This is a genomic window from Sediminicola arcticus, from assembly GCF_040566695.1.
In the GTDB taxonomy this organism is placed as follows: Bacteria; Bacteroidota; Bacteroidia; order Flavobacteriales; family Flavobacteriaceae; genus Sediminicola; species Sediminicola arcticus.
Genome location: NZ_JBEXAE010000004.1, coordinates 114,842 through 345,527, shown reverse-complemented (window position 1 = coordinate 345,527; position 230,686 = coordinate 114,842). Strand labels below are relative to the sequence as shown.

Annotated in this window: 192 protein-coding genes, 3 tRNA genes, 1 other RNA gene and 1 pseudogene (2 of these 197 cut by a window edge); 92 read left to right on the top strand and 105 right to left on the bottom strand. The window is 36.6% G+C overall.

The features are described 5' to 3' along the window. The 3 genes in view from mnmA to ABXZ36_RS10770 are tightly spaced (at most 1 nt apart) and all read left to right on the top strand, a layout consistent with a single transcriptional unit that may run on beyond the window. On the top strand, positions 1-451 hold the 3' portion of the coding sequence (gene mnmA / locus ABXZ36_RS10780; protein ID WP_354615547.1) for a tRNA 2-thiouridine(34) synthase MnmA. The gene continues 785 nt to the left of window position 1, outside the view; 451 of the gene's 1,236 nt are visible here — the last part of the coding sequence; its start codon lies off the left edge, out of view; its stop codon occupies positions 449-451. Position 452: 1 nt separating this feature from the next. Continuing rightward, positions 453-2,102 (top strand): S8 family serine peptidase, encoded by a 1,650-nt coding sequence (locus ABXZ36_RS10775; RefSeq protein WP_354615545.1) that lies wholly within the window; start codon positions 453-455, stop codon positions 2,100-2,102. After that, complete coding sequence (locus ABXZ36_RS10770; protein WP_354615543.1) at positions 2,102-3,043, top strand: NAD(P)H-dependent flavin oxidoreductase; 942 nt, start codon at positions 2,102-2,104, stop codon at positions 3,041-3,043. The genes ABXZ36_RS10775 and ABXZ36_RS10770 overlap by 1 nt, the downstream gene beginning before the upstream one ends. A gap of 37 nt (positions 3,044-3,080) precedes the next feature. On the opposite strand, the gene ABXZ36_RS10765 is transcribed toward ABXZ36_RS10770, so the two are convergent. After that, positions 3,081-4,394 carry a Zn-dependent hydrolase gene (locus ABXZ36_RS10765; RefSeq protein ID WP_354615542.1) on the bottom strand — a complete coding sequence of 438 codons (1,314 nt, stop codon included), beginning with the start codon at positions 4,392-4,394 and terminating at the stop codon, positions 3,081-3,083. 171 nt (positions 4,395-4,565) lie between these two features. Between ABXZ36_RS10765 and ABXZ36_RS10760 the strand changes: the two genes are divergently transcribed. Beyond that, positions 4,566-5,609, top strand: a complete 1,044-nt coding sequence (locus ABXZ36_RS10760) for a GMP reductase (RefSeq protein WP_354615541.1) — start codon at positions 4,566-4,568, stop codon at positions 5,607-5,609. Positions 5,610-5,695: 86 nt separating this feature from the next. Here ABXZ36_RS10760 and ABXZ36_RS10755 read toward each other — a convergent pair whose 3' ends face one another. The 3 genes from ABXZ36_RS10755 to ABXZ36_RS10745 all read right to left on the bottom strand — a co-directional run bounded on the left by ABXZ36_RS10755 (position 5,696) and on the right by ABXZ36_RS10745 (position 7,379). Then, entirely contained in the window at positions 5,696-6,277 is a 582-nt protein-coding gene (locus tag ABXZ36_RS10755; protein ID WP_354615539.1) for a MiaE family protein, read from the bottom strand. 132 nt (positions 6,278-6,409) lie between these two features. After that, entirely contained in the window at positions 6,410-6,934 is a 525-nt protein-coding gene (locus ABXZ36_RS10750) for a DinB family protein (RefSeq protein WP_354615538.1), read from the bottom strand. Between the two features lie 49 nt (positions 6,935-6,983). Next, positions 6,984-7,379 carry a hypothetical protein gene (locus ABXZ36_RS10745; RefSeq protein WP_354615537.1) on the bottom strand — a complete coding sequence of 132 codons (396 nt, stop codon included), beginning with the start codon at positions 7,377-7,379 and terminating at the stop codon, positions 6,984-6,986. A 471-nt stretch (positions 7,380-7,850) separates the two neighbouring features. On the opposite strand from ABXZ36_RS10745, the gene ABXZ36_RS10740 reads away from it, so the two are divergent. Next, positions 7,851-8,459, top strand: coding sequence for a trimeric intracellular cation channel family protein (locus tag ABXZ36_RS10740; protein ID WP_354615536.1), 609 nt, complete (start codon positions 7,851-7,853; stop codon positions 8,457-8,459). On the opposite strand, the gene ABXZ36_RS10735 is transcribed toward ABXZ36_RS10740, so the two are convergent. Further along, complete coding sequence (locus ABXZ36_RS10735) at positions 8,452-9,165, bottom strand: peptidylprolyl isomerase (RefSeq protein ID WP_354615534.1); 714 nt, start codon at positions 9,163-9,165, stop codon at positions 8,452-8,454. The genes ABXZ36_RS10740 and ABXZ36_RS10735 overlap by 8 nt on opposite strands. Between ABXZ36_RS10735 and ABXZ36_RS10730 the strand changes: the two genes are divergently transcribed. Both ABXZ36_RS10730 and ABXZ36_RS10725 read left to right on the top strand, forming a co-directional pair. Then, positions 9,164-9,805 (top strand): NUDIX hydrolase, encoded by a 642-nt coding sequence (locus ABXZ36_RS10730; RefSeq protein WP_354615532.1) that lies wholly within the window; start codon positions 9,164-9,166, stop codon positions 9,803-9,805. The two genes, ABXZ36_RS10735 and ABXZ36_RS10730, sit on opposite strands and share 2 nt — an antisense overlap. A 39-nt stretch (positions 9,806-9,844) precedes the next feature. Continuing rightward, on the top strand, positions 9,845-10,648 hold the full coding sequence (locus ABXZ36_RS10725) for a lysophospholipid acyltransferase family protein (protein ID WP_354615531.1): 804 nt from the start codon (positions 9,845-9,847) through the stop codon (positions 10,646-10,648). On the opposite strand, the gene ABXZ36_RS10720 is transcribed toward ABXZ36_RS10725, so the two are convergent. From ABXZ36_RS10720 to ABXZ36_RS10710, 3 genes are all read right to left on the bottom strand, one after another. After that, entirely contained in the window at positions 10,645-11,286 is a 642-nt protein-coding gene (locus ABXZ36_RS10720) for a DUF8845 family protein (protein WP_435602398.1), read from the bottom strand. The two genes, ABXZ36_RS10725 and ABXZ36_RS10720, sit on opposite strands and share 4 nt — an antisense overlap. A gap of 7 nt (positions 11,287-11,293) precedes the next feature. Beyond that, positions 11,294-11,788: an RNA polymerase sigma factor gene (locus ABXZ36_RS10715; RefSeq protein WP_354615529.1), complete on the bottom strand. Its 495-nt coding sequence runs from the start codon at positions 11,786-11,788 to the stop codon at positions 11,294-11,296. A gap of 109 nt (positions 11,789-11,897) precedes the next feature. After that, positions 11,898-13,325, bottom strand: coding sequence for an amidohydrolase (locus tag ABXZ36_RS10710; RefSeq protein ID WP_354615528.1), 1,428 nt, complete (start codon positions 13,323-13,325; stop codon positions 11,898-11,900). A 104-nt stretch (positions 13,326-13,429) separates the two neighbouring features. Here ABXZ36_RS10710 and ABXZ36_RS10705 point away from each other — a divergent pair, with 104 nt between their 5' ends. Continuing rightward, positions 13,430-14,722: an NAD(P)/FAD-dependent oxidoreductase gene (locus ABXZ36_RS10705; protein ID WP_354615527.1), complete on the top strand. Its 1,293-nt coding sequence runs from the start codon at positions 13,430-13,432 to the stop codon at positions 14,720-14,722. 42 nt (positions 14,723-14,764) lie between these two features. Here the strand turns inward: ABXZ36_RS10705 and xerA are convergent, their stop codons facing one another. After that, positions 14,765-15,661, bottom strand: a complete 897-nt coding sequence (gene xerA, locus ABXZ36_RS10700; RefSeq protein ID WP_354615526.1) for a site-specific tyrosine recombinase/integron integrase — start codon at positions 15,659-15,661, stop codon at positions 14,765-14,767. Positions 15,662-15,852: 191 nt separating this feature from the next. On the opposite strand from xerA, the gene ABXZ36_RS10695 reads away from it, so the two are divergent. From ABXZ36_RS10695 to aroQ, 3 genes are all read left to right on the top strand, one after another. After that, the gene (locus ABXZ36_RS10695) at positions 15,853-15,984 is read left to right on the top strand and encodes a hypothetical protein (protein ID WP_354615525.1); all 132 of its coding nucleotides are present in this window, start codon (positions 15,853-15,855) and stop codon (positions 15,982-15,984) included. A gap of 17 nt (positions 15,985-16,001) precedes the next feature. After that, positions 16,002-16,340, top strand: coding sequence for an outer membrane beta-barrel protein (locus tag ABXZ36_RS10690; protein ID WP_354615524.1), 339 nt, complete (start codon positions 16,002-16,004; stop codon positions 16,338-16,340). A 176-nt stretch (positions 16,341-16,516) separates the two neighbouring features. Continuing rightward, on the top strand, positions 16,517-16,936 hold the full coding sequence (gene aroQ, locus ABXZ36_RS10685; RefSeq protein ID WP_354615522.1) for a type II 3-dehydroquinate dehydratase: 420 nt from the start codon (positions 16,517-16,519) through the stop codon (positions 16,934-16,936). Here aroQ and ABXZ36_RS10680 read toward each other — a convergent pair. The 5 genes from ABXZ36_RS10680 to ABXZ36_RS10660 all read right to left on the bottom strand — a co-directional run bounded on the left by ABXZ36_RS10680 (position 16,928) and on the right by ABXZ36_RS10660 (position 20,692). Continuing rightward, positions 16,928-17,209, bottom strand: coding sequence for a DUF3817 domain-containing protein (locus ABXZ36_RS10680; protein WP_354615520.1), 282 nt, complete (start codon positions 17,207-17,209; stop codon positions 16,928-16,930). The two genes, aroQ and ABXZ36_RS10680, sit on opposite strands and share 9 nt — an antisense overlap. An 81-nt stretch (positions 17,210-17,290) precedes the next feature. Next, positions 17,291-18,682 carry a dihydrolipoyl dehydrogenase gene (gene lpdA, locus ABXZ36_RS10675; RefSeq protein ID WP_354615519.1) on the bottom strand — a complete coding sequence of 464 codons (1,392 nt, stop codon included), beginning with the start codon at positions 18,680-18,682 and terminating at the stop codon, positions 17,291-17,293. A gap of 267 nt (positions 18,683-18,949) precedes the next feature. Next, a complete protein-coding gene (gene msrB / locus ABXZ36_RS10670; RefSeq protein ID WP_354615517.1) occupies positions 18,950-19,354 on the bottom strand; it encodes a peptide-methionine (R)-S-oxide reductase MsrB in 405 nt (134 codons plus the stop codon). 124 nt (positions 19,355-19,478) lie between these two features. Continuing rightward, positions 19,479-19,970 (bottom strand): peptide-methionine (R)-S-oxide reductase MsrB, encoded by a 492-nt coding sequence (gene msrB, locus ABXZ36_RS10665; protein WP_354615516.1) that lies wholly within the window; start codon positions 19,968-19,970, stop codon positions 19,479-19,481. A 167-nt stretch (positions 19,971-20,137) separates the two neighbouring features. Then, positions 20,138-20,692 (bottom strand): collagen-like triple helix repeat-containing protein, encoded by a 555-nt coding sequence (locus ABXZ36_RS10660; RefSeq protein ID WP_354615515.1) that lies wholly within the window; start codon positions 20,690-20,692, stop codon positions 20,138-20,140. A 184-nt stretch (positions 20,693-20,876) separates the two neighbouring features. On the opposite strand from ABXZ36_RS10660, the gene glgB reads away from it, so the two are divergent. From glgB to ABXZ36_RS10640, 4 genes are all read left to right on the top strand, one after another. Beyond that, positions 20,877-22,772 (top strand): 1,4-alpha-glucan branching protein GlgB, encoded by a 1,896-nt coding sequence (glgB, locus tag ABXZ36_RS10655; RefSeq protein WP_354615514.1) that lies wholly within the window; start codon positions 20,877-20,879, stop codon positions 22,770-22,772. 102 nt (positions 22,773-22,874) lie between these two features. Next, positions 22,875-25,274 (top strand): glycoside hydrolase family 31 protein, encoded by a 2,400-nt coding sequence (locus tag ABXZ36_RS10650; RefSeq protein ID WP_354615513.1) that lies wholly within the window; start codon positions 22,875-22,877, stop codon positions 25,272-25,274. A 39-nt stretch (positions 25,275-25,313) separates the two neighbouring features. After that, complete coding sequence (locus tag ABXZ36_RS10645; RefSeq protein WP_354615512.1) at positions 25,314-26,123, top strand: M48 family metallopeptidase; 810 nt, start codon at positions 25,314-25,316, stop codon at positions 26,121-26,123. Between the two features lie 79 nt (positions 26,124-26,202). Beyond that, the gene (locus ABXZ36_RS10640) at positions 26,203-27,522 is read left to right on the top strand and encodes an MFS transporter (protein WP_354615510.1); all 1,320 of its coding nucleotides are present in this window, start codon (positions 26,203-26,205) and stop codon (positions 27,520-27,522) included. Between the two features lie 48 nt (positions 27,523-27,570). Here the strand turns inward: ABXZ36_RS10640 and ABXZ36_RS10635 are convergent, their stop codons facing one another. Genes ABXZ36_RS10635 through ABXZ36_RS10620 form a run of 4 tightly spaced genes read right to left on the bottom strand, consistent with a single transcriptional unit; the run spans position 27,571 to position 30,528 of the window. Continuing rightward, a complete protein-coding gene (locus tag ABXZ36_RS10635) occupies positions 27,571-28,296 on the bottom strand; it encodes a head GIN domain-containing protein (RefSeq protein WP_354615508.1) in 726 nt (241 codons plus the stop codon). Positions 28,297-28,314: 18 nt separating this feature from the next. Beyond that, a complete protein-coding gene (locus tag ABXZ36_RS10630) occupies positions 28,315-29,406 on the bottom strand; it encodes a DUF4097 family beta strand repeat-containing protein (protein ID WP_354615506.1) in 1,092 nt (363 codons plus the stop codon). Between the two features lie 10 nt (positions 29,407-29,416). After that, positions 29,417-29,968 carry a hypothetical protein gene (locus tag ABXZ36_RS10625; RefSeq protein ID WP_354615504.1) on the bottom strand — a complete coding sequence of 184 codons (552 nt, stop codon included), beginning with the start codon at positions 29,966-29,968 and terminating at the stop codon, positions 29,417-29,419. A gap of 2 nt (positions 29,969-29,970) precedes the next feature. Continuing rightward, a complete protein-coding gene (locus tag ABXZ36_RS10620) occupies positions 29,971-30,528 on the bottom strand; it encodes an RNA polymerase sigma factor (RefSeq protein WP_354615503.1) in 558 nt (185 codons plus the stop codon). A 215-nt stretch (positions 30,529-30,743) separates the two neighbouring features. Here ABXZ36_RS10620 and lon point away from each other — a divergent pair, with 215 nt between their 5' ends. After that, positions 30,744-33,194 carry an endopeptidase La gene (gene lon, locus ABXZ36_RS10615; RefSeq protein WP_354615502.1) on the top strand — a complete coding sequence of 817 codons (2,451 nt, stop codon included), beginning with the start codon at positions 30,744-30,746 and terminating at the stop codon, positions 33,192-33,194. Between the two features lie 124 nt (positions 33,195-33,318). After that, positions 33,319-34,011 carry a (d)CMP kinase gene (gene cmk, locus ABXZ36_RS10610; RefSeq protein ID WP_354615501.1) on the top strand — a complete coding sequence of 231 codons (693 nt, stop codon included), beginning with the start codon at positions 33,319-33,321 and terminating at the stop codon, positions 34,009-34,011. 35 nt (positions 34,012-34,046) lie between these two features. Here cmk and ABXZ36_RS10605 read toward each other — a convergent pair. Beyond that, positions 34,047-34,427, bottom strand: a pseudogene (locus ABXZ36_RS10605) (LysM peptidoglycan-binding domain-containing protein). A 262-nt stretch (positions 34,428-34,689) separates the two neighbouring features. Here ABXZ36_RS10605 and rpsA point away from each other — a divergent pair. The 9 genes from rpsA to ABXZ36_RS10560 all read left to right on the top strand — a co-directional run bounded on the left by rpsA (position 34,690) and on the right by ABXZ36_RS10560 (position 43,863). Further along, entirely contained in the window at positions 34,690-36,528 is a 1,839-nt protein-coding gene (rpsA, locus tag ABXZ36_RS10600; RefSeq protein WP_354615500.1) for a 30S ribosomal protein S1, read from the top strand. Between the two features lie 155 nt (positions 36,529-36,683). Then, a complete protein-coding gene (gene pyrR / locus ABXZ36_RS10595) occupies positions 36,684-37,223 on the top strand; it encodes a bifunctional pyr operon transcriptional regulator/uracil phosphoribosyltransferase PyrR (protein WP_354615499.1) in 540 nt (179 codons plus the stop codon). Between the two features lie 69 nt (positions 37,224-37,292). Next, positions 37,293-38,219 (top strand): aspartate carbamoyltransferase catalytic subunit, encoded by a 927-nt coding sequence (locus tag ABXZ36_RS10590; protein ID WP_354615498.1) that lies wholly within the window; start codon positions 37,293-37,295, stop codon positions 38,217-38,219. A gap of 6 nt (positions 38,220-38,225) precedes the next feature. Next, a complete protein-coding gene (locus ABXZ36_RS10585; RefSeq protein WP_354615497.1) occupies positions 38,226-38,564 on the top strand; it encodes a ribonuclease Z in 339 nt (112 codons plus the stop codon). Positions 38,565-38,644: 80 nt separating this feature from the next. Further along, positions 38,645-39,553 (top strand): ribonuclease Z, encoded by a 909-nt coding sequence (locus tag ABXZ36_RS10580; RefSeq protein ID WP_354615495.1) that lies wholly within the window; start codon positions 38,645-38,647, stop codon positions 39,551-39,553. Positions 39,554-39,736: 183 nt separating this feature from the next. Continuing rightward, entirely contained in the window at positions 39,737-40,384 is a 648-nt protein-coding gene (gene pdxH, locus ABXZ36_RS10575) for a pyridoxamine 5'-phosphate oxidase (RefSeq protein WP_354615494.1), read from the top strand. Positions 40,385-40,394: 10 nt separating this feature from the next. Further along, positions 40,395-40,883: a SixA phosphatase family protein gene (locus ABXZ36_RS10570; protein WP_354615493.1), complete on the top strand. Its 489-nt coding sequence runs from the start codon at positions 40,395-40,397 to the stop codon at positions 40,881-40,883. Further along, complete coding sequence (gene ppk1, locus ABXZ36_RS10565; RefSeq protein ID WP_354615491.1) at positions 40,880-42,964, top strand: polyphosphate kinase 1; 2,085 nt, start codon at positions 40,880-40,882, stop codon at positions 42,962-42,964. The genes ABXZ36_RS10570 and ppk1 overlap by 4 nt, the downstream gene beginning before the upstream one ends. 11 nt (positions 42,965-42,975) lie before the next feature. After that, on the top strand, positions 42,976-43,863 hold the full coding sequence (locus tag ABXZ36_RS10560) for a Ppx/GppA phosphatase family protein (protein ID WP_354615490.1): 888 nt from the start codon (positions 42,976-42,978) through the stop codon (positions 43,861-43,863). 39 nt (positions 43,864-43,902) lie between these two features. On the opposite strand, the gene ABXZ36_RS10555 is transcribed toward ABXZ36_RS10560, so the two are convergent. Together ABXZ36_RS10555 and ABXZ36_RS10550 are read right to left on the bottom strand one after the other, a co-directional pair. Next, positions 43,903-44,484, bottom strand: a complete 582-nt coding sequence (locus ABXZ36_RS10555) for a MiaE family protein (RefSeq protein ID WP_354615489.1) — start codon at positions 44,482-44,484, stop codon at positions 43,903-43,905. A gap of 109 nt (positions 44,485-44,593) precedes the next feature. After that, on the bottom strand, positions 44,594-46,405 hold the full coding sequence (locus ABXZ36_RS10550; protein ID WP_354615488.1) for a DNA polymerase III subunit gamma/tau: 1,812 nt from the start codon (positions 46,403-46,405) through the stop codon (positions 44,594-44,596). 132 nt (positions 46,406-46,537) lie between these two features. On the opposite strand from ABXZ36_RS10550, the gene rnpB reads away from it, so the two are divergent. Further along, positions 46,538-46,851: RNase P RNA component class A (rnpB, locus tag ABXZ36_RS10545), an RNA gene on the top strand. Between the two features lie 8 nt (positions 46,852-46,859). Here the strand turns inward: rnpB and ABXZ36_RS10540 are convergent. The 4 genes from ABXZ36_RS10540 to ABXZ36_RS10525 are packed head-to-tail and all read right to left on the bottom strand — an operon-like array spanning position 46,860 to position 49,811. Next, a complete protein-coding gene (locus ABXZ36_RS10540; protein ID WP_354615487.1) occupies positions 46,860-47,804 on the bottom strand; it encodes a threonine ammonia-lyase in 945 nt (314 codons plus the stop codon). 3 nt (positions 47,805-47,807) lie between these two features. Further along, complete coding sequence (locus tag ABXZ36_RS10535; RefSeq protein ID WP_354615486.1) at positions 47,808-48,350, bottom strand: RsmD family RNA methyltransferase; 543 nt, start codon at positions 48,348-48,350, stop codon at positions 47,808-47,810. Next, on the bottom strand, positions 48,350-49,171 hold the full coding sequence (locus ABXZ36_RS10530) for a DUF3822 family protein (RefSeq protein WP_354615485.1): 822 nt from the start codon (positions 49,169-49,171) through the stop codon (positions 48,350-48,352). The genes ABXZ36_RS10535 and ABXZ36_RS10530 overlap by 1 nt, the downstream gene beginning before the upstream one ends. Next, a complete protein-coding gene (locus ABXZ36_RS10525; protein WP_354615484.1) occupies positions 49,158-49,811 on the bottom strand; it encodes a hypothetical protein in 654 nt (217 codons plus the stop codon). The genes ABXZ36_RS10530 and ABXZ36_RS10525 overlap by 14 nt, the downstream gene beginning before the upstream one ends. 103 nt (positions 49,812-49,914) lie before the next feature. Here ABXZ36_RS10525 and ABXZ36_RS10520 point away from each other — a divergent pair, with 103 nt between their 5' ends. The 7 genes from ABXZ36_RS10520 (at position 49,915) to ABXZ36_RS10490 (ending at position 56,470) form a co-directional block, all read left to right on the top strand. Further along, positions 49,915-51,348 (top strand): ATP-dependent DNA helicase, encoded by a 1,434-nt coding sequence (locus ABXZ36_RS10520; protein WP_354615483.1) that lies wholly within the window; start codon positions 49,915-49,917, stop codon positions 51,346-51,348. A gap of 33 nt (positions 51,349-51,381) precedes the next feature. Further along, entirely contained in the window at positions 51,382-51,945 is a 564-nt protein-coding gene (locus tag ABXZ36_RS10515) for a DUF4126 domain-containing protein (protein WP_354615482.1), read from the top strand. 18 nt (positions 51,946-51,963) lie between these two features. Further along, positions 51,964-52,692, top strand: coding sequence for a 3-deoxy-manno-octulosonate cytidylyltransferase (kdsB, locus tag ABXZ36_RS10510; RefSeq protein ID WP_354615480.1), 729 nt, complete (start codon positions 51,964-51,966; stop codon positions 52,690-52,692). Beyond that, positions 52,683-53,402, top strand: coding sequence for an HAD family hydrolase (locus ABXZ36_RS10505; protein WP_354615478.1), 720 nt, complete (start codon positions 52,683-52,685; stop codon positions 53,400-53,402). The genes kdsB and ABXZ36_RS10505 overlap by 10 nt, the downstream gene beginning before the upstream one ends. A 24-nt stretch (positions 53,403-53,426) precedes the next feature. Next, positions 53,427-54,506 (top strand): iron-containing alcohol dehydrogenase family protein, encoded by a 1,080-nt coding sequence (locus ABXZ36_RS10500; RefSeq protein ID WP_354615477.1) that lies wholly within the window; start codon positions 53,427-53,429, stop codon positions 54,504-54,506. A 70-nt stretch (positions 54,507-54,576) separates the two neighbouring features. After that, positions 54,577-55,116: a 1-acyl-sn-glycerol-3-phosphate acyltransferase gene (locus ABXZ36_RS10495; protein ID WP_354615476.1), complete on the top strand. Its 540-nt coding sequence runs from the start codon at positions 54,577-54,579 to the stop codon at positions 55,114-55,116. A gap of 463 nt (positions 55,117-55,579) precedes the next feature. Continuing rightward, the gene (locus ABXZ36_RS10490; protein WP_354615474.1) at positions 55,580-56,470 is read left to right on the top strand and encodes a hypothetical protein; all 891 of its coding nucleotides are present in this window, start codon (positions 55,580-55,582) and stop codon (positions 56,468-56,470) included. Positions 56,471-56,579: 109 nt separating this feature from the next. Here the strand turns inward: ABXZ36_RS10490 and ABXZ36_RS10485 are convergent, their stop codons facing one another. The 5 genes from ABXZ36_RS10485 to gcvT all read right to left on the bottom strand — a co-directional run bounded on the left by ABXZ36_RS10485 (position 56,580) and on the right by gcvT (position 60,550). Then, positions 56,580-57,290 carry a YebC/PmpR family DNA-binding transcriptional regulator gene (locus tag ABXZ36_RS10485; protein ID WP_354615472.1) on the bottom strand — a complete coding sequence of 237 codons (711 nt, stop codon included), beginning with the start codon at positions 57,288-57,290 and terminating at the stop codon, positions 56,580-56,582. A gap of 65 nt (positions 57,291-57,355) precedes the next feature. Then, positions 57,356-57,643 (bottom strand): 4a-hydroxytetrahydrobiopterin dehydratase, encoded by a 288-nt coding sequence (locus tag ABXZ36_RS10480; RefSeq protein WP_354615471.1) that lies wholly within the window; start codon positions 57,641-57,643, stop codon positions 57,356-57,358. A gap of 82 nt (positions 57,644-57,725) precedes the next feature. Beyond that, positions 57,726-58,547 (bottom strand): sugar nucleotide-binding protein, encoded by an 822-nt coding sequence (locus tag ABXZ36_RS10475; RefSeq protein ID WP_354615470.1) that lies wholly within the window; start codon positions 58,545-58,547, stop codon positions 57,726-57,728. Positions 58,548-58,550: 3 nt separating this feature from the next. After that, positions 58,551-59,465 carry a glutaminase gene (locus tag ABXZ36_RS10470; protein ID WP_354615469.1) on the bottom strand — a complete coding sequence of 305 codons (915 nt, stop codon included), beginning with the start codon at positions 59,463-59,465 and terminating at the stop codon, positions 58,551-58,553. Then, entirely contained in the window at positions 59,465-60,550 is a 1,086-nt protein-coding gene (gene gcvT, locus ABXZ36_RS10465; protein ID WP_354615467.1) for a glycine cleavage system aminomethyltransferase GcvT, read from the bottom strand. The genes ABXZ36_RS10470 and gcvT overlap by 1 nt, the downstream gene beginning before the upstream one ends. Positions 60,551-60,727: 177 nt before the next feature. Here gcvT and ABXZ36_RS10460 point away from each other — a divergent pair, with 177 nt between their 5' ends. Then, positions 60,728-62,338 carry an aminopeptidase P family protein gene (locus ABXZ36_RS10460; protein WP_354615466.1) on the top strand — a complete coding sequence of 537 codons (1,611 nt, stop codon included), beginning with the start codon at positions 60,728-60,730 and terminating at the stop codon, positions 62,336-62,338. A gap of 24 nt (positions 62,339-62,362) precedes the next feature. Here ABXZ36_RS10460 and thrC read toward each other — a convergent pair whose 3' ends face one another. From thrC to thrA, 3 genes are read right to left on the bottom strand one after another with little or no spacing between them, the layout of a single operon-like run. Next, complete coding sequence (gene thrC / locus ABXZ36_RS10455) at positions 62,363-63,658, bottom strand: threonine synthase (protein ID WP_354615465.1); 1,296 nt, start codon at positions 63,656-63,658, stop codon at positions 62,363-62,365. 33 nt (positions 63,659-63,691) lie between these two features. Beyond that, on the bottom strand, positions 63,692-64,615 hold the full coding sequence (locus ABXZ36_RS10450; protein WP_354615464.1) for a homoserine kinase: 924 nt from the start codon (positions 64,613-64,615) through the stop codon (positions 63,692-63,694). A 2-nt stretch (positions 64,616-64,617) separates the two neighbouring features. After that, positions 64,618-67,062 carry a bifunctional aspartate kinase/homoserine dehydrogenase I gene (thrA, locus tag ABXZ36_RS10445; protein WP_354615463.1) on the bottom strand — a complete coding sequence of 815 codons (2,445 nt, stop codon included), beginning with the start codon at positions 67,060-67,062 and terminating at the stop codon, positions 64,618-64,620. 270 nt (positions 67,063-67,332) lie between these two features. Here thrA and ABXZ36_RS10440 point away from each other — a divergent pair, with 270 nt between their 5' ends. After that, on the top strand, positions 67,333-68,874 hold the full coding sequence (locus tag ABXZ36_RS10440; protein WP_354615462.1) for an NAD(P)H-hydrate dehydratase: 1,542 nt from the start codon (positions 67,333-67,335) through the stop codon (positions 68,872-68,874). Positions 68,875-68,881: 7 nt separating this feature from the next. On the opposite strand, the gene ABXZ36_RS10435 is transcribed toward ABXZ36_RS10440, so the two are convergent. Next, the gene (locus ABXZ36_RS10435; protein WP_354615461.1) at positions 68,882-69,283 is read right to left on the bottom strand and encodes an STAS/SEC14 domain-containing protein; all 402 of its coding nucleotides are present in this window, start codon (positions 69,281-69,283) and stop codon (positions 68,882-68,884) included. Between the two features lie 202 nt (positions 69,284-69,485). Beyond that, a complete protein-coding gene (locus ABXZ36_RS10430) occupies positions 69,486-72,038 on the bottom strand; it encodes an ATP-dependent Clp protease ATP-binding subunit (protein ID WP_354615460.1) in 2,553 nt (850 codons plus the stop codon). 260 nt (positions 72,039-72,298) lie between these two features. On the opposite strand from ABXZ36_RS10430, the gene gyrA reads away from it, so the two are divergent. Together gyrA and ABXZ36_RS10420 are read left to right on the top strand one after the other, a co-directional pair. Next, positions 72,299-74,830 carry a DNA gyrase subunit A gene (gene gyrA, locus ABXZ36_RS10425; protein WP_354615459.1) on the top strand — a complete coding sequence of 844 codons (2,532 nt, stop codon included), beginning with the start codon at positions 72,299-72,301 and terminating at the stop codon, positions 74,828-74,830. 38 nt (positions 74,831-74,868) lie between these two features. Further along, the gene (locus ABXZ36_RS10420; RefSeq protein WP_354615458.1) at positions 74,869-76,131 is read left to right on the top strand and encodes a tetratricopeptide repeat protein; all 1,263 of its coding nucleotides are present in this window, start codon (positions 74,869-74,871) and stop codon (positions 76,129-76,131) included. A 53-nt stretch (positions 76,132-76,184) separates the two neighbouring features. Here ABXZ36_RS10420 and ABXZ36_RS10415 read toward each other — a convergent pair whose 3' ends face one another. Together ABXZ36_RS10415 and ABXZ36_RS10410 are read right to left on the bottom strand one after the other, a co-directional pair. Then, positions 76,185-76,937, bottom strand: coding sequence for a C40 family peptidase (locus tag ABXZ36_RS10415; RefSeq protein WP_354615457.1), 753 nt, complete (start codon positions 76,935-76,937; stop codon positions 76,185-76,187). A 22-nt stretch (positions 76,938-76,959) separates the two neighbouring features. Then, a complete protein-coding gene (locus ABXZ36_RS10410) occupies positions 76,960-78,135 on the bottom strand; it encodes an acetyl-CoA C-acyltransferase (protein WP_354615456.1) in 1,176 nt (391 codons plus the stop codon). Positions 78,136-78,255: 120 nt separating this feature from the next. Here ABXZ36_RS10410 and ABXZ36_RS10405 point away from each other — a divergent pair, with 120 nt between their 5' ends. The 8 genes from ABXZ36_RS10405 to ABXZ36_RS10370 all read left to right on the top strand — a co-directional run bounded on the left by ABXZ36_RS10405 (position 78,256) and on the right by ABXZ36_RS10370 (position 86,298). Continuing rightward, positions 78,256-80,301, top strand: coding sequence for an HD family phosphohydrolase (locus ABXZ36_RS10405; RefSeq protein WP_354615455.1), 2,046 nt, complete (start codon positions 78,256-78,258; stop codon positions 80,299-80,301). A gap of 114 nt (positions 80,302-80,415) precedes the next feature. Beyond that, positions 80,416-80,499 (top strand) — tRNA-Ser (locus ABXZ36_RS10400). Between the two features lie 45 nt (positions 80,500-80,544). Then, positions 80,545-80,619 (top strand) — tRNA-Pro (locus tag ABXZ36_RS10395). A 4-nt stretch (positions 80,620-80,623) separates the two neighbouring features. After that, positions 80,624-80,697, top strand: a tRNA-Arg gene (locus ABXZ36_RS10390). 706 nt (positions 80,698-81,403) lie between these two features. After that, the gene (locus ABXZ36_RS10385) at positions 81,404-81,721 is read left to right on the top strand and encodes a hypothetical protein (protein ID WP_354615454.1); all 318 of its coding nucleotides are present in this window, start codon (positions 81,404-81,406) and stop codon (positions 81,719-81,721) included. 330 nt (positions 81,722-82,051) lie between these two features. Continuing rightward, positions 82,052-82,345, top strand: a complete 294-nt coding sequence (locus ABXZ36_RS10380; RefSeq protein ID WP_354615453.1) for a hypothetical protein — start codon at positions 82,052-82,054, stop codon at positions 82,343-82,345. Positions 82,346-82,429: 84 nt separating this feature from the next. Then, positions 82,430-83,914: a proton-conducting transporter transmembrane domain-containing protein gene (locus ABXZ36_RS10375; RefSeq protein ID WP_354615452.1), complete on the top strand. Its 1,485-nt coding sequence runs from the start codon at positions 82,430-82,432 to the stop codon at positions 83,912-83,914. Next, entirely contained in the window at positions 83,914-86,298 is a 2,385-nt protein-coding gene (locus ABXZ36_RS10370; RefSeq protein WP_354615451.1) for a DUF2309 domain-containing protein, read from the top strand. Before ABXZ36_RS10375 ends, ABXZ36_RS10370 begins: the two co-directional genes overlap by 1 nt. A 170-nt stretch (positions 86,299-86,468) precedes the next feature. On the opposite strand, the gene ABXZ36_RS10365 is transcribed toward ABXZ36_RS10370, so the two are convergent. Further along, positions 86,469-87,443 carry a bile acid:sodium symporter gene (locus ABXZ36_RS10365; protein ID WP_354615450.1) on the bottom strand — a complete coding sequence of 325 codons (975 nt, stop codon included), beginning with the start codon at positions 87,441-87,443 and terminating at the stop codon, positions 86,469-86,471. 331 nt (positions 87,444-87,774) lie between these two features. On the opposite strand from ABXZ36_RS10365, the gene ABXZ36_RS10360 reads away from it, so the two are divergent. The 4 genes from ABXZ36_RS10360 to ABXZ36_RS10345 all read left to right on the top strand — a co-directional run bounded on the left by ABXZ36_RS10360 (position 87,775) and on the right by ABXZ36_RS10345 (position 91,963). Next, the gene (locus tag ABXZ36_RS10360) at positions 87,775-88,455 is read left to right on the top strand and encodes a carboxylesterase family protein (protein WP_354615449.1); all 681 of its coding nucleotides are present in this window, start codon (positions 87,775-87,777) and stop codon (positions 88,453-88,455) included. A 209-nt stretch (positions 88,456-88,664) separates the two neighbouring features. Continuing rightward, on the top strand, positions 88,665-90,383 hold the full coding sequence (locus ABXZ36_RS10355; RefSeq protein WP_354615448.1) for a GMC family oxidoreductase: 1,719 nt from the start codon (positions 88,665-88,667) through the stop codon (positions 90,381-90,383). A gap of 4 nt (positions 90,384-90,387) precedes the next feature. Continuing rightward, on the top strand, positions 90,388-91,104 hold the full coding sequence (locus ABXZ36_RS10350) for a gluconate 2-dehydrogenase subunit 3 family protein (RefSeq protein WP_354615447.1): 717 nt from the start codon (positions 90,388-90,390) through the stop codon (positions 91,102-91,104). A 19-nt stretch (positions 91,105-91,123) separates the two neighbouring features. Further along, a complete protein-coding gene (locus ABXZ36_RS10345; RefSeq protein ID WP_354615446.1) occupies positions 91,124-91,963 on the top strand; it encodes a sugar phosphate isomerase/epimerase family protein in 840 nt (279 codons plus the stop codon). A gap of 72 nt (positions 91,964-92,035) precedes the next feature. Here ABXZ36_RS10345 and ABXZ36_RS10340 read toward each other — a convergent pair whose 3' ends face one another. Beyond that, positions 92,036-93,139 carry a glycoside hydrolase family 130 protein gene (locus tag ABXZ36_RS10340; protein WP_354615445.1) on the bottom strand — a complete coding sequence of 368 codons (1,104 nt, stop codon included), beginning with the start codon at positions 93,137-93,139 and terminating at the stop codon, positions 92,036-92,038. Positions 93,140-93,221: 82 nt separating this feature from the next. Here ABXZ36_RS10340 and ABXZ36_RS10335 point away from each other — a divergent pair, with 82 nt between their 5' ends. After that, positions 93,222-93,950: a M15 family metallopeptidase gene (locus ABXZ36_RS10335; RefSeq protein WP_354615444.1), complete on the top strand. Its 729-nt coding sequence runs from the start codon at positions 93,222-93,224 to the stop codon at positions 93,948-93,950. 1 nt (position 93,951) lies between these two features. Here the strand turns inward: ABXZ36_RS10335 and ABXZ36_RS10330 are convergent, their stop codons facing one another. The 5 genes from ABXZ36_RS10330 to tsaD form a co-directional block, all read right to left on the bottom strand. Further along, positions 93,952-95,082 (bottom strand): THUMP-like domain-containing protein, encoded by a 1,131-nt coding sequence (locus ABXZ36_RS10330; protein WP_354615443.1) that lies wholly within the window; start codon positions 95,080-95,082, stop codon positions 93,952-93,954. A 58-nt stretch (positions 95,083-95,140) separates the two neighbouring features. Further along, positions 95,141-96,241, bottom strand: coding sequence for an AI-2E family transporter (locus ABXZ36_RS10325; protein ID WP_354615442.1), 1,101 nt, complete (start codon positions 96,239-96,241; stop codon positions 95,141-95,143). A gap of 3 nt (positions 96,242-96,244) precedes the next feature. Then, complete coding sequence (locus tag ABXZ36_RS10320) at positions 96,245-96,895, bottom strand: DUF4159 domain-containing protein (RefSeq protein WP_354615441.1); 651 nt, start codon at positions 96,893-96,895, stop codon at positions 96,245-96,247. Between the two features lie 299 nt (positions 96,896-97,194). Further along, positions 97,195-97,899, bottom strand: a complete 705-nt coding sequence (locus ABXZ36_RS10315; RefSeq protein WP_354615440.1) for a 16S rRNA (uracil(1498)-N(3))-methyltransferase — start codon at positions 97,897-97,899, stop codon at positions 97,195-97,197. 130 nt (positions 97,900-98,029) lie between these two features. Continuing rightward, positions 98,030-99,052: a tRNA (adenosine(37)-N6)-threonylcarbamoyltransferase complex transferase subunit TsaD gene (gene tsaD / locus ABXZ36_RS10310; protein WP_354615439.1), complete on the bottom strand. Its 1,023-nt coding sequence runs from the start codon at positions 99,050-99,052 to the stop codon at positions 98,030-98,032. A 138-nt stretch (positions 99,053-99,190) separates the two neighbouring features. Here tsaD and ABXZ36_RS10305 point away from each other — a divergent pair, with 138 nt between their 5' ends. The 4 genes from ABXZ36_RS10305 to ABXZ36_RS10290 all read left to right on the top strand — a co-directional run bounded on the left by ABXZ36_RS10305 (position 99,191) and on the right by ABXZ36_RS10290 (position 106,655). Then, complete coding sequence (locus ABXZ36_RS10305; RefSeq protein WP_354615438.1) at positions 99,191-103,567, top strand: translocation/assembly module TamB domain-containing protein; 4,377 nt, start codon at positions 99,191-99,193, stop codon at positions 103,565-103,567. A gap of 154 nt (positions 103,568-103,721) precedes the next feature. Beyond that, on the top strand, positions 103,722-104,708 hold the full coding sequence (pfkA, locus tag ABXZ36_RS10300; protein WP_354615437.1) for a 6-phosphofructokinase: 987 nt from the start codon (positions 103,722-103,724) through the stop codon (positions 104,706-104,708). Between the two features lie 17 nt (positions 104,709-104,725). Beyond that, positions 104,726-105,727, top strand: coding sequence for a type I glyceraldehyde-3-phosphate dehydrogenase (gene gap / locus ABXZ36_RS10295; protein WP_354615436.1), 1,002 nt, complete (start codon positions 104,726-104,728; stop codon positions 105,725-105,727). A gap of 76 nt (positions 105,728-105,803) precedes the next feature. Beyond that, positions 105,804-106,655, top strand: a complete 852-nt coding sequence (locus ABXZ36_RS10290; protein WP_354615435.1) for an N-acetylglucosamine kinase — start codon at positions 105,804-105,806, stop codon at positions 106,653-106,655. On the opposite strand, the gene ABXZ36_RS10285 is transcribed toward ABXZ36_RS10290, so the two are convergent. Both ABXZ36_RS10285 and ABXZ36_RS10280 read right to left on the bottom strand, forming a co-directional pair. Beyond that, positions 106,648-107,028: a RidA family protein gene (locus ABXZ36_RS10285; protein WP_354615434.1), complete on the bottom strand. Its 381-nt coding sequence runs from the start codon at positions 107,026-107,028 to the stop codon at positions 106,648-106,650. The two genes, ABXZ36_RS10290 and ABXZ36_RS10285, sit on opposite strands and share 8 nt — an antisense overlap. A 33-nt stretch (positions 107,029-107,061) precedes the next feature. After that, positions 107,062-109,782, bottom strand: a complete 2,721-nt coding sequence (locus tag ABXZ36_RS10280) for a putative LPS assembly protein LptD (protein WP_354615433.1) — start codon at positions 109,780-109,782, stop codon at positions 107,062-107,064. Between the two features lie 233 nt (positions 109,783-110,015). Between ABXZ36_RS10280 and ABXZ36_RS10275 the strand changes: the two genes are divergently transcribed. The 11 genes from ABXZ36_RS10275 to ABXZ36_RS10225 all read left to right on the top strand — a co-directional run bounded on the left by ABXZ36_RS10275 (position 110,016) and on the right by ABXZ36_RS10225 (position 123,134). Further along, on the top strand, positions 110,016-111,320 hold the full coding sequence (locus ABXZ36_RS10275) for an N-acetylmuramoyl-L-alanine amidase family protein (protein ID WP_354615432.1): 1,305 nt from the start codon (positions 110,016-110,018) through the stop codon (positions 111,318-111,320). Between the two features lie 56 nt (positions 111,321-111,376). Continuing rightward, positions 111,377-112,342 carry an MlaD family protein gene (locus ABXZ36_RS10270; RefSeq protein ID WP_354615431.1) on the top strand — a complete coding sequence of 322 codons (966 nt, stop codon included), beginning with the start codon at positions 111,377-111,379 and terminating at the stop codon, positions 112,340-112,342. A 3-nt stretch (positions 112,343-112,345) separates the two neighbouring features. Next, positions 112,346-113,671 (top strand): 4Fe-4S dicluster domain-containing protein, encoded by a 1,326-nt coding sequence (locus tag ABXZ36_RS10265; RefSeq protein WP_354615430.1) that lies wholly within the window; start codon positions 112,346-112,348, stop codon positions 113,669-113,671. A 16-nt stretch (positions 113,672-113,687) separates the two neighbouring features. Then, positions 113,688-114,479: a (Fe-S)-binding protein gene (locus ABXZ36_RS10260; RefSeq protein WP_354615429.1), complete on the top strand. Its 792-nt coding sequence runs from the start codon at positions 113,688-113,690 to the stop codon at positions 114,477-114,479. A gap of 12 nt (positions 114,480-114,491) precedes the next feature. After that, positions 114,492-114,974, top strand: a complete 483-nt coding sequence (locus tag ABXZ36_RS10255; protein ID WP_354615428.1) for an ABC transporter ATPase — start codon at positions 114,492-114,494, stop codon at positions 114,972-114,974. A 105-nt stretch (positions 114,975-115,079) separates the two neighbouring features. After that, the gene (locus ABXZ36_RS10250; RefSeq protein WP_354615427.1) at positions 115,080-118,019 is read left to right on the top strand and encodes a serine hydrolase domain-containing protein; all 2,940 of its coding nucleotides are present in this window, start codon (positions 115,080-115,082) and stop codon (positions 118,017-118,019) included. A gap of 198 nt (positions 118,020-118,217) precedes the next feature. Further along, positions 118,218-119,360, top strand: coding sequence for an N-acetyl-alpha-D-glucosaminyl L-malate synthase BshA (gene bshA / locus ABXZ36_RS10245; protein ID WP_354615426.1), 1,143 nt, complete (start codon positions 118,218-118,220; stop codon positions 119,358-119,360). Between the two features lie 94 nt (positions 119,361-119,454). Continuing rightward, positions 119,455-119,814, top strand: a complete 360-nt coding sequence (locus tag ABXZ36_RS10240) for a hypothetical protein (RefSeq protein ID WP_354615425.1) — start codon at positions 119,455-119,457, stop codon at positions 119,812-119,814. A gap of 108 nt (positions 119,815-119,922) precedes the next feature. Further along, positions 119,923-120,990 (top strand): hypothetical protein, encoded by a 1,068-nt coding sequence (locus ABXZ36_RS10235; protein WP_354615424.1) that lies wholly within the window; start codon positions 119,923-119,925, stop codon positions 120,988-120,990. 179 nt (positions 120,991-121,169) lie between these two features. Then, positions 121,170-122,348, top strand: a complete 1,179-nt coding sequence (locus ABXZ36_RS10230) for an OmpA family protein (RefSeq protein WP_354615423.1) — start codon at positions 121,170-121,172, stop codon at positions 122,346-122,348. Between the two features lie 480 nt (positions 122,349-122,828). Continuing rightward, positions 122,829-123,134 carry a hypothetical protein gene (locus ABXZ36_RS10225; RefSeq protein ID WP_354615422.1) on the top strand — a complete coding sequence of 102 codons (306 nt, stop codon included), beginning with the start codon at positions 122,829-122,831 and terminating at the stop codon, positions 123,132-123,134. A 213-nt stretch (positions 123,135-123,347) separates the two neighbouring features. Here ABXZ36_RS10225 and ABXZ36_RS10220 read toward each other — a convergent pair whose 3' ends face one another. The 8 genes from ABXZ36_RS10220 to ABXZ36_RS10185 all read right to left on the bottom strand — a co-directional run bounded on the left by ABXZ36_RS10220 (position 123,348) and on the right by ABXZ36_RS10185 (position 132,632). Then, entirely contained in the window at positions 123,348-123,587 is a 240-nt protein-coding gene (locus ABXZ36_RS10220) for an acyl carrier protein (RefSeq protein ID WP_354615421.1), read from the bottom strand. Beyond that, positions 123,584-125,317, bottom strand: a complete 1,734-nt coding sequence (locus tag ABXZ36_RS10215) for an HAD-IIIC family phosphatase (RefSeq protein ID WP_354615420.1) — start codon at positions 125,315-125,317, stop codon at positions 123,584-123,586. Before ABXZ36_RS10215 ends, ABXZ36_RS10220 begins: the two co-directional genes overlap by 4 nt. Positions 125,318-125,334: 17 nt before the next feature. After that, on the bottom strand, positions 125,335-126,402 hold the full coding sequence (locus ABXZ36_RS10210; protein ID WP_354615419.1) for a hypothetical protein: 1,068 nt from the start codon (positions 126,400-126,402) through the stop codon (positions 125,335-125,337). A gap of 171 nt (positions 126,403-126,573) precedes the next feature. Continuing rightward, positions 126,574-127,668: a GNAT family N-acetyltransferase gene (locus ABXZ36_RS10205; RefSeq protein ID WP_354615418.1), complete on the bottom strand. Its 1,095-nt coding sequence runs from the start codon at positions 127,666-127,668 to the stop codon at positions 126,574-126,576. Positions 127,669-127,695: 27 nt separating this feature from the next. Then, positions 127,696-129,942, bottom strand: coding sequence for a NeuD/PglB/VioB family sugar acetyltransferase (locus tag ABXZ36_RS10200; protein WP_354615417.1), 2,247 nt, complete (start codon positions 129,940-129,942; stop codon positions 127,696-127,698). Next, positions 129,935-130,534: a sugar transferase gene (locus tag ABXZ36_RS10195; RefSeq protein WP_354615416.1), complete on the bottom strand. Its 600-nt coding sequence runs from the start codon at positions 130,532-130,534 to the stop codon at positions 129,935-129,937. Before ABXZ36_RS10195 ends, ABXZ36_RS10200 begins: the two co-directional genes overlap by 8 nt. A gap of 363 nt (positions 130,535-130,897) precedes the next feature. Further along, the gene (locus tag ABXZ36_RS10190; RefSeq protein ID WP_354615415.1) at positions 130,898-131,515 is read right to left on the bottom strand and encodes a sugar transferase; all 618 of its coding nucleotides are present in this window, start codon (positions 131,513-131,515) and stop codon (positions 130,898-130,900) included. 37 nt (positions 131,516-131,552) lie between these two features. Continuing rightward, positions 131,553-132,632, bottom strand: coding sequence for a hypothetical protein (locus ABXZ36_RS10185; protein ID WP_354615414.1), 1,080 nt, complete (start codon positions 132,630-132,632; stop codon positions 131,553-131,555). 122 nt (positions 132,633-132,754) lie between these two features. Between ABXZ36_RS10185 and ABXZ36_RS10180 the strand changes: the two genes are divergently transcribed. Further along, the gene (locus ABXZ36_RS10180) at positions 132,755-133,630 is read left to right on the top strand and encodes a formyltransferase family protein (protein WP_354615413.1); all 876 of its coding nucleotides are present in this window, start codon (positions 132,755-132,757) and stop codon (positions 133,628-133,630) included. Positions 133,631-133,635: 5 nt separating this feature from the next. On the opposite strand, the gene ABXZ36_RS10175 is transcribed toward ABXZ36_RS10180, so the two are convergent. The 13 genes from ABXZ36_RS10175 to ABXZ36_RS10115 all read right to left on the bottom strand — a co-directional run bounded on the left by ABXZ36_RS10175 (position 133,636) and on the right by ABXZ36_RS10115 (position 146,828). After that, on the bottom strand, positions 133,636-133,836 hold the full coding sequence (locus ABXZ36_RS10175) for an LbetaH domain-containing protein (RefSeq protein WP_354615412.1): 201 nt from the start codon (positions 133,834-133,836) through the stop codon (positions 133,636-133,638). Between the two features lie 35 nt (positions 133,837-133,871). After that, positions 133,872-134,174 carry an LbetaH domain-containing protein gene (locus ABXZ36_RS10170; protein ID WP_354615411.1) on the bottom strand — a complete coding sequence of 101 codons (303 nt, stop codon included), beginning with the start codon at positions 134,172-134,174 and terminating at the stop codon, positions 133,872-133,874. Then, entirely contained in the window at positions 134,098-134,259 is a 162-nt protein-coding gene (locus tag ABXZ36_RS10165; protein WP_354615410.1) for a PglD-related sugar-binding protein, read from the bottom strand. The genes ABXZ36_RS10170 and ABXZ36_RS10165 overlap by 77 nt, the downstream gene beginning before the upstream one ends. 149 nt (positions 134,260-134,408) lie before the next feature. Beyond that, positions 134,409-135,548: a glycosyltransferase family 4 protein gene (locus ABXZ36_RS10160; RefSeq protein WP_354615409.1), complete on the bottom strand. Its 1,140-nt coding sequence runs from the start codon at positions 135,546-135,548 to the stop codon at positions 134,409-134,411. A 75-nt stretch (positions 135,549-135,623) separates the two neighbouring features. Next, positions 135,624-136,745, bottom strand: a complete 1,122-nt coding sequence (locus ABXZ36_RS10155; RefSeq protein WP_354615408.1) for a glycosyltransferase — start codon at positions 136,743-136,745, stop codon at positions 135,624-135,626. 56 nt (positions 136,746-136,801) lie between these two features. Then, positions 136,802-137,710, bottom strand: coding sequence for an ATP-grasp fold amidoligase family protein (locus ABXZ36_RS10150; protein WP_354615407.1), 909 nt, complete (start codon positions 137,708-137,710; stop codon positions 136,802-136,804). 122 nt (positions 137,711-137,832) lie between these two features. Further along, the gene (locus ABXZ36_RS10145; protein ID WP_354615406.1) at positions 137,833-138,915 is read right to left on the bottom strand and encodes a glycosyltransferase family 4 protein; all 1,083 of its coding nucleotides are present in this window, start codon (positions 138,913-138,915) and stop codon (positions 137,833-137,835) included. A gap of 165 nt (positions 138,916-139,080) precedes the next feature. Beyond that, positions 139,081-140,265: an O-antigen ligase family protein gene (locus ABXZ36_RS10140; RefSeq protein WP_354615405.1), complete on the bottom strand. Its 1,185-nt coding sequence runs from the start codon at positions 140,263-140,265 to the stop codon at positions 139,081-139,083. 1 nt (position 140,266) lies between these two features. Beyond that, positions 140,267-141,337 carry a glycosyltransferase family 4 protein gene (locus ABXZ36_RS10135; RefSeq protein WP_354615404.1) on the bottom strand — a complete coding sequence of 357 codons (1,071 nt, stop codon included), beginning with the start codon at positions 141,335-141,337 and terminating at the stop codon, positions 140,267-140,269. Positions 141,338-141,385: 48 nt separating this feature from the next. Beyond that, positions 141,386-142,738 (bottom strand): murein biosynthesis integral membrane protein MurJ, encoded by a 1,353-nt coding sequence (gene murJ / locus ABXZ36_RS10130; RefSeq protein WP_354615403.1) that lies wholly within the window; start codon positions 142,736-142,738, stop codon positions 141,386-141,388. Between the two features lie 78 nt (positions 142,739-142,816). Then, positions 142,817-144,097, bottom strand: a complete 1,281-nt coding sequence (locus tag ABXZ36_RS10125; RefSeq protein WP_354615402.1) for a nucleotide sugar dehydrogenase — start codon at positions 144,095-144,097, stop codon at positions 142,817-142,819. A 6-nt stretch (positions 144,098-144,103) separates the two neighbouring features. Next, the gene (locus ABXZ36_RS10120) at positions 144,104-145,432 is read right to left on the bottom strand and encodes a UDP-glucose dehydrogenase family protein (protein WP_354615401.1); all 1,329 of its coding nucleotides are present in this window, start codon (positions 145,430-145,432) and stop codon (positions 144,104-144,106) included. A 364-nt stretch (positions 145,433-145,796) separates the two neighbouring features. After that, complete coding sequence (locus ABXZ36_RS10115; protein ID WP_354615400.1) at positions 145,797-146,828, bottom strand: NAD-dependent epimerase; 1,032 nt, start codon at positions 146,826-146,828, stop codon at positions 145,797-145,799. Positions 146,829-147,124: 296 nt separating this feature from the next. Here ABXZ36_RS10115 and ABXZ36_RS10110 point away from each other — a divergent pair, with 296 nt between their 5' ends. Continuing rightward, positions 147,125-148,276 carry a right-handed parallel beta-helix repeat-containing protein gene (locus tag ABXZ36_RS10110; protein WP_354615399.1) on the top strand — a complete coding sequence of 384 codons (1,152 nt, stop codon included), beginning with the start codon at positions 147,125-147,127 and terminating at the stop codon, positions 148,274-148,276. Positions 148,277-148,388: 112 nt separating this feature from the next. On the opposite strand, the gene ABXZ36_RS10105 is transcribed toward ABXZ36_RS10110, so the two are convergent. Next, on the bottom strand, positions 148,389-150,398 hold the full coding sequence (locus tag ABXZ36_RS10105; RefSeq protein WP_354615398.1) for an Ig-like domain-containing protein: 2,010 nt from the start codon (positions 150,396-150,398) through the stop codon (positions 148,389-148,391). A gap of 619 nt (positions 150,399-151,017) precedes the next feature. Here ABXZ36_RS10105 and ABXZ36_RS10100 point away from each other — a divergent pair. From ABXZ36_RS10100 to ABXZ36_RS10085, 4 genes are read left to right on the top strand one after another with little or no spacing between them, the layout of a single operon-like run. Then, positions 151,018-152,109, top strand: coding sequence for a DegT/DnrJ/EryC1/StrS family aminotransferase (locus ABXZ36_RS10100; protein WP_354615586.1), 1,092 nt, complete (start codon positions 151,018-151,020; stop codon positions 152,107-152,109). Beyond that, positions 152,106-154,040 (top strand): polysaccharide biosynthesis protein, encoded by a 1,935-nt coding sequence (locus ABXZ36_RS10095; RefSeq protein WP_354615397.1) that lies wholly within the window; start codon positions 152,106-152,108, stop codon positions 154,038-154,040. The genes ABXZ36_RS10100 and ABXZ36_RS10095 overlap by 4 nt, the downstream gene beginning before the upstream one ends. 34 nt (positions 154,041-154,074) lie before the next feature. Continuing rightward, positions 154,075-154,857 (top strand): polysaccharide biosynthesis/export family protein, encoded by a 783-nt coding sequence (locus tag ABXZ36_RS10090; RefSeq protein WP_354615396.1) that lies wholly within the window; start codon positions 154,075-154,077, stop codon positions 154,855-154,857. Between the two features lie 28 nt (positions 154,858-154,885). Further along, positions 154,886-157,261, top strand: a complete 2,376-nt coding sequence (locus tag ABXZ36_RS10085; RefSeq protein ID WP_354615395.1) for a GumC family protein — start codon at positions 154,886-154,888, stop codon at positions 157,259-157,261. A gap of 3 nt (positions 157,262-157,264) precedes the next feature. On the opposite strand, the gene ABXZ36_RS10080 is transcribed toward ABXZ36_RS10085, so the two are convergent. Then, a complete protein-coding gene (locus ABXZ36_RS10080) occupies positions 157,265-158,005 on the bottom strand; it encodes a tyrosine-protein phosphatase (RefSeq protein ID WP_354615394.1) in 741 nt (246 codons plus the stop codon). Positions 158,006-158,242: 237 nt separating this feature from the next. Here ABXZ36_RS10080 and ABXZ36_RS10075 point away from each other — a divergent pair, with 237 nt between their 5' ends. Together ABXZ36_RS10075 and ABXZ36_RS10070 are read left to right on the top strand one after the other, a co-directional pair. Further along, the gene (locus ABXZ36_RS10075) at positions 158,243-159,562 is read left to right on the top strand and encodes a phosphoribosylamine--glycine ligase (RefSeq protein ID WP_354615393.1); all 1,320 of its coding nucleotides are present in this window, start codon (positions 158,243-158,245) and stop codon (positions 159,560-159,562) included. Positions 159,563-159,578: 16 nt separating this feature from the next. Then, positions 159,579-160,040 carry a GNAT family N-acetyltransferase gene (locus ABXZ36_RS10070; protein ID WP_354615392.1) on the top strand — a complete coding sequence of 154 codons (462 nt, stop codon included), beginning with the start codon at positions 159,579-159,581 and terminating at the stop codon, positions 160,038-160,040. Positions 160,041-160,100: 60 nt separating this feature from the next. Here the strand turns inward: ABXZ36_RS10070 and ABXZ36_RS10065 are convergent, their stop codons facing one another. Next, positions 160,101-160,679 (bottom strand): PhnA domain-containing protein, encoded by a 579-nt coding sequence (locus ABXZ36_RS10065; RefSeq protein WP_354615391.1) that lies wholly within the window; start codon positions 160,677-160,679, stop codon positions 160,101-160,103. A gap of 154 nt (positions 160,680-160,833) precedes the next feature. Between ABXZ36_RS10065 and ABXZ36_RS10060 the strand changes: the two genes are divergently transcribed. Both ABXZ36_RS10060 and ABXZ36_RS10055 read left to right on the top strand, forming a co-directional pair. Beyond that, positions 160,834-161,244 (top strand): pyruvate kinase, encoded by a 411-nt coding sequence (locus ABXZ36_RS10060; protein WP_354615390.1) that lies wholly within the window; start codon positions 160,834-160,836, stop codon positions 161,242-161,244. Between the two features lie 109 nt (positions 161,245-161,353). Then, positions 161,354-162,649, top strand: a complete 1,296-nt coding sequence (locus ABXZ36_RS10055) for a M20/M25/M40 family metallo-hydrolase (RefSeq protein WP_354615389.1) — start codon at positions 161,354-161,356, stop codon at positions 162,647-162,649. A gap of 127 nt (positions 162,650-162,776) precedes the next feature. Here ABXZ36_RS10055 and ABXZ36_RS10050 read toward each other — a convergent pair whose 3' ends face one another. From ABXZ36_RS10050 to ABXZ36_RS10030, 5 genes are all read right to left on the bottom strand, one after another. Beyond that, a complete protein-coding gene (locus tag ABXZ36_RS10050; RefSeq protein WP_354615388.1) occupies positions 162,777-163,916 on the bottom strand; it encodes an efflux RND transporter periplasmic adaptor subunit in 1,140 nt (379 codons plus the stop codon). Positions 163,917-163,926: 10 nt separating this feature from the next. After that, complete coding sequence (locus ABXZ36_RS10045) at positions 163,927-168,285, bottom strand: CusA/CzcA family heavy metal efflux RND transporter (RefSeq protein ID WP_354615387.1); 4,359 nt, start codon at positions 168,283-168,285, stop codon at positions 163,927-163,929. 88 nt (positions 168,286-168,373) lie between these two features. Beyond that, positions 168,374-168,775: a hypothetical protein gene (locus tag ABXZ36_RS10040; RefSeq protein ID WP_354615386.1), complete on the bottom strand. Its 402-nt coding sequence runs from the start codon at positions 168,773-168,775 to the stop codon at positions 168,374-168,376. Between the two features lie 552 nt (positions 168,776-169,327). Continuing rightward, positions 169,328-169,477, bottom strand: a complete 150-nt coding sequence (locus tag ABXZ36_RS10035) for a hypothetical protein (RefSeq protein WP_354615385.1) — start codon at positions 169,475-169,477, stop codon at positions 169,328-169,330. Positions 169,478-169,488: 11 nt separating this feature from the next. Then, complete coding sequence (locus ABXZ36_RS10030; protein ID WP_354615384.1) at positions 169,489-170,016, bottom strand: DsrE family protein; 528 nt, start codon at positions 170,014-170,016, stop codon at positions 169,489-169,491. Positions 170,017-170,226: 210 nt separating this feature from the next. Here ABXZ36_RS10030 and ABXZ36_RS10025 point away from each other — a divergent pair, with 210 nt between their 5' ends. Continuing rightward, positions 170,227-171,252, top strand: a complete 1,026-nt coding sequence (locus ABXZ36_RS10025) for a c-type cytochrome (RefSeq protein WP_354615383.1) — start codon at positions 170,227-170,229, stop codon at positions 171,250-171,252. Positions 171,253-171,254: 2 nt separating this feature from the next. Beyond that, complete coding sequence (locus ABXZ36_RS10020) at positions 171,255-172,598, top strand: OprD family outer membrane porin (RefSeq protein ID WP_354615382.1); 1,344 nt, start codon at positions 171,255-171,257, stop codon at positions 172,596-172,598. A gap of 159 nt (positions 172,599-172,757) precedes the next feature. Here the strand turns inward: ABXZ36_RS10020 and ABXZ36_RS10015 are convergent, their stop codons facing one another. The 3 genes from ABXZ36_RS10015 to ABXZ36_RS10005 all read right to left on the bottom strand — a co-directional run bounded on the left by ABXZ36_RS10015 (position 172,758) and on the right by ABXZ36_RS10005 (position 175,990). Then, on the bottom strand, positions 172,758-173,132 hold the full coding sequence (locus tag ABXZ36_RS10015; RefSeq protein WP_354615381.1) for a rhodanese-like domain-containing protein: 375 nt from the start codon (positions 173,130-173,132) through the stop codon (positions 172,758-172,760). 163 nt (positions 173,133-173,295) lie between these two features. After that, positions 173,296-175,494, bottom strand: a complete 2,199-nt coding sequence (locus ABXZ36_RS10010; RefSeq protein ID WP_354615380.1) for a xanthine dehydrogenase family protein molybdopterin-binding subunit — start codon at positions 175,492-175,494, stop codon at positions 173,296-173,298. 31 nt (positions 175,495-175,525) lie between these two features. Continuing rightward, entirely contained in the window at positions 175,526-175,990 is a 465-nt protein-coding gene (locus ABXZ36_RS10005; protein ID WP_354615379.1) for a (2Fe-2S)-binding protein, read from the bottom strand. A gap of 503 nt (positions 175,991-176,493) precedes the next feature. Between ABXZ36_RS10005 and ABXZ36_RS10000 the strand changes: the two genes are divergently transcribed. Beyond that, a complete protein-coding gene (locus ABXZ36_RS10000) occupies positions 176,494-176,805 on the top strand; it encodes a hypothetical protein (RefSeq protein ID WP_354615378.1) in 312 nt (103 codons plus the stop codon). Positions 176,806-176,808: 3 nt separating this feature from the next. Continuing rightward, positions 176,809-177,423, top strand: coding sequence for a hypothetical protein (locus ABXZ36_RS09995; RefSeq protein WP_354615377.1), 615 nt, complete (start codon positions 176,809-176,811; stop codon positions 177,421-177,423). A 372-nt stretch (positions 177,424-177,795) separates the two neighbouring features. Here the strand turns inward: ABXZ36_RS09995 and ABXZ36_RS09990 are convergent, their stop codons facing one another. After that, positions 177,796-178,734 carry a hypothetical protein gene (locus ABXZ36_RS09990; protein WP_354615376.1) on the bottom strand — a complete coding sequence of 313 codons (939 nt, stop codon included), beginning with the start codon at positions 178,732-178,734 and terminating at the stop codon, positions 177,796-177,798. Positions 178,735-178,993: 259 nt separating this feature from the next. After that, positions 178,994-180,136, bottom strand: coding sequence for a hypothetical protein (locus ABXZ36_RS09985; protein WP_354615375.1), 1,143 nt, complete (start codon positions 180,134-180,136; stop codon positions 178,994-178,996). A gap of 333 nt (positions 180,137-180,469) precedes the next feature. Here ABXZ36_RS09985 and ABXZ36_RS09980 point away from each other — a divergent pair, with 333 nt between their 5' ends. Then, the gene (locus ABXZ36_RS09980; RefSeq protein ID WP_354615374.1) at positions 180,470-181,450 is read left to right on the top strand and encodes a sensor histidine kinase; all 981 of its coding nucleotides are present in this window, start codon (positions 180,470-180,472) and stop codon (positions 181,448-181,450) included. Between the two features lie 24 nt (positions 181,451-181,474). Beyond that, on the top strand, positions 181,475-182,188 hold the full coding sequence (locus tag ABXZ36_RS09975) for a LytR/AlgR family response regulator transcription factor (protein WP_354615373.1): 714 nt from the start codon (positions 181,475-181,477) through the stop codon (positions 182,186-182,188). A gap of 596 nt (positions 182,189-182,784) precedes the next feature. On the opposite strand, the gene ABXZ36_RS09970 is transcribed toward ABXZ36_RS09975, so the two are convergent. Further along, positions 182,785-183,516 carry a GLPGLI family protein gene (locus tag ABXZ36_RS09970; protein ID WP_354615372.1) on the bottom strand — a complete coding sequence of 244 codons (732 nt, stop codon included), beginning with the start codon at positions 183,514-183,516 and terminating at the stop codon, positions 182,785-182,787. A 382-nt stretch (positions 183,517-183,898) separates the two neighbouring features. Further along, a complete protein-coding gene (locus tag ABXZ36_RS09965) occupies positions 183,899-184,390 on the bottom strand; it encodes a TlpA family protein disulfide reductase (RefSeq protein ID WP_354615371.1) in 492 nt (163 codons plus the stop codon). A 564-nt stretch (positions 184,391-184,954) separates the two neighbouring features. Between ABXZ36_RS09965 and ABXZ36_RS09960 the strand changes: the two genes are divergently transcribed. Next, complete coding sequence (locus tag ABXZ36_RS09960) at positions 184,955-186,064, top strand: Fic family protein (RefSeq protein WP_354615370.1); 1,110 nt, start codon at positions 184,955-184,957, stop codon at positions 186,062-186,064. 53 nt (positions 186,065-186,117) lie between these two features. Here the strand turns inward: ABXZ36_RS09960 and mnmE are convergent, their stop codons facing one another. Further along, positions 186,118-187,515, bottom strand: a complete 1,398-nt coding sequence (gene mnmE, locus ABXZ36_RS09955) for a tRNA uridine-5-carboxymethylaminomethyl(34) synthesis GTPase MnmE (protein WP_354615369.1) — start codon at positions 187,513-187,515, stop codon at positions 186,118-186,120. Positions 187,516-187,679: 164 nt separating this feature from the next. Here mnmE and ABXZ36_RS09950 point away from each other — a divergent pair, with 164 nt between their 5' ends. After that, positions 187,680-188,129, top strand: a complete 450-nt coding sequence (locus tag ABXZ36_RS09950; protein ID WP_354615368.1) for a hypothetical protein — start codon at positions 187,680-187,682, stop codon at positions 188,127-188,129. Between the two features lie 91 nt (positions 188,130-188,220). Further along, the gene (locus ABXZ36_RS09945) at positions 188,221-188,559 is read left to right on the top strand and encodes a DUF4870 domain-containing protein (RefSeq protein ID WP_354615367.1); all 339 of its coding nucleotides are present in this window, start codon (positions 188,221-188,223) and stop codon (positions 188,557-188,559) included. A gap of 68 nt (positions 188,560-188,627) precedes the next feature. Here the strand turns inward: ABXZ36_RS09945 and dnaN are convergent, their stop codons facing one another. The 5 genes from dnaN to ABXZ36_RS09920 all read right to left on the bottom strand — a co-directional run bounded on the left by dnaN (position 188,628) and on the right by ABXZ36_RS09920 (position 193,441). Then, positions 188,628-189,746, bottom strand: coding sequence for a DNA polymerase III subunit beta (gene dnaN, locus ABXZ36_RS09940; protein WP_354615366.1), 1,119 nt, complete (start codon positions 189,744-189,746; stop codon positions 188,628-188,630). Positions 189,747-189,907: 161 nt separating this feature from the next. Further along, positions 189,908-191,572 carry a gliding motility-associated ABC transporter substrate-binding protein GldG gene (gldG, locus tag ABXZ36_RS09935; RefSeq protein WP_354615365.1) on the bottom strand — a complete coding sequence of 555 codons (1,665 nt, stop codon included), beginning with the start codon at positions 191,570-191,572 and terminating at the stop codon, positions 189,908-189,910. Then, positions 191,572-192,303 carry a gliding motility-associated ABC transporter permease subunit GldF gene (gene gldF, locus ABXZ36_RS09930; protein WP_354615364.1) on the bottom strand — a complete coding sequence of 244 codons (732 nt, stop codon included), beginning with the start codon at positions 192,301-192,303 and terminating at the stop codon, positions 191,572-191,574. The genes gldG and gldF overlap by 1 nt, the downstream gene beginning before the upstream one ends. Positions 192,304-192,313: 10 nt before the next feature. Next, complete coding sequence (locus tag ABXZ36_RS09925; protein ID WP_354615363.1) at positions 192,314-192,610, bottom strand: putative quinol monooxygenase; 297 nt, start codon at positions 192,608-192,610, stop codon at positions 192,314-192,316. Further along, positions 192,611-193,441 carry an SAM hydrolase/SAM-dependent halogenase family protein gene (locus ABXZ36_RS09920; protein ID WP_354615362.1) on the bottom strand — a complete coding sequence of 277 codons (831 nt, stop codon included), beginning with the start codon at positions 193,439-193,441 and terminating at the stop codon, positions 192,611-192,613. A 127-nt stretch (positions 193,442-193,568) separates the two neighbouring features. On the opposite strand from ABXZ36_RS09920, the gene ABXZ36_RS09915 reads away from it, so the two are divergent. Both ABXZ36_RS09915 and ABXZ36_RS09910 read left to right on the top strand, forming a co-directional pair. Beyond that, a complete protein-coding gene (locus tag ABXZ36_RS09915; protein WP_354615361.1) occupies positions 193,569-194,522 on the top strand; it encodes a PhoH family protein in 954 nt (317 codons plus the stop codon). A 6-nt stretch (positions 194,523-194,528) separates the two neighbouring features. Continuing rightward, the gene (locus tag ABXZ36_RS09910) at positions 194,529-195,479 is read left to right on the top strand and encodes a phosphoribosylaminoimidazolesuccinocarboxamide synthase (RefSeq protein WP_354615360.1); all 951 of its coding nucleotides are present in this window, start codon (positions 194,529-194,531) and stop codon (positions 195,477-195,479) included. A gap of 57 nt (positions 195,480-195,536) precedes the next feature. Here the strand turns inward: ABXZ36_RS09910 and ABXZ36_RS09905 are convergent, their stop codons facing one another. After that, complete coding sequence (locus tag ABXZ36_RS09905) at positions 195,537-196,196, bottom strand: 3'-5' exonuclease (RefSeq protein ID WP_354615359.1); 660 nt, start codon at positions 196,194-196,196, stop codon at positions 195,537-195,539. After that, the gene (locus ABXZ36_RS09900) at positions 196,193-198,115 is read right to left on the bottom strand and encodes a DUF294 nucleotidyltransferase-like domain-containing protein (protein WP_354615358.1); all 1,923 of its coding nucleotides are present in this window, start codon (positions 198,113-198,115) and stop codon (positions 196,193-196,195) included. The genes ABXZ36_RS09905 and ABXZ36_RS09900 overlap by 4 nt, the downstream gene beginning before the upstream one ends. A gap of 257 nt (positions 198,116-198,372) precedes the next feature. On the opposite strand from ABXZ36_RS09900, the gene ABXZ36_RS09895 reads away from it, so the two are divergent. Beyond that, complete coding sequence (locus tag ABXZ36_RS09895) at positions 198,373-198,960, top strand: fasciclin domain-containing protein (RefSeq protein ID WP_354615357.1); 588 nt, start codon at positions 198,373-198,375, stop codon at positions 198,958-198,960. Positions 198,961-199,103: 143 nt separating this feature from the next. On the opposite strand, the gene ABXZ36_RS09890 is transcribed toward ABXZ36_RS09895, so the two are convergent. Together ABXZ36_RS09890 and ABXZ36_RS09885 are read right to left on the bottom strand one after the other, a co-directional pair. Continuing rightward, positions 199,104-200,165: an AI-2E family transporter gene (locus tag ABXZ36_RS09890; protein ID WP_354615356.1), complete on the bottom strand. Its 1,062-nt coding sequence runs from the start codon at positions 200,163-200,165 to the stop codon at positions 199,104-199,106. 345 nt (positions 200,166-200,510) lie between these two features. Beyond that, positions 200,511-201,422 (bottom strand): DUF1338 domain-containing protein, encoded by a 912-nt coding sequence (locus ABXZ36_RS09885; RefSeq protein WP_354615355.1) that lies wholly within the window; start codon positions 201,420-201,422, stop codon positions 200,511-200,513. Between the two features lie 96 nt (positions 201,423-201,518). On the opposite strand from ABXZ36_RS09885, the gene ABXZ36_RS09880 reads away from it, so the two are divergent. Together ABXZ36_RS09880 and ABXZ36_RS09875 are read left to right on the top strand one after the other, a co-directional pair. After that, positions 201,519-202,385, top strand: a complete 867-nt coding sequence (locus tag ABXZ36_RS09880) for a LysR family transcriptional regulator (RefSeq protein ID WP_354615354.1) — start codon at positions 201,519-201,521, stop codon at positions 202,383-202,385. 76 nt (positions 202,386-202,461) lie between these two features. After that, entirely contained in the window at positions 202,462-205,491 is a 3,030-nt protein-coding gene (locus ABXZ36_RS09875) for an aminotransferase class III-fold pyridoxal phosphate-dependent enzyme (RefSeq protein ID WP_354615353.1), read from the top strand. Positions 205,492-205,534: 43 nt separating this feature from the next. On the opposite strand, the gene ABXZ36_RS09870 is transcribed toward ABXZ36_RS09875, so the two are convergent. Further along, positions 205,535-205,858, bottom strand: a complete 324-nt coding sequence (locus tag ABXZ36_RS09870) for a TerB family tellurite resistance protein (protein ID WP_354615352.1) — start codon at positions 205,856-205,858, stop codon at positions 205,535-205,537. A 145-nt stretch (positions 205,859-206,003) separates the two neighbouring features. Continuing rightward, positions 206,004-211,268 (bottom strand): MBG domain-containing protein, encoded by a 5,265-nt coding sequence (locus tag ABXZ36_RS09865; protein WP_354615351.1) that lies wholly within the window; start codon positions 211,266-211,268, stop codon positions 206,004-206,006. A gap of 366 nt (positions 211,269-211,634) precedes the next feature. Between ABXZ36_RS09865 and ABXZ36_RS09860 the strand changes: the two genes are divergently transcribed. Next, positions 211,635-212,162 carry a Pycsar system effector family protein gene (locus ABXZ36_RS09860; protein WP_354615350.1) on the top strand — a complete coding sequence of 176 codons (528 nt, stop codon included), beginning with the start codon at positions 211,635-211,637 and terminating at the stop codon, positions 212,160-212,162. A 6-nt stretch (positions 212,163-212,168) separates the two neighbouring features. Here the strand turns inward: ABXZ36_RS09860 and ABXZ36_RS09855 are convergent, their stop codons facing one another. The 4 genes from ABXZ36_RS09855 to ABXZ36_RS09840 form a co-directional block, all read right to left on the bottom strand. Continuing rightward, positions 212,169-212,774, bottom strand: a complete 606-nt coding sequence (locus ABXZ36_RS09855) for an HD domain-containing protein (protein WP_354615349.1) — start codon at positions 212,772-212,774, stop codon at positions 212,169-212,171. A gap of 146 nt (positions 212,775-212,920) precedes the next feature. Beyond that, a complete protein-coding gene (locus ABXZ36_RS09850) occupies positions 212,921-214,885 on the bottom strand; it encodes an adenylate/guanylate cyclase domain-containing protein (RefSeq protein WP_354615348.1) in 1,965 nt (654 codons plus the stop codon). Between the two features lie 318 nt (positions 214,886-215,203). Then, positions 215,204-215,539 carry a hypothetical protein gene (locus ABXZ36_RS09845; RefSeq protein WP_354615347.1) on the bottom strand — a complete coding sequence of 112 codons (336 nt, stop codon included), beginning with the start codon at positions 215,537-215,539 and terminating at the stop codon, positions 215,204-215,206. Positions 215,540-215,917: 378 nt separating this feature from the next. Further along, complete coding sequence (locus ABXZ36_RS09840; protein WP_354615346.1) at positions 215,918-216,649, bottom strand: SDR family oxidoreductase; 732 nt, start codon at positions 216,647-216,649, stop codon at positions 215,918-215,920. 838 nt (positions 216,650-217,487) lie between these two features. Between ABXZ36_RS09840 and katG the strand changes: the two genes are divergently transcribed. After that, on the top strand, positions 217,488-219,725 hold the full coding sequence (gene katG / locus ABXZ36_RS09835) for a catalase/peroxidase HPI (protein WP_354615345.1): 2,238 nt from the start codon (positions 217,488-217,490) through the stop codon (positions 219,723-219,725). A 143-nt stretch (positions 219,726-219,868) separates the two neighbouring features. Here the strand turns inward: katG and ABXZ36_RS09830 are convergent, their stop codons facing one another. The 7 genes from ABXZ36_RS09830 to ggt form a co-directional block, all read right to left on the bottom strand. Next, on the bottom strand, positions 219,869-221,371 hold the full coding sequence (locus tag ABXZ36_RS09830) for a S10 family peptidase (RefSeq protein WP_354615344.1): 1,503 nt from the start codon (positions 221,369-221,371) through the stop codon (positions 219,869-219,871). 165 nt (positions 221,372-221,536) lie between these two features. Further along, a complete protein-coding gene (locus tag ABXZ36_RS09825; protein ID WP_354615343.1) occupies positions 221,537-222,148 on the bottom strand; it encodes an SOUL family heme-binding protein in 612 nt (203 codons plus the stop codon). Positions 222,149-222,282: 134 nt separating this feature from the next. After that, the gene (locus tag ABXZ36_RS09820; protein WP_354615342.1) at positions 222,283-223,911 is read right to left on the bottom strand and encodes a long-chain fatty acid--CoA ligase; all 1,629 of its coding nucleotides are present in this window, start codon (positions 223,909-223,911) and stop codon (positions 222,283-222,285) included. 131 nt (positions 223,912-224,042) lie between these two features. Beyond that, a complete protein-coding gene (locus ABXZ36_RS09815) occupies positions 224,043-226,079 on the bottom strand; it encodes a kojibiose hydrolase (protein ID WP_354615341.1) in 2,037 nt (678 codons plus the stop codon). A gap of 126 nt (positions 226,080-226,205) precedes the next feature. Beyond that, positions 226,206-228,239: a S9 family peptidase gene (locus ABXZ36_RS09810; protein WP_354615340.1), complete on the bottom strand. Its 2,034-nt coding sequence runs from the start codon at positions 228,237-228,239 to the stop codon at positions 226,206-226,208. Between the two features lie 478 nt (positions 228,240-228,717). After that, positions 228,718-229,434 (bottom strand): VIT1/CCC1 transporter family protein, encoded by a 717-nt coding sequence (locus ABXZ36_RS09805; RefSeq protein ID WP_354615339.1) that lies wholly within the window; start codon positions 229,432-229,434, stop codon positions 228,718-228,720. A gap of 77 nt (positions 229,435-229,511) precedes the next feature. Further along, positions 229,512-230,686, bottom strand: the 3' portion of a protein-coding gene (gene ggt / locus ABXZ36_RS09800; RefSeq protein ID WP_354615338.1) for a gamma-glutamyltransferase. Its footprint extends 541 nt past the window's final position; only the last 1,175 of its 1,716 coding nucleotides appear in the window; its start codon lies beyond the right edge, outside the window; it ends in the stop codon at positions 229,512-229,514.

The following is a 230,686-nucleotide window of genomic DNA, read 5'->3' as shown; positions in this document are numbered from 1 at the left end:
GGCCTATTATGCCATCAAACCAACGTATCATGTCGAAGATGGCAGGGTAGTAGGAGAACACCAGGGGGCACATTATTTCACCAAAGGGCAACGTAAAGGACTGCATGTTGGGGGTACAAAGGAACCCTTATTTGTCATTGATACCGATGTAGAGGATAATATTATTTACACTGGTCAGGGAAAGAGCCATCCTGGCTTGTACAGACGAACCCTTTTTGTGAGTAATGAGGAATTACATTGGGTGCGCACAGATTTGACTTTAAAAGCGGATGAGACCATGGAGGTGTTGGCCAGAATACGCTATAGACAGCCGTTGCAAAAAGCCACCTTATATCAAACTGAGGCTGGCTTGTATGTAGATTTTGAAGAAAAACAATCAGCCATAACAGAAGGCCAATTTGTAGCTTGGTATCTGGAAGATGAACTAATAGGATCTGGAGTGATCTCATAATATGGTAAAAAGCATCGTTATCCTTTTTTTCTTATTTTCTTTATTAGGGGTAGGTGCTCAGGAACACGCTTGGGTTTATTTTAAAGATAAGGGCGGCGTGGCTGCTGCATTGGCCAATCCAGAATCTATTCTGAGTGCCCGGGCTTTGGCTAGAAAAAGCAAGTTCAATATACCAGTAGATGAAAGGGACGTTCCGGTCAATGAAAATTATATTGCCCAAGTAAAAGGTGAAGCTGGTATTACCGTTAAAGCCAAATCCAAATGGTTTAATTGCGTACACGTATTAGGGAGTATAAATGATATTGCTTCTCTTTCCAATTTGGATATTGTAGAGAGGACTTCTTATGCAGATAGAAGTCTGAGTGCGAAAACAAGGATTTCTGCTAAGAATAAAATCAAACGAGATAACCATTCAGATAAGTATTTAGCCCAAAAAACTGACTTTGTCTATGGAGAAAGCCAAGCACAGATAACTCAATTGAAGGTAGAGGCGTTGCATCAACTGAATTTTATGGGAGAAGGATTATGGATTGCCGTAATGGATGGGGGATTCCCAAATGTGGATCAGCTTGCTGCCTTTTCCCGAATACGAAACAATAACGATTTATTGGGTGGCTATGATTTTGTAGATCGCACCACCGATATTTACCATCCAAATGGGGATAGCCATGGCACAAGAGTCCTATCGGACATGGGGGGGTACATAGAAAACGAGTTTGTTGGTACTGCTCCCAATGCTAGTTATATGTTATTTAGAACGGAGGATGTTGCTACAGAGACTCCTGTAGAAGAAAGTTATTGGGTTGAGGCTGCTGAAAGAGCCGATAGTTTGGGAATAGATCTTATAAACACCTCTTTGGGGTATAGTACTTTTGACAATTCCAATTATAATTATACTCCTGCAGAAATGGATGGGAATACAGCCTTTATTTCCAAAGGGGCGAACATAGCCACAGAGAAAGGGATGTTAGTAGTAAATTCTGCGGGTAATTCAGGAAGTTCTTCTTGGGGAGTTGTCACCGCTCCTGCCGATGCCAATGTGTATACTGTAGGTGCAGTTGATATTAATGGCGCCTATGTGAGTTTTAGTTCACGTGGCCTAAATGCCCAAGGGATAGTAAAACCAGATGGGATGGCCATGGGCAGAAATTCAGCAGTTGTAGACGAAAATAATTTTATTGTACGAAATAATGGAACGTCTTTTTCATCACCCATAATGACAGGTGCAATTGCCTCATTTTGGAGTGCTTTGCCCGATAAAACTAATCTGGAAATCATGCAGTTGGTAAGGGAGAGCTCTTCCATGTACCAAAATCCAAATACGCAAATGGGCTATGGAATTCCAGATTTTGATTTGGCATTGACCATAAATGGGGTAAAAGGGCAAAATGAAGGAGAAGTAATAAGTGACAATACCCTAGATTATATTTTATTTCCTAATCCAATGGAAACTAATGTGCAAATACAGTTGCCTTTTGGAACTTCAATGGCAATTCTTAGGTTGTACGATATATATGGAAAACGTATCTTGGAGAAGAAAATCACCCCAACTGATAATCAAATATCCGTGGAGCAGTTGAGTCAGGCCATGTACATAGTGCAATTGGAAATGGGAGGAATCAGTAAGGAATATAAGTTGTTAAAGAAATAATGGAGAATAGGATTACGGAACTCTTTCAAATACAATATCCCATTATACAGGCGGGAATGATATGGACCAGTGGCTGGCGATTAGCCTCAGCCGTTTCCAATGCAGGAGGTTTAGGAATCATTGGAGCAGGTTCCATGTATCCTAAAGTATTGCGAGAACACATCCAAAAATGTCAAAAGGCGACCAAGAAACCTTTTGCGGTGAATGTACCTATGCTCTATCCAGACATAGATCAATTGATGTCCATTATTGTTGATCTAGGAGTAAAGATTGTTTTTACCTCTGCTGGAAATCCAAAAACATGGACTTCTTATTTGAAAGAAAAAGGAATTACTGTGGTTCATGTAGTAAGCAGTGTAAAATTTGCTTTAAAAGCACAGGAAGCCGGTGTTGATGCAATTGTAGCAGAAGGTTTCGAAGCTGGGGGTCATAATGGAAGGGATGAAACAACCACCTTGACCTTGATTCCAGCGGTGAAAGAAAAAATCACCATTCCACTAATTGCAGCAGGTGGTATAGCTACGGGTCAGTCTATGTTGGCTGTTATGGTTCTTGGTGCGGATGGGGTACAGGTTGGTAGCCGTTTTGTGGCCAGTTATGAAGCTTCATCCCATGACCTATTTAAACAAAAGGTGGTAGAGGCAGGAGAAGGGGACACCATTTTGACCTTAAAAGAATTAGCACCCGTACGCTTGATCAAAAATAAATTCTTTCAAGACATTCAAAATCTATATGCTCATTCACCGTCTGTAGAAGAGTTGAAGCAACTTTTAGGAAGGGCAAGAGCCAAAAGGGGCATGTTCGAAGGAGATATGGAGGAGGGAGAGTTGGAAATTGGCCAAGTTTCAGCTATTATCCACGATATTAAACCTGCGGCAGAAATTATCGCCAATATGGTAACGGAGTTTGAACAGGCAAAGGCATCCATTGCCCATATCTAGGGCTTAATTTTCTAGGATCAAATACGTTTATCTTCCCTTATTTCAATTCCCGATCCAACTTTAAAATGGTCTGTAATAGTACATTGGCACCATTGGCCATGTCTTTTGCTGAGGTAAATTCTTTTGGGGAATGACTTATCCCGTCTTTACTGGGAACAAAGATCATCCCAGCTGGTGCTACAAGGGCCATGTCTTGGGCATCATGGCCAGCGCCGCTTTGCATTTGTTTAAGGGTAAGGCCCAAATTGTTGGCCGATGAAGCAATGGCTTCCTGTATGGTCTTATCTGTTAAAGCTGGCTTTGCATTAGCATCAATAGGATGAAATGAAATGGTAGTATTCGATTCTGTTGCTATTTCCTCAGCTCTTTTTTGGATTCCATTAAAGACTTGCATAATTCTTTCGGAAGAAAGATCACGTATCTCTAGGCTTAAAAGCACTTTCCCTGGGATTACATTAGGTGCTCCTGGATCTGCACTAATTCTTCCTACCGTACCTACTTGTTTTCCTTCAATGCTGTTGGTGACTTCATTGACCGCAATAATAAATTTAGAAGCAGCCAATAGGGCGTCTTTTCTCATATTCATTGGTGTAGTTCCTGCATGGTTAGCAAAACCGGTAATTTCTACATCCCACCATTTAATACCTACAATCCCTTCTACAACGCCAATATCAATATTTTCACCATATAAAATACCGCCTTGTTCAATATGTAATTCCAAGAAAGCTGCTAATTCTCCTTTTTTTCTTGCCGCTTGTTCAATTTTGGAAACATCGCCTCCGAGTCGGTTTGCACCTTCGCCTTGGGTGAATCCAGAATTGTTCTTTACCAATAGCGCTTCTGGGGATAACGCTCCAGCTAGGGCCCTGCTTCCCAATAAGCCACCTTCCTCATTGGAGAATATGATGACCTCCAAGGGATGATTCGTAACTATATTATTCTCATTAAGGGTAAGGGCTACTTCCAAAGCGGCTAAAGAACCTACACATCCGTCATAATTTCCTCCATCGGGAACAGTATCAGTATGCGAACCGAAGGCAATAATTTTTTTAGTGCCATCGGTGCCTTCCCTGCGACCAATTATATTTCCAGCGAAATCAATATGGACCTGTAGTCCAGCATTTTTCATAAGATTAATAAGGTAGGTTCTAGAAGCAATATCCGCATCGGTGAATGCCACTCTACTAGTTTCTCCATTGGGCTTAATTCCAAACTTTGCCAATTCAAAAATACTAGCTTCTAATCTATTTTGATTTACGGCCAGTGTTTTTTCGGATTGGGATATAGTTTGTTGCGCGAAGCTAGGCTGATAAGCTAGAATTAAAACAAGAGCAAGGTATTTTAACGACATATCTGTTGATTTTAAAGATGAGTAAGATAGAAAAAATAAAATAGCTATTTTATAAAATGATGTATTAGGAGTAAGGGTCTTTGTTGTTTGTTTAAATCGAAATATGTATTGATGTTCTTTGTCCTTAGAAAGGAAATCGTACTTTTAAAAGTAAGCAAATACGTTTGATAGATGAGAATAGAGCAAGATATAAAACTAGGTTTTAAAGATGTAATGATCCGTCCTAAGCGATCCAATCTAAAAAGTAGGGCTCAGGTGCAACTAGAACGTGATTTTAAATTTTTACACAGTAATTCTAATTGGGTGGGTATTCCCATTATGGCAGCAAATATGGATACCGTGGGAACTTTTGAAATGGCATTGGCCTTATCAGAAAATAAATTATTTACGGCTATCCATAAGCATTATACACCTTCTCAATGGAATAAATTCATGGCAAATGCACCAGAGGACATTGTAGAGTACATTGCAGTGAGCACAGGTATCGGTCCTAACGACACAAAGCGTTTGGCGGCTATTTTTAATGAATATCCTAACCTAAAATTTATTTGTATTGATGTGGCCAATGGGTATTCGGAACATTTTGTAAGTTTTGTAAAACAGACAAGGAATCAATATCCCGATAAGGTCATCATTGCGGGTAATGTAGTAACTGGGGAAATGGTGGAAGAGTTGCTCATCGCTGGGGCGGATATGATAAAAGTGGGTATTGGCCCAGGTTCTGTATGTACTACTAGAATTAAGACTGGGGTCGGTTACCCTCAATTATCCGCTATTATTGAATGTGCAGATGCTGCACATGGTCTTGGAGGTCAAATTATTAGTGATGGTGGCTGTGCGAGCCCAGGTGATGTTGCCAAAGCATTTGGAGCTGGGGCTGATTTTGTGATGCTTGGAGGAATGTTGGCCGGACACGATGAAAGTGGCGGAGAATTGATAGAGCGCCATGGTCATCCGTACAAACAATTTTATGGGATGAGTTCTACTACAGCCATGGACAAACACGTTGGTGGTTTAGCAGACTATAGGGCTAGCGAGGGAAAGACCGTAGAAGTACCCTATAAAGGTAAGGTAGAGCACACCCTTCAAGATATATTAGGTGGCTTACGGAGTACTTGTACCTACGTGGGAGCCGAGCGATTAAAGGAGCTGACAAAGCGTACCACCTTTATTCGTGTATCAGAACAGGAGAACAGAGTGTACACTGAACAATAAGAGTTTGGTAATAAAGAGGTTGTTGGGGTGAGCTCTATTTGGTCCTATCACAATAAGGGGCATTTCGTCCAAGGCAAGTAATTGGCTTACCCATGTATGGTCTCTGACTTGCCGTAATTTTTTATTACTTCCCCTTCAAACTGTATGAGTTCTGCCCAGCGTTTGTTTACGTCTAGTCCTTCTCCGTACTGTCTTGCAAACCCAATAAATGTTGTATAATGACCAGCTTCGCTAATCATTAAATCGTGATAAAATTTAGCCAATTCAGGATCTTTTATTTTTTTTGATAAAAGCTTAAAACGCTCACAACTGCGAGCTTCTATCATGGCGGAGAATAATAGTCTGTCTACCAAACTTTGTTGGTGTGTTCCTCCTTTAATCATGAATTTAAATAGTTCATTCACGTAGCTATCTTTACGTTCACGCCCCAAGATATATCCCTTTTTTTTAATGATTTCATGAACCATTTCAAAATGTTGCAACTCCTCTTGTGCCAAGGTCAACAAATCCGTTACCAAATCTGTATGCTCTGGATTTTGTATGATAATGGTTATGGCATTAGTGGCTGCTTTCTGTTCGCACCAAGCATGATCCGTTAAAATCTCTTCAATATTAGACTCTACTATATCCACCCAGCGTGGGTCGGTCTCCAATTTTAAACCAAGCATCTCTTTTTATTTTAGGAACAAAGTTAATGAATCTCAGCTGCCTTTTCATGTGTTTTCTATAGCGGTGTATATGCTGCTATTCTACATGGATACATTTACGAAAAATTCCGTGTATACTGCTGCTGCGATTTGCTATAACTTTTGGATGAGAACACTCACAGTTACTAGTAATTGACCAACGTGGCGTTGACTGTGCTCAGCGGCATGGAATAACAGACCCAAAACTGTGGAGGGAAGTTTTTTTCGCCCTACGGTTCTTTCATGAGTCAATTCATTATCAGGGATCGTTTTGCAAAATTCTAAGGCCTCATCTACTTTAGTATTAAAAGACTCAACCAGCTCTGTTATAGAAGCCTTAGTATTGGGACTCCCTTCACTTTTGAGATATTGGAATTGTTCTATGGTAAGGGGTTTTGACCGGGCGTAGGTAAGCATTCTGTCTAAAACCCCAGTAAGATGTTGCATATGAAAACCTACAGATGCACGGCCTACAGTTTTTTCCCAAAGAAGAGCCTCGGGAAAATCCATGGTATATTGAGCCAATTCTCTTCTAGACTGTAAGAGTGCATGGACAGTAGGTTGTAAAAAGATTGAGATTCCGGGGATAGGACCAGATAACCAGAATTCTGGTTCATGGTTTATGGAAATTTCAGACATGTTTGTTTTGATTAATTATAAGATTTATGCTCTGAGTTATTTGAGGCGATTACGCTTTGAAAAACAATTGTTTCACCTCGGGCTTGGTTAGTTCAATAAGAGTAAAAACACCTAAAAGGATACCTAAAACGCCTGTTAAACAATTTAGGATGGCCATGACAAATATAAAATTGTAATTCTTTTCCTCCTTTAAGTATTTAGACGTCATGATGGTGAGTATCCCCATAACCATTGAAATTAGAAACCCAATAACGCCTATTACAATGAAAATTAATCCTGGGTTGAAGGGAAATGAATCTGCTTCTTGAGACCATTCATCTGTGTTTCTGATAATGATTCCTATGCAGGCATAGATGATAAAGAATATAGAGAAACATAAGGTAAATATTCCCTTAACTAGAAATAGAATACGAAACGTACTTAAATTGTGGTGGATGTTATTCATTGGTTTTCTTTTTTTTATGAGTCTTGTAAGTGTTATTGTATTTATATCAATTATCGATGGGATTAAATTTCAATGATTTTTGTCTGGTAGAAAATTTGCATACCTCCTTTTTTATGATGGCTTCCTAGGTATTAAATGAAGCGTATGTAAGTTGGGTTTGGGGTTATTTGTCTTTATATATATAATTGGTTTTTTTAAAAAGGTTTCTACGATCATACGGATTCAATTGATTATATTACATAAAAAGGGGTATCCTAAGATAGGACATTGTATTCGCTTTGACGGCTCAAAATGCTTTTAAGCCAGTTGTTATTATATGTAAAATGGAATTATATGGAAGTTAATCGCTCACTGTTTATATTATGCCGACCATTTTTCTTTATTTTACCATCTTGGGAATATAGATTCATTTATTGGACGTATATCTTAAAAATTAAACGAATTATACAACAGAAAATTAAGCCTTAACCCATGTTTTATTTCATAATTGATATTTTAGGTACCATCGCCTTCGCTATTTCGGGAGTATTGGTGGCCATTGATAAGAAGTTGGATCTATTCGGAGTTTTCATTATTGCCTTCGTGACTTCTGTAGGAGGAGGTACTTTAAGGGATCTTTTAATTGGAAATACTCCAGTTTTATGGTTAAGGGATCCAGTTTATCTATACACTATTTTTGGCGCAGTGATCTTCGCAGTAACTTTTAGGGCGCGCTTGAAATATGTTCGAAAATCACTCTTTTTGTTCGACACCATTGGGATAGGCTTATACACCATGGTTGGTATAGAAAGGGGTATTTCAGTAGGCCTTTCTTCCATAATGTGCATAGGTTTAGGAACCATTACTGCTTGTTTTGGAGGGGTAATTAGGGATATTCTTTGTAATGAGATACCAGTGATTTTTAGAAAGGAAATTTATGCTACTGCCTGTATTCTTGGTGGTTTGGGATATTTTCTTCTAAGACAACTACCATTTGATGATGCCTATGCTTATATAGCCGGAATTATCATTGTCATCGGAATTAGATTAATAGCAGTCCGTTTTAAGATTGCATTGCCTAGTATCTACAAAACTACTTAGTTACTTTGGCATTTAGGATATAAATATTTTGGATGGGCCAATCTCCTTGACCTACGGGTTGACTATTAATTTTATCTACAATATCCATCCCTGATATAACTTTTCCAAAAGGTGTATAGTCGCCGTCTAAATGGTAGGAACCTGGTTTGGTTACTACTATAAAAAATTCAAATGGAGATGCCAACATATGTGGATTGTCTATCTCACTACTTGGCATGGATACGGTTCCCCTATGATGTTTATGACCTTTACGAGTGTCAGGGGGTAGTAAGTACCTTCCAATTTGCCCTCTTTTTCTGCCAGTTTCCACATTATCGGCATTGCCTCCTTGGATGATGAAATTTTTTACAATCCTATGGAAATAGGTGTCGTTGAAATATCCTTTTCTAGTGAGGTAGATAAAGTTCGCTTTATGATAAGGAACGTCATCAAAAAGTTCAATGGTGATGTCACCAAAATTAGTTGTCAAAGTAACCGTGTTTTCTTTTAATGTTTTGTTGTAATTAAAAAAGAATTCGATGGCATTATCTTCTGTAAGTACAAATTTTTCTTTTTCTTTCTTTTTTTTGTCTTCAACGGAAACAGAATCAACTACCTTCCTTTTTTGTGGTTGTACTGCTACATTTTTTGCATTGGTTGTATCTTTGCAAGAGGCCAATAGAAATAGAGGTATTATTGTATAGAATAAGAATGTTTTAGGTGTCATGGATTTTAATGATTTTTCTCAACGTATTTCAAAAATAAAAAATCTCCCGCTTCCGGGACCGGAATCCCATTATAAAATGGCGCCAGAGGAGCGGATTAATACCTTGCAAGCTATAGAATTAAAAAGGAAAAACGCCAAAAAAGCTGCGGTGATGGCTCTTTTTTATCCTAACCAAAGTTCTAATACCAATTTACTCCTAATTCTTAGAAAATCGTATAAGGGTGTCCATTCTAATCAAATAGGTTTTCCTGGAGGAAAGGTAGAAAAGGAGGATAAGGATCTTTTGCATACCGCCTTGAGAGAAACCTTTGAAGAGGTAGGAGTGCTCCCACAGGCCGTAAAGGTCATCCGATCTTTGACGGAACTGTATATTCCTCCGAGTAATTTTGAGGTGCAACCCTATGTTGGATTGTATCCGGTAGTATCCCCATTTAAAATTCAGGAAAGCGAAGTAGAGGCTTTAGTTGAGGTTTCTTTGGATGAATTTATGGACGATAATACCGTCATTTATCAAAAACTGACCACTTCATATGCCCAAAATATTGACGTACCCGCTTTTAAATTAAATGGTTATACAGTTTGGGGAGCTACGGCCATGATGTTGAGTGAAGTTAAAGAGCTATTTAAACAGGTACTATAATAGCTTATTTTGTAATTTTGAATTCTCTAACCACTAATTATGACCTTTTTTAAAAGAAACCCTTTTGGACATATTTTATTTTTAAAGAAATGGTTAATCCGCATCATGGCGGTTTTTACGCACCAGAGGTACAAAAAATTTAACAAGTTGGAAATTGAAGGCTCTGAGATAATTAGGAGCCTTCCAGATCGCAATGTTCTTTTTGTGAGCAACCATCAAACTTATTTTGCCGATGTGGTGGCCATGTTCCATGTGTTTAACGCCAGCCTTAGTGGTAGGGAAAACAACATTAAGAACATTGGATATATCTGGCAGCCCAAATTGAACATGTATTATATTGCGGCAGCTGAAACAATGAAGAAAAGCTTGCTCACCAAAATTTTTGCCTACGCAGGCTCTATTAGTATAGAGCGTACTTGGAGGGCAGAAGGGCAAGATGTGAATAGGCAAGTTAAAATGAGCGATATTTCCAATATTGGGGTTGCATTGGACGACGGTTGGGTTATTACTTTTCCTCAAGGCACTACAACCCCTTGGAAACCTTTGCGCAAGGGCACCGCACACATCATTAAAAAATACAGGCCAATTGTTGTTCCAGTTGTTATTGATGGTTTTAGACGATCTTTTGATAAAAAGGGATTACGTGTAAAGAAAAAGGGAATTCTGCAGTCCATAGTGATAAAAGAGCCCTTGGATATTGATTATGAAAATGAATCTTTTGAATCCATCATCGAAAAATTGGAATATGCCATTGAACAGCATCCATCTTTTCTTAAGGTAATATCAAAGGCTGACTTATTGGCTTATGAGGAGGAGAATAAACAGCGAAAGTGGAAAGTTTAAAATTCCAATTGTTTTAGTTCGTTGTAATTCTTTCTCAGTCTCTTTAAAAGGATACCATAAAGCACCTTGTAAAATAGCCAAATTATTCCAAGTAGAGCCACAACCGCAAGTATACATATTCCAATAATAATGGTCCAAAATATGGTTTCGTTCCCAGCTTCCGAGGCCGCACTGATAATTTCATCACTATCAGGACCATATCTGAGACTACCGTAAATCCCAGAGATCAAGGAGGTTGAAAATATGATCAAATTGAACCATACGTATTGGGTCACGGTTCTTTTAACCTTAAGGATGGCTTTCATGAGGTCTTTTGAGGAATCTGTAAAGGATATCTTTCTATAATTAACATAGAATTTATAAATAAAATATAGGAGGATAATATAATTTATGACCATCAAGCTGATGGTAAATTCATAGATATTCCATGACTTGATGAGTTGCCATGATTCACTATCGGTAAACGCAATATTTATGGCCGTCCAAAACACAAATTCCAAAATACTGATATAGAAAATCCATTTTACAATAGAGGAAGATTTTTTCCAGATCATCTTATAAATATCATCAAACGATATTTTTGGAAGATGTTCTTCCTTTTTTTGCCAGTCCTTTTTTAATAGTTCCAGTTCGTCCATCATCAACTTAAGGATTAAGTATGGTTCTTAATTTATTTTTCACCCTGTTCATCTTCACCCTCGCATTTACTTCTGATATACCTAAGGTTTCGGCTATTTCAGTATAGTTTTTATCTTCCAAGTAAAGGAAGACCAATGCTTTATCGATATCTCCTAACTCCTTAACGGCGTTGTACATTAATTTCAAGTGTTGTTCCTGTGTTTCGTCGTACTCATCGGCCTTAATTTTATAAATGACCGATTCATAATCTTGTGTTTTTATACTTTTTTTTGATTTTCGATAAAGTGTAATAGCCGTGTTCAAAGCTACCCTGTACATCCAAGTACTGAACTTGGACTCACCACGGAACTTTGGATATGCCCTCCATAATTGTATGGTGATTTCTTGAAAAAGATCTTTATGTGAATCCCGGTCATTGGTATACAATGAGCATACCTTATGAACAATGTTTTGGTTGTTCTCTAATTCGCTTACGAATTGATGTTCCAGATCTTTCGTCACTTTATAATGGTCGGTTACTCATTAGTGTTAAATAGGTATTTTTTGTTACAGGACAACACAAAAAAACTGATAATATAAATATCATCGGTTCTTGATTTGTACATTTCTGTTACTTTCTATAGTCTAAGGCGGGGGCTCTATCTCCCAATAATGGGATGTATTTAAAGTCCTTTCCGCGTCTTTCTATAAGTTCTTGTTTAGCCTTCAAGATGATATCTTTACTCTTTAAAATATCAATGGCGGTAAGCGTTAGTGTTTTTGCGGCTACCATCATTCCCTTTTCTCCTATAGAAGTACCGCCTGCCGCTACGGCTTGCCAACTATGAGCAGGAGTGCCAGGAACCCAAGTTGCAGTGCCCAGTCCTACCGTTGGAACGGTAAAGCTTACATCTCCAACATCAGTAGATCCGTAGGCTTTGGCTTCGGTTTTATAGATTTCAACATTCTTAGCAATCTCCAAGTTTGCCTTGTCATATCCGAGGCTTACTGCTATTTTATCTGCAAATACCTTTTCCTCTGGAGAATAGGTTACCCCCCCCACTTTTATCAAATTATCATACATTAGTTTTTGGAGGGTCAAGTTTGGTAGTAGTTCATGTGTACCCCCTATCATCTCATAATCCATAGTAGTTCCCGTGCCCAGAGCTGCACCTTCCGCAGCTTTTACAATTCTATCAAATATATCAATGACCACATCCCTTTGTCCATGTCTTGCATAATAGTAGACTTCGGCGAAATCGGGCACCACATTTGGAGCTTTGCCTCCCTGTGTAATCACATAATGGATCCGTGCTTCAGATGGGATGTGCTCTCTCATCATATTCACCATCATATTCAACGCCTCCACACCATCTAAAGCAGAACGACCTTTTTCTGGAGCTCCGGCAGCATGGGCAGAAATTCCGTAAAATCTAAATTTTGCGGATTTATTGGCTAATGCAGCACCAGCATTTGCTTCGTTTTCTGCTCCTGGGTGCCAATGTAGCGCTACATCAACATCGTTAAATAAGCCTTCTCTAACCATATAGACCTTTCCAGAACCTCCTTCTTCTGCCGGGCAACCGTAGAATCTAATGGTTCCCTTGACCTTATTGGTCTGCATCCACTCTTTAACCGCTATGGCCGCCGCTGTGGAAGCCGTGCCGAACAAATGATGTCCACATGCATGTCCGGCTTCTTTCCCAGCTGATAGTTTTTCGGGTGCAGCTTGTTGGGATAAACCTGGTAAGGCATCAAATTCCCCCAAGATAGCGATGACTGGTGCGCCGCTCCCATACTCCGCAATAAAAGCGGTAGGCATTCCTGCTACCTCTTTTTTTATGGAAAAACCTTCATCGCTCAAAGTCTTTTGAAGTAAAGCAGAACTATTCTCCTCTAAATATCCCATTTCTGCAAATTCCCAAATATTTTGAGCAATGCTGCTATAGGTTTCACTTTTTTTGTCCAAGTTGGCTAACACCTCTTGGGTAGTTTTCTGGGCATGGCCCATGAAAGAAATAAGGCTTGTTATGAATAAGCTAAAAAGTAATTTTCTCATAATATGGATACGTTTGTTCATGGTTTTTATAAATGTAATAAAAACTCCAGATTCAATAGGGTGAGAATCATACGAATGTTTACATTAGGACTATGATTTGTGATATGAACATTTCAAGGACTAGCTATCCACGCATCGTAATTATAGGCGGAGGCTTTGCTGGAGTATCCTTGGCGAAAAAAATGAGCAAAAAGGAGGTACAGGTTATTTTGTTGGATAAACATAATTACCATACTTTCCAGCCATTGCTTTACCAGGTGTCAACCGGAGGGTTAGAGCCAGACTCTATAGCTTATCCCATCCGAAAGATATTAAAGAATTATCCCAATTTCACTTTTAGGCTTGCCGATGTGCAGGAGATCGAGATAGGCAAGAAAAATATCATTACAAATATTGGTAGCCTTAAATACGATTATTTGGTATTGGCTACGGGCTCGGAAACCAATTTTTTTGGAAATGTAGAATTGGAAAAGCATAGCATGGCCATGAAGTCCATTATCGAATCTCTTAACCTCAGAAGTTTAATCCTCGAAAATTTTGAGCAAGCTTTATTGACTGATGACCTACATGAGAGGGATGCACTTATGAATTTTGTGATTGTAGGTGGCGGTCCAACAGGGGTAGAGCTCGCTGGCGCTCTAGCAGAAATTAAAAAGGGAATTCTTCCAAAGGATTATCCAGACTTGGATACCCGTAGGGCACAAATCCATTTGGTACAGTCTGGCTCCCGAATTTTAAAAGAAATGAGTAAGAAGGCCTCTGAAAAAGCAGAAGAGTTTTTGGAAGGACTAGGAGTTCAGGTATGGAAAGAGACACGTATCACCAATTATGATGGAAAATTGGCAACCACAATGACTGATTTTGTTTTTGAAACAGCAACCCTTGTTTGGGCAGCCGGTGTAAAAGGAGCTTTGATTAAAGGAGTTGATGCCAAGGAATTAACTGTTCCTGGCAACCGGTTAAAGGTAAACCAGTTTAATCAAGTGGAAGGTATAGAAGGTGTTTTCGCGATTGGTGATATTGCATGTATGGTAACCCCTGAATTTCCTATTGGCCACCCTATGATGGCACAACCAGCAATTCAGCAAGGCGCCAATCTTGGTGATAATTTAATTAAACTATTGGAGCGCCAACCCCTTACTCCTTTTAAATACAAAGACAAGGGCAGTATGGCTACAGTAGGGAGGAACAAAGCTGTGGTTGACTTAAAAAACTACAAATTTCAAGGCGTATTTGCCTGGTTTGTTTGGATGTTTGTTCATCTTTTCTTTTTGATAGGATTTAGAAATAGGATGGTGGTTTTTGTGAACTGGGTATATAGTTATATTCGATTTGATAGGGAGGCGAGACTTATCATAAGACCATACAATAAGGATTACAGTAAGTTTAAGGATTAGTGATTAATCTTTTAAAAATTATACATCAGCAATTATTTCTGATTATTTTCTTGGATGAAACTCATTGAGGACTTCAGAAAGCTTGGTCCTGTCCAAATGCATATATATTTCCGTAGTCGTAATACTTTCATGTCCCAACATCTGTTGAATAGCCCTAAGATCGGCTCCGTTCGCCAATAAATGAGAGGCAAAGGAATGACGAAAGGTGTGAGGACTAATGATTTTGTTCAACCCAATAGTTTCTGCCAATTGTTTTATAATCGTAAATATCATAGCCCTAGTTAGCTGCCTTCCCCTTCGGTTGAGAAAAAGGTAATCTTCATGACCTTTTTGAATTTTTAGATGAATCCTTTTTTCTTTCTTATAGATATTTATGTATTTTTTATTGATGGCACTAATGGGAACAAAACGTTGTTTGTCTCCCTTTCCAGTTACTTTTATAAAGTCTTCCTCAAAATATAGATCGGAAATCTGAAGGTTTACCAATTCGGAGACCCGTAACCCACAGCCGTAAAGGGTTTCTAAAATGGCTCTATTGCGTTCGCCTTCGTCTTTGGAAAGATCTATAGCTGCAATAAGCGTATTAATCTCATCCTCTGAGAGAGTGTCAGGGAGCTTGCGACCTACTTTTGGGGACTCTATTAAATCCATAGGATTATCTTTTCGGTAATCTTCAAAAATTAAAAAATTAAAAAAACTCTTTAACCCTGATATGATCCTCGCTTGGGATCTGGGATTAATTACTTTGGCAATTTCATAAATAAACTGTTGCACCGTTTCTTTTCCAATCGCAATTGGATTTTCATGGATGTTAGTGTTATTGAGGAAGAGAATCAGTTTTTCAACATCCAAACAATAGTTGTGGATGGAATTTTTGGAAAGCCCTCGTTCTATTTTTAAGTAATACCGATAATCCTGTATAGCCTGCTCCCATTTCATTTTTTAAAGGTATTATTATTCATCGGTGTTTCTAGTGGATTCAACTATAAAAGAGGTGTTTCGCCAATCGATAATCTTCAAAATAGTATGTTTCACCACGCTTTATTTCATTTTTACAACTTTTATTATTTCTACCGTTGTTTTGATTTTAGTATTGCCCTCAAATAAAATAATAATCAAATTTTAAAAGTATGAAAAAAGCAGTTTTAGTTGCAGTATTTGCATTGATTGGTTTTGTTGTACAAGCACAAGAAGGTTTTAAGATAGGCGTAAATGCACAATTACCTGTAGGGGATGCAGCGGATGTCTATCCTTTGGTTTAAGCCTTGATTTGCTATACATGTTCGAAGTTTCTGAAAGTTTTGACGTAGGTATTACTACCGGATTTTCAAATGCGTTTTTGAAAAGTGAGTTTAAAGATTTTGCTGATCCAGCACAGTTTATTCCAATAGCAGCTGCCGCACGTTTCAAAGCTTCTGAGAATTTTTCTGTTGGTGCTGATTTAGGTTATGCATTGGGAATTAATGACGGCAACGACGGAGGGTTTTATTACAGACCCATAGTTGGTTATGACGTTTCTGAAAAGGCACAACTAACACTATCTTATTCTGGCGTGAGTATTAAAGATGCTGATTTCACCTTTTCTACGATCAATTTAGGCGTTCTTTTTTCCTTATAAAGAACAATTAAAGTAAATTATATAAAACGGAAATAGCAATATTTCCGTTTTTTTTATGCATTACTATTTGATATGTTTACAAAACGAATCTAGGTTACTAACTTTATTCCAATATTTTAATTGGAGTGTAAAGGTTAAATACGTGCATCTTTTGAAATAATTTAAAGTTTAAACTCATGAAAATTATTATTATCAATGGTCCCAACCTTAATCTTTTAGGTAAAAGGGAACCCGAAATCTACGGTAGCTCCTCTTTTGAGGATTATTTTACGGAATTGCAGTTCAAATTCAAGGAGGTGCAATTGGAATATTTTCAAACAAATGTAGAGGGAGAGATCATCAATAAACTACATGATTGTGGATTTGAGGGGTATAACGGCATCATTTTAAATGCTGGGGCCTACACACATACGTCCATCGCAATAGGCGATGCCATCAAGGGCATCAAAACTCCAGTGGTAGAGGTACATATCAGCAATACTTTTTCAAGGGAAGATTTTAGGCACGTATCTTATCTTTCACCAGTTGCCAAAGGCGTTATCCTAGGTTTTGGACTAGAAAGCTACAAGCTTGCTGTACAGAGTTTTTTAAGCTGATGGCTTTAAATACTTCTTGTCAATATAAAAAGTGCCAAATGGGAGTAATGAAGCAGTGAACAAAATAATAAATCTTTTAAATCCCCATTTTTTTTCGATTGTCAATAAAACGGCAAGAACTGCGTATCCAATAAATAAAAATCCGTGAGCATAGCCAATATATATATTGGGCTCTGGAATACCGCCTTTATATTTTAAAGGCATTCCCAATCCAAATAAAAGCAAGAAGGATATACCCTCTAAAATGGCAATTAGTCTAAAAATCTTCAACATCTCTTATGTATTAATAAACAAAAAAGGATCACAACGGTGTTGGTCCACAAAACCATTTATAATCCTTTTTTAAAGAAAATATTATAGGTGTATTACTTCGCCATAGGCTTCGGCAACAGCTTCCATTACAGCTTCACTCATAGTAGGATGTGGGTGAACGGATTTAAGAATCTCATGACCGGTTGTTTCCAATTTGCGGGCAACTACTGCTTCCGCAATCATGTCCGTGACTCCTGCTCCAATCATATGGCAACCTAACCATTCACCATATTTGGCATCAAAAATAACTTTAACAAAGCCGTCAGGGGTTCCAGAAGCTTTGGCCTTACCACTCGCAGAGAATGGAAATTTACCAACTTTAAGCTCGTAGCCTTTTTCTTTGGCTTGCTTTTCTGTAAGTCCTACAGAGGCTATTTCAGGAGTACAATACGTACATCCTGGAATGTTGCCATAATCCAATGGTTCAACATGCATACCTGCAAGCTTTTCAACGCAAAGTATTCCTTCAGCCGAGGCAACGTGAGCTAAAGCCTGTCCAGGAGTTACATCTCCAATGGCGTAATAGCCTGGGATATTCGTCTGGTAGTAATCGTTTACCAAAATCTTGTCTCGGTCAACTGCAATACCTACCTCTTCCAATCCAATATTTTCAATATTAGATTTAATACCCACTGCAGAAAGGACAATATCAGCATCGATGATTTCTTCTCCTTTGCTTGTTTTTACGGTCACTTTAACTCCTTCACCGGAAGTATCCGCTTTAGTTACTTCTGAGGAGGTCATGATTTTAATACCCGATTTTTTAAAGGTGCGCTCCAATTGCTTAGAGATATCTTCATCTTCAACTGGGACAATGTTGGGTAAAAATTCTACCACTGTAACGTCTGTTCCCATAGAGTTATAGAAGTAAGCAAATTCTATCCCAATGGCTCCACTTCCAACAATAACCATCTTTTTAGGTTGTTTTTCCAAGGTCATGGCTTTTCTATAACCAATTATTTTTTTACCGTCTTGTGGTAGACTAGGCAACTCCCTACTGCGAGACCCAGTAGCGATAATAATGCTATTGGCGCTGTATTCTGTATCTTTTCCGTCGGCATCGGTTACCATAATCTTTTTTCCAGCCATTAATTTGCCGAATCCGTCTATGACCTCAATTTTGTTTTTCTTCATTAGAAATTGAACCCCCTTGCTCATTCCATCAGCAACATTCCTACTGCGCTTAACTACGGCGTTGAAATCTTTATCGAATCCATCAACGGTAAGTCCATAATCCCCAGCATGCTTCAAATATTCAAATACCTGAGCAGATTTTAAAAGTGCTTTGGTTGGGATACAGCCCCAGTTTAAACAAACGCCACCCAGATTTTCTTTTTCAATTATGGCAGTTTTAAATCCTAATTGTGAGGCTCTAATGGCTGTTACATAACCACCTGGACCACTGCCCAAAACAATAACATCGAAATTGCTCATTTATATATGTTTTAAAATATCTATTTTTTGAAATGCCAAAGTTACAAAACCAAAGCTAAACCCCATAGTAGGGGTTTAAAAATTAGTAGGTCATTTAACGTATTAAATACCATCCCTTCTTTTCTACTGGAATTCTGATCCTTTGGTTTAAAAATAGCTCATACATAAAACAAATAAAACCCATCATGTCCTTGAGGGGAAGAGTAGGTTTTTAATAATAATTAAGTCAACATGAGGTCCCCTACATGTTTTATCTAGTTCAGACAATTATTTTTTGATATCAAAACCAATACTTACAGAATTGATACAATACCGTTGACCGGTTGTCTCTTGCGGGCCATCGTCAAATACGTGTCCCAAATGTCCGCCACAATTGGCACAGACAGTTTCTGTACGTGTCATGCCATTTGTATTGTCTCGGATATATTCAATGGCACCTTCCACAGCTTGGTCAAAACTTGGCCACCCACAACCACTATCAAATTTATTTTGACTTTCAAAGAGTTTAGCATCGCAAGCTTTGCAATGGTAGGAACCATCTTCTGAATGTATGTTGTATTTTCCGGTGTGCGGGTATTCAGTTCCCTTTTTACGTAATATTCTATACTCCTCGTCCGATAATTGAGCTCTCCACTCTTCTTCGGATTTTTCAAGGCTATATTTTTTATCCATGTTATAATAATTTAGGATCGCAATAAATTCATTAAAAAGTTTCTTAGTGCCAATACTTGAAGCTTGTTTGGTGAAAATTTTATTTCTTACCATCAACCATCAACCATCAACCATCAACCATCAACTACTTAGCCGGAATAAATTTCATAGCAGCGCCGTTGATGCAGTGTCTTTTACCTGTTGTTTCTGTTGGACCATCCTCAAACACATGGCCTAAATGTCCACCACAAACTGCGCAATGTTCTTCAGTCCTCTTGTAGCCAATTTTATAATCCACATCATAGGCTACATTACCATCAATGGCTCTGTCAAAACTTGGCCAACCAGTTCCCGAATCAAATTTATACTCTGATTTAAATAAGGGGGTGTTGTCTGCGGCACAGACATAGGTGCCTTTTCTTTTTTCCTTCAGTAGGTCACTTGTAAAAGCTCTTTCGGTCCCTGCTTCTCTAAGTATGTAGTATTGCGAATCCGTAAGGTCCTTCTTCCATTCTTCCTTGGATTTTACAACTTTAAAGTTTTCAGTAGCTTTATTTGCAGCTTGTTTTTTTTCTTGTGAATTTCCTTTACATCCCGTGAGGATAATACAAAAAATTAATGCGATATTCTTAATCATTGTGCAATGTTTTTAATTTCTTACTTAGACGAAAAAATACTTTTTCCTTTCAAATTTAAAGTACTTACGGGAATATTTGCGTTAAGGTTTTGCTAAGTTGGATATATTGAAAAGCAAAAATCCCCAAGTCGTGCAAAGATCTGGGGATTTTTTGATTTTTTTTTGGTTTAGTCCACGATGACTCTCTGAATATCTTTTTCTGAAATGCCTAACGTTTGCATAACCGAGGCTATATTGGATCTGTCCAATTTACCACTTGCAAAGTCAGCAGGCATAATCGCAATTCTAAATACTTGATTGTCAGTATCTCCAGGTGCTAAAGTTCCCAAATCAAAATCAGACTCCAAGAATATATTTACATCTAAAAAGGTATGATCGTAATTGTATTGTAGAATTCCTTGGTTCAATATTCTAGTTTGGGGCAATAATCTCCAAATATCAACAGGCTGCCCGTTGCTATCTTCTGTTTGGTCCCATAAAATAAAGACTAAAACAATATCAGATTCAAAAACCTCTACAGTTTGTGGAAATTCATAAAAAATGGAGTAGTTATTATTTGGGGTGAAATCACCTTGGATTTCCAAAATCTTCCCAACCACGTTAACCCCGTCAAGGCCATCCTGACCGTCAAAGCCATCAAATCCTGGAGGTCCTGCAGGACCTTCGCAAGCCATAATAAAAAGGGCTAAAAATGTTCCTAATACTAAACTGATTTTTTTCATAATGTATGGTTTTAAGTTTTTATATTTATCAAGGACGTATCCCAGTTTCGAATTGCTTTATCTAAACATTCAAAAAGCGTTCCACTTTTTGCAAAACGTAATAAAAAGATAAAAGTTGTTGTAAATTTTGATCCCTAAAGGGAATTGAGCAAACTTGTTTTATATTGCATGAAATAACCAACCCATGCCTGAAGTAGCATCCCATAGTCTATTTTCTAATTTTGACATACACTTATTTAAATCAGGAAAACATTATCGACTTTATGAGAAATTAGGGTCACACCCTATAGTAATAAATGGGGTAGCGGGTACTTATTTTGCAGTTTGGGCCCCTTCTGCCAATGCTGTTTATGTAGTTGGTGATTTTAACTTTTGGCAAGAAGATCATAAATTAAATGTTCGTTGGGATGGAAGTGGTATTTGGGAAGGGTTTATTCCAGGTACTGGTAAGGGAACACTTTATAAATATAAGATTCATTCCAATAATAATGGGATGGTTACCGAAAAAGCAGATCCTTTTGCTAGATCTTGCGAACATCCTCCAAGAACAGCATCGGTGGTTTGGAAAGGTGCTCATACTTGGGGAGATGAAAATTGGATGGAGCATAGGGAAACCAGAAATGGTTTGGACTGTCCCTATTCTATTTATGAAGTTCATTTAGGGTCGTGGAAGCGCAAAAATGATAACGAATTTTTGACTTACAGGGAGCTTGCAGAAGATTTGGTTATTTATGTTAAGGATATGAACTTTACCCATGTGGAATTTATGCCCATTATGGAATTTCCATATGATCCTTCATGGGGATATCAACTTACAGGATATTTTGCACCAACATCTAGATTTGGAAGTCCAGAGGACTTTAAGTTTTTGGTGGATAAATTACACCAAAACGATATTGGGGTAATTCTGGATTGGGTACCTTCACATTTTCCGGAAGACGCGCATGGATTAGGAATGTTTGATGGTTCGCACCTCTTTGAGCACCCGGACAGAAAAAGAGGATTTCATCCAGACTGGAAGAGTCTAATCTTTAACTATGGGAGGAATGAGGTACGTGCATTTTTAATTAGTAATGCACTGTTCTGGTTAGACCAATTCCACGCCGATGCCTTACGTGTAGATGCCGTAGCTTCTATGCTTTACTTGGATTATTCTAGGGAAGAAGGGGAATGGGAGCCCAATTGCTACGGAAACAATGAAAACTTGGAGGCTATTTCTTTTATAAAGGAACTCAATGAGGCTATTTACCTTAACTTTAATGGAGTTCAGACCATTGCCGAGGAATCTACGTCTTTTTCTATGGTCTCACGTCCAGTGAGCATTGGAGGATTGGGATTTGGAATGAAGTGGATGATGGGATGGATGCATGACACTTTAGAATATTTTAAAAATGATCCAATTCATAGGAGGCATCATCAAAATGACCTTACCTTTAGTATGACCTATACGTTTACAGAAAATTTTATGCTTCCCTTTTCACACGATGAGGTAGTGTATGGCAAACAATCTTTATTGTACCGTATGCCGGGGGATGAATGGCAGCGATTTGCAAATTTACGTTTGTTGTATGGATATATGTTTACACATCCTGGCACTAAGCTTTTGTTTATGGGAGCTGAATTTGGTCAGTCGTCCGAATGGAATTTTGAAACCAGTTTAGATTGGCATTTACTGCAATATGATTTACATTCAGGAATACAAAAATTGGTCAAGGATCTAAATAGATTATATAAGGATCATCCTGCATTATATGAAAAACAATTTACCAATGAAGGTTTCCAGTGGATAGATTATGGCGACCATGAAAACTCTGTACTTACCTTTATGCGAAAAGGAATCAATGAAAAGGATGATCTGATTATAGTATGTAATTTCACTCCTATTTTAAGGTTGAAGTACCGCATAGGAATTCAAAAAACCGGAAAATTGAAGGAGATTTTTAATACGGATGATGAAAAATACGGAGGAAGTGGCAGTACCGATAATAAAAGCCCTAAAGTGGAAAGTATCTCTTGGCATGGATATAAGAAATCCATAGCATTAGATATTCCGCCTTTGGGAGTAGTAATAATTAAATAAAACCTAAAAATATTAAGACCACTAAAAAGTTCATTGAGCTGATACTATCCCTTTAGCATTGGTCGTTAATGTATTTTTGGTCTTTTTCAAAACAACTAAGTTATGATCACGAATACCGAACTTGAATATAAGGGGAATCTCTACCCTAATAATATCTCGGATTTTAAAAGAGAAGCGGATAAGTTATTTTTTACGACCGAAAATGGCGTTATTTTGGAAATCACTATCCTTAGGGACAGTGTTGTGCGTTTTAGATATGCCACGGAAAATATTTTTGAACCCGATTTTTCTTACGCCATAAGTGAGGATGCTAGTACAGGGTATAACGAGCTGGAAATTGAGGAGACTCCTACGGAATATTTGATTAGAACGGCCAAACTGAAGATTTTAGTTGATAAGCAGACTTTAAGAACCCAAATTTCAGATTTAGAGGGGAATATCATTAATGAAGATGAACTTGGTTTTCACTGGGAAGAGAACTATCAGTATGGAGGTAATACTGTGAAAATGAGCAAGATTACCCAATCTTCTGAGAGTTTTTATGGCTTGGGCGATAAGGCAACACATTCCAACCTAAAAGGAAAAAGGGTTACAAACTGGGCGATGGACCAGTATGCTTTTGCTAAAGATCAAGATCCACTATATAAGGCGATACCCTTTTATGTTGGGCTTCACAAAGAGAAGGCTTATGGTCTATTTTTCGATAATTCGTTTGGGACCACTTTCGATTTTGCGCACGAAAGAAGAAACATAACCAGTTTTTGGGCAGATGGAGGGGAGATGAACTATTATTTTTTCTATGGTCCAAAAATCGCCAATGTGGTTAAGGCTTATACCGATCTTACGGGGAAGCCAGAACTGCCACCGTTATGGGTTCTAGGCTTTCATCAATCTAAATGGAGCTATTTTCCGGAAAGTAGGGTTATGGAGATCGCAACAAAGTTTAGGGACCTGAAAATTCCATGTGATGCCATTTATTTGGATATCGATTATATGGAAGGTTTCCGATGTTTTACCTGGAACAAAAATTATTTTCCCGATCCTAAAAAAATGGTAAAGGAATTAAGTAACAAGGGCTTTAAGACCGTGGCAATTATAGATCCTGGGATCAAAGTGGATAAGGATTACTGGGTGTATCAGGAGGGAATGGAGAACGACTATTTCTGTAAAAGAGGGGATGGTCCTTATATGCGCGGAAAGGTCTGGCCAGGAGAATGTAATTTTCCTGATTTCACCAATCCTCAGGTTAGAGAATGGTGGGCCGGTCTTTACAAAGAACTAATTGCTGATATAGGTGTAAAAGGGGTCTGGAACGACATGAACGAACCGGCGGTAATGGAAGTGCCGTCAAAGACATTTCCTTTGGATGTGCGTCATGATTATGATGGCAATCCTTGTAGTCATAGGAAGGCACATAATGTTTACGGTACACAAATGGCACGGGCTACCTATGAAGGGGTAAAAAAATTCACGTATCCCAAGAGACCATTTGTTATTACCAGATCGGCCTTTTCTGGAGCACAACGTTATACGTCTACTTGGACCGGTGATAATGTGGCAACATGGGAGCATTTATGGATTGCCAATGTGCAGGTTCAACGGATGTGTATGAGTGGGATGTCCTTTGTTGGATCTGATATTGGTGGCTTTGCAGAGCAGCCCAATGGAGAGTTATTTGCACGATGGATTCAAATGGGTGTATTTCATCCATTTTGTAGGGTACATTCTAGTGGGGATCATGGAGACCAAGAGCCTTGGTCTTTTGACAACGAGGTTACGGACATCGTAAGGAAATTCATTGAGTTGAGGTATCAACTATTACCTTATTTATATACCATGTACTGGAAGTATTGTAAAGAAGGTACTCCCATGATACAATCTTTGGTCTATTTTGATCAAGAAGATCACCAAACGCATTTTAGAACGGATGAGTTTATTTTTGGAGAACAGATTTTGGTTTGTCCAGTACAAGAGCCAAATGCCCAAGGGAGAAGAATGTATATTCCCAGAGGCAAATGGTATAATTTTTGGACAGATGAAATGGTGCTAGGGGGTAAGGAAAAATGGGTAGTGGCTGATATAGATAAAGTCCCTCTGTTCATAAAAGAAGGTGCTTTGGTTCCCAAATATCCCGTGCAACAATACGTTGGTGAATTAGTGGTAAAAGAACTCGTCTTGGACGTCTATTTTAAGAAAGGAACGGAAGACTCAACAGTGTATGAAGATGGTCAGGATGGTTTTGATTACAAAAAAGGCAGGTATAGTCTTAGGAACTTTAAATTAAGGGGAAAAGATGATCAGTTAATCATTCAACAATTTAAGGATGGAACTTTTGTGACCTCTTACGATACTATAAAATTGAAGTTTCACGGCTTACCATTTCAAATAAAAAGCATCCAAGTGGATAACGAATCAGTAACATTTGCAGATGTTAAATTAAATGGTAGTAATTCTATAGAATTGAGCAAAGATTTTACGGTATTGGAGTTAACAGGGATATAATATTTTTGTACTTTCAATCTTTAATAAAGAATACATATCATGAAAAAGATCATATGGGTAGCAGCCCTTATATTAATTGCCTCAGCCTGTAAAACAAATCCTTTTACTGGTCAGCGAACATTAAATTTTTATCCAAACAGTCAAGTGTTTCCAACCGCTTTCGCGCAGTACGATCAATTCTTAGGGGAGAATAAAGTGGTGACGGGAACGGCAGATGCCAAAATGATCACCAAGGTGGGGCAACGCATTGCGGCCGCTTCAGAGCGTTGGTTAACTGCAAATGGTTACGCAGGGTATTTAAAAGATTATAAATGGGAGTACAATCTTGTGAATGACAAGACTGTAAACGCTTGGTGTATGCCAGGAGGTAAGATTGTTTTTTATACAGGTATTTTGCCCATTTGCCAAGGGGAAACTGGTATAGCTGTTGTAATGGGGCACGAGGTGGCACACGCATTGGCAGATCATGGAGCACAACGTATGAGCGCCGGAACTTTGCAACAATTAGGGGCAGTCGCTGGGAACGTTGCTATAAAAGATGAAAGTACTCTTGCTATTTTTAATCAAGCCTATGGCATAGGTACCACGGTGGGAGGAATGCTTCCTTTTAGTAGAAGTCACGAAACAGAAGCCGATAAGATTGGACTTCAGATCATGGCGATTGCAGGGTACAACCCTTATGAGGCGGCAGAACTTTGGAAACGCATGAAAGCCAATAGTGGCGGACAGGCACCACCTGAATTTTTAAGTACCCACCCTTCCAATGACACCAGGATTAATAACCTGACCGTTTGGGCTCCAGAAGCAGTAGCAGAAGCCAAAAAATTTGGAGTTACCTCATTTCAGTAAGGTTATGAACAAATCATTAAGAATATTATTTATATAAATTGATAAGCTGCTCTGGAAAGGGCAGCTTTATTTTTGTCTCATGGGAAGTATCACTTTGGTAAAGGGAAGTAAGAAATTGTTGAATGCCTGGGCATTTTATGATTGGGCAAATTCGGTCTACAGCTTGGTTATAGCTTCTGCAATATTCCCTATTTTTTACGGGGCCTTGTTCCGTAGTGCCAATATAGAAAAAGTTGTTTTGTTTGGAGGGGAAATTGCAAGGGGACCGCTAATTAGTTATGTTACTTCTGCAGCCTTTTTATTCATTGCCATTATTACGCCACTTTTATCGGGAGTGGCAGATTATCTGGGCAACAAAAAACTATTTCTAAAATTTTTCTGCTATTTGGGAGGTGTTTCCTGTATGGGCCTTTATTGGTTTTCTTTAGAAAACATACACTTTGGATTACTCTGTTATTTCTTTGGTTTAGTAGGTTTCTGGGTCAGTTTCGCCTTTAACAATTCTTACCTACCGGATATTGCCTTTCCAGAACAACAGGATGGCATTAGTGCCAAGGGGTTTTCAATGGGGTATATAGGGAGTGTAATCTTGTTGTTATTTAATTTGGCCATGGTGATGAAACCAGACTTTTTTGGGATTACCTCGGATGGCGGTGAAATTGCTGAGATAAAGGCTATGAAGTATTCTTTTCTTTCCGTTGGTATTTGGTGGATGCTTTTTAGTCAATATACATTTTACCATTTGCCCAAGGGCAATAAAAAAGAAGGTCTAAAAGAACATGTGTTCCTCAATGGTTTTGGAGAATTAAAAAGTGTCTGGAGGCAATTGGGTAAAGAAGTTCGTTTAAAAAGGTACCTCGGCGCATTTTTTGTGTATAGCATGGCAGTACAGACCGTAATGCTCATAGCAACTTATTTTGGGGAGGAAGAAATTGGTTGGGGCTCTGATAATGAGCGAACTATTGGTCTTATCATTAGTATTCTAGTGATACAGATTGTAGCTATTCTTGGGGCTACATTAACGGCTAAAGCGTCTAAAGCCTTTGGGAATATTAAAACCCTGATTGTGGTAAATATTTTGTGGATAGCCATTTGTATCTACGCCTATTTTGTGGTTACACCTACGGATTTTTATATTGCCGCCGGATGTGTCGGTATAGTCATGGGAGGAATTCAAGCTCTTTCTAGGTCTACCTATTCAAAATTTATACCTGAAACAAAGGATACAACCTCCTTCTTTAGTTTTTATGATGTTTCTGAAAAAATAGGAATTGTCATAGGTACTTTCATGTATGGTTTTATTGCCCAGCTTACCGGTAGTATGAGAAATGCTACCATTTTTCTTGGTGTATTTTTTATTATTGGAGCTTTTCTTTTAACTAGGGTGCCTAAAAAATAAAAAAGTCCTTTTAAAAGGACTTTTTTAAATACTAATATTAGAATCAGATTAGTCTTTGGTAATATTACCAGATCCCGACGATTTGGTATCTATCTTTTTTGGATTTCCGCGGTAACTGATATCCCCAGACCCAGAAACTCGCGCCTGAATCATTTCGGAAACGGTAACCTTAATATCTGCCGAACCGGATACATTAGCCGTTACATTCTTGGCGGACAATTCATAAGCCTTAACGTCTCCAGACCCGGAAACCCTAACATCAAAATCCCCAGTTCTTCCGTTTAGGGTGATGTCTCCCGATCCTGAAATAGAAGCAGTTATAGAATTTGAAGTGACAGAAAGGGAGATATCTCCAGATCCAGAAATATCTGTTTTGAAATGATCTGTTTCTATGTTTTTTTTACCTACTATATCTCCAGATCCGGACAAGGTAACCGCATCTACACTTTCAACAGGCACGGTGATAAAGATTCCCTGATTCCAAGAAGACGGACTTAAATTCATCCCTTTTTCTACCTTGATGATTAATTTCCCATCTTTTACCTCGGTAATGATATGTTCCAAGAGGTTTTCTTCTCCTTTTAGTATGAGTTTACCTTCTTGGCCATCTATAAGCTCCACATCGAAGAAACCAGAGATGTAAATAGCATCATAAGATTCTGTATTTCTGTTTTCTGTAGTAATATTTCCATTGCCTTTTATTTTTTTACCCCATTGGGCGTTGGTAAATGTTATGCACATCAAAGAAATACCAAGGATTAGATTTTTTTTCATGATTGTAGTGGGTTTAGATTAGTTTTTATTGAAAGATATACTACCATATTCGCTGCTTATGGAAACTTTATTCCCGCTATTGTTCTTCCCATAATAGCCTTTGTAATATTTTTGGTTTGATTTTTCTGTGCTGACACTGATTTCAAAATTTTCTTTGCCACTAACACCAGCATACTGAGCAGTGATCTCAAAATCGAAATTGTATTGGGAGTTGTAGCCAATATGTATACCCATATAATCTGATTTGATCTGCACATTACCTGCATCTGCAGCGAGCTCCTTGATTCTAAGAGAGCCATAGTCTGCAGAGATATCTAAATCTCCATGGATAACACCTAATTTTATAGTTATATAGTCTCCATTTCCTTGAACATTAATTGCTTCTCCTATGTCTATGGAGCCATAATCACTGGAGTATTTTAAATTATCCATTTTTATTACTGTTGCATTGGTATAGTCTGATTTAATGGTCAAATCCCCTGCTTTCTCAATAGTGAAGCCAGAATAGTCAGCGGAAATGCTTCCACTATTCATGAACCCAATGCTGCTTTTAGAGGTGTAGTCAAAATTAAGCTCATTGTTTCTACCTCTTAATTCACCAATCTCCAATCTGCCATAATCACAGTTGATTTTTGCGTGGCCGTCTATCCTGTCCAAAATAATACTACCGTAGTCATTATTGAGGTGGACATTATTTTTTACAGGTACTTTTATGTAATAATCGATCTGCATATTTACATTATTGCTACCCCCCCAATTCCAGTTCCAATTAGTGTTGTTTTGGTTAAAAATTGTTTTGGCCGAGACCATGTCTCTGCCCGATTCAAAATCTACAGAGATTTCATCTAACTTTTTTTGGACTTTATCTTCGTTATTTCCATTGGTCTTGATGCGTACCTCTATCATGATTCTATTTTCGTTCCAAGAGGTAATATTGAGGTTGCCATAACTGTTATCAATTGACATCAAGGCATTGGAATTGACTTCAAATTCTTTCTTTATTGTTTTTTCTTTGGTATACTTTCCTTTTAACTCACCGTTATCGGCATAAGACCATAAAGGGAGTGCAAAAAACAAGATAATACTGGCAATTGGGATGAACTTTTTCATTTTTAATTTTTTAAATTAGAGTGGATGTTTTTTCTTTTTCGTTAATAGCTTGTATCTGTTGTATCTGTTGTAAGACCTCTTGCAATAGAGCTATCCTAGTTTGGAAATTAGTGACCATGGCACTTAATATGAACTTGCTATTACCGCCGTTCAAAAGATCTTGTTCCATTTTTTTATAATCTGTTTCCAATTTTTTCAATTGGAGCATAGCATCTTCCACCATTTGTTTGGTCTCGGGTGAGCTCTCATTTTGTAAGTGCTTGGTCTGCTCGTTGATGAGGTTGGCAAAATAAAATTCTGTCTTGGACGCCTCTGGGGATATTTCTGCAATTTGTTGTTCTCTTGTAGGTTGCTCTATATAAAACCCAACGCCCAAAGAAATTAGTAGTGCGATGGAGGCGGCCATAAGCAATGGTTTCCATCCACCATTGGCCCATCCTCTTCTTGACCTTGTCTTCTGTGTATTTAGTTTCTTAATAAACCTGGCTTCATGACCATAAGAAGGCTCATCCTTATCGAAAGCACCCTTTAAATCGTTGAATATAGTTTCTAAATTGTCCATTGTTACTGTATTACTAGGGTTAATTTTTTTCTAAGGCTCTCCTTTGCTCTAGATATAATAGTTCTGCAATTGGCATAACTAATTTTCATGATTTCGCTTATTTCTTCATAATCATAACCTTCTATTAAAAATAAGGTCAAAGCAACTCTGTAATTGTCCTGTAATTGATTCATGGCAGACATCACTTTTTGAGCCATCATTTCAGTGACTCCATGATCTGGGTCAATACCATCATCATCTTTGACCTTGTACAGCATAGTGTCTAGGGCAACCTCATTTTTTTTCTGCTGCTTACGATAGTGATGTATACTGTTGTTCACCACGATTTTTTTTAACCAGGATCCAAAGGTGACTTCCCCTATAAAGGTGTGCAATTTGGTGAAAGCGCTTAAAAAGGACTCTTGCATGATATCTTCCGCTTCTGCACTATCTTTAACTATCCTCAGGGATGTATTGTACATGCTTTTATAATAGCGGTTGTATACTTCCAATTGCGCTCCTGCGTTACCTTCTTTGCATAATTGTAACAGATCGTTTATATGTTCTCCTTGTTGGCTCAAAAAGTAAATCGTTTGTCTAATAGATGATTTAATTTACGGATTGTTACAGTTTTTCAAAAAATAAACTAGATGTTGGCATAACAATTGTTTTTACATGAGGAAATATGGAGCTGAAATCCCTATTATATTTAGGTTTACGATTTTTCACAGACCTATCAATTATAATTTTAAATAAGATTTCTGTTTTAAAATGACAGAATGACCGAAATAATGCTATGAGTAAATCTAAATTTTTAAATATTGACAGTATGTCACTGCAAGGAATTGACGAGGAATCAGAGTTAATACCCTTAATGACACCTGAAGATGAGGAGGAGATTAATAACGAGGCCTTGCCGGAAATATTACCAATTTTGCCTTTGCGCAATACCGTTCTGTTCCCAGGGGTAGTAATACCAATCACCGCCGGAAGGGATAAATCTATAAACCTCATAAAAGATGCCAATAATGGTTCAAAAGTCATAGGAGTGGTTTCCCAAAAGGATGAAGAGACAGAGAATCCTGGAATCAAGGACATCAATACCTTAGGGACAGTTGCCCGAATACTAAGAGTGTTGCAAATGCCAGATGGGAATACAACGGTCATCATTCAAGGGAAAAAACGCTTCGAAATCGCTGAAGTTCTTACGGAAAAGCCCTATATGACTGCCACGGTCAGGGAAACAAAAGAGGAAAGACCAATAGGCGATAGTCAGGAATTTCTTGCCATTATAGAGTCTATCAAAGAATTGGCATTAAAGATCATCAAGGATAATCCTAATATTCCGAGTGAGGCTTCCTTTGCTATCAAGAATATTCAGAGTAATTCATTTTTGATCAATTTTGTGTCTTCCAATCTTAATCTTGGAGTCAAGGAAAAGCAAGAATTATTGGAAATCCCGAATTTGCAGGATAGGGCCTTGGCTACATTAAAATACATGAATGTGGAGCTCCAAAAATTAGAGCTGAAGAACAACATTCAGAGCAAGGTACGTAGTGATCTAGACCAACAGCAAAAAGAGTATTTTCTTCATCAACAAATGAAAACTATCCAAGAAGAATTGGGTGGTATTTCCTATGAAGAGGAAGTTGATGAAATGGCTCAAAAAGCGAAAGAAAAAAAATGGAACAAAAAGGTATCGGAACACTTCACTAAGGAGTTGGCCAAAATGCAACGCATGAACCCACAGGTAGCCGAATATTCTATTCAAAGAAATTATTTAGAGCTGTTTTTAGAATTGCCTTGGGATGAATTTTCGAAGGATAAATTCGATTTAAAAAGAGCACAAAAAATATTGGACAGAGACCATTATGGCTTGGAAGACGTCAAAAGAAGGGTTATTGAGTACTTGGCGGTTTTAAAGCTCAGAAATGACATGAAATCTCCAATATTATGTTTGTATGGTCCACCAGGTGTGGGTAAAACCTCCTTGGGGAAATCTATAGCCAAAGCCATTGGGAGGGAGTATGTTCGTATTTCACTAGGTGGATTACGGGATGAAGCCGAAATACGCGGCCACAGAAAAACGTATATTGGTGCAATGCCCGGACGTATTATTCAAAGTCTTAAAAAGGCTGGAAAATCCAATCCCGTGTTCATATTGGATGAGATTGATAAATTGACTAACAGTCACCAAGGTGATCCATCATCTGCCATGTTGGAAGTGTTAGATCCAGAACAGAACAATGATTTCCATGATAACTTTTTGGAAATGGGATACGATCTTTCCAAGGTGATGTTCATAGCAACAGCCAATAATTTGTCTGGCATACAGCCCGCTTTATTGGATCGTATGGAAATTATCAATGTGTCCGGATATACCATAGAGGAGAAAGTGGAGATAGCAAAAAGGCATCTTTTACCAAAGCAATTAAAAGAGCACGGACTTACAGATAAAGATTTAAAGATTGCCAAATCACAATTAGAAAAAATAGTGGAAGGGTATACCCGGGAATCCGGGGTACGCTCCTTAGAGAAACAAGTGGCAAAAATGGTACGTCACGCGGCCAAGTCTATTGCCATGGAGGAGGAGTACAATTTAAAAGTGACCAATGAAGACATTGAAATAGTATTGGGACCTGCCAGAATGGAGCGGGACAAATATGAGAGCAATGATGTGGCTGGGGTTGTTACTGGCTTGGCATGGACAAGTGTTGGTGGGGATATCCTGTTTATAGAATCTATTTTATCCAAAGGCAAGGGTACCATGAATATTACAGGAAACCTAGGAAAGGTTATGAAAGAATCTGCCACCATAGCCATGGAATATATAAAGTCTAACGCAGATAGTTTTGGGATAGATTCTGAAGTGTTCGATAAGTATAATGTTCATATTCACGTTCCAGAAGGGGCTACCCCAAAAGATGGCCCAAGCGCGGGTGTCACCATGCTTACCTCTTTGGTATCCTTATTTACACAGAAGAAGGTTAAAAAAAGTATGGCCATGACAGGTGAGATCACTCTTAGAGGTAAGGTGCTTCCAGTAGGTGGGATTAAAGAAAAGATTCTAGCTGCTAAAAGGGCTAAGATCAAAGAGATAATCCTTTGTGAGGACAATAGAAAGGACATTTTGGAAATAAAAGCCGACTACTTAAAAGGTCTAACGTTCCATTATGTAACAGATATGAGCAAAGTTATAGATTTAGCCATTACGGATGAAAATGTAAGGAATGCAAAAAGTCTTTAAACATAGGCTTAGGTATTAGTTCATAGTAGATAATAAGGACAATGGTTCTAGTTTGCCTGGAACCATTGTCCTTTTTTCATGTAAATTGTTAAAGAAATAATTGAATTCTGAGTATTTTTGGCAGATGCAAAAAATAACCATAGCCATTGATGGCTTTTCTTCAACCGGAAAAAGTACGCTTGCCAAGCAACTAGCAAAGGCTTTGGGATATATTTATGTAGACACCGGAGCTATGTATAGGGCTATTGCCTTGTTTGCTATGCGAAATAGGTTTGTGGGAGTGGAAAACGAGAATGTCGCTGCTTTGATAAAATTGTTACCAAATGCGAAGCTAAAATTTGTTTTTAATGAGCAACTTGGTTTTGCTGAGATGTACCTTAATGGTGAAAATATTGAAAAGGAAATTAGGCGCATAGAAGTCTCTAATCAGGTGAGTAGAGTAGCTACTATAGAGGAAGTGCGGCATAAGTTGGTGGACATGCAAAAGGAAATGGGCAAGGATAAAGGTATTGTTATGGACGGCAGAGATATTGGCACCGTTGTATTCCCAGATGCAGAACTGAAAATTTTCATGACAGCTTCCCCTGAAACTAGGGCCTATAGAAGATATAAGGAATTATTAGACAAAGGAGATAAAGTATCCTATGAGGAGGTGTTGAAAAACATCCAAAATAGAGATTATGTAGATTCCCACAGGGAATTCTCTCCATTAAAAAGGGCTGAGGACGCCATTGAATTTGATAATAGTGATATGGGTATGGAGGAGCAATTTGATAGAATATATAATCACTCCCTCCGTGTCATAGAAAAACAATAAAAAAAGGGCAATGTTAAAGGCTTTTTTTAAAAATCTTATGGTTTTGGTATAACCAACACTTGATCAGGATGAATCATGTCCGGATTTTTTAGAATATTGGTATTCGCTTCAAAAATCTTCTTCTATTTCATGGGGTCCACATAATAATGCTTAGCAATCTTACTCAGGGATTCTCCGCTTTTTACAGTATGTCTATGGTAGACAGAATCATCATCAACAGAGATGTTTGCCTTTATATCTGATGGATTATCCCCATCCAATTCCTTTATCTTATACCATAGGAGGTCTTTTTCAAACGGAGTGTTGGCCACACCTTTTATTTTAAGAACACCACCTTCTTCCGATACTTCCCCATCTTTTATACCCAATTTTTCTCCTAGGGTTAAGACACCTTTATATTTGTCTTTAGTACTCATAATTGTTATCTTTATTAGGTTAATATTACAACCTATAAGCCAAGTATTTTCAAGCATTTTTCGAATATTTCTTTCAAAAATCTAATCCAAAGGCAACCTTCTAGAAATAAGGTTTGTAAAACCACTTTTTAGTTGTATTTTTGCACACCTTTTTTACAGAGAGTCAAGAGGAAAGGGTACTAAAGAAAAATTATAAATAACATCTTCTGTAGTAATTGTTTAGCTCTTGAATGGCTACAGAATACAAATTAATTATCAGCAAATGGCTGAAGACAAAACAACAGCGCAAGTAGATGAAACTACTGAAGTCGCTAAAGAAACAAAAGTAGAGACTCAAGTTCAAGATCCAAAAGAATTTTTGGAAAACTTCAACTGGGACAAGTACGAACAAGGTATTGAGCGTGTGGATGATTCCAAATTACAGGAATTTGAAACGTTGGTAGCTAAAAACTTTGTAGATACTGCAGATGAAGAAGTAGTAGAAGGAACTGTAGTTTACCTAACAGATCGTGAAGCTATCATTGACATCAACGCAAAATCTGAAGGAGTTATCTCCCTTAACGAATTTCGTTACAATCCAGATTTAAAGGTTGGTGACAAAGTTGAGGTATTGATCGACATCCGTGAGGATAAAAGTGGACAATTAGTATTATCTCATAGAAAGGCCAGAACTATCATGGCTTGGGATAGAGTTAATGCTGCCCATGACAAAGAAGAAATCGTTAATGGTTTCGTTAAGTGCAGAACTAAAGGGGGTATGATCGTTGATGTTTTTGGCATCGAAGCTTTCTTACCAGGTTCTCAAATTGACGTGAAACCAATTCGTGACTACGATCAGTACGTAGGAAAAACTATGGAATTTAAAGTGGTTAAAATTAACCATGAATTCAAAAACGTAGTAGTATCCCATAAAGCATTGATCGAAGCGGATATCGAAGAACAGAAAAAAGAGATTATCGGTCAACTTGAAAAAGGACAGGTATTGGAAGGTGTTGTTAAAAACATTACTTCTTATGGTGTCTTTATTGACCTTGGAGGTGTTGATGGTCTAATCCATATCACTGATCTTTCTTGGAGTAGAATCAACCACCCGAACGAGGTTGTTGAATTAGACCAGAAATTGAACGTGGTTATCTTGGATTTTGATGACAACAAATCTAGAATCCAATTAGGATTGAAGCAATTGGAGAAACATCCTTGGGATGCCTTGAGCGATGAGATCAAAATTGGTGATAAAGTAAAAGGAAAAGTAGTTGTAATTGCTGATTACGGTGCATTTATTGAAGTAGCTGAAGGAGTTGAAGGACTTATTCACGTTTCTGAAATGTCATGGTCTACACATTTGAGATCTGCACAAGATTTCGTTAATGTTGGAGATGAAGTAGAGGCAGTAGTATTGACTTTGGACAGGGAGGATAGAAAAATGTCCCTTGGTATCAAGCAATTGACTCAAGATCCATGGACTGATATTACTACTAAATATCCAGTAGCTTCTAAGCACAAAGGTATCGTTCGTAACTTCACAAATTTCGGCGTATTCGTTGAAATGGAAGAGGGAATTGACGGTTTGATCTACATTTCAGATCTTTCTTGGACTAAGAAAATCAAGCATCCATCAGAATTTGTTACCGTAGGTGACACATTGGAAGTGGAAGTATTGGAATTGGACGTTGAAGGACGTAAATTGAGCTTGGGCCACAAACAGACTACTGTTAACCCATGGGACAAATACGAAACTGAATTTGCATTGGATACCCTACATAAAGGTGCCATCGCAGAAATCGTTGACAAAGGAGCTACCGTTAACTTTAATGAGGACATCGTTGCATTTGTACCGACACGTCACTTAGAAAAAGAAGATGGTAAGAAACTTGCTAAAGGTGAAGAGGCAGAATTCAAGATAATTGAATTCAACAAAGAATTCAAAAGAGTTGTCGCTAGCCATACAGCAATCTTTAGGGAAGAAGAGCAACGTAATGTAAAGGCTGCAGTTAAGAAAGCTGCTGCAAGTGCAGATGAGGCAAAACCAACTCTTGGTGATGCAAACGTGGCACTACAAGCGTTGAAAGATAAAATGGAAGCTGCTGCCAAGAAAAAGTAAGCATCTGTTTATTCATAACTGAAAAGCTCGGACAATTTGTCCGAGCTTTTTTTGTTTACGTATTAAAAAAGAGATGGTCTACTCTTTAATTTACCGCTAGAATATTGGAGAGAAATCCCTATTTTTGTTATTCATTGCAATCGGTTTTCCAACATATGAGTCAAAAAGTACTACTTTCCTCAAAAGAAATACATATTATCCTTCACCGATTGGCTTGCCAACTATTAGAGAATCATTTGGATTTTAGCAATACGGTGCTGATTGGACTTCAGCCCAGAGGTACTTTTTTGGCCGAACGTCTAGCTAAAATTTTAAAAGAAGAGTACGGGATAAAAACAATAGAACTAGGGTTTTTAGATATTACCTTCTACAGAGATGATTTTAGAAGGGGTAACAAGCCGTTAGAGGCCAATGAAACTAAGATGGACTTTCTTGTTGATGATAAAAAGGTGGTCTTAATAGACGATGTATTATATACAGGGCGTAGCATCCGTGCAGCATTGACTGCAATTCAATCCTTTGGCAGGCCTTTGGAGATTGAATTATTAACCTTGATAGATAGGAGGTTTAGTCGTCATTTGCCCATTCAACCCAATTATAGGGGTAGGCAGGTAGATGCTATAAACGACGAGAAGGTAAAGGTAATGTGGAAAGAAAATGATGGGGAGGATACCATTTATTTGATCAATAAATAAAACAGGATTTGCACATAAATATCTTTGTAGGTTTTAATTGTGCACTGTAATAAATAGAAATTAAAGAATATGAGCGAACTAAGTGTAAAGCACTTGCTAGGAATTAAGTATCTAAATGAAAAAGATATTCAGCTCATTTTTGAAACTGCCGATCAGTTTAAGGAAGTAATCAATAGGTCCATTAAAAAGGTGCCTTCTCTTCGTGATATTACCATTGCCAATATTTTTTTTGAAAACAGTACCAGAACCAGATTGTCATTTGAATTGGCGGAGAAACGGTTATCAGCCGATATAGTGAATTTTTCAGCGGCCCAATCCTCAGTAAAAAAGGGTGAAACTTTAATAGATACAGTTAATAATATCCTCTCCATGAAAGTAGATATGGTGGTCATGCGCCATCCGAATCCTGGAGCGGGTATTTTTCTATCTAAACACGTAAAGGCCTCCATTGTAAATGCCGGAGACGGGGCACACGAACATCCTACCCAAGCCTTATTGGATTCTTATTCCATAAGGGAAAAATTGGGAGGTGTTGCAGGAAAAAACGTGGTTATTGTGGGCGATATTCTTCATTCAAGGGTAGCTTTGTCCAATATATTTGCTTTAAAGCTGCAAGGGGCCAACGTAAAGGTTTGTGGTCCGAAAACTTTGATCCCCAAACATATTGAATCATTGGGGGTAACAGTGGAGACCGATTTAAGAAAGGCGCTTAATTGGTGCGATGTGGCAAATATGCTACGTATACAGAACGAACGCATGGACATCAGTTATTTTCCAACAACAAGGGAGTATACACAACAGTTTGGGGTAAATAAAAAGCTTTTGGATAGTTTGGACAAAGAAATAGTGATCATGCACCCAGGCCCCATCAACAGGGGTGTAGAGATAACCAGTGATGTTGCCGATTCCAAACAATCTATTATTCTCAATCAGGTGGAAAACGGAGTGGCTATTCGGATGGCAGTAATTTATTTATTAGCTTCAAAAATAAAATAATATGCTATGATTTTCAACAGAGAAGACACCACAACCATTGTTCTACAGGAAAACACCTCCTTAAAAGTATTCTTGGAAAATTTAAAATTAGGGTATTTGAAAATTAAGAATGATAATATAATAGTTAATCTATTTTCCTTTTCGAAACTTACTGCCAACGATGTCCTTGAATTTCATGAGCTTTCTGTTGCCCACAGAAAATCAAAGAAATCGTTCGTTTTGGTTACGGATAAAGTGACCTATGAAGAGGTTCCTGACCATATAATCGTAGTGCCTACCATCCAAGAAGCTCGGGATGTTATTGAGATGGAGGAGATAGAGCGAGATTTAGATTTGGAGGAATAGGAGACTAACTTCTAAATAATTATAGGTAAATGTCTGTAGGTATTTTAATCTCGCTGGACACGCCTAAACTTAGAAATTACATGAAATTACACATCTTAGGTTGTTATGCTGCTACACCCAGAACTTTTACCAATCCAACCGCACAAGTCCTTGAAATTAAAAACCATTTATTTTTAATTGATTGCGGAGAGGGTACTCAGGTACAGCTAAGAAAACATAAAATAAAATTTTCTCGTATCCAGCATATCTTTATCTCCCATTTACACGGAGATCATTTTTTTGGTCTTCCAGGCTTAATTTCTACATTCCGATTATTAGGTCGTAAGACGGATTTGCATATTTATGGTCCAAAGGGAATAAAAGAGGCCGTGACCTTACTCTTAAAACTTGGTGATTCATGGACAAATTACCTATTGATATTTCATGAACTTACGTCCAAGGAGTCCGATCTAGTTTTTGAAGATGAGAAAGTAACTGTGAATACAATTCCATTGGACCATAGGGTGTATACGAATGGTTTTCTTTTTCGGGAAAAACCTGCAGAACGAAAACTAAATATTGAGGAGGTAAAGAAGCATCAAATAGATACGTGTTACTATCAGAATATTAAGAGTGGTAAGGATATTGTTTTGGATACTGGTGTTATTGTGCCTAATCATAAACTCACCCTAGACCCACCAAGACCCAAAAGCTACGCCTTCTGCAGTGATACCGCATATAAGCCTTCTATAGTGCCGCAAATCAATGAAGTTGATGTGTTGTATCATGAATCTACATTTTTGGAATCAGAACAGCTTATGGCCCCAAAAACCAAACATGCTACCGCTAAAGAAGCGGCAAATATAGCTAAGGCAGCTAACGTAGGTCTTCTAATTTTAGGCCATTACTCCACCCGATATGCGTCCATTGAGCTTTTTAAGGAAGAGGCAATGGAGGTTTTTGAACGTGTTGAATTAGCAGATGACGGTAAATCATTTGACTTTAGCTAACCATTTTTGAGGTACTTGATCTTTCTTTGAAATTTATAGTTTAATGGACTAAAAAGTTCAACAAGGACCTTTTTCCTTTACATAGCCAAAAATTTGATAAAAAGCGTTTAGACTTTTCGTGATTTGCGTTCTTTTCCCCATTTTTGTTACCGCGTGGCTAGTCACGAGTTAATCGAAGATTAAATGCAAAAAGATTTAGGCAATTATAGAAAGAGCTATGAAAAAAGTGCCTTGGAGGAGGATACTATTTCGGACAATCCAATAGAATTATTTCAAAAGTGGTTTTATGAGGTAGAAGCTTCGGAGGGAGTTGATGAACCTAATGCTATGACCATATCAACCATTGGTGTGGACGGTTTTCCAAAAAGTAGGGTAGTGCTTCTTAAAAAGTATACCCATGAAGGATTTATTTTCTATACAAATTACACCAGTGAGAAGGGAAGGGCAATAGCCGATAATCCGAACGTTTGCCTCTCCTTTTTTTGGCCAAATATGGAAAGACAGATCATCATTAAGGGCAAGGCCGAGAAATTGGCGGAAAACCTTTCCGATGGCTATTTCGAATCAAGGCCAGAAGGCAGTAAACTTGGGGCAATTGTTTCTGATCAAAGTAGTGTGATCCCCTCAAGAAAAGTATTAGAGGAAAAATTGAAAGCTTTGGAAAAGGAATTTCAAGGCAAAGAGATTACAAGACCTGATTTCTGGGGGGGGTATATGGTAAAACCAGTGTCCATAGAATTTTGGCAAGGAAGACCCAATAGATTACATGACAGGGTAAGATACACCATGCAAGAAGATTACAATTGGAAAATAGAGCGTTTAGCACCTTAAAATCAAAGAAATGAAAACATTGATCTTAGTGCGTCATGGAAAATCATCTTGGGACTATCAAGTTGCTGATCAAGATAGGCCATTACAGGAGCGGGGAATTAATGACGGCCATTTAGTAGGTTCCGAACTAAAATCGAAAGATGTTAAAATTGATGCCGCTTTTTCTAGTCCGGCTAATAGAGCTTTGCATACCTGTATGATTGTTTTACGCAAACTAGATTTTCCTTTGCGTAAACTACAGATTACTAAGGAATTGTATGATTTTTCAGGAGAAGATGTGTTGCGTTTTGTAAGAAATCTAGATAACCAATTTAAGACCGTTCTTATTTTTGGGCACAATTATGCTTTTACTCATGTAGCTAACAGCCTTGGTAGTATGGCTATTGACAATGTGCCCACAACAGGCATGGTACAAATAAATTTTATAGAAGATCGCTGGGAAAGCATTAAAAAGGGAAATACCGAACGGACTATATTCCCAAAACAACTCAAAAAATGATCAAATCAAAATACCAATATATTAACCGCGAAATAAGCTGGTTGCAATTCAACGAACGTGTGTTACAAGAAAGTGCCGATAAGAATGTACCCTTGATAGAGCGACTCAGATTTGTTGGGATTTTCTCCAATAACTTAGACGAATTTTTTAAGGTTAGGTACGCCACAGTAAAAAGGATAGTAGAGGCAGGAAGAACTGGCAAGAGTGTCTTAGGAGGTGAGATAGCAAAAGACCTGTTGGAAGAGATCACAGAAATCGTAATTAGGCAGCAGACTAAAAGTCTGAAGATCTTGGGCGACATAGAAAAGGAATTGGAGACTAAGAATATCTTTTTGATCAATGAAAGCGAAATAAAGGCTAGCCAGGCAGAATTCGTCAAGAGTTACTTTGCACAAAAGGTGAGTCCGGTTTTAATGACCATTATTCTTAATGATCTTGCAGAATTCCCTACACTAAAAGATACAGCGGCTTACCTAGCTGTAAAGATAATCTTGAAAAAAGATAAAAAACACCCAACGGAAGATGGTAAAATGGAAAAGCGCTATGCCCTTATAGAAATTCCAAAAGGTATAGATCGCTTTGTAGTTATTCCAAGTGAAGGGGATGAAAGTTATATCATTATGATAGATGATTTGATTCGATACTCTTTGGGTAATATCTTTAACATGTTCAATTATGAGTCCATAACGGCACATATGATCAAGATAACCCGTGATGCCGAATTGGATATTGACAACGATCTTAGTAAGAGTTTTATTGAAAAAATTTCCTCCAGTGTGGAACACCGTAAAATCAGTGATCCCGTCCGCTTCGTCTATGATAAAAATATAGGTAGGGATACTCTGAAATTCTTAAAGGACAAAATGAACGTTGAGGATACCGATAGTGTAATTCCTGGGGGGCGTTATCACAACCGAAGGGACTATATGGGTTTTCCAAGCTTGGGTAGGGAAGACTTAATGTACGAGAAAATCAAACCATTGCCTGTAAAGGATTTTGCAATGGAGGGTAGTTTGTTTAATCAGATCGCTCAAAAGGACTATTTACAATACACCCCATACCATACTTTTTCTTATGTCATAAGATTTTTACGGGAGGCAGCTCTGGACCCCAAAGTCAAAAGTATTAAGATTACGGTGTACCGCTTAGCGGACAATTCACAAGTGACCGCTTCGTTGATCAACGCAGTAAAAAATGGCAAACAAGTTACTGTTCAAATAGAGCTTCAAGCAAGGTTTGATGAGCAGGCCAATATTCAGTATGCAGAACAGTTGCAGGCAGAAGGAGTTAAGCTGATATTTGGGGTCCCAGGATTAAAGGTCCACAGTAAAATATGTCTTATAGAACGAGAAGAAGATGGCATCAATAAACGTTACGGCTTCATTAGTACAGGTAATTTTAATGAGGCTACAGCTAGGATCTATACAGATTACACCTTGTTTACCGCTAACGATTCCATTCTTAAAGAGTTGAATATGGTTTTTGATTTTTTCGAAACCACGTATAAGATCAATAAATACAAGCATCTTATTGTTTCGCCTCATTATACTAAAAACGTTTTCAAGAAACTGATCGACAAAGAAATAGAAAATGCAAAGGCGGGAAAAGAAGCATATATTAAGATTAAAATGAATAGTTTCACCTCTTATAAGATGGTAGATAAACTATATGAGGCCAGTAAGGCAGGGGTAAAGATTCAATTAATTATTAGGGGAATCTGTTGCTTGGTACCTGGGGTAAAAGGGTTGAGTGAAAATATTGAAGCTATTAGTGTAGTCGATAAATTCTTAGAACATCCAAGAGTATTCATTTTTTCAAATAATGGTGATCCCAAAGTATATATATCCTCGGCAGATTGGATGACCAGAAACTTAGATTATAGAGTAGAAGTTGGTTGTCCAATTTATGACACCGATTTAAAAAAGGAGCTATTGGAAACTTTTGAGATCTCTTGGAACGATAATGTAAAGGCAAGAATTTTTTGCGCCAATCAAGAAAATGCATATCGGAAAAATAACAAAGTCAAGGTGCGTTCTCAATTTGCAATTTATGACTACTACCTCCAAAAATTGAACGCTTAACCCAAGGTATTTTGAAAATAAGAAAGTTTGCAGCTATTGATATAGGATCTAATGCGATTCGTTTGTTGATTCAAAACGTTATAGAGGAAAAGGGTAAAAAGACCCAATTTAGAAAGAGCTCATTGATTAGGGTGCCTGTACGTTTAGGAGAAGAGTCCTTTACTGTTGGTGAAATATCAGAGTATAATGAAGAGCGTATTCTAAATACCATGAAAGCGTTTAAACTGATTATGGATGTAAATGGGGTAGAGAAATATATGGCCTGCGCTACTTCTGCCATTAGGGAGGCCAATAATGGATATGAGATTGTGGAACGGATTTATCGAGATTCTGGGGTTAAAATAGAAGTGATAGATGGAAAGAAGGAAGCCGCTATCATTGCTTCCACAGACTTGAAGCAACTTATTCAAAATGACAGATCGTACCTATATATTGACGTTGGTGGAGGGAGTACAGAATTTACACTTTTTACAGACGGGAAAATAAAAATTTCAAAATCCTTTAAAATTGGTACAGTTCGAATTCTTAACAATTTAGTGGGAGAGGGTATTTGGAAAAAAATAGAACTTTGGATTAAGGAGAACATTATAGGACTTAGTAATATGACCATCATTGGTTCTGGGGGAAACATCAATAAACTCCATAAAATGTCGGGCAGAAAAGAAGGGGAGCCTTTATCGTATATCTGGCTCAATGCTCAATACCACTTTTTGGAAAGTATGAGTTATGATAATAGGGTATCCGAACTAGGGTTGAATCCTGATAGGGCAGACGTTATTATTCCAGCCTCCCGTATTTATTTATCAGCTGCCAAATGGTGTGGAGCCAAGAAAATATATGTGCCTAAAATAGGATTGTCAGATGGTATAATCAAGACGATATACTATTCCGAGCAATAAGGGAATCAAATTGATATATTGTCTTTTTGCTGGTATTTTTTAGCCGTGTATAGATTCCTTGGTCCCTAGATTGTTCATTAGCTGAGCTTCATACATCAATAAATCTTGCCATTTTTGGTCAACCTCTTCACGGTCGCCATATTGACGAGCAAAGGTTAAAAACATGGTATAATGCCCAGCTTCACTTACCATCAACTTATGATAAAATTCTGCTAATTCCTTGTCCTTCAACTGCTCAGAAAGCAATCTAAAACGCTCACAACTCCTTGCCTCTATCAAAGCCGCATACAATAATCTATGAACTAGTTGTGTGGTGCGGCTACCGCCCTTAGGGAAAAACTTTAATAGTTCCAATACGTATTCATCTTTCCTATCTCTACCCAATACTTGTCCTCTTGCTATGATGCGGTCATGGACCATTTTAAAATGCCCCATCTCTTCCCTAGTAAGAGCTACCATTTCCTGAACAAGGTCTGTATATTCTGGAAAACCTACGATCAACGAAATTGCCGTTGCTGCTGCTTTTTGCTCACAGTAGGCATGATCGGTCAAGATTTCATCAATATTTTTTTCTACAATATTCACCCAACGAGGGTCTGTGGGTAGTTTAAGGCCTAGCATATGATTGAATTATTTGCCAAAAGTACAAGATTTTATAGAGTCATGAAAATCAAGACTGGTTATTTGGGATCTGGATATGTAAAAATCGTTTTAAGTGGTAGCAGGGATCTTAAAAATCAAGATCAAACTCTTTTCTCAAAATATCAATTGCCGGATTCTTTTCTCTTAACTTTTCGTATTTCTCTAAGGGAGTAAAGGCAAATTTTTTTGCTGTTTCCTCATTGACGGTTATGGTTAGGCTGATGAAATAGTTGTTCAATTTTTGCCTTAGGTATTCCATAAGATCATACTGTTCCCTTTCCACCTCTTTTTTCATGGTGTCATTGGGAAGTTCTATCCACATGGTAGTTGGATTTTTAAGCTTTGGAATGTCAGTATTCAGGTTGGAAGCCAAAATTTTTCTACCGTCCTTATCTAGTATTTCCACGAAATCTGCCCAATGTGCCTTCATCTGCTCTTCTGTAAATGCATCTTTAGGTAATTGGCTTTCATCAATAGTTTCATCCTTTCTATTCAGCTCATGTTCTTTTTTGGCTTTTAGACTAGATATGGAGAGGCCTGATACACGTTTTGATGGAATATTTATTGCTGGTTTTTGTACACTTTCATCAGGTTCATGGTTAGAAGGGCCATTGATTGGGATGGGTGGTTCTGCTACTAGAACTTCTGATGCTAATTCTTCAGGTATAACCATTGGCTCTGACACAGTAGCTCTGTCTGTTGTCTTGGGTGATGGTTCGGTATGGATTGTCTCGGTCGTTTCTTCCTTTTTCGGAGTCGGACTTACATTTTCACGACCTTTAAAAAAAGACGCAGGTATCAAATAGTCATTGATTCCTAAACGTTCAGATTTTTTTTTTTGGCCATCGAAGTCGATGGAGGCCAGTTTCATAAGGGTCAATTCTACAAGAAGCCGTTGGTTCTTACTGGACTTATATTTGAGGTCACAATCATTTGCAAGGTCAATGCCCTGCATTAAAAAGGGATTGGTCACCTTTTTAGATTGCTCCAAATAGTTTTTTTTAGCTTCGTCCCCTACCTCTAATAGTGTAATGGTATCTTGATGCTGGCATACCATCAGATCCCTAAAATGGGAAGCCAGGCCTGATATAAAATGGTGTCCGTCGAAGCCTTGGGACAATGTTTCATTGAACAAAATCAACAATGCTGGAATATTATGCGCCAGGATCAGGTCAGTGGCAGAAAAATAGGTATCGTAATCCAGGACATTCAAATTTTCGGTAACCGCCTTTCTAGTCAATTTTTTCCCTGAAAAACTAACTACCCTATCAAATATGGAAAGGGCATCACGCATAGCCCCATCTGCCTTTTGAGCTATGATATGCAATGCATCATCCTCAGCTTCTATTTCCTGATTTTCCGCAATATATTTAAGATATTCAGCGGCGTCCTTAACGGTAATCCGTTTAAAATCAAAAATTTGGCAACGGGATAAAATAGTAGGTATAATCTTATGCTTTTCGGTAGTTGCTAAAATAAAGATGGCATGTTTGGGTGGCTCCTCCAAAGTTTTCAGGAATGCATTGAATGCTGCCTGAGATAACATATGTACCTCATCTATGATATACACCTTGTACTTTCCCGTTTGGGGTGGAATCCTAACCTGGTCGGTAAGGTTTCTTATATCATCTACTGAATTGTTAGAGGCTGCATCAAGCTCAAAAATATTGAATGCAAAATCTTCATCGGTATGTTCGGTACCGTCTTCGTTTATTTTTTTTGCTAAAATTCTGGCACAAGTAGTCTTTCCCACACCTCTTGGACCGCAAAATAGCAGGGCCTGTGCCAAATGGTTGTTTTCTATGGCATTGAGCAGGGTGTTTGTAATAGTCTGTTGCCCAACAACATCTTTAAATGTTTGGGGTCTATATTTTCTGGCAGATACTACAAATGGTTCCACGAATATGATCTTTAGCGCAGTCTGGAATGTACCAGATACTACGAGTTACAAATATAAAAATAGCATTGCACAAAGTGGCTAGTTTGAAATAGATTAACCACTTTTTTATCAACAATTGAAGTATCTTTGCACCTAGCAGGTCGCTCTATCGCTCCCAATGAAAATTGGGGGAGGAAAGTCCGGACACCATAGTGCAGTATAGCGGGTAACGCCCGTCCGCCGAGAGGTGAGGACAAGTGCAACAGAAAGTATGTACAGGTAATGCTGTAGTGAAACCAGGTAAACTCTATGCGGTGCAACGTCATGTAAATCAGTGCTTGAGGGCTGCACGCCCGAGCTGAAGGGTAGGCGGTTCGAGCTTTTGGGTAACCAAAGGCCTAGATAAATGATAGGGGGTTCCTGATGATTCAGGATGAACAGAATCCGGCTTATGACCTGCTTTTTTTTTGTTTTATTAAAAGGGTAGTTTGCCTAGGTCTACATTCCCTCCAGATAAAATAATACCCACCTTTTTACCTTTAAAGAAGTCTTTTTCTCTTAAGAGCGCTGCAAACGGAACAGCACAAGAAGGTTCAATAATAATTTTCATTCGTTCCCAAATGAGGTGCATAGCTTCAATGATTTCTTTTTCCTCTACTCTAATGATCATTTCCACATAATCCATAATGATAGGAAAGTTTATATCCCCTAGTTCTGTTCTAAGTCCATCAGCAATGGTATCGGTAGATTCATTACGAACTATTTTGCCGGTTTTTAAAGATTGGTAGGCATCGTCAACATTAAAAGGTTCACCTCCAATAGTATTGCAATGACGTCCAAAAAAATGGGCTGCCAAAGCTGTTCCTGCAATAAGTCCACCGCCTCCTACTGGAGTCATGATATAATCTAGATCTGGATGATCTTCCAAGAGTTCCATCGTTGCCGTGCCTTGTCCTAGAATTACATTGAAATTGTTGGAAGGATGCAAGAATGTAGCACCGTATTTTAAGACAATCTCTTGCGCTGCTTTTTCCCTTGATGGCAAATTTGGTTCACATTCAATAACTTCGCCTCCATAACTACGAACTGCATTTTTCTTTACCTGAGGAGCATTGTTGGGCATAATAATATATGCTTTAACACCAATTGATCTAGCCGCCAAGGAAAGGGCTTGGGCAAAGTTGCCAGAAGAATGAGTAACAACGCCTTTAGCTTTCTGTTCATCTGTAAGCGTACTTATGGCGTGGACAGCCCCTCTCATTTTAAAGGATCCTGAACGTTGAAAATTTTCACATTTAAAGTATAGGTCAACCTTGGAATGCTCATTTAGTAGGGTGGAGGTCAAAACTGGTGTACGGTGAATATATTCTTGTACAATGGCTTTACAATCGAGGAGGAGATTCCTAGTTATGCGTGTCATACTTTAAGAAGATTTTTCAAAAAAACTAAAAACGCTTACCCCATACCTTCTTTGGTTAGAAAAATGTTCTAATTGGGATAGATCGGTGTATTTGGAATGCTCAATGATTAGAACACCATTTTCCAAAAGAAGATCGTTCTTAAAAACTAAATTGGGTATTTTAGAGAAATCTTCTAAGGACATATCGTAAGGCGGGTCGGCAAAAATAATGTTAGATTTAACGCTGGCTTTTTCTAAGTAACTAAACGCATCACTCTTTATAATAGAAATATTGAAGTCTAGTTCCTTTGAGATGTGATTTATGAATTTTATGCAACCATAGTCGGCATCTACGCTGACTATTTTTTCCGTTCCTCTGGATGCAAATTCAAAACTTATATTTCCAGTACCCGAAAAAAGATCTAAAACGCTTATTTCGTTAAAATAATATTGATTGTTCAGGATGTTGAATAAGGCCTCTTTAGCCATATCCGTAGTAGGTCTTACGGGAAGCTTTTTAGGGGCAACGATTCTTTTTCCTTTATTGGTACCTGATATAATTCGCATTAAAGAGTATTTAGTACTGTAAAATCTATGGCGTCATCCTTGTCATTTCCCGTGATATGGGCAATGTTGGAAGGGACAAAAATAGAGATATTTTTTATGTAGTCATATGAAATACCATAGATGTCATCATCCTCATCTATGGCTCCAAAGAGCTTTAATTTAACGGTACTGGTATCTAATTTTAGTTCTTCAAGGGTAAATAGAAGGTAATAAATGAAGTCTTCCTTTGTATTGTATTTGAAACTGTTGTGTAATAGTAATTTTTTATTGGAGATAACGGTGATATCCAATTGCTTTTCGCCAACATGTACATAACTGATAGCATCATTGCCCAGTTGTGGAGTGTTTAGTAGTGATTCTACCATGACTGTACTACTATGTTTAAATTCGAACTCCCCAAAAAGTTCATAAATGTAATTATTAACATTCATGAAGGGTACATAAACATTCATAAGGTCATTGCGCTCCAACTCATCGTAAACAATGACATCGTTGGTTAGGATTTTGGCATTGAATTTAAGGTAATTTGCCAATTCACCTTCATCAAATAGGGCTTTGGGAACTAAACTAAAAAGTTGGTTTTTGTGGATTGCAATTACCTCAGAGAAAGAAACCTTCGCAACCCGGTACTTCTCAAAAATCTCCTTTACTTTTTTTAAAAGTTCTAAAGGATTTACTTCCTTCTCAAACACAACATTTTCTGAGGCTAGTATGTGGTTGTCCACAGTGTCAAGAACACAAAAAGAAAGTCCATTCAAACTAATTTGAATGGACAACTTATGGTAATCAGATTTAGATTGCTCTAAATTATCTAATGTCATTTTTTCTGTCATAAATCGGAGGCCAGTTACCATTGGTACTTACATCAGTTAAGGAACCAACTATTATTTCACTGCCGTTTACTTCCTCAACACTGTTATGTACATTTTCCCTAGCCAAAAGTTCTTTTGGTTGGTCACCCAAAACAACGTCTTTCTTTACTTTGGCTTCAAAAACCGGAGCCTTGTATCCGCTTTTCTCAATGATGTCTGCTTTCATTTCAAACTTTTCACCTTTTGTTGCGTAAGGAACATTCATCATTGTTTTGAATCGGGTATCTTTTTTGAATAAGGAGTCCTTTACAGATACAAACCCAAGGGTATCGACAATTTTTACTTCTTGTAGCATGTCAATGCCATAGGTTTTGTTAAACTCCATATAAGAGGAGTCCCTTTGCTGGGTTATGGTGTATTTCCCAGTATCAACAAAACTTATAAGGGAGTTAAAATCATTAGCGTACTTTCCATTAGCAGATTTATAAGCTTCTTGGGAATTTCTAATATCCTTTAAAACCGAAATTACTTTTGAAAAACGTTGCTCTTTTACTTTTTTGAATTCTATGGGACCATTTACGGACTTATAAATTAAAAATCCTAAACCGATACATGATATCCAAAGTAAAATTTGTATTATGCTCTTCATTTTCTAAGTGTTAATTTAATTTTAGTGGTTATCACAAATCTACAATTTTTTTTTAATCACAAAAGTATTTGCCCTTAAAAATCCTGATTATCTTTGAAGCCATATGAACGCAATCACAGCCTCATCTTTCACCACTATTTTACGTGAAAAATTCCCTTACGATCCAACCTTAAAGCAAAACGTTGTGCTTGAAAAACTAGCAGATTTTGTTTTATCCAAGGAAAAAGAGGTGGTATTTATGCTTAAGGGATTTGCAGGAACAGGAAAAACCACTATGATAGGAGCACTGGTTACCAATTTATGGCAGACCAATATGAAAGCTGTTCTTATGGCTCCAACAGGTAGGGCAGCCAAAGTTATGTCCAATTATTCCAACACGCAATCCTACACCATACATAGAAAGATCTATTTTCCTAAAAAACAAAGTGGGGGCGGAGTTCAATTTGTGCTTTCTCCGAACAAACACCGCAATACCATCTTTATTGTAGATGAGGCATCCATGATTCCGGATACGGCTGCGGATTCTAAGCTGTTCGAAAACGGATCCTTGTTAGACGATCTAATAATGTATGTCTACTCTGGTCATAATTGTAAATTAATTTTAATTGGAGATACAGCCCAATTACCCCCAGTACACTTAAATTTAAGCCCTGCGTTGGATGAAAATCAAGTAGCCTTAAATTATAATAAGGAGGTAATAATGTTTGAGATGGATGAAGTGGTAAGGCAGGCTGTAGATTCTGGAATACTGGTGAATGCAACCAATCTAAGGGAACAGTTACAAAGCGAATATTTTGATGATTTTAAATTTGATGTCACTCCTTATAAGGATATAGTTAGGCTTGTAGATGGTAATGAGATACAAGAGGCAATAGACAGTTCCTACTCACAAAATGGAAAAGAGGAAACAGCGATTATTGTCCGGTCCAACAAAAGGGCCAATCTCTACAATGAGAACATCAGGAATAGGATTCTTTATCTTGAAAATGAAATTGCAGTGGGCGATTTTATGATGGTGGTGAAGAACAATTACTTTTGGTTGGAACCCCAAACTGAAGCTGGCTTTATAGCAAATGGAGATATTATTGAAGTCTTGGAAATTTTCGACATTAAAGAACTTTATTCTTTCAAGTTTGCAGAAGTAAGGGTCAAAATGGTCGATTACCCTAATCAAAAACCCTTCGAAACAGTTTTGCTCTTAGATACCATACAGGCCGAAACCCCTTCTCTTTCTTACGAGGATGGTAATAGATTATATCAGGAGGTGATGAAGGATTATACCCATGAAACTTCAAAATATAAAAAGTTCCTAGCGATAAAGAACAACAAGTTTTTTAATGCCCTTCAAGTCAAGTTTTCTTATGCCATTACCTGTCATAAGTCTCAAGGGGGGCAATGGGATACCGTATTTGTAGAGCAACCTTATCTCCCCAATGGAATTGATAAGGAATATCTCCGTTGGTTGTACACGGCAGTAACTAGGGCAAAGCGTCAATTGTACCTAATTGGATTTAAGAACGATTTTTTTGTTGATTGAGAATAGCCTAATTTTAAAGCTAGAATATCTGGAATGACTACAGAATCTATCATAAGCATATTTTTAGGAATTGGCCTTGCTGCTTCCGCAGGCTTTAGGGTTTTTCTACCTTTATTTGCACTTAGCCTTGCTTCTTATTTTGGTGCTTGGGACCTTAATGGCAATTGGGAATGGTTGTCTAGTCTTTCGGCATTGGCAGTATTTGGTGTAGCCACCACCATAGAAATTTTTGCATATTTTATACCTTGGGTAGATAATCTTTTGGATAGTTTTGCTATTCCATTAGCAGGAATTGCGGGAACAGTAGTCATGGTGTCTACCGTAGCAGATTTGGAGCCATTGGTTACGTGGATCTTGGCCATCATTGCCGGGGGAGGAACTGCCACAGCAATTAAAGGAGCTTCGGCTACCAGTAGATTGGCTTCCACAGCAACAACGGGAGGGTTGGCAAACCCTATTATATCTGCTGTGGAAACAGGAACTGCTTTAGTGGTTACCATTTTGTCCTTATTAGTACCTATAGCGGCGGTTATTTTAGTAATCGTAATTTTGGGATTTATTTTTAATATTTATAGGAAGCTAAGGCCAAAAATCTAATTTTTAATTCAAGTATAAATGAAAATTATAGCAATGATCCCCGCGCGTTACGCGGCTTCTAGATTTCCAGGTAAATTGATGCAGGATCTAGTAGGGAAACCCGTTATTGTGAGAACCTATGAAGCGGCGGTTAGTACCCAGCTTTTTCATGAGGTCTATATAGTTACAGATAGTGCTCTTATATTTGATACTATTGTAAAGGCCGGGGGCAAGGCGATTATGAGCGTCAAGGAGCACGAGTGCGGTAGTGATAGGATTGCAGAGGCCGTTACAAATATGGATGTTGATATTATTGTAAATGTTCAGGGTGATGAACCTTTTACCGAAAAGGAAAGTTTAGCGAGTGTATTGGAGGTTTTTAAGCACGACCCTAATAAAGAAATCGATTTGGCTTCCTTAATGACTAAAATTACAGATTGGGAAGAAATCAGCAATCCTAATACCGTTAAGGTCATTGTGGATCAAAACAACTTTGCCCTTTATTTTTCTAGATCTCCCATACCCTATCCAAGGGCTAAAGAGGCGAACGCGCCATATTATAAACATAAAGGTATTTATGCCTTTAGGAAAAGTGCTTTAATGGATTTTCAACGTTTACCAATGTTGGTGTTGGAGGCCACAGAAAAAATAGAGGCTATTAGGTATCTGGAATACGGCAAAAAAATAAAAATGGTAGAGACCCATGTGACAGGCATAGAAATTGATACTCCTGAAGATTTGGAAAGAGCAAAGAAAGTATGGAAGTAGACTACAGCAATATTACGGTTATTGGTTTTGATGCCGATGATACCCTTTGGGTTAATGAAACTTATTTTAGAGAGGCAGAAGACCAATTTTGCAATTTAATGGAGAACTATGAGACCAAAAATAAGGTAGACCAAGAACTCTTTAAAATGGAAATAAAGAACCTTAACCTTTACGGTTATGGGATTAAGGGGTTTATGTTGTCCATGATTGAATCTGCCTTGGAATTGTCTAACAACAAAATCCCGCAAGCTACTATTTCCGAGATTATCGAAATAGGGAAACAGATGTTATCACGTCCAGTAGAATTATTAGAAGGCGTTGAAGAGGTGTTGCAGAAACTAGAGAATCATTATAGGTTGATTGTTTTGACAAAAGGAGACCTATTGGATCAGGAACGAAAATTGGAAAAATCAGGGTTGTCCAAGTATTTTCATCACGTGGAGGTTTTGAGTGATAAAAAGGAAGAGAATTACCAACATTTATTGGATCATTTGGAGATTCCCGTTTCTCAATTTTTGATGATAGGCAATTCCTTGAAATCAGATGTTCTACCCTTAATCAATATTGGGGCTCAGGCAACCCATGTTCCTTTTCATACGACTTGGGCCCATGAAGAAGTGCCTAAAGAACAACAAGGGAACGGACATTTAACATTAAATACCCTGACAGATATATTGAAATATCTACCAGAAGGCAAAATAGCTAAATAAAGCAATAAACATTAGATCTCTAGTATGACAAAATACAGGAATTTTCCTATGGTGCCTAGAGTGGTTTTCGGCCAAGGTTGTTTTAAACAACTCGGTGAAATATTGTTGCCAAAAAGGAGGAGTTCAGAGGTTCCCTTTATTTTTTTGGTTGATGATGTTTTTGAAGGGCATATTTTAGTAAATAGTATTCCCTTGCTTTTTAATGATCAGATCATTTTTATTTCTGCAGAAGAGGAACCAAAAACACATCAGGTTGACGCTTTAGTCGCCCAAATTAAAAATAGTTACTCTGAATTGCCTTCAGGGATCATTGGAATTGGTGGAGGTACGTTATTGGATTTAGCCAAGGCTACGGCAATAATGTTAACTAATGCAGGAAGTGCTTCGGAATATCAAGGATGGGATTTGGTCAAAAAACCTGCAATTTATCATGTAGGAATACCCACAATCAGTGGTACGGGATCAGAAGTTTCCAGAACTACTGTCTTATTGGGGCCAGAGAAAAAATTAGGAATCAATTCAGATTTCACTCCTTTTGATCAAGTGATTTTAGATCCAGATTTAACCCAAGGAGTTTCAAAGAAACAATGGTTCTACACTGGTATGGATTGCTATATCCATTGTGTAGAATCCCTTAATGGAACCTACTTGAATGCTTTTAGCCAAAGTTATGGGGAGAAGTCATTGGAGTTGTGCAAGGAAGTTTATCTTGATGCATTATCACCTGAAGATTCCCGGGATAAGTTAATGATGGCCTCTTGGCATGGAGGTATGAGTATTGCGTATTCCCAAGTAGGAGTGGCACATGCATTGAGCTATGGACTTTCTTATCTATTGGGGGTTAAACATGGTATTGGCAATTGTCTGGTATTTCAACATTTGGAAGAATTTTATCCAGAAGGGGTGGCCTTGTTCGATCAAATGAGGAAAAAGCATCAGATAGAACTTCCAAAAGGGATCTGTGCTAATTTAAGTGAGTCTGAATTTGATACCATGATTAAAGTGGCTATGAGTTTGGAGCCACTTTGGGAAAATGCAGTAGGTAAAGAGTGGCGAAAAACCATTACACCACAAAAATTGAAATCTATTTACGAAAAAATATAATCCTTAAGGATAAGAATTGATTTTGTGTTTAACAAAATCTATACTTTGATTTTTAAAATTCAATATTACTATGCAGGCACTAGCGAAATTTATTTATTATAAAATATTGGGATGGAAGACAGTAGGTACATTTCCGGACGTAGATAAATGCGTGATTATCGTAGTACCTCATACTAGTTGGGTAGATTTCTTTTTGGGGTTATTGATACGAAAGGTTTGGAATCAGGAGATCAATTATATTGGCAAAAAAAGTCTTTTTGACTCTCCTTTTGGTTGGTTTTTTCGATGGACGGGTGGAGCACCGATTGATCGTAGTAAAAGTAATGATACTGTTAGGGCAACCGCAAAAGTTTTTGAAACTAGAAAGGTGTTTAGATTAACATTGGCTCCCGAAGGAACCCGTAAAAAGGTAACCGAATGGAAAACTGGGTTTTATTATATAGCCAAAGAAGCCAAGGTGCCCATAGTGATGGTAGCTTTTGATTTTGGCAAGAAACAGATCAAGGTTTCTCAACCACATTTCCCTTCTGAGAATATGGAGCAAGACCTAAAGGTGTATAAGGAATTTTATAAAGGTGTCTTGGGTAAGGTTCCAGAATATAGCTTCTAGATAGTATCTATCGTAAACCAGCCCTAGCCAACTTCATTTCAAAATGCATCTATGTATTTTTTTACATGGATTGTTAATGCAGCTATAAGTAAGGAATTACCCTTAATTAATTGAATGTTGCAGTTTGTAATACCATGGTAAGTAATTTTTCCTTGTGAAATGCTATGGCACCTATCTTGAACAACATCCGATGCCCATGAGTTGAATAAAAAATTAATCTGAGAGTGTCATTGAGTTTTAAAACTCATATCAGAACTTTTCTCTTCCCAGCCCAAAAAAGATTTTTATTTTTTTAAAACCCTGTTTATTGATTTTCCGTAGGTAAGTGAAATAACAGCAATAACATTTATGAATAGGAATATATTAAAATCAGGTTTGTCCCTTTTTGTGGCAGTAGTAGCATTGCCTTCTTGTTATTAGGATGATAATGACAATCAAGATTCACTAAAAAGTGCTCAGCTCTATGCCACTAATAACAATGACGGTGATGTTATATGATATGAATACTGGTGAGTCAAAGAAACTAACCACTTCAGCATCAGCAGCCGAAGGAGTTTATTATGATGGGGATACGGACGAGATCATTCTCGCTTCCTGTTCATCCAATCAAATCAATGCCTACACAAGTATTTCATCTATTTTAGGAAGTGTTGCAATTACGGCTTCAATATCCAGTTCATCGGATGTTCAGAGCCCAAGGGATATAGCAGTGAACAACAGTTTTGTAATTGTTTCGGATAACGCAGATGTGGATACGGCAACCGCAGATGGTAGATTGTTTGTTTATTCAAGGGCAAATAGTGCATTGACCTTAAGAAATGTCCTGACTATAGATTTTGCACTCTGGGGAATAGAAATGGGGGACAATGATTTATATGCCGTGGTGGATAAGACTAATCAATTAGCGGTATTTGCTAATTTTACGGTGACTAAGACGACCAATGCAACGGTGAGTGCTTCCAAAAGAATAGCCATAGAAGGAATAGTTAGGACCCATGGTTTGGCCTACAGAAATGGCACTATGATCTTAACGGACATAGGGGATGCTGCATCGGATAGCGATGGAGGTTTTCATGTGATCACAAATTTCGATTCTAAGTTCAGTGCTGTAAGTAATGGAGGTGTAATGGCCGTGGCCGGGAATCAAACAAGGGTTGCAGGTTCTGCCACGATGATGGAAAATCCTGTTTCAGTAGATTACGACGCTGTTTCCAATACAGTTTTTATTGCTAATGCTGCCAATGGTGGTGGTAGGGTATTGGCTTTTACAAATACCAACGCAGAGGGCAATATAGCTCCAAGCACAAATTATACGTTGTCTAAAGCATCTTCACTTTATTTTTATAGTAATTAAAGAGATAGTAATAAGTTAGTTAGTTTGGTTTTATTTTAGATTGTTTAGTTAAAAAAGGGCCATTGCATTTGCAATGGCCCTTTTTTTATTTTTTAAAATAGGATCTACGTTACTCCTGCATAGAATGGTAAACGTTCTGCACGTCATCGTCCTCTTCTATTTTTTCCAGCAGTTTCTCTACATCTGTAATTTGTTCTTCTGTAAGCTCTCTGGTAATCTGTGGAATGCGTTCAAAACCGGAAGAAAGGATTTCGATGCCCCTTGTTTCCAATTCCTTCTGGATAGAACCAAAACTTTCAAACGGTCCATAGATTAAGATGCCATCTTCGTCGGCAAATACTTCTTCTGCTCCAAAATCGATCATTTCCAATTCCAGTTCTTCAGGATCTATTCCTTCAGCTGGTATCCTAAAATTACATGTATGGTCGAACATAAATTCCACCGAACCCGATGTCCCCAAACTCCCGTTGCATTTATTAAAATAACTTCTGACATTCGCAACCGTTCTGGTGTTGTTATCGGTGGCAGTCTCTACTAATATGGCAATCCCGTGAGGGGCATACCCCTCGAACAATACTTCTTTATAATCCCCAAGACTTTTGTCACTCGCCCTTTTTATGGCGCGTTCTACATTGTCTTTGGGCATGTTTACGGCTTTAGCATTTTGAATGACTGCTCTTAGCCTAGAATTCGAATCTGGATCTGGTCCACCTTCTTTAACAGCCATAACAATATCCTTACCTATCCTTGTAAATGCTTTGGACATGGCAGACCAACGTTTCATTTTACGTGCCTTTCTAAACTCAAAAGCTCTTCCCATTTCTTTAATCGATTATAATGCTGTTGGCAAATGTAATAATTTTTAGAACTGATGCAAGATCAGTTTTATTCGCTTTCTACGATATTTTCAATGGTAGCTGCCAGTTTAAAATCTTTTTCAGTTACGCCTCCTGCATCGTGTGTGCTTAACCTAATAGTTAAGGTTTTGTATACGTTGCTCCACTCCGGATGATGGTTTTGAGCTTCACATTCAAAGGCAATACGTGTCATAATAGAGAAGGTCTCCTTAAAGTTTTCGAATTCAAAGGTGGTCTGTATAGCGTCATCGGCATAATCCCAACCTTCCAGTTGATCCAAACGTTCCTCTATTTCCTGCGGTGTCATTTTTTTCATCTTCTTAAGATTTTTGTTTTACTAAGTTAGGCATTACAAATGCCAAGGAATAGTATTTAACTGTACTTTTTTATTTTGTGAGTTAACTATAAATATGATGGTCTATAATATCTTGGTAATTTACCTGTAAGTTTTTTGGTAATGTATTCGTTTTTGGTAAAACAGCTAAGAAACGGTCTTCGTTAGTGGTAAATACTCTTTTAAAAATGGGGTTGAAAAGGCCTAATTTTTTTACGATGTCTTTTATAAAATCTTCATGGTGCACCAGGTCTATACTTCCTAAATGGTAAATGCCACTTTTATTTCTATTGATTAGGTAATGAATCTGCTGGGTCAGCTTATCATCATTGGACACATTAATTATAAGGTTGGGAAAGACTTCAATAGGCTCATTATTAACCAATGCCGTCTTTAATTCTTTTATTCTAGGCGAGTTATTGCCAAAGACCATTGGGACCCTAATAATACCCATTTTTTCTTTGGGCAATCGGAGCAGCATGTTTTCGATTTTAATTTTGAGTCTTCCGTACACGCTTAAGGACAGGGTTTTGTCATACTCGTAAGAAGGAAATTTACTGTAAGCATCAAATACGTTTCCCGAGGAAATAAAATATATTTGGCAATCGTTTTTCTCGATATATTCCATCATATGTTGATGGGCCTGAATTTGGGAAGCAAAGTCACCGCGTAAGGCAGAAATGATCAATTTGGGCTTTATTTTTTCTAATAAGGGAACAATGTCATCTTCCTGCAAGTCGTATCGGAAAAACTTCTTATTGTCCTCAAATGATCTTCGAGCACAATAGTATGTTCCGTAAGTGTCAAAATAGGGGTAAAGCTCTTTATATAGGGCATTGCCTAAGAATCCACTTCCACCTAATATGAGAATTTTTTTAGTCTCCAATAATTAAAAAATTGATAATCCAGTTTGTGTGGTAAATTGCTCTAAGGCGATCATCCCCAGTTTTGAATTTCCTTTAGCATTAAGTCCAGGAGACCATGTTGCTATACAGTACTGATTTGGCAATAAGGCCACTATACCACCACCGACTCCACTTTTTCCTGGGAGGCCGACCTCAAAGGCGAATTCGCCGGCTTCGTCATAAAAACCACAGGTCAACATGATGGCGTTGACCCTTTTTACCTGGTTGATATTTAAAAAGGCGTTCCCTCTGCGGCATTTACCCCTATTCATAAATATGTAGAATACCTCCGTGAGTTGTCTACAGGACATTTTCAGAGAACATTGGTGAAAATAAAAATCGAGCACATCGTCTACATTGTTTTTTATGTTCCCGTAAGACTTTAATAGATTGGCTGCAGCAAAGTTTTTGTACCCCGATCTTTTTTCTGACTCTGCCACCACCTCGTCATAGGCTATGTCTTCATCATTAGCCATACTTTTTACATAGGCAAGAAAGTCGGCCTTCGGATTTTCCAAATGTGAAATCAATATGTCGGCTATTACAAGAGCACCAGCATTGATCAATGGATTCCTTGGAATACCATTTTCCAGTTCTAATAATGATAGGTGGTTAAAAGGGTCACCAGAAGGTTCTACACCTACACGTTTCCATAGTTCATCACCCATTATGGCAAAAGCCTGGGAGAGGGAGAGTACCTTGGAGATGCTCTGTATGGAAAATGCTTCTTCGGAATCCCCTGTTCCAAAATGATTTCCTTGTGCGTCTATAAGGTGCATACCAAATTTATTCCTATCTATATGTGCCAATTCTTGAATGTAGGAAGCAACTGTGCCTCGGTCTTTCACCGATTTAAAATTGTGGGCAATATGTTCCAATACATCTTGGAAGTTGTTCATTAAGCTTTGTAAAAAGGTAATTTTATTACGGTGGCCGGTATGCTATTTTTTCTTATTTGGATATGGATAGTACTTCCAATTTTGGACAGTTCTGTAGGGACATATCCTAGACCAATTCCTTTTCCCATTGACGGGGACATGGTGCCGGAGGTAACAATACCTATTTTGGATCCATTTTCGTCCACAATATCATAATCGTGTCTTGGAATACCTTTTTCGTTCAGTTCAAAAGCGATTAGTTTGCGTTTAACTCCTTCTTCTTTCTGTTTGGCCAAAGCCTCGCTGTTTACAAAATCCTTAGTGAATTTGGTAATCCAACCCAATCCTGCTTCCAGTGGGGATGTTGTATCATTAATATCATTTCCATAAAGGCAATATCCCATTTCCAGTCGCAAGGTATCTCTTGCTGCTAAGCCAATAGGTTGTATTCCAAAAGCTGCACCGGCTTCAAAAACACGTTTCCAGATTTGTTCTGCATCTTCATTTTTGCAATAAATTTCAAATCCGCCAGAGCCAGTATATCCAGTTGCAGAAATAATCACATAATCAACGCCTGCAAAAGGGGCTACTTCAAAGGTGTAAAATTTAATATTGGCCAAATCCACATCGGTTAGTGGTTGCATGGCTTCAATGGCCTTAGGGCCCTGAATCGCTAATAAAGAAAATCCTTCTGAGATGTTCTTCATAATTGCATTTATGGATGCATTGTATTTGGTAATGTGGGCCCAATCCTTATCTATGTTGGAGGCGTTAACCACCAATAAATACTGTTCTTCCTTTAGTTTGTATATAATAAGGTCATCTACGATACCTCCTGTTTCATTAGGCAAACAGCTATATTGTGCTTTCCCGATTTCCAAATTGGACGCATCATTGGAGCTTACTTTTTGAATGAGATCTAGGGCATTTGGCCCTTCAATCAAAAATTCGCCCATATGGGAAACATCAAAAACACCAACCCCATTACGAACGGTCTCGTGTTCTATATTTACTCCTTCGTAGGAAACAGGCATATTATAACCAGCAAAAGGCACCATTTTGGCCCCTAATGATTCATGTATTTTAGTAAGTGCTGTACTTTTCATTCGTTTGGTTTTGTGGTGCAAATTTATTGAAAATTAATAGATGGGGGAGAGGAGTTCCTGAATGTTTTATATAAAGTATTGTTAATAGGAATTATGAAGGTAAAATAGCTTTGTTTTGTTCTTATTATTAAGATATCAATTAAATTATTTATTTTCATGCCATCAAAAATGAACCAAATGAAAGTTGCTTCCTTATTTTTTCTATTTTTTTCGATGGCATTGTTAACTGCACAAGAGAGACCTGCAGATTTTTTATCTGCGGATTTTCACAAGGAGAGAAGGGAAAAGGTGCGCGACTTGATGCCCGCGAATAGTGTGGCTGTTTTTTTTGCCAATCCAGAACGTAACAGGGCCAATGACGTAGACTATATCTACCATCAAGATCCAGATTTTTATTATTTAACAGGATATAAGGAACCGAATTCTGTCTTGATCATATTTTCTGAGAACCAGACAGCAGACAATGGAAACTCTTTTAATGAATTGGCTTATGTACAAGAAAAGGATCCACGGGCTGAACAGTGGAATGGGAAAAGATTGGGAGTGGATGGGGTGAAAGAAGAGCTAGGCTTTGATATAGCATTTAATGGAAGTGAATTTGAAAAATCGGATATCAATTTTAAAGGCTTTGATAGTGTGTTATTTTTCGATTTTAAGAACGATTACAGGGATTTAAGAGGTAATGCAGACCTGTTCGATTTGATAAAGACATTTAAAGTTAAAACAAATTATCCTTCGGACTATAATGCTAAAAAGCAGCAGATCTATAGTATGATTACCTCCACGGATGTTGAAAATAGTGCCAATGTAGCCCAAACCTTGGGCAGGTATTTAAATTATGAAGAAGATTTAAAATCCGATCAATTGTTAACGGGGTATGTAAATGCGGAAGACAATGGGAAGCGAAAGGAGATCCAGGAAAAGGTGAAGTTGGAATTAAAATCTAACAATTTAAATTCCACAATTTTAGAGGAAATTATGAATACGCTCCGAGAAACGAAAACGGGAGAGGAAATGGTTTTGTTAAAAAAGGCTATTGAAATATCTGCTGTCGGGCAAATTGAAGTAATGAAGGCAATGCATCCTAATATGAGTGAAACGGAAATACAAGGAATTCATGAATATGTTTATAAAAAATATGGCGCTGAGTACGAGGGCTATCCTTCAATTGTTGGTGGTGGGAACAATGGTTGTATTTTACACTACATTGAAAACAATAAACAAAAGGTAGGCAATGATTTGGTATTGATGGATCTAGGGGCCGAGTATCATGGGTATACCGCTGATGTGACTAGGACGATTCCCGCTAATGGCAAATTCACTAAAGAACAAAAATCAATATATGACATTGTATATAATGCACAGGAAGCAGGCATAAAGGCCAGTGTAGTTGGAGCACCTTTTCAAGCTCCTGGGAAGGCTGCTTTAGAGGTTGTCACAAAAGGTTTGATCGATCTTGGTATTATTTCATCGGCGAGTGAGGTAAAGACTTATTTTCCTCATGGAACCTCCCACTATTTAGGATTGGATGTGCATGATAAGGGTACCTATGGTTCATTTCAGGAAAATACCGTTATTACAGTTGAACCTGGGATTTACATTCCAGAAGGTAGTGATTGTGATAAAAAATGGTGGGGCATTGCTGTTCGTATCGAAGACGATATTTTAATTACGAAAAAAGGTCCTATAAACCTTTCAGGTATGGCTCCAAGAACAACAGAGGCCATAGAGAAAACAATGGCCATGCCTAGTGTTCTTGACAACTTTACTTTGCCGAGCTTGGATTAATATGAACATTTAAGGTTATAGGAATTAGTTAGATAATAAATAATTTTTGAGCTCTTTATACCCTGAAATAGCAATTGCTATTTTCTTTTTGTCCATTATTTTTGCAATCTTTTCAGGAAGATCAATATTTTCTCTGATGGTGTCCTCAACAATATCTAAGAATTTCACGGGATGTGCGGTCTCGAGAAAAACACCATAGGTATTTGGGTGATTTTTCTGATATTTCTTTAGTCCTAAGTATCCAACAGCACCGTGTGGATCTGCAACATAAGAACAATCATGATAGATTTTGAGCATGGCTTCCCTAGTCTCTTCATCAGTAAAAGAATAGGAAGAAATATTTTTCGAGATGGTTTCAAAATCATCTTGGTACAAATGACGTATCCTGATAAAGTTACTTGGATCCCCCACGTCCATCGCATTGGAGATGGTTGCAATAGATGGTTTTGGTTCGTATCTACCCGTTTTCATAAAATTAGGAACAATATCATTTACGTTGGTAGCAGCAATAAAATGGTTGCAGGGCATCCCTAATTTTTGCGCCATAATCCCTGCGCAGATATTTCCAAAATTACCACTAGGAATAGAAAAAATAAGTTCCTTTCCTTTGGATTTGGCCTGCTTGTAAGCAAACAGAAAATAAAATAATTGGGGCAGCCATCGCGCCACATTAATTGAATTTGCAGAAGTTAACTGCATGTTTTTCGAAAGTTCATCATCGAGAAATGCGGTTTTTACCATTCTTTGGCAATCATCAAAAGTCCCCGCCACCTCCAGGGCGCTGATGTTTTTTCCTAAGGTAGTTAGTTGTTTTTCTTGAATATCACTAACTTTTCCGCTTGGATATAGAATAACCACTTTTACCCCTTTAACCCCAAGAAACCCGTTGGCTACTGCTCCTCCAGTGTCCCCCGATGTGGCTACCAATACCGTTATCTCATTATTCTCCTTGGCAGAAAACTCTCCAAGGCAACGGGCCATAAAACGAGCCCCAACATCTTTAAAGGCCAAGGTAGGTCCATGAAACAATTCCAAGGTCGCTACATTTTCTTCCAATTCCACTAGCGGGAAATCAAAGTCGAGAACATCTGAAATTATCTCTTTTAATTTACCTTCTGGAATCTCTTCTCCAATAAATTGTTGGATCGCCAAAAACGCAATCTCATGATTGGATAAGTCTTCTATCCGATCAAAAAAAGAAGCTGGTAAAGGGGAGATACTTTCTGGGAAATACAATCCTCTGTCTGGGGCTATACCTTGTACAACTGCATCTTTAAAGGAAACAGATGGTGCTTGCTTGTTGAGACTGTAGAAGTTCATTTAATTATAGATTTAGTAATTATATGATAAGGGTTATTTAATAATTTTTATCCCTTCAATATTGATTTTTGATACATGGATGTCATAATCTATTCCGATTTTTTGATAGACCTCACGCATGGCATTAGCTACTTCTTTGGCGTTGGGTTCTCCTTGGCTTAAAGCAAATATGGATGGTCCAGAACCCGATATACCGCAACCCAAAGCTCCTGCTAAAAGCGACTCGGATTTGACCTTGTCGAAGCCTGGAATCAAAATGGAGCGAATTGGTTCCACAATAAAATCTTCTAAAGACCTACCTATTAGCCCATAGTCTTCTGTGTAGAGACCCGCGATTAAGCCACCTAGATTTCCCCATTGTTTTATTCCATCTTCCAAGGAAATGGTGGTCTTGAGAATTTTCCTAGAATCTGATGTTTTTATTTCTATTTGTGGATGGATTACCGTGGCGAATAATTCACTTGGGCTATTGATCTTAACAACATCAAGAGGAGCATAACTGCGGACCAAGGTAAAGCCTCCAAAAATAGCAGGGGCCACATTATCGGCATGGGCAACCCCACTTGCCAAACGTTCTCCTTCCATGGCGAATTTTACCAACTCCAAATTACTAAAGGGCTTGCCCAATAATTGGTTCATGGCCCATACCGCACCGGCCGCGCTTGCCGCGCTACTGCCTATGCCGCTTCCAGCCTTTATTTTCTTGTAAATTTCAATTTCGAAACCACCATCGTAATCGCTCTCAGCCAATAAGGCCAAGCCTGCAACACCTGCCACATTTTGATGGGTTTCCATAGGTAAGTCCTGCCCAGTTAATTTGGTAATCTTAATGCCCTTTTCGGTAGTCTTGCGTACAACCATCTCATCTCCTACAGAGTCCAATGCCAGTCCAAGGACATCAAAACCACAGGAAACATTGGCGATAGTTGCAGGGCAAAATACTTTTATAGCCTCCATAGTTAAAAGTTTCCGATTCTTATAATATCTGCAAAAATTCCTGATGCAGTAACATCCGAACCAGCGCCTGCGCCCTTAATGATCATAGGTTGGTTGGGATAGCGGTCCGTGAAAAACAGTACGATATTGTCACTACCCTCTAGATTGTAAAAATCGTGGCCTTTAGGAATTTGCTGAAGCCCTACGCTCGCTTTTCCGTTTTCAAATTGGGCTACGTATTTAAGTTTGCAATCTTTTTCATTTGCCTCTTTAAATATTTTTTGGAACGATGCCTCATATTTTATAAGAGATGCAAAGAAATCTTCATTAGTTGTGGTAGCCAAACTTTCTTCGGAAAGGAAGGATTGATTTTCAATGTCTTCAATATCTAATTGGTATCCACTTTCTCGGGCTAGTATTAATATTTTTCGCATGACATCAATTCCACTGAGGTCAATCTTTGGATCAGGTTCAGTATATCCTTCTTTTTGGGCTTCCAGAACTATATCACGGAAGGTAGTTTGGTCGTTAAAATTGTTGAAGACAAAATTTAAACTACCTGATAGAACGGCCTGTATCTTTCTTACCTTATCTCCAGAGGCAATTAGATTTTTAAGGGTGTCAATAATTGGTAATCCGGCCCCAACATTGGTCTCAAACAAAAATGGTGCATTGTATTTACGAGCCATTTGTTTTAGTTCCAAGTATTTGTTGTAATCCGAGGAACACGCAATTTTGTTGCAGGTCACTACGGAGATGCTATTTCTTAAATAAGCAGCATAGCTATCTGAGATGTAGGAACTTGCTGTGTTATCTACAAAGATGCTATTGCGATAGTTCAGGGAATTTATGGTTTCAAAGAATTTGTTGCTATCCGCTTTCTCCCCTTCGGCCAGAACGGTTTCCCAATGTTTCAGGGAGATGCCATTTTCATCAAAAGCCATGGTCCTTGAATTGCTAATTCCAATCACCCGAATATTAAGCTTTAGATACTCTTTTAGGTATTTTTTTTGTTGTTGGATTTGATTTAAAAATTTGGCGCCTACATTCCCAACTCCCATGACATAGAGATTCAATTGTTTAATATTCTCTTCAAAGAATTCTTCATGTAGGGCGTTTAATGCTTTTTTTACATCACCCTTACGTATAACTGCAGATATGTTTCTCTCGGAGGCGCCTTGGGCAATTACACGGATATTTACATTGTTCTTGCCTAATGTGCTGAACATTTTACCGCTAAGGCCTTGGTGACTTTTCATATTGTCACCAACAAGGGCTATGATAGCGAGGTCTATTTCTAGAATAACGGGTTTTATTTTGCCTAGGGAGATCTCATATTCGAAGGCTTCATTCACAATGGTAACTGCTATTTTTGCATCATCAGATGCTATACCAACACATATTGAATGTTCTGAGGAAGCCTGTGTAATAAGAACAACGCTTATGCCTGCATTGGAAAGCACTTCAAAAAAACGTTTGGAGATACCTGGAATACCAACCATCCCTGAACCTTCAAGTGACAAAAGTGCAATACTTTCCACATGGCTTATGCCCCTTACTGTTTTCCCTTTTTCATTTTGATTCTTGGTGATCAAAGTCCCGATAGCATCAGGGTCAAATGTATTTTTAATAACTATAGAAATCCCTTTGGACAAGACGGGCTGTATCGTTGGAGGGTATAGCACCTTGGCCCCAAAATGGGAAAGCTCCATTGCTTCTTCGTAAGAGATATGGGGTATGGCCATAGCTTGTTTTACAATCCTAGGATTTGCGGTGTACATGCCACTGACATCTGTCCATATTTCCAAAACCTCGGCATTAATAGCGCCCGCCATTATAGCTGCCGTAAAGTCAGATCCTCCCCTGCCTAAGGTTGTTGAATTTCCATTTATGGAAGAAGCAATAAATCCGCCACATACCGTAATAATATGGGGAACATCCTTAAAGAATTCAAAACAGTTGGCATTGGTCAGATCAAAATTCACAGCTGCCTTCCCGTGATTATCATTGGTTTTAATAAGTTCCCTGCTATCCTTATAACCCACATCTAATTTTTCTGAAGCAAAATATTCGCTGATGATATAGGAGGATAGTAACTCACCATAACTAACAATCTTATCGGATAATTTTGGGGTGATTTCTCCAATTAAGAAAGCACCCTCCAAAAGGGTTTCCAATGTATTCAGTTCGCTTTTTACTTTACTGAGTACCTTACTTTGTGATTGTACAGGGATAAGCTCTTTTATAGTTTGTATATGACGCTCCTCTATTTCCTTTAAAAAGGTCCGGTATTCCTTGTTTTGATCTGAAGCTAAATTTGCTGTGGTCAGAAGTAGGTCGGTTATTCCCCCGAGGGCAGAAACGACTACGACTATTTTTTTGCCTCCATTTGAAGAAACAATATTTTTTACCTGCGATATGTTTTTGGCGTTGGCTATTGAAGTACCACCGAATTTTAGAACTTTCATTATGGTATTAAATTAAAATGAAACTTATTGATGAGATAAAGTAGAAAAGAGACGGACGAATATAAAGAGGTTTACCCCAAAGGGGTGATGGTGGTTGTGGCTATGGTCGTTGCACAACCAATAGTATGCAGTGCAAAAGTTAATTTTAGGTCCGTTTTGTAAGTGTTCATTGATCTGATAAAGTCTCAAATGTAGTATTTTTGGATAGGTAATCAAATGATTGGGAATATTTTTACCAAATCATCAACTTTTGTTAAATATTATTAGTGAATGAAGATTTTAAACGCACAACAGATATACGAAGCTGATAAAAACACAATTGCTAATCAGCAGATTACAAGCGACGAACTCATGGAACGTGCCGCAACCCAATTATTTAATTGGATGCATTTACGACTTCAAGGGGCACCCGTTAAAATTCAATTATTTTGTGGCATAGGAAATAATGGAGGAGATGGTTTGGTCTTGGCAAGGCAATTACAGAAACACGGGTACCTGATTAACGTACATGTTGTTAATTATAGCGAGAATCGATCCCATGACTTCCTATTAAATTTAGACAGATTAAAAGAGCGTAAAGTTTGGCCTAATTTTATTGGACCAAAGGATGAATTACCTAAAATAGATAAGGAAGATATCATCGTAGATGCCATTTTTGGAATAGGTCTCAATAGAGCTCCTGATGATTGGGTCACAGAGATCATAAAGCATTTGAACAATTCGAAGGCTTTTGTACTTTCAGTGGACATTCCGTCGGGACTATTTGTTGATAAGGCACCAGAAAATGGAGACAGTATTGTTAGGGCAAATCAAGTATTAAGCTTTCAGCTTCCCAAATTAATTTTTTTCTTGCCACAGACGGGAATTTATAGTAATCAATGGGAGCTTTTAGATATTGGATTAGACCAGGTTTATTTAAACGCTGTTGAGAATGAGTATGAACTTATAGGTAAAAATGAAGTTTTACAATGGTATAAGCCTCGAGAGAAATTCTCCCATAAGGGTACATACGGGCATTCATTGATTATTGGAGGTAGTTATGGAAAAATAGGTGCTGTGCTATTAGCTTCCGATGCATGTTTAAATACAGGTAGTGGTTTGGTGACCGCCTATATTCCTACCTGTGGATATATTCCTATGCAAACAGCTTTGCCCGAGGCAATGGTAATTACAGATAGCACTGAAAAAATGGTTTCAAAGATTCAGTTTGATATTATACCTACCGTAATTGGTTTAGGAATAGGTATTGGTCAGAATGAAGTTACGGTAAAGGCCTTAAAAGAATTTTTAAGCACCAACAAGATCCCTTTGGTGATAGATGCAGATGCTCTTAATATAATCTCTAAGCATAAAGAATTTTTAAAAATGATTCCCGCCAAATCGGTATTAACACCACATCCAAGAGAATTGGAAAGACTGATAGGTAGTTGGAAGGATGATTTTGAAAAATTAGAAAAAGCAAAAGCCTTTTCTATAAAGTTCAATTTAATTGTGGTCATCAAAGGTGCTCATACCATTACCTTATGTGATGGAAAAGGGTATGTTAATACAACGGGTAACCCAGGGATGGCCACTGCTGGAAGTGGTGACGTCCTCACTGGGATGATCACAGGGTTGATAGCCCAAGGGTATGATTCCTTGAGGGCTACTGTTTTTGCAATATATTTACATGGAAGATCGGGGGATCTGGCAGTGGAAAAATGCGGTTATCAAGCGTTAACCGCTTCTGAAATCATAGATTTTATAGGTGATGCCTTTCTGGATCTTTTCAAAGTCCAAGAAGTATCTGATCTGAAGGAAGATACAGAATAAAAGTATTCTATTTATTTCCTACCCGCTTTTTTACCCAAGCTAGGGCGTTGTCATATTCTATAAAAAACTTCATAGGTTTTTTATAGAATAATTTTTCGATCTTAAAATTGTGCATGTCTATTTCCTTTATGGAAACAATTGCAAATGCTTTAAGATTATCTAATTCTCTAAGATAATTGTAAACCGTAGGGTCAATAGCATAAGAGTTTTGACGAAGGCTTATGTATCCAAAAGCCTTATCTCTAAAGTGAATCTCAGAAATGCCAATAATTTGAAAAGCCCTTTCAAGGGTCATTGTTACGCCTTCCTCAAAAATGGCGACCATGTAATCATCAAATACTTGTACAATTCCTGTTTCTAATTGGTATTCCCTTACGATAATAGTCTTCTTAGTCTGTCCGACTTTCATTTCGTATTATTTATAGTGTTGCTCGGATACGAAAGTAATTGAAGGCTTGTGTATTGTGAAAAATATTAGATTAAGAGCTTAAATATCGTTTATTGTGTGCTGTATGAACCATAGTTGTCTTTTTTTCTTACGTCCTATATTTTAAGCACAAAAAAAGGAGTCGATTTATTCGACTCCTTTTAAGTTTAAATTCTTACAAATTTTAAGTTTTGGAAGATTCCTCGGCCTTTTTTATTTCTATGGTTAACTCTTCCTTTTTCTCATCAAGGTCCATATAAATACTATCACCCTCGTTTAATTTGGAATTAACGATTTCTTCTGCAAGTGCATCTTCAATATATTTCTGTATAGCCCTTTTTAGAGGTCTAGCACCATACTGCTTATCGAAACCTTTTTCTGCAATATAGTCCTTTGCCTTGTCTGTTAGGTTCAAGTTATATCCAATTTCCTTGATTCTTGAAAACAACTTGCGAAGTTCAATATCAATGATTTTGTGAATATCTTCCCTCTCTAGAGGATTAAAAACAACAACATCGTCTATTCTGTTAAGGAATTCTGGAGCAAATGCTTTCTTTAAGGCATTCTCTATAACCCCTTTTTGGTGTGAGTCTGTTTGTGATTTCATTGCCGAAGTGCCAAAACCAACCCCTTGACCAAAATCTTTCAACTGTCTCGCCCCAATATTGGATGTCATGATGATGATGGTGTTACGGAAATCTATTTTTCTTCCCAAACTATCAGTTAAAAATCCGTCATCTAAAACCTGTAAAAGCATATTGAAGACATCTGGGTGAGCTTTTTCTATTTCATCAAGAAGAATTACAGAATAAGGCTTACGTCTTACTTTTTCAGTTAATTGTCCTCCTTCTTCATAACCTACATATCCTGGAGGAGCTCCGACCAATCTAGATATCGCAAATTTCTCCATATACTCACTCATATCAACACGTATCAACGCATCTTCTGAGTCAAATAATTCTTTAGCCAATACCTTAGCCAATTGGGTTTTTCCTACCCCAGTTTGACCAAGGAATATAAAGGAACCAATTGGTTTATCAGGATCTTTTAATCCGGCCCTATTTCGTTGTATAGCTTTTGCGACTTTTGCCACAGCTTCATCCTGACCAATTACATTAGATTTGATTAAGTTAGGCAGTTCAGCCAATTTGTTAATCTCTGTCTGTGCAATCCGGTTGACAGGAATACCGCTCATCATGGATACCACATCTGCCACATTGTCTTCCGAAACCGTTTCTCTATGCAATTTGCTATCCTCTTCCCATTTTTCTTGGGCTATGCCCAAATCTTTTTCTAATCTTTTCTCATCGTCTCTGAGTTTCGCAGCCTCTTCATAACGTTGTTTTTTAACAACACTATTTTTTAGGTCACGAACATCTTCCAACTGTTTCTCAAGTTCAAGGATTTGCTTGGGAACATCCATATTAATAATGTGGACTCTAGATCCCGACTCATCAAGTGCATCAATAGCCTTATCCGGTAAAAACCTATCGGTCATATAGCGATTGGTTAATTTTACACAGGCAATAATAGCCTCATCTGTATAGATTACATTGTGGTGGTCCTCGTATTTCCCTTTAATATTTTTCAGGATTTCTATGGTTTCCTCAACGGTTGTTGGTTCAACAATCACCTTTTGGAAACGACGTTCCAATGCCCCATCTTTTTCTATATACTGTCTGTATTCATCCAAGGTAGTTGCGCCAATACATTGGATTTCACCCCTTGCTAATGCTGGTTTAAACATGTTGGAAGCATCTAAACTTCCTGTAGCCCCACCGGCACCAACTATGGTATGGATTTCATCAATGAATAAAATGATGTCATCATTTTTTTCCAATTCGTTCATCACTGCTTTCATTCGCTCCTCGAACTGTCCACGATACTTCGTACCCGCTACCAAGGATGCAAGATCTAAGGTGACCACTCTTTTGTTGTAAAGAATACGAGATACTTTTTTGTTGATAATCCGCAGTGCTAGACCTTCGGCAATGGCACTTTTACCAACACCAGGTTCTCCTATCAACAGCGGATTGTTCTTTTTTCTTCTGCTTAATATTTGTGAAACCCTTTCGATTTCTTTTTCCCGTCCTACTACGGGATCTAATTTATTCTCTTCGGCCATTTGGGTAAGGTCCCGCCCAAAATTGTCCAATACAGGAGTTTTGGATTTTTTATTTCCTTTTTGTGTGCTCGAAGTACTGCCAAATGTGCCTTCTTTACCTTCGTTGCTCTCATCTGAGTCGTTGGGGAAAGATTCAGCTCTTGGAGTATCTATGTAATCATCATCGCTCGTTATCATAGATTTGAATTGTTCTTTGACGCCATCGTAATCTACTTTGAGCTTATGAAGTAACTTTGTTGTTGGGTCGTTTTCATTTCTCAAAATGCAAAGTAAAAGATGGGCAGTGTTAATAGAAGAGCTCTGGAATAACTTAGCTTCCAGAAACGTAGTTTTTAGGGCACGCTCAGCCTGTCTAGTCAAATGTAGATTCTTTTTATCCTTTTGTATGTTGCCTGGGTTAGGATTGGCGGGACTTAGTATTTCAACTTTTCTTCTTAAGTGGTCTAAATCTACATCTAGTGCATCCAATATGCTTATTGCCTTCCCATTTCCATCTCGCAAAAGGCCAAGCATAAGATGCTCTGTTCCAATGAAATCATGGCCCAACCTTAATGCTTCTTCTTTACTGTAGGCAATTACGTCTTTTACCCTTGGTGAAAAATTATCATCCATAAAATATTCCTTTCTTCATTAAAAATAGTAAAACTAACACTATCTAAGGCAAATACCGTACCCATATTTTAATAATACATTACGAAGTGACAAAAAAAAGGATTATTTACAAAAAAATTAACAATCAAATTATCAACTAAATCAACCAGTCAGAGTGTTAATAAATTATTGGATAAAGTATCATTAATATGCCATGTAAACTTTGATTTTCCGTATATTGGCATGATTTTTTAACCAATTAGTATATACGATTTTTTAATATGGCGGAAGGGGAAAAGTTAATTCCAATCAACATTGATGATGAAATGAAATCAGCCTACATTGATTATTCAATGTCGGTCATTGTGTCACGTGCCTTACCTGATGTAAGGGATGGTCTAAAACCAGTACACCGCAGAGTTTTGTTCGGAATGCACGAATTAGGGGTTAGATCAAATAGTGCACATAAAAAATCTGCGAGGATTGTGGGTGAAGTTCTAGGTAAGTATCACCCACATGGGGATACTTCAGTTTATGATTCAATGGTGCGTATGGCTCAGGAATGGAGTTTGCGTTATATGCTCGTTGATGGTCAGGGTAACTTTGGATCCGTCGATGGCGATAGTCCGGCAGCAATGCGTTATACGGAGGCCCGTATGCGTAAGATTGCAGACGAAATGTTGGCAGATATAGAAAAGGATACCGTAGATCATCAGCTTAACTTTGATGATTCTTTAAAGGAACCCACCGTGCTTCCTGCTAAAATACCAAACTTATTGGTCAATGGAGCTTCTGGGATAGCTGTTGGTATGGCTACAAACATGCCACCACATAACCTATCTGAAGTTGTTGATGGAACTATTGCGTACATCGATAACAATGATATTGAGATTGATGAATTGATTACGCATATTAAAGCACCGGATTTCCCTACAGGAGGAATTATCTACGGGTATGATGGAGTAATCGAGGCTTTCAAAACAGGTAGGGGTAGAGTAGTAATGCGAGCCAAGGCCAATATTGAAGAAGTACAGGGCAAGGAGTCTATTATAGTTACAGAAATTCCTTATCAAGTGAACAAGGCGGACATGATTAAAAAGACGGCCGACCTAGTCAATGATAAGAAGATAGAAGGAATTTCCAGTATTCGTGATGAATCGGATAGGAATGGGATGCGTATTGTTTATATTCTTAAAAGGGATGCGATACCAAATATTGTGCTCAATACCTTATATAAATACACCTCTTTACAAACCTCTTTTAGTGTTAACAACATTGCCTTGGTCAAAGGAAGACCACAATTGTTGAATGTTAAGGAAATGATCCACCATTTTGTGGAACATCGTCACGAGGTTGTGGTAAGGAGGACAGAATTTGACCTTAAAAAAGCAGAGGATAGGGCTCACATTTTAGAAGGGCTTATCATTGCCTCTGATAATATAGATGAGGTAATCGCCATTATAAGGGCATCTAGCAATGCAGATGAGGCGCGTGATAGTTTAATCGAACGATTTAAATTATCAGAACTTCAGGCCAAGGCTATTGTTGAAATGCGATTACGTCAACTGACCGGTCTGGAACAAGACAAGTTGCGCTCTGAATATGAAGAGGTAATGACTACCATTATTGACTTGAAAGATATTTTGGCTAGGAAAGAACGCAGAATGCAGATCATTAGAGATGAACTTCTGGAGATGAAGGACAAATATGGTGATTCTAGACGTTCAGAAATCAATTTTGCTGGTGGAGACCTGAGCATGGAGGATATGATTCCTGATGAACAGGTCGTCATTACCATATCACACGCTGGTTATATCAAAAGAACTGCACTTTCCGAATACAAGACCCAAAATAGGGGTGGAGTTGGACAGAAAGCATCATCTACAAGAAATGAAGATTTCTTAGAGTATTTGTTTGTTGGGACCAACCATCAATACATGTTGTTCTTTACTCAAAAAGGGAAATGTTTCTGGATGAGGGTTTATGAGATTCCTGAAGGTAGTAGGACTTCCAAAGGGCGAGCTATTCAAAACTTGATTAATATTGAGCAAGATGATACAGTAAAGGCTTTTATATGTACCCAAGATCTTAAGGATGAAGAGTATGTGAACAATCACTATGTTATCATGGCTACCAAAAAGGGAATCGTCAAGAAAACATCTTTGGAACAGTATTCTAGACCGAGACAAAATGGTATTAATGCCATAGGCGTAAGGGAAGGTGATGAGCTGTTGGAAGCAAAATTGACGACTGGTACAAGTCAGATATTCCTTGGGCTTAAATCCGGAAAAGCTATCCGTTTTGAAGAAGGGAAAACTAGGCCAATGGGAAGAAATGCCTCTGGAGTTAGAGGGGTAACTTTGGCAGATGATAAAGATGAGGTGATTGGAATGGTTTCTGTTCACGATTTTGATGAGGAGATTCTTGTGGTTTCGGAAAATGGCTACGGAAAACGTTCCAGTATCGAAGATTACAGAATTACCAATAGAGGTGGTAAAGGTGTTAAAACCATTTCTATTACCGATAAGACCGGTGGACTTGTTGCCATAAAGAATGTTTCTGATTCTGATGATCTTATGATCATTAATAAATCTGGGATTGCCATTCGTATGAGTGTGGAAGATCTTAGGGTAATGGGAAGAGCCACTCAAGGGGTCCGACTCATAAATATCAAAGGCAACGATTCTATTGCTGCAGTGGCTAAAGTCATGAAGGATGAAGAAGAAGTCGTCGAAACCAATATTAATGATATAGATGTAGAATTAGAGAATGGCACGGCTCTTGATAATTATGAAACCGAAACAGAAGAATAATAAATAAACACACACGATAACTATTAATTACATTTAAAATGAAAACTAAAATTTTAATACTGGCGGCCATATCATATTCTTTGGTCGGTTTTTCACAGAAAAATGAGTTGAAGGATGCTGAGAAGGCTTTGAAATCTGGTGACGCTGTTGCTGCAAAGGCAGCGATTGAAAGTGCTTCGGGCTTGATAGGTGGAGCAGATGATAAAATGAAGGCGGAATACTACCTTTTAAGAGGAAATATTTATCAAGATCTAGCCCAAAAAGGTGATGCTACAGCTTTTGATGTAGCTATAAAAGGGTATAATGATCTTATTGCTTTGGAAGCTCAAACTGGGAAACAAAAATATACAGTAGAGGCTCAGCAAAAACTAACTGCCATTTCTGGTGATTTAGTAAATTCAGCGGTAACGGACAATCAAGAAAAGCGATTTAAAGAAGCTGGCGAGAAATTATACATGAGTTATAACTTGAGCAAAAAAGATACTATTTATCTTTATTACGCTGCAAGTAGTGCGGTGAATGGTGGTCATTATGAGCAAGCTCTTACGTACTATAATGAGTTAAAGGATGTTGGTTATGACGGTAGTGAAATGAAATATACTGCTGTGAATATCGAAACTGGAGAGGTAGAAGAGATGGCTAAAAATCAAAGAGAATTAATGATGAAGGCTGGGGCTTACAAAGATCCAAAAGATGAAAAAACATCTTCCAAAACCTCAGAGATTGTCAAAAACATTGCATTAATTTATACGCAATTGGGACAAGATGATAAAGCCTTAGAGGCTTATAGGGATGCAAGGGCAACCGACCCGAGCGACGTTAATTTAATTCTGAACGAAGCTAATTTGTACTTTAAATTAGGGGATAAGGAAAAATTTAAGGCTTTGATGTCTGAAGCAGCAGAGGTTGCTCCTGACAATCCTGATCTTTTTTACAACATTGGGGTAATCAATATGGAGCAGGGGAATTTAGAGGCTGCAAGGGATGCATACAAGCGTGCTATGGAGATCAACCCAGGTTATGTAAACGCCCAATTGAATTTGTCCACAACGTATGTGAATGAAGGAAACGGGATGATTGATTCTATGAATAAGTTAGGCAATTCAAAAACTGATATCGCAAAATATGATGAATTAAAGAAAAAGAAAGATAGCTTATTCAGAGAAGGGGCTACTGTTTTAGAAGCTGCTTTAAAAATGAATCCGGATAATCAGGGAATATTAACTCAGTTGAAGAACATCTATGGTGCTTTAGGTGACAATGAAAACTTCATGAGACTTAAGAAGTTGTTAGGAGAATAATTTCCAAAGTCAAGTAATAAAAAAAGCCTTCGAATTTTCGGAGGCTTTTTTTATTATATTATTTTTTTAATGACCCTGAGTTGATGGGTGTAGCTCCTGGTTTCGGTATTAAAAATCCCCGTATGGTCTATCCGATCAATTCTTACCTTACCCTGGGCATGGATCACATAGTTGTTTTGCATAATAATACCAACATGGTTAATAATACCATCATTATTGTCAAAAAATGCTAAATCTCCAGCTTCGCTTTCCTCTATAAAACTCAAAGGTTCACCCTGAGAAGCTTGTTGAGATGCTGTACGTAGAAGTTGGTATCCGTTTATTTTATAAACCATTTGTGTAAGGCCAGAGGCATCAATGCCGAAAGGTGTTTTACCGCCCCAAAGATAAGGAGTGTTCAAATAAAGAAGGGCCGTTTCCAATAAAGTGCTCTTTTCGCTGATTCCGCTAATAAAGTTTCCTTCAAAATAATGGGAAATTAAATCTATATTTTGAATTGTAGATCCAATAACTATAGGAATAAGTACTTCAGTCTCTGTGCTAACAAAAGAAACAAGGTCTGAGGTGTTTTTGATATTCGGACTGGTTTGGGCCTGCTGGTACCTTTCTTCTGAAACAAAAAGAAATTGATTGTTACTCACCCATCCTTCGGTAGTGTCAAAGGCAATGCGAATTTTACTCCAATATTTGCGATGTTCTAAAACCTTGAAATGGTCCCCATATAAAAGTTGGGTGATCATTTCACTGACATCGTCGGCAATTGCTCTTACAGGAACAATACTCAGGTGGCAAATACCGTATTGCATAGATTTGCTTTACAGAAATATATTATTTTTTCTCCAATACAATCGCAGAAGCACCGCCGCCACCGTTACAAATAACTGCGGCACCAATTTTGCCGTTATTCTGTTCCATTACGCTGAGTAGGGTAATAATGATCCTAGCACCGGAACATCCAAGTGGATGTCCTAAAGAAACAGCACCACCGTTTACATTTACATTCACATCTGTTAATCCAAGTATTTTCATATTTGCCAGTCCAACAACTGCAAAAGCTTCATTAAATTCAAAATAATCTACCTGGTCTTGCGCTATACCTGCTTTTGCCAAAGCTTTTGGCAGGGCTTTAGATGGTGCGGTTGTGAACCATTTTGGTTCCTGCGCAGCATCGGCATAACTTTTTATTGTTGCAAGTGGCTTTAGGTTTAATTCTTTTGCCTTATCAGCACTCATTAAGACTAATGCTGCTGCACCGTCATTAATAGTCGAGGCATTGGCGGCGGTTACAGTACCATCTTTGGAGAATGCAGGACGCAAGGTTGGGATTTTATCCAATTGAACGTTTTTGAACTCCTCGTCTTCATGCACTATAATAGGCGCTCCTCTTCGTTGTGGCACCTCTACAGGGACAACTTCATTATTGAATTTTCCTGCTTTCCATGCTGCTGCAGATCTCTCATACGATTGTACAGCATAAGCATCTTGGTCTTCCCTTGTAAATTTATATTCAGTAGCACATGCATCTGCACATGTACCCATTGCATTTTGGTCATAGGCATCTACTAGGCCATCCTTTTGCATGCCATCAATTAAGGTGGCGGGTCCAAATTTATGCCCATTTCTCATGTGCACATAATGCGGAATGGAACTCATGTTTTCCATTCCCCCTGCTACAATGATAGACGCATCACCCAAAGCTATGCTCTGAGCTGCTTGCATTACGGTTTTCATGCCAGAGGCACATACCTTATTAACGGTAGTACATGGTACGGTATCTGGAATCCCAGCAAAAATAGCTGCTTGTCTGGCAGGAGCTTGTCCTGTACCTGCTTGAACTACATTACCCATTAAAACCTCTTCGACCAATTTAGGATCCAAATTGATTTTGTCTAAAGCCCCTTTAATCGCTAAAGCGCCTAATTTGGGAGCAGGGATACTGGATAAGGCCCCCATAAAACTGCCTATGGGAGTTCTGGCAACAGATACAATAACTACTTCTTTCATGACTATTTTTATAAATGATATTGCGAAATTAATAAATTAAAGTGCAAAGAACATGGTTCTATTGGTAAAAGCCTTTTTTAAATATATATTTTTCTATTTTTGATGGAGATACCAAAACTTATGAGGAAATTTTTAGGTCGGCTATATAAAAATCAATCACTCATATACAAGTATATTTTATATGCTCTTTCAATTTTTTTGGTGGTATTCTTTTTCCCAAAAGGGGGGAAGTTCAAGTATGAATTCCAAAAAGGAAAACCTTGGCAGTATGATAATTTATATGCCCCATTTGATTTTTCCATCAAAAAAACAGATGAGGAAATAGCTAAGGAAAAGCTAAGCATTCAAAATAATCTTATAGATTATTATGCTTTTGACCAAGACTTGGAAAAGGAGGTCTATTATGCTTTTGAAAGAAAGTTCGACACCATTTTTTCGGGGTATAAATTGAAAATGAAACAATTTACCTCCCTTAAAAAGGTAGGGCATGAAATTCTAGATGAAATTTACACCAATGGGGTTCTTAAGTCAACTGGGATCACCACTAAAAACGCCCTGTATCTAGTCAAGGGCAATGAGGCCCGAAAACTTAATTTTGAGGAATTTTATAAACTTCAAGATATATCAGGTCTTGTGGATAGTGACTTAAATAAAAGAGGACTTAGTAATTATGCCTCGGAGTATCAAGAGCTATTTTTTAATATCATAAAGCCCAATGTATTTTATGATGAAAATTTATCCCAAAAGGAGCTCGAGAATGAATTTTCAGAACTTTCAACTACCCGCGGTAATATAGACGAAGGCAAGCTTATTATTATTAAAGGGGAGGTAGTTGAAGCGGGGAATTTTAAGATTCTTAACTCTTTAAAAGAGGAATATGAATCCGAATTATGGGCGGCCAATAATTATTATTTTATTCTATTTGGATACACGGTCTTAGTAGCTCTGGTCTTATTGATGCTATTGTTGTTCTTAAAAAAATACAGACCAATAATTTTTAGAAATAACACCAAGGTAACATTTATCTTCTTTAATATTTTACTGATGGTGTTTGTGACTACCCTTGTTGTAAAGTATGACGAAACTTATGTTTTTGTGGTTCCTTTGTGTATTCTTCCTTTAATTGTTAAGACTTTTTTTGATGCCCGATTAGGTTTGTATGTACATGTGCTCACGGTACTTATATTAGGGTTTGTGGTCCCCAATAGTTTTGAATACATATTTCTTCAGATTATGGCAGGTATTGTAACTATATTAACGGTATCCGAGCTGTATAAGAGAGCTAATCTATTTATTTCCGTAGCAGAGATTACCTTAATCTATATGGTGGGCTATTTTGCCTTTCATATTATCCACGAAGGTAATTTGGAAAATATAGAATGGTTGGTATTCGGGTTGTTTTTGTTGAATGGAATGATAACGCTTTTTGTGCAACCCTTGATCTACATTTATGAAAAAATCTTCGGGTTGGTATCCGATGTTTCTCTCTTAGAGCTGTCAGATACGAATTCTAAGCTTTTAAAGGAACTTTCCAACAAGGCTCCTGGCACCTTTCACCATTCTCTGCAGGTTGCCAATTTGGCCGAAGCAGCAGCAAATGAAATAGGTGCTAATGCTATGTTGGTTAGGGTGGGGGCATTGTACCACGATATTGGGAAAATGAACAATCCCACCTACTTTACTGAAAACCAAATAACCAATGTTAATCCGCACGATGAGCTACAGCCTTTAGATAGTGCAAAGATCATTATTGACCACGTCATAGAAGGGGTAGAGATTGCAAGGAAAAGTAACCTTCCAGATCGTATTGTAGATTTTATAAGAGTGCACCATGGTACCACCTTGGTCTATTATTTTTATAAAAAACAAATGGAATTAGAAGAAGGGGCTGATGAAAAGGATTTTAGATATCCTGGGCCCATCCCTTTTTCGAAAGAAACGGCTATTTTAATGATGGCCGATTCAATAGAAGCAGCATCAAAAAGTCTTAAAAATCCAACATTTTTGATCATAGATGAGTTTGTGGATAAGATCATTTCGGGTCAAATGAATGCAAATCAATTTTTAAATGCCAATATAACCTTCAAAGAAATTGAGACCATTAAGAAGGTGATGAAACAGAAACTCACTAATATTTACCACCTTAGGGTAGAGTACCCTGAATAGGATTTTAAGGGTCAAAAATATTCCAATAAAAAAAGTCAAAAAATAGTTGCGTTCTAGGATATGAAAAAGTACATTTGCAACCGCATTTTTATATGCGCGATCTTAAAGATTATTGGAGAGGTGCCGGAGTGGTAACGGAGCAGATTGCTAATCTGTCGACGGGTAACTGTCGCCAGGGTTCGAGTCCCTGTCTCTCCGCTTTTTTTTGATTTGTACTATTGACATTTACACATTGTCGGTTTTCGGGGTGTAGCGTAGCCCGGTTATCGCGCCTGCTTTGGGAGCAGGAGGCCGCAGGTTCGAATCCTGCCACCCCGACAATGGTCGCGTAGCTCAGCTGGATAGAGCATCTGCCTTCTAAGCAGACGGTCCCACGTTCGAATCGTGGCGCGATCACGAGAATATCATGGCTTTCAGGGAACTGGAAGCTTTTCTTGTTTCTAGGCCTTACCTATATTAGGCAATTAGCATCTATATTCTATACTTTTAATGAAAATATAAGCTTAGTTCTATTTTGTTCTAAATTAGTAAGAATTATAAATCTTCATTTCACCTATTCTTTACAGTCTGCCTCGAATAAGTAGTGATGAGCGCACCTCTACACCTGCAAGATAAGAGCATTTAGAAGAAGTAAATTCTATCCATTGAATTTGGCTTTGAGGGAGTTATATATTCTTATCTAGGACTGATTACATTACAGATAATTGAAAATAAAATAGGGTAATCTGGCTGTGCTTTTCTAACATACAATATCCTTTTACGCGTTCAATAACAAACAAAGCTCCTCCTGTCCATTTAGGATTTCAACTTGCCAATCCAAATTTTTGGTAATACACTTTGAAGCTATAAGGTAGTACCCTTACTAAATAGGGTTTATTCTAAAAAGTATCATCTTATTCCTACTAATTTTTAGGTTAACCCAATATAAGAGTAATATAGGCCTAAGATTATTTCATTTGCTATTATAGCAATTAATTGTTGCATCAAAGTATTTTCATAAAAAATATTAATGAACTACATAATTAATATAAATAAAAATTAATGATGAAAAAGCACAACCTTTGTCTTGCGAAATATAATTCAACTACTAATAACTTATAAAATGAGCAAAATGGAAGCTAAAGAATTGAAGGAAATTCAAAAAGGAAAACAAATCGTTCAATTGGTTAAAGGTGTTTTTACCCCAACTGAAGCTTACGATGTGATGATTTCATTGATCAACCAAAAAATTGATTTTCACAAATTACAAAGGCTCCAACGTTGGGAAGAAAACAATGGGTTCGACACAGATCAATTAGACGGTCGCATTAAAGAACTTTTAGAAGAAAAAGAAAATGTGATAGAGATCATTTCAAATATGAAAGAGCTCGGAAAAAATTTAAAGATTAATGGCATACTAGAAATCACCTCCGCTGACTGATTAGTATTATGAGCGTTCCTCTTTAGAATTTTAACATGTGGAAAAATACAACATAAGGAATCTTAAACATAAATGCTGCTCAAGTATAAACTAAAATCTAATACTAAAATAATAGTATATGCAATTATCAAAATCTACATTATTGCCAATTGTGGGTATGGTTGTATTAGTAATATTCGTCATATTTTGCTACGTACATGAGTCTATTTTCTTAGATCGAATATTAGTGTGTAGCTTCATTTTGAGTATTGTTTTTATAGGCAAAATAGGTGATGATGTTCATCACTCCATCAGAAATACTTCAAAGCAAACAGATAAGCACTTGCCTAGATGAAAGAGAACATTGCATTTATAAAAGGCCAATACAGTCCGGCGGAAGCTGCAGATGTACTACTGTCCCTGTTAAACGACAAAATAAAGTTCCATTCAGTAAGAGCTTTGAATCTTCGTCATGAGCAAGTCAATTCCGATCGGACTTCTGAGGGCAAGATCAGGAAATTAAAGGAAGACAAGAAAATTGTAGAGCAATTAGTATTACATGCACATAAAAATGGTCTGGAATTGGAAATCAATGGTACTATAGAAATTAAGCTTGTGGACAAACATCATACTGTTGGTGCCTAATTTAGTGATCAAAGCAGACCGGCCTTTAAAATGATACCGATCATATTCTTTTTAAATATTTAATCACGTCTTTAAAAACTAAAAATGATTCTTGAAAATTCTTTACAAGAAAACGCTGCTCAAAATAGCAGCAAAAAGGGAAACAAATCACTTTCCTTAAACCATTCAAAATTAATCTCTTCTTTTCTTTGGGTATTGTTTGCAGGAAACCTGTTGTACCTAATATATGGTTTTCCAACTATTCCAGAATGGTACTACGGGAATATCTTGAAGATCAATGGGTTTACGATTTTGATCTGGACTACGGTGACCTTCTTTAGTGCGCTTGTTAGTACTTATGCAGGAAATTATCTTAACGGTTTTAGACATCAATCCAAGTTTATGGCTTTGTGCCTTGGTTTTACTTTATCCGTTATGTGTTTTTTGATGTCAAATCATGTGGCACTGTTACTGCTCAATTGGTTCTTGATGGGTTTTTTCATGTCCCGATTAATAGGTATTGAATCCAATTGGGGAGAAGCGCGTGAGGCTTCAAAATTTACACAGCGCTATTTTCTAACAGGTACTCTTTTTTTGAGTGCGGGAGTGCTTTTGTTAGCTTTTTATAGTGGAACATTTACGGTTAGCGGTCTTATATCGTCCTTAGATAATATACCATCATATATTGTTTTTATTTCAGCATTATGCATTATTGTTGCTGCTATTGTCCAATCAGCAATTTATCCCTTCCATCGCTGGTTACTATCAGCAATGACATCACCAACTCCCGCTTCGGCCTTAATGCATGCAGGTTTTGTAAATGGTGCAGGAATTCTGTTAGCATTGTTTTCAACGGTTTTGTTCGCTTCAAATACCTTGAATATTCTTCTAATCATAGGCGGACTTACGGCTATATTAGCGCAATTTACTAAGCTTCTTCAAGTCAACGTAAAGCAAAAATTGGCCTGTTCTACTATAGCTCAAATGGGCTTTATGATTATGCAATGTGGTTTAGGCTTTTTTAATGCTGCGGTAGTGCACCTTATCCTCCACGGATTTTATAAAGCGTACTTGTTCTTGGCATCTGGGGAGGCGATAGCTCATTCTAAACCAGAAAGACCACCTCGGATCAGGATTAGTCTACTTCAAGCCATTGGTGTACTCTTTTTTGGTGTTTTAGGTGCCATTCTTTTTGCTTTGCTTACGGGAAAAGGAATAGGATTGGATAGTGGTATTTTTCTAACACTTATTGTTGCTATTACTGCGGGACAGGCGACCTATAATATTGTAAAGGAACAAAGTTTGTCAATTGTCCATAAGATCTTTTTGCCACCTGTCATCTTCATAGGTGGTGTTGGTATCTATGCCTTATTGTATAATGGGGTGACGCTATTGATGGCCGATATGCCTATGGTTGCCGTTTCTATGCCCCTCTCCATCATACAGATTGTTTTCGGGATCATTTTCTTGATAGGCTTTTTTATTATGAAACTTGGAATTTACCGGGATATTCCTTGGCTCTATGTAAAACTATTAAACCTGTCTCAACCTTATAAAAAGTCCATATTAATGTATAAATCAAATTCCTAATGAACCAGCAACACATTCTTAAAAGTATTGATGAAGCATCTAAGGTTATTGGAAAAACTTGGCCGCTGTATTCCTTTGTGACCTCCAATCCATTGTCTGGATATGAAAAGTTACCTTTCGTAGAGGCCGTAGATATTGCCAAAGGACATTTAAACGCAGAGATGTTCCTTGAGGCATCGTTATATCGTAAGGCCTGGACCCTAGGAGAGATCGGAGAAGAAGAATTGGTAGCCCTGCTTAACGAAAACGGACTATCCAAATCGCCGGAATTTTATTTACAGCTAATGGAATCCCAAAAAAGGACTGAAGCGAAAAACAGTAATCACGATTTGGATAGGATTATGGCAAAGTGGCTCGCTGCCTTTATGGATGAAGGTCTTGCAGAATGGGAGATGCCAAATAAAAAAGATGGTTTTTATAAAGCATGGCGAACGTTAGCAAAATATGATGGTGAGATTTTAGTAAAGAATAATCTTGAAATTCCAAAAACCAGCTCCGAGGCCTTGGCACAGGTTCTAAAAAATTTTTCAAAAGAAGATTACGTCAACATCTTTACCTATCACCTGGCAGCCCTACCCGGTTGGACAGGATATATCAATTATAGAAGTGAATCCAATTCGCTTTGGCAACAAGCATATCCTATAAGTTTAGAGGATTATTTAGCGGTACGATTATGGATTGCCCAACAAATAAATACTCCAATTTTACTCCAATCTGATCATGGAGAAAGAGACAATACCATAGCAAAACTGCAATATATCTGGTTAAAGGCCCTGGAAAGAAGTTGGCAAAATCAGTTAGTAAAAACCTTGGAAAAGGAATCTATAGCTGCAACACCAAGTGAAAAGGCAGATTGCACACCAGATGCTCAAATGGTTTTTTGTATTGATACCCGATCGGAGCTTATAAGAAGACACGTGGAGTCAAAGGGTAATTACGAAACCTTTGGATATGCTGGTTTTTTTGGTATTGCGATGGATTATGAGAATTTAAATGATGGGCTTATACGTAAATCCTGTCCGCCTATAGTGCCCTCTGCCTACACTGTTACAGAAACGGCTCAAGCAGCTAAGGTTAAAGAGAAGTTGGGTTATGAAAGAAAAAATGAAATTATCAAATTTGCCGAATATTTTTTAAAGCGAATGAAGAATATGCTTCCTTCGGCATTTGGTTATGTAGAAGGATCAGGATTCTATTATGGATTATCACTACTGGCAAGGACGGTTACACCAGGGTATTTTTATCGACTTAAAAAGAACAATACGTCTTCTTACGAGACTATTTGTGAGCCACAAATTAATCGTAATGAACCACAAGAAGGCGATAGTTTTGGAATTCCCTTGGCGGAAAAAGTGGCTATCGTGAAATCTGCCTTCGACCTTACCGGTTGGAAAGACTTTGCGCCCGTGGTACTTTTTGTAGGTCATGGAAGTCATTCTGCCAATAATCCCTTCGGTTCCAGCCTCGATTGTGGCGCTTGTGCGGCAAGCCCGGGCAGGCATAATGCCAGAATGCTTGCTAACTTGGCTAACCTGCCCAATGTAAGAGCGGTTTTAGCTTCAGATCACGGAATCAATATTTCTGAAAGTACCATTTTCTTAGGAGCAGAGCACAATACGACAACGGATGAAATCGTAATTTTCGATTCTGAGGTTCCCAATTCACATAAAGAGCAATTACGTCAGGTGAAATCTGATTTGCTAAACGCTCAACGAACCGCTACACAAGATAGACTCGGAACCAATAGGGATAGCGTTGCATTAGCACAGCGCAAAGCGAATAATTGGGGAGAAACTAGACCCGAATGGGGCCTGGCAAAAAACGCTGGATTCATTGTAGCACCCAGAGCCCTTACCAAAAATGAAAATCTTGATAGCCGATGCTTCCTTCATTCCTACGATTGGGAAATGGACGCAACAGGCAAAGCATTAGAAGGTATCATGCAGGGGCCTATGGTGGTAACCCAATGGATCAATAATCATTATTATTTTTCTACTGTGGATAATAACAAATTTGGTGGGGGTTCAAAAATCACACACAATATAACTGGTAAATTCGGAGTCGTTCAAGGGAATGGCGGAGATCTTAAAATGGGACTCCCCTTACAATCATTACGACAATCCGATGATGAAATATACCATCAACCTTTACGTCTCTCCGTACTTATACAAGCACCAATAACTAGGGTAACGGATATTCTCTCCAGAAATGAAAACCTGAAAACTTTATTGGACAATGAATGGATCTATTTAATGGTCATGGATCCTTTACAAGATGATGATATTAAACGGTATGAAAAAAACTTTAAATGGGTTTCAACGAAGAAGAAGAGCATAGTCAAAGAAAAGTATGCAATAAATGCTGAGGTTTCAGTGGCAGATTAAATTTCAATGTAAGGTTATTCCTTGGCCAAATGTTGAACATGGTGCGGTATTTATTTGTCTAATTAATCATGATCTTCAACTAGTTCTAATCGGATGATATAAGTTTGAATTGTGGCGCAACCAAGAGCTATTGAAAGCTTTCAGGAAACTGGAAGCTTTTTTTTTGTGACTTAGGTGTGTAAAATAGGCTCTCTCTTTCCGAACCTTTCCGCTATAAAAGCGATAATCAAAAGCTGTGAAATATGGTATATCATCACTGGTAAAATATAGATACTAGCATTGATGCTATGTCCAAACATGATTTTTGCCATGACAGAACCATGGACTAATGATTTTTTAGATCCGCAAAACAAGGCGGTGATACGATCTTCTGTGGAAAAGCCTAAATTTTTGGAAATGATATTCACGACAAACATTACCACAAGGAAAAGTACCAAAATAGCTAAGTATAGAAATAGTAAAACGTCTAGTTGCATTCCAGAAAATAGATTAGCATTAAAGGAGAGGCAGAAGCTTGAATAAACAATGAGTACAATGACGGTTTTGTCAAAATAAGCAATCAAATTACTTTTCTTGACTGCAAAATGTCCTATTTTAGGGTGCAGCATAATTCCCAAGGACAAAGGAAAAACAATTTGTAAAAGCAATTTTGTGATTACTGTTAAAACGGAAACACCTTGTGCATCATCTACGACTAATCCAAGCCAAAGCGGTGTCAAAACAACGCCTAATAGACCGGATAAACTAGCATTGAAAATTGCGGCTGGGATATTTCCCTTTGCAATGGAGACCATTACCACGGAGGAGGATACTGTTGAGGGTAATACGGCCAAAAAGAACATGCCTACCCATAAAAGATGCATATTTTCCCCAACCATTAGGTTTTTGAACGGCAAGACTAATAACGGGAAAAGAATGAATGTGCTAAGGTGTATCAGCAGGTGTAATTTATAGTTACGTACGCCGCTTCTAAAAGTACCCATAGATAATTTCAATCCATAAAAGAAAAAAATAAGACCTATACCCACATCGGTAATTTTATTTAACTGGAGAATATCAGACCCCTTGGGAAATAGATAAGCAATTGGTATGGCAATTAATAAGGCTATTATAAAGCCGTTCAATTTAATTTTATTCTGTAGCACAAAACTATTTTTAAGTAGTTGACAAATAGGATAAACCAATTGGTCAAATGTAACGTATTTATACCAATTCTATTATAATTGTAATTAGCGCTAGTGTAAGACATAGTCTCAAAAAGGGATGCTACTTACAGGTAAATTATTTTGCAATTAATATATTGAAATAGAATATAGTAGGATAAAAAAGCAGCTGTTTTCAGGACCAAAGAATAGTTTACTGTCCGATGATTTTTAATTACAACCGAAGCTTCTATTTTATACTTTTGTCCAAACTTTAGAGAACTAATTATTAATGAGTTTACGCCCTATTTTATTAATTACTTTACTATTGGTAATGTCTTTGTTACAAGGCTGTAGTGCCCAGTCTCAGCTTTTAGAGGACGAGCAGCAAACGATTACCATAGAAAATCTCAAATACTATTTATATTATCCGCCTGGATACGAGGCAGAAAACACTGAAAAATTCCCTCTACTTCTATTTTTGCATGGGGGTGGTGATTCAGGGGACAGTATTGGTCGCGTTAAATCTAGTGGCCCACCAAAGCTTATCGCCGATGGAAAAGATTTCCCGTTTTTAATTCTAGCACCCCAAAACCCACATAAGAAGGAATGGTGGAACACAAAAGCAGTAGTTCAATTATTGGATACTATTGTTGCCAATAATAATGTGGATACCAAAAGAATATACCTTACGGGTCTAAGTCGAGGAGGCGGTGCCGCATGGCAGTTAGCGGTCCAATATCCTGAGAAATTTGCGGCTATGGCCGTGGTATGCGGAATGACACCATTACCCTATGCCGCTTGGATTGATAAGAAGATGCCTATCTGGGTCTTTCACGGGGAAGAGGATAAGTCCATTCCCTTTTCAGAATCTGTTAAAATGGTTGAAAGGCTAAACGAAATGGGTTATGATGTAAAATTTACAAGATACAAAGGGGTGGGTCATAACTCTTGGACAAGGGCCTACAATACTCCGGAATTATACGATTGGTTCATAGAGCAAAAAAGAAAGTAAATACTTAATCTAATAAATTTTATCTTCTACTTTCTAAAAATTGAATTTCCTTCAACATCTTTTTTTTGTTGGTAATATCACTTTTTTAGTTTCTTTTTTTAAGCGTATAAGCTTTTGAATTCGTTTTGGTTGATTGGTTGTTTTAATAAAAGAAGTAACTTAATGCTTTTATTAAAACAAACAATCAATCAATCAACTAAACTTTACACATGCAAATAATTGAATCATCTACCCTTTATGATGTAATAATCGTAGGTTCTGGTGCTGGCGGTGGTATGGCAACCAAAGTCTTGTCGGAAGCGGGACTTAAAGTGGCCGTGGTGGAAGCCGGACCTTATTTTGATCCTGCTGATCCCGAACAACAGACCCAATTAAAGTGGCCCTACGAATCTCCTAGAAGAGGAGCCAATACTGTTAGAGCTTTTGGAGAATTTGACAGTGCCTATGGGGGATGGGAGATAGAAGGTGAGCCCTACACCCACAAGAATGGCACAAAATTCGATTGGTTCCGTTCCCAAATGTTGGGAGGAAGAACTAATCACTGGGGTAGAATTTCTTTGCGGTTTGGAGAGCGAGATTTCAAGCATAAAAGCTATGATGGTTTAGGTGATGATTGGCCCATAGGGTATGAGGACGTAAAGCCCTATTATGATAAAGTTGATAAGTTGATTGGCGTTTTTGGAAGTAAGGAGAACATCCCCAACGAACCTGATGGGTTTTTTCTGCCACCTCCAAAACCCAGATTGCACGAGTTGTTTTATATCAATGGGGCTAAAAAATCGAATATTCCTGTGATTCCTTCCAGGATGTCCATGCTTACTAAAAAAATTAATAAAGATAGAGGGGTATGCTTCTATTGTGGACAATGTTCTAGAGGTTGTTCGGTCTATGCCGATTTTTCGGCAGGGACCTGTTTAATATTCCCAGCACAAAAAAATGGCGGACAAATAGATTTGTTTGTTAACTGCATGGTGAGAGAAGTAACTACCAATGAAGAGGGCAAAGCAACTGGAGTCTCCTATATTAATAAAGAAGATCGAAAGGAATACAAGTTAAAGGGAAAAATTGTAGTACTGGCGGCTTCTGCCTGTAGTAGTGCACGTATTCTTTTGAATTCTAAGAGCAAACAACACCCTAATGGCTTAGGGAATAGTGGAGATACCGTTGGTAAATATCTGCACGATTCCACAGGCGCTAGTAGATCCGCATTTGTTCCAGGGCTCATGAATCGTAAAAAATACAATGAAGATGGGGTAGGAGGAATGCATGTATATACGCCCTGGTGGTTGGACAATAAAAAACTCGACTTTCCCCGTGGCTACCATATAGAAGTGTGGGGAGGTATGGGAATGCCAAGCTATGGGTTTGGTTTTAACCCAAACGATTTTAACAGGTTTTTTAATCAAAGTGTAGGGGGTTATGGAAATAGCCTTCGTGCCGATGTTCAAAAATATTACGGCTCTGTAGTAGGCTTCGGAGGTAGGGGGGAATCCGTGCCCATGAAGGATAATTACTGTGAAATAGACCCCACCACCGTTGATGAGTTTGGTATTCCTGTGCTTAGATTCCATTATAATTGGACCGATTATGAGCGCAAGCAAACCAAGCATATGAATGAGACCTTTGAGGAGTTGTTCCATAATATGGGAGCAGAGCCTTTGCAACCCAGACCATCAAAGGAAGAGGATTACGGCTTGTTGACTCCCGGAAGGATTATTCACGAAGTAGGAACGACACGGATGGGAAATGACCCAAAATCTTCAGTGGTAAATAAATTTCAACAATTGCATGATGCAGATAATGTTTTCATCGTGGATGGGGGACCCTTTGTCTCCCAGGCAGACAAGAACCCTACTTGGACCATATTGGCATTATCATGGCGAACATCGGACTTTATTATAGAACAATTGAAAAAGCAAAATATCTAAAGTTATGGATAGGAGAAAAAGTATAAAATCAATTTTTCTTGGATCGGTGGCCGGTGGCTTGGTGCTTACTGGGTGCCAACCGGGAACTGATGGAGAGACAGAGGCAGCAATAGCTCAGTCTGCAGAAAAGTATTTTGGTCGGACTCCAGAAGAAAAAGAACTTATTGATGAATTGAATTCTGAGCAATTTTTTAATGAGCATGAAATGGACACTATAAAAGTACTCTGTGCGGTAATATTGCCTGCCAATGAGAAATTTGGAAGTGCTACAGATGCGGGGGCACCAGATTTCATTGAATTTATGAGCAAGGATTATCCGCCTTTCCAGGTGCCACTTAGAGGAGGGTTAATGTGGTTGGACCATAAATGCAATACAGAATTTAATACAGAATTTATAGTTTCCACCTCAGAACAACAAAAACAGATTTTGGATAGTATAGCCTATCCGGATACTACTATTTCAGATGCTGAACAGCCCTTAGAAATACAATTTTTTTCCTTGATGCGTAATTTAAGCCTCACAGGGTATTATACCTCCAAAATGGGTATAGAAGATTTGGGCTATAAAGGCAATATGCCCAATGTTTGGGATGGCGTGCCAGCAGATGTTCTTAAACAACACGGGGTTGCCTATGACAATGCTTGGTTGGCCAAATGCGTTGATCAAAGTAAAAGGGGGGATATAGCAGAATGGGATGAGAATGGAAACCTGTTAACCTAGGGATCTAAAATACCGTTTTATGATGAAAAAAGGAGTCTCTTTTTGTTCTTGGATTGCATTTTTGGTTTTTGGACTGCTCAATGCTTCCCAGCTGGAAGCCCAAGAGATAGGGTTGCAGTTGTATAGTCTTAGGGAGCAATTTAAGACCGATGTGTCAGGAACATTGAAAATGATTAGCGATTGGGGAATAAGATCTATAGAAGGAGGTGATTCGTATGGAATGCCCGTTGATGATTTCATAGACTTATTAAATAAAAACAATCTTAAGGTTGTTAGTGTAGGGGCGACTTTTGAAGAACTGAGAGATAACCCAAAAGTTGTTCTTGAGCGCGCGAAAGTCTTTGGTGCAACCTATGTGATGTGCTCATGGATCCCTCATTCTAGAAATGCATTTGGAATAAATGAAGTTCAAAATGCAATTTCCGTTTTTAATATTGCAGGAAAGATGCTTAAGGGAAACGGATTTCAATTAGTATATCACCCTCATGGTTATGAATTTCGCCCTTATAAGACTGAAACTTTGTTTGATTATATGGCTAAAAAGGCACTTCATTTTAATTTTGAAATGGATGTCTATTGGGTGCAACACGCTAGTGAAGACCCTTTGAAGTTACTTAAAAAGTATTCCTCAAAATTTGTACTGATGCACCTAAAGGATATGGCAATAGGGACACCAAAAGATGATACTGGTCATGCCAATGTGGAAACTAATGTTGTTTTAGGAACCGGGGAAGTAAATATTGCAGCACTTCTTGCAGAAGCGAAGAAGATAGGCGTAGCCTATTTATTTATTGAGGACGAATCATCTAGAGTAGTAGAACAGGTACCCCAAAGTTTAGAGTATCTGAAAGGTCTTTAAGGATGGGTCACAAATAAAAAAGGGCTTCAATTGAAGCCCTTTTTTAGATATTACTTTTGTTGAACCATTAAATTAGTTCTCTTTAATGGCAAGGCCAACCATGGAATCTGCTGTTCCATAATAAAGGAACCACTTGTTTTTAAAATAGACCAACCCTTCTATAAAGGTAGTTCCTGCGGCATACTGACCAGAAGTTTCATGCGGTAGGTCAGGACAAATAAAAGGAGTTTCTAATCGATCAAGCATTTTGGTTGGGTCATCCTTGTCAAATAAGACCTGCCCGCCACAGTAAGTACTAGGTGCTACCTTTGTACTAGCGCCTTCTCCTTGTAGGTTTTTGCCATTATATAATAATAGGATACCATTTTCCGTATATAATGCCGGTGGTCCTGGTTCTGTAAGATGGCTGTCAAACTCCCCTAAGGTTGGTTCAAAGACTTTTATGAGTTCTCCTTGTTTATCTACCATAGGTTCCCAATCTACTAGGTTGTCCGATTGTGCAAGGTTAACAAAGAGTTCTCCCCAATACATCAAATATTTTCCATTTACCTTCTTAGCAATAATTCTACCATTTTTCAATTCTGTAACGATTGATCCAGATTTGCTCCAAACGTTTAGAAATTTACCGTCATAAGCATCTTCAAAGGCAGGGCCATGTTTGGTCCAAGTTTTTAAATCTTTTGAGGTCGCACTAGAGAGTCTGGCAGTATCCTTGTTCCAGCTGGTATATAGGATTACATAAGTTCCATCTTCCTTTTCCACGATTCTTGGATCTTCACACCCTCCAGGAAATTCATATTTTAAATTGTCATCTTTGGAAGGATAAAGAACAGGTTCGGGATATTTGGTAAACTCTATTCCGTCGGTACTATAAGCTAAACCAATTCTGGAAGTTCTGCCGCCTAAGATTGCGTCGGGATTATCTTCAGCCCTAAAAAGGACAAAAACGGTATCGTTTCGTACAATCGCCGCGGGATTAAAGACATCTGCCTTTTGCCACTGCACCAGTTTTTCCTCCATGGGACAATTGAAAACAAAACTAGAATCAGCTTGCATAATGGGGTTTTGTGCTGGTTTTTCAAAACCCAACATCCATTTTTCTTGGGCATTGGTTTTGCACTGAATTAACAAGGAACATACCAACAGGATAAAAGATGTTGCTTTTATTGATTTCATAAGACTATATCTAAGGTTGAATTTTTTATTGATCCAAATGATTGGTGTATTTTGCCAACGGTTTATTTTATTTAAAAAAATTATGGGCAATTTACCTTATTTGAGAGTAATCTATGCGTTTACACTCATAATTTTAATGGGATGTAAAGAGGTAGCGCCTAAAAAGGGAGAAATTATTAAGTCAAAGCAGGAAGTTCTGGTTAAGGAAACTGAAGTGGTATCTAAACCTGCTGAAAGAGTTCCGCCTTTAAGGGTGCTGGCAGATACCACCTTTGTGCGTTTAGCTGATTACAGCAATGATTTTATGTATGATTTGAGATATGCGACAACCAATAATTTTTTAAAGTCTAAGGTCTACGATTGTCCGGAGTGTTATACGCGGGTAAAAACAGCAAAAGCCTTGCTTATTGCCAATGAGGAATTAATAAAAAAGGGCTTTAAAATTAAATTTTTCGACTGTTACAGACCAAATTCGGTGCAATATAAGATGTGGGCGATAGTGCCCAATCCCCAATATGTTGCCAATCCTGTAAAAGGTTCCATTCACAATAAAGGGGGTGCTGTGGATATTACTTTAGCTACTTTAGATGGGCGGGAATTGGATATGGGAACTGATTTTGACTTTTTTGGCAAAAGGGCTTATCACGATAATTATGACTTGCCAAAGGTTATTTTGGACAATAGAAAGCTATTGAAAGAAACTATGGAGTCTCATGGATTTTGGTCCATACGAACAGAATGGTGGCATTACAATCTTTCAGCAGCGACCAATGACAAAGTCGCCAATTTTAAATGGGAGTGTACAGACTAAATCACTTGTTTTTAGAGCATTGGAGTACACACAAGTTGCCGTCATGGTTAGTGGTAAAGAACAAAAAGATATCCCCTCCGTCTTTTATTTTGTGTTTCTTCCGAATATTCGCAACGCTCTCTGGAAAGTTCCGCGTGGATATATTCGCCTTTTTTATGCCAAGGTGTTGAAGCGCTTTTTTGTTGTAAGGGATCGTTTTTTCGATTATAAAGGACCTGCCTGGGAAAACAACTAAGTTTTCAGAGGTATACAAATGTGAATGCGCATGTAGTTTTTTTAGTCTGTAAGAATTCCCGATTGTTTTGAAGGCCCCCGATTTTAAAATGGCTGCATTAGGTTCATAAAGATACGTTTGTGGTGGACCAAATTGGGATATATTTCGTTTTTCGTTGCCCCATTCAAACTCAAATTTCTCATCATTATTTAAATTTATATTGATAGTTTTGATACCTCTCTCCCCACGATAATCTTTTTCCAAAATCCAGAGTAATTCCTTGACCTCATTCTTAACTGCTACTACATGAATTTCTTTTAGATGTTGTAGCTCGTTTAAACCAATTGTAAAGTCTAAAAGGGGAGAAGTTTTAATTAAAACATTTGGAGCTTTATCAAGAAGTAGGGATAAATTTTTTGGCACGTCGGGAAGGCAATCCGAAAGCATAAAAACTTTTCCCTTTGCATCATTTCTTCGCGATGGATCTACATAAACCCAATCAAATTTTTGACTGGTAGTTGCTAAAAATTCAATTCCATTTTCTGGGATGCATTGAATGTTTTTAACCCCTAATACTTCATAATTATATGAGGCTATTTCGGACAGCTTTATATTGATTTCACAATGGATAATTTGTCCAATTATTTTGCTAAAAAAATACCCATCTACACCATATCCGCCAGTGAGATCTATTAATGATTTTCCGTTGACTAAATCAGCTTTATATTGAGCCGTAATTTCTGACGATGTTTGTTCAATGTTGAGCTTGTCCGGATAGTAAATACCAGTGGTACGAAACCAAGTAGGAAGCTTTGTGTAACATTTTTTTTTGGCTTCGATCTGCTGTACCAATTCTTTAATAGCTACTCCTCCAAAAGCAGTCTTTTTAAGCAATACTGACACGATGTCAGTATTCATATTTTCATTTATAAATTTCTGTGTACCAGTGTCTAATATATTTTTATTCAAAGTAAAGCTATAAATTTTTTGTAAGTGATATTACAATCTTGTTATCGGCAAAAAACTCTTTTAAAATTACCTTAATAGCCGTATAACCAGGTACTGCAATGATCATTCCTACCACCCCAAACAGGAGTCCGGCAATAATAATGACTAAGAAAATTTCAAGGGGATGAGACTTCACACTATTGGAAAAAATGAAGGGCTGAGAGAAGAAATTATCTACCAATTGACCTATGCCAAATCCCAATAAAACCCATCCTGTTTTTGGTAAAACCAGAGCACTAAAATCTGCTCCTAAATTACTGGTCATGGTAAGTATCACCATGATGGTCGCACCAATAATAGGACCCAAGTATGGGATGATATTAAATAGGGCGCAAAGGAAGGCAATGACCACAGCATTTTGGATTCCAACGATAAGTAAAACAATGGTATAAATAACGAAGAGTATAAATATTTGTAATAGGAGTCCAACGAAATATCTGGACAGTAAATTCTTGATTTTTTCTATGGAATTGATCATTCCACTTTCTTTATTATTTGGTATAAATACAAGAATACCCCTTTGGAATAATTTGCTGTCCTTTAGAAAAAAGAAGGATATAAATAGAACAGAAAACAACCCTATACTCACCGTGCTGAGAACATCGACAAAGGAGTTCAGGAAATTTGGAATGAACCCCATATTCATGCCTTCCAAAATATTTTTTTCAATATTTGCTTCCTCTATCATTTCATTGACCACATTAGGGGAGGCTCCAAAATATTGTGTTACTTCCAAATAAAGAGAATTGAGACTTTTCTGTAAGTTATCAATATCTAAAAGTGAAAGATTTTTGCTCTGTTCTGAGATCAAAGGGACGAAGAGTGCAACCACTCCTGCAAAAATAGAAATCATGAATAACATGGTTAGTATTACAGCTATGGTATTGGGCAGTTTCAATCTTCTTCTTAATAATAAAACGATAGGTCTTCCTATCAATGCTACAACTGCTGCGATGGCTAGATAGGCGATAACAGATTGGATGGTGTAAAGGAAATAAAGCAAAACTAGGATGCCTGTGATTATAACCACAGCCCTTATAATACCAAAGGCAATTGTTTTTGATGTCATAGTTTAACTTTTAAAGACGTAAGAAATAATATTAGCACCCATTTGAAGTGCTTTCAGCCTTACTTCTGCGGGATCATTATGAACAGCCTCATCTTCCCACCCATCACTTAGGTCGCTTTCGTATGTAAATAACAAGACCAAACGTCCATTGTGGACTATTCCAAGGGCTTGTGGTCGTTTCCCATCATGTTCATGGATTTTTGGTAAACCAGCAGGAAAATTAAACTGTGTTTGGAAAATAGGATGCTCCTTTCCCAATTCTTCCAATTCTTTTTCAGGGAATACTTTTATAAGCTCTTTTATTAAATAAGGCTCCATGCCGTAATTATCATCAATGTGTAAAAATCCACCAGAGAGTAAATACGTCCTTAGATTTTCAGCTTCTTCTTGAGAAAAGAATACGTTACCATGTCCGGTCATATGTAAAAAGGGATATTGAAAGATAGTAACATCCCCAACTTCTGCGGTTTCAACCTTAGAACTGAGCTTTGTTCCAATCTTTTCATTGCAAAATTTAATCAGATTTGGTAGGGCCGTAGGATTTGCGTACCAATCCCCGCCACCATTGTATTTTAAAACTGCAATTTCCTGAGCCTCAATATTAAAACTCACAAAAAAAGTTAAAAATATAGTCAAAAAACCAATTTTTTTCATAGAGTTATGTACCTTTAGGTACTTCAAATTTACTAATAAAAGAAGGTCTAAAAAATCAATGTGCCTTAATAGTTTTAAAGTTAGGTGCTATTCAGAAATTTGATAAGTCAAAAAAGCATTAGGTAGCTTTATTCTTTAAATAGGAGACATGTTACTTCTATGTAGTGTGAAGCCTACTTTATGGCCAACAGGGGCTTATTATAAAGGTATTATCTGGTGTTTGTTTTGCCGGATAATTTAGTAAGTGTTTATTGTGGTTCCGCATTTCCAATTATTTATAATTTGAAGTGCGGAATTTTTTATTGATTAATTAAGGCTACTGTAGTGCAGGCGACTATAGCCGCGGTTTCCGTACGCAATCTTGTTTCTCCTAGGGCAACTGGCAAGAACCCTTTTTTTAGTGCCAATTCTATTTCGTTGGTAGAAAAATCCCCTTCCGGACCTATAAGTACCGTAATTTGTTTATTTGGTCTAGTGCGCACATTGAGTTCCGTTTTCTCGTTTTCTTCGCAATGAGCTATAAATAGGTCTCCTCCAAGGGATGTTGTCATGAATTCTTTGAAGGATACTGCTTCATTTAAGGCCGGTAGATACGTTTGAAGTGATTGTTTCATGGCAGATTGTATCACTTTTTCCATCCGATCCTTTTTGATGATCTTTCTTTCAGAATGGTCACATATGATGGGGGTTATTTCATGAACACCTATTTCCGTTGCTTTTTCTAAAAACCACTCAAACCGATCGTTTAATTTTGTGGGCGCAACCACCATATGAAGTCTGTAGGCTTTAGGCTGGGTATGTTCCTTATCAATAATCTTGGCCTTACATTTATTTTGGTCAGGAAATAGAATTTCTGCTTGGAACATATCGCCTCGGCCGTTAGTAATCTGAAGCGTATCCCCTGTTTTTTTTCGTAATACTTTAACAATATGCTTGCTTTCGTCTGTTGGGAAAGTAAACTGTTCTGTTTCTAAATTTATTTCTGGATTGTAAAAGAGCTGCATAATTTGATGCTTTTTATCTTGATTAATAATAGCAAGACCTCATGTTTTTTTGGTAAAATAATCCTAAAACAGTGATAAGGTATCCCTTCTTTTTGATGTCAATACCTCATAGTATGACAGCTATGAGCATCTATATTACATAACGTGCCTTAGCGGTAATACTTTGGTCACTAAACTTACCTTCTAAATATTTTAAGTACCCAACAATACCAATCATTGCGGCATTGTCCGTGCAATATTCAAATTTAGGAACATAGGTTGCCCAACCATATTTGGATTCCGCATCTTTAAGTGCTTTTCGAATACCTGAATTTGCTGATACACCCCCTCCAATAGCAATTTGATTAATTCCTGTTTGTTTAGCTGCCTTTTTAAGTTTGTTCATCAGAATTTCTACTATAGTAAATTGTATTGAAGCACAGATGTCATTCATATTCTCTTCAACAAAATTTGGATTTTCCTTCACTTGTTTTTGTATAAAGTAAAGGATACTAGTTTTAAGTCCACTGAAACTAAAATTGAGATCCTTTACTTTTGGTTTTGGGAAAGGAAAGGCCTTAGGATTGCCCAACTGGGCATATTTGTCCACGAGAGGTCCTCCAGGATAGGGGAGGCCTAAAATTTTTGCGCTTTTGTCAAAGGCTTCTCCAACCGCATCATCTAAAGTTTCACCCAAGATTTCAAGATCAAAATACCCTTTTACCAATACTATTTGAGTGTGTCCACCACTAATGGTAAGAGCTAAAAATGGGAACTGTGGTTTTGGACTATTTTCTTCATCAATGAAGTGCGCCAATATATGGGCTTGCATGTGGTTTACCTCTATTAATGGGATGTCTAAACCCAATGCTAGAGATTTCGCAAAGGAGGTGCCTACCAATAAAGATCCCATTAGCCCAGGACCGCGTGTAAAAGCTATGGCTGATAATTGTTTTTTATCGATATTTGCTTTGGCCAACGCTTGATGGACCACCGGAACTATATTTTGTTGGTGGGCTCTTGAGGCAAGTTCGGGAACAACACCCCCGAATTCCTCATGTATTTTCTGCGTTGCTACAACATTGCTCAGTTTCTTGTTGTTGTGTAAAACAGCAGCTGAAGTATCATCACAAGAAGATTCTATGGCAAGAATATATATATTTTGATGTTCCACGTAGTTTTGGAATAAAATTTGAAAGCAACAAAGGTAAAACAATAAAATCCTATCAAAAAATTAAGAAAAATACTCCTTAGGATACTATTGGTATTCCTGCTGATATCTGTTCTAGGTACTGCTATATTGTCTTTGCCCATGGTTCAGACAAGATTAGCAAAATTTGCCACAGATAGTATCAATTCAGAATTTGGGACAAATATTCAAATAGACCGGCTAAAGTTTTCACTCATATCTTGGGATACTTCTTTAAAGGGTGTTTTTGTGAAGGATTATCAAAAGGACACCTTATTTTATATAGATCGGCTTTCCACCTCCATACTCAATATAAGAAATCTGGTGAATGGAAAATTGGAGTTTGGAGATATAGAAGTAGAAAAGCTCAACTTTAAACTAAAAACCTACAAAGGGGAGACTAGTAGTAACTTAGAAGTTTTTATAGATAAGTTGGATGATAAAAAACCTAGGGATCCAGGAACGCCCCCATTTTATTTTTCATCTTCTGATGTGAAAATATCCAATAGTAGTTTTAAGTTGACTGATGAAAATAAGAAGACCAATGAGGTCCTTGATTTTAGGGATCTAAACATAAACGCAAATGATTTTCTGATCGTAGGCCCAGAAGTGACTTCAGAGATTCAGAATATGTCATTTTCAAGTAAAAGTGGACTTCAAGTTGAAAATTTGGAGACATCCTTCAAATATTCCAAGCAACAGATGAGGTTTGATTTACTCCATATTAAAACATCTAAATCTAACATCAAAGGTAACCTGGTGTTCAACTACAATAGGGAAGACTTCTCAGACTTTCTAAATAAAGTAAATATCACTGCAGTATTCGATGAATCGACCGTATCATTTGATGAGGTAAATTTATTGTACGGTGAGTTTGGCAAAGGGAAAGAGGCCTTTTTCTCCGCTAACGTGAATGGCGTATTGAACGATTTAAATACCACCGATCTTTTTTTGCAATCTGATAATACCGGTGTACGGGGCGATTTTAATTTTAAAAATCTTTTTTCCTCCGCTGATCCCTTCGTGATTAATGCCCAAATGAGGAATGTAACCTCAAGTTATTACGAATTAAGGTCTTTAATGCCTAAAATCCTAGGCGATAACATACCTTCTCTATTTGAAAAATTGGGTCAATTTACGATTAGGGGAACAGCAGGAATCACCCAAAAGGTCATTGAGGCAAAGGTGAATATCAATACCCTAATTGGCAGCAGTTATGCAGATCTAACCCTAACAGATATTGATGATATAGACAATGCCTCTTATAAGGGATTTGTTTCTCTGATCGATTTTAATTTAGGAGAAATAGTCAATAACGAAAAGTTGGGTCTGACCAATTTAGATGTCAATGTGGAAGGTAAGGGTTTTGTTCAAGAAACATTGAATACAAAAGTAACTGGGGAGGTCTATACTTTGGAATTTAACGATTACAACTATAAAAGCATCAACGTCTCTGGGATTTTTAAGGACCAATTGTTCGATGGGTCTTTGGTGTCTGCAGATGAGAACTTCCAATTTGAGTTTAAGGGGCTCGCTGATTTAAAGGAAAGGCGCAATAATTTTAATTTTGTGGCCACCGTGGCTTATGCCGACTTTAAAAAGTTAAATTTTATAAAGGATAGTGTCTCTATTTTTAAGGGAAACATAGCTATGGACGTTTCTGGAAATAGTTTAGACAACTTTATTGGTGATATCAATTTTTCAAAGACCAGTTATGAAAATAAGAATGAAATCTATTATTTCAATGATTTTAAGATTTCTTCAACTTTTGAACAAGATACGGTTAGGGTTATAGATATAAACTCTCCGGACATCATTACAGGATATCTCAGAGGGAATTTTAAGGTAAATGAATTGAGTAAACTAGTGCAAAATGCCATTGGAAGCGTCTACACTAATTATAAACCATTTGAGATTTCTGATGGTCAACGCATAGCATTTAATTTTAAAATTTATAATAAGATTGTTGAGGTCTTTTTTCCGGAAGTGGAATTTGGCTCTAATACCTTTATTAAGGGAAGCGTTATTGCAGATGAAGGAGACTTTAAACTTTCCTTTAAATCTCCAAGTATTACCGCTTTTGGGAATGTGCTTGATGATATTGATGTGAAGGTAGATAACAAAAACCCACTCTTCAATACCTTTGTTTCTATTGCCGATGTGTCCACAAAGTATTACGATGTAAAAGACTTTAATTTAATTAACACCACTATCAACGATACGTTGTTCTTTAGAACTGAATTTAAGGGAGGCAGTGAATACAATGACAGTTATAACCTTAATTTTTACCACACCTTCAATAACCTCAAGAAGTCGGTCATTGGGCTAAAAAAATCCGACCTTAGTTTTAAGGGCAATACTTGGGTGCTAAACAATGATGGCAATAACAAGAATAAGGTTATTATAAATAGGACATTGGATAGTATTACGATTGAGGAAATTGTGATGAACAATGAAGAAAATGAACAAATCAGACTAAAGGGACAATTGGCAGATTCTACCTATAAGGATTTAGAACTCCAGTTTAAGATTGTTTCATTAGACAAGATAACCCCCAACATAGATAGCCTAAACTTAAAAGGAGAGGTAAATGGTGTTTTAAACATAAGACAAAAGGATGGGATTTACCTGCCCTCTTCCAATTTGGATATCCGTAATTTTGCTGTAAATGACATCCAACAAGGGGATCTTTCTATTGGTATTGTGGGAAATCAGGATTTGACAGATTTTGTGGTCAATGCTCAATTAGCTGATCGGGGCGTTGATAAAATGAGTGTGTTTGGTAAAATATCCAATAAAACAGAAACTCCCCAGGCAGATCTTTTGGTGAATTTTAATAATTTCAACTTGGAACCTTTTAGTCCCTTGGGGGAAGGCGTCATTGATCACATAAGAGGGGATATTTCTGGGAATGCCAGAATAACAGGAGATTTAAATAATCTGGATATTAATGGGCAACTTTCATTGAACAATGCAGGCATAGCCATCCCGTATCTAAATGTAGATTATGCTTTTGCCCCTAATTCGCAAGTGCGCTTGTACGACCAAACCTTTTATTTTGAAAATATTGGTTTAACGGATATATCACAAAATACCCGAGCCACCATTGATGGTAGGATTACCCATCAAGCTTTTAAAGAATGGAATTTGGATTTAAAAGTAGATACCAAAAATGATCGGTTCATGATCTTGGATAAGCCGTATGATGAAGATGAGTTGTATTACGGTACTGGATTTTTGAATGGTACAGGGGAAATATACGGATCTACTAAGGCATTGACCATAAAGGTAAATGGTAGCACCGCAAGGGGTACTTCACTAAAAATCCCATTGAGTGATGTGGCTAGTGTGGGCGATTTCTCATTCATTACTTTTATTGAAAAGAACAGTAAAAAATCAATTGAGGCGCAACGAACTCTTAAAACAACTGAAGGGTTGGAACTAGAGTTTGACCTGTTGGTAACTCCGGAGGCTGAGGTGGAAATTGTGGTTGACCAAAAAACGGGGAGTTCTCTTAAGGGAACAGGAGAAGGTATCTTATTAATCGAAATAAATACCTTAGGAAAGTTCAATATGTATGGAGATTTTGTGGTTGTGACAGGAGAATTTTACTATAAATTTGGAGGAGTAATCGATAAAAGATTTAAAGTGAGACCAGGGGGTAGTGTTGTATGGGAGCGTGAACCTTTGGATGCGACCTTAAATATGGAAGCGGTATATTCATTAAATGCAAACCCTGCGCCCCTTTTAGACGATCCTGGCTTTACTAGAAGAATCCCTACAGATGTTGTAGTAAGACTGAATGGCCAATTGAAAAGTCCAGAAATCAAGTTCGATATTGAATTTCCAGGGACTAATTCCGTAGTAAAATCGGAGTTGCAATACCGTCTTCAAGATCCAACGGTAATGGAGCGGAATGCTTTTTTCTTGATGGCACAGGGCACATTTGTGAATGAAGTAACCGGGATAAACCAACAAGCAGTAACAGGAAACTTGATACAAACTGCCTCGGGATTGTTGAACCAAGTTTTTGATGGAAACAGTGATAAGTTTGATTTTGGACTCTCCTATGAACAGGGGCAGCTTGCTAAAAGTGCAGATATACAGACAGAAAACAGGATAGGGGTCACCGTTTCTACCCAGATCAGTGATAAAGTACTCATCAATGGTAGGTTGGGTGTTCCTGTAGGAGGGGTTAGCGAAACTGTAGTGGCAGGAGATGTAGAGGTGCAGGTATTGTTAAATGAAGAGGGAACCCTCAGTTTAAAAATATTCAATAGAGAGAATGAAATTCAACAGTTTTTGTCTAATAATCAAGGATATACGCAAGGAGTAGGCTTGTCTTACGAAGTTGATTTTAATACCTTTGAACAATTGCTAGGCAGATTGTTTGGAAAAGATAAAAGGAAAGCCAAAAAAAAGGCACTGCAACCAAATTCCGCAGCCATAATAGAAAAGGATAGTATTATCCGATTTACAGATAAAAACGGGAATTACTAATTCCTTAAAATTATAAGTTTTCCGTATCTTATTTACCTAAATCTACAAAAATTGTTAACGAAAACGTTTGAGGTTTAGTCAGTTCATAAATTAAGACCTCACAGCATTAGTTTATTGGAATAAGTTTCCTAGTTTTACTTTTTTAAAGATTTTAATGACTTCAAAAATAAAGAAAATAGGGGTATTCACCTCTGGTGGTGACTCTCCGGGAATGAACGCTGCCATTCGATCGGTTGTCCGTACTTGTGCATATTTGAAAGTAGAATGTATGGGTATTTACAGGGGATATGAAGGGATGATAGAGGGTGATTTTAAACCAATGGACGCCCGTAGTGTAAACAATATTATAAATAAGGGAGGAACCATACTTAAGTCGGCGCGCTCTTTGGCATTTATGACCAAAGAAGGACGTCAGCAAGCATATGACAAATTAACGGAAGCAGGAATTGATGCATTAGTGGTTATTGGTGGCGATGGTAGTTTTACGGGAGCTTTGATTTTTAACCAAGAATTTAATTTCCCCGTAATAGGTATACCTGGTACCATAGACAACGATATTTTCGGCACTACATTTACGTTAGGTTTTGATACTGCCTTAAACACAGTAGTAGATGTAATTGATAAGATTAGAGATACTGCCAGTTCTCACAACAGATTATTTTTTGTGGAGGTAATGGGCAGGGATGTTGGCCATATTGCTTTAAATGCCGGTGTAGGTGCAGGCGCGGAAGAAATATTGATTCCCGAGGAGAATCTGGGATTAGAGCGGTTGTTAGAATCTCTTAAGAGAAGTAAAGCATCTGGTAAGTCATCCAGTATAGTAGTGGTTGCTGAAGGAGATAAAACAGGTAAAAATGTTTTTGAACTTAAGGAATATGTAGAGACTCACCTGCCAATCTACGATGTTAGGGTTTCCGTGTTAGGCCATATGCAAAGAGGGGGGGCCCCTTCATGTTTCGATAGGGTTTTGGCTAGTAGAATGGGTGTTAGGGCAGTGGAGGCTCTTTTAGAGGGAAAAACTAATCTTATGGTTGGTATTCAAGATAATAAAATCACAATGACCCCTATAAGTAAGGCCATTAAAGGGCATACTAAAATAGATTTGGAACTCATGAGAGTCTCCGAAATAATGACAACGTAAAAATTAAAATTAAAGAAATGTCAAATTTGAGAATAGGAATTAACGGATTCGGAAGAATAGGAAGATTGGTCTTCAGGGCTACGGTAAAAAGAGATAATGTAGATATAGTAGCTATCAATGATTTGTTGGATGTAGATCATCTTGCATATTTGTTGGAGTACGATTCTGTTCACGGTAAATTCGATGGAACAATTGAAGTAAAAGGAGGAAACCTTATAGTAAACGGTAAAACTATTCGTATTACTGCAGAGAGAGACCCTAAAAACTTAAAATGGGATGAAGTTGGGACTGATGTCGTTGCTGAATGTACTGGTATCTTTACCACGTTAGAAACTGCACAATACCATATTGATGGTGGTGCCAAAAAAGTAGTTATTTCAGCTCCTTCTGCAGACGCTCCTATGTTTGTAATGGGTGTTAACCATACATCTGCAAAAGCATCGGATAAGATCGTATCTAATGCATCTTGTACAACTAATTGTTTGGCACCATTAGCCAAAGTATTACATGATAATTTTGGAATTGAAGAAGGTTTAATGACCACGGTACACGCTACAACAGCTACACAAATGACTGTTGATGGTCCTTCTAGGAAAGATTGGAGAGGTGGCAGAAGTGCTCTACTGAACATTATCCCTTCCTCTACTGGTGCTGCTAAGGCCGTAGGAAAGGTAATACCTGAATTAAATGGTAAATTAACTGGGATGGCATTTAGAGTGCCAACAGCAGATGTGTCTGTAGTTGATTTAACGGTAAAATTGGTAAAAGAAACGTCTTACGAAGAGATTAAAAAAGTCATGAAAGCCGCTTCTGAAGGACCATTAAAAGGAATTTTGGGTTATACAGAGGAAGCAGTGGTTTCTCAAGATTTTATAGGAGATACTCGTACAAGTATTTTTGACGCGGGGGCTGGAATTGAATTGAGCTCAAAATTTGTTAAAGTAGTATCTTGGTATGATAACGAAACAGGATATTCACACAAATTGGTAGACTTGGCAGAGTACGTTTCTAGCCTTTAAGAATAATGTATAATCCAAAGAATTCCTGAAGGTGGACGTTTAGTTCATTTTCAGGTTTCTTTTTAAATATGGGCCTATGATATTAATTGTTGATAGCGGCGCTACAAAATCGGATTGGATTGCCCTTAATGAGAAGGGGGAGCAATTGTTCAACACTCAAACTTTAGGATTGAGTCCAGAGGTATTGACCAGGCAGGTGATAGAAGATCGTTTGGCCAATAATTTCGAAATCTCAAAGAATAAGGATAATGTAACTAGCCTATATTTTTATGGTGCTGGATGTGGTACGGACCGCATGAAATTATTTTTGAGGGGTATTTTTAAAGACTTCTTTCCCAATGCTAAAATTGAAGTAAAAGAAGATACTTTTGCAGCAATTTACGCTACTACCAAAATTGGGCATCAAGGAATCGTTTGTATTTTAGGTACAGGTTCTAATTGTAGCTATTACGACGGTCACCAATTGATACAGAAAGTAACTTCTTTGGGATACATTCTAATGGATGATGGTAGCGGCAATTTCTTTGGAAGAAAGCTTTTAAGAGATTATTATTTCCATAAAATGCCACAGGCACTGGGGATTAAGTTTGCCAAGGAATATGATCTGGATGCAGACGTGATCAAGGAAAACTTATATAAACAGCCCAACCCAAATACGTATTTGGCCAAATTTGCCCGCTTTATTATTGAAAATAAGGAACATCCGTATTGTCGCGGGGTAATAGACAAGGGGTTACAGCAATTTGTGAACAACTATATTATGCAGTTTGAATTGGCCACAAAAGTTCCTGTCAATTTTGTAGGTAGTATAGCCTACTACCTAAGGGATGAATTGGCGACTGTGTTGGATCGGAATGATTTAATTTTGGGTGTAATTCGTCAAAGACCTATTGAGGGACTAATGGAATTTCATAAGGAAACTATTTAATGGCAATCATGGAGATCTCCACATTTACAAACTTAGGTAAATTGGATACCTCCACAGTTTCACGGGCTGGTGCAGTTTCTGCATTAAAATACGCACCGTAAACCTCGTTGATAGCCGCAAACTGATGCATATCTTTCACGAATATGGAAGATTTCACAACATGTTCAAAGGTCATTCCAGCTTCGGTTAGAATGGCCTTTAAATTTTCCATAGATTGTGAAGTTTCTTTTTTAATATCGCCCTCTATCAGTTTTCCAGTTTTTGGATCCATGGGGATTTGTCCAGAAATATAAAGTGTATTACCAGTTAAAATGGCTTGGTTGTAAGGTCCAATAGGAGCTGGTGCATTAGTGGTGGTGATTACTTTTTTCATCCTCGGGTGTATCTGTGTTAGTAGTATATTTTTTTAACGTCTCTGACTTCTATTTTCCCATTTAAGATCCTTAAGTAAGGAACTCTTTATTCCAATAAAGAAATACCATCGCTCATAGGTTCCAAAGGGAGTCCAATCAAAATTTAATCTAAAACTTTTCAAGTCACGTTCAAAACGCAATTGGGTTATCGTAAAGCCCTTGTTTTTGAAATCATATCCGGAGGAAACCCCAACCTTCCACATAGGCGTAAGGTCTATATTTCCAGAAAACATTAAAGAGTTATTCGTAATGTCATTCTGCCTGTTGTTATTGTTGTAGGTTACCGTGTATGCCAAGCGAAGGTCCCAAGGTATCTTGTTTCCATAATTGCTTGTTTCTGTAGGTTCTTTGTTTTCATTACCTCTAAGACTATTTCTTTGGCCAAAGCTATCTGACCTACCAAATAGATCATCTGAACGGCCCCCACTAGAAGCAACATAATCATCTAAAGGCTCTTCTTTTTCTTCTTTTTTGTTTTTGCCAAAGCTAGTGCTGCTAATGCTATAACTTACATTGGCATTAGCTCTGGTCAATCTAAAGAGGCTACCTCCATTGTCTTTATTCCAAGTTTCTATTCGTGTGCCGTTGTTGTCTATAGCGTAAGGATCCAAACTGGAAGAAAAGTTAATAGCCATTTTATTGTTGAGAATGGTGGTTCCTCCTGTAATGTTCAATGGACTTAGCTTTAACGAATCCGCTTCAAAATTATAGGCTGTGGATAGATTAAAGTTGTTAAGTAAGGAAACTTTTTTAGGCTCAATTTTAGTAGAGTCCTTATCCCTCACCTTAGCCTCAAAGGTATTGGCTAAATTAAAGCTCATAGCACTGGATTTGTTGAGTCCTGGTGCACCATTAAGGGTTTGTTCAAACCTACTATATCTTTGTATGTCCCCATTGGCATTAAGAATTTGGTCTCCGGTTTCGTCCAGGTAATCCTGGTAATATTTGTCAAAGGCAGGCGTATATCCATAACTCATAGAAGGTCTCATGGTATGTCTAATGGCCTGTATTTTTTTGTCCTCCCCAAAGTCAAAAGTACCATATAAGGTAGTTCCTAAACTAGCACTTAAATTGTATTCACCATATCTGTCAAACCCAGAGATGGTGTCTGTAACTACGCCACGTCTTGCGGTTTCGTCATATTTCCTTTCGTAGGTTTGTAGCGTCCACACATCATTATAATTTGCGCCAACTGTAACACTGAAGTGTTTAGCGACTTTAAAGTTGGTGCTTATAGGTATGCTATGCTGGGCACCTACTTTTGCGCCTTCAAACATTTTAGAAGTAAAAAAAAGTGAATCTGTGGTTGCAATTCTGTTTTCTGCTCTAAGATTATATTGAAAATTAATATTCTGTATAATTCCTTTTTTTATTCCGTCTCGTTTGGCAAAAGGAAAGATACGCTCTACACTAGTGGTGAGCGTAGGAAGCGTTAGGTTTACCGCTTCTGTATTTGTGTTTTGGTTGTGCGTGGCCGTGATGCTCATATTTACAGACGGATATTCTGGAAACGTCTTAGAATAGGATATGGAAGATGATAGGTTATTGTTCTGTGTATTAGGAACGTTAAACTGATTTAAAGAATTTCTGTAGTATTGGCTACTACCAAAGTTGACCGAAGCCGAAAACCTAGTATTGGGACTTGCTTTTGTATCTTGGGAATGTGACCATTGGATATTGTAATTGGTGGATCTGGAATAATCATCGAAACCCTTTTGGCTGTTAATGATGTTTTCGTACCTAATATTTACATTTCCCCTGAACTTGTAGCGCTTTAGGTATAGGGATTCCCCTCTAAGCCCATAACTTCCATTGGAATACAAATCCCCTGTAATACTTAAATCTACATTATCATTGACGGGAACGTAATACCCTCCATTTTGCAAAAAGTATCCCCTTGTGGGGTCATTTCCAAAGGTTGGAAACAATAATCCTGCTACACTCCCTTGGGTTAATGGAAAATAGGCAAAAGGTAATGCAATAGGTGTTGGGACATCGGCAATGTACATATTGCTGTAGCCCGCTATAATTTTCTTTTTAGGTACAAACTTTGCCTTCCTAATACGAATATAATAATCTGGATCTATGGTGTCCTTGGAGGTGGTTAGCTTTCCTTCATACAAGAAATAAACAGAATCGTTTTCTTTTTTGGTGATCTGGGCATAAACTTTCATGGCATCACTTCCCAGCTGACCTAATCCTGCCTGTTGTTCTGAACGGGAATTGAAGATCAATGCTTTCTGAGTATCAAAATTAAATCGGATGGAATCGGGTCTAACTTCATTGCTCCCTTGCTTAAAATAAGGGATTTGGGAATAGGTTCCCGTGGAGTCTTTTATCCTTCCGGCATACACTTCGTTTTTTTCATAATCCATAATGATGACACCCGCTTTAAGTTCGGTATCTTGATAATAGATTTCTGCCTCGTTGTACAGGTATATTTTATGGTCTTTCTGACTGAGTTTTGCGTAGTTTTTAGCTGTATATCTTATTTTATCTAATAAAATGGGCTCCTTTTTGGGCAAAGTGTCTTTAAGCACTGTATCCTTCACTATGGTATCACGAATTGTGGTTTTGGGAATTGAGGAGGGGATAACAGTGTCTTGTACGGCTTTTATGGCAATAGGGGGTACTGGTAAATCTTGTGCAAACAAAGAAGTTGCCGTTAGCAATAACAGGAAATACAAAAGTAAATGATGTTTGTTTGATTGCAAGACTTTAAATCCTATTTTTGTAATAGTTTGGCTTAATTTTTGGAAACCAAACTTACATATATTTTTTGTTCCTCCTGTACCTGATTACAATAAATTTAACCATATTTAAAACTCACAAGCTTTAATGGTTTAAGGTTTCAGGAATTGCCAAAAATACCACCTAATTCTGGAGGAATTGAAAAAATATAGTATAAAAATTTAAAAGTAAGTATAATAGCATTATGGTTAAATATATGGGGTATAAACGTTTTTATGTAATCACTTTTTTAGTATTAGCTTTTTTATTGTCAGCCTTTAGATTGCCAGAAGATAAAAGCCACAAAGAAAAAGCATTTGTTGTAGTTTTAGACGCCGGTCATGGCGGTCATGATCCTGGTAACTTGGGCAACGGATACCTAGAAAAAAATATAGCGCTGAACATTGTTTTAAATGTCGGTAAATTGTTAGAGAAGAACCCGAACGTTAAAGTGCTATATACTAGAAAGGACGACACCTTTGTTGATCTTTATGTTAGGGGTCAAATAGCCAATAATGCCGATGCAGATCTTTTTGTATCTGTCCATTGTGATTCTCATAATTCTGATGCCCACGGAGCAGGCACCTTTGTTCTTGGGTTACATGCCAATAAACAAAATTTTGAAATTGCGAAAAAGGAAAACTCGGCAATCTATTTGGAAGATGATTATGAGACTCGGTATGCAGGCTATGATATTAATTCTCCAGAATCTGTTATAGGGTTCACTATAATGCAAGAGGAATTTCTAGATCAGAGCGTTTCTTTGGCGAAATTGATCCAGGATAACTTCACAAAGAAATTACAACGTGTGGATAGAAAAGTAAAACAGGCTGGTTTTATAGTCTTGCATCAAACCTTTATGCCAAGCGTTTTAGTAGAAACGGGATTTCTAACCAATAAAACGGAGGGTGCCTATTTAAATTCAGGCAAGGGGCAGACCGATATGGGAAGTGCCATTGCTGCTGCCATTCTGGATTATAAGAATACCCTTAATGGTAATACCGCAATGGAGTATATTAAAAAGGGAGCGCCAAATGTTGCTGTAACCACTAAGGTAGAAGTGAAAAAGCCACTAGAGGTCCCTAAAAAGTCATTGCCAAAAGAAGAAATGGCAAGGGTGAAACAAGTAGTAAGCACCCCTGAAAATCCTAAAGAGACAGTGGAAAAAAGCAAAGAATCCCCAGCGGAGCCAAAAGCAATAGCTACGGAAAATTCAAAAGAAGAAGGTACAGATCCTATAGAATTTAAAAAGAAAAGCAACCTTGTTTTTAAAGTGCAACTTTTTGCCAGTTCCAAGGAAATACCGTTGAATTCGGAAAATTTTAAGGGACTAAACAAACTTTCGAAAGAACCGGTTAGCAGTCTTTACAGATATATGTATGGCAATGCTGAGTCTTATTTTGATGCCAAACTATTGAAGTCCAATGCCGATGCTAAGGGGTATACCAGTTCTTATGTGGTGGCGTACAAGGAAGGAAAGCGTATATCTTTAGACGAAGCTTTGAAATACGTATCTGAATAATAGCATATCTTCTAAAAATTATTTCTAATTTTGTTAAGAACAGTAAATCGACCTCTTTGAAAATATCTAGGGAAATTAAGACAGGAATCATCGTTTTGGGTGGTATCTTGTTGTTTGTTTTAGGTTTTAGTTATTTAAAATCTTCACCAATTTTTGATAATAGTAAAACCTTTTACGCCGTATACCAGCATGTAGGAGGACTCCAACCTGGTACCCAGGTATCCATAAATGGTTTCGCTGTAGGAAAGGTCAATGATATTAGGTTTAAAGACACATCTGGATTGTTACTGGTCACTTTTTCTGTAGATAACAAATTCCAATTTTCTAAAAATAGCAAAGCAGAACTTTATGATACTGGCATCATTGGCGGTAAGGGAATACAAATAAAGCCAGTTTTCGATAATGCTCCAAGGGCAAAATCTGGAGATACACTCTCTACAGAGACTAAACCAGGACTTACGGATTTGGTACAACAGAAGCTAGGTCCATTGCAATTGAAGTTAGAAGATGCGGTTTCGAACGCTGATTCCCTTTTTATCAACGTCAACGAGATCCTTGATGATAGGACAAAAAAAGATTTAAGGGAAAGCATAAGTGGGTTGAATATCTTGGTTCGCAGCTTTCAGGGCAGTGCCAATGCCATGAATGAATTGTTAGCCGGTAACAAAGATAAACTCAATAGTTCCATTAATGACTTGAGCAATATTACCGGAAATTTCTCCAAATTATCCGATTCCATTGCTAATTCAGGCATAGCAGAGACCATGGAAAGCTTGCAGGGCACCATTAAAAATTTAGATGCGTTGTTAGCAAAAATCGAAAAAGGAGAAGGAACATTAGGTAAACTAATGGAAAATGAAGAACTCTACAATAACATGTCCAATGCCACCAAAGAGTTAGATCTGCTTTTACAAGATTTCCGATTAAATCCAAAACGGTACGTTAACGTTTCTGTTTTTGGTAAAAAACAAAAAGAGTATACAGTACCGGAAAATGATCCGGCTGAAAACAACAAGAATTAGGATATGGAGTACCTTCCCAATATTTTATTTGCAATTATACTTGTAGGTGCAATAACATTTTTTGCGAAAAATGTAAAAAGATTATCCCGTAACATTAGTTTGGGTAAAGATTTGGATGTTAGTGATAACAAACCGCAGCGATGGAAGAATATGGCCAAAATAGCTTTGGGCCAGACTAAAATGGTTGTGAAGCCTATTGCTGGGATCATGCACGTTATTGTGTATGTTGGTTTTGTTATTATTAATATTGAAGTACTAGAAATTGTAATAGACGGACTATTAGGGACTCATCGCATTTTTGCTCCCCTAGGGAGTATCTATAATTTTTTAATAGCGTCCTTTGAAATATTGGCCTTTCTAGTTATAGTTGCGGTAGTCGTTTTCTGGTTTAGAAGAAACGTCGTCCGAATCCAACGTTTTTTTAAACCTGAAATGAAAGGTTGGCCTAAGAATGATGCCAACCTTATCCTTTACATAGAACTGGTTCTGATGTTCTTGTTCTTAACAATGAATGGAGCAGATTTTCAATTACAACAATTGGGAGCGGAGCATTACACCCAAGCGGGTTCTTTTCCTATAAGTCAGCTTTTAGCGCCTATTTTTGACGGAATGAGTATTCCTTCCTTGGTCATAGTAGAAAGGAGTGCATGGTGGCTTCATATTGTGGGCATCTTATTATTCTTAAATTACCTATACTATTCAAAACACTTACATATTCTTTTGGCATTCCCAAACACATATTTTGGTAAATTAAGACCAAATGGGCAGTTTGTTAATTCAGAGGCTGTTACCAAAGAGGTGAAACTAATGATGGATCCTACAGCTGATCCATTTGCTGCTCCGGTAGAGGGGGCAGAACCTCCGGTAAAATTTGGCGCCTCTGATGTCATGGATCTCAATTGGGTCCAATTGTTAAATGCCTACACCTGTACAGAATGTGGAAGGTGCACTAGTGAGTGCCCAGCGAACCAGACTGGCAAGAAGCTCTCTCCTAGAAAGATCATGATGGATACCAGAGATCGGTTGGAAGAAGTGGGAAAAAATATGGATGCCAATAAGGGCGAGTTTAAAATGGACGGGAAGGAATTATTAGGTGATTATATTAGCCATGAAGAATTGTGGGCCTGTACCTCTTGTAATGCCTGTGTAGAAGCATGTCCGGTAAGTATAGATCCTTTATCTATTATTATGGACATGAGGCAATATCTGGTTATGGAGCAGTCCGCGGCACCATCAGATTTGAACAATATGATGGGCAATATTGAAAACAATGGAGCCCCTTGGCCATTTAATCAAATGGATAGGCTAAACTGGGCAAAAGAATCATAAAAAATAGCTTGAAAATATGAGTAACGAACTAAAAGTGCCAACCATGGCTGAGCTGTTTGCTGTTGGTCAACAACCGGAAGTATTGTTTTGGGTGGGCTGCGCAGGAAGTTTTGATGATAGGGCAAAAAAGATCACAAAAGCATTTGTAAAAATCCTTAACAAAGCAAAAGTGAGTTTTGCTGTTTTGGGAACAGAGGAAAGTTGTACTGGTGATCCGGCCAAAAGGTCAGGAAATGAATTTTTGTTCCAGATGCAGGCCGCTACCAATATTGAAGTAATGAACGGTTATGGAATTAAAAAAGTGGTAACCGCCTGTCCTCATTGCTTTAATACCCTTAAGAATGAATATCCTGGATTGGGTGGTGATTATGAGGTTGTACACCACACTCAATTTCTAAAGCAGTTATTGGATGAGGGAAAGATCTCCATGGAAGGCGGACAGTTTAAAGGAAAGCGCATTACCTTTCATGATCCTTGCTATTTGGGAAGGGCAAACAATGTCTATGAAGCTCCAAGAGACCTGATCAGAAAGTTAGATGCCGAACTTGTAGAAATGAAGAACTGCAAGAAAAAAGGATTGTGTTGCGGCGCAGGAGGGGCGCAGATGTTTAAGGAACCAGAAAAGGGAGATAAGGATATCAACATAGAAAGAACCGAACAGGCTCTTGAAACAAAACCTGAAATTATTGCAGCGGGTTGCCCATTTTGTAATACCATGATGACCGATGGGGTAAAGAATAAGGAACAAGAAGGTGCTGTGGTAGTAATGGATATTGCTGAACTAATTGCTACGGCCGAAGATTTATAAAAAAAACAACAAATGTTAGTAGAATTCAATTCATTATCAGAAACTTCAAGGGTATGGATCTATCAAGCCAGTAGAAGCTTCAATGCTGAGGAATTGGAAGAAGTGAAAGCGGGTCTGGAGGTATTTATCAAAGAATGGACCGCCCACGGAAGCGAGTTGAAAGCTGGCTATGAGATACGTTATAATAGGTTTATTGTAATAGCTTTAGATCAAACCAATGCCTCGGCTTCTGGCTGTTCCATTGACGCCTCCGTTAGGTTTATACAAGCTTTGGAAAAGAAATACGATATTGATCTTTTGGATAAAATGAACGTTTCTTACAAGCAAGGAGAGTTTGTGGCCTATAAGACCCTGATTGATTTTAAAAAGATGGCCAAAAATAAATCGGTCTCAAAAAATACCATCGTATTCAATAATTTAGTCACCAATAAGTTGGAATACGAAAATCATTGGGAGGTGCCCGCCGAAGAAAGCTGGCACGGCCGTTTTATGTAATTCTAATCCCTACATTTTAAGTCATAAATGTCTCTAAGTTTATGACATGCAGCGTGTTTATTATTATCTTTTTACTTAAGTTCGTACCTTAGAATACATCATTTTATGAGGTTCAAATTCGTATTCCATATTCTCTTTATAATGCTTTTAGCTGGATATTCAGTTTGGGGTCAACAAGACCCTCTGGTTTCCAAGGATAGTCTAAATCAAGCCCAATGGGTCAATGATTTATATGAATCTATGACCTTAGATGAGAAAATGGGGCAGCTTTTCATGATGAGCGTTGCTTCAGACCAGGCCAAGTCAGGGACAGATCAAATAAAAAAAGTAATTGAAGAACATAAGATAGGAGGAGTCATTTTTTCTACAGGAGGCCCTGTCCGTCAGGCAAAACTGACGAATCAATATCAGGTGGCGTCAAAAATTCCGTTATTAATTGGGATGGATGCCGAATGGGGCTTGGCAATGCGATTGGACTCCACCTATGCCTTTCCGTGGAATATGACCTTAGGAGCCATAAAAGACACGGCTGTTGTGGCTAAGGTTGGCCGACAAATAGGATTACATGCGAAAAGAATGGGGGTACATATCAATTTTGCTCCCGATATAGATATCAATATTAATCCCAATAACCCTATCATAGGAAACAGGTCCTTTGGTGAAGACAGGGAAAACGTTGCATTAAAGGGAATTGCCTTTATGAAAGGCATGGAAAGTGCTGGAGTCTTAGCAAGTGGAAAGCACTTCCCTGGTCATGGAGATACCGCCACAGATTCACATAAAGCGCTACCAATTATTGAATTTACAGCAGAACGATTGGACAGTATAGAATTATACCCTTTTAAGAAATTGATCAATAATGGCCTTAGTAGTGTGATGGTGGCACATTTGAGTATTCCTAGCTTAGAGAAAAGAAAGGAATATCCTTCTTCTCTTTCTAAGAGAATCATTACCAATTTATTGAAAGAAGAACTGGGTTTTAAAGGATTAATTCTGACTGATGCTCTTAATATGAAAGGCGTTGCTGATATCAAAGGACGTAACAACTTCAAAGAGGCAGGGGATGTAGAACTCACGGCCTTTTTAGCGGGTAATGATGTTTTATTGATGCCTAAGGAAGTTGAACCTGCAAAGAAAAAGTTGATTCAGGCTTATGAATATGGGGTAATCACGGAAAGGCGTTTGGCTACTTCGGTGAAAAAAATACTCAAAGCAAAGTATAAAGTTGGGCTTAACACCTATCAACCTATAAAATTGGACAGTCTTTATCTTGATTTAAATAGTTTAGATAATGATTTGATATATGAGGAAGCCATTGAAAATGCGTTGACTGTGGCCAAAAATGATGTAGATCTACTACCTATAAAAAAGTTAGAGAATAAAAAGATCGCCTATATCAAATTAGGGGACGCCGATGGGGATGTTTTTTTGAATGAGCTGAAAAAATATGCCACGGTTACTGAGGTTAGTGGTAACGATATTAATAGCTTGAAAAAGAATTTGGAAGGGTATAATTTAGTTATTGTTGGTTTTCATAAAAGTGATGAGAGTCCTTGGAAGCCTTATAAATTCTCTTCAAAAGAAATATCTTGGTTGCAAGAAATAGGGGCACTAAGGACCTCCAATCTTATTCTTGCCACTTTTGCCAAACCTTATTCCCTACTGGAAGTACCATCTATTGATGATATTGATGCAATTATGGTAGGCTATCAAAATAGCACTTTGGCTCAGGAGAGGGGAGCTCAGTTGTTATTTGGGGCAATTCCAGCCAAAGGAGTGCTTCCAGTTTCTGCACATCCAAAACTACCTGTACATTCTGGGATTGTATTGAAGGACATCTCACGTTTGGGTTATAGTTTACCCGAAAGGGTAGGGATGAGTACTACCAAGTTAGCCCTGGTAGATAAGATGGTCAAGAATGGAATAGATTCCCTCATGTTTCCAGGAGCCCAGGTTTTGGTCGCTAGAAGGGGGAAAGTAATTTATAATAAGGGGTTTGGGAAACCAACTTATACTTCGGATCAGCAAATTACAACGGAGAATCTATATGATCTGGCATCCCTTACTAAGATTTTATCAACGTTACCGATCTTAATGAAAATGGAAGAGGACGGTAAGGTCGATTTGATAGACACTTTCGATGAATTGAACCCCAATTATGCGGATACGGAACTCAAGGATGTAACGGTGCTAAAAGCATTATCGCATTATGGTAGGTTACCGGCATGGATTGCCTTTTATTTAGATACATTAGATAAGAATAGAAAACCCTCTTCCCAATTTTATAGGTCTTCCTCTGTTCCTGGTTATACCACTAAGGTAACGGATAATTTGTATCTATCAGACATGTATCAAGATTCCATCTACAATAGGATTGGAAGGCAAAGTTTAAAATCTAATAGGTATCGTTACAGTGACCTGCCTTACTATGTGTTCAAAAAGTTTATAGAGGGCAATTATAAAATGGGTTTGGATAAGATTTCCAATACTTATATATATAGCCGTTTAGGAGCAGATCATACCAGTTATAACCCTTTGGATAAGTTTCCCAAAAGTAGCACCGTACCTTCGGAAGAAGATGATTATTACCGGTACGGTATTGTTCAAGGGTATGTGCATGATATGGGTGCCGCAATGCAAGGTGGGGTAGGAGGTCATGCAGGGTTGTTTAGCAATTCCAACGATGTTGCCAAAATAATGCAGATGTATTTGCAAGGCGGTTATTATGGGGGCGAACGTTTTGTGGAGGCTAGAACAGTAAAAAAATTCAACACCTGTTATTTTTGTGATCAGAATGTACGTAGAGGCGTGGGTTTTGATAAACCAGAACTAAAAAATGGAGGAGCAACTTTTAAAGGGATTTCTCGAAAAAGTTTTGGTCATAGTGGATTTACTGGAACCTTGGCATGGGCAGATCCAGATGAAGACCTAGTTTATGTTTTCTTGTCCAACCGCACCTATCCTTCAGCGTCCAACACACTACTTATAAAATCAGGATTGAGAACAAGGATCCAGAAGGTAATTTACGATGCCATATTAAATTAAATGGTAGTTTTGTAAGAGATACGTTAACGGGAAATCAGTACGTTATAAAATTGGTTCAATGTTTTTAATGTTAAATAGGGCGTAAATCAGATCGTTCCTTGAAATGTTATGGAAACTTAACCGACTTATTACGAAAATATAAAAAGGATATAGTCCTTTTTAGGAGGAATCAATTTCGTTAAAAGCCAAGATTATAGAATGAAAATAGCAATTGTTTGTTACCCGACGTTTGGAGGTAGTGGTGTAGTAGCCACAGAATTAGGTATTGCCTTAGCCAATAGAGGGCACGAAATTCATTTTATCACCTATAAGCAACCGGTACGATTGGAGTTGTTGAACAATAGAATACATTTCCATGAAGTGCATGTCCCAGAGTATGCTTTGTTTCATTACCAACCCTATGAACTGGCACTTTCCAGCAAATTGGTAGATACTGTTAAATTATATGGGATAGAATTATTGCATGTTCATTACGCCATTCCACACGCCTATGCAGGGTATATGGCTAAAAAGATGCTAGAGGAAGATGGTATTTATCTGCCGATGATTACAACCCTACACGGCACGGATATTACGCTAGTGGGGAAACACCCTTTCTATAAACCAGCAGTCACATTCAGTATCAATAAATCCGATATTGTAACCTCTGTTTCGGAGAGTTTAAAGAAAAACACCTTAGACTTGTTCGATATTAAACAGGAAATTGTGGTCATCCCTAATTTTATCGAGAAGAAAAAATATAGCACCAAGTTCACAGATTGTCAGCGTTCCTTAATGGCAAAGGATGATGAGCGTATAGTGACCCATATCAGTAATTTTAGAAAAGTGAAGAGGATTCCCGATATCATTCACATTTTTGATAAGATTCAAAAGGAAATACCCGCCAAATTAATTATGGTAGGTGAAGGGCCAGAAAAGGAAGGGGCAGAATTATTAGTAGAAAAATTAGGACTTACAGACAGAGTGGTGTTCTTGGGCAACAGCAACCAGATTGATAAAATCCTTTGCTTCTCCGATCTGTTTTTATTGCCATCGCAATCAGAAAGTTTTGGTCTTGCCGCTTTGGAGGCTATGATCAATGAAGTGCCAGTTATTTCTAGTAATGCTGGCGGGATAGCGGAAGTAAACCAACATGGTGTTACCGGTTTTCTAAGCGATATTGGTAATGTGGATGAAATGGCATCAAATGCCCTGAGTATCCTAAAAGACGATGCTGTGTTGAAGAAGTTTAAAGCAAATGCGCTTAGAGTAGCCGAAACCTTCGATATAGCCAATGTACTTCCCTTATATGAGGCGGTCTATGAAAAAGCGTTTAAAGCGCGGTTTAATACTTCCTATTAATATGAGAATATTTCTTTTTAGTTTGTTTTTGGTTTGCCTGTCCTGTAAAAGTCAGAAAAAGGGAATTCAAAATCAAACGGAAAATATTCAAAGTATGAAACCTACTCTGGTACTAAGCGATAACTACTCCAACATAGACAGTTCACAGATAAGCATACTAAAAGATCAAAAAGCATTACAAAAGTTTTTTATACAAGTAAACAAAACCAGAAAGCCAGGTTTACCGGTTCCTGTTATCGACTTTTCAAAGGAAATGTTGATTTTGGTGTGTGCTGGGGAACAGCATGGCAACTATGAACCTAAGGTAACATTTGTGAAAGAAGATGCCGATAAAATGACATTTAAGGTTATGGAAAAATCACAGAAGGATTCCATTCAAACCGGTACGACCACCCCTTTTTATTTGTATAAAATGCCCATATCGGGAAAGCAAGTTTCATTTATTAAACAATAGCCTATTCCCTTTCCTCATTTGTGCATCTCTCTGCCCAAGGACAATACAGTTTAGACTAAAGTGTTAAAATCAACGTTATATGGTGGTAAAACCCTTATATATTTTGATTTGAAGTTTCTAAAATTCCCCATTCTTCTGTTACTATTGATTGCCTTTTTTGCCAATCAAAACCTTTTTGGACAGAATGCCACATCAAAATCAAAAGACGATATTATCTATAGTTATTGGCTTGTGGGCTTGGGAATAAATGTGGTTGACGATTCCAATAATGGTCTAAGTGACTTTCTCTCGGTAAAAGAAACCTGGAATAGTGTGTCTTATCCTTCTAGATTAAGTATTGGTCAATATTTTGATAATGGTTTGGGAATTGAGGCTATTATCAGTATAAATACATATAAAGCAGGTAAAATAATTAATGATACCGTCAATACAGAGGAATCTTCATACTTTGGTCTTGATGGCCGAATAAGCTACGATTTAAATAAACTACTCAAAAAGGATGGATGGTTTAACCCCTATGTGGGCGTAGGTGGTGGGATTACCAGTGCTGACAATTTTCCCAGAGGCACCTATAATGCTTCTATTGGTGTTAGAACTTGGTTTACAAGTAGATTGGCACTGGATTTAAGTACTACCGGGAAATGGCCAATAAAGGGGTATCAAGTATCTTCCCACCTACAACATGCCATTGGATTTAGCTATAAATTTGGAATACAAAGAAAACCACCATTAAGGAATTTACCGCCTAAAGAAGCATTGAAAATAGAGGTAGCAAAGGTGACGGACACTCTTTCAAAGGAGGAAATAATAGACACTACGCCATTAGAACAAATAGAAACTAGAGTTACAGAAAGGGAGAAAGCCCTTCAAATAGAAGAATTTGATGCATCCAATGAAAATAAATCAAAACCTGGGTTAAGATTTAAAGTACAGGTCATGGCCCTAACAAGAAATGTAGCATTGGATAATAATATCTTTAAGGCTTTGGAAAATCTTTCCATAGAAACAAGCGGACCATTGTATAGATATGTACACGGGGACTTTAATACGTATGCAGAGGCAAATAGGTATAAGATTATGGCTATCGAAAAAGGCTATCCCACCTCCTTTGTGGTACCTTATAAAGATGGAGTTCGTATTTCAATTTTAGAGGCAATTGAATATTTATTAGATTAATAATAGGTTGTTAAAATCAGCTTTAGCCGTTTGAATAGCTAGTTGTAGGTTTTAATTTTTATTGAAAGAAAATTCTTAGATTGCCCTACATCGAGTATTATTACACTTCATGGCACTTTATTTGGGCTGCATTCATTAAGCAGTAATTTCACACCTTAATGATCCCAAATTTAACAGGAATGAAAAATTTACAACCTAATTTATGTATCGCTCTATGTCTTATAGTAACCCTAGTTTCTGCTCAGGAAAGTATGGAACTTACAGCTAAGGACAGTATTGTCAAAAGCTCTTGGGTCGCAGGGCTTGGTATCAATATAGTAGAAGATACCGCTACCCCGTTTGGGGATACTTTCCTTAAGATAAAAGATACTTGGAATACAGTGCCTTACCCTTCTTCAATTAGTATTGCGAGAAATTTTAGCAATGGATTAGGCATAAAAGCTGTAGGATCCTACAATAAGTATAAGGTTGGAAAGTTGATTGATGGTCAAATAAATATGGCGGAAAGAGATTACTATGCCATAGATGGGATGGTGAGTTATGATCTAAATAAGATATTTGGTGAAACAGGTTGGTTCGATCCATTCCTCCAAGCAGGTGCAGGTTATAGTTCAATAGGTGATATAGGCAGGACTACCGGTAACGCTGGTTTTGGATTTAATACCTGGTTTAATGATACCTGGGGTCTTAATTTCAATACCATGGGTAAATGGGGTTTAAAAGAGGGAGATACTAGGCAAATTCAACACTCTGCTGGGGTAGTCTACCGTTTTGGGGTTGAAAAAGAATTGTCTAAAAAAGGTGAAGAGCATTTGGCTTTAATAGAAGCCATGAAAAAGGAACAGCAACGCGTTCAAGATTCTACCGATGCAGCTGACAGGGCAAAGGAATTGGCGAAACGCATGGCGGAAGAGCAAGAAGCGTCTAGACTTGCCGCAGCTGAAAAGGATAGGATAGAGGCTGAAAATAAAAGAAGGGCACAGATTGAAAATGAAATTAAAAATTTAGGTAAGATATACTTCGCTTTCAATTCCAGTACACTAAATAGTGAATCTAAGTCGACCTTAACACAATTGGCAACATTAATGGAAGCCACCCCAACGATCACCTTGGAGGTAGCCTCTTATACTGATAGTAGAGGTCCAGCAAGTTACAACCTTGCCCTTTCCGAAAGAAGGGTGAAGTCTACCATTGATTACTTATTGGAAAAAGGCTTAAGCCAAGACAGATTAGTTCCTAAAGCGTATGGAGAGACTAATTTGGTCAATGAATGCGATGATAACACGCCTTGTTCTGAAACTAAGCATAAAATGAATAGGAGATCTGAGTTCGTAGTGATGCGTTTTTTAGCTAATTAGATTTAATTTTTAAGCAAAGAATTCTTTATAGTGGTTGTTTTTAGAAGTTCTTGTGCGGTTGTTCAATTTAGCAATTGAAAGTCTACAGCGGTATATAGATATTACCAATGTTGAAAAATAGATACCTGGGTAAGAGGGTCTCTACAAAGGCAAATAGGAGGCAACATTTCGCAGAATAGATTGCTTTAATTCCTATAGAAATTTTAATTCAACCAAGGAAAAGAAAGAAATAGCATTTTTAGGGGATTCGTTTATTGAGGGATTTCATCAACATTATTACAACTCTATAGGAAAGAAGATCAAGAACAATTTTAAGGATGTTGAAGTTTATGAATACGGGTTTTCTGGATACGATATGGCAGACCAACTACATTTGGCACATCAATATAAAAATCAATTTCAAGATATTGATTTTGTGGTTTTGGGTTTAAAATATGAGAATGATTTAAAAAGATCTTTTATTATTCAAATCAAGACCGAATGGAGTATCAATTAAAAATATATCCCTTCCTAAGAAGAAGTGAATTGATCGTATATTCCAATAGTATAGGCATAATCTCTAATGTAAGGGCTTTTATTACACAATTGAACTCCTTCTTCAGTTCCAATAAAAATGTGACTGACAAAACAACGTTTGACCTTGAAAAGTTACATGATACTTATAAAGACAACTTCAACTCTTTGATAGCTTTGTACGGTTATGATAAATCTAGGTTTTACCTATTGATAGACGAAAATACTACCCCAAAATCTTTCATGGATTATTTTAAAGAACAATGGATTTAAATATATTGGGATAGGAGAAGCCTTGGCTGCTTCAACAATCCCTACGACCCTTAGGTGCGATCTTCACTGGAATGACCAAGGCAGATCCATTATTGCTAATCTCATCTCAGAGCATTATCGAAAAGTGGGTGGTAAGCCTACAATGAACTAAGTTTACAAAACAGGTAATAGAAATGTTTGTTCAGTATATATTTTTATTCTTTTGGTTGAAGTTTATGAGTTAGAATGCTTTTTTATTGCTTTTAAAATATCACCTATATTTTTCCATTCCGATATTTCTTGGGTCGTAAATTTTACGTTTAACTGTCTTTCAATTTCGACCACTAAATAAATATGGTTTAACGAATCCCATTCATCTATGTCTTGGGCGATGGTATCTTCATTAAGAACTATAGTGTTATTTTCCAAAACGTCCCTAAAAATTAAGGTTAGCTTTTCTAGATGCTCATTCATTTAATATAATGTTTTAATGTTTTTAATGTATTTATTTTTCCGCTGAACATATTTGTTGATTGTTCCTCTAGCCCCAATTCTTCAAGTAGGTTAGCTACAAGGGAATTTTTCTTTGAGGGTATATATTCACCTGTTAATAAGGTTGTTTTTTCTTTCGCAAGATCATCAATGATTTTGTTGATTACAAATGCCTCAACCCCTCTTTTTAGAACACGACAACTCATTATCCATGTATCTATAAAATAACTTTTATCTTTTTTCTTTTCCAATATAACCAAGGATATGAGTCCGTAATCCCCAAATTTATCCTTTAATTTAATTGCATAGGTCAGATGTTGATTTGAATTTATAAAATTACGAATATCATCCTCGGTATACCTTTTGGTTCTTAGATTAAATTGGTTAGATCTCTGGGTTAGTTGGGCGATTCTTGAAATATCTTTTACATCAAAAGAGGTACAGCTGCCTTTCATTTCCAAAGAAGATAAATAATCTTCCATGTTGGAAATTTTAAAACTTAACTTTTTCCTTTTCGCTTCCTGCTGATACTGTTTTGTGCGGTCCTTGTCATTCTCAGAAAAGGAAGCAGTGTCAAACAAATTTAAGTTATATAAGTAAGGTAGGTAATTGGCAGGATCAGATGGAAGCTCTGGTACAGTTACCTCTGGTAGATTTTGTCTTATTATTTCCCGTTCTGCCGGGTTGTCATCTAAGAATACCATGGAATCAAAACCTATGTCTAGAACATTTTGGATATATCTTATATTATCTGCCTTGTTTTCCCAGTTAGCAACGAATATGGAGATATCGTTTAGTGAAAGAACCATTTCCGGATGTTTTTCAAAAGGTTCCTTGGCAATTTCCTCATTATTTTTAGAGCAAACAGCTAGAATTATACCTCTATTTTTAAGCTCTTTAGCCCATTTTTGCAAATTGGTAAAAGCCTTTCCAATTCCTAAGGATCCTATCTGTATTCGATCCATGCCGTCATCCCCTATAATACCTCCCCAAAGGGTGTTGTCCAAGTCTAAAATAAGACATTTCTTAAAATTTCCATATAGGGCAGATATGAACGAAGCTGTTTGCTTTGCAAGATTGGACAAGGTTGGAAGGTTATAATGAACATCTGCGTTTATGTATATAGACATATCCCTGTAATCCAAACTTTGTAAAAGGTATTTGTTGATGTCTATGACAAAGAAATTAGATTCCGTTTGTGCTAATTTCAAAAGTTCACTATTGAGTTGAAGTAATTGATAGTAAAAGCTATGGTTTATTTTAGAAAAAAAATTACCGTAAATATGGTCATCCATTAGCTCGTAGGAAAAATATAAAATTTTGGATGTCTGTCCATTCTCCCGTAAGGAGTGAATTCTATTTTTAATATTGGTTACCTTATCGGCGCAAAATAAATTTCTTTCAGAGTTATCTTTAAGCTCATAAAAATTATCGCGTAGCTTTAAAGAAGACTCAAAAATAATAACAATGTCATATGATTTGGAGTAAAGTTTTGAGCTACTGTCTAAGATGGTGACATCAATTTGATCATAATTGGCCTCCAATATATCGGGATTGAAATCATTTATTTTTAAATAAGCGGTCAAAAAATTAGTGTAAAACTGAATAGAATGGTTCCCCATAATACAGATGGATGTTTTTTTTCCATCTTCAGGAATCTTATTTTTAACAAGTTTTTTAAGCTCGTTATAATTCAAAATGTCCTTGTGCATTTTTTAAAATTTTAAGGTTATCTGCCATCCAAATCTCTAAGTATAACAGTTTTATTGGAGATTTTAATATTGTTATAAGCTACTACTTTCTTTTCGTTTTGATGGGTGAAAAATGGTTTATAGTTTTGTTCAATACTCTTAACAATGTTTTTATTGGTGGTGTTTATATAATAGGCGTTAGCCTTAAAAAAAAGTTGCATAAGGGCACTTATACAGAGCCTATGCGATTCTTCGTCTTTGGCAAAGAACAGTTTTATTTCCAGAGCGTATTTATCAATGGCGAAAGATAACAGGCCAATTAGGACATTATCCCTTTTTATTTTAAAACTCTTTATTTTTTCAGTAGGGCCATCTAATTCATTCTTAAAATTGAACTGTATGTTGTCTAATTTCCACTTAATATATTTTTCATTTTTTTTAGTAAAATCATTTTTACTTCTTTCTTGTATGAAATCAAGGGCCTCCTTATCTATTTCAGGAATTGGAATTATTTGAAAGGATTTATTTAATTTTCTGTGAGCTAATTGTGTAGTAAAAAGATAAAAGTTGTATATCCCTAGATTGATAAAATTGACCAATGGATTTAAATATTTAAACTGCTTTTTTCTTTTAATTAAAAGATTGGTTGGCAATTTAAAGAACAAGGTAGAAATAGTTCTATTAGAAAGCTCATGGAATAGACGTTTGTTGTTATAGAATTTTTCTGTGATTTTAGTATAGGTTCCTACTAGAATTTGACCATCAAGTTTATTTATAGCTTCGAAGAAAAGTAGTGAGCCAATTTTTGAGCTAGAGCCGTTGTCAGAAGAAAAATCTTTAGATACCATCCAATTTTTAAGCCAGAATTTTTTAGTATAGGTTCCTGTTTCCAAAAGAAATTGGTCTGGTATAATTTCTATAGAAGCTATTATCTGGTTATTTTCTAGACCTATTATGGCACATATGTCACTATCCTCTAAATAAGGATTTTGGGTCAGCCAATTCGCGGTGTTTACGGTTAATAGACTATGGCCGTTTTGCCAATACTTGTTTTCAACTATTGCTTGTTTTAATTGTGAGCGGTTAAGGCTAATAATGTTTGGCATAAATGGTTGTGTAAAGCATGGATAAAATAATTTACCTACGTTTTCAAAGTTAATTTTTTTATCAGAAAAAGGCCTATATTTATTGTTAACGATGAATAAAATCGTTTAGTGGGGTCTATGACTAATAAAGTGTTTCAATGAGTATAGATAACAGAGAAGAGAGTATCCTTATTAGGTACAGAATTTTCTATATTTGGGAAAAAAATGTTCATCGACCTGAATATTAGCATCACTGGATTTTTCTGAAGCCAATTGATTTAAATACTCATATGCATCTTCATCTATAACTTTTCTACCCGTATAAAATACAACATCGTCATCTTTGGGAAATAAAGCTTTCTTATTTTTATATAGGCCATCTCCGTCAACTCTTCCACCTCCTAAGATATAGGATTTCTTTTGGTTAATACTTGCCCATTTGATTACTTCCACCCTAAGAAAATCATTAGGCCTACATTCAAAATATTCAGACAAGGTACCCCCTAAGAAAGCATAAATATCATCTTTATATCCTATAATAAGTTCGGTTGAAATTGGCTTATTTTCAAAATAGGTAAAAGCAATATAAAAATTATTGGGATTGGACAAAATCAAATTTTGAAAGTAGGAATTTGAAAAGTAATAATAGGAGGTTGCACTTCTACGTTTCATTGTATCCATGTAAATCTCATAAAAAGAAGAGATAACAATAGATGTAATTGCTTCTTTATTGAAAATTTTAAAAGATAGGTTGTGATTACATGCAGCCCTATAATTATTCCTCACTTTTGGTAAAAAAGCGTCCCATTGTTGTTCTTGGTCCTTTAAGATTCTACCCTTTATATTTTTTAAGGTAGGTAAAAGGTATCCATCGTAAAAATGTTGATTGTCTATTAATCCAAACCGAACAAATTCTGTAACAACACCATTATTTTTGTACCAATTTTTGACGTGCTTCCAGAACTCTTGATATTCTTCTTCTGGCAAATTCTCTATCAGAAGTGGACCTCCATACCCGTAAGGAGTTGTAACGTCGAAATAATTAGTAGTTTGATTTAATACAGATATTACTCTTAATAAAAATGGCATTAATATAATAGCCTCGTTATCTTTTTTGAAGATAAAATATTTTAAGGTGTTATTTTCATTTTCATAATAATTTAAATATTCATACCTGTAATAGGTATTGTTATTCCATTTTTGCTGTAAACAAGCTTTGTAAAAACATATTTTGGCCTCTGTTGAAAAATCTTCTACAAGTAATTGGTACGTATTTTTAGAATTCATTTTTTTTATTTATAACCGAAAATTCTGTTATTTTTGAATGATTTTTTCGTCCATCAATCCAAATTCTTGGAGTAAGGATGTGGCCAATATTTTGGAGCTCCATATTATTCTGCCACAATGTTCTAAATGCCAAACAGGTTTTTTTTCAATTACATTTCCTGCTAGTAATGGTCCTATAATGTAAAAACCTTTTGCATTAGCCTCAAGTTTCGTATTTACTTTGAAACCTTTCATCGATTTATTTTGCTCACATAAGCCAGATGTAATTAAATTTTTATATAAAATGGGGAGATCGTTTGAGGTTAGGCTAGTGCTGCCTATGCAATTGATAATGATATGAATGGCATCCTCGTACGTTTCTTTATTTTGAGTAAGGGTATTGGTATATTGGAAGCTATATTCAAATTCATTGCTATTTGTAATTTCTTCAAATCCGCCTGCTATGTGTTCAAACTTTCCTGATTTTTTTAGATCAATTATGGTATTAGTGTAATGGACCCCTGCACAACGCTGCCTTCTGCCAATTTCATTGCCATAAACACAAGCAAAGTTTCGGAGTTCCTCTTCGTTCAAATGGCTTAGGAGTTCACCAAAGGCTTTTGATATTGGTTTAACTGTGGTTGCGGCATCAAGGCCTAATTTTTCCGCCACACCAAGATCAGAAAAACATGCTTCAGCGATATGCTTTGCCTTTAATTCTTTCACTTTTTTTAAGGCAATTAAATGAGAAGGTTTAAATTTCTTTCCGAGTTCTTGGTCTATTTCCGAATTTGGTGTTAAACCGTGAGTAGATAAAAATATAAATTTATTTATTTTTTCATTAAAATGATTAGAATCATTCTGTTTATATAGCATTTCCAAGGCACTGGCGTTGGCTCCAACTAAAAGAACATTGGTTTTTAATCCTTTTCTCTTATCTAAAAAAGTTGAAATTTTTTCAAGGGTTTCATCTAGAGAAGGGTAATAAGGGTTGGAAATTAACAATAATTTTGATTCATCGTCAGTTATCTCTCGTTTAGGTTCCCATATCCTCCTAGGTGGTGGAGATCCAATGCCAAGCACAACCTTTCGGGTTAAAACGGTGTTTTTTTCTCCAATAATTTTATAATTCTCATCTGTGGCTATAACATTATCAACCTGCATGGAAATCAATTCATAGGTAATAGCTCCGGAAATTCGTGCATCTTCCAATGCTCTGGATACTTTGTCGTTGATATACTTCCCAAAAAACCAACGAGGAATAAAGAGATCTTTCCAAGCTCCTTTTTCAATGGCTTCCCTATTAAGGGATATCCATTTTTCAGTAAGTATTCCACCATCTTTTTTAAATTCATCTATAAGCCATACTTTATTTTCATTCAACCAAGGAATAAATTTCCCAAGTTCTGGTTCGGGAAGAAAGTCGGCCAATGAGGTAATTAATAAAGAGGAGGAACCAGATCTGTTGCCATAAGGAATACCAGTAAAGAATTCTTTGTTTTTTTCTATCAGTGCAATTTTAATTGGTTTTGCCGGTTTTTTTTCTTTTAAACCCTCTAAAAAATGCAAAATTGTAAAGGATGATGATATTCCAGAACCAATAAAGGCAATGTCATAAAATGGTTTTTGAATCGCTTTAGTACTTTGTTTAAATCTCAAAATTCTGCCTGGGTTGCCCACCATAACTGCATTCTCCGGAACATCTTTTATAATCACGGTACCAGCGCCAATAAGTGCTTCTTTTCCAACAGTTTTAACCCCAGTCATGATTGTTGATCCCATTCCGAAATAGGCATTTTCTCCAACATTTATTAGAGCTCCCAAATTAACTCCAGAAGACATAAAAACACCATCAGAAATATGGACATGGTGAGCAATGGTACTGCCCATATTGATCATTAAATAATTACCAATTTTGGTATGGGGCATAACTATATTGCCAGCGAGCATATATACGGCTTCGCCCAATATAACGTCTGGCGCTATGGAAACGGTTCGATGAATAAAACTCGGCGTTTTATATCCTTCTTTTTTTAATTGGGAAAGATATTTAACCCTAACTTGATTATCCCCAATGGGACAATACACATTAGCAATTCTTGATTTGAAATCCTTTGAAAGCAAATCTTCAAATTTGCCTAAAACAGGTAAACCCATGACGAGTTGGTCTTTTAAAGATTCATCATCATCTATGAAACCAATTAGGTTAATTCCTGCTTCTATGATATAGGAGGCATATACCTGTCCTTGGGTGCCCGCCCCTACAATTACTGAAGTGTTTATTGTTTTATCCATTAAAGGCTTGCATGTTTACATTTTCACTACTATTTACACCGTCCTTATAGATCACTTTTTTAAAAGTGAGTAAAATTATTTTAAGGTCTAGAAAAAATGATATATGTTCGGTATACCATACATCCAATTTAAATTTTTCTTCCCAAGAAATATTATTTCTGCCATTCACTTGTGCCCAGCCAGTTATTCCGGGTTTAACATTGTGACGCTGATTTTGAAAATCGTTATAAAGGGATAGGTACTTTACAAGTAGAGGTCTGGGACCAATCAAACTCATTTCTCCTTTTAAGACATTTAGCAATTGTGGTATTTCGTCTAAAGAATATTTTCTTATGAATTTACCAATTTTGGTTACTCTAAGATGATAGGGTAAAGGTTCGCCATGCGCATCTGTTTTATCGTTCATGGACTTAAATTTTATTAATTTAAAAATAACACCGTCCTTTCCTGGTCTAGGTTGCAAGAAAAATGGTTTCATCCCATTATGAAACGAAAGGGTGATTATAAGTATCAGAAAAATAGGGGACAGTACAATTAGGCCAATTAAAGCCAAACAGAAATCTATAATTCGTTTTAAAAAAGGATTGTACATATTTTCTATATTAAGGTAAATGTACTTCGATAGATCTTAAATGAATCACTTATCTCGTTATAATACACGTATCTTGGATGAGATTAATAAGGTTTTTTTTGTAAACTTCAAAACCTAACAATTGAGAGTATATATTCGATATTCATTTTGTTTCAATAGGTGTTCTTTTAATTATATTAAAACTATGATTCTATGCGATGTTTCAGGTCTTGAAACATATCTTGAACCATAATGGAAATTAAATTGGGGATTATTTTAGATTAGAAAGCAGGCACAAATTAGTAGCCTCTATTTTCCATTAACTCTAATTTTTTACTTTACAAAAATGGATAATGGGTTTTAGAGGTTCATATGAATTTTAGTTTATTGTTTTTTCCTGTAATCGTCAAAGTTATCCATTAAAACACGTTGATCCACAGCCACATCTTCAGAGGTAAGTACCTTTAGAAAGGTTTTGAACAAAATGCGTATATCCAAGTAAAAGGACATATTGTTCACGTATTCAATATCTTTTAAAAGTCGATCGTCCCAATTTAACAAATTTCTTCCAGATACTTGGGCTAACCCCGTAATTCCTGGTCGTACGCTATGTCTTTTCCTTTCTGCTTCGGTGTAATAGGGTAGGTAATGTACCCTTAAGGGACGCGGACCCACAAAACTCATATCTCCTTTAATTACATTTATTAATTGTGGTATTTCATCTAAGGAACTTTTCCTGAGAAACAGACCAAAGCCCGTTATTCTTTCTTGATCTGACAAAAGTTCGCCATGGGAATCTTTTTTATCGTTCATGGTTTTGAATTTTAGAATGCCAAATATTTTTTCATTCTTTCCTGGCCGTAATTGAAAAAAGAATGGTTTGCCGTCATTGGTAATCCATAGAATGCAAGTTATCACAATTGCAAAGGGAGAGAGTAATGATAATAGAAGTAGCGCAAAAAGGAAATCTAAACTGGGTTTTATATATTTTCGGTAGATCATAGGTGTGTTAAAAGGTAGGATTGAATTCCCTAAAAAATTAATTTAAATCGTTTTTGCCAATACCATTAAGGATACTACAAATATAGGCCATAGTGATTTCGTTATATCTAAAGTCGATATGGATGTTTAAATAGAAACCATAACCAACATTGTTTTCAGGCCATAATAGTGAGGGATAAATATGATGGGTGATAAGATAGGAACGTAGCTTTTGCATTTTTCTTTCAGTGTCTACAAAAAGTATGAGACCAAAGCTTGGTTGTATGTCCTTTACAACCTCAAATTCCTTTGATGGCTTTATTAGTGTATGTATTTTTTCTAAATGGCCTTGCTTTATCCTTAGATAATCGGTACGCAGGTATTCTTCTATAATATCTTCATGCTGCTTCATTAAAGGCACTAAATTTAGATTATTGTGCATTTTTTGTTCCTCTCTGTTAATGATTTCCAAAAAGGTCCGTTTTTTAGTTTCATCCGCTACGGGGCTTTCCTCATAGGATGCTTTTAGCTTCATTCCTTTTAAAATAGCATTCCAAATGTCTAGAAAGGAAGTGTCATTGGTAATAGGAACCCTAGAATCAATTTCTTTTCCATTTGGCCGCCAAGCTATTCCTCCTAAAGGTACTGGTGCCGATTTTCTAAGGGATGCGATACAATAATCGGCCCTACTTTCTTTACAAGACTTACTTAGCCAACCATGGGAGTGATCTTCAATGATGATACTGTTCTTGTTCCCTCTATTTATTTTACAAGTATCAATGCCCCAAAAATTATTGATTAAGACAATATCGTCGTCACTTGCAAAATCCAGTAGATTTATGGTTTCCTGTTCATTTTTAGGATTAACGGCATACATTTTAACATTGGAATAATTATTTTTGATCCAAGCAGTAACATGTTGGCAATAATATTCTGGGAGCCATATGGTGGTTATTTTTTTTTCTTTTTTTATGGCTTCAATCACATATTTTATAGCCTGCCTTCCCGTATAAAACAACAATTTATTTTGAGGTGAGAAGTTAGATTGATGTACTTTCAATTTAGGCGCATCTGTTGCTATATATGGGAAAAAGGAACCTATTCCTTTGTTTTTGTTTAAAAATGGGATATTGTCCATGAAATTTTAAATAAAATTGAAATTGGGCGTTTTACTGTTTAGGTTAAGCAAAGTAAATCATTTAAAAATTTTTATGACGATTTGTCAATTAAGATTTTGATATATTTAAAAAATATAAACAGATGAACGATAGATTTTTGGTAACAAGGGAAAAAATTTTATTTGTAGGATCTAGATATCATGTTCTAGATCAATTGCTCAGTTCGGAAAACAAGGAAGATATCCTTATTTATGCCCTTGAAAACAGTTATTTAGCTCAAATGCTAACCGATAAAAATATAGCATTTAGGGCCTTTGACTTTAAGGACAAAGGTAAATTCATGGAAGAGATCCTGAGTTTGGATTTTGATATTCTGATTTCCAATGGGTGTCCTTTTATACTGCCGGTACATAAGTTTGCCCCAGAACAATTATTGATCAATATTCACCCTACCTATCTCCCATTTTTACAGGGAAAGACTCCCATAAACGGTATCTTTTATGATGGGTATGAGTTTTACGGCGCAACTATGCACTTTATAGATGCTGGTATAGATACTGGGGCCATTATCTATCAAAAGAGAGTAGGGATTACCCCAGATTTAGATTTAGGCTTGTTGTACCATCTATCCATGAAACTGGAAGGAACTGTTTTTAAAATTGGTTGGGAATTATTAAAGCAGTCTAATTTTAAGTATCAGGGAGAAAAACAACAGGGAACATCCACCTATTTTAATAGGACACCTGAAATGCAACTTCTAGATTTTAAATCGCAGAATACATCGGCCATACTTCGAGCCATTAAAAGCTTTGGTATAAAGTCTCAAGGATGCAGTGCTGAAATTTCAAATAAGAATTATAGAATATATGAGGCTGAAAATATGATACACCCGCCCTTATTGAAGGAGTATCAAATGAGTGGACCAGGAAGCCTATTGTTGGAATATGACACTAAATTACTGGTGAAGACAAAAGATGGAATAATTAAAATAACCCGGTATGAGGTTTTAATAGGGTAAAAGTATTAGGGGGTGTAAGTTTTATGTTTTTCCGCAAATTTAATTACACTCCCCGGATTGCCAACAACCACACCGTAATCCGGAACATCTTTAATGACCACGGCTCCTGCTCCAATTACGGCCCATTTGCCAATATTGATACCTTGTATCACTGAAGCCCCAATTCCAAAATGCACTCCTTTTCCTATAGTTACATATCCAGCCACAGATGAATTAGGGGCAATATGGGAATAATCCCCTATTATACATCATGGCCAATAATTGCCCCTGCATTAATGATGCAATGCTTGCCTATCTCAGAAGCCGCCTTAATGGATGCAAGTGGCATTATAGATGTGCCCTCACCAATAGTAGATAATGTGGAAACAAAGCTAGTTGGGTGGGTGAGGATAGGATAATTTACATTTAAGCTATTCGAAATAGTTTCCCTTGCAGCATTGTCTCCAATGCATATATGAAAATCATCATCAGAGGAATGCTTTAATTTTTGAATTTGGGTTATGGGATAGCCCAAGATATTTTCTATTATTTTGACTATCGTCATAAATACCTGAAATGTTTAGTTTCAAATCTGACACTATCATGTCAATTATGGCTTTGCAATGTCCGCCAGCGCCGAATAAATACATAATGTTTTATCGAAATAGTTTTAGGGGGGTATAATACATTATCTCGAACCGCAATTTACGTAATAACCACCTCATTAAATTACTATGGTTAATTAAATTTAAATTAAAACCAGAAATTAAACCATTTCAGAAGCATTGGCGGTATTTCCTTACTTTGTCATAGTTTCTTTTATTAATGCAATTAAATGGTCATTTATGATGTCAACATTAAATTTTTTTTCTGCTAGGGCTCTACTAGCGATGCCCATTTCTTTTATTTTTATTGGATTTTCTAAAAAATATCCCATAGCTCTCTTTAGGTCCTCCAAACTTTGCGGCTTTATTAAGAAGCCATTTTCACCTTCTGTAACAGTTTCCCTGCAGCCAGGAGAATTTGTGGTAATGATGGGCATACCTACAGAAAGCGCTTCAAGAATGGATCTAGGGATACCCTCCCTATAAAATGTGGGCAAGACAAAAATATCAGAAGCGTATAACAACTCTGGAACATTGTCCTGTGGTCCGTGATATACAATAATTTCCTTGTGGTGCAACTCATTTAGTTTATCCAAATTAATGGCAGATGGGGACTTATCTGGTTTTCCAATGACGTGAAATTCTGCCTTTGGAAATCTTTTCTTAAGATCCTCAGCAGCTTCCATATAAAGGCTTACTCCTTTTTCTTTGATTAGGCGCGCTACGAGAATAAAAATAATTCTTTCAGAAGTCTTATTATTGATCCTGTTGGGATAGGTACCCAGATTAACTCCTGAACCATTGACGACTGCAATTTTTTTCGACTTTGGGATTATATTTCGTTCCAAAAATAATTGGTGATCATCACTATTTTGAAAAATGATCAGTTTATTTTTTCGGATAGATATTTTATATAAAAATTCGGTTGCTTTTTGCAATAATTTAGCCTTTGCCGAAGCTGCACTAAACGTGAATCCCAAACCCGTTATTAATGAAATTACAGGAATTTTCGCAAAATTAGCGGCAATGGAACCATAGATTACTGGCTTAATGGTGTAGGGAAAAACCAGATCTATGTTATGCTTTTTAATCATTTTGTTTAACTCAAAAATAGATTGTAAATCCTTGAATGGATTAAGGCGTGTTCGTTGTAGTTTAAAGGTAAGTGGGCTTGCGCCAAGCTCAATCAATTGGTCAGAGATTTCTTTGGTCATCTCTGGTGCTGCCCCAAAAACTTTGTATCCATTTTGTATCAGGCTTTTAATAAAGTCACCTCTAAAATGAATGATGGATTTATCATAAGAGCATAAAATAAGGATTCTATTATTTTCCATTTTTATATTTTTCAAATTTTAAGTGTAGTAGCTTTTTAAAAGCACAAGCTATTTTAAAAAGTATGTCTTTTGTATTTAAATATTGCTGATTATTGCTTTATAAAAAGAATCTTGTGTTCTTCCCTGTAAATAACCGTCAAAAATAGATCTATTCTTCTCTGTGTTATTTTGCAAACAATCGATAATTGCGTGGCTGAGTTCTTCGATATTATTAGGAGCACATTTAAATATTCCAGGGATATCTTCTATGCCTCCCGCACTTAATGTAGCTACCGCTTTTGTATTTTGAGACATCATTTGAAGCAGCACGTTCGGGAATCCTTCTATTCTGGAAGATAATATACATGCTTCAGCTTCTTTGAAATAGGGATATACATTAGGAACATAGCCAGGAAAAGTAATTTTGTCTTCCAACCCTAAGGAGTCCCTGATTTCTTCTAACTTTTTTTGATCCTTACCGGCTCCCAAAATTATCAATTCTAAATCTGGTATTTTTAATGAAACCTTATTAAAGGCTTCTATTAGGATATCAAAACCCTTGGCAGGAACAAGTCTGCCTGCTGCCACCAAATATTTTTTATTCTTTAAAGCTTTGATAGTTACTTTAGCTTTGGTTTCTATTTCCAGAAAATCAATGGGGTTGGGTATGACCTGTACTTTAATTCCTTCAAATAATTTAGGAAGGGCAGTAACGAGTTGGGTTTTCATATACTCCGTTTGACATATCACTAAAGATGATTTTGAATATCCAATGCGATAAAATAAACTATATAACATTAGTTTAGGACCTTTAAAAAGGTCAAAAATAGAATTTGATTCTCTTACTATAATCTTGGTATTTTTAAAGAAACCAATTTTTTTAGAGAACCCTAAGGTACCGTTGATTAGCGTTTGGGAAGTGAAAGTATAGTCGGTTTTTTGTTTGTGAAAAAAAAACAGATAAGGTATAAAATAAAGGATTCCCCATATGTAATTTGCAAATGGAAAATAGATAATCTTCATTTCATTTTCTAAATGGATCCAACCTTTTTTATTTTTCTTGGTTAAAATAATGACCTGTGCTTTATTACCATTTTTAACAAGATATTTTGCTAGGTTCATTACAATTTGTTCGGAACCTTGTACACTATCGGTTGGCAGTACAAATAGCCAGTTTTTAGTATTTATTTTATTTTTCAGAGATTGTGATCTTTTCAATTTATAATTAGTTGTGAGATGGGGAGAGTTGTATTTTTAAATTGCATAACTTTTATTTAATCCAAATTAGGCAACTGTAGCATATTTCCAAATTTACTGTCCCAAATTTGTGGTATGAATTTTTCATTTCCTGAACCAGCATGAAAGGTAAGCTCACCAAAGAAAATATTGTTTTCAATGACATAAAGGTCTACTCTAACATATATAAAATCCTTAGCGAATTGTTCTGCAATAGTTTTCATTTCTTCGTAAACAGCGGGTTTTGGAATATTTGGACCATTGTCATAAACCCATCTGCAATTTATCAAATTCCAATCCTTATCATATAAATTTCTTTTATGATTTGTGAATCTTTCGAAATGGATGTCTGTAAAAACTAACCTTCCATTAAAACAATGAAGTTTATAGTCAGATGGGATTTGTCCTTGCTTATTAAGTAAAAGTTTTTCAATTATTATACAAGGAGTTATATTTTTATATTGCCATTCTCCTTTTACTTCGCCATAACTATTATTGAGTTTTTTTTGAAACTTAATTCTTAGCTCACTCCAATTTATCAGATTTTTGTTTTTTATAATTGAGACTCCACCACTATCATGATTTGTTTTGATAATGACTGGATATTCTGGGATTTTTTCGGGTGAGATATCTTCAACGTTGGTAGTTTTTAAAATTAAAGGGATTAAATATTTTTCCCCGATTTTTTCCTTCACATATTTTCTGACAGCATATTTGTCAGCGCATTTTATATGGAGAGAGCTTCTGTCATGTAATTTTAACCATTGAATCTTTTCATTAAATGTCTTTGGTTCTTTCAAATTTAATGGATAACCTAACATTCTCTTAAATCGAATTTTTAGTAAAATTTCCTGAGGAATTATTTTGTTTCTTAATATTAGAAATGGGTCGATAATTGACTTTCCTATCTCCGTACTATAATATATTTTTTTTAAAAATTTTCTCATAAAACTTAAACAAATTAGAATGAATTGAATGTATTATACGATTTTATTAAAACCACTTAATAAGATTTAACAGTATGTTATTATCTTAATTTAAAACCAACATGTTCTTTAGTTTTAAGGTATTAACTTTTTATCACTAATTCTTTTAGTAGTTTTTCCCATTTACTACCGATTGTTTCAATAGAAAACTTATTTAATGATCTTGGAGCATTTTTTTTAAATTTTTGTCTAAGTGCATTATTTTGTATCAATTCGTTTAAACCAATTATCATTTTATCAATATTTTGGTTTTCTATTAAATTACCATTAATATTAGTATCTATAATATCAGATGGGCCGGAAATACAATCATAAGAAATACAGCACATTCCTTGAGACATTGCTTCCATTAATACCATAGGTAATCCTTCAAACCGTGAGGATAATATAAAAATCTCAGAATTTAACATTATTTCTCTAACCTCTGAAGTAAAGCCGTTAAAAATTATTTTGTCTTCAACCCCAAGTTCTATAGATTTATTTTTTAGAATTTTTAAACCGTCATCACCGCCTCCAACAATTCTTAATTTCCAATTCGGGTTATCTATTAAAACTTTTGAAGCAATTGTAATAAGGTTATCAAACCCTTTATGGAAATATCGATCAAGATTACCGACAGCTATAATTTCTTTATTACGTTCCCTCAATATATCCGCATCTTTAATAATGCTAAATGGACAAGGGTTCGGCATAACTAGGACATTTTTATTTTTTTTAGAAAAATATTCTAAATCATAATTAGTAAGGATAGTAACAGCATCGCTGTAAGAATATAAATAATTCCATAGGAAACGCCTTGAAAATGAATTATTTTGAGAATGGTTTATATGTTCTGAGACTATTATTTTAATATTGAAAATTTTCGCAATTGGAATTGTCATATAACCTAATAGATTAATATGAGAACTTATAATATCTGGTCTATTACTTTTTTTTCTGTAAAAGTAAGATAGGCCAAAGAAACCATTGACAACTACAGATTGAAAAAATGGATGTTTATGAAGTTTAATTCTTTTTATTCCTTTATCAAGCTCATATTTATCGGATCCTTGAAAAGTAATAATTCTTATTTCATATCCTTTATTGTTTAAATAATTTGCAACAAGACTTACAACACGTTCGGCGCCACCTCCGCTCATTTTATTAATTATAAAATCAATTTTCATATGTTTAATTAAAATTTTATCGTTAAATAATTTAACCTATAACTAAAAGGGAATATTTTTTTAATATTTAACAGATATTCGATAATGCGTTTTCATAATCTGTAGTGTAAAATACGAGGAAAATAGTTTTCGAATTTTAAATATACTTATCATTAAAAATAAATATTAAGGTAACGGTTCATAGATTTTATCTTCTGTTATCATATAGCCTATAAATGCAAACAAAACGATTAGATAGGGTTGATTAATTACAGTTTGGAGAGTAATCATATAAATTGTTAATATTACAAGTATGGACAAAGAGAAATATCTATATTCCACTCTAGAGAGTAAAGCTCGAATAAAATGTTGAAAAAGTAAAAACAAAAAGAACATAAAGCTAAATATTCCAGCATCAGCCCAAACTCCAATAATAGTATTATGTCCGCTTATAGACGTAGAAAAATAAACTCCATTTCCTATAAAGGGATTTTCATTTACGTAATTCATCATGTTCTTTAATAATTCCTCCCTTCCAGAATATGAAACTTGTTCCGTATTTAAAGTTAAAACATTAATCACATTTTCGATCCTATTTTTTTGAATTGAATTTAAAAATGAACTATTTAAAGCGCCTTGAATTAGAAAAAAAGCGGCTAAAGGAATTATAATAATTAAAAACAGTATTCTTTTAGGCTTAAAAAATCTCTGATATGATAATCCTAAGATAATTAATAATATAATAAAACCGGTATTAGAAAAAGTAAGGACTAAAGCATATAATGAAATTGCCAAACATAGGATTTTGATTATTTTTTGGAATAGATTAATTGGAATGAATACATTTTTTATAAAAACAAAAGATAATAAACAGACTAAAGCTGCATTATTTGCATCTCCGTACAGCCCACCCGCTCTACTTAATTCATACTCGTATATTCCGCCTGAATCCATAGAGAAATTAATGCGCTGAAAATAAATAAGCATTAGACTTGCAATAATAAGAGTTAATGTAGCAACTTTAGAAAATAGTTTGAAATATTCATTTTTACCCAGTAAAAATGAAAATCCAATGAAATATATTATCGGGATTAAAGTTTTCAACAATGGCGCTTCGGGAAAATGTAGTATATTTCCAATTAGACCAAAACAATAATAAAATAAAAAAAATCCAATCCATAATTTGATTGTGTAAGGAAATGGTTTACTTTCTTTTAATAATAAAATGGTACCAGCAATTATTAGAAGAACATTTGAATAAGCCATATTTTGTGCTAACGATACAGACACAAATTTTGTAACAAAGGCCTGGATATTAAGAGCGCTAAATACGAATGGTAACAAGAAAAAAATGGAAATTAATTTTTTCATATTAACTATTTAAAACTTTTGCAAAGAGTTGTTCCCATTTTAACATTATGGAATCCATAGAGTAGTTTTCCAAACTTTTTATACCATTGCTCGCCAGTTTTCTTCTTAGAGTCTGATCATTTATTAATGTTTCCAATCCATTTTGCATGGCTACCATATCTTGATCTTTAATTAAAAGACCGTTCTGATTATTGGTTATAATGTCAGAAGGACCAGTTTTACAATCGTATGCAATGCATGCCATGCCTTGGGACATAGCTTCCAATAATACCATAGGCAAGCCTTCAACACGGGAAGACAAAACAAAAATCTCTGATTCTTGCATTATTAAATCTATATCAGATCTAAAACCAGCAAATTGAATCTGATGACTCATTTTGTTTTTAATTACCATGGTGTTTAAAAATTTTAAGCCTTCATTTCCACTGCCGATAATTTTCAATTGCCAATCGCTATGTTCTTTTAAAATAGGACTAATTAAATTTATTAAATTGTCAAAACCTTTTATATGATACCTATTTAAATCACCTATCGCAAGTATTATTTTTTCAGAATCCGATTTTGACTTTTGAAGTGGCGAAAATGTACATGGATTTGGTAATATTTGAACTTTTGCTCCTTTTTTTTCGTAAAACAACTTATCAAAAGAAGTGAGGATCGTAACATAATCTGAAAATTGATATAAATAATTACGAGTAAATTTTGTTACATAATTTCCAAAGTTTAGATGATTAGTGTGCTCGGAGCATATAATTTTTATTTTATAAAGTTTTGCTACTGGTATAGCGACTAGACTAATAGGCGGCAAAAAGGAAATTATAATGTCTGGGCGATTTTCTTTTTTATTATAATATTTATTTAGCTGTAATAGTCTACGAATAGTATGATTTTTGATATTACCACCATGTAATTTCACTCTATTAATTTGAGATGAGACATCATAAGATTGCCCTGTATTCAAAGTTATAATTGATATGTCGTAATTTCTATTTATAAATTCGTTGGCCAAGAGCACCATAACCCTTTCGGCTCCTCCACCTGCAATTGAATTGGAAATAAAATCGATTTTCATGTTGACAAAAATATTTTAAGATTTTTTGAGATTTTATACTGGTAAAACTTAATTTTTTAAGACCTTATTTTTTACAAATAGACGGTAAGTATAACCCATATATATTAAACTCGCTATTACGTAAACTATTGTAGTAGCTAATATTAATCCATATACACCATACATTTTAACTAAAACAATATTCATGATTAGGTTTAAAATTAAGTTCCAAAAAGAGGTCCAAGCCATAAATTTGTTTTTATTGATGGCCGTTAAAAATTTCACGCATACCAAGGTGCATAGATAAAAAGGGACATAAACCAATGCTATTCTCTGAATGTTTGCTACTACATAGGTGTCCTCTGAGGTGAATTCTTTGCGTTCGAACAAAATTCTAATTATGTCATCCGAAAACAGTATGGTTAAAATTGTAATTAACAGCCCGCCAAAAAATACCAATTTCAATATTTTAAAAAGTTGCTGATAGGCCCTGTCAAGGTCAGTGCTTATCAGTCTGGAGAAATGGGGTAATAAGACATTACCAATGGCCAGGATTAAAATACCAACGGTAAATGCAGGGATTTTTATACCATAATTTAAGGCGGCAATGGAGCCGACCACTAATTGGGCTGCAAAAAATTGATCTACAAACGGGTTTATACCGGTCAGTAATCCTGAGATAGACTTTGCTGGATATTGTTTTAGCATTTCGTTCATATTCTCATTTCTTTTCAATGGCCCAATAGCAATTAGCTTATTGATAAGAGTAGAACCAAGAGTATACAAAAAGCTAATGAAACTACCTGCCAACATCCCTATTACAATTACCTTATCTCCAAATAGATCTTTAAAAAATACTAAGCATATAATCATCCCAATCGGTAAAAATATTTGTGATATGGTGGATGAAAAATAATTGTTATTAATTTCTTGCAAGCCATTAAGAAAGCCGGTATAGCCCCAAAAAAATAAGCAAGGAAGAACGTAGTACAATTGTGTTCGAACCAAGTGGTAATAACCAATAGTGTGTCCAGGAAAAACAAAATCAAGAAAAAATTCAGCAAATATGATAGCGAAAATTGTGAGAATAATGGCAATGATTGTTATTAGATAAAAGGTGAAGGTTTGAAAACTACCTTTTTGTTGGGTGGTATTAAGTTCAATAATGTAATTTGGGATGAATAAGTTCTTTAGAGAAACTATAAAAACAGTTTGGATGATAGTAGGAACGAGTATTGCGATATAATAGGTATCCAAAACCTCTGAAAGTCCAAAATTTGAGGCGATGATGGTTTCCTTATAAAAGCCTACCAACTTTACAAGTACCGAAATAAAACCGACTAAGAGGATGTTCCTAACCAATGGATTTTTTCTAAGATTCGAAAATTTAGAGAATAATAGCTTTTGTTTGAAAAAGTCCATAAAATATTATACTTTTTAAATAAAATTGGATCTTAAAAATGGGTAATCTTTATATTAAATAATTATTCCTAAACCGTTTTATAACCTACCTTCAATGTCTCCCGTTAATACTCCCTTAATATCATAGATAATTCCATTGGGCTTAATCATAGAATTAAGATCCATTTTTAAAAATTCTTTATGGGACACAGCAAGTATAACTGAATCATAAGTATCCAAAGGCACCTCATTTCTTATGGCTAACCCATATTCTTCCATCACCTTTTTTGGAGAGGCCCACGGATCAAAAATAGTGGTATGTACCCCATAACTATTTAGTTCACTAATTACATCCACAACTTTGGTATTTCTAACGTCCGTGCAATTTTCTTTAAAGGTGATCCCTAAAATCAAGATTTTGGAGCCTTTTATTTTAATTTCATGTTGCAACATAAGTTTAACAACTTGGGAGGCAACATATTTTCCCATTCCATCATTAATGCGTCTACCTGCCAAAATAATTTCAGGATGATAACCGTATTCTTGGGCCTTTTGCGCTAGATAGTAGGGATCAACCCCTATACAGTGCCCTCCCACCAATCCTGGCTTAAAGGGCAGGAAATTCCATTTGGTTCCGGCAGCCTTTAAAACAGCCTGGGTGTCTATACCCATTAAATTAAAGATTTTAGACAGTTCGTTTACAAAGGCAATATTAATGTCCCGTTGGGAATTTTCAATCACCTTAGAGGCTTCCGCTACTTTTATGGAGGGGGCCAAATAGGTGCCTGCAGGTATAACAGAAGCGTAGAGTTCATCTACTTTTTCACCTACCTCTTTGGTAGATCCAGCGGTTACTTTTACTATACCGTCTATAGTGTGTTCTTTATCCCCCGGATTAATTCGTTCTGGGGAATAACCCACAAAAAAATCTATATTAAATGTTAATCCACTTATTTTCTCTAGCACCGGAACACATTCCTCCTCCGTAGCCCCAGGATAGACCGTAGATTCATAAATAACGATATCTCCCTTTTTGAGCACTTTACCAACAGTTTCACTGGCTTTGAACAATAGGGATAAGTCAGGCCTATTTTTGACATCTACTGGAGTAGGCACGGTAATAATATAATAATTGCAGGTTTCAATATCAGCTAGAGAGGAGGAACAAAACAATCCTGCAGCAGTTGAGGGACCATTTTTTAAAATGGAGCCCAACTTTTCCTCATCAACCTCTAAAGTAGAATCCCATCCAGCATTTAATTCTTGGATTCTATCCGTATTGATGTCAAAACCTATCACAGGATACTTTGTAGCCATGATATGGGCTAAAGGCAATCCTACATATCCCAGTCCTATTACTGCAATGTTAATATGGAGCAAAACTATTTATTTTTTACCAATTTGATAATATTCAAATCCTTTTTTCTGCATTAAGGTATCATTGTATTGGTTTCTTCCATCGAAAATAATTGGTTGTTTTAATTGTATTTTTAATTCTTCAAAATCTGGTGACCTAAATTCTTTCCATTCCGTTAACAAAATCATGGCATCTGCATCTTGCAATGTTTCATATTTTGATTTGGCATAGGTGACTTCTTTCATATCCTTCAAATAAAAATGGGCTGCTTCCTCCATAGCCTTTGGATCATACGCATTTATTTTGGCCCCTCTTTTCACCAATTCCTTAATGATATAAATAGATGGTGCTTCTCGCATATCATCGGTTTCCGGTTTAAATGCCAACCCCCAAACGGCAAAGGTTTTTCCTGTTAAATTTTCACCAAAACGGTTCACTACCTTTTGTGCGATCACTAGTTTTTGCCGGTCATTCACGTCTTCCACAGAGGTGATCAAACTTGCGGTATACCCATGTTCTTCAGCCGTTTTTTTCAAGGCTTTAACGTCTTTAGGGAAACAAGATCCCCCATAGCCACTCCCTGGATAAATAAAGCTATACCCAATTCTGCTATCTGAACCTATCCCAATACGAACCTTGTTGACATCAGCGCCAACCAATTCACAGATATTGGCAATTTCATTCATAAAGGAAATTTTGGTCGCCAACATGGCGTTGGCCACGTATTTTGTCATTTCAGCAGAGCGGACATCCATGGTGATAAGTCGATCCATACTGCTCCTGAAAAATGGAGCGTATAGGGATCTCATTTGCTCTGTAGACTCCTCGTCATCAGAACCGATCACTACACGATCTGGTTTCATGAAATCATTAATGGCATCACCTTCCTTTAAAAATTCGGGATTGGAGACCACATGAAAAGGGATGTCTAAATTGCGCTGTTTCAATTCATTTTGGATGGTGTCCCTAACCTTATCAGCGGTACCTACGGGAACTGTGGATTTATCCACAATCACAAGAGAATGGGTCATGTGCTGTCCTATTTCTTTAGCCACCTGAAGCACATATTTCAAATCGGCAGAACCATCATCTCCCATTGGGGTTCCAACAGCAATAAAGGCCACATCGCACTTTTCTAAATAATCGGATAACTTTGTGCTGAAATGTATCGTTTTATTGTTTAAATTACGATTCACCATGGCTTCCAGTCCTGGTTCATATATAGGAATGATACCATTGGTCAAATTTTCTATTTTTTTGGCATCCACATCTATACAGGTTACCGTATTTCCCATTTCGGCAAAACATGTACCGCTTACAAGGCCAACATAGCCAGTTCCAATAACAGTTAAATTCATTTTTATGTTACTTTAATTTTAAATAAAATTTCTTATTTCTTATTTTTTAGACATTTCATGTCTCGTTTGTTGGAGTAAATACCTACAATACATTAAATTATAAATTTCGGAAATTCTTAAAGGATGTCGTCTATTTTGATACCTCAGATTTCTTGATATATATCTTACAAATCAACTTTGTAATCTGTTTCTGATGCAAATATGCATTTTTAAAAGAAATTACAAAGAGGTAATAAGTTAAGATCAATGATAAATACGTTGAATGCATTTTTTATTTTTGTAACTAAATTGTATTCGGGTCATTTTCATAATCGCCCATACCTGTCTTTTAAAAGCAAGTTACTCTACTAGTCTTATTTTTTAATTACAATATGCCATAAAACTGCTTATACCAAGCAACAAAAGAAGCTACTCCCTTTTCGATAGGGGTATTTGGTTTGTAGTCATAATCCTCAATTAAGTCATCTACATTGGCCCATGTTTTTTTAACATCTCCCGGCTGCATGGGTAATAACAATTTGTCTGCTTTTTTACCTAAACTTTTTTCAATTGCTTCTATAAAGTCCAATAGCTTTACAGAATTATTGTTACCTATGTTGTATATGCGATAAAGGTCTTTAGAGTCAATCCTTGAGGTTATGTCCTTTTCTAAGATGCGCACCACGCCTTCCACAATGTCATTTATGAAGGTAAAGTCCCTTTCCATTTTACCTTCGTTAAAGACCTTGATCGGTTTTCCCTGTATAATAGCTTCCGTAAACAAAAACATGGCCATATCCGGTCTTCCCCATGGACCGTAAACGGTAAAAAAGCGAAGTCCTGTCGTAGGAAAACCATATAAATGACTATACGTGTGGGCCATTAATTCGTTGCTTTTTTTTGTAGCGGCATAAAGGCTTATCGGGTGATCTACGTTATCCGTGGTTTCAAAAGGGATCTTTTCATTTAAACCATAAACACTGGAACTACTGGCGTAGACAAAATGCTTTATGTGGTGGTGCCTACAACATTCCAGAATATTTAAAAAACCTACAATATTACTGTCTATATAGGTTTCAGGATTTTCTATGCTATACCTTACCCCAGCCTGGGCGGCCAAATTGCAAACGGCATCAAATTTTTCATTTTTAAACAATAGGGGTAAAGTTTCCCTGTCCTCCAAGTTCATTCGTATGAATTGGAATGCATTCCCCATTGTTTCGCTTTTGGAAATAGAATTAAAGATGGTGCCTTTTTCTTTAGATATACCAAGTTGTTGTAATCGGGCGTATTTTAGTTCGGTATCATAATAGTCATTGATATTATCCAAACCAACCACAAAATGACCTTTTGATGTGAGTAATTTGGAAACGTAAAAACCAATAAACCCTGCTGCTCCGGTAACGAGAATTTTCATATATATATTAAATTAATCAACTTTTTAAAACTATGCGAAAATAGTGTAAAATTGAAGTATTTCTATTGAATCACAAAAAGATCCTGATAATGCTTACATAAATCCGATTAAAACCATTTAAAAAAATCTCAGTACATTCATACCTTGTTATTAACAACATTTACGAACTGAGCTATTTTATGTTAAGAGAAAGAATTTTATTTTTTATTTTGCTTGGTTTATTTTTTTTTACCTATCCCCAAAAAACAAAAGTATCAACTTTTGGTTGTAATCCCACAAATAGCACGGATTGTATAATGAGGGCTTTATATTCTTCTTACGATACAATCATAGTGGATAATGCATATAAAGAATGGTTCATTCAACCATTACATCTAAAAAATTTGAAAGGGAAAACCATATACTTTCAAGAAGGTGTTGTTTTAAAAGCCTTAAAAGGCAAGTTCACGAACAAAAATGCTGCCTTAATAACCTTAGAAAACGCTGTTGACGTGTCCTTAATAGGAAATGGAACAATTTTCATGATGAACAAAGCGGAATATCTAGATGGAGAATGGAGGCATGGGTTGAGCATTCGAGAATCTAAAAACATTAGTATTAAAGGATTTATTATTAAGGATAGTGGAGGTGATGGAATTTACATAGCTGGCAAAAATAAGGGGACATATAGCGAGAATATTTATATAGAGGATGTTCAATGCATTAATAATAAGCGACAAGGTATGAGCATTATAAGTGCCCAAAATGTTGTTGTTAGCAATTGTATGTTTATGGAAACTAATGGGACTTTACCTGAGGCAGGATTGGATATAGAACCAAATTCTCCAGCAGACCGTATTGTTAACATTAATTTCAAGGATTGTTCATTTATAAACAATAGTCATTCTGGTATTTTAATAGCATTAGGAAAATTAGAGACAAGTTCCTTGCCCGTGAGCATATCCTTTAATAGCTGCTATTTGAGCAATAACCATGTGATATCGAATATATATCCCGCGGCAGAAATTAATATTAATGCAAATAAAGAGTCTCCTGTAAGGGGTAGGGTTAGTTTTGAGGAATGTTTGGTAGAAAACAGCAAGTGGGGCATGTTGTTCAGCAGAAAGCGCAGTGACGCCTTTGATGTTGTCTTTAAGAATTGTGCGGCGATCAATATTTGTAAGTCTTGGGGTTACTCCCCTTTAGGATTTGAAGTGCCAGACTATAGAACCATTTATTCCTCTTTGGGAGGATTTGCTTTCGATAATTTATTTTTGTCATATAAATTGTCTGTGCCTGTAATTAAAGTTAGGGGCTCAAAATTAGGGACTTTGAAAAGTTTTAAGAATGTTACCGGAAATTTGATCATTAAGAACAATGGGACAAAAGGAATTGAATATGTTAATTATTTTTCCGTGCAAAACGAAAATGTGAAACTTAATTTCACCTACCTGAAAGGGGAGGATTAATTTAGGGTACGATCAAGATATTATGTTTTCTAGTTAGAAAAAGAATAAAAAAAGGGGAGCTTACAGCTCCCCTTTTTTTATTCACTTGGTTAAAGTCAACTTTTTTTGATTTTTATTGAATGGTCAAAAAATGTAAATATTCTTCCAAATTGGTATAACCATCTCCGTCACGGTCTTGTTTTCCATCTCTGGCATCGTTAGGATTTAAACCATTGGCGGTTTCCCAAATATTGCTCATCCCATCTTTATCCGAATCGGTATACGGTGTTCCTGTAGGAATATTAGGGAAATCTGAAGGATATACTGCAGATTTCATTCTATTACCCCCTGCACCAGAAGCTATTTTTGCAAATCTAGCTGCATCAAATGTGTCTAGCCCTTGCGGCAAACCATTATAAGCACCTGCATTTGCTAATACATTTGTTTTGGTAAGTGTTGAAGAATAAGGCGTAATATCAGATGCATTTTGTCTTGTAGATTGCAATCTAGATTTTGCGTTAGGACCATATGACGCAACTCCACCATTAAATAAATTATCAGCAAAATAAACAAAAGAATTTGAGAGATTTGATGTTTGACCTTTACTGGAACAGTTGTCAGCAGATCCTGCTGATATTTCAAAAACATCATTGCCATATGGTAGGCTATTACCACCTGTATCCCAATGGTTTCCAATTAAGTCAGCAATATTTCCAAAAGTCCCAATAGTAGCAGACTCGGTATAGTTGTATGTGTAATTGTTTATTAGCTCCCAACTTGCAGAACAAGAACTTGATCTTATGTTTCTGGTACTGCTATATCCAAATAGATTTTGATAAAAAGAAATATTTGAAGTATTCCAGTATGCAATTACATTCTTTCCTGTTCCAACATTGTCAGTTATAAAGCAGTTTTGTATAGTTACATTATTTACTGATCCTGAACTTGAGGTAGCCGTTATGGTCAAGTTTTCGTCCTCTGCCCAGCTCATAGAAACATGGTCAATAATAATATCCGAAATATTTGGATTATCACCATAAGATGCGATTCTGATTGCAGCCTGACTACTTCCACTCCAATCACTATCATTTCGGATTCTTATATTTCTAACAATTACATTACTATCTGATATTCTAAATTCACCTCGTATTGCTATTCCACCGCCTGGGGCAGTTTCTCCTGCAATTGTAACATCTCCATTGTCACCTCCTAGGTATAAATAATCTCCACCACCATGGTTTATGGTGCCACTTACTTTAAATATTATTGTTCTAGCGCCGGTTAGGGTTTCAACGCCATATGCAAGACTTCCCAGTCCGCTAGAATTTAGATTAGTAACCTCATAAACATAACCACCTCTACCTCCTGTTGCATTACGTCCGTGACCTACCGCTCCAGGAAAGGCTTTTAAGGGGCCCATTGGGCCTGCACTAGCTTGGCTTTCTTCTGAGCCATTAATGGTTACAGTGATATTACCTGTTTCTGTTGTAATGCTATCGTCTAAATTTGTAAGCTCTGTGGTATACGTAAATAGATCTATGCCTACAGCACCAGTATTTGGGGTATACGTTACAGTGTTATCATCGTTAAGAACAACACTACCTTTGGAAGGATTTGTTGTTTTACTAATGACCACTGCGCTTTCTTGACTAAACTTGTCGTTTTTCAGAGGTTCAATCAGCAAAGAGCTACCTTTGTCTGTTTCAACCTTGTCGTCCACAACATCTGCTGTAGGGGTTACCGTTACACCTACGGTCATTAAGACATCTGAACTGGTATTATCATCATTGATCACTTCTAGGGTAATTTCAATGGCGTCCTTGCCATTAAAATCGTAATCAGGTGTATACACGGCAATGCTATCTTTTTCTATAACCAGACCACCATTTTTAGGTTGCTTAGAACTTTTATATCGTCTTCTGCTACCTTTGCTTGCAGCATTGTTAAGCATGTTAAAAGAAACAGCTTTGTCTTCATCTACAACAATTGATGCATTATCTGCATCAATTGTTGTTTCGTTCACTATTGCATCTTCTAAAACAAAATCTGACAATAAATCAGAGTCTGTGGCACAAGAAAAAAATAAAAAAAGAACAAAGGTCGTAGGTATCAATTTAATGATTTTAGTGGGGTAAATTTTCATAAGTACTTCAATATTTATGTGTTAGGTAAAACTTAGGTTCCATAAAAATATCTATTTTTTAAATATCATCGATGAAAAACAAAATTTATTCGATGAAATGCACTAAATGGATACTTGGGGGTTTTACGTATTTAATTTACCTGTAGACTTTTGAGATATGTTTATTCGATGAACTACATTGTTCTTTAACAACTTTTGTAAATTTTCTATGGATTTAGTTAATTTTTTTATGAAAAAAGGGAATCGTAAAATTGGATTCTTTTATTACTGGTAGCTTGTTTTATGTTTAAATTCTTAAACGAATCATTCATTTCATTATTGCGATTCATCGTAAAAAGGTTATTTTGATTGAATATATAATGCCAAAATTATTATTGAACAAAATGCAGTTATTTTTCTGATGGTTTACTTACAGATTTACAAAACAGCTCCTAATTGAATGTTTTTTTTCAATTATACTGGACTCTTATGACCGTTTATCGATGATTTGAAATCTTGGACGAAATATAAAACAATAGTGGTTTAATGACGGTTGGTATGGTTATTTTTGATAACCTAAAGAATTTAACCAATATACATTTTGATAACTAAAACAAAAATTTGGCTTTCCTCTCCCCATATGGGATATAACGAACAAGTCTATGTTCAAGAGGCTTTTGACACCAATTGGGTGGCACCTCTGGGCCCTAACGTAAATGGTTTTGAAGAGGCTATTCAACATTATATAGGAAATGACGTACACGTTGCAGCCCTAAGTTCTGGAACGGCAGCCATTCATTTAGCACTAGAGTTGCTAGGGGTTTCTAAAGGAGATGAGGTAGTATGTCAAAGTTTTACATTCTCTGCCTCGGCCAATCCGATCATGTATTTGGGAGCGACTCCTGTTTTTGTGGACAGTGAAAATGATACTTGGAATATTTCCCCCATATTGTTGGAAACTGCTATAAAAGATAGGATAGCAAATGGCAGAAAGCCAAAGGCCATTGTGGCCGTGCACTTATATGGTATGCCATATAAGGTTTTAGAAATAAGAGAAATAGCAGATAAGTATCAGATACCTATTGTTGAGGATAGTGCCGAAGCACTAGGAAGTTCATATAATAATGTGAAATGCGGTAGTTTTGGTGATCTTGGTATTTTATCTTTTAACGGGAATAAAATAATAACAACTTCAGGTGGTGGAGCATTACTTACAAAGAATAAAAAATTAAAGGAAAAAGCAGTGTTTTTGGCTACCCAAGCAAGGGATGATGCTCCTCACTACCAACATTCCCATGTTGGTTATAATTATAGAATGAGCAATATATTGGCTGGTATAGGTCGTGGCCAAATGGAAGTACTAGAGGATAGGGTTATGGCGAGAAGGGCCAACTATGAATATTATCGATCTAAATTAGGTCATTTTAAGGAAATTGAATTTGTTGATGAACCAGCAGGTTTTTACTCAAACAGATGGCTCACCTGCATACTTACCCCCTCTTTTGAAATTAGAGAAAAGATACGCTTGGGGTTATTGACAGATGACGTAGAATCCAGGCCTTTATGGAAGCCCATGCATTTACAGCCCATTTTTGAAAAATACCCACATTTTTCGGATGGTACGTCTGAAGATTTATTTGAACGTGGTTTGTGTTTGCCCAGTGGATCCAATTTAACATTGGAAGATTTGGAAAGAACAGTAGCATTAATCCTAGAAATCCTGACATCATGATAAAAAACTACCTTTTGAACAATGTTCATAGATATGCTTCAAAGTGGCTCGTATTGGTTATCGATTTATTTTTGGTGGCATTTTCCTTCGTACTGTCTTATTTAATACGGTTCAATCTAACGATGAATTTTGATATTGATAAGCTTTTTATACAAATGCCCATAATTGTTTTAATAGCTCTTTTGTCCTTTTTGTTTATTGGTTCTTATAAAGGAGTGGTTAGACACACGGGTGTAAGGGATGTTTATAATATTTTCAACGCCATTTGTATGTCCAGCATTATCACCATTTTTATGGTCATCCTGAACAGACAATACAATTATATGGAAGATTTCACCATTCCATTATCCATAATTATAATCCATAGTTTAATTGGCTTTATTTCTTTAACGGCATCTAGATATGTTTTTAAAGCACTATATGAAAATATGGTCAAGAAATACAAGACAAATATTAATGTGTTGATTTTTGGAGCGGGAGAATCAGGAATTATGACCTATAATGCCCTTACCAGTACAACAAAAAGTAGATCTCGAGTAGTGGGCTACATTGATGAGGATAGAAAAAAGGTTGGTAAAAGTATCAATGGTGTGGTGGTGTACGGAAGAGATGATCTGACAAATTATTTCATAGATATGAAGGAGGTTGCCGAAATTATATTCTCTATTCATAATATTGAAAGTAATAAGTCTAGGGAATTGTTGGAAAGTCTCGTGGATCTTCCGGTTAAGGTGAAAATTGTCCCACCCGTTGAGGATTGGATAAATGGGGAATTAAAAATTTCCCAAATTAAACAGGTTCAGATAGAGGATTTATTGAATCGAGTTCCTATTAATATTAAAAGATCCAAAGTTTCCGGCGAGTTGAAAGACCAAGTGATCATAGTTACTGGTGGGGCCGGCTCTATTGGCAGCGAGATTGTTAGGCAAATTGTACATTATGACTATAAGGCCTTAATAATTATAGATCAGGCAGAATCTGCCCTGTACGATCTTCAACAAGAATTAAAACAGGCTGGGCGCCATAATTTTATTCCTCTTGTGGCAGATGTTAGGGATAAGAATAGAATGAACACGTTTTTCCAGGAATATAAACCCACCATGGTGTTTCATGCCGCGGCCTATAAACATGTGCCGCTGATGGAATACAATTCCTATGAGGCCATTAAAATTAACGTGGCAGGCACAAAAATGATGGTGGATCTTTCATTGTCCCATAACGTGGAAAAATTTGTATTTGTCTCTACGGATAAGGCCGTAAATCCCACGAACGTGATGGGAGCCACAAAGCGCATTGCCGAAATGTACATTAGTTGTGCCCAACAACAAAATAAGACAAAATTTATTACCACTAGATTTGGGAATGTATTAGGATCCAATGGTTCCGTAATACCTTTATTTAAAAAACAAATCGAGAAAGGAGGGCCATTAACCGTTACACATAAAGATGTAACCCGTTTCTTTATGACCATCCCAGAAGCTTCCCAATTGGTATTGGAAGCCGCTGCCATGGGAGCAGGAGGGGAGATTTTTATTTTTGATATGGGGGAATCCGTAAAAATATTCGATTTGGCAAAGAACATGATCAAACTATCTGGTTTAAAGTACCCTGAGGATATTGATATAAAAGTGACAGGCTTACGCCCAGGGGAAAAACTGTATGAAGAATTATTGGCAAATGGAGAAAACACATTGCCTACCTATCATAAAAAGATCATGATAGGAAAGGTGCGCGACTTGGATTATTCCAAGGTTCGTTCTCAAATAGATGAACTATGTGTGACCAATATGTTCTTTAATGGGGATACAGTTTCTCTGATGAAGAAAATAGTGCCAGAGTTTGTTTCCAATAATTCAGAATTATGTAGGTTGGATGTGAAAAAATCTGAGAATAAAGTTGATAAAACTGCTGATGAAATTTTCCAATCTTAATTTTTCCATATACTTGTACAAAAATTTAAATATTATGGGATCAAGAAAAAAGATGACTTGTGCATTTTATGCATTATTAATCTTAAATATTATTTTTTTATCATCCTGTGCTTCCAAAAAGGAAGTGGTCTATTTTCAAGATGCGGGTAATTTTGAGACCTTGGTAGATAATAAGTCTTTTGTTCAAAAATTCAAGGTAGATGACATTGTAGGGATATATATATCAACTTTGGATGCTGTAGCTAGTACACCTTTTAATCTTTTCAGGGGAGCTGCTGAAGAAGGGGGCGTACGTCCAGAACAAGTGGATTATATTGTTGATAAGGATGGGGAAATAGATTTTCCTGTTATTGGTAAAATAAGGATAGCTGGGCTATCTCCTGAAGAAGTAAGAGTATTATTACGGAATAAGCTTTCAGATTATCTAAAGGATCCCATCATAAATATTCGATTGAAAAATTTTACAGTGACCATTTTGGGAGAGGTAAATAGGCCGGGTACGTACCAAGTAAATGGAGAACAGATTACTATTTTAGAGGCCATTGGTCTAGCAAGTGACCTTACCATTAAGGGCATGCGGAAAAATGTATTGGTTATTAGAGATTTTGATGGGACCAAAGTGTATACAAGAATAGATTTGACCAGCAAACAGGCTTTAAAGTCTCCCGTGTATTACTTAACCCAAAATGACGTTGTCTATGTAGAACCCAACCAATCAGCAGTTACAGCATCTTCTTTAGATAATAGGGCTACAATTGGACTATCCATAGCTTCCATCTTAATTACATCAACAGTTATTTTATTAACGAGAAATTAATTTAGCCATTAATTAAACCTCCAAACATTTGAACTCAAATCATAGTCTTTCAGAAATAGATTTAAAAGATATTTTTACTTCTTATACAAAACATTGGAAATGGTTTGCCCTTTCTGTATTTTTTACCTTGCTATTAGCTTTACTTTATATTAGATATTCTGTCCCTGAATACGCTGCCAGTGCAAAAATTCAAATTTTAGAAGATCAAAGTACCACCTCAGAGCTTAGCGTTTTTAAAGAGTTGGACATATTCTCAGGGGGGTCTAAAAAGGTGGAGGATGAAATACAGATTATTAATTCAAGGCCTAACCTAGTAGAAGTTATTAGGCAATTGGGTTTGAATATCAAAATTGAGTCGGTTGGAAATATAAAAAGTACAGAAATTTATAAGAACGATCCTTTTAAACTTAATTTTTTTGAACCTGATTCTACAATAAATAATTCTAATCTAGAGTTTTGGATTAGTTTATCTTCTGATACTACTTTTGGATATACAGAAGAAGAGGATAAACCTATGCAGGTATACGCCTATGGTAAGACCATTTCAACGGCCATTGGTGATTTAGTAATTACACCTAATTCTCAGAATTTCACTAATAGTCAAAAAGACAAAAAATACAAGGTATCTATTAGTCCAATAATTGCATTGGCGCAACAATATCAAAAGAAAATAGTTGTAGTAGCGGCTGCAGAAGGTTCTAATATTTTAAATATTTCTTTAAATGACCCCATTCTAAGAAAAGCCAAGGACATATTAAATACACTTATTATAACGTATAATAAGAATGCCATAGCCGATAAAAAAATAATTGCAGATAGAACTTCCAATTTTATTGATGATAGGATTACCGATATTTACTCTGATTTATCCAGTGTAGATCAGTCAGCCCAAGAATTTAAAACGGGTAGGGGTATTACAGATATTGCCTCAGAGGCCAATGTGAATTTAAATGTAGGTGTTGCAAATCAGCAGGAATTACAAAATGCAACGGTGCAATTAAATATAGCCGCTTCTATGAGAGATATCGTGGAAGATCAGGATACCTATGATGTTTTACCTTCGAACGTAGGGTTAACTGATGGCTCAATAGTTAATACTACGGCACGTTACAACGAATTGGTGTCGACGCGCAAACGACTTTTAAAAGGTGCTAACGAAAAGAATCCTATCATACAGAATCTAGATCAAGAATTGAATGGACTTAGGCAGAATCTCCTGTCCAGTTTAACGGGAATGACTAACAATTTAAGTATGCAGGTGAATAATCTTAGTAGCCAGCAGTCCAGGTTTAATTCAAAATTATACTCTGCCCCCAAAAATGAGCGCGCATTGAGGGATATTACAAGACAGCAGCAAACTACTGAAAGTCTTTATTTATATTTATTGCAAAAACGGGAAGAAGCCCAAATTAGCCTAGCTTCTAGTGCTCCTAAATCTAAAATCATAGATGGAGCCTATGGGTCCCAAAATATTCCGGTTTCACCTAAAAAGCCTATAGTTTTTCTAGCTGCTTTCATATTCGGGCTATTTATTCCATTTTCTATAATCTATGCCAATGACCTCTTGGATAATAAAATTCATAATAAGCATGGATTGGAAAAATTGGTAACAGATAACCCAGTACTTGGAGAAATTCCAAAGCTCAATAAAAAAGACGATAAAATTATAGTAAAGGAAGATAGGTCCGTGATGGCAGAGTCATTACGAATACTTAGGACAAATTTGGATTATTTAATAAAAACGAAAGAGTCTAAGACTGGTAAAAATAATGTTGTCTTTGTAACATCAAGTGTATCCGGTGAAGGTAAAACTTTTTTATCCACGAATTTATCCATGATTTTGGCAAGTACCCATAAAAAAGTATTACTAATTGGTGCAGATATACGAAATCCAAAATTGTATTCCTTTTTTACAAGTAAGGAAGTTAATAATCTGATCAAGCCTAATAAGAATAAAGACAATGGATTTACAGAATTTTTATTTGACGATTCTTTACAGGTTAAAGACATTATTAATCCAATGTTGGTACATTCCAATGTTATAGATGTTATTTATTCTGGAAAAATACCTCCTAATCCATCTGAGCTTTTATTGAGTAAAAGACTTAAGTTACTTTTTGAGGAAGTTTCTGAGGCTTATGATTATGTTATTGTAGACACTGCCCCACTTATGGTAGTAACAGATACTTTATTGATTAGTGAATACGCCAATCATATGATATATGTCACTAGAGCGGGAGTTACAGAAAACAAGGCAATTCATTATCCCTTGAAGCTAAAAGAAGAGGGTAAAATTAAAGGTTTGTCATTTGTAGTAAATGACGTGAAGGTTTCCAATTTAGGATATGGTGGAAAATATGGATATGGTTACAGTAAAACCATGAAAAAATGGTGGAAGTTTTAATATTTAATAAAAAGTTTGAATTGTCCTATCAATAATAGGAAGTAACGCTTCAATTTGAGTATTAGTCACCTTTATATCCCTTAAACTTTGCAATTGATTCATATTATGAACGTCTGAGGCAACAAAATCTATGAGCCCTTCATCCAACAAGTGAAGGGCTTTTTTTTGCACATCTTTACCATAAAATTCACTTAACGATAAAAGGTTCATCTGGAACAGGATCCCTTGTTTTTTATAGATTCTGAATTTAGACGATTTTAGATGTAAAAAGTTATATCGTTCAGGATGGGCCAAAATAGGAAAGAAACGATTGGATGCAATTTTTTGAATGGCCTCATCGAAATTAATGGATGGCTGTAAATAGGACATTTCCACTAAAAGATAACTGGTTTTAAGAGGCATCATTTCAGATTTGTCCAACAAGTTTTCAAAATTAGCGTCTATCATATGTTCCGCAGCAACATCAAACGATATATCTTTAAGATCATTGTCGAATAAACCCTTTTTTAATTCATCCAAAGAAGCATGTATGGTTTCAGAGGTGTTAAGATAATAGTTATCCATAATATGGGGCGTAGCAATGAAATTTTGCACCCCAAATTCAGAAAATCCTTTGATAAGTTCGATAGATTCTTCCACTGTTTTGGCGCCATCATCTATGCCTGGAAGAATATGGTTGTGCATATCCACAAAATTTTCCAGATAATCTATGAGAAATTCTTTCTTACTAAAAAATTCAAACATCTACTGTAATTTTCATTGCAAAAATAGTGTTTCTGTTTCGATATTGTAATCAGATATAATAAAGATAAACCCTAGTAATATTGAATCTATTTTTATGGTACATTTGTTTCATTATCTGCTAATTTATGACCCAAAATCAAAGGATTTAATTTCAAAAATCTTTACTAATTTATTCTAAAGTATTTTGCTTTAATCCTAGATACCCTTAACTTATTATTAAACAATTATATCATCGTATTGAAATCAAAAAAAACGGAACCTCAAACAAAGGAAGATAAAACAAAAAGGAAGTTCTTGGTAGTTTCCCGTTGGGGAGAATCATTGGATATAGCTTATGCCATTTCACAAGAAGGCAATGCTGTAAAGATGTACATTGAAGATAAACCATCAAGGGAAATTGGATACGGTTTTGTGCAAAAGGTCAAAGACTGGCAAAAACATGTGGATTGGGCAGATGTCATCATCTTTGATTATACAGGTTATGGAAAAGTATGTTCTGAACTTAGAGCTGCTGGGAAATTAGTTATTGGCGGAACGGAATACACGGACAAGCTGGAATTGGATCGTAATTTTGGTCAGGATGAGCTTAAAAGGCATAAAATTAAAGTATTGCCCTTTAAAGAGTTCTTCAGTTTTCAGGATGCTATAGACTATGTGAAATTGAACCCTAATGCCTATGTCATTAAGCCTATGGGGGAGACATCCGAATACAAGCAATTGCTTTTCGTAGGTAGTGATGACGAGGGATTGGATGTGATTAGGGTGTTAAAAGCATACGAAAAATCGTGGGGGGATGACTTTGGCAATTTTCAATTACAAAGGAAAGTTAAAGGGGTAGAGGTTTCAGTAGCGGCCTTTTTCAATGGCACCAACTTTTTGGAACCTATTAATATAACCTTCGAGCACAAAAAATTATTTCCCAAGGAGCTTGGTGTTTCTACTGGAGAAATGGGCTCCAGTATGTTTTGGACCAAGGACTCTCCAATTTTTGAAGCTACTTTACGAAAATTCGAAGCTACGTTGGCCAAACATAAGTTTGTAGGCCATATAGACATCAACTGTATTGTAAATGGAAATGGGATTTATCCGTTAGAGTTTACTTCCCGCTTTGGATATCCTCAAATATTTATACAGAGGGCAGGGATTACAGAACCCATTGGCCATATGTTTTATAAAATAGCTTCAGGAAATACATTTAAGTTCCAAGTAAAAAAAGGGTTTCAAGTAGGAGCATTTTTGGTAGTGCCTCCTTTCCCGTATGATGATAAAAAGACCTTTGAGCTGTTCTCAAAAGATTCTGTCATTGTCTTTAAGAAGGACAGCAAAGAAGGTATTCATCCTATGCATCTCAAAAACATTAACGAGGAATGGTTGATTACCGGGAATACTGGTATCGCCTTATTGGTAACCGGAACGGCGCTTACAATGCGGGATGCCCAACGCATGATGCAAAACAGGATTAGTAATATCATTATTAATAATGTGTATTACAGGACCGATATAGGGGATCGCTGGTTGGAAGATTCAGATAAACTTTGGTCTTGGGGATTATTATAGTGTAAAGATGTTTAGTATGAAGCTTGAAAAGATAAATCATAGATACACAGAATTTTTTAATATGCTTCCAGAAGATTGGAAGGAGATTATAAGTCCCATTTGGGATAAAATCAAGAATACAGCAACTATTTATGCAATTTTGGATAAAGGATCAATTAGTGCTTCAGGTATAATTTTCACAGAAAAATTACTAGAGATGACGGACTTTGAACTTAAAAACGGGCAATCTTTATTTGATAAAGGGTATGCTTACATTGGATTTTTATGGGTGGCCGAAAACCGAAGGAATGAACAACTTGGGTCTAAGTGGCTTTCGCTTTTAAAAAAGCAGGATGTAAAACAAGGTTTTTGGCTTACTATAGAAGAAGCAGGTCTGAAAAAATTCTATGAGAAAAATAGTTTCCAAACTATAGCCGAAAGTGAGGACAAAGAAAACATAGAGTGGTTATGTGTTTATGAACCAGAAATCAGGGAATAGTGGAACATGAAATAAAAAAGGGACCACAATGAGTGGTCCCTTTTTTATAAATGATGTGTTTTATAATTTCTTCACGTATTTGGTGAGGATTACAATTTGTTGCCCGTCAACTTTTCCTTCTATATATTCCGCATTTTCATGATCTAAAGAGACCCTCCGTACTGCAGTTCCCCTCTTGGCAACCATACTAGAACCTTTTACAGGTAAATCTTTTATAAGGACCACACTATCTCCGGCTTCTATAATAACCCCATTGCTATCCCTATGTATGATTTGGTCTTCGGAGGGAGCACCTTCTCCCGTTGACCTAGCCCATTCTAGAACATCTTCTTCCAAATACATCATATCTAATAAATCTTGTGGCCATCCCAAACCTCTCAATCTAGATAACATCCGCCAAGCAACGACTTGTACAGGCGTATGTTCACTCCACATACTATCGTTTAAGCAGCGCCAATGGTTAGCTTCCATAGCATCGGGATTGTTCATTTGATCATTGCAGACTGCGCAAACCAATAAACTCTCCTCCAATCCTCCATTTTTTTGTGGTGCGACTTCATAAACAATAAGATTTTCCGTATTGGAACATAGTTCGCATTTAGAATTACTTCGTTTATGTAAATCTTTCTCTAAACTCATTTCATTTATTTTAGAAGGTAAAAGTACTCCAAAGGATTGGAAATCATTTTGGAACAATATTTAGTAGTATAATTTTCTCATTTGTTTATAAGTTCTATGGTTTCATCTTTTCTAATCTAGTTAGGGATGATATTTTTATCTCCTTTTATATTCAATGAGGCAGTTAGAGGTAGGGGATAAGGTTTATAATATTCATAGGGATGGTTTTAACGATTTTCAACGCTATACATTTTCGGAAGTAGTACGGCTTACTAAAACATTGGCCATTCTGGAAAATGGGGTTCGATTGACTAACCTAGCCAAAACCTCATGGATCAGTGAGGACATTTGCTATTCCGTATATAGGGATTATTGGACCTATTGGCATTTAACATCTGAAAAGGCTATGCAAAATGCCGCTGCCGAAAATGAAAAAATTGCAGTATACGATTGGTTTGAGGGTAAAGTGTTTAGTTTGAAAGAGAAACAGTCCATTTATAAGATGTTTCAGGATAATGGAAAGGTGGTTCAATCTGATGGCAACCAAGAAAAAGAAACTTATGCACTTCATAAAGCTTCTAAGTAAATCAGTATACTATGAATATTTTTTCAATTACGGATTTGAGTAAAGCTTGGTCCAAGCGTATTGTAATTGTATATAATTCCTTATCTTTTGACGTTAAATATTTTACTCCATGAAAAAGCTTTTATTGCCATTTTTTATTCTTTCGTTAACCTTTAACCTAAGTATAGGTCAAGAGGAATTGAGTACAGCAGTTAAACCTACCTATCAAAAGGAAATAGACAAACTGGTAAAGAACAAAAGAATACAGCAAGCTTTTGCAATTATAGATGAACTGGAACCCCTTACCTACAAAAATTTAGTGGAATTGACGGAGATTCCAGCCCCACCTTTTATGGAGCAGAATCGTGCCGAGCGTTATAGCGACATGTTGAAAGAGGCGGGTGCAGATAATGTATGGATCGATGAAGTTGGTAATGTTTTGGCTTTGAGAAAAGGAAAAGATAGCAGTAAGACTATTGCCTTGGATGCCCACTTGGATACCGTTTTCCCGGAAAGAACGGATGTTAGGGTTAGGATGGTAGGGGATACTCTTTATGCGCCAGGAGTGGGGGATGATACACGTGGCTTGGTAATGGTCCTAACGGTCTTGAAGGCTATGAATATGGCCGATATCAAAACCACTTATGATGTCTTGCTAGTAGGAACAGTAGGAGAAGAAGGTCTAGGAGACCTAAGGGGAGTGAAGCATTTATTCAAAAAAAATGACCCAAAAATAGATTCTTGGATAGCTATTGATGGAGGAGAATTGGGAAGGATAAACAACCAAGCTTTGGGATCCTACAGGTATAAAATCACTTTTAAAGGACCTGGGGGACATTCATGGGGAGCCTTTGGTCTGGCCAATCCACACCATGCAGCTGGTAAGGCAGTGGCTTATTTTGATGAGGCTGCAAGATCGTATACTGCCAACGGACCCAAAACAAGTTATAATATTGGGAGAATAGGAGGAGGTACCTCCATTAATTCCATTCCATTTGAGTCATGGATGGAAGTTGACATGAGGTCTGTTAGTCCAGAGCGTCTTATAGAAATAGAAGAAATATTGATTGCCCAAACAAATAGGGCGTTGGAGGATTATAATGCCTTGGTGGTCAAAGGTCCAAAATTGACTGTGGACATAGAAAAAATAGGCGACCGTCCTTCTGGAGAGCTTTCCCCGGACTTGCCTTTAATTCAGCGTTCAATGGCCGCAACCAAAGCCTTTAAGACGGAACCGTTTTTAACTAGAGGATCAACAGATTCCAACATCCCCATTTCCATTGGAATTCCAGCAGTTACTCTCGGAAGAGGTGGAAAAGCAGGAGGGGCACACTCTTTGGGGGAATGGTGGCTCAATGATGAAACTGGACCTGAATCTATAAAATTGGCCCTATTGATTTTGGTCGCGGAAGCTGGGCTGGAATAGTCTTAAATTCAGCTGTATTATTTCATTACAATTCTTGATTCAATTCGTCAATAAAGGCCTATAGGTGCTAATAATTACTAGCACCTTATTTCTTATGAATACGATAAGATTGCCTTCTCAATCAAAATCAATCTCCTAAAAGACTAAATGCTCCTTTGGTCAAGATTTGATCAGCGGCCTTAAACTTGGTATTATTTTCAATCCCTGTATACCCGGCATATCTGTCCATAACTCTTACCTCCGATTGTTTAAAATAGTAATTGCCGTTTTCCTTTCTTTCAAGAACCAACACAAAGTTTTTATCACCCACATTTACTACTGCTTCTTCTGGTAGCGAACTTATTTCCGATGAATCAACGATAATGCTGGCCTCCACAAACATACCGGTCAAGAATTTATTTTTATCCTCCTTAATTAAATGACCATGCACTTTTATAGTTCTTTCCTCACCAATAGAGGTGCCTATCAAATGCACTTCTGCTTCGTAGGAGTCAGAAGTAGCTTCAGGTATTTTAAAATTAATTTTTTGATCTTTTTCGATCTTCATTATATCTTTTTCAAATACGGAAAGTTCTAAATGAATATGATTATTATCAATGATTTCAAGAATAGATGTGGCGGGAGCAACATAACTACCTCTAGTAAGGTTCACTTTCGTTACACTGCCTGAGATAGGCGCATATATAGTTGTCACTGAGGTGATATTACCCCCTTCAACATTGGTTGGGGAGATGTTTAACATCAACAGTTGTTTGCGGAGGCCATTGTATTTCGCCAGAGCAGATTTGTAATCGCTTGCTACTTTTAAAAAGCTCTTTTCTGAAGAAATGTTTTCTTCATAAAGTGTTTTTTGACGGTCATTTTCGGATTTGAGATAATCCAATTGACTACTAATTTCCATGTATTGTTGTTGTAGGGTAACAAAGTCTGGATTTTCAATGGTTAGGAGCGCTTGACCCTTTGTGACCAAATCTCCAATAAGCAATGGCAAGGTTTTTATGTAACCTCCCATGGTTGCACTCACAACGGAACGGTTTTCCGGCGGAACATCTATCATGCCAGTTGCCTCAACAATGATGGGAAATTCCTTTTGCTCGATTGTTCCCAGCGCCATCTTGTTCTGATCAAATTGCGCCTGGGTAATCTTGATGAGGTCATCTGTTCTATTGGCCTTTTGTGTATCCTTGGAATTCTTCTTTTCCTCTCCGCAACTTACGGTGGCAAGGATTACCAATAACATTAGGATGCTGTATATTAAATTTCTCATTGTTAGTTCTTTAAAAAGTGAGATAATTGATTTTGATGACCGTTTGGTTGTATAAGTTGATAGTATCCAAGTAATCCAAGCGCACCTGATAGGCATTTTCAAGGCTAAGGATATATTGATAAAAATCTATTTCCCCATTTTTAAAACTTCCATTAGCCGTCTTTAAAATTTCATTGGAGAGCATTGTGCCTTCATTTTCGTAGTATTCCAATGCTTTTTCATATTTTATCCGTTCACTTTGTAGCTCCTGCAGTCGCGCATTTAATTGCAACTTATATTCTTTAGATTCTTCTGTGGCAATATCGGACGCAATCTTTGAAGCTTTTATGCGCGCTGTTTGTCCGCTAAAGAATAATGGAATTCTAAGTCCTACTTGATATCCAAATAAGTTAGTATTCAGCTGGGAATTAGTTCCTTGAAAGTAATTCAAGGAAATATCAGGTAGCAGTTTCTGAATTTCAAAATTTTGAGTAGCGTTGGCCATTAAAATTCTATTGTCGTAATAACGCAATTCTGGACTATCGGAAACTGAAAGATTATTTGTGGGAACTTTGAAGATGGGTTCGTTAACAATTTCGATTGGTTCTTCTGATTGAATTAGGATTAATATTCCCTTGTAGGCTATAGCAACATCTTTTTGTGCCTTTTCTAATTGAACAGTAATTTGACGACGTTTGGATTGTGCCGTTATTTTTTCAAGATAAGTGGTGGCACCAAGTTCAAACCTACGTGCCGCTTTGGTAGCAAATTCGTTATAAACACTATCTAACTGCTGGTAAATCGATTCTTTTTCTTTGGCGTATTGATACTCGTAATATGCTGCTGTTAGGTTCCGTTCTAACGTCTTTTTTCGAATAGTATAGCTGCTTTCTGCTAAATCATAACTTCTTTTATTCAGTCTTTTCCCAGCAAAATATACCGTAGGAAACAAAAAATCCTGTTGTATTCCTATAACATCTAAGGGCTCATTGTTAATGGCCAGATTATTCTGATCATATTCATAATAGAGATGCGTTTTATCAAAACTGAATGCACTACCCACAAGGACTTCAGCTCGGTTCATTTCTAATTGAGTAGCATTTAAACCCGCATTATTTTTCAAGGCCATTGGAATTAATTCCTGGAGGGTTTTGGAGGTCGACTGGGCATTACTATTCATGCCCAGCAATAACATGATTATAGTGGCTCCAGGAACTATATTTTTTATTGAAGGTGTTTGTTTATCCACCTTTGTCACTTTGTTGAAATAGGCATATAATACAGGTAGAACCACGAGCGTAAGAATTGTTGCAGTAAATAAACCGCCAATAACTACGGTGGCAAGGGGTCGTTGTACCTCCGCCCCTGCATTGGTAGAAATGGCCATGGGTAAAAAACCCAATGCCGCGGCAGATGCCGTGAGCAACACAGCTCTTAACCGATCTTGTGTGCCCTTTTTTATAAGTTCTTCCATCGTATCAAACTTTTCTTTTTTGAGTTCCTTAAAGTGTTCTATTAAGACAATACCATTCAAAACAGCTATTCCGAACAAGGCTATAAAACCAACACCTGCCGATATGGAAAAGGGCATGCCTCGTGCCCATAACAATAAGATGCCACCTACAGCGGCAAGTGGAATGGCAGAGTAGATCAATAAAGCCTCCTTAACCGATTTAAAGGCGAAAAACAAGAGGATAAAAATAAGAATAAGAGCTATGGGCACTGCAATTAATAATCTCGCCCTAGCGCTTTCAAGATTTTCAAATTGCCCTCCGTAGGTAATGGAATATCCAATGGGTAAGGAGATGTTTTCATCAATTAATTTTTTAATATCGTCTACTACCGATTGAAGGTCGCGCTCCCTGACGTTTATACCAACTACAATTCTCCGTTTTGTATCATCTCGAGAAATTTTTGCCGCACCTTTTTTATAGGTTACTTCTGCTAATTCCCGCAACGGTATTTTTCCGCCCTGGGGTAGATCTACATAAAGATTTTTAAGGTTATCAATATCCTTTCGGTTCTCTTTATCTAATCTCATAACAAGGTCGAACCGTTTTTCACCTTCAAAAATGCTGCCAGCAGTCTTCCCAGCAAAGCTCAAGGAAACCATATCGTTCACATCTTGGATGTTTAGTCCGTAGCGAGCTATTTTTGCCCGGTCATAGGTAACGTTCATTTGCGGTAGGCCAACAACTTTTTCAACGGTGATGTCTGCAGCGCCATCCACATTCGCAATTAGAGATTTGATTTCGTTGCCTTTTTTGGAAAGAATTTCCAAATCTTCCCCAAAAATCTTGATAGCAATATCTGCCCGAACTCCTGTTATTAGTTCGTTAAAACGCATCTCAATGGGTTGGGTAAACTCTACCTCCATATTTGGAATAACGGCTAAGGCTTCTTTGAATTTATTAGCCAATCCGTCCTTAGTGTCTGCTGAGACCCACTCTTTTTTTGGTTTAAGAGTGATAATAACATCACTCTCTTCCATTGACATTGGGTCTGTAGGTACTTCCGCAGCACCAATTCTTGTGACTACCTGTTCTACCTCAGGAAAATTATCTAGTAATATTTTTTCAATTTGGGTAGTTGTTTCCACTGTCTTGGTCAAAGATGTTCCCGTCTTTAGGACGGGTTGTATAACAAAATCTCCCTCATCTAAAGTGGGTACAAATTCGCTGCCCATAAGAGTGAAAAGATAGATTGAAAACCCCAAAAGAAAAATGGCCAGACCCAATACCAATCTCTTGCTGCGCAATGCCCAATCTATAATTGGATCGTAACGTTTATGGAGAAAGGCCATTAACCGAACTGAAATATTTTTAGGAGAGGCCTTAGAAGGTTTTAAAAATAAGGAGGCAGCAACGGGCACATAGGTAAAACACAAAATCATGGCACCTATAAGCGCAAAACTAAAGGTCAATGCCATAGGCTTAAACATTTTTCCTTCAACACCACTAAGGGAGAGAATGGGAATAAATACAATAAGTATAATAAGTTGCCCAAAAATGGCAGAGTTCATCATTTTCGAGGCCCCAGTAAATGTGATTTTATCTTTGAGCGCTTGTCTTTCAATGGCTGCCTGATCAGCAGGTAAGTTTGCTAAAGCACTTATTTCATCTTTTTTTTGTGTGATCTGAAAAGCAATGAATTCAACGATAATTACGGCGCCATCAATGATGATTCCAAAATCTATAGCTCCTAAACTCATTAAATTGGCATCTACGCCAAAAACGTACATTAAGGAAAGTGCAAATAGTAAACTTAAAGGAATAACCGATGCTACCACTAGGCCGGAACGGAAGTTTCCCAATAATAAAACGACCACGAAAATGACGATTAAACATCCTAATACAAGGTTTTCAACGACCGTGAAAGTGGTCCTGCCAATAAGTTCACTGCGATCTAAAAAAGGATTGATATAGACCCCTTCTGGCAGCGATTCGGAAATAGTAGCCACACGAACTTTAACTGCATCAATGACACTTTTAGAATTGGCATCTTTTAGCATCATAACCTGTCCAAGTACTTTTTCACCCTCTCCATTTCCCGTAATGGCACCAAAACGAGCGGCACTGCCAAAGCCCACCTCGGCAACGTCCTTTACATAGATGGGAATACCATTTTCGTTTTTGACAACGATATTTTCTATGTCAGCCAGTGAGGTAACCAAACCATCACCCCTAATAAAATAAGCCTGATTTATTTTTTCAATATACCCCCCACCACTTACGCTATTGTTCATTTGCAACGCGGTAAATATTTCCTTGGTGGTAATGTTCATAGCATTCAACTTTTTGCTATCTATAGCAACTTCATACTGTTTTAAAAAGCCACCCCATGTATTTACTTCCACAACTCCTGGAATACCAGAAAGTTGGCGTTTTACAATCCAATCTTGAATGGTTCGTAAATCTTCAACAGAATACTGGTCCTTATATTCCGGTTTTACGTCCAGGATGTATTGATAGATTTCTCCAAGGCCTGTTGAAATGGGGCCCATTTCCGGCGTGCCAAAGCCAGCAGGAATTTTTTCAGAAGCCGACTTAATTTTTTCAGCAATCAGTTGTCGGGGTAAGTACGTGCCTAAATCGTCTTCAAAAACAATGGTCACTACGGATATGCCAAATTTCGAAATAGAACGTATTTCTTTGACACCCGGGAGATTTGCCATTTCTAACTCTACTGGATAGGTAATAAACTGCTCCATATCTTGAGTAGAAAGGTTACGAGATGTTGTGATAACCTGCACTTGGTTATTAGTCACGTCTGGGACGGCGCCAATTGGAATTTGAGACAGGGAGTAAAGTCCAAACCCTATAATAAAGACGGTGAATAAAAGAACAATAAATTTGTTCTTAATACTGAAAGCGATAATATTTGAAAGCATAATTCTTTGGAAACATGGGTTACTAGTACCTCAAAACCATATGGTTTTAAAATTATAAACATGCGATCCCTTCTAGGTGGGAGAAGAATTATGAACTCTGGGGAGGTTGAAATAACCCTTTTGCGTGAATTGAGGAGGTAGAAGGTTGATAGTAAAAGTTGGCTGCTGTCCCTTCTGGAGTTTGAACAGAAAGTACAGGAAATAAGGTGGTATTGGAAACAACCGCCACCGTTGAACTACAGCTACAATGATGTTGAAAAGGTAATTTTTCATGATCTTTTTCCTCCTCTTGATGGTCTTTATTATGTTGATCCTTCATTTCCCCGTAATGCTTGGATATAAATACAAAGAGATTATCTCCATATTTTTCAGAATGAAAATGGGCGTGTTCCATCAGCTCATCAATTTGCCCTAAATCACTAAAGGCAACATCAAGGTTTTGGATCAATAGCAAACCTGCCATGACAAAGGAGAATAACTTTACCATCATGTTTTCAAAGTTATGCAAAACAAACCATATCAAAAAGTAACAGAGGGTACCTAATAGCTAATTTAATATTTATTTTAATGTTATACCGAGCCCCTTAAAAGTTTTAACATTTCCTAAGCCGTTAATTTTTATTTGATGTTTTTCCTACAAACCGAATAACAGAAACCAGTCCTTCATGATAGGTGCCTTCTTTTAAATCAATAGTTATTTCCTCAATAAATTCAAAATTCAACTCTTTGAATTCTTAATTGATTTCAGCAAGAGAAAAAAGCATCGTTTCATCTTTAGGACCTTCAGAATATTTACCTAATTGGGCTTTAAAAAATGCTTAGAAAATGATTGTTCCATTTGGTTTTAAAAACTGAAGGAGGTGCTTATGTGCTTTAGCACGAATGGCTTTTGAAAAATGGGCATAACTGAATCCTAAGACATCAAATTTTTTGTTTGAATGGAATTGCAGAACACCAATTACATGATAAGCCAAAGTCAATCCTTTGCTTTGAGAGAGTTGAATGGCTTTTTTATTTGCAGAAGAACTAAAAGCGAAAGCCGTTACCTCCCAGCCTTTCTTCCTTCCCCTTCGGCGGGTAATAAAATAGAGCTTAAGGGCAGCTTGTCAATTTCTTGCTTGAAAAATGCGTTGGGAATTACTCCATAAGCAAATGAATCCTCCGCAAACCTTTTGTTCCAAAAATCTTTCATACAAAAATTAACTAGGGCATTAGGGCATACCCTTTTAGCTGATAATTGGCTATAACGGTCATTGCGGAAAGTGCCAATTTGGTATTGCTATTTAAATCTTTAGCTTCAATGCCCCTCGCTGCAGTTGCCTGAGCGCATACATAAAGTTCTACACCATAATCGTTTAAAAGTTGCAATAATTCCGCATTTGGGTTTGCTTTTCCATACTTTTCAGAATACTTTTCTTCGTTCAAGGCTGAAAATGTTGCTCCTCCATGCATAGCTGCTGCAATGTGTATTTTATCAGAAGAAATATTAGCGGAACCTAACATATTTATAATTCTGGCAATTTTCCAAAGCCCTATATTTACCCCGTCCATTTCTCTCTCATCCTTAACGTCAAAAACCATGTAGTAGTTTAAAGTACTATCGGGTTGTTGGGCAACGTTTTCAAAATACTTAATTTTCCCATACCCTTTAATAATTGGTGTTGTCCATTCTTGGGCACTTATAGTGGTGCTTATGATAAGGAAACATACTAGGTGGGCTAACTTGTTCATGGGTTGATTTTTAGGATTAAATTAGTATTTTGCAAACGTTTATACAGGAAAAGTAAAGCTAGTTTAATTTAGTGTTTTTTGCCATTTTTAATCAAAGGTTTTTTTAGCTCTTAATTTGTAACCAATGTTACTGTTCTACTTTGCTTAAAGTTCTATTTTTATCCTTATACTTTTTTAATATTTAATTAAAGGTAAAGCAACAAATCAAAAATGGAAGAGTTCCAACTTCTTGTGCGCAGACTATTCCTGCTCTTTGTGACCATGTTCACATTAATTATTGTCTTGTTTGTGGGGTTGTATTTGCATGAGCCAGCCTCATTGCCTATTGATAGTATAGAAGAAATAAATAGTACATGGCAGCCGAAAAATGTACTTGCTGAATTGGCAGCTATGTCCCCCCAAGTGAAGCAAGGATACTTGCTTATATCAGAAACCAATAATCACATTGGTCCAGCAGTAGATGACACGGAAATGCGTTTTACGGGTAACGGCTTGGCCTGTGCCAATTGTCACTTAAAGGCAGGGTCTCAGGTAGGCTCGGCTTCATGGGTAGGTGTTACCGAACGTTTTCCTCAATTTGGAGGACGTTCTAACAAGATAGGTACTATTGAAGATCGCATAAACGGTTGCTTGGAACGTAGTATGAATGGTAAAAAATTACCGTTGGAGTCTAAAGAAATGAAAGCTATAGTTGCCTATATGGAATGGTTGGGCGAAGGGCTGCCGAAGGAAATGGAAAATGAGTTTAAGGGTTACGCATCCATTAATATACCCAATAAGGCCGTTGATATGGACAGCGGAAAAATAGTTTACGACCAGGAATGTGTTTTATGCCACGGTAATAACGGTCAGGGCGTTCGTCATATGGATGCGAGCAAAGGCTATCTATACCCACCTTTATGGGGAGATGACAGCTATAATGATGGTGCAGGAATGAACAGAGTACTAACGGCTGCCGAATTTATTAAAAGCAACATGCCATTTGGTCAAGCTACTTGGGACAATCCAAAACTCACAGATGAGGAGGCTTATAATGTGGCTGGTTATATAAACAGCTTCAGTAGGCCACATAAAGCCAATACTGAAAACGATTATCCAGATAAAAAATTAAAACCGGTTTCTACTCCTTATGGTCCTTGGTCCGATGATTTTACTGCGGAACAGCATAAATACGGTCCCTTTCTGCCCATTATTTCTTATTACAAAGAGAAATACAACATCACAAAAACTAAATAATATTGAAACAAAACCTATTATATCTAATCCTTTTAGTACCCTTTTTTGTTTTTCCCCAGAATGCAGATTCTACAATAAACAAGGGAAACTTAAAAGGACAGTGGAGAACGTATTATATGAACACCTTTAATAAAGGCAGTCTTAAGGATTTTAGTGCCTTGGCGACAGGAGGCACTCTTAAATATCAATTTAAATTCAATAATCATTTCGAGGTAGGAGCTGCACTATATAACTCTAGTAATTTAGGGATTCAAGATTTAACAATAGCAGATGCTACCACTGGGAGGATTAGTCGCTATGAGGAAGGACTTTTTGATCGGTTAGATCTCTCAAACGATGTGGTTATTTTATTGGGGGAACTCTTCGCAACGTATACCCTACCAAAGCACGAATTTAAATTGGGAAGGATGAAAATCAACACCCCTTTGGTAAACCCAGAAGATGGGAGAATGATTCCTACCCTTGTTCAGGGTTTTTGGTACAAATTCAAGAACCATTCCACTGATTTGTTTCAGGTTGGGATTTTGAATAAAATAGCACCTCGATCTACAGGGAATTTTTTCGGAATAGGTGAAAGCATTGGCACATATGCTGTTGGTAGAAATAGGGATGGTCGGAACAATCAGTATAACGGGAATACACATTCTGATTTCCTTTTCCTTTTAAATTCCAACCTTAAAATCACAGAAAATATTCAAATAAATGTTTGGAACCATTATGTTGATAATATCTTCAACAGCTTATACGTAAAGTCAAGACTAGCATTGAACCAAAAAGTTGGTTTGGAATTGGAATGGTTGCATCAAGATAGAGTAGGCGATGGAGGTAATGTTATTGATTCTCTTCGCTATTACGATCAGAATTCAGCCGATATATTAGGGATAAAAATGAATTATAAATGGAAGACATCTGCAGTTTCTTTGGCATATAACAGAATTTTGCCAAAGGGTCAGTTTATTTCTCCACGGGAGTGGGGGAGGGAAGACCTCTTCAGTTTCCAGAAACGGGAGCGCAGTGAAGGTTCAGCAGATAACCATGCCTTGGTGCTATATTTTAATACCAATTGGTTACTTATAAAGGAAAATGCAGATATAGACATGATATTAAGCTTAGGGAGACATTGGAAACCATCTGTACTAGATCCTGTTTTGAACAAGTATGCAGTACCGGATTATACCCACCTAAATCTTGATTTCTTCTTCAATATAAAAAAATTAAAAAACCTACAACCGGAATTATTGATAACGACTAAGATTGCCAATGGCGATTTCCCGGACAATCCAAATTTCTATTTCAATAAGACAGATATGGTTCACGTAGATTTAATATTTAACTACAATTTTTAAGTAGCACTATTTCAATGAAATCTTCTTCTATAAAAAAAAGCGTTATTTATTCCTGACGATATAGCTTTTTATCCAAATTCTCTAACAGCCTATCTTACTTAGAGCAGAAATTTCATTAATACTGCATACCTTAAATTGTTTCTTTTCTGTTTTTTGAATTTATTGTTGCCTGCTCCATTCACCATAACCTCCTGAATAATCGTATATGGTTTTAAATCCCATGGAAATTAATTTTTGGCTCGCCTTTTTACTTCTTCCACCCATTTGGCAATAGATATAAACAGGTTTCTCCTTATCAAGTTTACTAACCTTTTCAGTAAAAGTGGATTCATCCAAAAAATCTATGTTAATAGCATCATCAATATGTCCGGTATTATATTCTTTTGGGGTACGCACGTCAACCAATTGAACGTCTTTTCCTATAACATCAGTTCTGATCGTTTCAATACCTATCAATTCAGGTTGTTCCTTATTTTGGGATTTGCATGATACAAACGAGGCAATGGAGAATATAAGGATTACAAATAGCTTCATTTTTATGTTTTAAGAATTCAACGTTGAATTATTACTACTGAAAAATAACTTTAGCCCTTCATCTTTGGAATACATTGTTTCTAATTAATACGCAGAAATGAGGAGTGTATTTTCTAAACACCTACAGTAAGCATAAAATAGAAAATTTAATGAAGTATGTTTATTAACCAACCACTTGTTTTTCTGTCATGAAAGGTTGGTGGTAATGACGTTGCCCCGTTACTTTGTATAGCGCATTGGCCAATGCTCCGATCGCGGGTGGAAGCCCTGGTTCTCCCAATCCAGTAGGGTCTATTTGATTTTCAACAAAGAAAACTTCAATCTCTTTAGGTGCTTGGGAGTGGCGAATTAATTGGTACTTGTCAAAATTCATTTGTTGAGGCACCCCATTTTCGAAGGTTAACTGGCTGTACATAGAATGTCCAATACCGTCTATGACCCCCCCTTGAATCATATTCTTTGCTGCGTCTCTATTCACTACAATACCACAATCAACCGCACACCAAACTTTTTGAACAGTCGGCTTGCCATTTTTCATAACCATATCAAAGACTTCTGCCACGTAAGTAGAATGACAAAAATAGGCAGCTACCCCTCTATAAATCTCAGGCTTGGTTTCTCCCCAGTTGGCTTTTTCTTTGACTAGTTTCAATACGCCGGCGTACCGTTCTGCATCGTATTCATGTTCCTCTCCTACAGGATCTTTTATGGCACGTTCGAACAATTCTAAACGGAAATCAATTGGATCCTTGCCGGCTGCTTCAGCTACTTCATCAAGAAAGGCTTGTTCAGCGCCTGCTGTAAAATTAGACATCGGTGCCCTCCATGCTCCTGTGGTTACATTGGTTTTGGCTATAATTTGTTCTGCAGAATAATTCTCAACTGCCCCAGCTGGAAAACGATTGGGCCATACAGGACCATCAGGCAACCCAGCACCTTTTACAGTGAAGGCGATCAGCTTATTATTTTCATCAAGACCAGCCTTATAAACAGAACGATAGGTTGGCCGATAAGTTCCCTGTGTCATGTCATCCTCTCGGGAATATATAAGTTTAACAGGTCCGCCTATTTTTTTTGAAATGGCAGCAGCTTCAAGACCAAAATGTACATATAGTCTTCTTCCAAAACCTCCTCCCATACGGGTCATGTTTACTGTGATGTTCTCTAGGGGCAGGTTCAGTAATTTTGCAACCGATCCTTCTAAGGCCTCAGGAGTTTGGGTTGGACCAATGAGCTCTGCAGCATCTTCTGTGACGTTTGCAAAGAAGTTCATAGGTTCCAAGGTATTATGAGCTATAAAAGGCGCACTATATGTTCTTTCTATGATTTTTGTTGCTTTTTTAAAGGCAGCCTCAGGATTCCCATCTTTTCTACTTTCTTTTACCTCACCTGATACTAACGCTTTTTCCAAACGTTTTAAATGGGTGTCAGAACTTTCCAATTCCCCAGTAGTCTCCCAGTTTGCTTTAAGTGCCTTTTTTGCTTGCATTAATTGCCAAGTAGATTCCCCTACAATGGCGATTAGCTGTTTAAAACTTTGTTCGTCGAACATACCTGGTTCCTCTATGGTTGTGTCGATGATAAAAGCGTCTGTTACCCCAGGCATATTTTTTATATCCTCTACGTTGAAGTCTTTAACCGTCATACCAAAAGCTGGTGGATGCTGGATCATGGCGAGTTTCATTCCCTCCCTATGGAAATCAAGGCCAAAAAGGGGCTCTCCAGTAATTATCTTCTTCCCGTCTACATTTTTGATACTTGTTCCTATCAGCTTAAAATCATTTACGTCTTTAAGATCTACTTCTTTCGGAATCTCAATATCAACAGCTTTTGATGCTATTTCCCCATACGAAATGGTTCGTTCGCCATTAGTTTCTTTTATAATTCCTTCACTGGCGGTTACATCTGAAACTTTTAGGCCCCATTCTTTCGCTGCAGCTTCCAGCAACATACGTCTACCAGTAGCACCAGCCATTCTAAGAGCATTCCAGCTCAATCGGATGGAAAGGCTACCTCCTGCGAACTGATTTTGATACCACCCTGTATTCAGGGGGGCTTGTTCCACAATAACATTTTCCCAAGGCACATCTAGTTCTTCGGCCACGATCATTGGCATGGAGGTCCTGATATTCTGACCTATCTCAGGATTTGGAGAATATATGGTAACCATTCCTGTATCTCCAATTTTTATGTAGCCATTGATTTCAAACCATTCTTTTGGAATAGCTACACCCTCCGCTAATTCAGGAGCATTGGGCTTACATCCATTAAGCCAACTAAATCCTATGAGCATACCTCCGCCGGCAGCAGCAGAAACTTTAATAAATGAGCGACGATTATATTGTGTTTTTATTTGAGTCATGACAGATCTTTTTTAGAGGTACTTGGAAATTTTAAGCGTTTTCAGAATTGGCAGCGGTTTTAATAGCCTTTTTGATGCGCGTATATGTGCCACAGCGACAAATGTTGCCATTCATGGCTCCTTCGATTTCTTCGTCGGAAGGATTTGGATTCTTTTTTAGAAATGCACTGGCATTCATGATCTGGCCTGCTTGGCAATAGCCACACTGGTACACATCTTCCTCTAACCATGCTTTTTGTACTGGATGGTCCCCGTTTTCGGAAAGTCCTTCAATAGTTGTTATTTTTTGTTCCCCTACTGCCGAGACGGGTAATAGACAGGAACGTACGGCATTATCGCCAAGGTGTATGGTGCATGCGCCACACTGGGCGATTCCGCAACCGTACTTGGTACCCACTAATTTCAGATGGTCTCGCAATACCCAGAGTATAGGGGTAGTAGGGTCAACCTCTAGTTCTTGGTTTTTTCCGTTGATATTCAGATTGAAATTTGCCATGATTTTCGTGTAAGGATATGAATGCGTTGAATTTACAAAATTATCAGCTTTGTAAAATAACTTTTTTAGAATTATTTTCGATACAGGATTAAGAACGTGCTGTTCTAACAGGTGTTATGGCAATATGAGGTAAAATAGGTCCTGGGAAGACCAAGAAACTGAACGGGGGATATTCTACTCTATATTCTAATTTAAAATAAATTTTGCCATACCTATCTCCATGTTCAATTTGATTAGGCTAAGGAATCATCCATTATGTATTTACTACCGGGGTATTCCTAATATTAAGACGTTCTCAAAGTAAAAACTAGGAACAGTTGTTTTTATGACCTATAAATACGATCTGTTTAATAATATTGCCAGCATTAATGTTAAAACTATGAATAGAAATAAAGCTATAATCATTACATTAGATGATGAGTATGTTCGGAATCTACTTCAGCTTAACATTGCAAGGACTATAATTCACGAAAATGTTCATGTATTTTGAAATAAATGTGTTTATGCAATTTACAGGGAGTATTGTACCTCCTTTAGATAAGTATTATCAAGATTTTGGTAATAAAAGTAAAGGTCAGCACGCGTTTATGTCGGAGTATATAGATGCAATGGCTCATTCATTGTCAATATATCATAATAATGTTCTTCCTTTTCAATATTATCAAGACATGGCTTGGTCTGGGGATCTAATAAATACAACTTTGGCTAGTGGTTTAAGTAGTGATGATAAAACAAGAATAGATTTAGCACAAAAGGCTGAAGGTGATGCAAATACTAGTGCTACTGCAGATTCAAAAAGTTCTAAATGTAGATAAATTATGAAAAAATTATTTATTATTTGTTGTGGAGTTTCTATTTTCTATTCTTGCAATGCTTATAAATTGGAATCTATTCAAGATAAAGAGATTTATAATGTCATTAATTCTATTTATAATTCATCTGAAAACACTTTCATAATTTATAAAAAATCCTATACCGATAAAACTTACAATAAAGTTTTCCTGAGAAATTTATCAAAAAATATTCTAATAAGTTACAGTCCTTCTAGTTCATTTTATAAATCAAACCTTCAGAGGTTTAAAGAAATAGATAGCGATCCAACTTTGAGCGGTCATAAAAGAGATAGTTTGGTAGATGAACTTGCGAAATCTTTGGAGTTATCTGTAGATGATTTTTTAACGAAAGAAGATTTAAATAATATGGCTTCAATGGGGAACAAAATGCATAATTGGAGAACCGAAGATTTAGACGATAATATTACGGTATCAAATGATAAGAATGTAAGGCAAATTTCGGTCCCTGTTTTTAATATTCAATCTAATATATGTGCCTTCTTTTTAGGCTCTAATTCTTCATTGGAACTGATCGTTTGCAAAAAGGATGATAATGGCAATTGGTACAGATTTGCGGAATCGTTGATTTGGATATCTTGAAATTTTTAAACTTTGCAATGATTGTTACCTGTTGTTTTTGGAGTTCATTTTCCGATACAGGATTAAAGATTTACTGTTCTTACTGGTGGTAAGGGGATATGAGGTACAATAAGTCCCGGAAACTTCACGGAAATAAGCAGTATTTAATTTCCTTAGATTGACTCCAAGATGAAAGATTATAATTAATTAGCAAATTATCAGAGTGAATAAAATTTAAAATCATCCTCGTAATTAAAAACGCAGCAAGTAGGGTAGAGTAGGGACACGTCCAGATAGTTATCGGGATTGTAGGCTTTGTTGTTTGTTACTTGGAGTCTAAAATAGTGCTTTTCACCAGAATGCCCGCTATTTGCTCTTAACCGATGTTAGGTTTTAGTTTGTAATGTACTTCACTGCTTGAGAAGACATTTTTCTGTAATTGTGACCAACCTTTTCAATTGTATCAATTTCCCAATTAAAAATCGAGGATGTTTCTGTAGCTAATTCACTTGATTTTTGATAAAAATTAGATCCTCTTTTTAATCTATGTGCTCCTTGTTTCATAGCAAGCTTGGTTTCTCGAAAAGTACCTAATTTTGGATCATTATCATTCTCGCCTAATAAAATGATCAATTGTTTTTTAAAAGATTTTTTGATTGAATTATCTGTAATGGGAGTGTTTTTTGATCCATAAGGATATTTCAAATCTTCATCCGGAAAAGTGTAGAACCCGGCATTAGCTGCTATTGCGGTTTTAATTCTTGCTTCTGGCATAAGCATGACCATTCGATGGACAAACTGGCCGCCTGCTGAATGACCAAAAATATCATATGTTTCATTAGTGATTTTATTGTTTTTCTTGATGTAATCGAATATGTTTTCAATTACAGAATATGCCCATTCTTCTTTTGGATTTTTAGAACCAAAAAATGTAAATAGATTTCCTTCTTGATAGTCGTTGGTAGTATAGTTCGAATATTTATTTTCGAACTCAGGAGCTACTATTAAAATGTTGTTGTTATCAGCAATATCTTTCCAAGCGTCTAAATAATCATCTGCATTTCTACCACCTCCATGCATTACGAAAAGGATCTTATCTTCATTTTTCCAATTTTCAGGTTTGTATGTCCAAACTTTAATAGATTTTCTTTCGCTATCATCATATGCATTCATAACAAAAGAATCAGTTTCTTTTTTTAAAGTTGTTACTTCAGTTAGTTCTGGGCCTTTAGGAAGAATATATAAATAGGTGTATCCGGAAACGGTAAAAATTATTAAAATTAAGATCACAGTGAAAAAGACTTTCTTTAAAATCTTGAATGTTTTATTCATTTGGTTGGGTTTGTATGTGAGTACAAATTTTAATTTCTTTTGTTACTTTCTAAATTCTTTCCTTCCGTATAGTGCATTTTTAAGGACGAATCGTTATTTGCAAATTAAACATAACGGTTTGGTTAAGGCAAGTAGCGTGGACTAGGGACACTCCCAATAGCTATCGGGATTGTAGGCTTTGTTGTTTGTTACCTGGTGTCTAAAACAGCACTTTTCAACCGAATGCCCGCTATTTGCCGGTAACCGATGTTATACACTTTTATTTATCTTTTCCATATAAATATTCTCCCGCAGCATTTCCCATTTTTCTATGGTTATGCCCAACTTTTTGAACAACAATAATTTTCCAATTGAATTCATATCCCAGTTCTTCGGCGATGTCTTTAGATTTATTAAAAAAGTATTTACCTCTTTCCAAACGGTGTGTACCTTGTTTATCTACAGACGGTGAACGCAACATAAGGCCGCCTTGTTCATTTTCATTATCCAATTCGCCAATAAAGAGTACTAAATTCTTTTTAAAAGAAGTCTCGATATTTTCTTTTGTTAAAACAGTATTCTCTATACCAAATGGAAGTTCATTGTTAAAATCTGGTAAGGTATATGACCCTGAATTTGAAGCTAATATTTTATTTGCTTTGGAATTTGGTTGAAAAATAGCTAAACGATGTAGTATTTGCCCCCCTGCTGAATGCCCAAAAATATCATATTCCGTTTGTGTTGAGCCAAGAGCTTTAACAACATTATCAAATATTCTATCAAAGTCATTGTAAATCCATTCGTTTCTATTTGAGTTTATTTCAAAAGAAAACAATTCTTCGTCTAAAAAGACTTTGTTTGAATTTTGATCATACTTGGCACTACTTTCTAGATTTAAATTATAAATCAGATTTCCCATATGATATGCTCCATAATCGTATTCCACTTCTTTGTACATAGGGGAAAGAATTAGTGCTCCATACTTTTCAGATTCCTCTACCCAGGCATCTCTATAACTATCTGCATTTCTACCAGATCCGGGAACAACTATCAAAACTCTAGATGTTGTCCTAAAATTTTTAGGCTTATGGTAAAATACTTTTATTTTTTTATCTTCATTTCCGATACCTCCTTCAATAAGAAATGCTCCGGAACCACTTTGAATATTGATTTCATTTAGGATTAGTTCTTTTTCGGAAATCAAATCGCTCTTTTTAATGAGTTCCATATTGCAATGAGGACAAATCCCCGATTCTGTAAAAGAGAGTTTATCACAGGATAAATCACAAGGCTTACATACGTAGATTAAGCTGTTTTTATGCTCTTGGCTTTGTTTAGGTTGAGCAATATTGTTTTGGGCAAACGAGTAGTTATATAAACAATTTATCATAATGATAATAAAGGTTATTGTTTTAATATTCATAATTTTAATTTTTAATAATTTGTTTCGTTTGGTCAAAAGTCCGCATTAGTACAATACTCATTTAATAACATCGACGAATAAGACATAAATGAGTACCCATAATTACTAGCTCATGATCTTTTTAATAGGGCAGTAGATTATAATCATTAGGATGTAATAAATGAAGATTCGTCTTAATATGATTTAAGATATTGGTTATTGTGTATTATTGAGGAAAATTATAATGCTATAATGGATAACTCTCTAATGCAATTAATCAATAATATTCTACAAAAACGATGGCTGAGTCATGTTTTGTTTTGGATAACGTTATTGGTTTTTTATACACTGGCAATGCAAGGTAGTTATGGCTCGATATATAAATCTTTTAGTCGTAATGCTATTTTATTACTTCCTCAAATAGTAGCTTCTTATTATATTATTTATTTTTTAAATCCAACTTTCTTATACAAGAAAAAATACATACTCTTCGGAATTTTGTTTTTAATTGGAACCTACGTCTTCTCCATTTTAGCACGTGTTTTAGTAATTTATGTAATTGAGGGGCTTTATCGAGAACCACCATTCATGCAAGAATCTTTTTTGGAAATTGCAATGAACGTTAAAAGGCTCTATAGAGAGTTTTTTTATCAAGTATATTTACCTGTATTTCTTGTTGTTAGTATTAAACTTTTAAAAGAAAGATTCGAAGAAAAAAGCAGAAGGCAATTATTGGAAAAAGAAAAAGTAATTGCAGAATTGAACTTTATGAGGGCTCAGATTCATCCTCATTTTTTGTTCAACACTCTGAATAATTTATATGTATTAACACTTCAGAAATCTGACAAAGCTTCTGAAACTGTTTTGAAACTCTCAGAAATGCTAGATTATATGCTGTATAAATGCAATGATAAAACTGTTTCAATTTCCGAAGAAATACAATTGATTCAAAATTATATAGATTTAGAACAGTTGAGGTATGGAAATGGATTAGAGTTGGTTTTTAATAAGGATATCGATAATTCTCAAACCCAAATAGCCCCTCTAATTTTAGTTTCATTTATTGAAAATGCCTTTAAACATGGAGCTAGCGGAACTGTTGATATTCCAAAAATAAAAATAGAAATCAATGCTAAAAATGAACAATTGTTATTTTCTATATATAATACAAAACCGGTACAAGTTCAAAAGGATAATACGAACTTCAAAAATGGCATAGGACTCGTTAATACTAAAAGTCAACTGAAGTTAATCTATCCTGAAAAACATTCATTAAATATAATTGAAGATAAAATATCATTTGAGGTAAAACTTCAAATAAATTTAACGACTTAAATTGGTAGACATTAAAATAAATAAATGAAAGTACGCTGTATTATTATTGATGATGAGCCGCTGGCAATAGCGTTGATTGAGGCATATATTGCTAAAATTCCAAATTTGGAAGTAATTGCGACATGTAGTAATGTATTGGCTGGGTTTGAGCAATTAAAATCTAAGCAGGTAGATTTGTTGTTTTTAGATATTCAAATGCCATTGTTAACAGGAATAGAATTTTTAAAATCATTGAGTAATCCCCCCAAAGTGATATTTACTACAGCATATAGAGAATATGCAATTGAAAGTTATGAATTGGAAGTGGTTGATTATTTACTAAAACCTATTTCTTTTGATCGTTTTTTTAAAGCGATTAATAAGTACTTTAAAACACTTGAGAACAATTATAAAACCAAGGTTGATATTTCTGATAAAGACCAAAATCCGGATTTTATATATGTCAATGCAAATAAGAAACATTATAAAATTTTGTTCAAAGAAATTATTTATGCTGAAAGTTTAAAGGACTATATACAAATACATACCAAAGAAGCATCCATTGTGACGAAGGATAAAATCAGTCATTTTCAACAAAAATTGCCAGAAAACTTCCTCAGAACCCATAGGTCATATATTGTTAATATTGATAAAATTACTGCCTATACAGCCCATGATGTTGAATTAGGTGTGTTAGAAATTCCAATAGGAGTGAGTTATAAAATGGAAGTGCATAAAACTCTAAAAACACCTCAATAATTTTTTTAATTGCGCATAACTCTTGGATTCTTGCCGGACTAATATATGAAAACTTTCTGTAGGATTAAATCTCGAGACAATGGTTTTTGTCCTTCTTAGCGTGTGTGTTGACGCCCAAAATATAATAAGGAGTTGCACACATTTATTCCGAGCGCTTTTAAACTGCCCTATTAAGGTCAGACTGGGTAGTTGATGCATGCTTCTTGCGAACAGATTGGTAAGGCAATATGAGGTACAATAAGTCCAAGGAAGTCCAGGGAAATTAGTGTTATTCAATTTCTGTTTTATCATTTGCCGATACGGGATTAAGGATGCAATCTTTTACTTGGTTCTCTGACGATAGGAGGTACAATAAGTCCTAGAAAATCCAAGGAAATTAGCAGAATTTAATTTCCTTAAATTGACAACAAGATGAAATTTTTTATTTAATAAATAGCCGTCCCATTTCAGGAAAGTTTTAATTTTTTTTATCCTTCATATTCATAAATTTCCACACTCTTGATAAGGGTATAAAGCTTTTTGGGTAGCCTGTTTATTGATATTCAGAATATTCTTAAACTTAAGTAAAAAAGGTTTAAATTTTTCAATTATGAAACCTAAAATCTATTAGCGTTTAGTTTATCAATATGCTCCTTATATTCTGTCTCCGACATGAAATTTATGCCAACTGGTTTGTTTATTAAAATTTCTTCTTTAGGATTCAATTCAATATTGGATACTGTGTAGGTTATTTTTCCATTTTCTTGGTCTGTAATTAATTCCATGATTAAACCTGGTAATCCGTCAAAGGATTGAATCCCGAATGAAATAGGTATCTCTGGTGTAAACCATGCAATTACGGGTTTTAAATAATTAAAGGTAATTATCTGATCTGCTTGTACAGTTGTTGTTGCCTTATAACATATATAATCCCCGATTTTTTTAGTTTCTTTGGTTATATTCCATTTATGGTTTTCTACGTTTACCAGCACATCCTTAGTCCAAAAGCTTTGATAATAATTTTCTTTGGTTTCTAGATTATTATAATAGATTCTATCATGCCCTGCTACAAGAGCAGTATTATTTTGTTTAAATCCTAATTTTCGTTTTGTTTCTAAATCGTATTCAGCTTGGTATAATCCAGAATCACCCTTAACAAACAAATGAAATATTATAGGTTGATCAGAAGGTTGATTAGGTATTATTTTTTTAGAAAAGCCTGTAGATTCAATGTTTTCTAAAGAACCATTATCTTCCAAAGTTGCCCTGTAGGTGATTTTACCCTTTGAAAACTGTGATTGGACTGCATTAAATAATAAAAACGTAAGTATAATAAGTAGATTTTTCATCGTGTTCGTTTTTAGAATGCCCATATTCTAAAATACGGGCATTGTTATCATTAATTGTAATAGTTATCAATTTATTATAGACAACCTCGATAAAACATACACTCTACAAAACCAGTGTGACTAGTTGGGTGTGCATCGTCACAAGCATATGCGACGGGGACACAATCAAATCCGTCACCTCCAATAATACTTTTCATTTGATTTCTTTGGAGAATTTCATTCACACCAAAATTTACATTAGATAACTTTTTCATTATGTTATTATTAAAATTAATTTTGCCTAGGACAATTTATAGACACCCAAGTTTATGTCTACTCTTCGCGAAAGAAATTTGTTTAATAGCTATAAGCTGGCAAATATCTCAAAATGATTTAGGCCTACTTAATTTCTAGAAGTTAGCAACAGTTCATTCAAATGGGATGATATTCTTCTTTTAAACTCAATTTCATTTTCAACCTTTGTATTTTGGTATGTTGCGAACCCTTTTTCAATTTTCATAACCTTGAGATCTTGGTCCAAGATGATTGTTTTAGGATAACCAAAAAAACCAAACGTTTCTAAGTACGCTTTTGAGTTTACAAGATGAAAAAAATCAAATTTTATTGATTTTAGAAAAGATTTTACAACATGAGGTTCTTGAAAAGTTATTGCAACAAAATTGACCTCACTGCTATATTCCCTCTTTATTTCGTTTAGAACGGGGATTTCTACTATACAAGGGGCACAATTAGTGAACCATAAATTGATTACTGTTGGTTTTCCTTTTAAAATTTCAGAATCAATAATACCTCCATCTAAACTTGCTAATGAAAATTTAGGTAAATAGTCATTTACACATTTATAGATTTCTTGCTCAGGAAAAGTAAAGATCATTTCCTTTCTTTGATTTTTAGGGAATGTATCCGAAACCTGGCTAATTGATTTAAACGAAATGACAAAAAATAATAAGCTGAATAAATACTTTATACACTGATCCTTCAAAATTAAAAGTTTTAGTGAATATAGAATTATTTCTATAATCTAACTAAAGTAAAACCTTTAATTTTCTAAGGTTTTACTTTTTAACTATTCGTTATCATATTATTAATATGATTTGTTAGATTAATTTTGATTTCAAAACATTAACAATCCGGAACAGACAATCTCACATTGGTTATTCAATATCCATAAGTATTGTATACCAGATTAAAGTTTCATTATGTTTACTGGTGTTATGAAGATATGAGGTACAATAGGTTGCTGGAAGTTCAAGGAAATTAGCATTGGTCCAGATGGCCATAATTGTGATTAAATAGTATTTAATCAACCCTTTAATTTAGAATAAAAATATAATTTTCCATTTGAATGCAATAGATTATAATCCTTTGAGCCGATTAAAATAGATAATCGGCTCATTTTATTGTTATATTTGAGCCAATAATAACATATAATTGGCTCATGCAATATAATTGGCAGCATAAAAACTGGCCTAAATTTACATACGATGCTTCAAAAATTGATGACATCGTTATGGAATTTGCTTTAGAAACAGGCGAAGTAAAAGGTATGATTGAGGGCTTGACCAAAGAATTTCAACAGGAAACTATTCTTCAATTTATGATTAGTGAGGCAATAAAGACCTCTGAAATTGAAGGCGAGTATCATAGTCGTCAAGATGTGATGTCCTCAATACAAAAACGTTTGGGGATACATTCCATATCAACTAACATAAGAGATATTAAGGCTAAAGGTATTGCCGAGCTTATGGTAGAAGTCCGTGAAGATTATTCAACGGCACTATCAGAAAACTTAATTATAGGCTGGCACCAAATTCTATTTTCCAATGCCCAATATATAAAAGGTGGATCCTATAGAACAGGAACTGAACCAATGGTTATTATTTCGGGCAGCATAGGTAAGGAAATTGTTCATTACGAAGCTCCCCCATCTAATAAAATTCCAGGAGAAATGAACCAGTTTGTAAATTGGTACAATTCCTACGAAATGAATTCCAATACTATTAAAGAGAGTTTAATTAAAACAGCAATAGCACATTTGTATTTTGAGTCATTACATCCATTTGAAGACGGTAACGGACGTATAGGTCGTGCTATTGCCGAAAAATGTCTCTCAGAATCATTAGAGCGTACTCTAATCCTGAGTATATCAACTTCAATTGAAAATGATAAAGCTGCCTATTACAATGCTCTTATAAAGGCTCAACGTACATCGGAAATTACTGATTGGATCTATTACTTCTCTCAAACTATATTGAATGCTCAAAAACATGCGAAGACTATTATAAGGTTCACTCTGGAAAAGGCTAAATTTTTAGACAAGTTTAAGCTGCAATTAAATGAACGGCAAATAAAGGTAATTACAAAAATGTTGGAGTATGGTTTTGAAGGATTCAAAGGGGGGATGACGGCAAAAAAATATTTATCTATAACTAAAACTTCCAAGGCTACAGCTACACGCGATTTACAGGATATGGTAGAAAAACAATGTTTAAAGCCAATAGGAGCTGGAAGAGGAGTGCATTACGAGTTAAATTTACAAATGTCATAAAAGGTAAGACCACATCAGGAGCGTAACCATATATTGGGAGAGTTTGAGTACGTTTACTTTCCGATACAGAAATTAGCAAAAATGTTTCCCAATAGATCATCTGAAGTAATTTCACCCGTAATTTCGCCAAAATGATAGAGGGCTTGTCGGATATCTATGGCCATAAGATCTCCAGAAATCCCCAAATCAATACCTTCCTTAACCTTCTCAATGTCTTCCAAAGCTTTTAAAAGGGAATTATAATGCCTAGTATTGGTTACTATGGTCTCATTATTTTTTAAAGCTCCGGTATTTACAAAATTTAAAAGTTCAGAGGTTAGTTTTTCTATTCCAGTTCCCGTTTTTGCAGAAAGGAATAGGGCAGAAGGTAATTCTTGAGCAATACTGGCTTGTTGTAATTCTGTCAATCGATCTGCTTTATTTATAATGAAAAGTAGCGGTTTTTGGGGATGCTTGTTGCGGATCTTTTCCAGTTCTGTTTTCACTATAGGCAATCGTTCATCATTCTCCATCAATTGTATCCCGTCTACCAAATATATGACTACTTGAGCCTGTTCAATTTTTTCAAAGGTCTTTTTTATTCCGATGCTCTCTACTACATCTATAGTTTCACGTATACCTGCGGTATCTATAAAACGAAAACCCATACCCCCAATAGAAATTTCATCTTCGATGGTATCCCTTGTAGTACCTGCAATCTCACTAACAATAGCTCTATCTTCGTTCAAAAGCGCATTTAATAAGGTGGACTTACCTACATTGGGTTCCCCTACAATTGCTACAGGAATTCCATTTTTGATAACATTCCCAACCGCAAAACTATCAATGAGTCTTTTAAGTACTTCGCGGATACGGTCCACTAAAGCCTTGAACTGATTCCTATCAGCGAATTCAACATCTTCCTCTGCAAAATCGAGCTCCAATTCAATCAATGAGGCAAAGTTGAGTAGCTCGTCCCTAAGTCGTTTAATTTCATTGCTGAAGCCACCTCGCATTTGTTGCATTGCAATCTGATGGCTTGCCTCATTGTCCGAGGCTATAAGATCTGCAACAGCTTCAGCCTGACTTAGATCTAACTTTCCATTCAAAAAGGCACGTAAGGTGAATTCACCAGCATTTGCCGTTCTACAGCCATTTCTTAGGAACAACTGAATAATTTGTTGTTGTATATAAGGTGAACCATGACACGATATCTCAATAACGTGTTCTCCCGTATATGAATTTGGACCGTTAAAAATGGTTGCCAATACTTCATCTATGGTTCGTTCCCCATCCATGATATGTCCCAAATGCACTGTATGGCTTTTTTGCTTGGCCAAATCCTTTCCCCTTATAGATCGGAACAAAGGAGCTGTAATAGCAATGGCATCCTTCCCAGATACTCGGATCACCGCTATGGCTCCTGCTCCTGAGGCTGTTGCTAATGCTATTATAGTATCATTCGGAATCATAACTCTAATTTTAAGCAAAAATACGGAAAATTGGAACTATAAGGAGCTTCTAGGTCAGATTGTCTGTATACCTTTAAGCATTGAATAATTCCTTTTCTTTCGTAATAAGAAAGGGTTGTATTTTGAACCTTAACAAGAGACTAACACTATTACGGCTAACGCTCATGAAACGATTCATATTAATACTTTTAATAAGTTGTGCAGCATCCTTAAGCAACAGCTATGGTCAGGAAACCAAAACACCAATGGACAATGTTGCCAAAATGGAACAAGAGGCCAAGGAATTTGAAGAAGTGAAAAAGAAAGTGGAGAAAGCAGAACGAAAAGAGACCAAGGCACAAAAGGAAAGGGAAAAAGTTGAAAAAGAGAAAAAAAAGACCGACCAGGAAAAGAAGAAACTTAAAAAACTAGAAAGCACCATCACTTCTTTAGAAAAGTCGATTTCCAACAACGGAAAAAAGATTGTAAAGTTGGAGGAGAAATTATTCAAAGGGGAAAGAAAAGGAAATTTATCACCCAATGATATAAAAAAGCTAAAGGGTAAAATTCAAAAGTTAAAGCTAGGGATTGAAAAGGATAAAGATACCCTAGAGAAGCTTCGCAAAAAGCTATAGAAGTCGCATCTTTTGAACTTTAGTGTATTCCATTGTAACATTTGATCTTGAAATACGTCATATTAGTACATCAATCATAAAAAATCAAATCATGCAAGCAGAAAACAGACAACTTTTAGTAATCACCCATTTGACCCAATTATTGGATTTGGTTACAGGCTTTGGGGGTTTTATTGTACCCTTGATATTATGGCTTACACAAAAAGATAAGATCATGAATATGGATGAACACGGAAAGGCTATTATTAACTTTCAAATAAGCCTTTTTCTTTATATTCTTATCAGTATACCTTTAATATTATTTTTTGGTCTAGGGCTCTTAGGCTTTTTAGCAGTTGGGATTATTGGATTTGTTTTTCCAATTATAAATGCTATTAGAGCAAATAACGGAGAGATGCCCTACTATCCCTTGAGTTTTAAATTCGTTTAGCCTAATCGTTAAATAAAAAAAAAGCCACATTTTTTAATGTGGCTTTTTTTATTCTATAAATTTTGGAACTAGCTATTTAACATAACCGGCATGACCAACATAGTTACATGCTCTCCCTCGTCCAAGCCATCTACTGGGGTTAATATTCCGGCGCGATTTGGAAGACTCATTTCAAGGGAAACATCATCAGATGTTAAATTGTTGAGCATTTCTACCAAAAAACGGGAGTTGAATCCTATTTGCATATCATCGCCTGCATATGAACATGTTAAACGTTCTTCTGCTTTGTTGCTGTAATCTATATCTTCTGCAGATATATTTAATTCAGCGCCTGCAATCTTTAAACGTATTTGGTGGGTGGTTTTGTTTGAGAAAATAGAAACCCTTCTAACGGAGCTCAAGAACTGATTTCGTGAGATGCTCAACTTATTTGGGTTTTCCTTGGGAATCACCGCATCGTAATTTGGGTATTTGCCATCTATCAATCTACAGATTAGTTCTGTTTGGTCAAAGGAAAATTTAGCGTTACTGTCATTGTATTCTATGGTAACATCTGTCTCGCTACCAGCCAATATCCCCTTCAGAAGGTTCAATGGTTTTTTAGGCATGATGAATTCCGCAACTTGAGATGCAGAAACGTCTGTACGCTGATATTTTACCAATTTATGGGCATCTGTAGCAACGAAAGTTAGATTCTCTGGTGAGAATTGAAAAAACACCCCACTCATTACGGGTCGTAGATCATCATTTCCTGCAGCGAAAATTGTTTTATTAATGGCAGTAGCCAATATATCTCCAATAATGGTGGTAGAACTAGGATTGGATAGTTCTACAGCTTTTGGGAATTCTGCCCCATCGGCATAAGCTAAAGCATATTTACCGTGATTGGAGCTGATCTCCACGGTATTATTGTCTTCAACAACAAAAGTCAAAGGCTGTTCTGGAAATGTCTTTAAAGTTTCCAACAAAAGCTTTGCAGGAACGGCAATAGTTCCAACACTATCAGAGTCTACATTCAAAACAGAACTCATAGTAGTTTCCAAATCAGAGGCGGAAACGGTAAGCTTAGTTTGATCAAGATCGAACAAAAAATTATCCAATATAGGAAGTGTATTACTATTATTAATAATCCCTCCCAAAACCTGCAATTGTTTTAGTAAATACGTACTGGATACTATAAATTTCATTAGTTATATTATTTTATTGTCGAAACTCTATCTTGATAAGATCCCCCCGAAAATATACATTTTTAGGAAAAATATAGCTACCAATCCAGAATTTTGGGTTAAAAATAGTTTATGTAAAGGTATTTTAATTGTGCCTTCGAAGAAAACAAACTTATTAACACTTAAGCACCGTATTTTTTCTTTCTAAAGGCGTTAAAAAGCCATCCAAAAAGGACGATTAAAACTACGGGAAGCCCAATGTTTATATATTGCCACTTACTTTTTTCTTCCATAATTTTTTTCTCGTCTAAAAAGGGAATTGCCACCTTCTTATTTCTAATGTTTATAAGTCCATTATCCTCCAAAAGGTAATTGATACTATTCACCAAGAATTCTTTATTTCCAAAATAGTTATTGGTCCATTTGTCGTAGCCCAGTTCCAAGGGTCTACCATTTCGAACTTGGTTTTTGATGAGGTCTCCATCTGCAATGACTAGCATTTTGTTTGCCCCTCCTTTTTCCATAGCACCTTTCAGTGATATTGGCTTTACCCTATTTAAAAAGGCAGATGTAAATTCTCCTTCTATCAAGACAGCCATAGGCTGATTCCCGTTGTTGTAACTTTCCTTTAGCGGTGGGGTATTAATGGTGTTGAGATTTATTTCCCTTGGTATTCCCTCTGTTTTGGATAGGGGAGAACTCCAATATAAAATAGTCTTTTTGTTTGCGTTGGGCAAGGTATCCATACTATTGGCAAACTGGAATCTAACAGCCTCCAAGTTGGTGTTTATAGGGTGGTTATTCCTAGAAAAAACCATGGGATTATAGTACCATGGTACTGGGTTGTATTCAGAATTATTACCCTCGCCTGAAGCGAGGACAATTTGGGTGAAGTATAGATCATTAATCAATACAGGATTAATACGGACTCCGTACTTGAAGAAAAAGTCGTTGAGGTTTAAATTTCGCTCAAGGGCAAAAGCGGTGCCATTTTCGTTAAAAAGACTATCCAATTCCATGGCCACCCCATCGATCAACCACATAGATTTCCCGCCATTAACAATGTACTGATCCATAACATACTTTTCGGCATCTGTGAATGCTTGGGTTGGTTTGGCAATAATAGCCAAATCGAAGCTTTTTAATTGGTCCAATACCTTTTGTGGGTTGGTGGCAACAGAATCCAAGGTGATGGCGCCAATATTGTAGTAGTCGCGAATGGTGGTTAGGTAGTCTGCAATATAAATATCCTCTAATTCTCCATTTCCTTTGATTATGGCAACCCTTTTCTTTTCCTTAATAGTAAGTTTAACAAAAGCATCAGCAAAGGCATATTCCAAATGTTGAACGGAATTGTTTACGCGATCTTCTGTATTAGCCCCCAATTTGTTTTTTAAAAGAGAAACTTTTATAGTTTTATCGTTATAATTAACCATCGCCCACGGGAATACTATTTCCTGGGACATTTTACCGTTTTCCTCCAGAGTAACGTTAGCAGGGGTTAATCCCAACTGCCTCAGTTCGGCAATGACGTTTTCAGATCCACCTTCCTCTTCTAGGGGATTAACAAAATTGAATTTTATATTCTTATTTTCTGAAGCAAACTCTTCTAAAAGCTGTTGGGTTTCCCCTTTGAGTTTTATGAATTCGGGAGGTAAATTTCCATCCAAGAGCACATCAATGATTACGGGATATTGAAAATCTTGAACGGAAATGATGGCTGGTTGGGATAAGGTATATCTCTTGTCCTCGGTAAGGTCGAAACGGGTATAAAAATAATGGCCTACTACGTTGATGATTACTAAAGCCAAAATTGCTTTGCTTATAGATAAAAAAGATTTCTGCATTATCTATTTCGGTTTTTTAGTTGCACTACGGTTAGGTATAGGAAAAATAAACAGATGCTTAGGAAGTAAATAAAATCCCTCGTATCTAAAACGCCTTTGGAAATGTTTGTAAAATGGGCCTTCATCCCTAAATTTTCAAGGAATACGGATATCTCTCCGTCTGGCACCACTGATGCCATACCTTCAAAACCATAATAAAGGGAAAAGCAAAGCACAATGCCTAAAATGAAAGCTACTATTTGATTTTCGGTTAGGGTAGAGGTAAACAAGCCAATAGCGATAAAACTTCCAATTAAAAATAACAGGCCAAAATAGGAACCAAAAACAACACCCATATCCAAGTTACCAACTGTGGTGCCTAATTGGGACACACAGTATACATATAAGAATGTTGGAATAATGGCAATAACGGCTAGAGTAAGCGTGCCTAAGAATTTTCCGAGTACCGTATGTGAAACAGCAATAGGTTTAATGAAAAGTAGTTCTAAGGTGCCCAACTTAATTTCCTCCGAAAAGCTTCTCATGGTAATTGCAGGGATTAGAAAAAGGAATACCCAAGGGGCAAGTAGAAAAAATTTATCCAAATCGGCAAACCCGTATTCAAAAATATTGAAAGGCCCTTTAAATACCCATAGGAACAGGCCCATTAAGACTAAAAAAAGTCCGATGACCAAATAGCCTATTGGCGATGTAAAAAACGCTTGTATCTCCCTTTTGTAAATGGCTAACATACCGTTATAATCAGTTTAATGTTATTTTCTTATCCACACTCCAAGCTTCTGCCCTTACAGCGAATAATTTTTTTGTTTCTCCCCAAATAGTTTTGAAGAGCTCGGAATTCCTATAATTATCTAAATTTTCTTCCGATTGCCATAAGCTATAGGTGAAAAAGATATGTGGGTTTTCCTTGTCCTGCAATAATTCTAGAAAGGTACACCCTTCAGCTTTTCTTATCCTGTTCTTGGATCCTTCAAAAATTTGCTCAAAACTAGCGATATTTTCTTTTTTAAAGGTCAATTTTACTATTCGTACGAACATTTAAATAAAGTTTATGGTAATGGTATCCCGGTAGTCAAGTCCAAGTAGGGTAGAAGCGCCTCCAACCGTATTGAGATCACTTTTATAAATGGCTAGTTCAATATATTCGGAAGAATTGAAAAGAGCCAAGAGATCCCCAGGACCTTTTCTTTGATTTTTATCCAGATCAAAGTTTATGATATCGCTAAATTTTTTGTGAATCTCCGTTATTTTTTTGTTCCTGGCCTTCAATTCAAATTTCCGGCCATTGCGGTAGGCCTCGAAGAGACTTTTTTGAATGTTGGAAACTACGTTCCCATAATTGTCAATGTAAATCACATGACCAGTGATAGACTTGAAATTATCCGAAACAATAGGAGTAAATTCTTTGAGATCCTTCAGTTGATCAAATGATTTACCAACAACCTCTAGAGTTCCTCCGCGGACAATGTGGCATGCTACCTTAACAAATACATCCATAACCGGAAATGGGGTCTGGCCAGTATCTGGTAGATTGATCTCCACAATTTTATCTGGGAGTACCTCTGAGATGATTAATCCAAGGACCCCGTTGTTAGCTACAATAAAGTAATGGCCATCTACATAAACCGCAATATGCTGATTTTCTGGTGTTTTTTCCGAATCGATACCAACAATATGTATGGTTCCTTTTGGAAAAGTCTTATAGGAATTTTTAAGAATATAAGCGCATTCCTGTATGTTGAACGGACTTATGGAGTGCGAAATATCAACAATCTGGGCATCATTAAGTTCACTATAGATAGTGCCCTTAATCGCCCCAATAAAATGATCTTTGTATCCAAAATCAGTTGTTAACGTAATGATTGCCATGTAGCACTGTTGATATGTTTTTAGGAATGCAAACTGATTTTTTACTTAAGTTTGTTAAACAAAATTACACAAAAAAATAGCCAACGGAAATTTTCTTTACGGACATGAACTTTTAAATCCACATTCTTTGAACGAACTTATAATTGAACTTACGGAAATTAGTCCAAGAGAATTTTTTGGACAGCAGAATGAGAACATTGAATTACTTAAAAAATACTTTCCCAAATTAAAGATAGTTGCTAGGGGCAGTAAGGTAAAAGTGTACGGGGACGAAGATCTTTTGGAGGAGTTTGATAGGAGGTTCAAGAAGATGACAGCGCATTTTGCGAAGTACAACAAGCTAGATGAGAACGTCATTGAAAGAATTCTGGCTAGTAACGGACAGGAGGATATAAATACATCCCAAATTAGTACCGATGTTCTTTTACATGGAGTTAGCGGTAGGTTGATTAAGGCACAAACCTTGAATCAGCAAAAAATAGTAGATTCCTCCAAACAAAACGACATGGTTTTTGCTGTAGGTCCAGCAGGAACGGGAAAGACATATACTGGTGTTGCCTTAGCGGTTAAGGCACTAAAGGAAAAGCAGGTAAAGCGCATAATATTAACCAGGCCTGCAGTAGAGGCCGGAGAAAATTTAGGGTTTCTTCCGGGCGATTTAAAGGAGAAGTTAGATCCCTATATGCAGCCCTTGTATGATGCATTACGGGACATGATACCCCCTGAAAAACTAGCACTTTATATTGAAAACGGAACCATACAAATAGCACCTTTGGCTTTTATGCGAGGAAGAACATTAGACAATGCTTTTGTGATCTTGGATGAAGCCCAGAATACCACCCATGCCCAGATGAAGATGTTCTTGACCAGAATGGGAAAGAACGCCAAATTTGTTATTACTGGGGATCCAGGACAAATAGATTTGCCCAGAAGAATTATATCCGGTTTAAAGGAGGCTTTGTTAGTGCTTAAAAATATAGAAGGAATAGGAATAATATATCTAGATGATAAAGACGTTATTCGTCACCGTTTAGTTAAAAAAGTAATTGATGCCTATAAAGATATAGAGCATCAAAATTAAGTGTAGATGAGCAATACCATTACAAGCACAGATTTTAATTTCCCAGGACAAAAAAGTGTTTATAAGGGAAAGGTTAGGGAAGTATACAAATTGGAGAACGATATTTTAGCAATGGTTGCCACGGATAGGCTTTCTGCCTTTGATGTGGTCATGCCCAAAGGTATTCCTTTTAAAGGCCAGATATTAAATCAGATTGCAACCAAAATGATGGCAGATACTGCCGATATTGTGCCCAATTGGTTACTAGCCACCCCAGACCCTAACGTCGCCGTAGGCTATGCCTGTGAGCCCTTTAAGGTAGAGATGGTCATCCGTGGCTATATGTCGGGCCATGCGGCTAGGGAATACAAATTAGGGAAAAGGATCTTGTGCGGCGTTTCCATGCCAGATGGTATGCAGGAAAATGATAAGTTTCCACAACCTATCATCACCCCTGCTACAAAAGCCGAAATGGGAGATCATGATGAGGATATTTCCAGAGAGGATATTTTAAAAAGAGGGATAGTCTCAGAAGAAGATTATCTTATTTTGGAAAAATATACCAGAGATCTTTTTCAAAGAGGCACCGAAATTGCCTCTAAAAGAGGTTTGATTTTGGTAGATACCAAATATGAATTTGGGAAGACCACGAATGGGAAAATTGTTTTGATTGATGAGATTCATACCCCAGATTCTTCCCGCTACTTTTATGCAAATGGATATGAAGAAAGACAAAAAAAGCAAGAGTCCCAAAAGCAACTATCAAAAGAGTTTGTGAGACAATGGCTTATAAGTGAGGGGTTTCAAGGACTTAAAGGACAAAAGGTCCCTGTTATGTCCGATGAATATATTATGACAGTATCAGATAGGTACATTGAACTTTATGAGAATATTACTGGGGAGAAGTTTGTTAAGGCAGATATCTCGGATATTCAATCTCGTATCGAAAAAAATGTACTCGATTATTTAAGGGAGTAATTTATGATATAATAAGGTTAAAGCTCCAAGCATAGGTAGTATCTATCTTGGAGTTTTTTATTTGAACAAATCTTTTAAGGTTGGTTCTTTTTTGTATTTCATTCGATTCAAAATCTTTTGAAAAGCAATGGCGGTAATGTAGGAATCACCAATAGCCGTGTGCCTGTCCTCTTTTGAAATATCAAACTTATCAGCCAGATCGTCTAACGTATACTGTTCTTTTTTCTCCATTAAGGTGGTCGTTAGTAAGGCTTTTTTATAAAGAACGGCTGTGTCCAAAGCCTTATTCTTAAGCTTGGGCAGTCCGTGGCGTTCCAAAGCCCTATTTATCATGGTAACATCAAATTTGGTGTGGTGTGCTACAAGTATAGAATTTCCTAGATATTCCAACAATTGCTTTAGGGCCTCTTTTTCAGAGAGACGCTCTATTTTTCCTTTTTTTAAGATACCATGAATTTTAGCACTTTCAATATTATAGTGCTCCTGATGTACAAACACTTCCAAGCTATCTTTAATAGTGATAGTGTTGTTTTGAAGCCCAATGGCACCAATACAAAGGATACGATCATTGTCATAATCAAAACCAGTGGTCTCTGTATCTAAAACTACGAAACGAACCGACTTAATATCATTGGAGATTTTCTTATCGAATGACTTTTCGTAAGTGGACCAAAAATCGGGCAAATTCCTTGTATGCTTTTTAAAGAGGTTTATCATCCTAATATATTAGCTACTTTAAAACGTAGGGAAATGAGTTCTTGAAGCTCTGAAATGGTCTTAAATGTTCTTTTAAGCTTTATTTTTTCTTCCTTGGATAAAGATTTAAGTGCAATAAACCTTCCAGAATCATTATGGAGTAATCCCTGCTTAGTTCTAAATTTTAAAAGGGCTTTAGAGGCATAAGAACAGGCCAAATACAATTCTTCATTATTAGGTTCTAACTGTGCTAGCTTTTCAAATCTTTCCGAGGTGTTATTTATTGATTTTACGGAGTGGGACAAAATTAGGACTCGTGCGGCATCTGTCAAAGGCATAAGGGCCCGTCTTTTAATATCAAAGAAATCCTTATGGGCACCATCCTGCTCCACAACGAACTGTCTGAAAAAACCGGTTGGGGATGGGTTTTGTAGAGCCGCACTTGCCAAATGAACATAAAATATAGGGTAGCTACTTACGCTTTTGAAAATAAACTCAGAAAGTTCATTCACCATTTGGGCATTCCCGTAGGCTAGGCTGTAGTCAAAAAAGATAGAGGACAACAATACTTCATCATTTCCAGGATTAGTGATCCAATGGGAAACGGTTTGTTTCCATTCTCCCAGACTTTGGCACCATTTCGGATTGGAAGCCATCATTTCTGCGGGACAATATTCATATCCTATGACGTTAAGGCCTTTATTAATGGTTACGGCTAATTTTAAAAAATAGGCCTTGGTCTCTTCTAATAATTCTTCTTTAACATTTTCAAATACTAGGGCATTGTCTTGGTCGGTATGCAACAGTTGTTCACTTCTTCCTTGACTGCCCATGGCCAGCCATGCAAATTTCACTGGTGGTGGATCCTGTATTTTGGTCAGGGCAATTTTAACCACTTGTTTAATGCAGGCATCGTTTAATTCCGCTATTATTTTAGAGGTTAATGTCATTGGTATATTTTGCACCAAATACCCCTGCAATAATGCCATGATACTGGCACGTATGGGCCTCATGTCTTTAAATTTTTTAGTTCTTTTTATCGCCTTAATAAGAACAGCCGGATTATTTCCAAGGGCAACCATAACATCGTGTTTGGAGAGTATACCACAAACTTTAGTGTTGGAAGTACCATCTTTTGTAAGACATAGATGGCTGATATTGCTCTTCATCATGGCCATTTGGGCTTGGGTGATGGTAAGATTCTTTCGGTACGTGATAACTGGGGATGTCATAATTTTAGATGCTGTAGTGGTAATGGGATATGCTCCAGTTACTACTTTATTTCTCAAATCTTTATCTGTAATGACCCCTATAGGCAAAAAGTCCTTTACCACTAGCATTGCACCCACATTTTTCTTAGTCATAGTTTCCGCTATGGTCTTCACAGTAGTCCTAGCAGAACAGCTAATAAGTTTCTTAGAATATTTAACAGGTTGAAGATCATGAAGTTTTTGAATATTATGAGGTTCCCCCATCATTTCTAATTCTCCAAAAAGTTTTCCTCTATGACTTTTGGAATAGGGATTTCGAGTATTGGAGGCAAAGCTTTCAATTAGAAAGTTACCAACTTCTTTATTTTCTAGTGCATAAGGCTTGAATATCGATATAGGAATGGCATAAAGAATAGTCTCTTCATGGGTTTTGGCCTCCATTTTATAAGTTTCTAGTGCTATAAGTGGTCTTAGTCCAAAAATATCTCCCTCGTCGCAAATATCCACAATGTCATTTTTAGGGCTTTTACGCAAGGCAACAGCTCCCTTATGTACCACATAGAAATGAGAGTGCGGCTCCTCGTTCTCCGCAAATATAAGGGTGTCTTTTTCCTTATAAATTATTGAAATTTGCTCGGATAGTGTTTCAATTTCATGCTGCTTGAGTAAGCTAAATGGAGGATAATTTTTTAAAAAATCAGCAACCCTATGGGAAATGGTATTCTTCATGGCATAAATTTGTAAATAAAGGTACTTTATGGCCTAATAAATAGGCCCAAAATATACAATAATTAAATGTTGGTAAAACAGTCCTTCTAATTTAGACGTAAGTTTTAAAAATGATAATTGCCGCTTAATCCGTGTTAATAGAACGTTTCCCCAACAATCCCACAAACGTTTAACAATATTTTTAAAACTTTAAACAATATTTAAGACTATTTACCTTATTGTTCATGTATTTTTGTAGAAACTTTAAATAAGAAACTATGAACCTAGTGAAAATTATTAGCGCTGTTGCAATTGTTGGAGTAATCTCTACCTCTTGTGGTCAAGCAAAAAAGGAAGCAGCTGATACAATGGACGAGGCCTCTACTGAGGTAATGGAAGTTGTTGAAGAAACCGTTGAAACTCCTAACATAGTTGGAGTAGCAGCAGGTAACGAAAACTTTACAACTTTAGTTGCTGCGGTAAAAGCAGCTGACTTGGTAGCTACATTGAGTAGTGAAGGTCCATTTACTGTTTTTGCGCCAACAAACGATGCTTTCGCAAAATTACCGGCAGGAACTGTAGAAGGCTTGTTAAAGCCAGAAAGTAAAGGAACTTTAACAGCTGTATTAACGTATCACGTGGTAGCCGGGAAATTTGAGGCTGCTGCTGTAATTGATGCCATCAATGAGAATAATGGGAAATTTACGGTAACCACTGTACAAGGTGGAACCATAACCTTAAGCTTGAAAGATGGTAAAGTTTTGTTGACCGATGCTAAAGGAGGAACTGCAACTGTCGTTATGGCTGATGTAGCTGCTTCTAATGGGGTTATACATGCAATCGATACTGTTGTAATGCCACAATAATAAATTTCAATATATTGAAATTAAAAGCCGTCTCGCGAAAGCCATGACGGCTTTTTTCTTTGGGAGTTGAAACTAATTTTTTATACCATAGGAAGTAATAACAACTTCCATAATTCGATTACTTTAAAATCATATCCAAACAATTATTCAATTTCATTAGTTTTTGAATCACCACCACGGCTCAGCAAAATATTAAGTGGTTTCCATTCCTCAACATATCCGCTTACTATTTTAAGAATGGCCACAAAAGGTATAAATAATACCATGCCAGAAACACCCCATATAATACCTCCACCTATCAGGGCCACTAGTATTGCCCAAGTGCTTACCTTCATTTGTTCGCCCACCACTTTTGGAAAAATAATACTACTCTCCAAGTATTGTACTATGGAAAAAACTGCAATTACCCCTAAAGGATATAGCCAGGAACCTGTAGTGATATATACCATAGAAATGGGTAGAAGTGAACTAATAATAATGCCCACATAGGGAACGATAGTCATTATAGCACTAAGCATCCCAAACAAAATGGCATGTTCCACTCCTAATATCAGCAAACCTATGCTGTTTAGGATTCCAACAATAACATACACCTTTATAAGCCCAATAACATATTTATAATAAGATTGGGAGACTTCATTAAGAATAAGATGTAAGCGGGAATGATATTTTTCGGATATCATGGACCGCAATACCTGCACAAATTGACTCCTATGATAAAGAAATAAAACGGTGAATACAGGAATCATAAATAACGAAAATAAAAAATGTCCTATATTTTCGAACAATGCTTGAATAAATGCTCCAAGGCCATTTCCTGAGCTAACTGTTAGATTTTCTAACCAATACGTGTCAAAGTTAAAGTCTATATCGAACTGTTCTTTTAGCCATACCTGTGAACTTTCTTCTATTTTTTCAACAAGTATTGGTATGTCGTTTTTTAAGTAATTCAACTGCCAGATCAAAAGACAAAATATACCAAAGAACAATAAGAATACCAGTGACATGGATAGGGTAATTGCCAAGCCTTTAGGCCATTTTTTCTTTTCAAGTGTGTTGCAAAATGGATAAAGTATTAGAGCAATTAATAGGGAAAAAGATAATGGAATAAAGAGGGACTGACCTAAATAAAGAATAAGCACGGAGAAAAACAGAATCTGTAGGTATTTTAGATAGGAGCCAGAAAAGCTATTTTTTATATTCATGGTTTCAGGTTTTAATAAGAAAAAGAAAACTATTCCCTTACCTCTATTAAATACGCCAATAAAAAGATTCTTTCTAAGGCTTGAGGCATGGGCTCCCCAATTGAATTTTTAAGAGCAAAATCAATATTTCAAATGGTTGGTTAGGTTATCTTTCCGTACCCTAATGTAATGATTTCATTTAATTAAGAACCTTAAATTGTTGATTTGAATACTAAAATCGGAGTCAAAAACAAACTATACACCAATAATCACCTTTTTTAGTAATAGGTATATAAAAGGAAAACCCCAAAGATTTAATTTAGGGCCCTTATTACATAAACATAAATGTAAAAAAAGAGAGTTGTATTATTTCATACTACGGGTTTGTTCGGAATAGGTGCTTTCAAAAATCTTGTCCGCATTGGCAGATTCAAATCCTTCTCGTCTATGATTGCGCTGTATTTTGGTTCTTTCTAGATGTTTGAATTCTGGTAGCGCCAATCGTTCTGCAAATTCCACATAACTCCCAGCTATTTCCATTTTTTGCCCGCCCAAAAAATCGGCCTCTACCATTTTTGCAATGGTACTGCTCTGTTTTAACAAGCCATCTGGACTGGTTTTTATTTTCCCCCCGGCAGTGTTCAAAGAGATGCCTTCCGATTCCAAAAAGCTATTGAACTTTTCAATGGTGTTGAACTCCTCAGAAAATTCATGTACACTAATGGTATAATGGTTGAGGTAGTATCTGTTGTGAATTACCCAAGCAGCATATTCGCTCTCTTCAGCCAATATTTGGTAATCCTCAATGGTTGGTAACTGCCATAGAGCTTTATGAAAGAAATCGCCAACCGCCTCAGCATCATTTAGGTCTAATGCATTAACTGGGTCCGAGGTAATATGTTTTGTATATTTATTTATAATGTGCTGTACTTTTTTAGATAAATCTGTCACCCTTAATTCACTCATAAAAATACGAGGATACTCATCTGACGGAGGAGCATACCAGTACGCATTCAAATTTTTACCTTCAAAGAAGTAATAATCCCTTTTTTCATATCCGAAATGAAGAAATATCTTCTCAAAGGAAGCAATCCCCAAATTTGGGACACCTAAGGTGCGAAAGGCAATGTGATCATTTATAATTTCGCTTTCATTTTCTATAATGCCCCGAGTGATCATGGCAGCATTTACTTTTGCCACATCTGGCACCCTAGTTTTGTATGGAGTAAATAGGGTATTTAAAACAATAGCTAACGGCGATAAATTATTTGTAATCATTATAATATATTTTCAATTTTCAATGTTCAAATTTAATCGTATTTTTAATTTGAAACAATTCTTATTGTATCTTAAATGATAAGCAAAACTAATCAATTGGAGTTACGATCATTGCGCTACTTCTTGGTATTGGTAGACACATTGCACTATACTCAAGCTGCAGAGCTATTATTTATATCACAATCTGCCTTGAGTCAGCATATAAAACAGTTAGAGGGTACGTTAGGGACCCCTGTGTTTAATAGGACCAACCGGAAGGTAACTCTCAATAGGGCAGGGAAGTTATTAGCGAAAGAGGCCTATCTGATATTGCAACAGGTAGACCAATCCATGGAGCGTTGGCAATTGTCATTGGATGGTGTCCTAGGGCAATTAAAAATTGGCTTTGTAGGGTCCGCTATGCAGGGTTATTTACCGCCAATTATTAAAGAGTTTAGCAAAACCCATCCAAAAATAAATTTCTATTTGGAGGAGTTTACCAATACCGAACAGCTAAAAGGGCTGGAACAAGACCAGTTAGATATTGGCTTTATGCGCTCTAATAAAGTACCATCGGATATCTCTTTAAAATCGGTGTACAGTGAGAATTTCTCGCTAGTATTGCCGCTGGAACATCCTATTAATATGACTAATTTTAAGAATATGGGACAGCTTGCAGAGGAATCTTTTATTCTTTTTCCTAACGAAAACAGTCCCATGTACTTTCAACAAATACAGAATTTATGTGCCGATTATGGCTTTAGTCCCAATATTTCCCATAAATCCATACATGGACCTACTATTTTTAAGTTGGTAGAGAACGGTATGGGTGTTGCCATAGTCCCCAATTCTCTCCGTGATGAATTCAATTATAAGATTAAATTTTTAGAATTAGACGGAGTACCCTATAAAACTGAACTTTTTGCTGCATGGAAAAAGGGTAATGAAAACCCTGCTTTGCGTTATTTTTTGAACTTGATCTAAAATTGTTGGATATATTGTAATATGAAATGGAATTCGGCCATGCTGTAACCTTCCATTCTTAAAGAATGAAATTGAAATGGAATACAATAAAATTAAAATAACAGCTGCCCAAGCGGAGCGAATATGCTTGGATCTTTATAAAATAAGGGGATCTGCAATGCCACTTCCCGGGGAGATCGATTTCAATTTTAAAATTGAAGGTAGTGATGGTGAAGGGTATATTCTAAAAATTTCACGTCCCAATGAGCATACCGAATACTTGGATTTTCAACAAAAACTATTACAATATGTTTATGATTACGGGGAAGGAGTACTATCCCCAAAAGTGATTAACGATTGCAACGGACTCGCAATCTCTGAATTTACCGATGATAACGGGCAAATGAGGAAGGTGCGACTACTTTCTTGGATTATCGGAAGGGTATGGAGCACTGTGAATCCGCAACAAGACGATCTTCGCTACAGTTTAGGTGAACAATCAGGTAAATTAACCAAAGCCCTCCAAGGGTTTGATCATCCAAAAGCGCATAGACAATTAGATTGGGATGTGGCACAAGCCGCTTGGGCAGAAGCCCACGTAGCGTTGTTTGAAGGAGAAGAAAAAGAAATTATAACGTATTTTCAGGATCAATTTAAGAAGGCTCAACCTACGTATTCACTGTTGAGAAAGGCAGTTGTACATAACGATGCTAATGATAACAACGTTATTGTTTCTTACGATCTGGTTGGTCCTAAAGTAGTTTCAGCTATAGATTTTGGAGATTCGGTATATACGCAAATTATAAATGACTTGGCAATTGCCTGTGCCTATACCATAATGAGGCACAATGACCCATTAGCTGCCGCATTGCCCATTATTAAGGGATATCATGAGTCCTTCTCTCTGACTCCGTTGGAATTGGAACATTTGTACAATGCCATTGCTATGAGGTTGGTCATTTCTGTAACAAAATCGGCCATCAATAAAATAAAAGAGCCAGATAATCACTATTTGTTGGTAAGTGAAGAACCTGCATGGGAATTGCTTCGAAAATGGAGATTGGTCGACGCCAATTTTGCCCTCTATAGTTTTAGGGACGTCTGTGGTTTTAGCGCTCATCCAAATGAGATACTGTTTTCAGCATGGGCTAGCCAACAAACTTTTTCCTTGGAAAAACTGTTCCCAACTATAAAATCTAATCAAGTCCATCATATCGATTTAAGCGTTTCTAGTACTTGGATTGGACATCAAAAGGATTTTAACGACCTCGATTATTTTCAATTTAAGATTAACAGGTTGCAAAACGAAGTTCCCTCAAAAATATTGGCAGGAGGTTATTTGGAACCAAGACCCATTTATACATCAGATGCTTATGATAAAATTGGGAATAAAGGACGTGAGAGTCGGACTATACATTTAGGAATCGATTTTTGGTTACCTGCACTAACTCCTGTACAAGCCCTTTTCGAAGGGGAGGTAGTTGCTGCTATAAATGACGCAGGCGATAAAGAATATGGAGGTTTGGTCATCTTGAAACACAAGGAGGATAAATTAGAATTTTATACCCTATATGGTCATTTGACGGTTTCAAGTGCCTTGAAAAATAAAATAGGGGATACATTAAAAGCAGGAGAAATCATAGGTGAATTAGGGAGTTATCCAGAGAATGGCAATTGGGCAGCACATTTGCATTTTCAGGTGATGTTGTCCATGCTCAACTATAAGATTGATTATCCTGGGGTGGCTTATTATCATCAATTAGCAGTATGGAAAAGCATTTGTCCAGATCCAAATTTGTTGTTCAAATCAGAGGAATTACGATCTAATACTTCTATATCTAATGGTGAAATCATTGCTTATAGAAAACAACACTTAGGTAAAAGTTTAAGCTTACAATATAAAATCCCTATTAAAATGGTTCGGGGTGCTGGGCAGTATCTATTGGACCAGTTTGGCAGAAAGTATTTGGACACCGTGAACAATGTGGCCCATGTGGGTCATGAGCATCCCGATGTGGTTAAAGCAGGGCAGGAGCAAATGGCTTTGATTAATACTAATACCCGTTATTTACACGAAAATATAAATAATCTGGCTAAGGAACTTTTGAAGACCCTTCCTCCCGAATTAAGTGTGGTACATTTTGTGAATTCCGGCAGTGAGGCCAATGAATTGGCTATTAGGATGGTAAAAGTAGTTACGGGAGAACAGGATATTTTGGCTTCGGAAGTTGGCTATCATGGTAACACCAATATATGCATAGACATTAGTTCCTATAAATTTGATGGAAAGGGCGGTAAGGGAGCCCCAGAACACACTCATATATTTCCACTTCCCGATGCTTTCAGAGGGAAATATAGGGGGAAAAACACAGGAGAATTGTATGCCCAGGAAGTCCAAAAGCAAATAGACCTTATCCACGCCAAAGGAAGGAAGGTAGGCGGCTTTATTATAGAGCCTATCATTAGCTGTGGGGGACAGATAGACCTGCCCATTGGATTTTTAGAATTAGCATATAAACATGTTAGGGCCGCTGGAGGACTCTGTATTTCTGATGAGGTACAAGTTGGTTGCGGTAGGATGGGAAAAGCCTTTTGGGGATTCGAATTACATGGTGTGGTTCCGGATATAATAACCATAGGTAAGCCTTTAGGAAATGGGCATCCATTAGCAGCGGTTATATGTACCAAAGAGGTAGCGAAAAAATTTGCCAATGGGATGGAGTTTTTCAACACCTTTGGAGGAAATCCTGTATCCTGTGCTATTGGGACAGAAGTAATAAGGGTGGTAAAAAGAGAGAAACTTCAGGAGCATGCTCTTAAAGTAGGAGAATCTCTAAAATTAGAGCTTAAAAAGCTGTCCGTGGACTTTCCTATAATTGGGGATGTTAGGGGAGAAGGTCTCTTTTTAGGAATAGAACTGGTAGATGCTGCCATGAATCCCTTGGCAGAACAAACGGATTATTTGGCAAATAGAATGAAAGAACATGGGATACTCATGAGTACAGATGGGCCGGATCACAATGTATTGAAAATAAAGCCACCAATGGTTTTCACCCAAGAAAACGCAATAGAATTAGTCTATTATTTGCGGAAGATTTTAGCCGAAGATTTTATGGTTTCATTTTAATTAGCTGAATTTTTGAACATTAAATGTATTTTGTATTAGTAAATTAATCACTGTACACGCCAATGTGCGATATAATATTCTGGATTAAATCAATTTCTGAATCATCTACTTTACCATCGGCTTTTGCCATTTCCTGAAGTAAAACAATAAGTGTTGTCTTTTTATCTTCCCGCATGGCTTTGATAATAGATAAACCTTGGTTTCCAGTAGTTTTTCTAGCTTCCTGAATTAAATCAATATCAAATTGGAGAATGTTCATCAGTTTTTCAAGAAATATTAATTCACTTTGACTTGCATGTCCATCCGCTAGGATTACTTCATCAATTGCTTTTACTATTGCTAATTTTTCTGCTAAGTTGAATTTCATTTACCTTATTTTAAGATTGACATACTACAGGTTAAATGTTTACTTACTTAAATAAAAACCCTATTTATGATCTTGAGTTCCATCGTATAGTTACTCTTTTTAGATCCTTTCCACATTTTTTAATGCTATACATCATTAATCTAACTTATTTTTTAATGATTTTATAAAAGATGGTACTTCCATTTTGTTCAACACCGATATATAAAAGGCCCGCTTTAAATTTTGAAACATCAAGGTAGATTTCAGAGGAACTATTACCTTCTAAATTTTGCTTTAGTATGGTTTGTCCTACTTCGTTATAAACACTAATCTTTATTGATTCAGAGGTAACTCCTGTTATAATGTTGACATAATCTGTAACTGGATTAGGGTAAACCACTAATTCATCCACTATGGCTTGTTCTTCTGGAACTGCTATTTTTGCAGTTAAAGAAGTACTGGAGCTGCAAGGGTTAGCATTAGAACCGTTAGAAGATTTTGAGGCACTCGTACATCCCTCTGTGATCACTTCCCATTGCAATCTTCCGCCATCGGTATAAATATCAAAGGTATGTTTGCCAGGTAGAAAAAGTTCTGGCGTGGTTCCTATGAAAACAGCATTGCCTTTTAAAATGTTTTTAGATCCATTTGGAATAAATATGGGAACAGTAAGATTGTTTGTATATTCAAACCGTAATAGTGTTGTTATTTCTGGCCGCTCTGCTATGGTATATGGACTTTTACATATATCTGATGCCTGAATTCTGTCATTACAGCCAACCGATGGGTTTACATAAAGTGTACCTGCGATTTGCGTTATGTTATAGTTCTCATATCCTGTTAAATCAGAAATAGTTGCAGATACAGCATATTCGCCGGCGATGAGACTTCCAGACTGAGTGGCGCCATCTCCAATCTCAAAACTATGTATAATTGGTGCAGGGTCATCGCAAACCAAGCCGTTTACCACAATGTTAAAGTTTGATGGCGTTGGGCTACCTTCTGTGATGAAAGTAGATAAGACCTCTATTTGAAGTTCCGCTTTATTGATAGTTAATATACCAGGTTCGTACGTAATGTTATAATTGTCTGGTTGCATATTTCCAATTACGTCTATTGTAGTACTGGATGTACAAGCATCGGATGGGGTAAAACTCAAGTCGACTAAAATTTCAGAAATTATTTCTTCATAAGGTATTGGTTCTGGATTAGCTGTAACGCTGAAGGTAGGCAGTTCTGACTGGCCATAGGTAATGGTAGCGTTATCCACTGAAATTGTAAGATTAAATTTGGTTACCGTTAGTTCTCCGGTTTCTATATAGTCTATTTCATAATTAGGTGAAGTATTTGTGGCTGTTGCCTTAATAATATACGGAATATCCGAGACACCACAGGGTTCACAATCTACAGTATAGATTAGTCCAACAGGGAAAACTTCCTCTGCCGCATCATTATATAGTAAGCCATCTATAATTCCCGTAAAATCTACTTGCGGGTCATCCCCATAAACAACATCAACATCTAGGGTAGTCACGGTAAGAATAGCAGGCAAAATTTCAAGAGGGGTTGGTTGATATCGAATTTCAAAATTATTATCTAGAATACCTCCAGGTATAATATACTGCGTGCCAGCATCAACTCCAGTGATTACGTTAACAGGTCTTATGTCAATTGGAATTTCGCTAGAAGCATCATCACCATTAAGTATAACTAAAATATTTTTAAAGGCGTTAGATATTGGGGTACTATCGCTATTAACCAAAGAAAGACCATTTAGATCGGGTAAACCATCATCACGATTAACAAATGCAGATCCGTTTACCAATGACAAACCATTTACCAATGACAAGCCATTTACTAAAGACAAGCCATTTACCAATGATATTCCGTTCTTCAATGGAAGTCCATTCACCAATGAAAATCCATTAACCAATGAAAGTCCATTAACCAGGGAAATACCATTAGTGATTTCAGAGAAATTACCTGATTCAATTTTTTGATCAGAAATAAGATCGGCTCCAAAGTTCACCACCTTTTCTTCCCCAGTGCCTTTTACTAAAGAGAAGCCGTTTTCAAAAACGGTTTTCGAATCTTCAACGGTACTTTGGGATACGAAAAATGTTTTGTTCACCAAGGAAAAGCCATTTGCTAGGGTAGGGTCTCCATTTACAAGAGATATTCCATTAACCAGGGTAGGTACCCCATTTACAAGAGATATTCCATTAACCAGTGAAATCCCATTTACCAAGGAAAAGCCATTGACCAAAGAAATAGCGTTTGTATGGTTTTCTGCGAAAGTGCTGGCGACCAAAGGATCTACAGTTACATCTGTTTCTGTGGGATCTCCAAAGATATATTCAAAAGTAACTTCGGGTAAAGGCCCACCATACGTTATCGTATCCATGGCTTGCGGCTTTATGGTAACGGGCATAGGATTGATAAATAACACCCCTGGCTCCATGATAAAATTATATAGTTCTGATAAGCCAATATTAATTTTTTCAATATCAATATTGGCTTCTATGGCATAGATACCTACGATGTCAGAGGAGGTGGCCTCTGTAGTAAGTGTTATAGATGGTAATAAAAGGTTTAATTCTTCATCAGACAGTGGTAATATTGTATCACCTACAGTTACTAATGTACTAAAGGCAAAAGTTGGATTCTCCTCCCCATATCTCCTTGTTTTAGTATTGGCTCGTACAATTACATCTGTGATAATAGGATCGGCAAACGTTCTGGTTTGGGAAGTTCCACCATCAGATCCATTTGTTAACGGTCCAGGTTCAGTGTATACATAGATAGGAGGGTTCCCTAGAAATGTAGGAATGGTAGCTTTGAGTGTTGTAGTATTGACAAAGGTGGTTTCCAGTTCTTCTCCTCTAAAAATAACCACAGATGATTCGTTAAAGGAGTTTCCTTCCAAGAAAAGCTCAAAAGGAACATCTCCAAGTTCATTAAGGTTCAAATCTGGATTCCCAAATCTAAATTTCTCCAAATTAGGCGAAGGATTGGAAAAGTAGGCTAACGCTCCATCAGCAGAAACAAACCCAGATCCAGTCTTAAAATCAAAACCAGGGGTATCCATATCTATTGCGGTAACCTTCAAGATATTACGAACACCAAGACTGTCAATTTTATTAATATCTGAATCTACACCAAATTTTGTTTTTGCATCAATAATAAGCGCGGCTATGCCAGCTGCATGAGGGGCAGAAGCAGAAGTTCCAAAGAAATTAGGTAATCTATTGGGGGGGGTTTCATAATCTGGCGCCCCTAAATCTACCGAGGTATCACCCCCTGTAGGAGCCATTAAATCCGGTTTATTTCTTAATATGCCTTGCGTTGTCGTGCCACCAAGGGAGGAAGACTGTTGGGCAGTAAGAACTCCGCCAAAACTTTCTGTGTTGTCATAACGTACAGCCCCTACAGCAATAGTTCCTTCTGCATTGGCATGTCCAACAACAGTAGATCCGTTCGTAGCAGGAATAGCTTGAAAATTACCGTCATTACCTGCGCGAAAAACTACATATTTAAATTTTAGAGGAGCATCATTCCCTGCCGCTCTCTCAATTAGTATATTAGTTTTGGTTGGATTTATTACCGTAAATGGCATTATTTCAACAGGGTCTGCTCCTAAATTATTTCTATTGAATCCATAAAGGATTGTGCCGTTATCACCAGCGAGGTATATGTCCATGTCGTTGACCGCCCCCGTAGAAGACCCCAAAGAATAAAAATCATCATCCCATTGCAGGGCAATAATATATTGGCCCACGCCTAAGGTAATGTTCTGTAAAACATCATTTCCTCCAAAATCATGACGTATAGGATTCGAGGAGGATGCATTAAAGGTAGATTCATAGGATCTAGAACCAAAATTACCAGCAGAACTGAAGTAACTTACGCCACTACTGGTAGTTGCAGCGTTAATAGCATCTGCAATAATACCATCCCTATAGAACGGTGCTTTCATATAGGTAATGTCATCAACAATAATATCACATCCAAGATTAACCAGTTCGGATATCCCTGCCGCCATATTGCCTTCAGAAATAAATCCTGTTCTAAAGAACAATTTTGCATCAGGGGCAACATCATGCACAATTTGCATCATGGCCCTACCTTCATCGCTAGCTATGCCATATGGGAAATCTTCGACTACTGTGACGGCGTTTTCAACACCAGGTAGATCGCCATTATCAATATCGTTTTGTACGGCTAAGCTAGTTTGCTCTTGCACGCCAGATTTACGGTCATAACTATCCGAGATTACACCAACCTTAACACCAACCCCGGAAATCTTCCAACCAAGTCGCGCGAGATTTGAATTTTGGGCGGCATCTCCTTGGCTGGTAATTAGCCCTTGGTTGGGAATAGGAGGGGACACTTCGTACACCTGATTAATAATATCCGATCTGGCATTCAAGGCTTGTAAATCAGAGATAGGAAAGAAAACAGTGATTATCCGTTCATCATCCTCTGTTTTAAAAACATCTGAAATATAAGTATCGGGATCAATTCCAAAAGTGTTTAAAAAGGCACTCACGCTAATAAATTGTTCATTAAGAATTACAATTTCAATCAATACCTGATTGTTAGGGTTGATCGTGTAAATTAAATCGTTGTACCCTTCATTCGCATTATAGTTTAAAACCAGAGAAGTTAGTGCAGATCCTATAATTTCATTGACCTTGGAATTAGGAGGATACCCAGGAAGAATATCACAATTAGTTAATATACACTCACAGATTTTAGTTACCTGTTCTAAGGTGCTGAGTGATCCAGGAAGGCCGCTGCCGTTTTTACTGAAAAAGTATATAATATCTATTCCCCAGATGCCAAAATTATTAATGTTTCCGTTTAGGGTTTTAACGCTCCCAACCCCGGAAATGGTATTGTTGTTTACAAAGTTCCCATTGATGAGTTCTACACAGGCATTGGATACTATTATTTGGCCATCATTGACAATATTCCCATTTTTAAACATTAGGGCATTTGTTAATGTAATAGTTCCTAAATTATTTAATACGCCAGGACCAATTTCAATCTGCCCTTGGTTAACCGTTAAAGAACTCCCAGCTGAAATATTTATATTACTAATGGTTGTTAATTTAGCGTTATTGCCAATAGTTAAAATAGCTTTATTATCAAGACTAATTGGATTATTAGAGTTGTAAAAAATAGTATGATTAATGGTAATGTTGCTGTTAGATACTCTTCTGTCTGGGATAGGCTTGTTGGCACAAGAGCCACCAGAACACGTCCAAGCCTTGGCATTATTCCAATCCGTGGATAGACCAGTGGTGGTGTAGTTCTGTGCTGATACCATACCAGCGGATAAAAGGAAAAAGATTGTAATTGGTACTATAAGTCTTTGACTTATACATTTCCCAATGTATTCCGTAGTAGTTCCCTCAATAAATTGCATAGTTGACTAATTTGGTTAGCCATGCGCTATATACTATTTCTAATATATGTTAAGTAGAAAAAAATAACAAAGTGTAGATTATGGGTTATGCATGGGGGAATCCAACGCAAGGTAGTTAAATTATGATTAGGATACACAATACAACAACTTATTATTAAAAATCAACAAAAAATAAAAGGTATTTCAATTTAAGTATCGGTTTATTTAATTGGTATACTTCTTTAAGATAAAAAATCACTATTATTTAGAAGTATTGAACTACATTTCAATAGTTTGTAATTTTTTAATGCTGTACATGAAATTACGGATAGCGAAGTTAATCTCCTTATTATTTTTAGTACTTTTAGATCCACTCATTCTAAAATCATGAAAAAATTATCTCCAGAAGACAAAATTAATGTGTATTGGCAAGGGATTTCCTATATAAATGGACTCAACCGATCCTCTGAAATTAAGGCGGGACTTATAATATCGTTTTATGGCCTTTTATTAGGAGTAGTTTTTAAGATTGCCACGGAAATGGAAACTAACTTTCATCTCAATATATTACTTTCCGCTACTTTTATGATTTTTCTATTTTTTGTTTCCCGTTCCATTTATTTTAGTTTTAAATGCTTTATGCCTCAAATAGAAACAAAATTTAATTCAAATATGTTCTTTTTCCATGATGTGGTCACTAAGTATGGTTCTATTCAGGAATACTCAAAAGAATTAATGGATTTAATGGATAACGAAGAGGAACTATATGATCATTTGGGCGCGCAGATTTTTGTAAATTCTTTGATTGCATCCAAAAAATTCACGGATGTCAATAAATCAGTTAAAAATCTAGTATACAGCTTTATACCCTTATTGATTAGTATGATAATTCTTTTAGTGCAAATATTTTTGTAGCCTTTCTTAGGTGTTTTGGACTAGCAAAGCATGTTTTAATTCTTTTAGTTTTTTCGTTTTCAACCCTTGGCGATGCGTCTTTGCAAAAAGGGTATGGTATTTATGCTTTTCCAAAAACTTAATTTGTAGGTTCAACCATTCCTTGTCATCCGAAACAAAATCAAAATGTATAAATTCCTGATATAACTTATTACTAAGTTCATTATAATCTTCCCTCCCTAAATAGTCCAAGTCTGCGTCCGCAATAATTTCTTCATAAATAGTGTTTGTTTGCTGAGGTACTTTTGTTGCCCTAATTAATCCATTCACTATATTGATTTCATCGGTGGTCAATAAGTTTTTTAAATAGGGTTCAATAGCAATTATACTTCGCTCTTCGTGGTTAATTGGAGATACGATATAGCCATAGTCATGAGAAACCGCTGCAATTCGTAAAAGCTTTGCCATTCCTTCATCAATTTTAAGGTGCTCTATGTAGTGGTTGATGACGTTCGCTACGTCAATGGTATGCTCCAATGCGTGATACGTTAGATGAGCTGGTAAATTTTCTTCAAGATCCTTTAAGATCCTAATGCAAATTTCGGGGTATGCTTTTTTGTTACTAAGAACCATATGATTACATCCTAGGTCGAGCCGTTATTACAATTTAAACAAATTATTCTTTAAATTATTGTTCTTTCAAGTATTTAATTAAACAACAAACGCTGTAGTACATTTCTTATAATGATCATTTTAAAAAATCACGAAGCTAATATACTTTAGGTTTGTGCAACAAGTTCTTTACTATTTTCTTCAAGAAAATACATTTTTAAACTTTGAGAATTTTTCACCTCAATAATCCCGCGGTATGTGAAATTGTATTTGTCTTTTAAAAGTTGATAGGTATTTTCTGAAATGTTAATTTTCCCAACCACAGAATTACTTTCCATTCTGGCCGCAATATTAACGGTGTTACCCCAAATATCGTATTGAAATTTTTTGGTACCTACCACCCCGGCAACAACTGGACCTGTATTGAGGCCTATGCGTATTTCGAATGGATAAACGCCTTCTGGTGGATGTTCTTTTGTTTTTTTTACAAAATCTAGGATATCCAAGGCAGCTTTTAAAGCATCTTCTGAATGACTAGAATTCTCAGTAGGCAATCCCCCGGCGCACATATAAGCATCACCTATGGTCTTTATTTTTTCAAGATTATACTTTTCAATAATGGCATCAAAATTTTTAAAATAGTAATCAACGCTAAACACCAATTTTTCACCGGAAATATTTTCTGCGATTACAGAAAATGCCTTGAAATCTGTAAACAGCACTGTGACTAAATCAAATTCTTTTGCTTTTATAAAGCCATTGGTCTTAAGTTCTTCAGCGGTTTCTTTAGGCAGTATATTCAGCAATATCTCTTCCGTCTTATTTCGTTCTTTATCCAAACGTTTATGGGATTTTTTAACATACCTGTACTGAAAGAAGAACCCCCCAATTATTACAAAAAACAACCCTGATAACGCCATCAGATATTTTTTGGATATAGCCGAACGCTCAAGCTGTATTTCCTTTAATTCATTGGTTGAATTTAGAAGAACAATTTCCTTTTCCTTGTTTTCTAGATCAAATTGAAACCTGAGATTACCAATTGATTTTTCGTAAGAATCGTTTTTAAGGGTATCTACCATTATCGAATATAACTTTTGATATTCGTATGCTTTTTCGTAGTTTCCTTTTGTGGCATATACATTTGATAATCCTTTGTAAGCATCTTTCTTTGCTCTATATACCCCAGTAATTTCTGTTAGCTTTAAACCAGATTCAAAATTAAGGATAGCCTGGTCGAATTTTTTTTGTTGTATTTGGATGTCTCCTAAATCAATGAATGCCTGTGTTTTTTCCATTTTAGCATCTATTTCACTTGCTGCAAGAATAGCATTTGTTTGATAGCTTTCCGCTTTGTTTAAGTCACCTAATTTTCCATAGGCCAATCCAATTAAATTATAGCTAGCAGATAGGTTTACGCCGGCTCTTCCAAAGGCACCAATTGCTTCATTCAATTCTTTTAATGCTAAATTTGGCTTATTGGTCTTTAGGTATAATTCTGCCATATTACTACAGGCGGTACCTATTCCATTTTCGTATGCGATATTTTTAAAGATAGCTTTGGATTCAAGGAAGGCGTCAAAAGCTTCTTGGTATGTGTTTTTTTGATTGGTATAAACGCTTCCTATGTTTAAATATGCCGTTCCTATTCGTAAAGAATCCTGAATTTGCTGTCCTATTTTTAAAGATTTTATAAAATAATCTAGCGCTTTTGGATCATCTCCTTTTGTTTGATATACAGCTCCTAAATTGCTCAATAAATTGCTTATGCCTGCTTTGTGATCTATTTGCTCAAATATTGCCAAGGATTTTTTCCAAAATATAAGCACAGCGGAATATTCCCCTTTATAGTAGTGCGCCAATCCCATGTTTTTATAAGCATAGCCCAGCCCACTCTTGAAATTTATTTTGTCTGCCAAGACAATCGCCTTGTTTGAGTAGACCATTGCAGAGTCTGGATTTGAGGCAAATAATATCGTAGCAATGTCCAGTAAATGATTTACAGCGGTAGTATCATTATCTTTGGAATTGATCAAAACGTTAAGACTATCAATTTGCCTAGTGATCTGAGAAAATCCTATTTGAGATATAAGAAATAAGACAATAACTAAAATAGAATTATAATTTTTCAAACCTGTTCATTTTAAAGGTTATCGGGAAATTGTTCTTAAAAATACTAATTTAATTACAAGGTAAAGTACTTTTAAGAAGTATTTTGCTGTAAATAATCTACACCAACCCGATATTTCAACCAGTTCTATCCTTCGTGTGCATCTTTTAATTGAATATTTAATTGTGTAGAGGTTTAAAGAATTGGACTTCCTCTATTTACAATGAAACGAGATTTCTTTTAAGATTAAAGTACCCCCATGTTGTTTTCATCTAACGAAACCAGCTTTATGGCTAGATCAAAAAATATCAAATGACATCTTAAATTATAATAAATAGGTTTAATAAATTAAATTATCAAGGATTTCGTCTATGTATTGTTCTTTAAGTGAAAAGTCTTTATCGGCGCTGAAAACTTCTTGTATGTCTTTTTTAAGTTCTATTATCTCCATCGTAGAATAATGATGCTTTTCTATGCTAGCTTCAATTTTATCAAGACTAATATCCTCTTTATCTTCACTTATCTCCTTGTATATTCTATCAAATATTTCTTGGTTGCTTTTGGATCTAATAAGAGTCATTTCTTCAGGAGTTTCTTTCCAATCCGCTTTAGCACAAAGCAAAAGAATATAAATTTTTAGTTCCTCTTTCGACCATTTTGGCTGTTCATTTTTCATTCATTTTAGTTTTTATGGTTCAATGTGTTTAGACGTATTTTCGTTGTTATTTCATTGGACAAGTAATAACAGCTGTTTGGCTCATCTTAAATTCAAAAACAAATTTATATATTCCATTTTAGGTGACAGTTCTACTCAGGTTGCTCTCTGATATTAAGGTTATGGATCATTTAAACTTCACATTCTTAAATATATAACAATTAATTGATTGGATGAATGAAAATTGAAAGGGGTATAGTGAGATGATGAAAATATATGATTTTTAGTTTGGTAAATGCTGACAGAGGGTTTTATAAATTGATTTTATATACTAGCTCTACACCAAATTAGAATGTATTTTTTAAATAGGGAATAACCTTATTTTGTTAAGTTTAATTTTCACGAAGCTGGTACATTCATTTTGATGAAGGCTTGTCTTAATTGCTCAGGACCGGCTTTAACAATGGCATCGCTAAATCCGAAAGTAAGCTCCGTTTCTCCTTTTTCCAATTGTAGAAATATAGCATTTATAAAATCATTGACTAGAGGTGCGTAATCATGTAAACCTTTACCGCCTAAGTCGGTATTAAGTGCAGGTGGTATGATTTCTATCACTTCTATATTTTTAGCCTTTAACATTTCTCTCAGGGAAAGGGTAAAGGAGTGCAGCATGGCTTTTGTTGCGGAATAAACGGGTACTTTAACCAGTGGAACAAAAGAGAGGCCAGAGGTGACGTTCAGAATGGTATCCAATGAAGCTAACTTTAGAAAAAGCGAAATTAAATGAAGTGGAGCTTCTACATTAACCGCTAATTCTTTTTTTGCCTTTTCAAAAAATAGTTCATCCAATACAGACATCCATTGTTGGATTCCTACATTATTGATTAGCACGTTTAAGTCCTTATGATTTTCCGAAATCCAAGTATACAGTGCTTCTCTTTCCTTCACAACAGATAGATCACAAACTCTTATAATGACCGATGGATATTGATCGGCAACTTTTTTAAGTTCAGATTCTCGCCTTCCAATGATGATCACAGTGTTGTTTTCTTTAATAAATCTTTTTGTTAATCCTAAGCCAATTCCACTGGCTCCTCCAGTAATCAGGATTTTATTATTTGAGAGTTTCATATAAGATATCTTATATATAACTACAAATATCAGGTATTATTTAACATCAGCAGAGGGCTATCAATACGAAGAGTCTACTTCAGGGTACAATGGACCTTTTTGTTCAAAAAAGATGAAAACTTAGCAATAGAAAGCCTAACGCTTAACTTTTAATTGCACACAACTTTTTTGGTTTTGAACTTGAGCTGATCAAATCCACTATTCTATTGCTGTATACTTATGCAGTCATCTCACTTGGTTCACTCGACTGATATAGGTATACCATTCCAAGTATTTAACATACACTTTGGTCAACATATTACCAATCATTAATAGGTTAAACCTTATATATATGGGTGTTTCTTAGACATTTTTATCTTTATGTAATACCATAAGTTTTTGCAGTACTTTAATTTTTGTAGTGTTTAACTAGTTCATATTGCAGTCTTTACTTTTGCTCCTTTATCCAGAGATGCCTTTGCTATTATGAAGTCTAAATTACTGGGTACACTGTTACTGAAATTATTTGATTCATTTTGATATTCCCTTATTTTAAATTTTAATGTGGTTTTCTTTATTGTTCCTTAATAAATCAGCCACTATTACTTCTTCTTCTTAGGCAGGATGGTATTTCATGGACAATTTTCTATTTTATCAAGGAAGATGGCTTCTTGTAGACTTGAAGATATATAATTACAGAATTGTAATATGGTATGTGCTGCTTACAAAAGCGTATAAGATATAGAAGTTTGAAATGGGCCATAGTTTTTATCTATCATTAACGTAAATTGAATCAGCAAAATATTGGTAAATTTATATTGTAAATTAGACACTGATAAAATCAATTAACATGGAAGATATGAACAAGAACTCAAACGGGTCCGATAACGGCACAAATAGCTCAAATATAGCTAATTGCCCGTTTTTAAACGGAGAAATGACTAATGCTGCCGGTGGAGGAACTACTACCAGAGACTGGTGGCCAAACCAGTTAAAGTTGAATATTCTGAGACAGAATTCCTCCTTGGTAGATCCAATGGATGAAGGTTTCAATTACGCTGAGGAGTTCAAATCGTTGGATTTGAAAGCTGTGAAAAAAGATTTATATGATTTAATGACAGATAGTAAAGATTGGTGGCCCGCAGATTATGGTCATTATGGTCCATTCTTTATTCGTATGGCTTGGCATAGTGCCGGTACCTACCGTATCGGAGATGGACGTGGAGGAGCAGGTTCTGGATCTCAGCGTTTTGCACCTTTGAACAGCTGGCCAGATAACACCAATTTGGATAAGGCCCGTTTATTACTTTGGCCTATCAAACAAAAATACGGCAAGAAACTTTCTTGGGCTGATTTAATGATTTTAGCGGGTAACGCTGCACACGAATCCATGGGACTAAAAATGTTCGGATTTGCTGGAGGACGTGAAGATATTTGGCAATCAGAAGAAGATATTTACTGGGGATCTGAAACAGAATGGTTGGCCAGTGATAAAAGATATGAGAATGGAGAATTGGAGAGCCCATTAGGTGCTGCGCACATGGGATTGATCTATGTAAACCCTGAAGGGCATAACTCAAATCCAGATCCTGTTGAAGCTGCTCACTATATTAGAGATACTTTCGGACGTATGGCTATGAACGATTACGAAACAGTAGCCTTGATTGCAGGAGGACATACTTTCGGGAAAACACACGGTGCTGCTAACGATGGAGAATTTTTAGAAGATGCGCCAGCCGGAGCTCCGATAGAAATGCAAGGTTTAGGATGGAAGAGCAACTTTGGGACAGGAAAAGGTGCTGATACCATTACAAGCGGTTTAGAAGGAGCTTGGACAAATACCCCAACAAAATGGAGCCACACGTATTTTGAAAACCTATTCGGATATGAGTGGGAATTAACAAAAAGCCCAGGTGGTGCATGGCAATATAAGCCAAAAGATAATGCAGGCGCTGGTACTGTGCCAGATGCCCATGATGCAACAAAGAAACATGCGCCTTTTATGTTGGTGACAGATTTATCTTTACGTATGGATCCAGCCTATGAAAAAGTATCGCGACACTTTTTGGAAAATCCAAAGGAATTCGCTGACGCATATGCACGTGCTTGGTTTAAATTGACTCACCGTGATATGGGACCAATTAATCGTTACTTAGGTCCAGAGGTACCAAAAGAAGAATTAATTTGGCAAGATCCAGTACCTGCTGTGGATTTTGAATTGATCAACGATAAAGATGCAGCCAATTTAAAAGCTACTATATTATCTTCTGGTCTAACTGTTACTGAGTTGGTTTCTGCAGCTTGGGCATCTGCATCAACATACCGAGATTCAGATAAACGTGGAGGTGCAAATGGAGCTCGTGTTAGATTAGCGCCACAGAAAGATTGGAAAGTGAATAATCCTGAGCAATTGGCCAAGGTTTTAGAAACTCTAGGGCATATTCAAAAAGAGTTTAACGATGTACAATCTGGTAACAAAAAGGTTTCTTTAGCAGACCTAATTGTATTAGGAGGAGATGCAGCCGTTGAAAAAGCAGCTAAGAATGCCGGTCATGATGTAAACGTGACGTTTAAAGCAGGGCGCACAGATGCAACGCAAGAGCAGACCGATGCCGATGCGTTTGAAGCACTTGAGCCAAGAGCAGATGGTTTCCGTAATTACGTTAAAGCCAAATACTCCGTAACCGCTGAAGAACTTTTAGTTGACAAAGCACAATTGATGAAATTGACAGCACCAGAAATGACTGTTTTGGTTGGTGGAATGCGTGCCTTGAACGCTAACTTTAATCATTCACAACACGGAGTGTTTACAAAGAACCTTGGTGCACTTACCAACGATTTCTTCGTAAACCTGCTTGATATAGACACTACTTGGAAGGCCACTACGGATGATCAAGACGTGTTTGAAGGTCGTAACCGAGCTTCAGGGGAACTTAAATGGACAGGAACCCGTGCAGATTTGATCTTCGGATCTAATTCAGAGCTTCGCGCTTTGGCAGAAGTATACGGTACTGAAGATTCAAAACAAAAGTTCGTTCGCGATTTTGTAAAAGCATGGTCTAAAGTAATGAACGCAGATCGTTTTGACCTAGTTTAAGTACCAGGAAGAGCAATACGTATTGTAAGATATTTAATGGTAAAAGGTGGTTCGGAAACGAGCCATCTTTTTTATTTAAAATTATTATTTTTCTACTACACGCACTAAGAGTTATCGCCTTTATTAAGAGGTGTATGATGTTTTTAATTCGACAAAAATTCTCGAATATCATTAGACAATTTTATAAAATCAGGCTCGTGTGTATACATCATATGACCTCCTTCATAATAGGTCATTTTTATTTTTTCTTTCCTTATTCCATTCCGAGAAAAAGTATATTCAGCATCAAAAAATGGACATATTAAATCAAAATAACCACTGGCTACCATTACTTTCATTTCAGTATTTCTTCTCATTGTTTCACTCAATTTCCGAGTGACATTAACAGGCGTGGGTTCCCAATATTTCCCTTTAGGGACAGTTCTCCAGTTCCATTTTTCTCCGATTTCATCATTAGAAGTTAAATATGGACGATCCATTTTTATCTTAAGCTCGGAGGCATAATAATGATTTAAGGCGGCAGTATAGGCCGAGCTTATTTGATAACTTGATGGGTCTCCAAGATGAGGGCCGTCGGATAATTTATCAACTTCGTCTCCCATAAAACGGCCATCTAATCTCCCAACAGCTAAGCCTTGATCGGCAAGTAGTTCTTTTTGAAATCTGGGCATTAAAATTCTAAGGTCTGATTTTAAAATATAGTCTTTCTTTAGACCCGTAAAATAGCTCAACTTTTCGGCCGCTTCATTTTTCTCATCTTCAGTAATTAAAGAACCTTTGTAAAGAACGGAAGCATATGAATTATAAGTGTACTTTCTACATTCATCAATAAATGATTCTAGTGTTTTACCCTGCCCCGCTTTTTTATGATACCAGGCGGTTGCAGCCATGCTTGGAAGGTATGTTAAATAAGAAGTTATATTATCGTGAACCGATGTTGAGCCATCATAGTCCAGGGCTTGAGAAATTAGTATGAGGCCATTTAAAGCCATATTTTGTCCGTCACCCTCTAGGGTATTGGCAACGGCAGCTGCTCTTGTAGTACCAAAACTTTCACCAGCAATATATTTCGGTGAAAACCAACGCTTATTTTCAGTGATCCATTGTCTTATAAATTTAGCTATGGAATTAGCATCTTCGTTAAGTCCCCAATAGTCTTCAACTTTTCCTTTACCGATAACTCTGCTATAGCCTGTGCCAACTGGATCAACAAAAACAAAATCTGTTAAATCCAGTAATCCATTTTTATTGGTCACCAAGTTGTAAGGAGCGGCACCATCATCTTCTTTTGCGTCTGAGTTTACTTTTATTAGTTCAGGACCAAACATGCCCATGTGTAACCATACAGATGCTGATCCTGGACCACCATTGAACACAAAGGTTACAGGCCTTTTGGTGATATCATTTGTGCCTTCCTTCACGTAAGCAACAGACCATATAGAAGCAACGGGTTCGCCAGATTCACCCTTTAAATAGGTTTCTGATGCAATAGCCTTATAACTAATTGTATTACCCCCATTTGTTATTTCATGACTGGTAATAAATGATTTGGGTTCAGGCACTGGAATTGAATCTTGGTTTTTTTCTTGTGATGAGATAGCTATTGAAATTAATAGGAATACGGAAAGAATATTTAATTTTATCATGATTATTTTTTTACTATTTAATTAGAATAACAATCTTGTAAAGCATCTAAAGACCTAAGAAATCAAGCTAATTTATGGTCATTTTATTTTTTTACATTTTGCCGTAATGAATTCGTGCCATTTCTTCAAAGCTCCGTTGGTTTTATAAAACCCAGTACTTAGCTATTATTTCTTAATGATGTCAAGAGCCTCGCTTTGCAACTCAACAATAACTTCATTTTTACGATTAAAAACTTCATAAGGAGGATTATATCCTAAAAAGTAAAATCGGTTTGTATACGCTATTCCTTGGGCATCTAAAACTGCTTTTAATTTCTTTTTATGCTCTTCTATTTTTTCATTACTAGCCCAGCCACTAAAGGTTATGGCAGCAATAGTTTTTGCTGGCTCTTCTTTAAATGCTATTTGAGATTGGTTAGGTTGAGGAAGGGTTTCTTTTTTGAGTTTTTTTGGAACCATAAACATAACCGTCATTGAGTCTTCCAAAGACATTGCTACCGGTGAAGTCATTGCTATTTTTTCGTTCCTTTCATTTCCACCAAAAATATATTCAGCTAAAATAGAGAAACCTTCTCTTGACGCATCTTTATATTCTTTAGTAGCGAGTTTAACGGAAGTGAATAACCTTGCCTCATAGCTACGAATTTCAAATGTTTCATATTTTTTATCGACTACATAAGGATATGTTTCAATAGTTCTTTGCCCATTCATAGCAAAAAGCTGTATGAGCGTAAAGGCCAAAAGGATTACTAAGAGTATGATTAATAGTATTTTCATTGTATGCATTTAAGTATAAAGCTATTTTGGTTCAAATCATGGTTTTTTGCATACTACCAAAATGTACTATAGCCATCCTAAAATTTGTTTTTCGTTTTTTCTTTAAAGTTAGTGTAATCACCTCTTATTATATTTTACCTAAGTTTTCCTTCGGAAAAAAGTCTTCTAATCTCTTTTTTATCAAATTTACCAACGCTTGTTTTTGGCACTTCATTTATATAAATATAGTCTTTGGGAATCTGATATTTTACAAAGTCTCTAGATAAAAATTCAATTAATTCTTCATCTAAAATTTTATCTTCATTATTCAACAGAACTATTGAAGCCAAAGGTTTTTCTACCCATTTTTCGTCTGGTATCGAAATTACAGCAGCTTCTTTAATTTTAGGATGTGCCATTAATGCAGATTCCAGTGCTACACTGGAGATCCATTCACCGCCACTTTTTATAAGGTCCTTGGTTCTGTCTTTAATTTCCATATAGCCATCTTCATCAATAGTGCTCACATCACCTGTTTTAAACCAACCGTCTTCTGTAAAGCTTTCATGATTATTTGTTTTAAAGTAGGAGCTTACGGTCCATGCCCCTTTTATTTGTAGTTCTCCCATGGTTTTACCATCTGTTGGGGCCAAAGTCCCATCATCTGTTACAATTCTTAATTCTACACCTGGAAATGCAGTACCTTGCTTCGCACGAATGTTTAATTTTTCATTTTCTGATAAATGCTCATGTTTTGGCTGTATACGACTTACAGTTCCTAGAGGAGATGTTTCGGTCATTCCCCAAGCTTGAACACCTTTTATTCCGAAATCTTTTTCAAAACCTTCAATAAGACTTTTTGGTAGTGCAGAACCACCAACAAGATATTCTTCGAGGGCTAATTTTTCTTTTGGGGGATTCTTTTTCAAGGCGTGATACACGCCTAACCATATGGTTGGAACACCGTTGGCTTTATTCACCTTTTCTTCTTTAAGAATTTTAATTATTGCTTCAGGCTGTAAATTAGAAGAGGGGAGTACCATGTTTGATCCAGACAAGAGACACAAGTATGGAAAACCCCATGCCATAACATGAAATTGTGGGACAATCAATAAAACAGTATCTCTATTACTGAAATTTCCCGCATTTGGTGATATAATCGTTGTAGCGTGTAAAAATGTTGACCTATGAGAATACAAAACTCCTTTTGGCAAGCCTGTTGTTCCGCTTGTGTAACACAAACCGCTAGCATCATTTTCATTTAACGTAGGCCACTCAAAATCTTCTGATTGGTCAGCTAATAAAGATTCATAATGCAATGTATTTGGCAAAGTGGTGGTAAAATCTTCAGGGGCATTTAGTAGTACGTAATATTCTACAGTTTCGAGTAGCGGAGCAATTTTTTCTAAAAGGGGAACTAGTGTAGCATCAACAAAAATTACTTTATCTTCCGAATTATTGATAATATATTCTATTTGATGGCTAGACAATCGAATGTTTATAGTATGACAAACAGCTCCGATACCGGATATTCCGTAGTATAATTCTACATGAGGACCATGATTCCATGCAAAAGTGCCCACCATATCGCCTTTTGTGATTCCTAATTTTTTAGTTAACGCGTTGGCTAACTTTTTACATCGTTTATACATGTCACCAAAGAGGTATTCATGCCGCGTTCCATTTGGTAAATAAGTTATAATTTTTTTATGATGATAAACGTTGTTTCCATACTCAAGAATAGTAGTAGTGGTGAGTGGATAATTCATTATAAGGCCTTCCATATTATAAAATTTAAATTCTTATTTAATTACATTATCCTTGGGTTGAGGAAGATTGGATTGGTTTACCCAAATACCAAGGTCTCATTTATACACTTTTTTGGTTTTACGTTTTTCTGTGCCAAATGATTGCGTTATTTATCTATTCGGAACGTTTTTTTGTCTTTTCCTACACCTTTTATGGTTAGGGATTTCCATTCTTTTGGAAGAATAGGATTTTTTTGAATAATTCCATTATCGGTAAATTCTAACCCTCCAAAACCAAACAACACGCTTTGTAACATTCCACCTGCACCAGTTGCAAAGTATGAGAAATTAGAGGTTGCTACCTCTGATAAAGCACCAAAGGGGGCTTGTTGATTAGGGACGTAGCTTTCTTTGAAAAGTCGATAGGCATTAGATACATCACCTTGTCTAGCATACAATACAGAAAAAATAGATTTTCCCATTGCAGGACCTTCTTTGGATAATTTTGGCTCATAATATTTTAAGTCTTTAAGGATGCTTTCTTTATTACTTACAATGTTTAGGGGAAATGATAGAAGGTTAACATCTGCCTGTTTAATTATTTCTCCCTTATAATTTTCATGTTCCTTGGTTGTACCATCCTTAAGTTTTAGAATTTTTATTTTTTCAGATACTTCTTTCCATTTTGGGTTAGGTTCAATCCCAACTTCTTCGGCAGCTTTCGTAGCAAATGCCAAAGCAGTAATTGCAGCTCCATTGGTAAAAGCATTGTCGTTAACATTCGGGGCAAATTCATTTGCTCCAACAACATTATTAATAGAGTAACTACCGTCATCATTTGGAGTAACACGGCTTACCCAAAAATCTGCCACTTCTTTCATTAAGGGATATCCCTTTTCAACCAACCAATTTTTGTCTTCTATAACTCGAAAATAATTCCAGAATGCAATGCCAATATCTGCAGTTATATGATGTTCAAAAGGCCCTGTAAGAGCAAAAGGCGGAGTGGCCTCCTCACCTGTATCATCACTCTCCCAAGGAAACATGGCTCCTTGATACCCATAGTTAATAGCTCTTTTTTTAGCTGGTTCTAAACGATCAGAACGGTAATTAACCAAAGAGCGAGCAATATCTTGATTTAGTACTAGCAACGGCGGAAACATCCAAAGTTCGGTATCCCAAAAGATATGACCGTTATATGGTGTTTGAAGGGAGAGACCCATTGGGGCAATACTTAAATTAGAATCCCCCCGACCAAAAGCGTATAAATGATATAGGGCGAGGCGAACGTCTTGTTGAGATTGTAAATCGCCTTCAATTATAATATCTCCTTGCCATAATTCATTCCAAAGTGCTTTATGTTGTGCTAAAAGGACTTCTTTAGCGTTTAACAAATTAAAAATAACCATTCTTTCAGATTCAGATTTTGGATCAGAAAAATTCTTAGTAGTACATTGAGCGCCAGTCCAAGCAAAATCTAAATTTTCATTTTTCTTTATTTTGTAATCAAATGAGAGCGTATTTTCATAATTGGAAATAATAGTATGTGTTAATTCTGGTCTTTGATCCTCTCTAGAGGAATTAATTTTGTGCCATATAAACGTTCCTGATGTGCTAACAAGATGTTTGCCAAATGGGCTATTTGCAACGGATTGCAAGATTGGCATTGTAGTTTCTAAATCTTTTAATATTTGAAAGGTATTTTTTGGAGTTTGATACTCTTTTGGGGTTAGTATTTTTCCTGTAACTTTTACATCTATTTCTTTGGTAGCTTCTATGCTAATATCTATATATCCTGTATACTGCAAATTGCGGAGGGCATAGACTGTGCAAGAAACTTTTGCTTTGTCCTGATAGTTAAATTCTGTAGTAAACGCAGCATTTTTCATATCCATAGTTTGCTGCCAATTAGAGATATTGTCTTCGGTTATTTTTTCACCATCAATATACATATCAAGGTTTCCAAAATTCATCCCGTGGAGAATCTGACTTACTTTTAGGTTTGGGTCTACGTCATAAACATTGTTCAGCACAACGTGCTGTATTTGAAGTGGTTTTGACGAGGTTAACATACCTATTCTACCATTTGCAATAGCAATTCCTGTATAGTCTGAATTATCTTTAGTATTTATATGCCAACCGTCATTTTGAGCGGTTATTATTGAACTTGAAATAAAGACTACTAGTAAAAGTATTTTTTTCATTATGGTTTTTTTAAATAGATGTCATCGATTTTGATAATCTACAATTCAATGTATTTTACCTCTTGTTAGCTTCTTTTACAAAAGGGAACAGCTATAAGATTTCCAACGCTACATTCCTTCAATAAATCACTTCCCAGTATCTTTATACTTTTCAAACCAAGCCAAAATGCTCGCTATTTTGGCAATCAAGTTACTTGGTCTATCGGCAATACCATGTGAAGCACCTGGGATTCTAACCATAGCAGTTTCAACGTTTTCTAACTTTAAGGCAGCATAAAATTGTTCTGATTCCGCTATTGGTGTTCTAAAATCCTGCTCACCTGTAAGTAACATGGTTGGTGTAGTTATATTGCCAACATAAGTCAACGGGGAACGTTTTAAGTAGCTCTCTGGATCTTCCCATGGCTTTTTTGCAAACCAATATTTAGAAAAAAATTGGACGTTATCTGCGTACAATACAAAACTATACCAATTAATGACTGGTTTGGCCACAACCGCAGCTTTAAAACGGGTAGTCTTACCCACAATCCATGCAGTTAGTACACCTCCGCCACTACCACCGGTGACAAATAAATTTTTATCATCAACAAATCCCTTTTTAATGACAGCATCTACACCTGACATAAGATCATCATAATCGTGATTTGGATAATCGTGATGTATTAAATTCCCAAACTCCTCGCCATAGCTTGTACTACCTCTAGGGTTAGCATAAAGCACCACATAACCCGCGGCAGCAAATGCCTGTATTTCTGCAGAATATACAGAGCCATAACTTGTAAATGGACCTCCATGAATTTCCAAAATCATAGGATACTTTTTGCTAGCGTCAAAATTTGGTGGAGTTACTATCCATCCTTGTATTTTTCGCTGATCAAATGATGATTCCCACCATATTTCTTCCACATTTCCAAGGTTCCTAAAAGAGAATAGGTCATCATTAAGTGCGGTTAAACGCTTACTTGATTTTAAGTCTGCAACACCAAGGTCAGCCGGATGATTTGTTCCGCCAAGTGTGTAGGCGAATTTATCCGTGTTAGATGCTGTATAGCTAGCGGCATTGTATGGCCTTCCAAGCGAAAGACCACCTAATTTTTCTGTTATAATAGATACCTTGCCAGCTACTGTGATATAGGCTAATTTGGTGTCTCCTTTATCGTCATATTGAAAGTAAAGACCCTTACCGTCTTTACTCCAATTAAGATTTTGTATATCTCTGTCAAAATCGGCAGAAATCAATTCAGAATTGCTGCCATCTACATTCATTAGGTACAGATTAGTGATTTGATATCCTTGAAATGTATCATCAAATCCTAAGTAAGCGATTTTTGTTCCGTTTGGTGATAATACAGGGTTATTATCTGGGCCATAACGCGTAGTTAGGGGCTTTAAGGCTCCATCATTTACAACAATTTGATAGATTTCGCTATCTAGAGGTTCTATTTCTTCTGGTTTGTGAAAATTAGCATTAAAATAAATAAGCGCATTGTTTTTTGACCAAATAGGTCCACCATGATCAAAATCAGTAAAGGTTAATTGTTTCGGTGTGCCTCCTTCAATGGGCAAGGTAAATAATTGCATATTACCACTTTTCAAGTATCCTTGCCCATCACTACGGTAGTTCATATCGTCAATATACGTAGGAGGCGTGTTCCATTTGGCCCCCTCAGGTTTGCTTGGCATTTTTACAATTGATTCGTGTTTTTTTGGCACAAACATGTTAAACGCCAAGGTTTTATCATCATATGACCAAGCCACATCATTAGGCATCTCAGTAGTGTTTGTTAAAGCAACAGACTCCTTCGTATCCATCCACATCATATAGAGCTTCATTTTTTCATCTGCCATGTTCGATTTAAAAATTATTTTTTTTCCATCGGGTGACCATCTAGGATAAAAATCGTTTTGGTTTCCAGTTGTTAAGGGTCGATTATTAGAACCATCAAAATTCACTATCCATAGGTTTGAGAGGTTCTTATCTGTCATTACATCTTTATAATTTCTAACGTAAATTACCTTAGAGCCATCTGGTGAAATTTGTGGGTCTGATACAAACTCCATATTAAAAATATCTATGAGTTCTAAATTGGATTGTATCTGACCATATCCCACAGTAGCTATACTCAAGAATAATGTGATTGAAATAAGAAAATGTTTCATCTCGTTTGGATTAAATGGTTTATTGTATTTTAAAAGCGTTGTCTAAAGGAAATAAAAGTTTTGATTTAGAACAGATCTTAAATATATGGAAAACACCATGAATTTTTTGCTTCCCAATAATTTTTTATATGCTTTATTAGCTGCTTGCTTTGTTGTTCATTGTTTTCAGCACAGGTATCTTAGTATAATTTCCAGTTTAGCGAATTGCAAGGGTGTATTACCTAAAATTTTTGGCGTTGTTTTGGAATGCTGAAAGGTATAACTAATTCAAATCTATTGAACCGTGAGGTTAAAGGTTGCTGCAATATCATGTTCTCCTCCAGTATCACTAGGACCACTTTAGGGTTTAGAATACATATATTTGCCAGTTTATATGATAGGATTCTCAGTGGAAAAATTAGCCGCATAAAACTTGCAACGAACTTTTGTTGTACCCAAAAATGAGCAATTATTTATATAAATTATTGTGTGTATTTTTTTATCCGACATGTACATTGAACAAATGACCAACTACCGCGGTTAGTCCCATTGCAACAGTTCCCCAGAATGTAATTCGGACAATCGCTTTTACGATACTTGAACCACCTGTTTTGGCTGCTAATGCTCCTAAAATTATAAGAAAAAATAGGGCAAAACCGTAAAGTGAATATTCCATACTTCTTAAAGGAAGAAAAAGCGTCACTAAAAAAGGGAGTATTCCTCCTACTGTGAATGCCGTGCCGGAAGCAAATGCAGCTTGCATAGGTTTAGCTTGACTAATTTCATTAATTCCCAATTCGTCTCTAATATGTGCGCCTAAGGCATCGTTTTCTGTTAATTCTTTGGCTACTATTAATGCAGTCTCTTTTTTAAGACCTCTTTTTTCATAAATTTCCGCTAGTCGTTTTAATTCGACTTCAGGCATTTCAATTAGTTCTTGCTTTTCACGATCGATATCTGCTTTTTCCACATCAGTTTGGGAACTTACGGAAACATATTCGCCAGCTGCCATAGACAAAGCACCAGCAACTAGTCCAGCTAAAGTTGCCAAAATAATAGGTTCTCGAATATCACTTGCAGCAGCAACTCCAATGGCAATACTTGCAGTAGATAAGATTCCGTCGTTAGCCCCAAGTACGGCAGCTCTCAACCAATTACTGCGGTGTATGTAATGATTCGCTAAATAATTGTCTAGTTCCTCTGTTTTTTCTACCATTTACGCTGTTCGTTCAAATTATACACAACGTTTAGCTAAACTTCTTTTTAATGCAGTTTAGGCGTTGTTAGAAATCGTTAATAACCAATCGCAGCTCCGTCTGGACTTGAAGAATCGGAAGCTCCTATTTTAATAGTGTTTTTAGCATCTATTTGAATTCCCATTAATTCACCTAATGAATTTGTGGGCACCAACGTATGATTCATCCGTTCAAGAGCTTTTACAGTATCAGGAGATAAGAGTCCTTTCTCGTATTCTATACTATCTGGCAACCATTGATGATGAATCTTCATAGCTTCAATGGCAGTATCCACCTGCATGTCATAGGCTAAAACATTTAGCACGGTTTGAAATACGGTATTAATAATGGTTCTGCCTCCAGGAGTTCCAATGACAAGAAAAGGTTTACCATCTTTTGCTACGATGGTAGGTGTCATGCTTGAAAGCATCCTTTTTTCCGGTTGAATGAGGTTAGGATTTGTTCCAACTATGCCCGAAGTTGAAGTATAACCTGGCTTTGGGTTAAAGTCGCCCATTTCATTGTTAAAGATAAAACCCAGCTTGGATGAACCCATTCCAGAGCCATAACTATGCTCTAACGTGTAGGTCAATGACACGGCATTTCCTTTTGCATCGGCCACAGAAAAGTGCGTGGTACTACTCCCATCATAAATTTGTCCAAATTTCGTAGAGTCGCTTACAGATGCTTTGGACATATCAATATGTTCAAATCGTTTTTTAGCAAATGCTTTAGAAGTCAGCATTTCTAATGGACTATCTACATTGAAATCAGTATCTCCCAAATATTCTGCTCTATCAGCAAAAGCTCTTCGCATAACTTCGGCTACTAGATGAACATAGGCCGTAGAATTGAATTCTATGGAATCCAAGTCGGCCAATTCCATAAGATTCATCATTTCAATTAGGACTACGCCTCCTGAGCTGGGCGGTGCCATGGAGTATATGTCATAGCCCTTATAGGTTCCTTTTATCGGATTTCTTTCTACTGCGGTATACCGACTAAGATCTTCCATGGTAATAATACCTCCATTCTCCTTCATGAACCTGACTATTTCCTTTGCGACTACCCCCTTGTAAAAACCGTCCTGACCATGATCTCTGATCTCTGATAAGGTATTGGCCAACTCAGGCTGTTTCCATAGCTCCCCGAATGGTGTGAGCTCCCCAGTATCCTTTTTGAAATAGTCTTGTAGAAATGGGATGGGGGAATTGGTTTCAAAATAAGCAGCTG

Bases quoted from the DNA above. Each gene is read 5' to 3' on its own strand.
- ABXZ36_RS10485 (WP_354615472.1), bottom strand. From the start codon at position 57,290: ATGGGAAGAGCTTTTGAGTTTAGAAAGGCACGTAAAATGAAACGTTGG.
- ABXZ36_RS10630 (WP_354615506.1), bottom strand. From the start codon at position 29,406: ATGAAAAAGTTCATCCCAATTGCCAGTATTATCTTGTTTTTTGCACTC.
- ABXZ36_RS09925 (WP_354615363.1), bottom strand. From the start codon at position 192,610: ATGTTCGTACGAATAGTAAAATTGACCTTTAAAAAAGAAAATATCGCT.
- ABXZ36_RS09910 (WP_354615360.1), top strand. From the start codon at position 194,529: ATGAGCAATACCATTACAAGCACAGATTTTAATTTCCCAGGACAAAAA.
- ABXZ36_RS10010 (WP_354615380.1), bottom strand. From the start codon at position 175,494: ATGACTCAAATAAAAACACAATATAATCGTCGCTCATTTATTAAAGTT.
- ABXZ36_RS10690 (WP_354615524.1), top strand. From the start codon at position 16,002: ATGTTCGAAGTTTCTGAAAGTTTTGACGTAGGTATTACTACCGGATTT.
- ABXZ36_RS10625 (WP_354615504.1), bottom strand. From the start codon at position 29,968: ATGGACAATTTAGAAACTATATTCAACGATTTAAAGGGTGCTTTCGAT.
- ABXZ36_RS10525 (WP_354615484.1), bottom strand. From the start codon at position 49,811: ATGAAGAGCATAATACAAATTTTACTTTGGATATCATGTATCGGTTTA.
- ABXZ36_RS10170 (WP_354615411.1), bottom strand. From the start codon at position 134,174: ATGACGATAGTCAAAATAATAGAAAATATCTTGGGCTATCCCATAACC.
- ABXZ36_RS09815 (WP_354615341.1), bottom strand. From the start codon at position 226,079: ATGAAAAAAATACTTTTACTAGTAGTCTTTATTTCAAGTTCAATAATA.
- ABXZ36_RS10050 (WP_354615388.1), bottom strand. From the start codon at position 163,916: ATGAGAAATTTAATATACAGCATCCTAATGTTATTGGTAATCCTTGCC.
- ABXZ36_RS10770 (WP_354615543.1), top strand. From the start codon at position 2,102: ATGGAGAATAGGATTACGGAACTCTTTCAAATACAATATCCCATTATA.
- ABXZ36_RS10555 (WP_354615489.1), bottom strand. From the start codon at position 44,484: ATGCTAGGCCTTAAACTACCCACAGACCCTCGTTGGGTGAATATTGTA.
- cmk (WP_354615501.1), top strand. From the start codon at position 33,319: ATGCAAAAAATAACCATAGCCATTGATGGCTTTTCTTCAACCGGAAAA.
- ABXZ36_RS10275 (WP_354615432.1), top strand. From the start codon at position 110,016: ATGGGGTATAAACGTTTTTATGTAATCACTTTTTTAGTATTAGCTTTT.
- ABXZ36_RS09855 (WP_354615349.1), bottom strand. From the start codon at position 212,774: ATGGTTCTTAGTAACAAAAAAGCATACCCCGAAATTTGCATTAGGATC.
- lon (WP_354615502.1), top strand. From the start codon at position 30,744: ATGAGTAAATCTAAATTTTTAAATATTGACAGTATGTCACTGCAAGGA.
- ABXZ36_RS09845 (WP_354615347.1), bottom strand. From the start codon at position 215,539: ATGAAAAATGAACAGCCAAAATGGTCGAAAGAGGAACTAAAAATTTAT.
- pyrR (WP_354615499.1), top strand. From the start codon at position 36,684: ATGAGTCAAAAAGTACTACTTTCCTCAAAAGAAATACATATTATCCTT.
- ABXZ36_RS10735 (WP_354615534.1), bottom strand. From the start codon at position 9,165: ATGACACCTAAAACATTCTTATTCTATACAATAATACCTCTATTTCTA.
- ABXZ36_RS10015 (WP_354615381.1), bottom strand. From the start codon at position 173,132: ATGAAGCTATTTGTAATCCTTATATTCTCCATTGCCTCGTTTGTATCA.
- msrB (WP_354615517.1), bottom strand. From the start codon at position 19,354: ATGGATAAAAAATATAGCCTTGAAAAATCCGAAGAAGAGTGGAGAGCT.
- ABXZ36_RS09875 (WP_354615353.1), top strand. From the start codon at position 202,462: ATGGAATACAATAAAATTAAAATAACAGCTGCCCAAGCGGAGCGAATA.
- ABXZ36_RS10145 (WP_354615406.1), bottom strand. From the start codon at position 138,915: ATGAAAATTGATTTTATAATTAATAAAATGAGCGGAGGTGGCGCCGAA.
- gldF (WP_354615364.1), bottom strand. From the start codon at position 192,303: ATGTTAGCCATTTACAAAAGGGAGATACAAGCGTTTTTTACATCGCCA.
- ABXZ36_RS10060 (WP_354615390.1), top strand. From the start codon at position 160,834: ATGAGGCAGTTAGAGGTAGGGGATAAGGTTTATAATATTCATAGGGAT.
- ABXZ36_RS10435 (WP_354615461.1), bottom strand. From the start codon at position 69,283: ATGAAAGTCGGACAGACTAAGAAGACTATTATCGTAAGGGAATACCAA.
- ABXZ36_RS10765 (WP_354615542.1), bottom strand. From the start codon at position 4,394: ATGTCGTTAAAATACCTTGCTCTTGTTTTAATTCTAGCTTATCAGCCT.
- ABXZ36_RS10330 (WP_354615443.1), bottom strand. From the start codon at position 95,082: ATGAATACTGACATCGTGTCAGTATTGCTTAAAAAGACTGCTTTTGGA.
- ABXZ36_RS09980 (WP_354615374.1), top strand. From the start codon at position 180,470: ATGCAAGGTAGTTATGGCTCGATATATAAATCTTTTAGTCGTAATGCT.
- ABXZ36_RS09810 (WP_354615340.1), bottom strand. From the start codon at position 228,239: ATGAAACATTTTCTTATTTCAATCACATTATTCTTGAGTATAGCTACT.
- ABXZ36_RS10350 (WP_354615447.1), top strand. From the start codon at position 90,388: ATGGATAGGAGAAAAAGTATAAAATCAATTTTTCTTGGATCGGTGGCC.
- ABXZ36_RS10725 (WP_354615531.1), top strand. From the start codon at position 9,845: ATGACCTTTTTTAAAAGAAACCCTTTTGGACATATTTTATTTTTAAAG.
- ABXZ36_RS10760 (WP_354615541.1), top strand. From the start codon at position 4,566: ATGAGAATAGAGCAAGATATAAAACTAGGTTTTAAAGATGTAATGATC.
- ABXZ36_RS10315 (WP_354615440.1), bottom strand. From the start codon at position 97,899: ATGCAGCTCTTTTACAATCCAGAAATAAATTTAGAAACAGAACAGTTT.
- ABXZ36_RS10080 (WP_354615394.1), bottom strand. From the start codon at position 158,005: ATGTTTGAATTTTTTAGTAAGAAAGAATTTCTCATAGATTATCTGGAA.
- ABXZ36_RS10335 (WP_354615444.1), top strand. From the start codon at position 93,222: ATGGGCAATTTACCTTATTTGAGAGTAATCTATGCGTTTACACTCATA.
- ABXZ36_RS10150 (WP_354615407.1), bottom strand. From the start codon at position 137,710: ATGAGAAAATTTTTAAAAAAAATATATTATAGTACGGAGATAGGAAAG.
- ABXZ36_RS10650 (WP_354615513.1), top strand. From the start codon at position 22,875: ATGATCACGAATACCGAACTTGAATATAAGGGGAATCTCTACCCTAAT.
- ABXZ36_RS09885 (WP_354615355.1), bottom strand. From the start codon at position 201,422: ATGATTACAAATAATTTATCGCCGTTAGCTATTGTTTTAAATACCCTA.
- ABXZ36_RS10515 (WP_354615482.1), top strand. From the start codon at position 51,382: ATGACTACAGAATCTATCATAAGCATATTTTTAGGAATTGGCCTTGCT.
- ABXZ36_RS10255 (WP_354615428.1), top strand. From the start codon at position 114,492: ATGTTAGTAGAATTCAATTCATTATCAGAAACTTCAAGGGTATGGATC.
- ABXZ36_RS10705 (WP_354615527.1), top strand. From the start codon at position 13,430: ATGAACATTTCAAGGACTAGCTATCCACGCATCGTAATTATAGGCGGA.
- ABXZ36_RS09895 (WP_354615357.1), top strand. From the start codon at position 198,373: ATGAACCTAGTGAAAATTATTAGCGCTGTTGCAATTGTTGGAGTAATC.
- ABXZ36_RS10290 (WP_354615435.1), top strand. From the start codon at position 105,804: ATGATATTAATTGTTGATAGCGGCGCTACAAAATCGGATTGGATTGCC.
- ABXZ36_RS10180 (WP_354615413.1), top strand. From the start codon at position 132,755: ATGAACGATAGATTTTTGGTAACAAGGGAAAAAATTTTATTTGTAGGA.
- ABXZ36_RS10265 (WP_354615430.1), top strand. From the start codon at position 112,346: ATGGAGTACCTTCCCAATATTTTATTTGCAATTATACTTGTAGGTGCA.
- ABXZ36_RS10325 (WP_354615442.1), bottom strand. From the start codon at position 96,241: ATGACATCAAAAACAATTGCCTTTGGTATTATAAGGGCTGTGGTTATA.
- ABXZ36_RS10505 (WP_354615478.1), top strand. From the start codon at position 52,683: ATGGAAGTAGACTACAGCAATATTACGGTTATTGGTTTTGATGCCGAT.
- ABXZ36_RS10105 (WP_354615398.1), bottom strand. From the start codon at position 150,398: ATGAAAATTTACCCCACTAAAATCATTAAATTGATACCTACGACCTTT.
- ABXZ36_RS10710 (WP_354615528.1), bottom strand. From the start codon at position 13,325: ATGAGAAAATTACTTTTTAGCTTATTCATAACAAGCCTTATTTCTTTC.
- ABXZ36_RS10065 (WP_354615391.1), bottom strand. From the start codon at position 160,679: ATGAGTTTAGAGAAAGATTTACATAAACGAAGTAATTCTAAATGCGAA.
- bshA (WP_354615426.1), top strand. From the start codon at position 118,218: ATGAAAATAGCAATTGTTTGTTACCCGACGTTTGGAGGTAGTGGTGTA.
- ABXZ36_RS10535 (WP_354615486.1), bottom strand. From the start codon at position 48,350: ATGCGAATTATATCAGGTACCAATAAAGGAAAAAGAATCGTTGCCCCT.
- ABXZ36_RS10100 (WP_354615586.1), top strand. From the start codon at position 151,018: ATGGGATATAACGAACAAGTCTATGTTCAAGAGGCTTTTGACACCAAT.
- ABXZ36_RS10135 (WP_354615404.1), bottom strand. From the start codon at position 141,337: ATGAAAATCGATTTTATTTCCAATTCAATTGCAGGTGGAGGAGCCGAA.
- ABXZ36_RS10115 (WP_354615400.1), bottom strand. From the start codon at position 146,828: ATGAAAATTCTCGTTACCGGAGCAGCAGGGTTTATTGGTTTTTACGTT.
- dnaN (WP_354615366.1), bottom strand. From the start codon at position 189,746: ATGAAATTTATAGTATCCAGTACGTATTTACTAAAACAATTGCAGGTT.
- ABXZ36_RS09905 (WP_354615359.1), bottom strand. From the start codon at position 196,196: ATGATAAACCTCTTTAAAAAGCATACAAGGAATTTGCCCGATTTTTGG.
- ABXZ36_RS10045 (WP_354615387.1), bottom strand. From the start codon at position 168,285: ATGCTTTCAAATATTATCGCTTTCAGTATTAAGAACAAATTTATTGTT.
- ABXZ36_RS10320 (WP_354615441.1), bottom strand. From the start codon at position 96,895: ATGAAAAAAATTGGTTTTTTGACTATATTTTTAACTTTTTTTGTGAGT.
- mnmE (WP_354615369.1), bottom strand. From the start codon at position 187,515: ATGATTCCGAATGATACTATAATAGCATTAGCAACAGCCTCAGGAGCA.
- gap (WP_354615436.1), top strand. From the start codon at position 104,726: ATGTCAAATTTGAGAATAGGAATTAACGGATTCGGAAGAATAGGAAGA.
- ABXZ36_RS09950 (WP_354615368.1), top strand. From the start codon at position 187,680: ATGAAACGATTCATATTAATACTTTTAATAAGTTGTGCAGCATCCTTA.
- ABXZ36_RS09840 (WP_354615346.1), bottom strand. From the start codon at position 216,649: ATGAAACTCTCAAATAATAAAATCCTGATTACTGGAGGAGCCAGTGGA.
- ABXZ36_RS10405 (WP_354615455.1), top strand. From the start codon at position 78,256: ATGAGGAAATTTTTAGGTCGGCTATATAAAAATCAATCACTCATATAC.
- ABXZ36_RS10035 (WP_354615385.1), bottom strand. From the start codon at position 169,477: ATGAAAGATTTTTGGAACAAAAGGTTTGCGGAGGATTCATTTGCTTAT.
- ABXZ36_RS10775 (WP_354615545.1), top strand. From the start codon at position 453: ATGGTAAAAAGCATCGTTATCCTTTTTTTCTTATTTTCTTTATTAGGG.
- kdsB (WP_354615480.1), top strand. From the start codon at position 51,964: ATGAAAATTATAGCAATGATCCCCGCGCGTTACGCGGCTTCTAGATTT.
- ABXZ36_RS10470 (WP_354615469.1), bottom strand. From the start codon at position 59,465: ATGAACAACTTCCAAGATGTATTGGAACATATTGCCCACAATTTTAAA.
- gyrA (WP_354615459.1), top strand. From the start codon at position 72,299: ATGGCGGAAGGGGAAAAGTTAATTCCAATCAACATTGATGATGAAATG.
- ABXZ36_RS10540 (WP_354615487.1), bottom strand. From the start codon at position 47,804: ATGACACGCATAACTAGGAATCTCCTCCTCGATTGTAAAGCCATTGTA.
- ABXZ36_RS09870 (WP_354615352.1), bottom strand. From the start codon at position 205,858: ATGAAATTCAACTTAGCAGAAAAATTAGCAATAGTAAAAGCAATTGAT.
- gcvT (WP_354615467.1), bottom strand. From the start codon at position 60,550: ATGAAAAGTACAGCACTTACTAAAATACATGAATCATTAGGGGCCAAA.
- ABXZ36_RS10025 (WP_354615383.1), top strand. From the start codon at position 170,227: ATGGAAGAGTTCCAACTTCTTGTGCGCAGACTATTCCTGCTCTTTGTG.
- thrC (WP_354615465.1), bottom strand. From the start codon at position 63,658: ATGAACTTCTACAGTCTCAACAAGCAAGCACCATCTGTTTCCTTTAAA.
- ABXZ36_RS10635 (WP_354615508.1), bottom strand. From the start codon at position 28,296: ATGAAAAAAAATCTAATCCTTGGTATTTCTTTGATGTGCATAACATTT.
- ABXZ36_RS10590 (WP_354615498.1), top strand. From the start codon at position 37,293: ATGAGCGAACTAAGTGTAAAGCACTTGCTAGGAATTAAGTATCTAAAT.
- ABXZ36_RS10240 (WP_354615425.1), top strand. From the start codon at position 119,455: ATGAAACCTACTCTGGTACTAAGCGATAACTACTCCAACATAGACAGT.
- ABXZ36_RS10090 (WP_354615396.1), top strand. From the start codon at position 154,075: ATGGGATCAAGAAAAAAGATGACTTGTGCATTTTATGCATTATTAATC.
- ABXZ36_RS09805 (WP_354615339.1), bottom strand. From the start codon at position 229,434: ATGGTAGAAAAAACAGAGGAACTAGACAATTATTTAGCGAATCATTAC.
- ABXZ36_RS10055 (WP_354615389.1), top strand. From the start codon at position 161,354: ATGAAAAAGCTTTTATTGCCATTTTTTATTCTTTCGTTAACCTTTAAC.
- ABXZ36_RS10750 (WP_354615538.1), bottom strand. From the start codon at position 6,934: ATGTCTGAAATTTCCATAAACCATGAACCAGAATTCTGGTTATCTGGT.
- ppk1 (WP_354615491.1), top strand. From the start codon at position 40,880: ATGATCAAATCAAAATACCAATATATTAACCGCGAAATAAGCTGGTTG.
- ABXZ36_RS10645 (WP_354615512.1), top strand. From the start codon at position 25,314: ATGAAAAAGATCATATGGGTAGCAGCCCTTATATTAATTGCCTCAGCC.
- ABXZ36_RS09975 (WP_354615373.1), top strand. From the start codon at position 181,475: ATGAAAGTACGCTGTATTATTATTGATGATGAGCCGCTGGCAATAGCG.
- ABXZ36_RS09860 (WP_354615350.1), top strand. From the start codon at position 211,635: ATGAAAAAATTATCTCCAGAAGACAAAATTAATGTGTATTGGCAAGGG.
- ABXZ36_RS10225 (WP_354615422.1), top strand. From the start codon at position 122,829: ATGGAGTATCAATTAAAAATATATCCCTTCCTAAGAAGAAGTGAATTG.
- ABXZ36_RS10040 (WP_354615386.1), bottom strand. From the start codon at position 168,775: ATGATGGTAAAGTTATTCTCCTTTGTCATGGCAGGTTTGCTATTGATC.
- ABXZ36_RS10165 (WP_354615410.1), bottom strand. From the start codon at position 134,259: ATGTATTTATTCGGCGCTGGCGGACATTGCAAAGCCATAATTGACATG.
- ABXZ36_RS10490 (WP_354615474.1), top strand. From the start codon at position 55,580: ATGCCACTAATAACAATGACGGTGATGTTATATGATATGAATACTGGT.
- gldG (WP_354615365.1), bottom strand. From the start codon at position 191,572: ATGCAGAAATCTTTTTTATCTATAAGCAAAGCAATTTTGGCTTTAGTA.
- ABXZ36_RS10520 (WP_354615483.1), top strand. From the start codon at position 49,915: ATGAACGCAATCACAGCCTCATCTTTCACCACTATTTTACGTGAAAAA.
- ABXZ36_RS10375 (WP_354615452.1), top strand. From the start codon at position 82,430: ATGATTCTTGAAAATTCTTTACAAGAAAACGCTGCTCAAAATAGCAGC.
- ABXZ36_RS10095 (WP_354615397.1), top strand. From the start codon at position 152,106: ATGATAAAAAACTACCTTTTGAACAATGTTCATAGATATGCTTCAAAG.
- ABXZ36_RS10230 (WP_354615423.1), top strand. From the start codon at position 121,170: ATGAAAAATTTACAACCTAATTTATGTATCGCTCTATGTCTTATAGTA.
- ABXZ36_RS09960 (WP_354615370.1), top strand. From the start codon at position 184,955: ATGCAATATAATTGGCAGCATAAAAACTGGCCTAAATTTACATACGAT.
- ABXZ36_RS10500 (WP_354615477.1), top strand. From the start codon at position 53,427: ATGACAAAATACAGGAATTTTCCTATGGTGCCTAGAGTGGTTTTCGGC.
- ABXZ36_RS10385 (WP_354615454.1), top strand. From the start codon at position 81,404: ATGAGCAAAATGGAAGCTAAAGAATTGAAGGAAATTCAAAAAGGAAAA.
- ABXZ36_RS10640 (WP_354615510.1), top strand. From the start codon at position 26,203: ATGGGAAGTATCACTTTGGTAAAGGGAAGTAAGAAATTGTTGAATGCC.
- ABXZ36_RS10120 (WP_354615401.1), bottom strand. From the start codon at position 145,432: ATGAATTTAACTGTTATTGGAACTGGCTATGTTGGCCTTGTAAGCGGT.
- ABXZ36_RS09820 (WP_354615342.1), bottom strand. From the start codon at position 223,911: ATGGAAGGCCTTATAATGAATTATCCACTCACCACTACTACTATTCTT.
- ABXZ36_RS09825 (WP_354615343.1), bottom strand. From the start codon at position 222,148: ATGAAAATACTATTAATCATACTCTTAGTAATCCTTTTGGCCTTTACG.
- ABXZ36_RS10000 (WP_354615378.1), top strand. From the start codon at position 176,494: ATGCAATTTACAGGGAGTATTGTACCTCCTTTAGATAAGTATTATCAA.
- ABXZ36_RS10680 (WP_354615520.1), bottom strand. From the start codon at position 17,209: ATGTTGAAGATTTTTAGACTAATTGCCATTTTAGAGGGTATATCCTTC.
- ABXZ36_RS10305 (WP_354615438.1), top strand. From the start codon at position 99,191: ATGGTTCAGACAAGATTAGCAAAATTTGCCACAGATAGTATCAATTCA.
- glgB (WP_354615514.1), top strand. From the start codon at position 20,877: ATGCCTGAAGTAGCATCCCATAGTCTATTTTCTAATTTTGACATACAC.
- ABXZ36_RS10260 (WP_354615429.1), top strand. From the start codon at position 113,688: ATGAGTAACGAACTAAAAGTGCCAACCATGGCTGAGCTGTTTGCTGTT.
- ABXZ36_RS10450 (WP_354615464.1), bottom strand. From the start codon at position 64,615: ATGGAGGCTATAAAAGTATTTTGCCCTGCAACTATCGCCAATGTTTCC.
- rpsA (WP_354615500.1), top strand. From the start codon at position 34,690: ATGGCTGAAGACAAAACAACAGCGCAAGTAGATGAAACTACTGAAGTC.
- ABXZ36_RS10355 (WP_354615448.1), top strand. From the start codon at position 88,665: ATGCAAATAATTGAATCATCTACCCTTTATGATGTAATAATCGTAGGT.
- ABXZ36_RS10585 (WP_354615497.1), top strand. From the start codon at position 38,226: ATGATTTTCAACAGAGAAGACACCACAACCATTGTTCTACAGGAAAAC.
- ABXZ36_RS10190 (WP_354615415.1), bottom strand. From the start codon at position 131,515: ATGATCTACCGAAAATATATAAAACCCAGTTTAGATTTCCTTTTTGCG.
- ABXZ36_RS10745 (WP_354615537.1), bottom strand. From the start codon at position 7,379: ATGAATAACATCCACCACAATTTAAGTACGTTTCGTATTCTATTTCTA.
- ABXZ36_RS10215 (WP_354615420.1), bottom strand. From the start codon at position 125,317: ATGCACAAGGACATTTTGAATTATAACGAGCTTAAAAAACTTGTTAAA.
- ABXZ36_RS09920 (WP_354615362.1), bottom strand. From the start codon at position 193,441: ATGGCAATCATTACGTTAACAACTGATTTTGGATACAAAGATCATTTT.
- ABXZ36_RS10495 (WP_354615476.1), top strand. From the start codon at position 54,577: ATGCAGGCACTAGCGAAATTTATTTATTATAAAATATTGGGATGGAAG.
- ABXZ36_RS10160 (WP_354615409.1), bottom strand. From the start codon at position 135,548: ATGGAAAATAATAGAATCCTTATTTTATGCTCTTATGATAAATCCATC.
- ABXZ36_RS10730 (WP_354615532.1), top strand. From the start codon at position 9,164: ATGGATTTTAATGATTTTTCTCAACGTATTTCAAAAATAAAAAATCTC.
- ABXZ36_RS10430 (WP_354615460.1), bottom strand. From the start codon at position 72,038: ATGGATGATAATTTTTCACCAAGGGTAAAAGACGTAATTGCCTACAGT.
- ABXZ36_RS09990 (WP_354615376.1), bottom strand. From the start codon at position 178,734: ATGAATAAAACATTCAAGATTTTAAAGAAAGTCTTTTTCACTGTGATC.
- ABXZ36_RS10740 (WP_354615536.1), top strand. From the start codon at position 7,851: ATGTTTTATTTCATAATTGATATTTTAGGTACCATCGCCTTCGCTATT.
- ABXZ36_RS09830 (WP_354615344.1), bottom strand. From the start codon at position 221,371: ATGATAAAATTAAATATTCTTTCCGTATTCCTATTAATTTCAATAGCT.
- ABXZ36_RS10370 (WP_354615451.1), top strand. From the start codon at position 83,914: ATGAACCAGCAACACATTCTTAAAAGTATTGATGAAGCATCTAAGGTT.
- ABXZ36_RS10005 (WP_354615379.1), bottom strand. From the start codon at position 175,990: ATGGCAAATTTCAATCTGAATATCAACGGAAAAAACCAAGAACTAGAG.
- ABXZ36_RS10205 (WP_354615418.1), bottom strand. From the start codon at position 127,668: ATGAATTCTAAAAATACGTACCAATTACTTGTAGAAGATTTTTCAACA.
- ABXZ36_RS10695 (WP_354615525.1), top strand. From the start codon at position 15,853: ATGAAAAAAGCAGTTTTAGTTGCAGTATTTGCATTGATTGGTTTTGTT.
- ABXZ36_RS10030 (WP_354615384.1), bottom strand. From the start codon at position 170,016: ATGAACAAGTTAGCCCACCTAGTATGTTTCCTTATCATAAGCACCACT.
- msrB (WP_354615516.1), bottom strand. From the start codon at position 19,970: ATGATTAAGAATATCGCATTAATTTTTTGTATTATCCTCACGGGATGT.
- ABXZ36_RS10070 (WP_354615392.1), top strand. From the start codon at position 159,579: ATGAAGCTTGAAAAGATAAATCATAGATACACAGAATTTTTTAATATG.
- ABXZ36_RS09900 (WP_354615358.1), bottom strand. From the start codon at position 198,115: ATGAAGAATACCATTTCCCATAGGGTTGCTGATTTTTTAAAAAATTAT.
- ABXZ36_RS10140 (WP_354615405.1), bottom strand. From the start codon at position 140,265: ATGAAAAAATTAATTTCCATTTTTTTCTTGTTACCATTCGTATTTAGC.
- ABXZ36_RS09945 (WP_354615367.1), top strand. From the start codon at position 188,221: ATGCAAGCAGAAAACAGACAACTTTTAGTAATCACCCATTTGACCCAA.
- ABXZ36_RS09890 (WP_354615356.1), bottom strand. From the start codon at position 200,165: ATGAATATAAAAAATAGCTTTTCTGGCTCCTATCTAAAATACCTACAG.
- ABXZ36_RS10570 (WP_354615493.1), top strand. From the start codon at position 40,395: ATGAAAACATTGATCTTAGTGCGTCATGGAAAATCATCTTGGGACTAT.
- ABXZ36_RS10480 (WP_354615471.1), bottom strand. From the start codon at position 57,643: ATGAAAAAAATGACACCGCAGGAAATAGAGGAACGTTTGGATCAACTG.
- ABXZ36_RS10360 (WP_354615449.1), top strand. From the start codon at position 87,775: ATGTCTTTGTTACAAGGCTGTAGTGCCCAGTCTCAGCTTTTAGAGGAC.
- ABXZ36_RS10530 (WP_354615485.1), bottom strand. From the start codon at position 49,171: ATGACATTAGATAATTTAGAGCAATCTAAATCTGATTACCATAAGTTG.
- ABXZ36_RS10440 (WP_354615462.1), top strand. From the start codon at position 67,333: ATGAAGATTTTAAACGCACAACAGATATACGAAGCTGATAAAAACACA.
- pdxH (WP_354615494.1), top strand. From the start codon at position 39,737: ATGCAAAAAGATTTAGGCAATTATAGAAAGAGCTATGAAAAAAGTGCC.
- ABXZ36_RS10755 (WP_354615539.1), bottom strand. From the start codon at position 6,277: ATGCTTGGTTTAAAATTGGAGACCGACCCACGCTGGGTGGATATAGTA.
- ABXZ36_RS10420 (WP_354615458.1), top strand. From the start codon at position 74,869: ATGAAAACTAAAATTTTAATACTGGCGGCCATATCATATTCTTTGGTC.
- ABXZ36_RS10195 (WP_354615416.1), bottom strand. From the start codon at position 130,534: ATGTACAATCCTTTTTTAAAACGAATTATAGATTTCTGTTTGGCTTTA.
- ABXZ36_RS10720 (WP_435602398.1), bottom strand. From the start codon at position 11,286: ATGGACGAACTGGAACTATTAAAAAAGGACTGGCAAAAAAAGGAAGAA.
- ABXZ36_RS10220 (WP_354615421.1), bottom strand. From the start codon at position 123,587: ATGAATGAGCATCTAGAAAAGCTAACCTTAATTTTTAGGGACGTTTTG.
- aroQ (WP_354615522.1), top strand. From the start codon at position 16,517: ATGAAAATTATTATTATCAATGGTCCCAACCTTAATCTTTTAGGTAAA.
- lpdA (WP_354615519.1), bottom strand. From the start codon at position 18,682: ATGAGCAATTTCGATGTTATTGTTTTGGGCAGTGGTCCAGGTGGTTAT.
- ABXZ36_RS09970 (WP_354615372.1), bottom strand. From the start codon at position 183,516: ATGAAAAATCTACTTATTATACTTACGTTTTTATTATTTAATGCAGTC.
- ABXZ36_RS09995 (WP_354615377.1), top strand. From the start codon at position 176,809: ATGAAAAAATTATTTATTATTTGTTGTGGAGTTTCTATTTTCTATTCT.
- ABXZ36_RS10285 (WP_354615434.1), bottom strand. From the start codon at position 107,028: ATGAAAAAAGTAATCACCACCACTAATGCACCAGCTCCTATTGGACCT.
- ABXZ36_RS10460 (WP_354615466.1), top strand. From the start codon at position 60,728: ATGAAAGTTGCTTCCTTATTTTTTCTATTTTTTTCGATGGCATTGTTA.
- ABXZ36_RS10415 (WP_354615457.1), bottom strand. From the start codon at position 76,937: ATGCAATACGGTATTTGCCACCTGAGTATTGTTCCTGTAAGAGCAATT.
- xerA (WP_354615526.1), bottom strand. From the start codon at position 15,661: ATGAAATGGGAGCAGGCTATACAGGATTATCGGTATTACTTAAAAATA.
- pfkA (WP_354615437.1), top strand. From the start codon at position 103,722: ATGACTTCAAAAATAAAGAAAATAGGGGTATTCACCTCTGGTGGTGAC.
- ABXZ36_RS10580 (WP_354615495.1), top strand. From the start codon at position 38,645: ATGAAATTACACATCTTAGGTTGTTATGCTGCTACACCCAGAACTTTT.
- ABXZ36_RS10660 (WP_354615515.1), bottom strand. From the start codon at position 20,692: ATGAAAAAAATCAGTTTAGTATTAGGAACATTTTTAGCCCTTTTTATT.
- ABXZ36_RS09985 (WP_354615375.1), bottom strand. From the start codon at position 180,136: ATGAATATTAAAACAATAACCTTTATTATCATTATGATAAATTGTTTA.
- thrA (WP_354615463.1), bottom strand. From the start codon at position 67,062: ATGAAAGTTCTAAAATTCGGTGGTACTTCAATAGCCAACGCCAAAAAC.
- ABXZ36_RS10340 (WP_354615445.1), bottom strand. From the start codon at position 93,139: ATGAAATCAATAAAAGCAACATCTTTTATCCTGTTGGTATGTTCCTTG.
- ABXZ36_RS10250 (WP_354615427.1), top strand. From the start codon at position 115,080: ATGAGGTTCAAATTCGTATTCCATATTCTCTTTATAATGCTTTTAGCT.
- ABXZ36_RS10410 (WP_354615456.1), bottom strand. From the start codon at position 78,135: ATGAAAGAAGTAGTTATTGTATCTGTTGCCAGAACTCCCATAGGCAGT.
- ABXZ36_RS09865 (WP_354615351.1), bottom strand. From the start codon at position 211,268: ATGCAATTTATTGAGGGAACTACTACGGAATACATTGGGAAATGTATA.
- ABXZ36_RS10200 (WP_354615417.1), bottom strand. From the start codon at position 129,942: ATGGATAAAACAATAAACACTTCAGTAATTGTAGGGGCGGGCACCCAA.
- ABXZ36_RS10380 (WP_354615453.1), top strand. From the start codon at position 82,052: ATGAAAGAGAACATTGCATTTATAAAAGGCCAATACAGTCCGGCGGAA.
- murJ (WP_354615403.1), bottom strand. From the start codon at position 142,738: ATGGACTTTTTCAAACAAAAGCTATTATTCTCTAAATTTTCGAATCTT.
- ABXZ36_RS10110 (WP_354615399.1), top strand. From the start codon at position 147,125: ATGAGGGCTTTATATTCTTCTTACGATACAATCATAGTGGATAATGCA.
- ABXZ36_RS10345 (WP_354615446.1), top strand. From the start codon at position 91,124: ATGATGAAAAAAGGAGTCTCTTTTTGTTCTTGGATTGCATTTTTGGTT.
- katG (WP_354615345.1), top strand. From the start codon at position 217,488: ATGAACAAGAACTCAAACGGGTCCGATAACGGCACAAATAGCTCAAAT.
- ABXZ36_RS10210 (WP_354615419.1), bottom strand. From the start codon at position 126,402: ATGCCAAACATTATTAGCCTTAACCGCTCACAATTAAAACAAGCAATA.
- ABXZ36_RS09965 (WP_354615371.1), bottom strand. From the start codon at position 184,390: ATGATCTTTACTTTTCCTGAGCAAGAAATCTATAAATGTGTAAATGAC.
- ABXZ36_RS10185 (WP_354615414.1), bottom strand. From the start codon at position 132,632: ATGGACAATATCCCATTTTTAAACAAAAACAAAGGAATAGGTTCCTTT.